At 70.0% G+C, this 221,709-nt stretch carries 219 protein-coding genes, 4 pseudogenes and 1 riboswitch (2 of these 224 running past the window's edge); of the genes and pseudogenes, 123 read left to right on the top strand and 100 right to left on the bottom strand.

What is annotated here, in order from left to right; all coding sequences use genetic code 11:
- Together OG407_RS28865 and OG407_RS28870 are read left to right on the top strand one after the other, a co-directional pair.
- On the top strand, window positions 1-613 hold the 3' portion of the coding sequence (locus OG407_RS28865; RefSeq protein ID WP_405862426.1) for an SDR family oxidoreductase. It extends 296 nt beyond the left edge of the window; only the last 613 of its 909 coding nucleotides appear in the window; its start codon lies beyond the left edge, outside the window; it ends in the stop codon at window positions 611-613.
- A gap of 47 nt (window positions 614-660) precedes the next feature.
- A pseudogene (locus tag OG407_RS28870) lies at window positions 661-798 on the top strand (MmcQ/YjbR family DNA-binding protein); the annotation flags it as partial.
- Window positions 799-867: 69 nt separating this feature from the next.
- Here the strand turns inward: OG407_RS28870 and OG407_RS28875 are convergent.
- Window positions 868-1,701 (bottom strand): SGNH/GDSL hydrolase family protein, encoded by an 834-nt coding sequence (locus OG407_RS28875; protein ID WP_405862428.1) that lies wholly within the window; start codon window positions 1,699-1,701, stop codon window positions 868-870.
- A 522-nt stretch (window positions 1,702-2,223) separates the two neighbouring features.
- On the bottom strand, window positions 2,224-2,877 hold the full coding sequence (locus tag OG407_RS28880) for a TetR/AcrR family transcriptional regulator (RefSeq protein ID WP_405862430.1): 654 nt from the start codon (window positions 2,875-2,877) through the stop codon (window positions 2,224-2,226).
- A 108-nt stretch (window positions 2,878-2,985) separates the two neighbouring features.
- On the opposite strand from OG407_RS28880, the gene OG407_RS28885 reads away from it, so the two are divergent.
- From OG407_RS28885 to OG407_RS28905, 5 genes are read left to right on the top strand one after another with little or no spacing between them, the layout of a single operon-like run.
- Window positions 2,986-4,353, top strand: coding sequence for an MFS transporter (locus tag OG407_RS28885; protein WP_405862432.1), 1,368 nt, complete (start codon window positions 2,986-2,988; stop codon window positions 4,351-4,353).
- Complete coding sequence (locus OG407_RS28890) at window positions 4,350-5,312, top strand: sugar phosphate isomerase/epimerase family protein (RefSeq protein ID WP_405862434.1); 963 nt, start codon at window positions 4,350-4,352, stop codon at window positions 5,310-5,312. The genes OG407_RS28885 and OG407_RS28890 overlap by 4 nt, the downstream gene beginning before the upstream one ends.
- Window positions 5,313-5,330: 18 nt before the next feature.
- Window positions 5,331-6,881, top strand: a complete 1,551-nt coding sequence (locus tag OG407_RS28895; protein ID WP_405862436.1) for a GMC oxidoreductase — start codon at window positions 5,331-5,333, stop codon at window positions 6,879-6,881.
- Window positions 6,865-8,010: a Gfo/Idh/MocA family protein gene (locus tag OG407_RS28900; RefSeq protein WP_405862438.1), complete on the top strand. Its 1,146-nt coding sequence runs from the start codon at window positions 6,865-6,867 to the stop codon at window positions 8,008-8,010. Before OG407_RS28895 ends, OG407_RS28900 begins: the two co-directional genes overlap by 17 nt.
- The gene (locus tag OG407_RS28905) at window positions 8,007-9,023 is read left to right on the top strand and encodes a sugar phosphate isomerase/epimerase family protein (RefSeq protein WP_405862440.1); all 1,017 of its coding nucleotides are present in this window, start codon (window positions 8,007-8,009) and stop codon (window positions 9,021-9,023) included. The genes OG407_RS28900 and OG407_RS28905 overlap by 4 nt, the downstream gene beginning before the upstream one ends.
- On the opposite strand, the gene OG407_RS28910 is transcribed toward OG407_RS28905, so the two are convergent.
- Entirely contained in the window at window positions 9,007-9,621 is a 615-nt protein-coding gene (locus OG407_RS28910; protein WP_405862442.1) for a TetR/AcrR family transcriptional regulator, read from the bottom strand. The two genes, OG407_RS28905 and OG407_RS28910, sit on opposite strands and share 17 nt — an antisense overlap.
- A gap of 78 nt (window positions 9,622-9,699) precedes the next feature.
- Here OG407_RS28910 and OG407_RS28915 point away from each other — a divergent pair, with 78 nt between their 5' ends.
- The 3 genes from OG407_RS28915 (at window position 9,700) to OG407_RS28925 (ending at window position 12,411) form a co-directional block, all read left to right on the top strand.
- Window positions 9,700-10,032 carry a hypothetical protein gene (locus OG407_RS28915; protein ID WP_405862443.1) on the top strand — a complete coding sequence of 111 codons (333 nt, stop codon included), beginning with the start codon at window positions 9,700-9,702 and terminating at the stop codon, window positions 10,030-10,032.
- 152 nt (window positions 10,033-10,184) lie between these two features.
- The gene (locus tag OG407_RS28920) at window positions 10,185-10,472 is read left to right on the top strand and encodes a hypothetical protein (protein WP_405862445.1); all 288 of its coding nucleotides are present in this window, start codon (window positions 10,185-10,187) and stop codon (window positions 10,470-10,472) included.
- Between the two features lie 115 nt (window positions 10,473-10,587).
- On the top strand, window positions 10,588-12,411 hold the full coding sequence (locus tag OG407_RS28925) for a cytochrome c biogenesis protein CcdA (protein ID WP_405862447.1): 1,824 nt from the start codon (window positions 10,588-10,590) through the stop codon (window positions 12,409-12,411).
- Between the two features lie 71 nt (window positions 12,412-12,482).
- Here OG407_RS28925 and OG407_RS28930 read toward each other — a convergent pair whose 3' ends face one another.
- The 3 genes from OG407_RS28930 to OG407_RS28940 form a co-directional block, all read right to left on the bottom strand.
- Window positions 12,483-13,010 (bottom strand): SRPBCC family protein, encoded by a 528-nt coding sequence (locus OG407_RS28930; protein WP_405862449.1) that lies wholly within the window; start codon window positions 13,008-13,010, stop codon window positions 12,483-12,485.
- A 119-nt stretch (window positions 13,011-13,129) separates the two neighbouring features.
- The gene (locus OG407_RS28935) at window positions 13,130-13,465 is read right to left on the bottom strand and encodes a hypothetical protein (protein WP_405862451.1); all 336 of its coding nucleotides are present in this window, start codon (window positions 13,463-13,465) and stop codon (window positions 13,130-13,132) included.
- Window positions 13,466-13,603: 138 nt separating this feature from the next.
- Window positions 13,604-14,254 carry a fasciclin domain-containing protein gene (locus OG407_RS28940; RefSeq protein WP_405862453.1) on the bottom strand — a complete coding sequence of 217 codons (651 nt, stop codon included), beginning with the start codon at window positions 14,252-14,254 and terminating at the stop codon, window positions 13,604-13,606.
- 378 nt (window positions 14,255-14,632) lie between these two features.
- Between OG407_RS28940 and OG407_RS28945 the strand changes: the two genes are divergently transcribed.
- The gene (locus OG407_RS28945) at window positions 14,633-15,118 is read left to right on the top strand and encodes an ATP-binding protein (protein ID WP_405862455.1); all 486 of its coding nucleotides are present in this window, start codon (window positions 14,633-14,635) and stop codon (window positions 15,116-15,118) included.
- Here the strand turns inward: OG407_RS28945 and OG407_RS28950 are convergent.
- The 5 genes from OG407_RS28950 to OG407_RS28970 all read right to left on the bottom strand — a co-directional run bounded on the left by OG407_RS28950 (window position 15,093) and on the right by OG407_RS28970 (window position 19,437).
- Window positions 15,093-15,845, bottom strand: a complete 753-nt coding sequence (locus OG407_RS28950; RefSeq protein ID WP_405862457.1) for an anti-sigma factor domain-containing protein — start codon at window positions 15,843-15,845, stop codon at window positions 15,093-15,095. The genes OG407_RS28945 and OG407_RS28950 overlap by 26 nt on opposite strands.
- A complete protein-coding gene (locus OG407_RS28955; RefSeq protein WP_403591993.1) occupies window positions 15,842-16,426 on the bottom strand; it encodes a sigma-70 family RNA polymerase sigma factor in 585 nt (194 codons plus the stop codon). Before OG407_RS28955 ends, OG407_RS28950 begins: the two co-directional genes overlap by 4 nt.
- Window positions 16,427-16,570: 144 nt before the next feature.
- Window positions 16,571-17,593 (bottom strand): DUF4037 domain-containing protein, encoded by a 1,023-nt coding sequence (locus OG407_RS28960; protein ID WP_405862459.1) that lies wholly within the window; start codon window positions 17,591-17,593, stop codon window positions 16,571-16,573.
- Between the two features lie 111 nt (window positions 17,594-17,704).
- Complete coding sequence (locus OG407_RS28965; protein ID WP_405862461.1) at window positions 17,705-18,184, bottom strand: GNAT family N-acetyltransferase; 480 nt, start codon at window positions 18,182-18,184, stop codon at window positions 17,705-17,707.
- Window positions 18,181-19,437, bottom strand: coding sequence for an MFS transporter (locus OG407_RS28970; RefSeq protein ID WP_405862463.1), 1,257 nt, complete (start codon window positions 19,435-19,437; stop codon window positions 18,181-18,183). Before OG407_RS28970 ends, OG407_RS28965 begins: the two co-directional genes overlap by 4 nt.
- Before the next feature lie 224 nt (window positions 19,438-19,661).
- Between OG407_RS28970 and OG407_RS28975 the strand changes: the two genes are divergently transcribed.
- Window positions 19,662-20,594 (top strand): LysR family transcriptional regulator, encoded by a 933-nt coding sequence (locus tag OG407_RS28975; RefSeq protein WP_405862465.1) that lies wholly within the window; start codon window positions 19,662-19,664, stop codon window positions 20,592-20,594.
- Window positions 20,595-20,604: 10 nt separating this feature from the next.
- Here the strand turns inward: OG407_RS28975 and OG407_RS28980 are convergent, their stop codons facing one another.
- Window positions 20,605-21,522, bottom strand: a complete 918-nt coding sequence (locus OG407_RS28980) for an aminoglycoside phosphotransferase family protein (protein ID WP_405862467.1) — start codon at window positions 21,520-21,522, stop codon at window positions 20,605-20,607.
- Between OG407_RS28980 and OG407_RS28985 the strand changes: the two genes are divergently transcribed.
- The 3 genes from OG407_RS28985 (at window position 21,521) to OG407_RS28995 (ending at window position 26,926) form a co-directional block, all read left to right on the top strand.
- Entirely contained in the window at window positions 21,521-22,174 is a 654-nt protein-coding gene (locus OG407_RS28985) for a rhomboid-like protein (protein ID WP_405862469.1), read from the top strand. The genes OG407_RS28980 and OG407_RS28985 overlap by 2 nt on opposite strands.
- A 9-nt stretch (window positions 22,175-22,183) precedes the next feature.
- A complete protein-coding gene (locus OG407_RS28990; protein ID WP_405862471.1) occupies window positions 22,184-23,602 on the top strand; it encodes an NAD(P)/FAD-dependent oxidoreductase in 1,419 nt (472 codons plus the stop codon).
- Window positions 23,603-23,701: 99 nt separating this feature from the next.
- The gene (locus tag OG407_RS28995) at window positions 23,702-26,926 is read left to right on the top strand and encodes a Tat pathway signal protein (RefSeq protein ID WP_405862473.1); all 3,225 of its coding nucleotides are present in this window, start codon (window positions 23,702-23,704) and stop codon (window positions 26,924-26,926) included.
- Between the two features lie 77 nt (window positions 26,927-27,003).
- Here OG407_RS28995 and OG407_RS29000 read toward each other — a convergent pair whose 3' ends face one another.
- Together OG407_RS29000 and OG407_RS29005 are read right to left on the bottom strand one after the other, a co-directional pair.
- Entirely contained in the window at window positions 27,004-28,539 is a 1,536-nt protein-coding gene (locus OG407_RS29000) for an MFS transporter (RefSeq protein WP_405862475.1), read from the bottom strand.
- Window positions 28,540-28,679: 140 nt separating this feature from the next.
- Window positions 28,680-29,651 carry a zinc-binding dehydrogenase gene (locus OG407_RS29005; protein ID WP_405862476.1) on the bottom strand — a complete coding sequence of 324 codons (972 nt, stop codon included), beginning with the start codon at window positions 29,649-29,651 and terminating at the stop codon, window positions 28,680-28,682.
- Window positions 29,652-29,747: 96 nt separating this feature from the next.
- Here OG407_RS29005 and OG407_RS29010 point away from each other — a divergent pair, with 96 nt between their 5' ends.
- Window positions 29,748-30,470 carry a pentapeptide repeat-containing protein gene (locus OG407_RS29010; protein ID WP_405862478.1) on the top strand — a complete coding sequence of 241 codons (723 nt, stop codon included), beginning with the start codon at window positions 29,748-29,750 and terminating at the stop codon, window positions 30,468-30,470.
- Between the two features lie 267 nt (window positions 30,471-30,737).
- On the opposite strand, the gene OG407_RS29015 is transcribed toward OG407_RS29010, so the two are convergent.
- Together OG407_RS29015 and OG407_RS29020 are read right to left on the bottom strand one after the other, a co-directional pair.
- Window positions 30,738-31,238 (bottom strand): hypothetical protein, encoded by a 501-nt coding sequence (locus OG407_RS29015; RefSeq protein ID WP_403592293.1) that lies wholly within the window; start codon window positions 31,236-31,238, stop codon window positions 30,738-30,740.
- 283 nt (window positions 31,239-31,521) lie between these two features.
- Window positions 31,522-32,004: a hypothetical protein gene (locus OG407_RS29020; RefSeq protein ID WP_405862480.1), complete on the bottom strand. Its 483-nt coding sequence runs from the start codon at window positions 32,002-32,004 to the stop codon at window positions 31,522-31,524.
- A 66-nt stretch (window positions 32,005-32,070) separates the two neighbouring features.
- Between OG407_RS29020 and OG407_RS29025 the strand changes: the two genes are divergently transcribed.
- Entirely contained in the window at window positions 32,071-33,519 is a 1,449-nt protein-coding gene (locus tag OG407_RS29025; protein WP_405862482.1) for a M1 family metallopeptidase, read from the top strand.
- A gap of 93 nt (window positions 33,520-33,612) precedes the next feature.
- On the opposite strand, the gene OG407_RS29030 is transcribed toward OG407_RS29025, so the two are convergent.
- From OG407_RS29030 to OG407_RS29040, 3 genes are read right to left on the bottom strand one after another with little or no spacing between them, the layout of a single operon-like run.
- Entirely contained in the window at window positions 33,613-33,867 is a 255-nt protein-coding gene (locus OG407_RS29030) for a hypothetical protein (RefSeq protein ID WP_405862484.1), read from the bottom strand.
- A complete protein-coding gene (locus tag OG407_RS29035; RefSeq protein WP_405862486.1) occupies window positions 33,864-34,853 on the bottom strand; it encodes a GNAT family N-acetyltransferase in 990 nt (329 codons plus the stop codon). Before OG407_RS29035 ends, OG407_RS29030 begins: the two co-directional genes overlap by 4 nt.
- 9 nt (window positions 34,854-34,862) lie before the next feature.
- Window positions 34,863-35,264, bottom strand: coding sequence for an ATP-binding protein (locus tag OG407_RS29040; RefSeq protein WP_405862488.1), 402 nt, complete (start codon window positions 35,262-35,264; stop codon window positions 34,863-34,865).
- On the opposite strand from OG407_RS29040, the gene OG407_RS29045 reads away from it, so the two are divergent.
- From OG407_RS29045 to OG407_RS29055, 3 genes are all read left to right on the top strand, one after another.
- The gene (locus tag OG407_RS29045; RefSeq protein ID WP_405862490.1) at window positions 35,188-35,505 is read left to right on the top strand and encodes a Scr1 family TA system antitoxin-like transcriptional regulator; all 318 of its coding nucleotides are present in this window, start codon (window positions 35,188-35,190) and stop codon (window positions 35,503-35,505) included. The genes OG407_RS29040 and OG407_RS29045 overlap by 77 nt on opposite strands.
- 17 nt (window positions 35,506-35,522) lie before the next feature.
- On the top strand, window positions 35,523-35,648 hold the full coding sequence (locus OG407_RS29050; RefSeq protein WP_405862492.1) for a DUF397 domain-containing protein: 126 nt from the start codon (window positions 35,523-35,525) through the stop codon (window positions 35,646-35,648).
- A gap of 335 nt (window positions 35,649-35,983) precedes the next feature.
- Window positions 35,984-36,241 carry a Scr1 family TA system antitoxin-like transcriptional regulator gene (locus OG407_RS29055; protein WP_405862494.1) on the top strand — a complete coding sequence of 86 codons (258 nt, stop codon included), beginning with the start codon at window positions 35,984-35,986 and terminating at the stop codon, window positions 36,239-36,241.
- A gap of 482 nt (window positions 36,242-36,723) precedes the next feature.
- Here the strand turns inward: OG407_RS29055 and OG407_RS29060 are convergent, their stop codons facing one another.
- The 3 genes from OG407_RS29060 to OG407_RS29070 all read right to left on the bottom strand — a co-directional run bounded on the left by OG407_RS29060 (window position 36,724) and on the right by OG407_RS29070 (window position 38,548).
- Complete coding sequence (locus OG407_RS29060; protein ID WP_200710838.1) at window positions 36,724-36,960, bottom strand: VOC family protein; 237 nt, start codon at window positions 36,958-36,960, stop codon at window positions 36,724-36,726.
- A gap of 121 nt (window positions 36,961-37,081) precedes the next feature.
- Entirely contained in the window at window positions 37,082-37,546 is a 465-nt protein-coding gene (locus OG407_RS29065) for a hypothetical protein (protein ID WP_405862496.1), read from the bottom strand.
- A gap of 231 nt (window positions 37,547-37,777) precedes the next feature.
- On the bottom strand, window positions 37,778-38,548 hold the full coding sequence (locus tag OG407_RS29070) for a hypothetical protein (RefSeq protein ID WP_405862498.1): 771 nt from the start codon (window positions 38,546-38,548) through the stop codon (window positions 37,778-37,780).
- Window positions 38,549-38,872: 324 nt separating this feature from the next.
- Here OG407_RS29070 and OG407_RS29075 point away from each other — a divergent pair, with 324 nt between their 5' ends.
- The 3 genes and pseudogenes from OG407_RS29075 (at window position 38,873) to OG407_RS29085 (ending at window position 42,044) form a co-directional block, all read left to right on the top strand.
- Window positions 38,873-39,673: a transposase family protein gene (locus tag OG407_RS29075; protein ID WP_405868660.1), complete on the top strand. Its 801-nt coding sequence runs from the start codon at window positions 38,873-38,875 to the stop codon at window positions 39,671-39,673.
- A 165-nt stretch (window positions 39,674-39,838) separates the two neighbouring features.
- A pseudogene (locus OG407_RS29080) lies at window positions 39,839-39,982 on the top strand (DUF397 domain-containing protein); the annotation flags it as partial.
- 244 nt (window positions 39,983-40,226) lie between these two features.
- Window positions 40,227-42,044 carry an ABC transporter ATP-binding protein gene (locus tag OG407_RS29085; protein ID WP_405862500.1) on the top strand — a complete coding sequence of 606 codons (1,818 nt, stop codon included), beginning with the start codon at window positions 40,227-40,229 and terminating at the stop codon, window positions 42,042-42,044.
- Here OG407_RS29085 and OG407_RS29090 read toward each other — a convergent pair.
- Complete coding sequence (locus tag OG407_RS29090; RefSeq protein ID WP_405862502.1) at window positions 42,025-43,278, bottom strand: DUF1266 domain-containing protein; 1,254 nt, start codon at window positions 43,276-43,278, stop codon at window positions 42,025-42,027. The two genes, OG407_RS29085 and OG407_RS29090, sit on opposite strands and share 20 nt — an antisense overlap.
- Window positions 43,279-43,540: 262 nt before the next feature.
- Window positions 43,541-44,116 carry a TerD family protein gene (locus OG407_RS29095; RefSeq protein WP_403592059.1) on the bottom strand — a complete coding sequence of 192 codons (576 nt, stop codon included), beginning with the start codon at window positions 44,114-44,116 and terminating at the stop codon, window positions 43,541-43,543.
- A gap of 195 nt (window positions 44,117-44,311) precedes the next feature.
- Between OG407_RS29095 and arfB the strand changes: the two genes are divergently transcribed.
- Window positions 44,312-44,740, top strand: coding sequence for an alternative ribosome rescue aminoacyl-tRNA hydrolase ArfB (arfB, locus tag OG407_RS29100; protein WP_405862504.1), 429 nt, complete (start codon window positions 44,312-44,314; stop codon window positions 44,738-44,740).
- 40 nt (window positions 44,741-44,780) lie between these two features.
- Here the strand turns inward: arfB and OG407_RS29105 are convergent, their stop codons facing one another.
- Both OG407_RS29105 and OG407_RS29110 read right to left on the bottom strand, forming a co-directional pair.
- The gene (locus tag OG407_RS29105) at window positions 44,781-45,263 is read right to left on the bottom strand and encodes a GNAT family N-acetyltransferase (protein ID WP_405862506.1); all 483 of its coding nucleotides are present in this window, start codon (window positions 45,261-45,263) and stop codon (window positions 44,781-44,783) included.
- A gap of 116 nt (window positions 45,264-45,379) precedes the next feature.
- Window positions 45,380-45,952 (bottom strand): flavin reductase family protein, encoded by a 573-nt coding sequence (locus OG407_RS29110; RefSeq protein ID WP_405862508.1) that lies wholly within the window; start codon window positions 45,950-45,952, stop codon window positions 45,380-45,382.
- A gap of 305 nt (window positions 45,953-46,257) precedes the next feature.
- Here OG407_RS29110 and cdgB point away from each other — a divergent pair, with 305 nt between their 5' ends.
- On the top strand, window positions 46,258-47,916 hold the full coding sequence (gene cdgB / locus OG407_RS29115) for a diguanylate cyclase CdgB (protein WP_405862510.1): 1,659 nt from the start codon (window positions 46,258-46,260) through the stop codon (window positions 47,914-47,916).
- A 154-nt stretch (window positions 47,917-48,070) separates the two neighbouring features.
- On the top strand, window positions 48,071-49,033 hold the full coding sequence (locus OG407_RS29120) for a carbohydrate-binding protein (RefSeq protein WP_405862511.1): 963 nt from the start codon (window positions 48,071-48,073) through the stop codon (window positions 49,031-49,033).
- A 1-nt stretch (window position 49,034) separates the two neighbouring features.
- On the opposite strand, the gene OG407_RS29125 is transcribed toward OG407_RS29120, so the two are convergent.
- The 3 genes from OG407_RS29125 to OG407_RS29135 all read right to left on the bottom strand — a co-directional run bounded on the left by OG407_RS29125 (window position 49,035) and on the right by OG407_RS29135 (window position 52,259).
- Window positions 49,035-49,964, bottom strand: coding sequence for a 1-phosphofructokinase family hexose kinase (locus OG407_RS29125; RefSeq protein WP_405862513.1), 930 nt, complete (start codon window positions 49,962-49,964; stop codon window positions 49,035-49,037).
- A 115-nt stretch (window positions 49,965-50,079) separates the two neighbouring features.
- Window positions 50,080-51,315, bottom strand: a complete 1,236-nt coding sequence (gene nagA / locus OG407_RS29130) for an N-acetylglucosamine-6-phosphate deacetylase (protein ID WP_405862515.1) — start codon at window positions 51,313-51,315, stop codon at window positions 50,080-50,082.
- Window positions 51,315-52,259, bottom strand: coding sequence for an ROK family protein (locus OG407_RS29135; RefSeq protein ID WP_405862517.1), 945 nt, complete (start codon window positions 52,257-52,259; stop codon window positions 51,315-51,317). Before OG407_RS29135 ends, nagA begins: the two co-directional genes overlap by 1 nt.
- A 131-nt stretch (window positions 52,260-52,390) precedes the next feature.
- Between OG407_RS29135 and OG407_RS29140 the strand changes: the two genes are divergently transcribed.
- Genes OG407_RS29140 through otsB form a run of 3 tightly spaced genes read left to right on the top strand, consistent with a single transcriptional unit; the run spans window position 52,391 to window position 54,846 of the window.
- Entirely contained in the window at window positions 52,391-53,635 is a 1,245-nt protein-coding gene (locus OG407_RS29140) for an extracellular solute-binding protein (protein ID WP_405862519.1), read from the top strand.
- Between the two features lie 52 nt (window positions 53,636-53,687).
- Window positions 53,688-53,939: a DUF3263 domain-containing protein gene (locus OG407_RS29145; protein ID WP_328682257.1), complete on the top strand. Its 252-nt coding sequence runs from the start codon at window positions 53,688-53,690 to the stop codon at window positions 53,937-53,939.
- A gap of 43 nt (window positions 53,940-53,982) precedes the next feature.
- Window positions 53,983-54,846: a trehalose-phosphatase gene (otsB, locus tag OG407_RS29150; protein WP_403592083.1), complete on the top strand. Its 864-nt coding sequence runs from the start codon at window positions 53,983-53,985 to the stop codon at window positions 54,844-54,846.
- An 85-nt stretch (window positions 54,847-54,931) separates the two neighbouring features.
- Here the strand turns inward: otsB and OG407_RS29155 are convergent, their stop codons facing one another.
- A complete protein-coding gene (locus OG407_RS29155; RefSeq protein ID WP_405862521.1) occupies window positions 54,932-56,344 on the bottom strand; it encodes a trehalose-6-phosphate synthase in 1,413 nt (470 codons plus the stop codon).
- A gap of 105 nt (window positions 56,345-56,449) precedes the next feature.
- Window positions 56,450-57,394 carry a glucosyl-3-phosphoglycerate synthase gene (locus OG407_RS29160; protein WP_328682260.1) on the bottom strand — a complete coding sequence of 315 codons (945 nt, stop codon included), beginning with the start codon at window positions 57,392-57,394 and terminating at the stop codon, window positions 56,450-56,452.
- A 190-nt stretch (window positions 57,395-57,584) separates the two neighbouring features.
- A riboswitch (SAM riboswitch) is annotated at window positions 57,585-57,731 on the top strand.
- A 15-nt stretch (window positions 57,732-57,746) separates the two neighbouring features.
- Between OG407_RS29160 and thrC the strand changes: the two genes are divergently transcribed.
- From thrC to OG407_RS29185, 5 genes are all read left to right on the top strand, one after another.
- The gene (thrC, locus tag OG407_RS29165) at window positions 57,747-59,042 is read left to right on the top strand and encodes a threonine synthase (protein WP_405862523.1); all 1,296 of its coding nucleotides are present in this window, start codon (window positions 57,747-57,749) and stop codon (window positions 59,040-59,042) included.
- 93 nt (window positions 59,043-59,135) lie between these two features.
- Window positions 59,136-59,411 (top strand): MoaD/ThiS family protein, encoded by a 276-nt coding sequence (locus tag OG407_RS29170; protein WP_405862525.1) that lies wholly within the window; start codon window positions 59,136-59,138, stop codon window positions 59,409-59,411.
- A 453-nt stretch (window positions 59,412-59,864) separates the two neighbouring features.
- Window positions 59,865-60,071 carry a cold-shock protein gene (locus OG407_RS29175; RefSeq protein ID WP_006382349.1) on the top strand — a complete coding sequence of 69 codons (207 nt, stop codon included), beginning with the start codon at window positions 59,865-59,867 and terminating at the stop codon, window positions 60,069-60,071.
- A 359-nt stretch (window positions 60,072-60,430) separates the two neighbouring features.
- A complete protein-coding gene (groL, locus tag OG407_RS29180; RefSeq protein WP_200690012.1) occupies window positions 60,431-62,059 on the top strand; it encodes a chaperonin GroEL in 1,629 nt (542 codons plus the stop codon).
- A 251-nt stretch (window positions 62,060-62,310) separates the two neighbouring features.
- Entirely contained in the window at window positions 62,311-63,441 is a 1,131-nt protein-coding gene (locus OG407_RS29185) for an NADH:flavin oxidoreductase (protein ID WP_405862528.1), read from the top strand.
- Window positions 63,442-63,476: 35 nt separating this feature from the next.
- Here OG407_RS29185 and OG407_RS29190 read toward each other — a convergent pair whose 3' ends face one another.
- Both OG407_RS29190 and OG407_RS29195 read right to left on the bottom strand, forming a co-directional pair.
- Window positions 63,477-63,752 carry a hypothetical protein gene (locus OG407_RS29190; RefSeq protein WP_405862529.1) on the bottom strand — a complete coding sequence of 92 codons (276 nt, stop codon included), beginning with the start codon at window positions 63,750-63,752 and terminating at the stop codon, window positions 63,477-63,479.
- A complete protein-coding gene (locus tag OG407_RS29195) occupies window positions 63,749-63,895 on the bottom strand; it encodes a hypothetical protein (protein ID WP_405862531.1) in 147 nt (48 codons plus the stop codon). Before OG407_RS29195 ends, OG407_RS29190 begins: the two co-directional genes overlap by 4 nt.
- Before the next feature lie 110 nt (window positions 63,896-64,005).
- Here OG407_RS29195 and OG407_RS29200 point away from each other — a divergent pair, with 110 nt between their 5' ends.
- Entirely contained in the window at window positions 64,006-64,887 is an 882-nt protein-coding gene (locus OG407_RS29200) for a metallophosphoesterase family protein (RefSeq protein WP_405862533.1), read from the top strand.
- A 198-nt stretch (window positions 64,888-65,085) separates the two neighbouring features.
- On the opposite strand, the gene OG407_RS29205 is transcribed toward OG407_RS29200, so the two are convergent.
- From OG407_RS29205 to OG407_RS29235, 7 genes are all read right to left on the bottom strand, one after another.
- Complete coding sequence (locus OG407_RS29205; protein WP_403592101.1) at window positions 65,086-65,652, bottom strand: hypothetical protein; 567 nt, start codon at window positions 65,650-65,652, stop codon at window positions 65,086-65,088.
- 73 nt (window positions 65,653-65,725) lie between these two features.
- Window positions 65,726-66,406 carry an SCO4225 family membrane protein gene (locus OG407_RS29210; protein WP_405862535.1) on the bottom strand — a complete coding sequence of 227 codons (681 nt, stop codon included), beginning with the start codon at window positions 66,404-66,406 and terminating at the stop codon, window positions 65,726-65,728.
- Window positions 66,407-66,531: 125 nt separating this feature from the next.
- Entirely contained in the window at window positions 66,532-66,732 is a 201-nt protein-coding gene (locus tag OG407_RS29215; RefSeq protein WP_405862537.1) for a helix-turn-helix domain-containing protein, read from the bottom strand.
- Window positions 66,717-66,866 carry a hypothetical protein gene (locus OG407_RS29220; protein WP_405862539.1) on the bottom strand — a complete coding sequence of 50 codons (150 nt, stop codon included), beginning with the start codon at window positions 66,864-66,866 and terminating at the stop codon, window positions 66,717-66,719. Before OG407_RS29220 ends, OG407_RS29215 begins: the two co-directional genes overlap by 16 nt.
- A gap of 41 nt (window positions 66,867-66,907) precedes the next feature.
- Window positions 66,908-67,171, bottom strand: coding sequence for a DUF397 domain-containing protein (locus OG407_RS29225; protein ID WP_405862541.1), 264 nt, complete (start codon window positions 67,169-67,171; stop codon window positions 66,908-66,910).
- A gap of 57 nt (window positions 67,172-67,228) precedes the next feature.
- Window positions 67,229-67,435 (bottom strand): DUF397 domain-containing protein, encoded by a 207-nt coding sequence (locus OG407_RS29230; protein ID WP_405862543.1) that lies wholly within the window; start codon window positions 67,433-67,435, stop codon window positions 67,229-67,231.
- Complete coding sequence (locus OG407_RS29235) at window positions 67,419-68,258, bottom strand: helix-turn-helix domain-containing protein (RefSeq protein WP_405862545.1); 840 nt, start codon at window positions 68,256-68,258, stop codon at window positions 67,419-67,421. Before OG407_RS29235 ends, OG407_RS29230 begins: the two co-directional genes overlap by 17 nt.
- Before the next feature lie 113 nt (window positions 68,259-68,371).
- On the opposite strand from OG407_RS29235, the gene OG407_RS29240 reads away from it, so the two are divergent.
- Both OG407_RS29240 and OG407_RS29245 read left to right on the top strand, forming a co-directional pair.
- Window positions 68,372-68,764: a hypothetical protein gene (locus OG407_RS29240; RefSeq protein ID WP_405862547.1), complete on the top strand. Its 393-nt coding sequence runs from the start codon at window positions 68,372-68,374 to the stop codon at window positions 68,762-68,764.
- Window positions 68,765-68,846: 82 nt separating this feature from the next.
- Window positions 68,847-69,563, top strand: a complete 717-nt coding sequence (locus OG407_RS29245) for a class I SAM-dependent methyltransferase (protein WP_405862549.1) — start codon at window positions 68,847-68,849, stop codon at window positions 69,561-69,563.
- A gap of 103 nt (window positions 69,564-69,666) precedes the next feature.
- Here OG407_RS29245 and OG407_RS29250 read toward each other — a convergent pair whose 3' ends face one another.
- The 4 genes from OG407_RS29250 to OG407_RS29265 form a co-directional block, all read right to left on the bottom strand.
- Window positions 69,667-69,906, bottom strand: a complete 240-nt coding sequence (locus tag OG407_RS29250; RefSeq protein ID WP_405862551.1) for a hypothetical protein — start codon at window positions 69,904-69,906, stop codon at window positions 69,667-69,669.
- Window positions 69,907-69,919: 13 nt separating this feature from the next.
- On the bottom strand, window positions 69,920-71,350 hold the full coding sequence (locus OG407_RS29255; RefSeq protein WP_405862552.1) for a PTS transporter subunit EIIC: 1,431 nt from the start codon (window positions 71,348-71,350) through the stop codon (window positions 69,920-69,922).
- Window positions 71,351-71,366: 16 nt separating this feature from the next.
- Window positions 71,367-72,302, bottom strand: coding sequence for an N-acetylmuramic acid 6-phosphate etherase (murQ, locus tag OG407_RS29260; protein ID WP_405862554.1), 936 nt, complete (start codon window positions 72,300-72,302; stop codon window positions 71,367-71,369).
- A gap of 185 nt (window positions 72,303-72,487) precedes the next feature.
- Complete coding sequence (locus tag OG407_RS29265; protein ID WP_405862556.1) at window positions 72,488-73,399, bottom strand: MurR/RpiR family transcriptional regulator; 912 nt, start codon at window positions 73,397-73,399, stop codon at window positions 72,488-72,490.
- A 55-nt stretch (window positions 73,400-73,454) separates the two neighbouring features.
- Between OG407_RS29265 and OG407_RS29270 the strand changes: the two genes are divergently transcribed.
- Window positions 73,455-73,862, top strand: coding sequence for a hypothetical protein (locus OG407_RS29270; RefSeq protein ID WP_405862558.1), 408 nt, complete (start codon window positions 73,455-73,457; stop codon window positions 73,860-73,862).
- Window positions 73,859-74,125: a DUF4031 domain-containing protein gene (locus tag OG407_RS29275; RefSeq protein WP_405862560.1), complete on the top strand. Its 267-nt coding sequence runs from the start codon at window positions 73,859-73,861 to the stop codon at window positions 74,123-74,125. The genes OG407_RS29270 and OG407_RS29275 overlap by 4 nt, the downstream gene beginning before the upstream one ends.
- Window positions 74,126-74,189: 64 nt before the next feature.
- Here the strand turns inward: OG407_RS29275 and OG407_RS29280 are convergent, their stop codons facing one another.
- Both OG407_RS29280 and OG407_RS29285 read right to left on the bottom strand, forming a co-directional pair.
- Window positions 74,190-75,239 (bottom strand): GNAT family N-acetyltransferase, encoded by a 1,050-nt coding sequence (locus tag OG407_RS29280; protein WP_405868662.1) that lies wholly within the window; start codon window positions 75,237-75,239, stop codon window positions 74,190-74,192.
- An 87-nt stretch (window positions 75,240-75,326) separates the two neighbouring features.
- Window positions 75,327-75,983, bottom strand: a complete 657-nt coding sequence (locus tag OG407_RS29285; protein WP_405862562.1) for a hypothetical protein — start codon at window positions 75,981-75,983, stop codon at window positions 75,327-75,329.
- A gap of 44 nt (window positions 75,984-76,027) precedes the next feature.
- Here OG407_RS29285 and OG407_RS29290 point away from each other — a divergent pair, with 44 nt between their 5' ends.
- Both OG407_RS29290 and OG407_RS29295 read left to right on the top strand, forming a co-directional pair.
- A complete protein-coding gene (locus tag OG407_RS29290; protein WP_405862564.1) occupies window positions 76,028-76,708 on the top strand; it encodes a maleylpyruvate isomerase family mycothiol-dependent enzyme in 681 nt (226 codons plus the stop codon).
- Window positions 76,709-76,830: 122 nt separating this feature from the next.
- A complete protein-coding gene (locus OG407_RS29295; protein ID WP_365305851.1) occupies window positions 76,831-77,523 on the top strand; it encodes a copper homeostasis protein CutC in 693 nt (230 codons plus the stop codon).
- Between the two features lie 46 nt (window positions 77,524-77,569).
- On the opposite strand, the gene OG407_RS29300 is transcribed toward OG407_RS29295, so the two are convergent.
- Window positions 77,570-79,654: a HelD family protein gene (locus OG407_RS29300; protein ID WP_405868664.1), complete on the bottom strand. Its 2,085-nt coding sequence runs from the start codon at window positions 79,652-79,654 to the stop codon at window positions 77,570-77,572.
- Window positions 79,655-79,932: 278 nt separating this feature from the next.
- Between OG407_RS29300 and OG407_RS29305 the strand changes: the two genes are divergently transcribed.
- The gene (locus tag OG407_RS29305; protein ID WP_033281206.1) at window positions 79,933-80,115 is read left to right on the top strand and encodes a hypothetical protein; all 183 of its coding nucleotides are present in this window, start codon (window positions 79,933-79,935) and stop codon (window positions 80,113-80,115) included.
- 60 nt (window positions 80,116-80,175) lie between these two features.
- On the opposite strand, the gene OG407_RS29310 is transcribed toward OG407_RS29305, so the two are convergent.
- Complete coding sequence (locus tag OG407_RS29310) at window positions 80,176-81,819, bottom strand: DNA repair helicase XPB (protein ID WP_327403188.1); 1,644 nt, start codon at window positions 81,817-81,819, stop codon at window positions 80,176-80,178.
- A gap of 159 nt (window positions 81,820-81,978) precedes the next feature.
- On the opposite strand from OG407_RS29310, the gene OG407_RS29315 reads away from it, so the two are divergent.
- Window positions 81,979-82,461, top strand: a complete 483-nt coding sequence (locus OG407_RS29315) for an NUDIX hydrolase (protein ID WP_405868666.1) — start codon at window positions 81,979-81,981, stop codon at window positions 82,459-82,461.
- A gap of 70 nt (window positions 82,462-82,531) precedes the next feature.
- On the opposite strand, the gene OG407_RS29320 is transcribed toward OG407_RS29315, so the two are convergent.
- The gene (locus tag OG407_RS29320; RefSeq protein ID WP_405862567.1) at window positions 82,532-85,270 is read right to left on the bottom strand and encodes a helicase-associated domain-containing protein; all 2,739 of its coding nucleotides are present in this window, start codon (window positions 85,268-85,270) and stop codon (window positions 82,532-82,534) included.
- A gap of 478 nt (window positions 85,271-85,748) precedes the next feature.
- Here OG407_RS29320 and OG407_RS29325 point away from each other — a divergent pair, with 478 nt between their 5' ends.
- Together OG407_RS29325 and OG407_RS29330 are read left to right on the top strand one after the other, a co-directional pair.
- Window positions 85,749-86,744: a hypothetical protein gene (locus OG407_RS29325; RefSeq protein ID WP_405862569.1), complete on the top strand. Its 996-nt coding sequence runs from the start codon at window positions 85,749-85,751 to the stop codon at window positions 86,742-86,744.
- 63 nt (window positions 86,745-86,807) lie between these two features.
- Window positions 86,808-87,449 (top strand): HAD family hydrolase, encoded by a 642-nt coding sequence (locus OG407_RS29330; protein ID WP_405862571.1) that lies wholly within the window; start codon window positions 86,808-86,810, stop codon window positions 87,447-87,449.
- On the opposite strand, the gene OG407_RS29335 is transcribed toward OG407_RS29330, so the two are convergent.
- Window positions 87,428-87,676: a hypothetical protein gene (locus OG407_RS29335; protein ID WP_403592152.1), complete on the bottom strand. Its 249-nt coding sequence runs from the start codon at window positions 87,674-87,676 to the stop codon at window positions 87,428-87,430. The two genes, OG407_RS29330 and OG407_RS29335, sit on opposite strands and share 22 nt — an antisense overlap.
- Window positions 87,677-87,827: 151 nt before the next feature.
- Between OG407_RS29335 and OG407_RS29340 the strand changes: the two genes are divergently transcribed.
- A complete protein-coding gene (locus OG407_RS29340; RefSeq protein WP_019057239.1) occupies window positions 87,828-88,211 on the top strand; it encodes a cold-shock protein in 384 nt (127 codons plus the stop codon).
- A gap of 35 nt (window positions 88,212-88,246) precedes the next feature.
- Here the strand turns inward: OG407_RS29340 and OG407_RS29345 are convergent, their stop codons facing one another.
- The 4 genes from OG407_RS29345 to OG407_RS29360 form a co-directional block, all read right to left on the bottom strand.
- A complete protein-coding gene (locus OG407_RS29345) occupies window positions 88,247-89,116 on the bottom strand; it encodes a 1,4-dihydroxy-6-naphthoate synthase (RefSeq protein ID WP_405862573.1) in 870 nt (289 codons plus the stop codon).
- Window positions 89,100-89,816: a futalosine hydrolase gene (locus OG407_RS29350; RefSeq protein ID WP_405862575.1), complete on the bottom strand. Its 717-nt coding sequence runs from the start codon at window positions 89,814-89,816 to the stop codon at window positions 89,100-89,102. Before OG407_RS29350 ends, OG407_RS29345 begins: the two co-directional genes overlap by 17 nt.
- Complete coding sequence (locus OG407_RS29355) at window positions 89,786-90,250, bottom strand: DUF2771 domain-containing protein (protein WP_266771202.1); 465 nt, start codon at window positions 90,248-90,250, stop codon at window positions 89,786-89,788. Before OG407_RS29355 ends, OG407_RS29350 begins: the two co-directional genes overlap by 31 nt.
- Window positions 90,251-90,323: 73 nt before the next feature.
- Entirely contained in the window at window positions 90,324-91,748 is a 1,425-nt protein-coding gene (locus OG407_RS29360; protein ID WP_405862577.1) for an MFS transporter, read from the bottom strand.
- Window positions 91,749-92,170: 422 nt separating this feature from the next.
- Here OG407_RS29360 and OG407_RS29365 point away from each other — a divergent pair, with 422 nt between their 5' ends.
- The gene (locus OG407_RS29365; protein ID WP_405862579.1) at window positions 92,171-93,097 is read left to right on the top strand and encodes a DUF3027 domain-containing protein; all 927 of its coding nucleotides are present in this window, start codon (window positions 92,171-92,173) and stop codon (window positions 93,095-93,097) included.
- Window positions 93,098-93,252: 155 nt separating this feature from the next.
- Complete coding sequence (locus OG407_RS29370; RefSeq protein WP_405862581.1) at window positions 93,253-93,417, top strand: hypothetical protein; 165 nt, start codon at window positions 93,253-93,255, stop codon at window positions 93,415-93,417.
- 10 nt (window positions 93,418-93,427) lie between these two features.
- Here the strand turns inward: OG407_RS29370 and OG407_RS29375 are convergent, their stop codons facing one another.
- Both OG407_RS29375 and OG407_RS29380 read right to left on the bottom strand, forming a co-directional pair.
- Window positions 93,428-94,045 (bottom strand): Uma2 family endonuclease, encoded by a 618-nt coding sequence (locus tag OG407_RS29375; RefSeq protein WP_405862583.1) that lies wholly within the window; start codon window positions 94,043-94,045, stop codon window positions 93,428-93,430.
- Window positions 93,975-94,970: a helix-turn-helix domain-containing protein gene (locus OG407_RS29380; RefSeq protein ID WP_405862585.1), complete on the bottom strand. Its 996-nt coding sequence runs from the start codon at window positions 94,968-94,970 to the stop codon at window positions 93,975-93,977. Before OG407_RS29380 ends, OG407_RS29375 begins: the two co-directional genes overlap by 71 nt.
- Before the next feature lie 457 nt (window positions 94,971-95,427).
- Here OG407_RS29380 and OG407_RS29385 point away from each other — a divergent pair, with 457 nt between their 5' ends.
- The 3 genes from OG407_RS29385 to OG407_RS29395 all read left to right on the top strand — a co-directional run bounded on the left by OG407_RS29385 (window position 95,428) and on the right by OG407_RS29395 (window position 100,620).
- Complete coding sequence (locus tag OG407_RS29385; protein ID WP_405862587.1) at window positions 95,428-98,553, top strand: sacsin N-terminal ATP-binding-like domain-containing protein; 3,126 nt, start codon at window positions 95,428-95,430, stop codon at window positions 98,551-98,553.
- Window positions 98,554-98,678: 125 nt separating this feature from the next.
- On the top strand, window positions 98,679-99,458 hold the full coding sequence (locus OG407_RS29390) for a calcium-binding protein (protein WP_405862589.1): 780 nt from the start codon (window positions 98,679-98,681) through the stop codon (window positions 99,456-99,458).
- Between the two features lie 217 nt (window positions 99,459-99,675).
- The gene (locus OG407_RS29395; protein ID WP_405862591.1) at window positions 99,676-100,620 is read left to right on the top strand and encodes a hypothetical protein; all 945 of its coding nucleotides are present in this window, start codon (window positions 99,676-99,678) and stop codon (window positions 100,618-100,620) included.
- Between the two features lie 481 nt (window positions 100,621-101,101).
- On the opposite strand, the gene OG407_RS29400 is transcribed toward OG407_RS29395, so the two are convergent.
- Together OG407_RS29400 and OG407_RS29405 are read right to left on the bottom strand one after the other, a co-directional pair.
- Window positions 101,102-103,498, bottom strand: coding sequence for a cation-translocating P-type ATPase (locus OG407_RS29400; RefSeq protein ID WP_405862593.1), 2,397 nt, complete (start codon window positions 103,496-103,498; stop codon window positions 101,102-101,104).
- A gap of 113 nt (window positions 103,499-103,611) precedes the next feature.
- Window positions 103,612-103,896 (bottom strand): DUF2530 domain-containing protein, encoded by a 285-nt coding sequence (locus OG407_RS29405; protein WP_405862595.1) that lies wholly within the window; start codon window positions 103,894-103,896, stop codon window positions 103,612-103,614.
- 153 nt (window positions 103,897-104,049) lie between these two features.
- Between OG407_RS29405 and OG407_RS29410 the strand changes: the two genes are divergently transcribed.
- Window positions 104,050-105,444 carry an NCS2 family permease gene (locus OG407_RS29410; RefSeq protein ID WP_405862597.1) on the top strand — a complete coding sequence of 465 codons (1,395 nt, stop codon included), beginning with the start codon at window positions 104,050-104,052 and terminating at the stop codon, window positions 105,442-105,444.
- Window positions 105,445-105,463: 19 nt separating this feature from the next.
- On the opposite strand, the gene OG407_RS29415 is transcribed toward OG407_RS29410, so the two are convergent.
- Window positions 105,464-105,646 (bottom strand): hypothetical protein, encoded by a 183-nt coding sequence (locus OG407_RS29415; protein WP_033281377.1) that lies wholly within the window; start codon window positions 105,644-105,646, stop codon window positions 105,464-105,466.
- Between the two features lie 154 nt (window positions 105,647-105,800).
- Between OG407_RS29415 and OG407_RS29420 the strand changes: the two genes are divergently transcribed.
- Together OG407_RS29420 and OG407_RS29425 are read left to right on the top strand one after the other, a co-directional pair.
- Window positions 105,801-106,238: a MarR family winged helix-turn-helix transcriptional regulator gene (locus OG407_RS29420; RefSeq protein ID WP_026150457.1), complete on the top strand. Its 438-nt coding sequence runs from the start codon at window positions 105,801-105,803 to the stop codon at window positions 106,236-106,238.
- A gap of 230 nt (window positions 106,239-106,468) precedes the next feature.
- On the top strand, window positions 106,469-107,740 hold the full coding sequence (locus tag OG407_RS29425) for an MFS transporter (RefSeq protein WP_405862599.1): 1,272 nt from the start codon (window positions 106,469-106,471) through the stop codon (window positions 107,738-107,740).
- 32 nt (window positions 107,741-107,772) lie between these two features.
- Here OG407_RS29425 and OG407_RS29430 read toward each other — a convergent pair whose 3' ends face one another.
- Window positions 107,773-108,294, bottom strand: a complete 522-nt coding sequence (locus tag OG407_RS29430) for a GNAT family N-acetyltransferase (RefSeq protein ID WP_405862601.1) — start codon at window positions 108,292-108,294, stop codon at window positions 107,773-107,775.
- Between the two features lie 109 nt (window positions 108,295-108,403).
- Between OG407_RS29430 and thpR the strand changes: the two genes are divergently transcribed.
- Entirely contained in the window at window positions 108,404-108,961 is a 558-nt protein-coding gene (thpR, locus tag OG407_RS29435; protein ID WP_405862603.1) for an RNA 2',3'-cyclic phosphodiesterase, read from the top strand.
- A gap of 209 nt (window positions 108,962-109,170) precedes the next feature.
- Here the strand turns inward: thpR and OG407_RS29440 are convergent, their stop codons facing one another.
- The 3 genes from OG407_RS29440 to OG407_RS29450 all read right to left on the bottom strand — a co-directional run bounded on the left by OG407_RS29440 (window position 109,171) and on the right by OG407_RS29450 (window position 111,660).
- On the bottom strand, window positions 109,171-110,163 hold the full coding sequence (locus OG407_RS29440; RefSeq protein ID WP_405862605.1) for an aldo/keto reductase: 993 nt from the start codon (window positions 110,161-110,163) through the stop codon (window positions 109,171-109,173).
- A 44-nt stretch (window positions 110,164-110,207) separates the two neighbouring features.
- The gene (locus OG407_RS29445) at window positions 110,208-110,798 is read right to left on the bottom strand and encodes a Uma2 family endonuclease (RefSeq protein WP_405862607.1); all 591 of its coding nucleotides are present in this window, start codon (window positions 110,796-110,798) and stop codon (window positions 110,208-110,210) included.
- Between the two features lie 115 nt (window positions 110,799-110,913).
- Window positions 110,914-111,660 (bottom strand): GDSL-type esterase/lipase family protein, encoded by a 747-nt coding sequence (locus tag OG407_RS29450; RefSeq protein WP_405862609.1) that lies wholly within the window; start codon window positions 111,658-111,660, stop codon window positions 110,914-110,916.
- 118 nt (window positions 111,661-111,778) lie between these two features.
- Here OG407_RS29450 and OG407_RS29455 point away from each other — a divergent pair, with 118 nt between their 5' ends.
- On the top strand, window positions 111,779-112,777 hold the full coding sequence (locus OG407_RS29455) for a WD40 repeat domain-containing protein (protein ID WP_405862611.1): 999 nt from the start codon (window positions 111,779-111,781) through the stop codon (window positions 112,775-112,777).
- On the opposite strand, the gene OG407_RS29460 is transcribed toward OG407_RS29455, so the two are convergent.
- Window positions 112,758-113,594: a TetR/AcrR family transcriptional regulator gene (locus tag OG407_RS29460; protein WP_405862613.1), complete on the bottom strand. Its 837-nt coding sequence runs from the start codon at window positions 113,592-113,594 to the stop codon at window positions 112,758-112,760. The two genes, OG407_RS29455 and OG407_RS29460, sit on opposite strands and share 20 nt — an antisense overlap.
- Window positions 113,595-113,680: 86 nt before the next feature.
- Between OG407_RS29460 and OG407_RS29465 the strand changes: the two genes are divergently transcribed.
- From OG407_RS29465 to OG407_RS29475, 3 genes are all read left to right on the top strand, one after another.
- Complete coding sequence (locus tag OG407_RS29465) at window positions 113,681-114,703, top strand: ATP-binding cassette domain-containing protein (protein WP_405862615.1); 1,023 nt, start codon at window positions 113,681-113,683, stop codon at window positions 114,701-114,703.
- Between the two features lie 80 nt (window positions 114,704-114,783).
- Window positions 114,784-115,599: an ABC transporter permease gene (locus OG407_RS29470; RefSeq protein ID WP_405868668.1), complete on the top strand. Its 816-nt coding sequence runs from the start codon at window positions 114,784-114,786 to the stop codon at window positions 115,597-115,599.
- Between the two features lie 150 nt (window positions 115,600-115,749).
- Window positions 115,750-117,342, top strand: coding sequence for a cellulase family glycosylhydrolase (locus OG407_RS29475; protein WP_405868670.1), 1,593 nt, complete (start codon window positions 115,750-115,752; stop codon window positions 117,340-117,342).
- 78 nt (window positions 117,343-117,420) lie between these two features.
- Here the strand turns inward: OG407_RS29475 and OG407_RS29480 are convergent, their stop codons facing one another.
- Window positions 117,421-117,873 (bottom strand): hypothetical protein, encoded by a 453-nt coding sequence (locus OG407_RS29480; RefSeq protein ID WP_405862617.1) that lies wholly within the window; start codon window positions 117,871-117,873, stop codon window positions 117,421-117,423.
- Here OG407_RS29480 and OG407_RS29485 point away from each other — a divergent pair.
- From OG407_RS29485 to OG407_RS29495, 3 genes and pseudogenes are all read left to right on the top strand, one after another.
- A pseudogene (locus OG407_RS29485) lies at window positions 117,866-118,111 on the top strand (DUF6879 family protein); the annotation flags it as partial. The gene OG407_RS29480 and the pseudogene OG407_RS29485 sit on opposite strands and share 8 nt — an antisense overlap.
- Window positions 118,112-118,221: 110 nt before the next feature.
- Window positions 118,222-119,337, top strand: a complete 1,116-nt coding sequence (gene add, locus OG407_RS29490; RefSeq protein WP_405862619.1) for an adenosine deaminase — start codon at window positions 118,222-118,224, stop codon at window positions 119,335-119,337.
- A gap of 117 nt (window positions 119,338-119,454) precedes the next feature.
- Window positions 119,455-119,994 (top strand): hypothetical protein, encoded by a 540-nt coding sequence (locus OG407_RS29495; protein ID WP_405862621.1) that lies wholly within the window; start codon window positions 119,455-119,457, stop codon window positions 119,992-119,994.
- 38 nt (window positions 119,995-120,032) lie between these two features.
- On the opposite strand, the gene OG407_RS29500 is transcribed toward OG407_RS29495, so the two are convergent.
- Together OG407_RS29500 and OG407_RS29505 are read right to left on the bottom strand one after the other, a co-directional pair.
- On the bottom strand, window positions 120,033-120,713 hold the full coding sequence (locus OG407_RS29500) for a hypothetical protein (protein ID WP_405862623.1): 681 nt from the start codon (window positions 120,711-120,713) through the stop codon (window positions 120,033-120,035).
- Between the two features lie 379 nt (window positions 120,714-121,092).
- Window positions 121,093-121,512, bottom strand: coding sequence for an ATP-binding protein (locus OG407_RS29505; RefSeq protein ID WP_405862625.1), 420 nt, complete (start codon window positions 121,510-121,512; stop codon window positions 121,093-121,095).
- 187 nt (window positions 121,513-121,699) lie between these two features.
- Here OG407_RS29505 and OG407_RS29510 point away from each other — a divergent pair, with 187 nt between their 5' ends.
- Window positions 121,700-122,569, top strand: coding sequence for a helix-turn-helix domain-containing protein (locus tag OG407_RS29510; protein WP_405862627.1), 870 nt, complete (start codon window positions 121,700-121,702; stop codon window positions 122,567-122,569).
- The gene (locus tag OG407_RS29515; protein ID WP_405862629.1) at window positions 122,566-122,751 is read left to right on the top strand and encodes a DUF397 domain-containing protein; all 186 of its coding nucleotides are present in this window, start codon (window positions 122,566-122,568) and stop codon (window positions 122,749-122,751) included. Before OG407_RS29510 ends, OG407_RS29515 begins: the two co-directional genes overlap by 4 nt.
- A 130-nt stretch (window positions 122,752-122,881) precedes the next feature.
- Here OG407_RS29515 and OG407_RS29520 read toward each other — a convergent pair whose 3' ends face one another.
- From OG407_RS29520 to OG407_RS29555, 8 genes are all read right to left on the bottom strand, one after another.
- The gene (locus OG407_RS29520; RefSeq protein ID WP_405862631.1) at window positions 122,882-123,694 is read right to left on the bottom strand and encodes an acyl carrier protein; all 813 of its coding nucleotides are present in this window, start codon (window positions 123,692-123,694) and stop codon (window positions 122,882-122,884) included.
- 254 nt (window positions 123,695-123,948) lie between these two features.
- Entirely contained in the window at window positions 123,949-125,067 is a 1,119-nt protein-coding gene (serC, locus tag OG407_RS29525; RefSeq protein WP_403592240.1) for a phosphoserine transaminase, read from the bottom strand.
- 97 nt (window positions 125,068-125,164) lie between these two features.
- On the bottom strand, window positions 125,165-126,385 hold the full coding sequence (locus OG407_RS29530; protein ID WP_405862633.1) for a cytochrome P450: 1,221 nt from the start codon (window positions 126,383-126,385) through the stop codon (window positions 125,165-125,167).
- Between the two features lie 108 nt (window positions 126,386-126,493).
- A complete protein-coding gene (locus tag OG407_RS29535) occupies window positions 126,494-127,699 on the bottom strand; it encodes a cytochrome P450 (RefSeq protein WP_405862635.1) in 1,206 nt (401 codons plus the stop codon).
- Window positions 127,696-128,373, bottom strand: coding sequence for a GTP-binding protein (locus OG407_RS29540; protein ID WP_405862637.1), 678 nt, complete (start codon window positions 128,371-128,373; stop codon window positions 127,696-127,698). Before OG407_RS29540 ends, OG407_RS29535 begins: the two co-directional genes overlap by 4 nt.
- Window positions 128,354-128,698: a DUF742 domain-containing protein gene (locus tag OG407_RS29545; protein ID WP_405862639.1), complete on the bottom strand. Its 345-nt coding sequence runs from the start codon at window positions 128,696-128,698 to the stop codon at window positions 128,354-128,356. Before OG407_RS29545 ends, OG407_RS29540 begins: the two co-directional genes overlap by 20 nt.
- Window positions 128,698-129,102: a roadblock/LC7 domain-containing protein gene (locus OG407_RS29550; protein WP_317880350.1), complete on the bottom strand. Its 405-nt coding sequence runs from the start codon at window positions 129,100-129,102 to the stop codon at window positions 128,698-128,700. Before OG407_RS29550 ends, OG407_RS29545 begins: the two co-directional genes overlap by 1 nt.
- Window positions 129,099-130,907, bottom strand: a complete 1,809-nt coding sequence (locus tag OG407_RS29555) for an ATP-binding protein (RefSeq protein ID WP_405862641.1) — start codon at window positions 130,905-130,907, stop codon at window positions 129,099-129,101. Before OG407_RS29555 ends, OG407_RS29550 begins: the two co-directional genes overlap by 4 nt.
- Window positions 130,908-131,173: 266 nt before the next feature.
- Between OG407_RS29555 and OG407_RS29560 the strand changes: the two genes are divergently transcribed.
- From OG407_RS29560 to OG407_RS29625, 14 genes are all read left to right on the top strand, one after another.
- Entirely contained in the window at window positions 131,174-134,062 is a 2,889-nt protein-coding gene (locus OG407_RS29560) for an FAD-binding and (Fe-S)-binding domain-containing protein (RefSeq protein ID WP_405862643.1), read from the top strand.
- 25 nt (window positions 134,063-134,087) lie between these two features.
- Complete coding sequence (locus OG407_RS29565; protein ID WP_405862645.1) at window positions 134,088-134,849, top strand: metallophosphoesterase family protein; 762 nt, start codon at window positions 134,088-134,090, stop codon at window positions 134,847-134,849.
- Between the two features lie 52 nt (window positions 134,850-134,901).
- Window positions 134,902-136,029: a lipid II:glycine glycyltransferase FemX gene (locus OG407_RS29570; protein ID WP_405862647.1), complete on the top strand. Its 1,128-nt coding sequence runs from the start codon at window positions 134,902-134,904 to the stop codon at window positions 136,027-136,029.
- A 268-nt stretch (window positions 136,030-136,297) separates the two neighbouring features.
- Window positions 136,298-136,426 (top strand): hypothetical protein, encoded by a 129-nt coding sequence (locus OG407_RS29575; RefSeq protein ID WP_327403241.1) that lies wholly within the window; start codon window positions 136,298-136,300, stop codon window positions 136,424-136,426.
- A gap of 104 nt (window positions 136,427-136,530) precedes the next feature.
- Window positions 136,531-138,597 (top strand): ABC transporter ATP-binding protein, encoded by a 2,067-nt coding sequence (locus OG407_RS29580; protein ID WP_405868672.1) that lies wholly within the window; start codon window positions 136,531-136,533, stop codon window positions 138,595-138,597.
- An 81-nt stretch (window positions 138,598-138,678) separates the two neighbouring features.
- On the top strand, window positions 138,679-139,656 hold the full coding sequence (locus tag OG407_RS29585) for an EamA family transporter (RefSeq protein WP_405862649.1): 978 nt from the start codon (window positions 138,679-138,681) through the stop codon (window positions 139,654-139,656).
- Between the two features lie 1,823 nt (window positions 139,657-141,479).
- Entirely contained in the window at window positions 141,480-142,280 is an 801-nt protein-coding gene (locus tag OG407_RS29590; RefSeq protein ID WP_405862651.1) for a TIGR03084 family metal-binding protein, read from the top strand.
- Complete coding sequence (locus tag OG407_RS29595) at window positions 142,277-144,004, top strand: acyclic terpene utilization AtuA family protein (RefSeq protein ID WP_405862653.1); 1,728 nt, start codon at window positions 142,277-142,279, stop codon at window positions 144,002-144,004. The genes OG407_RS29590 and OG407_RS29595 overlap by 4 nt, the downstream gene beginning before the upstream one ends.
- Entirely contained in the window at window positions 144,001-145,599 is a 1,599-nt protein-coding gene (locus OG407_RS29600; protein WP_405862655.1) for an acyl-CoA carboxylase subunit beta, read from the top strand. Before OG407_RS29595 ends, OG407_RS29600 begins: the two co-directional genes overlap by 4 nt.
- 26 nt (window positions 145,600-145,625) lie before the next feature.
- Window positions 145,626-147,479 carry a biotin carboxylase N-terminal domain-containing protein gene (locus tag OG407_RS29605; RefSeq protein WP_405868674.1) on the top strand — a complete coding sequence of 618 codons (1,854 nt, stop codon included), beginning with the start codon at window positions 145,626-145,628 and terminating at the stop codon, window positions 147,477-147,479.
- A gap of 69 nt (window positions 147,480-147,548) precedes the next feature.
- Window positions 147,549-148,679 carry an acyl-CoA dehydrogenase family protein gene (locus OG407_RS29610; protein ID WP_405862657.1) on the top strand — a complete coding sequence of 377 codons (1,131 nt, stop codon included), beginning with the start codon at window positions 147,549-147,551 and terminating at the stop codon, window positions 148,677-148,679.
- Between the two features lie 71 nt (window positions 148,680-148,750).
- Entirely contained in the window at window positions 148,751-150,319 is a 1,569-nt protein-coding gene (locus OG407_RS29615) for a 4-coumarate--CoA ligase family protein (protein WP_405862659.1), read from the top strand.
- A complete protein-coding gene (locus tag OG407_RS29620) occupies window positions 150,316-151,053 on the top strand; it encodes an enoyl-CoA hydratase family protein (RefSeq protein ID WP_405862661.1) in 738 nt (245 codons plus the stop codon). Before OG407_RS29615 ends, OG407_RS29620 begins: the two co-directional genes overlap by 4 nt.
- Window positions 151,041-151,658 carry a TetR/AcrR family transcriptional regulator gene (locus tag OG407_RS29625; RefSeq protein ID WP_405862663.1) on the top strand — a complete coding sequence of 206 codons (618 nt, stop codon included), beginning with the start codon at window positions 151,041-151,043 and terminating at the stop codon, window positions 151,656-151,658. Before OG407_RS29620 ends, OG407_RS29625 begins: the two co-directional genes overlap by 13 nt.
- Window positions 151,659-151,733: 75 nt before the next feature.
- On the opposite strand, the gene OG407_RS29630 is transcribed toward OG407_RS29625, so the two are convergent.
- Complete coding sequence (locus OG407_RS29630) at window positions 151,734-152,846, bottom strand: citrate synthase 2 (RefSeq protein ID WP_405862665.1); 1,113 nt, start codon at window positions 152,844-152,846, stop codon at window positions 151,734-151,736.
- A 232-nt stretch (window positions 152,847-153,078) separates the two neighbouring features.
- Here OG407_RS29630 and pdxH point away from each other — a divergent pair, with 232 nt between their 5' ends.
- Entirely contained in the window at window positions 153,079-153,759 is a 681-nt protein-coding gene (gene pdxH, locus OG407_RS29635) for a pyridoxamine 5'-phosphate oxidase (protein WP_405862667.1), read from the top strand.
- A gap of 275 nt (window positions 153,760-154,034) precedes the next feature.
- On the opposite strand, the gene iscB is transcribed toward pdxH, so the two are convergent.
- Window positions 154,035-155,693 carry an RNA-guided endonuclease IscB gene (gene iscB, locus OG407_RS29640; RefSeq protein WP_405862669.1) on the bottom strand — a complete coding sequence of 553 codons (1,659 nt, stop codon included), beginning with the start codon at window positions 155,691-155,693 and terminating at the stop codon, window positions 154,035-154,037.
- Between the two features lie 301 nt (window positions 155,694-155,994).
- Between iscB and OG407_RS29645 the strand changes: the two are divergent.
- Window positions 155,995-156,442, top strand: a pseudogene (locus OG407_RS29645) (GNAT family N-acetyltransferase).
- A 270-nt stretch (window positions 156,443-156,712) separates the two neighbouring features.
- Window positions 156,713-158,134 carry a PAS domain-containing protein gene (locus tag OG407_RS29650; protein WP_405862670.1) on the top strand — a complete coding sequence of 474 codons (1,422 nt, stop codon included), beginning with the start codon at window positions 156,713-156,715 and terminating at the stop codon, window positions 158,132-158,134.
- Window positions 158,135-158,190: 56 nt separating this feature from the next.
- On the opposite strand, the gene OG407_RS29655 is transcribed toward OG407_RS29650, so the two are convergent.
- Window positions 158,191-158,946 carry an SIS domain-containing protein gene (locus OG407_RS29655; RefSeq protein WP_403582592.1) on the bottom strand — a complete coding sequence of 252 codons (756 nt, stop codon included), beginning with the start codon at window positions 158,944-158,946 and terminating at the stop codon, window positions 158,191-158,193.
- A 260-nt stretch (window positions 158,947-159,206) separates the two neighbouring features.
- Between OG407_RS29655 and OG407_RS29660 the strand changes: the two genes are divergently transcribed.
- Both OG407_RS29660 and OG407_RS29665 read left to right on the top strand, forming a co-directional pair.
- Window positions 159,207-159,899 carry a metal-dependent transcriptional regulator gene (locus OG407_RS29660; RefSeq protein WP_019057324.1) on the top strand — a complete coding sequence of 231 codons (693 nt, stop codon included), beginning with the start codon at window positions 159,207-159,209 and terminating at the stop codon, window positions 159,897-159,899.
- A gap of 597 nt (window positions 159,900-160,496) precedes the next feature.
- Window positions 160,497-161,354: an alpha/beta hydrolase gene (locus OG407_RS29665; protein WP_365305786.1), complete on the top strand. Its 858-nt coding sequence runs from the start codon at window positions 160,497-160,499 to the stop codon at window positions 161,352-161,354.
- Between the two features lie 307 nt (window positions 161,355-161,661).
- Here OG407_RS29665 and OG407_RS29670 read toward each other — a convergent pair whose 3' ends face one another.
- From OG407_RS29670 to OG407_RS29680, 3 genes are all read right to left on the bottom strand, one after another.
- A complete protein-coding gene (locus OG407_RS29670) occupies window positions 161,662-163,269 on the bottom strand; it encodes a transporter (RefSeq protein WP_405862673.1) in 1,608 nt (535 codons plus the stop codon).
- Complete coding sequence (locus OG407_RS29675; RefSeq protein ID WP_405862675.1) at window positions 163,266-164,036, bottom strand: ABC transporter ATP-binding protein; 771 nt, start codon at window positions 164,034-164,036, stop codon at window positions 163,266-163,268. The genes OG407_RS29670 and OG407_RS29675 overlap by 4 nt, the downstream gene beginning before the upstream one ends.
- A gap of 63 nt (window positions 164,037-164,099) precedes the next feature.
- Window positions 164,100-164,762 (bottom strand): bifunctional DNA primase/polymerase, encoded by a 663-nt coding sequence (locus tag OG407_RS29680; RefSeq protein WP_327403258.1) that lies wholly within the window; start codon window positions 164,760-164,762, stop codon window positions 164,100-164,102.
- 256 nt (window positions 164,763-165,018) lie between these two features.
- Here OG407_RS29680 and OG407_RS29685 point away from each other — a divergent pair, with 256 nt between their 5' ends.
- Together OG407_RS29685 and OG407_RS29690 are read left to right on the top strand one after the other, a co-directional pair.
- A complete protein-coding gene (locus tag OG407_RS29685) occupies window positions 165,019-166,404 on the top strand; it encodes a transcriptional regulator (protein WP_403582600.1) in 1,386 nt (461 codons plus the stop codon).
- Window positions 166,405-166,604: 200 nt separating this feature from the next.
- A complete protein-coding gene (locus OG407_RS29690; RefSeq protein WP_405862677.1) occupies window positions 166,605-168,416 on the top strand; it encodes a hypothetical protein in 1,812 nt (603 codons plus the stop codon).
- Window positions 168,417-168,450: 34 nt separating this feature from the next.
- Here the strand turns inward: OG407_RS29690 and OG407_RS29695 are convergent, their stop codons facing one another.
- Window positions 168,451-169,761 (bottom strand): ABC transporter substrate-binding protein, encoded by a 1,311-nt coding sequence (locus OG407_RS29695; protein ID WP_405862679.1) that lies wholly within the window; start codon window positions 169,759-169,761, stop codon window positions 168,451-168,453.
- A gap of 117 nt (window positions 169,762-169,878) precedes the next feature.
- Between OG407_RS29695 and OG407_RS29700 the strand changes: the two genes are divergently transcribed.
- The gene (locus tag OG407_RS29700) at window positions 169,879-170,379 is read left to right on the top strand and encodes an SCO4402 family protein (RefSeq protein WP_026150474.1); all 501 of its coding nucleotides are present in this window, start codon (window positions 169,879-169,881) and stop codon (window positions 170,377-170,379) included.
- 298 nt (window positions 170,380-170,677) lie between these two features.
- A complete protein-coding gene (gene purU, locus OG407_RS29705) occupies window positions 170,678-171,559 on the top strand; it encodes a formyltetrahydrofolate deformylase (RefSeq protein WP_405862681.1) in 882 nt (293 codons plus the stop codon).
- 353 nt (window positions 171,560-171,912) lie between these two features.
- Here the strand turns inward: purU and OG407_RS29710 are convergent, their stop codons facing one another.
- Both OG407_RS29710 and OG407_RS29715 read right to left on the bottom strand, forming a co-directional pair.
- Entirely contained in the window at window positions 171,913-173,265 is a 1,353-nt protein-coding gene (locus OG407_RS29710) for a zf-HC2 domain-containing protein (RefSeq protein WP_405868676.1), read from the bottom strand.
- Between the two features lie 233 nt (window positions 173,266-173,498).
- Entirely contained in the window at window positions 173,499-174,071 is a 573-nt protein-coding gene (locus OG407_RS29715) for a sigma-70 family RNA polymerase sigma factor (protein ID WP_405862683.1), read from the bottom strand.
- A 321-nt stretch (window positions 174,072-174,392) separates the two neighbouring features.
- On the opposite strand from OG407_RS29715, the gene OG407_RS29720 reads away from it, so the two are divergent.
- Together OG407_RS29720 and OG407_RS29725 are read left to right on the top strand one after the other, a co-directional pair.
- Window positions 174,393-174,782 carry an STAS domain-containing protein gene (locus OG407_RS29720; protein ID WP_033286534.1) on the top strand — a complete coding sequence of 130 codons (390 nt, stop codon included), beginning with the start codon at window positions 174,393-174,395 and terminating at the stop codon, window positions 174,780-174,782.
- 122 nt (window positions 174,783-174,904) lie between these two features.
- A complete protein-coding gene (locus tag OG407_RS29725; protein ID WP_327403264.1) occupies window positions 174,905-175,417 on the top strand; it encodes an EF-hand domain-containing protein in 513 nt (170 codons plus the stop codon).
- On the opposite strand, the gene OG407_RS29730 is transcribed toward OG407_RS29725, so the two are convergent.
- Window positions 175,396-176,913 (bottom strand): class I adenylate-forming enzyme family protein, encoded by a 1,518-nt coding sequence (locus OG407_RS29730; RefSeq protein WP_405862685.1) that lies wholly within the window; start codon window positions 176,911-176,913, stop codon window positions 175,396-175,398. The genes OG407_RS29725 and OG407_RS29730 overlap by 22 nt on opposite strands.
- An 85-nt stretch (window positions 176,914-176,998) precedes the next feature.
- On the opposite strand from OG407_RS29730, the gene OG407_RS29735 reads away from it, so the two are divergent.
- The 4 genes from OG407_RS29735 (at window position 176,999) to OG407_RS29750 (ending at window position 181,242) form a co-directional block, all read left to right on the top strand.
- Window positions 176,999-178,195: an amidohydrolase family protein gene (locus tag OG407_RS29735; protein WP_327403266.1), complete on the top strand. Its 1,197-nt coding sequence runs from the start codon at window positions 176,999-177,001 to the stop codon at window positions 178,193-178,195.
- Window positions 178,195-179,328: an acyl-CoA dehydrogenase family protein gene (locus OG407_RS29740; protein ID WP_405862687.1), complete on the top strand. Its 1,134-nt coding sequence runs from the start codon at window positions 178,195-178,197 to the stop codon at window positions 179,326-179,328. The genes OG407_RS29735 and OG407_RS29740 overlap by 1 nt, the downstream gene beginning before the upstream one ends.
- A 1-nt stretch (window position 179,329) precedes the next feature.
- Window positions 179,330-180,262, top strand: coding sequence for an acyl-CoA dehydrogenase family protein (locus tag OG407_RS29745; protein WP_405862689.1), 933 nt, complete (start codon window positions 179,330-179,332; stop codon window positions 180,260-180,262).
- A gap of 509 nt (window positions 180,263-180,771) precedes the next feature.
- Complete coding sequence (locus OG407_RS29750; RefSeq protein ID WP_405868678.1) at window positions 180,772-181,242, top strand: ATP-binding protein; 471 nt, start codon at window positions 180,772-180,774, stop codon at window positions 181,240-181,242.
- A gap of 338 nt (window positions 181,243-181,580) precedes the next feature.
- On the opposite strand, the gene OG407_RS29755 is transcribed toward OG407_RS29750, so the two are convergent.
- Window positions 181,581-182,528, bottom strand: a complete 948-nt coding sequence (locus OG407_RS29755) for a cyclase family protein (protein ID WP_405862691.1) — start codon at window positions 182,526-182,528, stop codon at window positions 181,581-181,583.
- 95 nt (window positions 182,529-182,623) lie between these two features.
- Here OG407_RS29755 and OG407_RS29760 point away from each other — a divergent pair, with 95 nt between their 5' ends.
- The 4 genes from OG407_RS29760 to OG407_RS29775 all read left to right on the top strand — a co-directional run bounded on the left by OG407_RS29760 (window position 182,624) and on the right by OG407_RS29775 (window position 186,312).
- On the top strand, window positions 182,624-183,535 hold the full coding sequence (locus OG407_RS29760; protein WP_405862693.1) for an SDR family oxidoreductase: 912 nt from the start codon (window positions 182,624-182,626) through the stop codon (window positions 183,533-183,535).
- Window positions 183,536-183,645: 110 nt separating this feature from the next.
- Window positions 183,646-184,800 carry an acyl-CoA dehydrogenase family protein gene (locus tag OG407_RS29765; protein ID WP_405862695.1) on the top strand — a complete coding sequence of 385 codons (1,155 nt, stop codon included), beginning with the start codon at window positions 183,646-183,648 and terminating at the stop codon, window positions 184,798-184,800.
- A complete protein-coding gene (locus tag OG407_RS29770) occupies window positions 184,800-185,849 on the top strand; it encodes an alcohol dehydrogenase catalytic domain-containing protein (RefSeq protein ID WP_405862697.1) in 1,050 nt (349 codons plus the stop codon). Before OG407_RS29765 ends, OG407_RS29770 begins: the two co-directional genes overlap by 1 nt.
- 100 nt (window positions 185,850-185,949) lie before the next feature.
- Window positions 185,950-186,312 (top strand): hypothetical protein, encoded by a 363-nt coding sequence (locus OG407_RS29775; RefSeq protein WP_405862699.1) that lies wholly within the window; start codon window positions 185,950-185,952, stop codon window positions 186,310-186,312.
- A 7-nt stretch (window positions 186,313-186,319) separates the two neighbouring features.
- Here the strand turns inward: OG407_RS29775 and OG407_RS29780 are convergent, their stop codons facing one another.
- Window positions 186,320-187,372: a GlxA family transcriptional regulator gene (locus tag OG407_RS29780; protein ID WP_405862701.1), complete on the bottom strand. Its 1,053-nt coding sequence runs from the start codon at window positions 187,370-187,372 to the stop codon at window positions 186,320-186,322.
- An 85-nt stretch (window positions 187,373-187,457) separates the two neighbouring features.
- Here OG407_RS29780 and OG407_RS29785 point away from each other — a divergent pair, with 85 nt between their 5' ends.
- On the top strand, window positions 187,458-188,822 hold the full coding sequence (locus OG407_RS29785; RefSeq protein WP_405862703.1) for an MFS transporter: 1,365 nt from the start codon (window positions 187,458-187,460) through the stop codon (window positions 188,820-188,822).
- A 10-nt stretch (window positions 188,823-188,832) separates the two neighbouring features.
- Here the strand turns inward: OG407_RS29785 and OG407_RS29790 are convergent, their stop codons facing one another.
- From OG407_RS29790 to OG407_RS29800, 3 genes are all read right to left on the bottom strand, one after another.
- Complete coding sequence (locus OG407_RS29790; RefSeq protein WP_405862705.1) at window positions 188,833-189,126, bottom strand: SCO0607 family lipoprotein; 294 nt, start codon at window positions 189,124-189,126, stop codon at window positions 188,833-188,835.
- 117 nt (window positions 189,127-189,243) lie between these two features.
- Window positions 189,244-189,795 (bottom strand): VOC family protein, encoded by a 552-nt coding sequence (locus OG407_RS29795; RefSeq protein WP_405862707.1) that lies wholly within the window; start codon window positions 189,793-189,795, stop codon window positions 189,244-189,246.
- 118 nt (window positions 189,796-189,913) lie between these two features.
- Window positions 189,914-190,519 (bottom strand): flavin reductase family protein, encoded by a 606-nt coding sequence (locus OG407_RS29800; protein WP_405862709.1) that lies wholly within the window; start codon window positions 190,517-190,519, stop codon window positions 189,914-189,916.
- A 297-nt stretch (window positions 190,520-190,816) separates the two neighbouring features.
- Here OG407_RS29800 and OG407_RS29805 point away from each other — a divergent pair, with 297 nt between their 5' ends.
- Window positions 190,817-191,410: an HAD family acid phosphatase gene (locus tag OG407_RS29805; RefSeq protein WP_405862711.1), complete on the top strand. Its 594-nt coding sequence runs from the start codon at window positions 190,817-190,819 to the stop codon at window positions 191,408-191,410.
- A gap of 27 nt (window positions 191,411-191,437) precedes the next feature.
- Here OG407_RS29805 and OG407_RS29810 read toward each other — a convergent pair whose 3' ends face one another.
- The 4 genes from OG407_RS29810 to OG407_RS29825 all read right to left on the bottom strand — a co-directional run bounded on the left by OG407_RS29810 (window position 191,438) and on the right by OG407_RS29825 (window position 196,399).
- Complete coding sequence (locus tag OG407_RS29810; RefSeq protein WP_405868680.1) at window positions 191,438-191,929, bottom strand: nucleotidyltransferase domain-containing protein; 492 nt, start codon at window positions 191,927-191,929, stop codon at window positions 191,438-191,440.
- 66 nt (window positions 191,930-191,995) lie between these two features.
- A complete protein-coding gene (locus OG407_RS29815; protein WP_405862713.1) occupies window positions 191,996-192,799 on the bottom strand; it encodes an enoyl-CoA hydratase/isomerase family protein in 804 nt (267 codons plus the stop codon).
- Window positions 192,790-195,015 carry an acetate--CoA ligase family protein gene (locus OG407_RS29820; protein ID WP_405862715.1) on the bottom strand — a complete coding sequence of 742 codons (2,226 nt, stop codon included), beginning with the start codon at window positions 195,013-195,015 and terminating at the stop codon, window positions 192,790-192,792. The genes OG407_RS29815 and OG407_RS29820 overlap by 10 nt, the downstream gene beginning before the upstream one ends.
- 139 nt (window positions 195,016-195,154) lie before the next feature.
- The gene (locus tag OG407_RS29825; protein ID WP_405862717.1) at window positions 195,155-196,399 is read right to left on the bottom strand and encodes a flavin-containing monooxygenase; all 1,245 of its coding nucleotides are present in this window, start codon (window positions 196,397-196,399) and stop codon (window positions 195,155-195,157) included.
- 356 nt (window positions 196,400-196,755) lie between these two features.
- Between OG407_RS29825 and OG407_RS29830 the strand changes: the two genes are divergently transcribed.
- The 7 genes from OG407_RS29830 (at window position 196,756) to OG407_RS29860 (ending at window position 200,610) form a co-directional block, all read left to right on the top strand.
- Complete coding sequence (locus OG407_RS29830; protein ID WP_405862719.1) at window positions 196,756-197,205, top strand: DoxX family protein; 450 nt, start codon at window positions 196,756-196,758, stop codon at window positions 197,203-197,205.
- Window positions 197,205-197,606, top strand: coding sequence for a Zn-ribbon domain-containing OB-fold protein (locus tag OG407_RS29835; protein ID WP_405862721.1), 402 nt, complete (start codon window positions 197,205-197,207; stop codon window positions 197,604-197,606). The genes OG407_RS29830 and OG407_RS29835 overlap by 1 nt, the downstream gene beginning before the upstream one ends.
- Window positions 197,607-197,638: 32 nt before the next feature.
- Window positions 197,639-197,914: a type II toxin-antitoxin system Phd/YefM family antitoxin gene (locus OG407_RS29840; RefSeq protein ID WP_405862723.1), complete on the top strand. Its 276-nt coding sequence runs from the start codon at window positions 197,639-197,641 to the stop codon at window positions 197,912-197,914.
- Window positions 197,907-198,332, top strand: a complete 426-nt coding sequence (locus OG407_RS29845) for a type II toxin-antitoxin system VapC family toxin (protein WP_405862725.1) — start codon at window positions 197,907-197,909, stop codon at window positions 198,330-198,332. Before OG407_RS29840 ends, OG407_RS29845 begins: the two co-directional genes overlap by 8 nt.
- 37 nt (window positions 198,333-198,369) lie before the next feature.
- Window positions 198,370-198,975, top strand: coding sequence for a GNAT family N-acetyltransferase (locus OG407_RS29850; RefSeq protein WP_405862727.1), 606 nt, complete (start codon window positions 198,370-198,372; stop codon window positions 198,973-198,975).
- Entirely contained in the window at window positions 198,975-199,850 is an 876-nt protein-coding gene (locus OG407_RS29855) for a GNAT family N-acetyltransferase (RefSeq protein WP_405862729.1), read from the top strand. The genes OG407_RS29850 and OG407_RS29855 overlap by 1 nt, the downstream gene beginning before the upstream one ends.
- A gap of 148 nt (window positions 199,851-199,998) precedes the next feature.
- Window positions 199,999-200,610 (top strand): pyridoxal 5'-phosphate synthase, encoded by a 612-nt coding sequence (locus tag OG407_RS29860; protein ID WP_405868682.1) that lies wholly within the window; start codon window positions 199,999-200,001, stop codon window positions 200,608-200,610.
- 947 nt (window positions 200,611-201,557) lie between these two features.
- Here the strand turns inward: OG407_RS29860 and OG407_RS29865 are convergent.
- Window positions 201,558-202,187, bottom strand: coding sequence for a hypothetical protein (locus OG407_RS29865; RefSeq protein ID WP_405862731.1), 630 nt, complete (start codon window positions 202,185-202,187; stop codon window positions 201,558-201,560).
- 117 nt (window positions 202,188-202,304) lie between these two features.
- On the opposite strand from OG407_RS29865, the gene OG407_RS29870 reads away from it, so the two are divergent.
- The 4 genes from OG407_RS29870 to OG407_RS29885 all read left to right on the top strand — a co-directional run bounded on the left by OG407_RS29870 (window position 202,305) and on the right by OG407_RS29885 (window position 204,145).
- Window positions 202,305-203,249: a Scr1 family TA system antitoxin-like transcriptional regulator gene (locus OG407_RS29870; protein WP_405862733.1), complete on the top strand. Its 945-nt coding sequence runs from the start codon at window positions 202,305-202,307 to the stop codon at window positions 203,247-203,249.
- Entirely contained in the window at window positions 203,206-203,325 is a 120-nt protein-coding gene (locus tag OG407_RS29875) for a DUF397 domain-containing protein (RefSeq protein ID WP_405862735.1), read from the top strand. The genes OG407_RS29870 and OG407_RS29875 overlap by 44 nt, the downstream gene beginning before the upstream one ends.
- 48 nt (window positions 203,326-203,373) lie before the next feature.
- The gene (locus OG407_RS29880) at window positions 203,374-203,565 is read left to right on the top strand and encodes a DUF397 domain-containing protein (RefSeq protein ID WP_405862737.1); all 192 of its coding nucleotides are present in this window, start codon (window positions 203,374-203,376) and stop codon (window positions 203,563-203,565) included.
- An 88-nt stretch (window positions 203,566-203,653) separates the two neighbouring features.
- The gene (locus OG407_RS29885) at window positions 203,654-204,145 is read left to right on the top strand and encodes a DUF2505 family protein (RefSeq protein ID WP_403582680.1); all 492 of its coding nucleotides are present in this window, start codon (window positions 203,654-203,656) and stop codon (window positions 204,143-204,145) included.
- On the opposite strand, the gene OG407_RS29890 is transcribed toward OG407_RS29885, so the two are convergent.
- The gene (locus OG407_RS29890; RefSeq protein WP_405862739.1) at window positions 204,130-205,569 is read right to left on the bottom strand and encodes a purine-cytosine permease family protein; all 1,440 of its coding nucleotides are present in this window, start codon (window positions 205,567-205,569) and stop codon (window positions 204,130-204,132) included. The genes OG407_RS29885 and OG407_RS29890 overlap by 16 nt on opposite strands.
- A gap of 118 nt (window positions 205,570-205,687) precedes the next feature.
- Window positions 205,688-205,987: a PLD nuclease N-terminal domain-containing protein gene (locus OG407_RS29895; RefSeq protein WP_328680326.1), complete on the bottom strand. Its 300-nt coding sequence runs from the start codon at window positions 205,985-205,987 to the stop codon at window positions 205,688-205,690.
- A gap of 76 nt (window positions 205,988-206,063) precedes the next feature.
- On the opposite strand from OG407_RS29895, the gene OG407_RS29900 reads away from it, so the two are divergent.
- Both OG407_RS29900 and mqnP read left to right on the top strand, forming a co-directional pair.
- Window positions 206,064-207,518, top strand: coding sequence for a menaquinone biosynthesis decarboxylase (locus tag OG407_RS29900; RefSeq protein ID WP_405862742.1), 1,455 nt, complete (start codon window positions 206,064-206,066; stop codon window positions 207,516-207,518).
- Window positions 207,515-208,417 carry a menaquinone biosynthesis prenyltransferase MqnP gene (gene mqnP, locus OG407_RS29905; protein ID WP_405862744.1) on the top strand — a complete coding sequence of 301 codons (903 nt, stop codon included), beginning with the start codon at window positions 207,515-207,517 and terminating at the stop codon, window positions 208,415-208,417. The genes OG407_RS29900 and mqnP overlap by 4 nt, the downstream gene beginning before the upstream one ends.
- A gap of 69 nt (window positions 208,418-208,486) precedes the next feature.
- Here the strand turns inward: mqnP and OG407_RS29910 are convergent, their stop codons facing one another.
- Complete coding sequence (locus OG407_RS29910) at window positions 208,487-209,092, bottom strand: rhomboid family intramembrane serine protease (RefSeq protein ID WP_405862746.1); 606 nt, start codon at window positions 209,090-209,092, stop codon at window positions 208,487-208,489.
- Window positions 209,093-209,234: 142 nt separating this feature from the next.
- Between OG407_RS29910 and OG407_RS29915 the strand changes: the two genes are divergently transcribed.
- The 6 genes from OG407_RS29915 (at window position 209,235) to OG407_RS29940 (ending at window position 213,308) form a co-directional block, all read left to right on the top strand.
- A complete protein-coding gene (locus tag OG407_RS29915) occupies window positions 209,235-209,885 on the top strand; it encodes a UbiX family flavin prenyltransferase (protein ID WP_328680318.1) in 651 nt (216 codons plus the stop codon).
- An 88-nt stretch (window positions 209,886-209,973) separates the two neighbouring features.
- Window positions 209,974-210,429 (top strand): Lrp/AsnC family transcriptional regulator, encoded by a 456-nt coding sequence (locus OG407_RS29920; protein ID WP_366098715.1) that lies wholly within the window; start codon window positions 209,974-209,976, stop codon window positions 210,427-210,429.
- Window positions 210,430-210,477: 48 nt separating this feature from the next.
- Complete coding sequence (mqnE, locus tag OG407_RS29925) at window positions 210,478-211,641, top strand: aminofutalosine synthase MqnE (RefSeq protein WP_403584044.1); 1,164 nt, start codon at window positions 210,478-210,480, stop codon at window positions 211,639-211,641.
- Between the two features lie 34 nt (window positions 211,642-211,675).
- Window positions 211,676-212,200, top strand: coding sequence for a GNAT family N-acetyltransferase (locus OG407_RS29930; RefSeq protein ID WP_405862749.1), 525 nt, complete (start codon window positions 211,676-211,678; stop codon window positions 212,198-212,200).
- A 93-nt stretch (window positions 212,201-212,293) separates the two neighbouring features.
- Window positions 212,294-212,605 (top strand): DUF4229 domain-containing protein, encoded by a 312-nt coding sequence (locus tag OG407_RS29935; protein ID WP_405862751.1) that lies wholly within the window; start codon window positions 212,294-212,296, stop codon window positions 212,603-212,605.
- Between the two features lie 46 nt (window positions 212,606-212,651).
- Entirely contained in the window at window positions 212,652-213,308 is a 657-nt protein-coding gene (locus tag OG407_RS29940) for a TetR/AcrR family transcriptional regulator (RefSeq protein ID WP_405862753.1), read from the top strand.
- 118 nt (window positions 213,309-213,426) lie between these two features.
- On the opposite strand, the gene OG407_RS29945 is transcribed toward OG407_RS29940, so the two are convergent.
- Window positions 213,427-214,719 carry a DUF6716 putative glycosyltransferase gene (locus OG407_RS29945; RefSeq protein WP_405862755.1) on the bottom strand — a complete coding sequence of 431 codons (1,293 nt, stop codon included), beginning with the start codon at window positions 214,717-214,719 and terminating at the stop codon, window positions 213,427-213,429.
- A 206-nt stretch (window positions 214,720-214,925) separates the two neighbouring features.
- On the bottom strand, window positions 214,926-215,807 hold the full coding sequence (locus OG407_RS29950; protein ID WP_405862757.1) for a MaoC family dehydratase: 882 nt from the start codon (window positions 215,805-215,807) through the stop codon (window positions 214,926-214,928).
- Window positions 215,808-216,170: 363 nt separating this feature from the next.
- Here OG407_RS29950 and OG407_RS29955 point away from each other — a divergent pair, with 363 nt between their 5' ends.
- The 5 genes from OG407_RS29955 to OG407_RS29975 all read left to right on the top strand — a co-directional run.
- Complete coding sequence (locus OG407_RS29955; protein WP_405862759.1) at window positions 216,171-218,084, top strand: AMP-dependent synthetase/ligase; 1,914 nt, start codon at window positions 216,171-216,173, stop codon at window positions 218,082-218,084.
- Window positions 218,085-218,204: 120 nt separating this feature from the next.
- A complete protein-coding gene (gene kstD, locus OG407_RS29960) occupies window positions 218,205-219,980 on the top strand; it encodes a 3-oxosteroid 1-dehydrogenase (RefSeq protein ID WP_405862761.1) in 1,776 nt (591 codons plus the stop codon).
- Between the two features lie 208 nt (window positions 219,981-220,188).
- On the top strand, window positions 220,189-220,674 hold the full coding sequence (locus tag OG407_RS29965) for a hypothetical protein (protein ID WP_403582719.1): 486 nt from the start codon (window positions 220,189-220,191) through the stop codon (window positions 220,672-220,674).
- Window positions 220,674-220,976: a DUF6317 family protein gene (locus tag OG407_RS29970; protein WP_405862764.1), complete on the top strand. Its 303-nt coding sequence runs from the start codon at window positions 220,674-220,676 to the stop codon at window positions 220,974-220,976. Before OG407_RS29965 ends, OG407_RS29970 begins: the two co-directional genes overlap by 1 nt.
- Window positions 220,977-220,982: 6 nt before the next feature.
- Window positions 220,983-221,709 carry the 5' portion of a WXG100 family type VII secretion target gene (locus tag OG407_RS29975; protein ID WP_405862765.1) on the top strand. It continues 548 nt past the right edge of the window, so the window shows 727 of its 1,275 coding nt (coding positions 1-727); it begins with the start codon at window positions 220,983-220,985; the stop codon falls past the right edge of the window.

A 221,709-nucleotide genomic window follows, 5' to 3' on the forward strand; every position in this document is an offset into this window, starting at 1 on the left:
GGCCGCCCACCGCACCGGCATCCGGCGGTTCGTCCTGACCAGCATCCTCACCAGCGACCAGACACCCCAAGTCCCGCACTTCTGGCACAAGAAGCTCGCCGAGGACAAGCTCGAACAACTCGGCGTCCCGTTCGTCGCCCTGCGCCCGGGGGCGTTCCTCGACCAGGTCGCGACCATGGCGGGCAACCCGCTCGACAAGGGCCGCCTGATCTGGATGTCCAAGGCCACCGTCCCGCTGACCTTCGTCCGCACCTCCGATCTCGCGGCCTACCTGGCGGCCGCCGTCGACGCCCAGGCCGCCGACGGTGAGCGCATCGACATCGGCTGGGACCGTCCGGTCAGCATGCGAGAGGTGGCCGACGCGATGGGCCACCGGGCCGGAAGGAAGATCAAGGTGTGGGCCGTCCCCTCCGTCGTCGTCCGCGCCGCAGGAGCCGTCGTCGGCCGCTTCAACCCGGTGGTCAAGGACATGGCCGCGATGTTCGGCTGGTTCGACACGGGACGCTACGTCGCCGACTCCCGCCGCCAGGAGCAGCTGTTCGGCCCCGTCCCCACGGCCGAGGACGTCCTCGCCCGGTTCACCGACGAGCTGCGCACCGCACAGCACCGGTGACAGGCCCGCGTCCCGTCCCTCGCCGGGCGGCGAGGAAGGAAACACTCATGAACGGATCGACCCTGCAGACGTTCGCCGCCGAGTGCGCGCAGGACCTGCCCGCAGCCCGGCTGGAGCATCCCTTCGGCCCGGACTGGGAGGTCTTCAAGATGCGCGGCAAGGTGTTCATGCTGATGACCGAGGTCGGAGTTGCCTGTTCATGTGGGTGACGGCCAGGGCCTTCTCACCTGCGCCGTGAGACGGCGTCACGTGTGTCAGGAAGGGCCCGCCTTCCCGGTTTCCAGCACCGTGGTGGCGAACCGTTCGACCAGCGTGGCGATGCGGGCCGCGGCCGGGATGTTCAGGTGCACTCCGTCCGGGGTGGTGGTGAAGCCGTGGCGGCGGGTGATGGTTTCCCAGGGGCGTCGTAGGAGGAAGCGCTGGGCCAGGGTCGCGGCCATCAGCTTCTTGGTTCCGTCCCACGGTGTCGGGGGTTCGTCCGTGATCAGATCGGCGATGCGGTCGTGCACGGGCAGGACCGGCAGTTCGGCCTGTGTGGCGACGGTCTGGACGATCGCGTTGAACGGGGCCAGGTGGTCGTGCCAGCGCCCCTTGGCCGTGCCGCCCAGCGGTGGCAGGGACATGAGGGCGACCGCGGCGGTCGTCTCGGTCCGCAGCCGGTGGACGATCTGCCGGAGGTTCTCCTCGTACCACTGGACGGTGGGCCGCTGCGGGAGGTGCTGTGCCTTCATGTACCCGTCGGACCAGGCGGGGGAGATCTGTGCCAGTGCGTCGTTGGTGCCGATGAGGACGGTCACCGCCGAGGGGCGGCAGGCGATGATGTCGTCGAGGCGCGAGAGCAGGTTCCAGGCGAGGTCGCCGGCGAACCCGGCGTTGACGGTGTCCATCGTGGGAGCCAGGGTGTCGGCGACCCGGGTCACCCAGTTGGGGGTCATGGAGCCGTGGGTGATGCTGTCGCCCGCGCAGACGAGTACCGGTCGTCCGCTCGGGTCGGCGGCGTAGCGGCGGGGGCCGATCGGCTTGGGGAATCCCCTGTCGCGTGCGGTCCTGCGGGGGTGCCGCGAGTCTGCGGGGGCGTTGTTCGTCATCGGGTCCTCTGTCCGGTTGTGGGTGCTTGTGTCCATGATCGGCCGGGCGCCCTTCATCCACGGTGACCGACCGTCATGCGCGGTGCCCGACCGCCTGCCAGGCAACTCGTACGTCTACGCCCCGACGATCGCCGACTCCTGGCACACCGGCACGGACCTGGCCACGCCTTCGGCGTGACACCGGGCCGAGCGCCCCGAGCCACGGGACCGCTGTCCGCGGCCACGACCATGGGCCGGCGCTGTGCCGCTGTACCCGACCCGTGCCGCCGTGCCGCTGTGCCCGACCCGTGCCGCCGTCCCCGCGCAGAGCTGCCGCCCCCGCGCCGAACCGCCGCCCCTGACCCGAGCCGCCGTGCCCGCGCCGTGCCACCGCCCCCGACCTGGCCCGCCGCCCCGACCCGACCCGCCGCCCCCCCCACCCGACCCGAGGCGATCGCCCCCGGTCGGGGATCGGGGACGCCGTGCGGCGACACGGCCGGCGGTTCCGTCCGGGGTTCCTCAGGCTCCCGCTCGGGCTCCCGCTCAGGCTCCGGACGCCGTACGAACTCGACCGTCCGCATCGGTACCGGTACCGGTACCGGCCGGAGGTGCCGGGAGTACGAGGTCGAGTGTGTTCAGGCGGTGCAGCAAGCCGTCGATGGCCGCTGCGCGTGCGGCGTGGTCGCCGCCGGCCTCTTGCCATGCGTCGGCGGCGACCTGCAGTACCGCGTAGGCGATGTGCGCGGTCATGACGACCTGGAGGTCGTCGGCGGGCCGGTGCGTGCGCTCGGCGATCGCCGCCTTGAGGTCGCCCGCGTAGCGCGCGCCCAGATCCCAGAGCATGGCCCGGGGTACCGGCGAGTTGTCGATGACGCGGCGCAGCGCGGCGTCGCGCTCGTCCTCGCCGGCGACGCCCTGGGCGCACTTGCGGACGGCGGCGCCGAGAGCGACGTCCACGGGCTCCTCGGCCGGTCGCTCACGCAGCGCGCCGCCAAGATCCATCGCTTCCTCAAGACGCGCCAGGATCAGCAGATCCTTGCTCGGAAAGTAGCGATAGAGCGTCGTGGTGCCGACCTCGGCCTTCGCGGCGATCTGTTCCATCGTCGTCTCGTCGTATCCCTGGTCGAGGAACAGGTCGAGCGCCGTGTCGATGATCTGCGCTCGCGTCCGAGCGGCCTTGAGTTCACGCAATCCCATGACAACAGCATAGCGGGTTCCACCCCTGATCGGTATTGACACCTTGTTGGGTGTGACTACATGGTGGGAGTCACTACCGTTTTAGGTACCTCTCACAAAGGAGTGGAGATGCCTTCTGCTACCTCTCCGGCGTCCGGCACTGTCGCCTCGGCAGGTCCGGACAGCCCTGTCATCTCTCTCCCCCGGTTGGGCTTTGCCGTCGTCACGTCGAGCGTCGGAGCGCTCGTCGCGCTGTTCACCCCGGTGACACTGCTGCTGACGCTGAAGATCGACTCACTCACCGACTCCGGAGCCGAGACGGCGTTCGGCCTCATCACGGGGGCGGGCGCGATTTTCGCCTTCGTGGCCAACCCGATCGCCGGCCATGTCAGTGACCGGACCGCGGCCCGGTTCGGCCGTCGGCGCACCTGGATCCTCGCCGGCTCTCTCTGCGGGTCCCTCGTGGTGGTCGCCCTCGGTTTCACGACCGCGGTCTGGCAGGTCGCGGTCCTGTGGTTCCTGACGCAGACCGTCTTCAACTTCCAGATGGCGGCCACGGGCGCGCTGTTCGCCGAGCAGGTGCCCGCCGAGCGGAGGGGCACCTTCTCCGGGCTCATCGGGCTGATGGGCGCGCTCGCGCCGCTCATCGGCATCGCCGCGGTCAGCGGTTTCTCCGATCAGCGGGTCAAGTGGTGTGTCCTCGCCGGAATCTCGGCGTTCCTGGGAGTCCTCGCCGTCCTGCTGGTGCGGGAACGACCTCGGGAGAAGACCGCCCCGAAAGCGGCTCCGCGCCCGGCGGAACTCCTGAAGTCCTTCTGGCTGAACCCCCGGGACCATCCCGCGTTCGGCTGGGTGTGGGCGCTGCGCTTCCTGGTCATCTGCGGTGCGGCGAGCAGCAGTTACAACGCCTTCTTCGCCCTGCACCGGCTCGGTCTCGACGACGACGCCGCCCAGGCTTTCGTCCTGGTGACGGCGGCCGCCAGCGTCGTGCCCATGGCGATCGCGGGTCTGGTCGCCGGCCCGCTCTCCGACCGGATCCAGCGGCAGAAGCCGTTCATCATCGCCGGGGGCGCCATCATCGTCGTCGGGCTCGTCCTCATGGCGATCGCGCAGACGCGCGGGGTCGCCTACGCGGCGGCATCGGTGGTCGGCCTGGGCACCGGCACCTTCGTCTCGGTCGACTCGGCCATCTCCATCCGCCTGCTGCCCAACGCCGAGGACGTCGGCAAGGACCTCGGCATCCTCAACCTGGCCAACACGCTCCCGCAGTCCGTGGTGCCGTTCATTGCGCCGCTCCTGCTCTTCATCGGCGGGTTTCCGGCCCTCTACCTCACGCTCGCCGTCCTCGTCGTCGCCGGTGTGGCCACCGTGTTCCGGCTGCCGGAGATCGGCCGTGAGGGCGATCCGCGCTGGGCCCTCCTCACCCGTGACCGCGCGCCCGTCGCTCCGGAAGCTCCGGGTGCGCTCGAACCCCTCCCGTCGAAGGAGATCTCATGAACACCCTGTCCGTGTCCTCGTACAGCCTCCGCGAGCAGTTCGGCCCGCTGGCCTTCGACTTCGTGGACCCCCAGGGCAACCCCGTCCACCTCGAACTGCCTTATCCGAAGCTGCTGAACCTGTCGGAGTTCCCGGCCCGCGCCAGGGACACCTTCGGCGTCGACACCGTCGAGACCGTGGCCTTCCAGTTCGCCGGCCTCGACGACCCGGAGCTCGACCTGTTCGGCGACGCGCTCGCCGCGTCCGGTGTCCGGCTGGTCAACGCCGCGATCGACGTCGGCGACCTGCTCGAACCCGACGCCGACAAGCGCGCGGCGGACATCAAGCTGATCGAGCGGTGGATCGAGCGGTTCACCGCCATGGGGTCGCAGTTCGTACGGGTCAACCCCGGCTCGCCCTTCAGCCACCACAACGAGGCCACGCCCCCGGCGCAGCTGATCGACGGACTCGGCGAGGTCGGCGCGTTCGCGAAGCGGCACGGCTCCCGGCTGCTCGTGGAGAACCACGGCGGCCCGAGCGGCGACCCGGTCTGGATGGGGCGGTTGCTGGACGCCGTGGGGCACGACGCCTGCGGCCTGCTGCTCGACCTCGGCAACTTCGACGTCCTCACGTCCCACGCGATGGCGGGGTTCGGCGACACGGAGGGCGTCGAGCCCGCCGTCCCGGCCGAGCTGTACGCGTCGCTCGACCTGACCCCCGTGTACGACGCCGTCGACGCGCTGGCCATGTACACCGAGCTGGTCAGCCTCAAGGCGAACTACGTCACCGAGGACGGTGCCGTCGGACCCGTCGACCTGCCGCGCGCGCTCGGAATCCTCGCCGCCCACGGCTACGCAGGCCCGCTCTCGGTCGAGTACGAGGGCACCGGCGGCGACCCCTGGGCCAAGAGCGCCCGCGTTCTCGAAGTCGCCGAGTCCGCACTCGCCGAATCCGGCACCGCCCCCCACACCGCCCCGTAGGCAAGGAGGAGTTCCGCCATGAACGACACGATCCGCAGCACCGAAGAGGTCGACGTCCTCATCATCGGTTCCGGCCCCGCCGGCGCCACCTACGCCCGGACCATCGGCGACGCACGGCCGTCCACGCGCATCCTCATGGCCGAGGTCGGACCCGCCATCCCCGGCCGCCGCGGCGAGCACACCCAGAACATGACCGACGCCGATCGGACCGCGGCCCAACTGCTCACCCAGGGACCGGACTCGGGCGTGCGGCGGGCCACGGCGCTGGCCGACATCGCGCCGGGCATCGACCCCAGCCTGGAGTTCCGGGCCGCGCTGCTCCCCGGTCTGTTCCCCCTCGACCCCAGCCCCCGGCTCGCCGACGGCGAGGTCGGGCTGCCCGGGGCGAGCATGGCGAGCGGCGTGGGCGGGATGGGCATCCACTGGGGTACCAGCACCCCGCGCCCCCACCAGTCCGAACGCGTCCCCTTCCTCCCCGGCGACGAACTCGACGCGGCACTCGACCACGCCGAGCGGCTGCTCGGTGTGACCACGCACGAGCCGGCCGGCCTGAGCGCCGCGATCCAGAAGGCGATGGCGGAGGAGTTCAACGGGCCCGGCCTCACCCCGGTCACCTCCGGAGCGAGCGCCAGCCACTGGGAGGGCGACACCCTGGTGTTCTCCGGCACCGGCGTGATCCTGGGCGACCTGGAGCGGACCGTGCCCGGCTTCGAGCTGCGGGCCGAGACGCTGGCCCGCCGGGTGCTCGTCGCGGACGGGACCGCGGTCGGCGCCGTGCTGGAGAACCGCCGTACCGGAGAGACGTACCAGGTCAAGGCGGGTCATGTCGTGGTGTGCGCGGACGGGCTGCGTACTCCGCAGGTGCTGTTCGCCTCCGGGATCCGGCCACGCGCGCTCGGCCATTACCTCAACGAGCACTTCCAGATGAACACGTTCGTCACCCTGCACGACGAGTTCGACCCGGCCACCTTCGACCAGGACGGCGGCAGCCTCGGGGGCGCCTCCGTCCCGTTCTCCGACGCCCGGCCGATGCAGGGCGGCATCGTGACCCTGGCCAACTCGCCGTACACGCTGCCGTTCGGGGACGAGCTGTCGCTCTCCCGGCTCGGCATCGCCGTCTGGTACGGCGCGAAGGACATCCGGTACCGCGACGCCGTCGAGTTCAGCGAGACCGAGACCGACGGGTACGGCATGCCGAGGATGACCATCCGCTACGCCCACACGGACAAGGACCGCGCGACGATCGAGGCCATGCGGGAGAACTCCGTCCGCGGCGCCTGCCGTATCGGCACGGTCCTCGACCGGCCCGAGTTCGCGGTCGGCGGCTCGTCCCTGCACTACCAGGGCACGGTCCGGATGGGGGAGTCCAACGACGGCGAGTCGGTGTGCGACCAGTACCTGCGGGTCTGGGACGTCGACAACCTGTACGTCGGCGGCAACGGCGTCATCCCCACCGCCACGGCGGCCAACCCCACGCTCACCATGGTCGCGCTCGCCTGGCGGGCGGCCGTCCAACTCGCCCAGGAACTCGGTGACTTGGAGGGGGCGGCCCGTGCGACCGCGCGGTAGCGGCACCGCGGTGCGGGCGGCGATCGTCGGCGGTGGCATGGTCGCTGCCGTCCACCGGCGCGCGATCCGGGCGGCGGGCGGCATGGTGGCCGGCGTGCTCGGCTCCCGGCCCGCGCGCTCCGCCGAGATCGCCGCCGACTGGGGAGTGGCCGCCTTCCCCGACCTCGACGCGCTCCTCGCCGCGGACGTCGACGTGGTCCATGTGTGCACGCCCAACGCGACGCACGCCTCCTACGGGACGGCCGTACTCGGGGCGGGCCGGCACCTCGTCTGCGAGAAGCCGATCGCGACCTCCGTGCCGGAGGCGGCGGAACTGGCCGCCGTCGCCGCGGCGGCCGGCCTGGTCGCGACGGTGCCGTTCGTCTACCGCTACCACCCGATCGTCCGCGAGCTGCGGGCGCGCGGGCTGGCCGGGGAGTTCGGCAACTGGCATCTGCTGCACGGCAGTTACCTCCAGGACTGGATGCTGTCGCCCACCGCCGGGAACTGGCGGGTCCGGGCCGAGGCGGGCGGGCGCTCACGCGCCTTCGCCGACATCGGCTCGCACTGGTGCGACCTGGTGGAGTTCGTCTCCGGTGAACGCTTCGACGTACTCACGGCGTTGACGTCGATCGCCGTCCCGGAGCGCCCGGAGGGCTCGGCGGCGAGCTTCACCGCGGCCGCCGACGCCACCCCGCTCGTACCGGTCGCGACCGAGGACACCGCGGTCGTCATGCTGCGGACCGCCACCGGCGTACCCGGGAACGTGGTGGTGTCACAGGTCTCCGCCGGGCGGCGCAACCGGCTCTGGTTCGAACTCGACGGCGCGGCCGGCTCCGCCGTCTTCGACCAGGAGAACCCGGAATCCGCCTGGCTCGGCACGCCCGACGGCGCCACGGTCATCGCCCGCGGAACAGGCCCGCTCTCCGCCGACCAGCAACGGCTGTCGTACCTTCCCGGCGGCCATGCCCAGGGCTACCAGGACTGCTTCGACGCCTTCGTGGCCGACACCTACGCCGCGATCGCCGGGGACAAGCCGACCGGGCTGCCGACCCTGGAGGACGGGCTGCGCTCCGCCCGGATCGTCGACGCCGTACTCGACTCGGCGGCGTCCGGGGTCTGGACCCCCATCGAAAGGACACTGCCATGACCACCGGCACGCACCCGGTGACGCTGTTCACCGGTCAATGGGCCGACCTCCCCCTGGAGGAGGTGGCCCGGCTCGCCTCCGGGTGGGGCTACGACGGGCTCGAAGTCGCCTGCTCCGGCGAGCACTTGGACGTGTGGCGTGCCGCCGAGGACGACGCCTACCTGCGCGGCCGGCTCGACATCCTCGACAGGTACGGGCTCAAGGTGTGGGCGATCTCCAACCACCTGAAGGGCCAGGCCGTCTGCGACGACCCGATCGACTTCCGGCACCGGGCGATCGTCGGCAGCCGGGTGTGGGGCGACGGGGACGCCGAGGGAGTACGCGGGCGCGCGGCCGAGGAGTTGAAGCTCACGGCGCGGGTCGCCCGCAGGATGGGCGTGGACACCGTCGTCGGCTTCACCGGATCGAAGATCTGGCAGTACGTCGCCATGTTCCCGCCGGTGCCCGCCGCCGTCGTCGAAGCGGGCTACGAGGACTTCGCCGACCGCTGGAATCCCGTCCTCGACGTGTTCGACGGGGAGGGCGTGAGGTTCGCGCACGAGGTCCACCCCGGCGAGATCGCCTACGACCACCACACCAGCGTCCGGGCGCTCGAAGCGATCGGTCACCGGACGGCGTTCGGCTTCAACTGGGACCCCAGCCACATGATGTGGCAGCACATCGACCCGGTCGGCTTCATCGCCGACTTCGCCGATCGCGTCTACCACGTCGACTGCAAGGACACCCGGATCCGGCCGGCCGACGGCCGCCGCGGCGTGCTCGGCTCCCACCTGCCCTGGGGGCATGTGCGCCGCGGCTGGGACTTCGTCTCGACCGGGCACGGCGACGTGCCGTGGGAGGACTGCTTCCGAGCGCTCCGTGCCATCGGCTACGACGGCCCCGTCTCCGTCGAGTGGGAGGACGCCGGCATGGACCGGCTCCGGGGCGCCGCGGAAGCGGTGACGTTCGTGCGCTCGCTGCTGTGGAAGCTTCCCGAGGCCGCTTTCGACACGGCGTTCAGCAGTCAGGAGTGAGATTCGAGGACTCCGCGTCGCCCATGCCCTGTATCCCGCACAGGATGGTGTCGACGAGGCTGTCGAGGAACTCCGGTGTGGCGGGCTGCCGTACGAGCAGGCGGTAGAGCATCGCTCCGACGAGGGCCTCGGCGGCGGCGGTGGCGGATTCCGGCTGTGCCGCGGGTGCGGCGTTCCGCAGCCGTGCGGTGAGGGCGTCCTCGGACGCCGCGGTGACGTGGTTGTAGAACCTGACGGCCACGTCGTCGCTCTCGGCCGCCGCGGCGGTGGAGGCACGGATCAGCGCCGCGCTCCGGGGCTCGGCGAGGTGGTCGGCGAAGGCCCCCAGCCAGTCACGCAGATCGCGTCGGACGGCGCCCGTGTTCGGGACGGGGGTCGTGGCGGGGAAGCCGTAGCCGTCGAGAACGCACTCGGCGACCAGGGCGCTCTTGGACGGATACCAGCGGTAGACGGTCTGCTTGCCCGCGCCGGCGGCTGCCGCGATGCGGTCGATCGACAGCTTGTCGTAGCCGTGGGCGGCGAGCTCGTCGCGGGTCGCTTCGAGGACGGCCCGGCGTACGGCTTCGCTGCGGGTACGGCCGCGTCGCGTGTCGGACATGTTGACGAGCGTAGCTGGCCGCGTAGGGTGAGTATTCAGCGAGACAAAAAGTCTCGAATTGGAGATCGGATACGCGTCATGGGCGGACACGTGCTGGTCGTCATCGGGGCCGGCGGTGTGGGCGAGGCCGTCGCCCGCCGGCTGGGCCGGGGCCGGACCGTTCTGTTCGCCGACATCGGCGAACAGACCCTCAAGCGCGCCGGGACGGTACTGACCGGTGAGGACCTGACCGTCGTGACGCGCGTCGTGGACGTGACCTCCGCCGACTCTGTGCGCGAGCCGGCGGGCGCGGCCCGGGAAGCGGGCGAGGTCACGCGGGTCGTGCACACGGCCGGCCTGTCACCGGTCCAGGCCTCCGTCGAGGCGATCGTGGGCGACCTCGGCGGCGCCGTGACGAACCACGGACCCTGACGGCGATCGGCGAACGGCTCTCCGTACCGGCCCAGGTGCTCCAACCGGCGTTCACACGCCTGGAGCCGAGCGGCTCGACGACTGGGGCAGCGGCCCCGAACTGCAAGCCGCGGCCGACCGGAAACCCGCACCACCGACACAGGAGACCGAACATGCCCATCAACCGCACCGCGATGATCGACTACATGGACGCCCGTATCGCGAAGACCGACGACCCGAAGCACCTCGGACTGCTGAAGATGCTGCGCGCGCACATGATGGGCGAGGTCAACGAGGACGTGGACGCGCTCCTCGCGACGATCTCCCCGGTGCGCCAGCAGTACCGCAGCTGGGGCTCCCCGGAGGACATGCAGCCGGCTTCGCGAGAAGCGATCCGGGCGTTCTACCTGGAGCGACAGGCGCTGGGGCAGCTGTACTTCCAGTTCGACATCGAGTGGTGACCGCGAAAGACGGCGTGACGTGAGTGCGGTGCGAACCAATCCGGGGTGGAGAGCGGTTTCGGATCAAGGGTGAGCGGGCCGGGACGGCCGGCGCTTACTCCGGAGGCTGAATCGCATGATCACGTTGGTTCTGATCGGTTTGCTGGGCGGCCTGATCACGGCGGTGTCGCCCTGCATCCTGCCCGTGCTTCCGGTGGTGTTCCTGGCGGGAGGTCCCGGCGGCCAGGCCGGGGCGGGGCCGCCGCCGGGGGCGCGTGGAGACGTGCCGGTCGGCTCCGGGGGCGGGCGCGGGGGCGGGAGCACCAGCCCCGGCGGGGCCGTGTCGGCTGCGGGGGACGTGCTTGTCGTCGAGCCGGCATCGGGTGCGCCTGTGCGCAATCGGCGGCCGTATGCCGTGGTCGCCGGGCTGGTGCTGAGTTTCAGCTTCTTCACGCTGCTCGGGGTGACGATCATCTCCGCGCTCGGGCTGCCCGACGACATCCTGCGTTACGTCGGGCTGGTGATGCTGGTCCTGATCGGGCTGAGTCTCGTGTTTCCGCCGGTCGAGCGGCTGTTGGAGAGGCCCTTCGCGCGGATTCCGCAGCGGCAGGTCAACAAGGAGGGCAGCGCGTTCGTCCTCGGGCTGGGGCTCGGTCTGCTGTACGTGCCCTGCGCGGGACCGGTGCTGGCGGCCATCACCGTCGCCGGTGCGCGGGGCGAACTGAACCTCGGCATCGTCGCGTTGACCGTCTCGTTCGCTGTGGGTACGGCGCTGCCGTTGCTGGTGTTCGCGCTGGCCGGGCGGCGGGTGGCCGAGCGGATCGGGGCGTTCCGCAAGCGGGCCAGGAAGCTGCGGATCGTCGCGGGATGCCTGATGATGGCGCTCGCGCTGGCCCTGGCCTTCAACGTCACCGACGCGATCCAGCGGGCGCTGCCCGACTACACCTCGGCGGCGCAGAAGAAGATCGAGGACAGCGACGTGGCCCGGCAGAAACTCTCGGGGCTCTACGACAACTCCAACAAGGCGCTGTCCCGTTGCGAGGACGGTGTGGACGAGTTGCGCTCCTGCGGGCAGGCGCCCGCCATCGCCGGGATCTCGAAGTGGCTCAACACCCCCGGCGGACAACCGGTCGACCTGAAGAAGGAGCGCGGCAAGGTCGTACTGATCGATTTCTGGACCTATTCGTGCATCAATTGCCAGCGCAGTCTGCCGCACATCGAGGCGTGGAACCGTGCCTACAAGAGCGCCGGTCTTGAGATCATCGGGGTGCATTCCCCGGAGTTCGCCTTCGAGAAGAAGGCGTCCAATGTCGCCGACCAGGCACGCAAGTTGGGCGTCGGCTATCCGGTGGCCCTCGACAACAAGCTGACGACCTGGGACAACTACCGCAATCGGTTCTGGCCCGCCAAGTACCTGATCGACGCCCGAGGGACCGTGCGTTACTTCAAGTTCGGCGAGGGACAGTACGCGCAGACCGAGGACCTCATCCGGACTCTGCTCAAGCAGGCGAACCCGAGCGTCCAACTGCCCCCGAAGACCGGGCAGAAGGACCCGCGGCTCACGAAGGACCGCACCCCGGAGACCTATCTGAGCAACCTGCGCATCAGTGGCTACGTCGGTGACCCGCTTCTGGACGGCAAGCCCAAGTCCTATCGCTTCGCCGGCGACATCCCGGTCAACAGCCTTTCCCTGGACGGGACTTGGACGGCCGGGTACCAGTACTTCACCGCGGGCGACCACGCCCGACTCGCCTTCACCTATCGGGCGAGGAACGCCAACGTGGTCCTCGCGGGCAAGGGCACCGTCACCGTCCTGGTCGACGGCAAGGTCGTGAGGACGGTCCCGGTCGAGGGAACTCCCACCCTGTACAAGCTCGTTGACGACAGCGCGGCCCGTACCGCGCACCTGGAACTCCGGCTCACGCCCGGCATCCAGGCGTACTCCTTCACCTTCGGCTAGAGCCGAACGCGGTTGGACCCGAACGCGGTTGGACCCGGCAGGCCGGCCGGGTCCAACCGCGTTCGGTTCGGTCAGGCGGCCGGAGACCGCTCCAGTTCCCGCTTGAGGTTGCGCAGGGTCGTCTCGATGTTGCGGGACTGGTGGTCGGCGAACGTCCTGCCCGAAGTGACCACCCGGTCAAAGGTGTTGGCGACGAACGCCGGCCACGCGCGCCGGTCGTCGGTCCAGGTCTCGGTCACCCGGGTGCCCCCGCCGACCGGTTCGAAGCGGTACTCCCACGTGGCGATCGGGCCGCGCAGCCGGGGACGGCTGCGGCCGATCGCGTGGACCCGGAAGGCGAAACGGCGGCCGGGATCGGCCGCCGTGACCGTGCACCGCGTCACCCACCGGAACCGGCCCCGCTTGTTGCGCCCGACGAACGTCGTGCCCAGGGTGGCGGAGTCGCCGTCAGCCGAGCCCCCGCCCGCGGAGTCGGCCGTAGTGCCCAGGTTCTCGGGACTCCAGCGGCCCATGTCGGCGGGGCGGCTCACGGCCTGGTAGACGGCCTCGGGGGAGACGTCGACGACGATGCTGCCGCTCACGGTGAACAGACGGGCCACGGGACTTCCTCTCGTCTCGTCGGAAACACGAAGCTACTGTCGAGTAGCAATCATGGCAGGTGGTGGGGGTCGGCGGGAATCCGTGGGAGTCCGGGGGAATCGGGTGAGATCAGGGGAGATCAGGGGGCGAGCGCGGACCATGCCTGCCAGGCCGCGTCGAGGTCCGTGTGCCAGTGCAGGCGTGCGTCGTCCGCCGTGGTGCGGGAGCGGAGCAGGGGCGGGGCGAGCAGGTGGATCGTGGTGGGGCCGGCCGGCCAGAGCGGGTTCGGCAGGAACTCGTCCTGCGGCAGCCGGAGTTGGCGTAGATCGAGCCCGACCGCCGTGGTGCCGGCGCACCGGGCGGTCAGTTCGATGTGCAGGGCGCGGCTCGTGACCGGGGTGAGTCTGCCTGCCGCCGCGCACCACAGGCCCGTGTCCGAGACGGCGAGCACGCGGATGCGGAAGAGCGCCGACATGTGCCTCGTCCCCCCTCGGGAGTTGTGTACAGCGGTGAGGGGCGAGGCTCTGAGTGCCTCGCCCCTCACCGTCTCCCCGTCACAGGAGTCGGGTGGCCGGGTACCGCGATGTCGGGTCCCGGCGCTGCTGGTGGTCCGTCAGCTGGTGGGCATCAGGACGGTGTCGACGATGTAGACGGTGGCGTTGGCGGTCTTGACGTTGCCGCAGACGACCTTGGAGGAGTCGTTGACGGTGTACGACTCACCGGAGCCGGAGGTGGTGAGCTTCGACTTCTCCAGGGTGTCGAAGGAGCCCTTCTCCAGGTCCTTGGGCGTGAGCTTCTGCCCGACCACGTGGTACGTGAGGATCTTCGTCAGCTGGGCCTTGTCGGCCAGGACCTTGTCCAGGGTGGCCTTCGGGATCTTGGCGAAGGCGTCGTTGGTGGGCGCGAACACGGTGATGTTCTGGGCGTTGTTGAGGGTGTCGACGAGCCCGGCCTTCTTCACCGCGGCCACGAGTGTGGACAGCGCGGGGTTGTTGGAGGCGGCGGTGGCGACCGGGTCCTGCGCCATGCCGTCGAAGGAACCGGAGCCGCTCTTCGGGACGGCCGCGCAGCCGGTGCCGAACGGCTGGTCGGCGGTCGTGGCGCCGGCGTTGTTCATGCTGTCGCTGGAGGCGGACGCCTTGGTGGAGGCGTCGGACTTCGCGGAGTCGCTGCCGTTGCCGCTGCTGCCGCAGGCGCTGAGGGCCAGCGGCAGTACGGCGGAGGCGGCGAGGACGACGGCGGTACGGCGGATACGGGTGCTCATGATGTCTCTCCTGTTGAGGGTGCGGCGGGTGCCGCCTGTAGACGGGGTGAGAAAGGTCGTTCGGGGTCGGCCGGACCGACTGGCGGAGACGCCCGCGCCGGCGTACCGGAATCGCCGCGCGAAAAGCACGCTGTGCGAATTCCGCACCCGGGGGATCTGCTCGTTGTCGGTCACGTGGGGAATCCGGTTCCGAAAGCTCGGCGGATTGGCCATCTGCCCGATCGGATGAATCTTTTTCCCAGACCAATCCGCGGCCGGACCGGCTACGGATATGCGGGTTGCCGGGATTCGATTCCGCCGGGGAATATGCGTTTCCGCAGCTGTCCGCCGAGGTGTCCGCGACGGATTACCTGTGAGAGTGGAAGGAGCTGATGTGCCATGGATGCCGTGAATGCCATAGATGCCGTGGAACGCTCGTACGTGAGCTTCGCGTCCGCACCGGAGAGTGGTCTGTGCTCCGTGCGCGGTGAGGTGCGCGGCCAACTGGCGCGGTGGGGGCGGAGCGAGCTGGCCGAGGACGCCGTGCTCGTCGTCAGCGAGTTGCTGGGCAACGCCTTCGGACACGGCGCGGGGCCGGTCCGCCTGTCGCTCGCTCTGCACGAGCGGGCGGGGCACCAGTGGCTGATGATCCAGGTCAGCGACACCAGCCCGGGCTTCGACACCGAGGTGATCCGGGCGAGGTGGACACGTCCGTCGGCCGCGCTGAGCGGAGGCGGCCGTGGGCTGCTGCTGGTCGAGGCACTGTCCCGGGCCTGGGGCGACCGGCACCATCGCCGGGGTCACACGGTCTGGGCCGATCTGCCGCGGAGTGTCTCCGCAGGGTCTCCTCGGGGGCTCCTCAGGCAGGGAAGGGCGTCAGGGTGAGTGGGGTGGTCGTGGGCTGTTTCGAGCCGCCCGCGGGTTCGACGGTGATGCCCATGCCCGAGGCTCCGTCCACGGCGCCTCGTAGGAGAACGGCCTGGTCGCTGCGGGTGGGGTTCATCAGGCCCGCCGATCGCATGGTGCCGCTGTCGTCGTACCAGAGCTGGTAGACCTTCCCGGCGGGCACGCGGGGCATTCCGGAGACGACGAACACGGCCTTGTCCTGGCCGTGGGAGACGATCACCGTGCCGAGGGCGTTTCCGGGCAGGTGCACGGCCTGGGTACGGGCGTCCGGTGCGGCGAGTACGGCGGCGATCCGCCCCGTGCCCTGTTCGGCCCGGTGTGCCTGGGCGAGCGCGCTCTCGGCGCGCTGGTGCTGCCACACCGCCGTACCGCCCAGCGCGGTGGCCGCCGCGAGACAGGCGGCGAGCGCCCACCGTGACAACAGCCGGCCCCGCCGCGGCGTGGCGCCGGAACGGAGCAGCGGGGTGCCGGCCGGGGCTTCCTGGCGGACGGTGGTGATACGGCCCAGGACCCGCTCGCGCATCTCCCGGCGGGGTTCCACGGACACGGCGAGTCCCAGGCGGGCGGCCGTGGCGCTGAGTTCGGCGGTTTCCTGGGCGCACGGTTCGCAGTCCGCGAGATGCCGCTCGAACGCCTCGCGTTCCTCGTCGGACAGGGCGTGCAGGGCGTAGGCGCCGGTCAGCCGGTGCAGGTCAGCGGTGATCACGCGGTCACTCCCAGGCAGTCGCGGAGCCGGATGAGGCCGTCCCTCAGTCGGGTTTTGACGGTGCCGAGCGGCAGCGTGAGCGCCTCGGCGACCTGGCGGTAGGTCAGTCCCCGGTAGTAGGCGAGGGTGACGGCCTGGCGCTGGATCTCGGTCAGCGTGCGCAGACAGCGCCGTACCTGTTCCCGCTCCAGCCGGGTCTCGACCTGTTCGGTCACCTCGTCGAACTCCGGGGTACGGGCGAGCAGCGCCGCCTTGTGGTCCCGGGCCGCCGCGGCCTCCACGGACCGCACCCGGTCGATGGCGCGGCGGTGGGCCAGGGTGAGGATCCAGTTGACGGCCGTCCCGCGGTCGGAGCGGTAGCGGGGTGCGGTGCGCCACACCTCCACCAGCACCTCCTGGGCGACCTCCTCCGACTGCGCGTGGTCGCGCAGCACGGCGCGGGCCACACCGAGGACCGGGCTGACGACGGCGTCGTAGACCGCGGCGAACGCGTCTTCGTCCCCCAGGGCGACCCGGGCCATCAGCTCTTCCAGGTCCGGCCGGGCCGCGGGATTTCCGCCGATACTGATGGCTTCTTTCACAAGGGTCCTTCGTGAGTACGACATCTCCGGACGTAATCCGAACCTGACACATCCCACGGATTGGTCCCGTCGAAGCCGAACCGGACTACCGGACCCGGACCCGGACCCGGACCCGGACCCGGACCCGGGTTCCGCCCCGCCGTGTCACGCGAGGGCCGTCGGCAGGTCCTTCAGCGTCGGGTCCGCGATGCGGGCCGTGAGGGCGGCGGTGAAGCGGTCGGCGCGCAGTACCCGGAAGGGTCTGGAGTGGTACGGGCGGGTCGTCGGGTCCACGCGGTCGGTCAGGTTCAGTTGGTTGTGGATGCCGGCCGCCGCTTCGTAGGCGTAGGCGAGGTGTTTCTCCCTCGTGTGCCAGTCCGTGGCCGAGAGGGCGGCCGTGAGGACCGGGATCAGGCGGTGGCCGGCCGTCGTGCGGGCGAAGGCGGTGCCCAGCCATTTGTTGTACGGGGGGTAGCGGCGGTCCATGAGGAGGCACAGGCGCATCAGGGTCCGGGTGAGGCCGGCCGCCGCTGTCGCCGAGCCGAGTTCGTCGCCCACCTCGCCGCAGCGGCCTACGAAGGCCTCCTCCTGGGCGATGCGGTTCCACTCGCGGGCCAGGACGTGGAGCCAGATGTCTCGGGGGTACCAGCGGAGGGCGTGGCGGGCCGGGCCGAGTTCGTGCAGGCCGTCGTGGAAGACCGCGCCTCCTGTGACCTCGGCCAGGAGTTGCGTGGGGGGTGCCAGCCAGTCGGCGGCAGTGATTTCGTGGGTGGGGTCGAAGCCGAGCGTTGCCTCGAACCACGCCGCGGTGTGGGTGACTTCGACTCTGTGGTGGACCGGGCCGGTTGTGGTGCGCATGACTCTGACGTCGCCGTCGGCCGTCGGGGCGAAGTTCGTCGGGTAGCCGTGGAAGGTTTTCGGGAGGTGCTCGGCCAGGTGGTGCCGGATGCGGCCCGCGTGGCGGGGGACGTCGCGGGGGCGGAGGAAGAGCTGGAGGCGCGGGCCCCATTCGTGGTCCGTCGAGCGGGGGGTGTCGTAGCCCAGGACCTCGGAGCCGCCGCCGATGCGGGCGGCGGAGTGCGGGATGTCGGGGGCGGCGTCTTCGAGGAGGGGGCGGACGGCCTCTGTGTAGAAACGGCGGGAGAGTTCGAGGCCCGGTAAAAAAGTTGGCGTATCCGTGAAGCTCATGCCCCGACCCTGCCCAGTCTCGGCATGATCGTGCGCGCGAATTCTCGCCGTCGCCCCCTCAACTCCCGGACACGGACGCCCAGTCGGGCGGACGGGCAGGTGGCCGACCGGTCACCGGTGCCCTCCCAGCTCCCGCAACGCCCCGTCCGTCAGCCGGTACACCGTCCACTCGTCCTGGGGCCGGGCGCCCAGCGCCTCGTAGAAGTCGATCGCGGAGCGGTTCCAGTCGAGGACGGACCACTCCAGGCGTTCGTAGCCGCGGTCGACGCAGATGCGGGCGAGTTCGGTGAGGAGGGCCTTGCCGTGGCCGGTGCCGCGGGCGGTGGGGCGGACGTACAGGTCCTCCAGGTAGATGCCGTGGACGCCGCGCCAGGTCGAGAAGTTGAGGAACCAGAGGGCGAAGCCGACCGGTTCGCCGGTGGTGTCGTCGGTCGCGATGTGGGCGTAGGCGCCGGGGTGTCGGCCGAAGAGGGCCTCGTGGAGCTGTTCCGGGGTCGCCCTCGCCTCCTGGGGTTCCTTTTCGTAGGCGGCGAGTTCGCGGATCAGGGCGTGGATGACGGGGATGTCGGTGGGGATCGCGGTGCGGATCATGCCGAGAGGGTAGACGCGCTCGGGTCCTTGCCGGGGTCGTGCGGAGCGTGCTCGCGGCGCGGGAGCAGGAGCGGGCTGGCCAGCAGCAGGACCCCCGCGAGCGCGATCGCCGTGCGCGGGGTCGTGGCCGCCGCCAGCAGCCCCCACGCGGCCGTCAGTGCCGCGATCGCCGCGCTGGTGCTGATGGACCAGGCGGTGAGGGTGCGGGCCACGCGTTCGGGGGCGGTGCGGGTGAGCCGGGCGGTGGCCAGGAGGGGGTTGAAGACGCCGATGCAGGTCACCAGGCCGAGTTGGACGGCGGTGACGAGGAGCATCCCGGGGACTCCGGGGCGGACGAACGCCAGGCCGATCGGCCAGCACGCGCGCAGTGTCCCGGAGACCAGCATCACCCGGTGCTGCCCGAACCGGGCCGCCAGCGGGCGCGCGAGGCGCGATCCGACGAAGCCCCCGACGCCGGAGGAGGCCGCGAGCGCGAGGGCGTACTGCCAGGGCGAGAAGCCGAGGCGACCCAGCATGAGGACGGCGAGCAGCGGCTCGGCGGCCATGATCAGGCCGTTGACCACCATCGCGTTGAGGAGCAGCGGGCGCAGGGTGGGGTGGGCGAGGAGGTAGCGCCAGCCGTCGAGCAGCTCGCCCGCGCGCAGCCGCGGCGCACCGCTCCGCCCGGGGCGCGGTTCCGTCCCGCCGATGGCACGGATGCCGAGCGCCGAGAGCAGATAGCTGACCGCGTCGGCCACCACCGTCGTCACCGGGCCGAACAGCCCGATCGCCACCCCGCCGAGCGGTGGTCCGAGCATGGTCGAGGTCCAAGTCGTCGACTCGAAGCGGGCGTTGGCGACCAGCAGGTCTTCCCGTGGTACCAGCGCCTTCAGGTACGAGCCGCTGGCCGCGTTGAAGGCGATGGTCGCCGCGGCGACGACGACGGAGACCACGAGGAGCTGCGCGAAGGTGAGCAGCCCGAACGCGAACGCGACGGGGACGGTCAGCAGCGCCGCGAACCGGGTCAGGTCCATCGCGATCATCACCGGCCGCTTGCGCCGGAACTCCACCCACGGGCCCAGCGGTACGGCGACCAGGGCGCCCACCGCCCGCCCCGAGGCGGCCAGCACCGCGACCTGGGTCGGCCCGGAGTGCAGCACGAGGATCGCCATGAAGGAGAACGCGCCGAACCCGAGCCCGGTGCCGTACGAGCTGACCGCGAACGACGCCCACAGCCACCCGAACCGGCGCCCCAGCGCTCGCCTGCCCGTCATCCCCGCCCCACCCTCTCCGGAAAAATGTGACACTCTCCGCGGAATTGACACATTCTCCGGGACACCCACCCGCCGACCACGACCACGGCCACGACTTCGGCCACCGGCATCAAAGCGAGTGCCGGACGCCGAGATCAAACAACCGACTCGCCGGAAAGCCACAACCCTTGGTTGTGTCAGCAGGTGGGCGCTGATTGTCAGTGGCCGCCAGTATCGTCGCCGACGTGGATCTCGACGCTGTGCGCACCTTCGTGGCCATCGCGGACGCGGGCCGTTTCCAGCATGCGGCCACGGAGTTGTCGATCACCCAGCAGGCCGTCTCCAAGCGGGTCGCCGCGCTGGAGCGGACGGTCGGCGTACGGCTCTTCGCGCGGACCCCGCGCGGGGCCGAACTGACCGTCGACGGGCGGGCGTTCCTGCCGCACGCCCGTGAGCTGCTGCGCGCCGAGGCACGGGCGTTCGCCTCCGTCCGGCCCGGCCACCGCGCGCTGCGCGTCGACGTGATCGGCCGAGGGCTCACCCCGGCCGCGCTGCTACGGGACTTCCACCGGGCCCGCCCCGACGTCGAGCTCGACGTCGTGACCCTCTTCGACGCAGACGCGGCCGTGGACGCCATCCGCTCCGGCACGGTCGACGCGTCCTTCCGCGCCGTCACGACGACCGGACGCCGGCTCCCCGACGACATCGAGGTCAGCCGGGCCTTCGACGAACCCGTCCAGCTCCTCACCGGCCCGGCCCACCCGCTCGCCGCCGCCCGCGAGGTCACCCCGGCCGACCTCGTCGGGCACCGGATCTGGATGCCCGGCCTCGTCCCCGGTACCGAGTGGGCCGCGTACTACGACGCGTTCGCCGCCGCGTTCGGGCTCGGCATCGAGAGCACCGGGCCCGACTTCGGCGTGGAGCCGCTGCTGGACACGATCGCCGGTTCGGGGTCGCTGGCGACCTTCGTCGGCGAGCAGACCCGCCTGGTCTGGCCCGCCGGCCACGACCTGCGCCGTATCGCCGTACGGAATCCGACGCCGGTCTACCCGCACTCGCTGGTCCGGCACCGGGACAATCGGCACCCGGCCCTGGCCGCCCTCCGCGATCACCTCCACGACGCCGGCGGATCCGGTCACTCCGACGACACGGAGACCTGGACACCGGCCTGGGCATAGGCGCCCCGCGTCAGTCGCGCACGCGCCGCGCGATCTCCAGGTGATCCGGCGCGGGCCGGCTCCCGTCCTCGATCGCCCACAGCGCGTTCTGCAGCACCCGGCCGAGCGTCCAGGCCCGCGCCCGTGCCCGGTCGAGGCCCATCACGTCCGTCATCGCGTCGAAGCGCCAACGGATTTCGTCGGCGTCGAAACGGTTGTCCAGCGCCGGGAAGAGCTCGAACCCGGGGTCGCCCGCCAACGGCTTCGGGTCGATGGCCAGCCAGCGCTCACGATCGGCGGCGAGGACGTTGTCGTAGTGCAGATCCCAGTGCAGCAGCCGGTCGCCGGGCTCCGCCGCGACCTCGCGGACCGCCGCCGCGCAGTCCTCGATCAGGCACCGGTCGGCCGGGTCCGGGAGGCCGGGGAGGGCCGCGGGCACCCGTTCCAGCATGGCCGCCGCCAGCGTGCCGAGGTCCTGGCGCAACTCCGGCGGTGCGGATACCGCCGTCAGACGCGCGAGCAGACGGGCGATCACGAGGGCGGCGGCACGGGAGTCCGGCTCGTGCGTGAGAGCGCGGGACGCGTCGAGGCGCTCCAGGAGCAGGGTGCCGGTCCCGTCGTCGTACTCCAGAAGTTCTACGGCGCCGTCGCCCGCCCAGGTGCGCAGCGCGACCGGCTCGCCCGCGGTCTCCTCGTCGAGGTACTGGAGTTTCAGCGCGGCCCGGGTGCCGTCGGCGCGCAGGACGGGGAGGACCAGGGCGCAATTGCCGTACATCGAGGGGCCGTTGAGTCGAAGTGACCAGAGGTCCAGGAAGTCGGCCGCCCGCTGGGGAAGTTCCGCCACGAAGGCGCGTCCGGCCGCTCCGTTGAACCTGTCCTGGGAGGCGAGCAGCGCGGCCGGGATGTCGATCACGCCTCCGACGATACTTGCGTGCGTGAATCGGCTCATGCGAATTACCCGGGGCCTCCACAGGGTGTGGGCGTACGTCCGCAGCGCCCCCGGCACGTACATCTGGCTGGGGATCCTCTTCGTCACCACGGTCGCCATGCACCACATGTCACCGGAGTTCGAGCAGGAGTTCCTGCGGCAGCGGTCCACCAACATCCACGAGTTGTCGAACAACCCGGTGCGGGTGCTGTTCGCGAGCGCGATGTGGATGGACGGGGGGCGCTGGCTGCCGTACGCCGCGCTGTACACGGTGTTCCACGCGCAGGCGGAACGGTGGCTCGGTACGGCGCGGTGGCTGATGGTGTGCGTGGCCGCGCATGTGCTGGCCTCGCTGATCAGCGAGGGCGCGCTGCTGGAGGCGATCAGGAGGGGCGTGGCACCGCAGTCCGCGGTCAACACCCTTGACATCGGGGTGAGTTACGCGCTGGCGGGGGTGGTGGGGGTGCTGGCGTACCGGATCGCGGTGCCGTGGCGGTACCCGTATCTGCTGGTCGTACTGGCCGTCTACGGGGTGCCGTTGGAGACCGGCCGGACCTTCACCGATCTCGGGCATTTCACCTCCGTGGTGATCGGGCTGGCGTGCTATCCGCTGGTCAGAGGCTGTGGAAAAGCATGGAATCCGAAGGAGACAGTCGCCGCCCTCAGGGGTTAGCGTCCGGATATGAGCAGCTCGGCGAGCGGTGTCGTGAACGGTGTCGTGAACGGCGGCATCTCCTTCTGGTACGCGGACGACGGCCTCCCGGCGCGACGGGAGCCCCTCGCCGCCGACGCCTCCGCCGACGTCGTGATCGTCGGCGGCGGATACACGGGGCTGTGGACCGCGTACTACCTGAAGAAGGCGGCCCCCTCCCTCCGGGTCACCGTCCTGGAGCAGAAGTTCTGCGGCTACGGCGCGTCGGGGCGCAACGGCGGCTGGCTCTACAACGGCATCGCGGGGCGCGACCGGTACGCGAAACTCCACGGCCGGGAAGCCGCCGTACGCCTGCAGAAGGCCATGAACGACACCGTCGCCGAGGTCGTCGCGGTCGCGGAGGAGGAGCGGATCGAGGCCGACATCCATCGTGGGGGCGTTCTCGAAGTCGCCTGTACGCCCGCGCAGTTGGCGCGGCTGAAGGCCTTTCACGAGCATGAGTTGTCGTACGGCGAGACCGACCGTGAGCTGTACGGCGCGCGTGAGACCGGCGAGCGGATCCGGGTCGTCGACGCGGTCGGGTCGACGTGGACGCCGCACGGGGCGCGGCTGCATCCGGTGAAGCTGGTGAAGGGGCTCGCGGTGGCGGTGGAGGCGCTGGGGGTCGTCATCCACGAGTCGACGCCGGTGACAGAGATCCGGCCCCGGCAGGCGGTGACGCCCTACGGCACCGTTCGCGCGCCCTATGTCCTGCGCTGTACCGAGGGGTTCACCGCGAGTCTCAAGGGGCAGCGGCGGACCTGGCTGCCGATGAACTCGTCGATGATCGCTACCGAGCCGCTCACCGATGCGCAGTGGGAGTCGGTGGGGTGGGGTGGTGCGGAGACGCTGGGGGACATGGCGCACGCGTACATGTACGCGCAGCGCACCGCCGACGGGCGGATCGCGTTGGGCGGGCGTGGGGTGCCGTACCGGTTCGGCTCGCGGACCGACAACGACGGGCGGACGCAGGCTTCGACGGTCGAGGCGTTGCGCGAGATCCTGGTGCGGTTCTTTCCGTCGCTCGCGGGGGTGCGGGTCGCGCATGCCTGGTCGGGGGTGCTGGGGGTGCCGCGGGACTGGTGCGCGACGGTGACGCTGGATCGGTCCACGGGGTTGGGATGGGCCGGGGGCTACGTCGGGTCGGGGGTGGCCACGACGAATCTCGCCGCGCGGACGTTGCGGGATCTGGTTCAGCTGGACTCGGGGCAGGCGGGGGCGACCGATCTGACCGGGCTTCCGTGGGTCGGGCACAAGGTGCGCAAGTGGGAGCCGGAGCCGTTTCGGTGGTTGGGGGTGCAGGGGATGTACGCGACGTACCGGGCGGCGGATCGGCGGGAGCTGGTTGGGCTCGGGGCGGAGTCGTCGCGGTTGGCACGGGTCGCGGATCGGGTGGCGGGGCGGCACTGAGGCATCGCGAGTTATCCACAGGCCCCTGAAACTCACGGGTGATGTGTCAGACCTGTGTGCGAGCATTCCCCCCAACGATCGCTGATTCATGGGGGGTTCATGACCAACGCCGAGTTCTGTCCGAGAACACGACACAGACGCCTGACCGCGTTCACCGTCCTCGTCGCCCTGCTCACCGCACTGCTGTCGCTGACCGGGGCGGGTGCCGCTCAGGCCGACGACCCCACCTGCGCACCGCTCGCGCTCGCGCCCTTCGGTGACCCCGGGGACGCCGCGGCGAAGACGACCGTCGCGCCCGACGGGAGCGTCTGCTACACGGTGACGGCGGAGGCACCGGGCCTGCATCTGGTGTCGCTGGACAACCCGAGCGGCGATCTGTACCCCCAGGTCTTCACGCCCGACGGCACCCAGATCGACTGCTACAACGCCGTGTACGCGGCGAACGGCTGGTGCGATCTGCCGTCGGCGGGCACCTACACCCTCAAGGTCCTCAACCAGGGCTGGTCGGACGCGAACACGACGGTGACCGTCGTCCCGCTGGCCTCCACGCGCGGCTGCGCGGACACCGTGGGTACCGAGTGGGACCAGCCCGACGCCGTCCGCACCTCCGTGAGCCCGGTCGAGATCGACTGCACGCCGTTCACGGCCACTGCGGGCGACCGCATCCGCCTCACCTACGGCTCGAAGGTCTACGGCACCTCGCTCGCCTGGATCACCGACGCGACCGGGGCCCGGATCTGCCCGCGCTTCCCGGAGGACGGCGAGGACAGCTGCGTCCTGCCCGCCGACGGCACGGGCCCCTACCGGGTCGTCTCCCGGGTGTCGTACGGGGAGAACGGCTTCCCCGCCGACTTCGCGGTGAAGACCCGCCGGCTGAACGACCCGCAGGGCTGCACCACGGCTCCCGTCCGCTCCTACGGCCCGCTGGCCGGCCAGGACCTGACGACGAACCCCTGCTACACGTTCACGGCCGGCGCGGCGGGCCCGTACACCGTCCACTACGTGAGCGAGAGCGGCGAGAGCGGCCCCGCGCGCGTGTACGACGCCTCGGGCAAGACCGTGTGCCAGTCCTCCACCGACCCGTGCAAGGTGCCCGGCGCGGGCACGTACACCGCGGTCCTCGACGGCTCGTACCCCTTCAACGACACCAAGGACGGCCTGATCGTCCTCGACCGCACCTCCTCCACCGGGTGCGTGCCGGTCCGAACGGGCCTGTACAAGGGCGAGTTCACCACGGCCGGGCAGTACGACTGCCTCACGCTGGACGCTCCGCAGGGTGCCTCGATCGCCGCGCTGACCCCGCTCATCGCATCCGGCGTCGACGCCGACGTCGAGGTCCTCGACCGCAACGGCACCGCGCAGTGCGGCTCGTCCGCCCTGTCCTCGGGCACCTGCGCCCTGACCGGTACGGCGCCCTACCGCGCGCTGGTCCACGCCTCCGACGGCGCGACCGGCCCGTACGGGATCGCCTTCTACCGCACGGACGCGGCGAACGACTGCCCGGTGCTGCCCGCCGGCAGCTTCTCCGCCACCGGCGCGAAGGCCACGCTCACCACCGGCGACGGCACCTTCTCGCAGTGCCTGAGCATCCCGGCGGACGCGCACACGAACGCGGAGGTCCTCCAACTGGTCGCCACCTCCGGCACGACCCTCGCGAAGTTCACCGTGCTGGACTCCACCGGCAAGCAGGTCTGCGACCGCCTCCCGACCACCAACGGCTGGACGGTCTGCTCCCTGACCCCGGGCAAGGCGCACACCGTCCTGTTCACCGGCCGCGACCTGCCCGCCTCCTACACCCTGACCCGGCGCGACATCACCGCGACCGCCGCCTCGGCGGGCTGCACGCCGACACCGGAACAGAAGGTCGGCGGCCCGTCCGTCAAGGGCTCCTACGACGCCCCCGGCACCCTGCGCTGCCACCAGATCACCACGGACGCGGCCACGGACGTCGTGCAGGTGGACGTACGGGACGCGCTCGGCACCGCGAACATCGCCGTCATGCGCGGCGACGGCACCACCGAGTGCTCCTTCCGCAACCGCTCCTGCGCGGTCACCGGGTCCACCACCCACCAGGTCCTCGTCCAGACCCCGGCCACCCTGCAGGCCGCCCCCGCGTACCACCTGGACGCCCTGCGCATCGCGACCGCCGCCGGGCCCGCGCCCGAGTGCACCAGGATCCCGTCGGTGGCCTACGGCTTCGGCCTCACCGGCACGCTCGACGAGTCGCACAGCGCGGTGTGCGTGGTGCTGCCGACCGCCGGAAGCGACCGCTTCGACACGGAGATCACGGACACCACGGGCGCGGCCGACACGGCGGTGCCCGCCCTCTACAACAGCGCCTGGGCCAACGGCTGTCTGCTGTCCACCTCCGGCGGCTACCAGTGCGCGGCCGGCGGTACGTCCACGGCGGCGAGCCCGTCCCTGCTCGTGCTCGGCATGCCGGAGAAGGCGTCCAGCACCTCCTACAGCGCCAAGTTCAACTGCTGGACCGTGCTGTGCGGCCCGGACCGGGTGAGCGTCACCGGCGTCAGCCCCAGCACCGGGGTCGCGGGCGGCAAGGTCAAGCTGACCGTCACCGGTACGGCGCTCGGCGCCGGCGCCACGGTCCGGCTCGCTCTCGCCGGAAAGACGCTGACGGCCACGACGGACTCGGTCTCGGCGGACAACCGGACCCTGACGGCGACCGTCGACCTGACCGGCGCGGCCACCGGTACGTGGAACGTCAGTGTGTTCACCAACTGCTGCGAGTACGGGAGCGGCACCTTCACCGTCACCCAGCCCACCCTGACCAACACGGCCGCCCCGAAGATCACCGGCACGGCCAAGGTCGGCGCCAAGGTCACGGCGGGGAACGGGAGTTGGTCGGCGACCCCGTCCTCGTACACCTACCAGTGGAAGGCCGACGGCAAGGCCATCTCCGGGGCGACCGCGTCGACGTACACGATCGCCGCGGCACAACTCGGCAAGAAGCTCACCGTGACCGTCACCGCCGCCAAGAGCGGCTGGACGGGCGGGACGGGCACCTCGACGGCCGCGACGGTCGCCAAGGGTGTCGCTCCCAAGTCGACCAAGTCACCGGTGATCAGCGGGACTTCGAAGGTCGGCAAGACCCTGAAGACGTCCACCGGCAGCTGGAGCCCGACGGCCACGTCGTACGGCTACCAGTGGTACGCGGGCGGCAAGGCGATCAGCGGGGCCACCAAGTCCTCGCTGGTGCTGAAGTCGGCGCAGAAGGGCAAGAAGATCACCGTGAAGGTCGTCGCGCACCGCACGGGCCACGCGGACGGATCGGCGGTGAGCAAGGCGACCAAGTCGGTCACCTGATCCGCTTCACGGACCCGCCGTTTCCACGCACCCACCGTTTCCACGACGCCCCGGCCGCTTCGGCACCGGGGCGTCGCTCATGTCACGGACTTCGACGCCGGCTCCGGCACCGCCGACTCCGCCCTGGCCCCGTGCTTCGGCGCCCGGGCCGTCACCATCAACCCCGCGACCAGTCCCGCCATCAGCATCACGGCGACGGCCCACCAGATGGCGACCGTGTAGCCGTGGACGATGCCCTTGCTGGTGATGAGGGCCTTCTGGGCCGGGGTGTGGAGGTGGGCGACGATGTAGGCCGTGCTGCTGGTGGTGGCGATCGTGTTGAGGAGGGCCGTGCCGATCGAACCGCCCACCTGCTGGGCGGTGTTGACGGTCGCGGAGGTCACGCCCGAGTCCTGCGGGGCGACTCCGGCCGTGGCGGTGGCGAAGACCGGCATGAAGATCAGGCCCATGCCGAGGCCCATCAGCAGCAGGCCGGGGAGGAGTTCGGTCGTGTAGTCCGAGTGGACCGTGAGGCGGGTGAAGAAGGACATGCCCGCCGCGGCCAGGACCGCGCCCGGCACCATCAGGGTGCGTGGTGGGACGTGGTGCATCAGGCGGGCGGAGATCTGGGTCGAGCCGATGATGATCGCGACCGTGAGCGGCAGGAAGGCCATGCCGGTCTTCACGGGGGAGTAGTCGAGGATGACCTGGAGGTAGTAGGTCATGAACAGGAACATGCCGAACATGCCGATGACGGCCAGGCCCATCGTGAGGAAGCAGCCGGCGCGGTTGCGGTCCTTGACGATGTGGAGGGGGAGGAGGGGGCTGGGGGCTCTCGTCTGCCACCACAGGAAGGAGACGAGGAGGACGACACCGGCCGCGAACAGGCCCAGGACCAAGGAATCCGTCCAGCCGCGTGGCTCGGCCTCGCTGAAGCCGTAGACGATCGCGACCAGGCCGCCGCAGCCGAGCAGGACGCCGGGTACGTCGAGGCGGGCGCCGCTGTGGCCCGGGCGGTCGTGGAGGAGGGCGAAGGCGCCGAAGACCGCGATGATCGCGATGGGGATGTTGACGTAGAGGCACCAGCGCCAGTTCAGGTACTCGGTGAGCAGCCCGCCCGCGATGAACCCGATCGCCGAACCGCTGCCCGCGAGGGCGCCGTAGATCCCGAAGGCCTTTCCGCGTTCCTTCGGGTCGGTGAAGGACGTGGTGAGGAGGGACAGCGCGGAGGGGGCCAGTACGGCGGCGAAGACGCCCTGGAGGGCGCGGGCGCCGAAGAGCATGCCCGAGGTCGTGGCCGCGCCGCCGAGTGCGGAGGCGCCCGCGAAGCCGATCAGGCCGATGATGAACGTCCGTTTGCGGCCCACCAGGTCGGCGATCCGGCCGCCGAGGAGGAGCAGTCCGCCGAAGGCGAGTGTGTACGCGGTGATGACCCATTGCCGGTTGCCGTCGGACATGCCCAGGTCGCGCTGTGCGGAGGGGAGCGCGATGTTCACGATCGTCGCGTCGAGGACCACCATGAGCTGCGCGAGAGCGATGATCACCAGGCCCCACCAGCGGCGGGGATCGGGGCCGCCGGCCGTCGTTCCGGATCCGCCTGATCCGCCTGATTCACCTGATTGGGTGACACTCATCTGGTCAGAAGACCATGAATCGGCGGGTATCGCATCCGCAGTCGTATTCGCGTGTGTGTTCGGTTGCGGACCGGTTGACGTGCTCGGTGATGTGCACGGTGGTGTGCCTGGTGGTGTGCTCGGTGATCTGCTCGGTGTGGTCATGGCTCCAGGACCACCTTTCCGGTGGTCTTCCGGTTCTCCAGCGCGCGGTGTGCTTCCGCTGCCCCGGCCAGCGGGAATCGTTCCACGGCCGGTACGAGCCGGCCGGTGGCGGCCTCGGCGAGTGCCCGTAGCTCCAGGGTGCGGATGGGGCTCGGTCCGCCGGCCTTTCGCATCGTCACGGGCCCCAGCACCTGTTCGGACACCCCTTCGGCTTCGGAGGTGTACGGCTGCCCGCTCGACCAACCGAAGACGAGGTGCCGGCCGTTCGGCCCGAGCAGGTCGACGGTCTCCCTTGCTACGGCCCCGCCCACCCCGTCGAACACGACCGTCGCGTGCCGCCCGCCCAGCCAGGCGCGTACCTTTCCCGGCCACTCCGGGTCCGTGTAGTCGACGGCGAGATCGGCGCCGTTCGCCCGCACGAGGGCGACTTTCTCCGGGCCGCCCGCGAGACCGATCACGGTCGCACCGGCCCGCTCGGCGTACTGCACGAGCAGGGTCCCGAGTCCGCCCGCGGCGGCCGGAACGACGACTACGGAGTCACTGCCCAAGTTGCTGAACTGCACGATCCCCATGGCCGTACGGCCCGTTCCGATCATCGCGACGGCCTGCGCGAAGTCCAGGTTCGCCGGGATCTCGTGGACCCGGTCGACGTCGACCACGGCCGACTCGGCGTACCCGCCCGGCGCGAACCCGAGATGCGCGACCACCCGCTTCCCGAGCCACAGCCCGGCGACCCCGTCCCCGAGCGACTCGACGACACCGGCGACCTCGCGGCCGGGGATCGTGGGGAGGGCGGGGAGTTCGGGCAGCGGGCCGCGCTCTCCCTTCCGCAGAACGGTGTCCAGGAGGTGGACTCCGGCCGCGGCTACGGCGATACGGACCTGGCCGGGGGCGGGGGAGGGGGCGTCGACGGTTTCGTAGGTGAGGTTCTCGGCGGGGCCGAAGGTGTGGAGTCGTATGGCATGCATGGGGTCACTGTTCGACCTCAAGCGCGCTTGAGGTCAAGGTGTATCGGGTTTGCGCAGGTCAGGGGGATTGTCAGTGGTGGGGTGCAGGATGGGGGCATGGCGAGGAGAGCGGCAGCGGGCGGGGCGGGTGGCACGCGTGGGACGGGGGGTTCCCGCGGTGCTGCGGGCGGAGTGAAGGGGGCGCGGCGGCCGGAGGTGCGGTTGCCGGCTCTGGAGGCTTACGGGGGTGGGGAGTTGGAGCCGGACGGGGACTACGACGGGCTGCATTTCCGGGACGAGGACTTCGTCGGGCAGGACGGCGGGGGTGCCCGGTTCATGGACTGCGCCCTGACGGACTGCGCGCTGGACGAGACGCGGCTGCATCACGCGCGCGTGCTGGACTCCGTCCTCACCGGCATACGGGGTGTCGGCACCGACCTCGCGGAGTCGACCCTGCGTGACGTCGAGGTGGTCGACGCGCGGATGGGTGGGGTGCAGTTGCACGGTGCGGTGCTGGAGCGGGTGGTGATCCGGGGCGGCAAGATCGATTACCTGAATCTGCGCAAGGCGAAGCTGCGGGATGTCGTTTTCGAGGGCTGTGTTCTTGTCGAGCCGGACTTTCTCGATGCTCGGCTGGAGCGCGTCGAGTTTGTGGACTGTGCGTTGAAGGGGGCGGACTTCACGGGGGTGTCGTTCACGGATGTGGATCTGCGGGGGGCGGTGCAGTTGGAGATCGCGCGGGGGGTGGAGCGGTTGTCGGGGGCGGTGATCAGCATGGGGCAACTGGTGGATTTGGCGCCGGTGTTGGCTGTGCAGATGGGGATTCGGGTGGAGGGGTGAGGGGGGAAGGGAAGGGGGGATTGTGAGGGGTGCCCTTTCCGAGGGGGGAGAGTAAGCCGTGTGGCTTTCGGCTTTTGAGGGGGTACAGGTTTCGACGCAGGGGGCATCAATCAGCCCGTTGGGGGTCCCCCCTCTGGGGGAGTTTGAGGACGAGGCCCCTTCAGGGCCGATGGGGGTCTGGGGGCGTAGCCGCCAGGGACGGTGCCGCCAGCTCAGGGCAACCGGGAAGTTCAGGGCGTCCAGGAAGTTCAGGGCCGTTCAGGAAGCTCAGGGCACCCGGGGAAACTTCGCCTGCAACGTCCAGATCGCCGGGTTCTCGCCCAGGTCCTCGTGCAGATCAACCAGGTCGGCGATCAGATCGTGCAGGAAGTCCCGTGCCTCGCGCCGGAGTTCGGCGTGGGAGAAGGTCAACGCCTCCTCGTCCCGCCGCATCCAGTCCGCCTCGACATCCACCCACCCGAACCGCCGCTCGAACAGCATCCGGTCGGTCGACTCCGTGAAGTCCAGTTCCGCCCGCTGCGGCCGGGACGCCCGCGACCCCGCCGGGTCCTGATCGATCCGCTCCACGATGTCGCACAGCGCCCACGCGAAGTCGAGCACCGGTACCCACCCCCAGGCCGTGGACACTTCCCGGTCCGCCTTGGTGTCGGCGAGGTACACGTCACCGCAGAACAGGTCGTGCCGCAGCGCGTGGACGTCCGCGCGCCGGTAGTCGGTCTGCGGGGGGTCGGGGAAGCGGTTGGAGAGGGCGTAGCCGATGTCGAGCACGTAGGAGATGGTGTCACGGCTGGGGAGAGCCGACGGCAGCCGGACCAACCCGCTCACGGGGCCTGGTCCGACCCGCTCACGGGGCCTGGTCCGACCCGCTCACGGGGCCTGGACCGACCCCCTCACGGGGCCTGGAGGAACCTCGCGCGGAGGCGCCGGATCAATCCCGCACGAGGCCTCGGATCAAGGCCGCATGGGGCCCGGAGATCCCCTTTCACGGGGCCCGGAGTGATCCCTCCACGGGCGCCGGAGCGACCCTTCGCAGTGCCTCCGAGCAACCCCTTCACAGCGCCCCCGTGTGCCCGTCGCCGCCCCCGCCCCCGCCCCCGTCCTTGTCCCCGTCCCGCCCGGCGACCGCCGCCTCCAGCAGAGCCCAGCCATCGACCTCCACCGCCCGCGTTTCTCCCGGCCCCGGCAGCCACCCGCGGGCCGACGCCGCGTCGAGGAGGGCGCGGACGGCGCCGGGTTCGTGGAGGTTGAGGGAGGCGCCGCGGACGTAGCCCACATCCCCGGAACCCAAGGGGGCCCCGCCCGGGACGTACCGCCCCGGCCCCGCGACGAAGACGATGCGCAGCGCCCCGCCGGTGCCGGCCGGCCGGGGATTCAGGGTGAGGGTATGGACACAGCCCACGGAGCCGCTGTCCCTGCCCCTGTCCATGCCGCTGCCGCTGCCGCTGCCGCTGTGACGGTGACTGTGACGCAGCGACCACATATACACGCGCCCATCGGCAACAAGTCGGCGGGGCTTCTTGGAAGAACGGGGCACGGACCCGAGCGTACGAGGACCGCCGTACTCCAGGACGACGAGCCCCGAACTCGTAGGATCGCGCACGTGTCCCGATCCGTACGGCCTGTTCCCACGGTCACCGCGTGCGCGCTGGCCCTCGTCCTGACGGCGTGCGGTGGAACAGGAGGCGTACAGGGCACCGCCGGCAGCGCGGGCGTAGCCGACCCGTACTTCCCCAAGGCGGGCAACGGCGGCTACGACGTGACCCACTACGCGCTGACCCTGGCGTACACCCCAGGCACCTCGGACACCCCCGATACCCCTCACACCTCAACTCCCTTGACCGGTACGGCGACGATCACCGCCCACGCCACCCAGAACCTCTCCGCCTACGACCTCGACCTCAAGGGCATGCAGGTCAACTCGCTGACGGTGGACGGCAAGAAGACCTCCTGGACCCGCACCGGCCAGGAACTGACAGTCCGCCCACCCTCCGCAATCCCCCAGGGCAAGACGTTCAGGACGACGGTCCACTACTCCGGCACCCCTGAGACGATCACCGACCCGGACGGCTCGGAAGAGGGCTGGCTCCCCACGGCGGACGGCGCGCTGGCCCTCGGCGAACCGACCGGCTCGATGGCGTGGTTCCCCGCCAACGACCACCCGTCCGACAAGGCGACGTACGACATCACGATCACCGTCCCGAAGGGGCTACAGGCGGTCTCCAACGGTGAGTTGAGGACGGAAACGACGACCCGAGCGGGCCGTACGACCTACACCTGGCGCACCACCCACCCCATGGCGACCTACCTGGCCACGGTAGCGATCGGCCACTACGACATCACCCGCACCACCACCAAGAACGGCCTCCCCGTGTACGTGGCGGTGGACCCGCAGGAGGCGGCAGCGAGCCGCAAGGTGCTGGCGGAGATCCCCGAGATCATGGAGTGGGAGGAGTACAACTTCGGCCCGTACCCCTTCTCCTCCACCGGCGCGATCGTCGACCGCCGAGGCGACGCGGGCTACGCCCTGGAGACCCAGACCCGCCCGTTCTTCCCCGGCGCCCCCGACACCGCCACCCTCGTCCACGAACTCGCCCACCAGTGGTACGGCGACTCCGTCACCCCGAAGTCCTGGCGCGACATGTGGCTCAACGAGGGCTTCGCGACCTACGCGGAGTGGCTCTGGTCGGAGGACCACGACGGCGACACCGCCCAACAGACCTTCGACGCCCTCTACAAGGGCACCTACTTCGCCGACAGGTCCGACGACGAGGCGATCTGGTCCTTCCCTCCGGCCCACCCCACCTCCGCCGCCCACATCTCCGACAGCCCCGTCTACGAACGCGGTGCGATGGTCCTCCACAAGATCCGCCGGACGGTCGGCGACGCACGTTTCTACGACATCATCCAGGGCTGGGCAGCCACCCACCGCTACGGCAACGCGAACACGGCGGACTTCACGGCGTACGTGGAGAAGATGGCACCGGGCAAGGACTTCAGCGAAATCTGGAAGGACTGGCTGTACGGGAACGGAAAGCCGGCCCGCCCCTGACGGACGAACGATCCACCAGCTACAGGCTCGTCGTACGTCCTCATCGCCCCTACGAACAGGGCGAGTTGGAGGCCGCGGTCGTACGGGATGCGCTCACCGGAGACGAGGCGCGTGATGCCGCGCTCGAACTGGGACCCGGTCCGCGAGTGAGAGCAGGGCGCGCGCCGCCGCGATCCGCAGCTCGGCGGCGCCCCGTTCGTCGACCGTGTCCCGACTGGCCCCGACCGCGTCGGCGAGCTGGCCGAAGGTGTCGTCCTGGCCGAAGAACCGGGCGGTGGGGTCGGCGGCGGGATCCGGGAGGATCGCGGTCCGGCTGCCAACGGCCCGTGGTGTCCGGCGCGGGGTCATCCATTCCCCGCCTCCTCTCCCGTCCCCTCTTCCGCCCCTTCCCCTTCCTCCAACTCGTCGAGCAGCCCGGCGAGTTCGGGCAGCCAACCGAACTCGGTCGCGCCACGCAGCTCCTCCCGCGTCCACCACCGCCAGGCGAGGATGCCGTCCTCGGCGTGGGCGGTGGCGAGGTCGGGGCCGGTGGGTTCGCGGTGGGGGCCGTGGGTGACGTAGATGTGCTCGTGCTGCCGGATGTGGATGCCGACGCGGGTGAAGTCGCGTTCCCGGGTGCAGAGCAGGGGGCCGGTGGTCAGGTCGGTCCAGCCGGTCTCCTCGCGGAGTTCGCGCAGGGCGCCCTCGCGCGGGGTCTCGTCTCCCTCGATGCCGCCGCCGGGCAGCGCCCAGAAGGTGCCGTTCGCGGAGTCGTCGTGCAGGAAGAGAAAGACGGAGCCGGCGGGGTCGAGTACGGCGATGCGGGCGGCGCGGCGGAGTTTGCGGAGCTGCTTGCGCAACACGGCGCAGGGGCGGCCGAGTTGACGGTCCGGGCGGTGGTCGATGACGTCGTAGCCGAGGGCGGTCCAGAAGGCGAGGCCGTCGGGGTTGTTGTCAAGGACGGCGAGGCGTACGGCGGTTCGGCCGGCCTCGCGGAGACGGTCCTCGACGAGGGACGCCAACTGTCGTCCGTGTCCCTGTTGTTGCTGCGTTGCGTCGATCATCAGCAGCCCGATCCAGGGGTCTTCGTCGTCCGGGTCGGGATGCGTCCCGAGGGTGATCGCGATCCCGACGAGCCGCCCGGCGCTGCGGGCGAGCAGTACCTCGACGTCCGGGTCGGCCAGTTCGTCGGCCAGCGCGGTCGCCACCTGCTCGGGCCGGATGTCCTCCGGGTCCGGGAAGTCACCGCTCAGGGCGTGGAACGCGTGGTTCGAGGCGTAGAGGGCGGTCAGCTCGGTGAGCAACTCGCCGGGGAGCGCGCCGGCCTCGGTCGGCGTGAGCGGTTCGAGGAACATGGGGGCACGCTAGCGGCCGGGGGCTCCGCCGAGCTCGAACCAGATCTGTTTGGCGGGGGTGCCGTGTGCGGTGGCGCCGCGTTGTCCGCCCCAGTCCCGGGCGAGTCCGGTGAGCAGGAGCAGGCCCCGGCCGTTCTCGTCGTAGGCGTCGCATGCGTTTCCGGGTTTCTGTCGGGGGTCGGAGTCGAGGGCGTCGTCGTAGACCGAGACGCGTAAGCGGTCGTGGCGCAGGACGACTTCGAGGCGTACGGCGAGGGAGTCGGTGTGGAGGTTGACGTTCGTGACGATCTCGGAGACCAGGAGTCTGGCGGTGTCGGCGTGGTGGGTGCGGCCGGTGACCTGGAGGAGGAGGGCGACGAGGTCTCGGCAGATTTTGGGGCTGCTCGAAGAGTCGGAGCGGTCGTCGGTCACGCTACGGGTACTCCCCTTCACCTGCGAAGAGTTCATCGAGGCGACGGACGCCCCTACGTACGCTGGGGGAGTCGTACCCCAGCTCGACACTGTCCAGTTGGACAGTCCTACGGGATCTTTCTACCTGGGGGCCGAGGTGCGGCTGAACAAGTACCGGATGCTGCTCGACATCGCCGAGCGCTCGTCGTTGAGCGAAGCGGAGTCGCGGCAACTCATCCACCACATTGCCCGAGAACTCTGAGAGGCCCCGTCTTGTCCGTGCAGTGGCAGAAGTCGTCCTTCTCCGGCGTGGAGGGCGGCAACTGTCTCGAACTCGCCCACCACGAAAGCCGAATACTCCTCCGCGAGAGTGAAGCCCCCGGCGACTGCGGTCTTCGGAGCTGAGCGGTGCAGCCCTCCACCGACGCCCCGCCACACCCTTCCTGCAGAAATGTGACACTTCGCCAAAATCTGTAACACTTCTGCGCCCCACCCACCTCGGGGCCTTGGACGTGTGCAAGACCACCCTCGTCGTATTCCTGCATTTCGCCGGAGACGGAGAACTCTCGCCGGACGGCGACGAAGTCCTCCAGGATCGAGAACGGTGTGCCGCGTGTGCGGCGCGGAAGACGAAGTCGCCGAATTGATCGCCATGGCACGCGGCATAGGACTCCGTCCTGCCGCTGTATGAGCGGACACGGAGGTTCCGTTTCTACCGGTCGTGGGTTGTCCCCGGGTTGTTGCGGACACCCGACTATGCCTGCGCGGTGCTGTCGACGGTCGCTTCGCTTCGAGGCGCTCCAGGGGACGTCGCCGATGCCGTCGGAGTGAGGATGGCGCGTCAGCGAATCGTTCACAGCGGTCGCTGCTTCGCCTTCATCATCGAAGAGTGGGTCCTGCGGACCGTCGTAGGGGATTCCACGGTCATGGCCGCTCAACTCGGGCAACTCATTCCGAATCCCTATGGGAATTCCTCGCGGACGCGCCTGGCCGACTGAGTCGTTCTCGGTTTTCGACGACGAGAGCCGAACTGGCGGCCAACGCGCCGTCTATGGGACCCACGCGAGCAATCTGATCGTCGCAGCCGATCGTGGATCCGTAAGTTCCCTCCTCTTTACGGTCGTTGTGTCGCTCAGATCGGCCGGGGAGGCCAACCATGCAGACACAGAAACCGTAGGGATACCGCTTGACGGAGGCTACCGGCCGAACCGGTCGCCGAGCCCGGCTGCGCGTCCTGTGGGTGACCACAGTGCAGTGTCGGACCGCAACGTCGAGTTGCGCGCGCATCGAGCCGAGGCTCACTGAGGTCTTCTCAGCAACGTGATGGTTGCGGTGGGTGAATCACCCGGCGTGCCCGGGACGGTGACCTGGCGTCAGATATGCATGAAGCCCTTGACAGGAACACATCTGCCAAGATCACGTTCCGTATAACCAGAGGCTCCAAGTGTCGTACGCCGGGCCACATCCACGCTGGAGAACGTCATGTCTCGTGATCGGGGTCGAGCACCACCATAAACCTGTTGCCTTCCGGATCCGTCATCAGGGCGTGCATGCAATCGTGAGGTTCCACGAGAGACGCACCCTTGGCGATCAGCGTCTGAACCTGTTCGGCGATCGTTCCGACGAGGACCGTGACGACCGGTAGTACAGCCGGAGATTCCGCTTCGCCGACGCTGTACCCACCCCAACCCGGGATGCTGCCCCAGAACTTGATCATTTTCTCTGGGTCTACTGCTTCAAAATGAACGTGCATGCTGCTGCCTCACTTTCATCTGTGCGACCGAAGCCGAAAACGGCCTACCGAATCAATCCGGCAGGCCGTTACGGGTGAACGGAATTCAGCAGTCAATCACGGTGTTGCTCGTGTCTGCGATTCCCGGTTCGCTGAAGCGTCCCTCGTATTCGACCTGCAAGGTCACCTGAGTGTTGTACGTCTCCTTCTCTCCATCATGCACGCACGTGAGCCCTGGAGTGGTGTAGCGCCCGCTGCACTTGGTCCATCCGCTGTCCTTGTGCTTCACCGCGCGCCAGTACCCGTCGCGCACGTACTCCTGAAGATCGACCTGGGCCCGGCACTGGTCGGGTGCCGGAGTTGAGCAACCCGTGTAATGGCCCTGGGCGTAAAGTGGACCGCCTTGGGTGACCTGGAACGGTTTCTCACCCTGGAACGTGCACCACACGGGAAAGGCAGCAGGCTTCGCGACGGCCCTTCCCGTGCTGCTGCTCGGAGCAGCCGACGCCGTGGCAGCCGACACCAGCAGGGCCCCCGCCGCGAGAAGTGGGACGATAAAACGCGCCTTCATTTCTCCCCCTAAGAAGAATCGAACACGTGTCGAACCATCACCCTCATGGAGCCACAGGCGCCACACAAGATCCGTGGCCTGAACTTTCCGCTGTTTGTCCGGTTCCCAGTCGCGGAATTGGCCGTTCCTCCCATCCGCTGGCGGCGAGCCCGTAGAAATAGACGAAGCACGCGCCGGCCGCCACGCAACCCGGTTCACTCAGGCAGCGCGCGGACCGCTCGCATGCCAGTCTCACGCTGGTGCGCTACCCCCCTCTCCTGCATCCGCTTTGCTGGAGGCTCCCTCCACCTCACCTTGTTCCCGAGAGCCCTCTCTTTTAGCAGGCGGAGCATCGGACTCCCTTTTGGTGATGTGCATTGCGGTCTCAAGAACAGATTCAATGATTCGCTGACGAAGACCCTCTTGTAGATCTGTTTTCGCCATCCGTTCCGCCGTCAGGTAATACCCGGTAACGACAGGCTGATCGAAATACCGACTCAGTTGATCGATGGACTTCTCATACATGCGCATGTAGGTGCGATTGATGTAAGCAGCTACGGCGGTGGAGATGGCGGCAATAACACCGCTAAACGCTTTCGCATTAGGGCCATCATATTGGAGGCCGACCCACAGGCATACACCTACTGCCACTAGACCCGCCGTCGCAGCCAACTGGCCCGACCGGAATGAGTGGTCAGCTTGCTTGGTGACGATGTCGTGATATCGGAGAACTTCTTGACGATTCAGCTCGGACAACATCCCTAGCTGACGATCATCGCCTCGGAGTTCATTGAGCAGCTGGTCTTCACGGCGGGGGTCGAATTGCGTTGACGCGGTACCGAGCAAGATTGCCGAGCACGCGAATGCGAGCAGACCGAACAGAACGCCAACGGGAACGGTGAACCAGTACGAAGCGTCAGCGATCCAGCCGAAAAAGATAACCAGCCCTGCGGACACCACGGTAGTGAGAATAACCGCGATTTCGGACTGCTTTGCAGATACATAGGTTTCAGTTCTGGCCATGCTTGCTCTCCCCCGAGCGCGGACGTGATGAGGAAGCTAGCACTCCGAGCTACCGGGCAACTCCGTTTTGCAAGGTTGCAATCTCCGCCCGAAGTCAGCGGAGCATCAGCCCGAGGCATCCTCCAGACATTGCCTCGCTAAACGACAAGGCGCTCATGGAAGTCTTCTCGGCAACGTGACGGTTGCGGTGTGTGATGATGCCGGACGGCGGGATGGTGACTCGGTGTCAGACATGAGTGAAGCCCCTGGTAGGAACGGGTCTGCGAAGATCACGTTCCGTACAACCAGAGGCTCTACGTGGCGTCCCGTATCACCTACACCGCCGTGCTCGATGTCCGCAGGGCGACCGCCGAGCATCTCGCGAAGCTGCTGCGCGGGCACCGCGAGCAGCTCGGGACCCGCAAGGGCACTCGCGCGCTGGGCGTCTTCAAACAGGCGGTGCTCGTGCTGCGCTGGTTCGTCGACGGTACCCGGCTGGTCCAACTCGCCAGGGACAACGGCATCTCGGTACCGACCGCCTACCGTTACCTGCACGAAGGGCTGACGGTGCTCGCCGACCACGCGCCCGATCTGCCCATCGCGCTGGAGAGGGCGGCGGCGGCCGGGTGCACCCACCTCAGCCTGGACGGCACGGTCATCATCACCGACCGCGTGGCCGCCGCCGGCCCCAACGGAGCGGACCTGTGGTGGTCGGGCAAGCACAAGCACCACGGAGGAAACGTGCAGGTCATCGTCGCCCCGGACGGCTGGCCCCTCTGGGTCTCCCCGGTCCGCCCGGGCCGCGAGCACGACACCACCTGCGCACGGGCCCACGGACTGGTCGACGCCCTGAACCGGCTCGCCGCCACCCTGGGCGTCCCTACCCTGACCGACCTCGGCTACGAGAACGCCGGGCCCGGCTTCCGCCACCCGGTCAAGAAGCCCAAGGGCGGTGAACTCGCCGAGCCCGACCAGGCGTTCAACGCCGTGGTCCGAGGCGTCCACGCTGTCGCCGAACGTGCCAACGCCCTGCTGAAGGTCACTTTCAAGGCCCTGCGCAGGGTCAGCCTCGACCCCGCGGCCATCACCCGCATCGCCCGAGCCGCCCTCGTCCTGCTCCAGTTCGAGCGCGGCCGCACCGCCTGAACGAAGATCACAAAACGTCACGAGGCGTTACCGAGAAGAGTTCGCTGACGGACATGCGGCCCTTCCTCCTTCACCTCCCGTCCGGCAAGGGACGGCGGCGGCCGGATGTGGCCGTGACAGACGATCAGGAAGGTGTGGTGACGCTCAGTTCTCGACGGAACCGACCTGTACGCCCTCGACCTCAGCGGAACCTCGTTCGTGAAGGCGTGCGGCGGCCCGTGCACCGAAGGGTGCGTGCCCCTGGCCCGGATCGGCGCGGGGCCGCTGCGGTTCACCACGGACGAGCTGGACGCGGCCGGGATCGACCCGCCCCCCATGGAGTGCCGCGCACATAGGAATTCGGTAAGGGAACATAATTCAACCCTCACCTCCCCTCTTGAATTCGGCAACTCCCGCCCCCGTACTACCGGTTGCCAACTCCGAGAAAGGGGAACGCCGTGTCCTTCGCGAAGATCGCTCTGGCCAAGAAGGCCAAGAAGAAGGAATGTGCCAAGGAGGCGCATCACAAGCACCACGAGAAGAAGCACCACCGGAAGCACAAGAAGCACGGTAAGTGACCGCCGTGCCGGGGTCCGCCCGCCCAGCGAGTGTGGACCCCGGCACGCACCGGGACTGGACGGCGGCGGCAGCCGAGGAGCGCCGTCCGTCCCGGCTGCGGCACGCCCGCATCTCCCCCCTCGCCGCCTTCCGCACCTTCTGGCCGCTGGCCCGCGGCAACCGCGTCGCCGTCCTCTCCTCGGCGGCGCTCCTCATCGCCTCGTCCGCCGCCGACGCCGCCGCGATCGCCATCGCGGGCCGGCTCACCGACGACGTCCTCACACCCGGTGACCTCACCGCCTTCTGGGGCCCGGCCACGCTCTGGCTGGGGCTGGCCGTCGTGGGCGCCGTGGCCTCCGCCGCGGGCAGCTACCTGTCCGGCTGGACCAGCGAGCACTTCCTCCTGGGCCTGCGCGACCACGTCTTCCGGCACCTCCAGGCCATCCCGCCGGACACCCTCGACCGCTACGGCACCGGCGACCTGGTCGCCCGCCTCACCGGGGACATCGAGGTCGTGGAGACCCTGGTCGCCTCCGCCCCCGTCGAGCTGATCACCTCCGCCGCGGGCGCCCTCGTCTTCGCCGCCGCCGCGTTCTGGACCAGCTGGCAACTCGCGCTCATCACCCTCGCCGCAGCCCCCCTGATCTGGATCGGCGCCCGCGTCTTCGGCACCCTGATGCGCACCGCCAGCCGTGCCGAACGCGACAGCAACGGACGGCTCGCCTCCCTCCTGGAGGAGAGCCTCGCCAACATGCCCCTGGTGCAGGCGTACGGCCGCCAGCAGGCGGAGCGCACCAAGGTGCACCGCGAGGGACGCACCTGGATGCGCGCCGGACTGCGGCAGATCAGGCTGTCGTCCGTGTACGGCCCCCTCGGTGAACTCCTCGAAACCGTCAGCGTGTTGGCGGTGATCGGCGCCGGGGCGTGGCAGATCTCCGAGCACCACCTCACCGTGGGCGGCCTGCTCGCGTTCGCCGCGTTCCTCAGCTACCTGCACCCGCGCCTCCAGGAACTCGGCGAACTCCTCGTCGGCGCCTCCACCGCGACCGCCACCTGCGAGCGCCTGATCGAGCTCCTGCGCACCACCCCCACCCCCGAAACGGCCCCCCGCCCCGACACCCCACCGCTCCCCGAGCCCGTACGCGGCGCCGTCACCTTCCAGGACGTCGACTTCTCCTACCCGGGCGCGGCAGGCCCCGTACTCCACCGCGTCCGCCTCGACCTGCCCCCGGGCCTCCTGATCGCCGTCACCGGCCCCAGCGGCGCCGGCAAGTCCACCCTCGGCAAACTCCTGCTGCGCTTCCACGAACCCACCCGGGGCCGCATCCTCCTCGACGGCCGCGACATCGCCGAACTCCCGCCCGACGAGGTCCGCCGCCACATCACCCTGCTCCCGCAGGACAGCATGCTGTTCGACGACACCGTCCGCGCGAACATCGTCTACGGCTGCCCGGACGCCGCCGACAGCGAAGTGCTCGCCGCCGCCGTCGCGGCCGACGCGCACGGATTCGTCAGCGCGCTGCCCGAGGGCTACGACACCCCGGTCGGCAAGCGCGGCAACAACCTCTCCGGCGGCCAGCGCCGCAGGATCGCCCTGGCCCGTGCCATGCTGCGCACCGCGCCCGTGCTCGTCCTCGACGAACCCACCACCGGCCTCGACGACGCGGCCACCGCCCGCATCATGGCCCCCCTGCGCCACCTCACCGCCGGCCGTACGACGTTCCTCATCACCCACGACCGACGGCTGACCGCCCTGGCGGACCTCGTCCTCCACCTGGCCGACGCCACGGTCGTGGTGGCGTCCGACCGCGCGCTCACCGGAACGGAATGTTGAGCCAAGGACTCCCGGGTTCGGACATCAGGATCCGGTGCGCCGACACCATGTCCTGGTACCAGTCCCCGAACTCCTCCTCGTCGAAGTGCAGGCAGCGGCCCAGGATGTAACCGGCGGAGAAGTCGGCCCAGGAGCGGTAGGCGAGGGATGCGGCCCGGCCGGCGCGGACGACGGCCGACTCCGTCTCCGGGAGGGTGGCGAAGCGGGCGCCCAGGCCCCAGCGGGCCATCTTCGAGGCGCGGCCGAGGTCCCAGGCCTCCACCGAGGTGACGTAGCGGTTCTCGGCGAGGATGCCGTCCGCCCGCATGCGGGCCTCGTAGCGGGTGATGCGGCCGATCAGGCGTTGTACGCCCTCCACCCGCGCCTCGGTCTCCGATGCGGGGCGGGGGTCGGTTTTTGTGACGCCGTCCTCCGTGATCACCGTGGAGCCTTCGGAGTTGGCTCGGATGACGGTGGCCACCGCCTGGCGCCAGTAGCCCGTGTCCACGTGGCCGCCGAAGTCGCGGGCGATCGTGCGGCGCAGGCTCAGCGCGAACTCCCATACGGAGCTGGACGCTTCGCAGGCGAGCAGGTTGCGCAGGTGGTGCTGCCACTCGGCGCGGGTGCTGATGCCCCACCACTCGCGAAGGCGCCGGCGCTCGCCGTCGTAGCCGCTGCCGTGCCAGGCCGGCGCGTTCCAGAGGGAGCCGTTGCTGACGCAGAGGAGGGCTCCGCAGGCCAGGCCGTGGGCCACGGGGCCGTGGAGTGCGCCGCCGACGTGGAGCGCGCGCAGGCGCATGGCGGTGGAAGGGGTGCCGATCCGCTCCGCCGCGCGTGACCAGTCCGTCGTGCCCAAGGGGCCGTAGGGGAGGGCCAGTTCGCACGGAGTGCCGGGGTTGATGACGATGGCCGGCGGGCAGCGCGGGTTCCAGGCCTCCGCGATCCAGTGCAGCGACGCGCGGGAGTACACCAGGTCGGGGCGGGGCGCGGGCAGCATGCCGTCCGTGAGGAGTTCCCAGCGTTCCGCGCCGGTGCGGGGGTCGCGGGCGAACGTGCGGTGCGTACGGTCCGGTCGGTCGTCGTAGGACTCGCGGGACATCACGTAGTAGAGGCGGACCCGGGCCAGTACGTCGTAGTACGCGGGCCGGTCGCCGCGCGCTCTCGCCTCGGCCAGTGCGCGTTCCGTCTCGGTCGGCGGGGTCCAGGCGGGCGGTGGGGGAGGCCCGAAACCGGCGGGGGACGGTCCGAACGACATAGGGCTCGCTGTCCTTCCAGGTGCCACAACCGCTGTTGATCCCGGCACATTGCCATACGGGGCTGAGACACCCCTGTGCGGCCCCCGCGCCCTGTTCCCTCAACTCCCGGCCCGCGCGCCGCGTTCCCTCAACTCCCGGCCCCCGGTGCCGCGTTCCCCGACTCCCGGTCCGCCGCGCCGCGTTCCCGCACATGCCGAAGCCCCCGGCCGCAACCGCGGCCAGGGGCCTCACACACGGCACTGCATACGACCGCCGTGAACGTCAGACGTTCACGCCGAAGTCCTGCGCGATACCGACCAGGCCCGAGGCGTAACCCTGGCCCACCGCGCGGAACTTCCACTCCGCGCCGTTGCGGTACAGCTCGCCGAAGACCATCGCCGTCTCCGTCGCCGCGTCCTCGGAGAGGTCGTAGCGGGCGATCTCGGCGCCGCCGGCCTGGTTCAGGATGCGGATGTACGCGTTGCGGACCTGGCCGAAGTTCTGCGAGCGGGTCTCCGCGTCGTAGATCGAGACCGGGAAGACGATCTTCTCGACGTCCGCCGGGAGGCCGGCCAGGTTGACGTTGATCGCCTCGTCGTCGCCCGCGCCCTCGCCCGTGCGGTTGTCGCCGGTGTGGACGATCGTCTGGTCCGGGGTCGACTTGTTGTTGAAGAAGATGAAGTGACCCTCCGAGTAGACCTTGCCCTCGGGGTTGACCGCGATCGCCGAGGCGTCGAGGTCGAAGTCCGTGCCGGTGGTGGTGCGGACGTCCCAGCCGAGGCCTACGGTGACGGCGGTCAGGCCCGGGGCCTCCTTGGTGAGCGAGACGTTGCCACCCTTGGACAGGCTTACAGCCATTGTTGGGAGTCCTTCCCTCGTTGCGGTGCGGGCTTCGTACTGAGGACGAAGCTACCGGTACCTGTATGAACGCCAAGAGGGGTACCGAAGGTTCCAGGCGACTTTACTTTCTTTACCCGCGCCCCCTCGGCACTCCGCGGGACTCCTGTGGAAATGGGAGTGACGTGGACCGGACAGCTGGGCGACCATGGGGACATGTCCGGTCCCTATCCCGTCCGCGGCTCCGTCTCCCTGCCCGAGGCCGAGCTCATGTGGCGTTTCTCGCGGTCGTCAGGGCCGGGTGGGCAGCATGTCAACACCAGCGACTCCCAGGTGGAGCTGCGGTTCGACCTGGCCAGGACCGAGGCCCTGCCCCCGGTGTGGAAGCAGCGCGCGCTGGAACGGCTCGCCTCGCGGCTCGTCGACGGCGTCGTCACCGTACGGTCCTCCGAGCACCGGTCCCAGTGGCGCAACCGCGAGACCGCCGCCGTACGCCTCGCGGCGCTGCTCGCCGAGGCCACCGCACCGCCGCCGAAGCCGCGCCGGGCCACCCGTATTCCGCGCGGTATCAACGAACGCCGGTTGCGGGAGAAGAAGCAGCGCTCCGACACGAAGCGGGGGCGGAACGGGCGGGGCTGGGGGTAGGGCCGGCCTCGCCGGACGCGAACCTCGTCCGGCCGCGCGCCTACGACAGCTCCAGCACCCCGACCGTCTCGCCCTCGCTCAGCTCCCCGTTGGGCCGGAACCCCAGCCCCAGGTAGAACTTCGCCGGGCCCAGTGGCCCCTCGTGCCACGTCACGTACAGCTCCTTGCCGCCCCGGCGGCGGATCTCCGCGGCGACCGACTCCACGGCGAACCGGCCGTATCCGCGCCCCTGTTGGTCCGCCGCGATGTTCAGGCGCCACAGACCGGAACGGATGACGGTGCCGTCCAGGTTCCAGTCGATGTCGAAGAAGGCCATGAGGAAGCCGACCGGCCGGTCCTCGTCGACGATCAGGCGCGGCCAGGCGGTGCCCTGATGGACGTAGGCCTCGGCGAGGGACTTCATGACGGGGGAGACCGCGAACTCCTGGTCGGGGCGGACCCGAATGCCCACGGCGGCCTCGAAGTTGCTCGGGCTGATCTCTTCGAGGCGGGGTCCGGGCCCGGCGGTGGTGTTCGTCGTCATGCGTGCACGGTAAAGGGGTCGATCACCGGCGGGCCACCGAATTGGCCGTCACCCCAACTGCCGTCACCCCAACTGCCTTTACCGGCCCGGAAATCCGTCCCCCCGCCCCCCGGTGCTTACCCCAACTGCCGGTACCGCCCCCGGAAATACGCCAGCGGACCCCCCTCCGCACTCCCCACCTCCGCCGTCAGCACCCGCCCGATCACCAGCGTGTGATCCCCCGCCGGAACCCGCTGTTCCGTCCGGCACTCCAGCGTGGCCAGAGCCCCCCGCACCAACGGCGCCCCGGACGCCTCCCCGTGGACGTAGGGGATGTCGTCGAAGAGCAGCCGGTCGCTGATGCGTCCCTTCATGGCGAAGCGGCCCGCGATGTGGCGCTGGCTCTCGGAGAGGACGGAGACGGCCCACAGGGGCTGTTCGTCGAGGAGGTCGTCCATGCGGGAGCCGTTGCGGAGGCTGACCAGGACCAGGGGCGGGTCCAGGGAGACCGACATGAACGCGGTCGCCGTCATGCCCACGTCCTCGCCGACCGGGGCCTGGGGGTCGTCCGGGTCGTAGGGCTCCTCGTGCGCGGTCACCAGGACCACACCGGCGGCCAGTCGCGCGAGGGCGGCGCGGAACTCGTCGTTGCTCACCCCCACAGCATGCCCGGAGGGAACGGTCTCGGTGATCGACGCGGTGTTCAGCACAATCGAAACGCTAGCCTCGTACGTCCGCGCACCACATCGGACCTGCGGCCCACTCGGGTCCTAGGACCAATGGCCCACGCGGCCGAACATCGTCGTGCATCATGTCCACACACCCGCACAGTTTGCGTTCAGTTAACGCACAGGGAAAAAGCAGAAACTCCACTCAATTGTTCATCTTCTGCTGTGACTTGAGTCACAAGGGGTAGTAATTGTTGACCCTGTGTACCGAGTGGGCAGCGCGCTGTGATTCAGTGGCGGGGAAGATGACCCTTGATTCACTGCGAGGTCTCGGGGGGAGGGCGAGTATGGAGACCGAGTCCGAACCCTACGTCCGTCTTGCGACCCTGCGACAACTGCACACGGTCATGGCGGACATGAACACCGCCCGCAGCCTTGCGGACACCCTGCAGACCGTCGCCGACGGCGTCGTCAAGGGGCTCGGGTACGAGCTGGCGTGCGTCAACCTCGTCCGCCCCGACGGCGACCTCGTCGTCGCCGCCTTCGCGGGCAACTCCGCCGCCGAGTCGCTCATCGCCGGCCGCGTCGGCTCGCGCACTTCCTGGGAGCGCCGGCTCGGCATGGGCGAGGCCTGGGGCGACCTCCGGTTCATCCCGCACACCGAGGGCTGGGTCCTCGACGAGGACGACGTACCGCAGTGGTACACCGACGGCCCCGCACCCCGCTTCGAGGACGAGTGGCACCCGTCCGACCGGCTGTTCGCGCCCATGTACACCCCCGGCGTCTCCGGCGGCTCGTGCGGCGAGCTGATCGGCGTCCTGTCCGTGGACCGCCCGCGCAACGGCCGGCGGCCGGGCGCGTGGGGGCGCGAAGCGCTCCAGATGTACGCGTTCCAGGCGGCCATAGCGATCAGCAACGCCCGGCTGCGCGCCAACATGCAGCGCGCCCTGGTCCGCCTGGAGCGCGAGCAACAGGCCCTGCGCGCAAGCGAGGAGAGCTTCCGGCAGGCCTTCGAGTACGCCCCCTCCGGCATGGCGATAGCCGAGATGGGCGGCGACCAGCACGGCCGAATACTGCGGAGCAACGACGCCCTGTGCCGCCTGCTGGGCCGCCCGGCGTCCGCGATGCGCCGCTACTCCTTCTCCGACCTCGTCCACCCCGAGGACATAGGCACCCTGCTGAGAACGTCGGCGGAGGGCGGACGCGCGGAGCTCCGCCTGGGCCGCCGGGACGGCACGTACGTCTGGGTCTCGCTCCGCAACTCCGTCGTCGCGGACGCCGCCGACGGACCGCGCTTCCTCCTCTCGCACGTCGAGGACATAGAGGACCGCAAGCGCCGCGAGCTGCAACTCGCGCACCGCGCCGCGCACGACGCGCTGACCGGCCTGCCGAACTCGGCGGAGCTGCGCACCCGCCTCTCCGCCCGCCTCTGCCAGCGCCCGCAGGCCACCCACCCCGGCGAGATCGAGTCCATCGACGCCGCGTACGGACATCCGGCCTACGACGCGAACGGCCACGGCTTCGACTTCCGCCCCGGCGCCGACCTCCTCGACGCCTACGACCACCACGTCCACACCATCGCCCCCGAGGGCGAGCGGGACGACGGCACCAAGGGGCTCGCGGTGCTCTTCTGCGACCTCGACGGCTTCAAGTCGATCAACGACCGGTTCGGGCACAACGCGGGTGACGCCGTCCTCATCGAGGTCGCCCGGCGGCTCGGCCGGGCCGTACGCGACGGCGACACGGTGGCCCGGCTCGGCGGCGACGAGTTCGTCGTCCTGGCCGACGGACTCGGCAAGGCCGACGCCGCCGACCTCGCCGTACGCCTGCGGAACGAGATCATCCAGCCCATCCGGGTCGACGGCCGCGGTATGCGGGTCGGGGCCAGTTTCGGTATCGGGTGGGCCCACTGCGGCATGACGGCGGACGAGGTCCTGAAGTCCGCTGACGAACGGATGTACATCGAGAAACGATCTCGTCCCAAACAGCACAGACGCGCGGGATGATCTCCAGGTCAGAGGTTTGATGCGGCGTGAGTCACCCGTTTGGACGACGCGGAGCGGGTAGGCTCGCAGTTCTCCAGACGTATCGACGACGTGTCTGAGAGACGCATCTGAAGCTGACGTATCTGCACCCGCACCTGTTGAGGAGTACCTAGGGATGACGCCCGGCAACAACGGCGCGAGCACGCCCGAGGACGACGACCCGTTCGGCTACCTGTACGAGGACGGCCAGGCCAACGGCGCCCAGCCGCCGTCCGGCGGTGGCTACGGCTACCCGGGTTCGGTCAACCGAGTGCGCCCGGTGGGCGAGCGCCAGTACGGCGGCCAGCAGGCCGCCGCGGCCCCCACCGCCCAGTACCAGCAGCCCTACGGCCAGACGGTCCCGCAACAGCAGCCCTACGGCGCCCAGCCCAACGCCCACTACCAGGCCCCGGAGACCTTCCCCGGCGGCCCCCCGTCCGGCCAGCAGCCCCCGTCCTACAACAACGGCGGCGGCAACGGCCGGGGCCGAGGCCCCAACACCAAGGGCCTCCTGATCGGCGCGATCGCGGTCGTCGCCGCGGTCGTCATCGGCATCAGCGTGGCGATGATGAACGGCAACGACGACAAGAAGACGGGCAACGAGGCGGGGTCGACGCCGTCGGCTTCGCAGAGCGCTTCGTCGAGTCCGTCGCCGAGCACGAGCACCGGGGACGAGGCGGAACTGCCGAAGATCGACGCCAAGGCCCTTCTGCTGGGCGGCGGCGCCGTCACGGCAACCGACGTCGACGGCGCCAAGGCCGCCGGCGGTGTCTACGTGTCGGGGTTCAACGCGGTCGGCGCGTCCGTGACATGGAACATGAGCGGCCTCGCGAAGAGCGGCAACTACCGCCTGTACGTCAACTACGGCGTGCCCGGCAAGAACGCCACCGCCACGCTCACGATCAACGGCACGGCCCAGTCCCGCGCTCTCAACCTGGGCAACTTCGCGAAGGCCGCCGATGGCGACTACGAGAAGGGCTGGACGGAGACCTGGGCGTCCGTGCAGCTGAACAAGGGCTCCAACACCGTCAAGATCTCCTGCGAGCAGGGCAACCAGTGCGACGTCAACTTCGACCAGCTGTACCTGGTCAAGGCCTGACTCACGCCGCGCTGACCTCCCTCGTCACCGCGACCCGCCCCAGCAGCTCCTCGTACGCCGCGCGGTCGAACTCGCCCGCCACCGGCGCCAGTACGGTCGCCGCCGACAGGGCGACCGCCCGTGCCAGTCGGTCCGGCCAGGGCAGGTGTTCCACCAAGCCCGACAGCAGGCCCGCGACCGCCGAGTCGCCCGCGCCGGTCGGGTTGCCGTGGATGCGGGTCGGAGGTGTCGCGTGCCAGGTGGCCTCCGGAGTTGCCGCCAGGAGGCCCCGCGCGCCCAGTGAGGTGACCACCGTTCGGGCGCCCCGGCGGCGCGCGTCCTGGGTGGCGCGCAACGGGTCGTGGGAGCCGGTGAGTTCGGCGAGTTCGTCGGTGTTGGGCTTGAGCAGGTCCGGTCGGGCGGCCACCCCGCGCCGCAGCGGCTCCCCGCTGGTGTCGAGCAGCACCGGCACCCCGGCCGCCCGCGCACTCTTTATCAGCACCGCGTACGCGCCCACCGGCACTCCCGGCGGCAGGCTTCCGCACAGGGCCACCGCCGAGACCCCGGGCAACAGGGACCCGTACGCCTCCTGGAACGCCGTCCACTCCGCCGAAGTGACCGTCGGGCCGGGCTCGTTGAGTTGAGTCGTGTCACCAGTCAGCTCGTCCACCACCGCTATCGTGCGGCGGGTCGCCCCGGACACCGGGACGAGCGCGTCCAACACGCCTGGGGTGCCCGTGAGTTGGTCCTGGACGATGCGTCCGGTCGCGCCGCCCGTGAAGCCGGTGACCGTCACCTCGTGGCCCAGGGCCGCCAGGACCCGTGCCACGTTCAGGCCCTTGCCGCCGGGGCGTTCCGTCACCTCGGACACGCGGTGCGAAGCGTGCGGGTGCAACTCCCGTACCCGGTAGGTGATATCGAGCGCGGTGTTCAGCGTCACCGTGAGGATCACCGGCCGACCTCCCCCGAAGTGTGTGCATCCGCCGTCCAGTTCGGGCCGATCGTGCCGAAGAGGCGGCGGTCCTCCCAGTGTCCCGGGACAACCGCCGCCTCAACAGCGGTACATTTCAGCCCAGTTGGGGATCGACCACCCAAGTACCGCGCCGCATCACGCCCTTGAGGTCGAACGCGGAGTCCAGCAGCAGCAAATCCGCGTACTTGCCGGGCTCCAGCGAGCCGATCTCGTCGTAACTCCCCAACAGCCGGGCCGGGTTGGCCGAGATCGCGGCGACCACGTCCTCGACCGGCAGCCGGTCGACCGTCACCGCGCGCTTGAAGGCCCGGTCCAGGGTGAGGGTCGAGCCCGCGATGGAGCCGCCCTCCACCAACCGCGCCACACCCTCGCTCACCTCGACCTCCAGCGGGCCGAGCATGTAACGCCCGTCACCGAAGCCCGCCGCGTCCATCGCGTCCGTGATGAACGCGACCCGCTCCGCACCGGCGTGGTGGAACGCCAACTCCAGCGCCGCCGGGTGCAGATGCGTACCGTCGTTGATCAACTCGACCGTGATCCGCTCGTCTTCGAGCAGCGCCGCGATCGGACCGGGGTCGCGGTGACCGAGCGGCGGCATCGCGTTGAACAGGTGCGTGGCGACCGTCGCGCCCGCGTCGATCGCCTCCACCGTCTGCTCGTACGACGCGTCGGTGTGCCCGATCGCCGCGATGACGCCGAGTTCGGCGAGGAGGCGTACGGAGTCGAGGCCGCCGGGGAGTTCGGTCGCGAGGGTGACCATCTTCGCCTGCCCGCGGGCCGCGTCGACCAGCTTGCGGACGTCCGCGGGGTCGGGATCCCGGAGCAGGGCCTCGGAGTGGGCGCCCTTGCGGCACGGGGAGATGAACGGGCCCTCGAAGTGGATACCGGCGAGGTCGCCCTGCTCCGCCAGTTCGGAGAGGAGGCCGGCCCGCTGGGCGAGGAAGTCCATCTCACCGGTGACGGTGGAGGCGACCAGGGTGGTGGTGCCGTGTTGGCGGTGGGTGTGGATGCCCTTGAGGACGTCGTCGATGGTGCCGGAGGTGAAGGAGGCTCCGCCGCCGCCGTGGTTGTGGATGTCCACGAATCCCGGGACCAGGGTGAAGCCGGTGACGTCGAGTACCTGGGCGTTCTCGGGGGCGGCGCCGGTGATGCGGGTGCCGTCGATGATGAGTCGGCCGTCGCGCACGATTCCGGTCGGGAGGACCACGTTGGCGCCGGACAGGATGAGGGGCGCCTTGCCGGATGCGGAGTGCGCGTCGAGTGTGGCTGGTCGCGCCCCGCGGCGGAGCCGCATATCGACGCTGTCCCGCGCCCCTGGGGGGGTTGCCATCAGGGTGCTACCTCCGTGCGGTCGGTTGAAGTGAGGAGGTCCCAGGCCAGCAGGCCTGCACCTAGACATCCGGCGGTGTCCCCTAGGGCCGCGGGGACGATCGTCGGCAGCTTCTGGAAGGTGATCCGGGACCGGACCGCTTCCCGCAGCGGTGTGAACAAGGTTTCCCCCGCCTCCGCCAGGCCGCCGCCGATGATGATCGTTCGGGGGTCCAGGAGGGTGAGGGCGGTGACGAGGCCGTCGGCGAGGGCGTCTACGGCCTCCTGCCAGACCTTCTGCGCGCGCGGGTCCCCGGAGGCGACCGCCTTCGCGCAGTCCGCCGCGTCCGCCCCGGGGTCGCCGGAGACGGCCGCCCACGCCTCGGTCACCGCCGCCGCGGACGCGTACCGCTCCAGGCAGCCGGTCTGGCCGCAGGGGCAGGGGGTGCCGCCCGGTCGTACGACGATGTGGCCGATCTCGCCCGCGAAACCGTGCGCGCCCGCCTCCACCCGGCCGTCGATGCCGATCGCGCCCGCTATACCGGTGCCGAGCGGGACGAACAGGAAGCGGTCGGCGCCCTTGCCCGCGCCGATGCGGCCCTCGGCGAGGCCGCCGGTGCGGACGTCGTGGCCGAGGGCGACCGGGACGCCCCCGAGGCGGGCGGCCAGCAGATCGCGCAGGGGTACGTCGCGCCAGCCGAGGTTGGCCGAGTACGCGGCGATGCCCCGCTCGGCGTCGACGATGCCGGGGACGGCGACGCCGGCCGCCGCCGCGGGCTCGCCGTAGTGCTCCTCGCCGTACGCGCGCAGCTCGGCGGCGAAGCCGAGGATGTGCTCGACGACCGCGTCCGGACCGCGCTCACGGCCGGTCGCCCGGCGGGCCCGGTGGAGCAGTTGGCCCTCCGCCCCGACCAGGGCGGCCTTCATCCCGGTGCCGCCCACGTCGAGGGCGATGACATGTCTCACGGGGGACAGTGTGGCCCGTACACCCGCGAGAGGTCTAGTCCACTCACGTGGTGTAGACCTTATGGGTTCGCAGAGCGAACGTCACGACAGCAAAGGTTGGGGATTCGGCAGTGCAGCGGCGTAGGACAGGAATGATCGCGGTGACCTCCGCACTGGGCTTGACGGCGGTCCTCGGGGGCTGTGGCCTCGGCGGGGATTCCGGTGAGGTCACTCTGCGGCTCGTCGCCGCCGACTACGGCGATTCCGCGTCCAACAGTTCGCGGAAATACTGGGACGGACTCGTCAAGGCGTACGAGGCGAAGCACCCGGACGTCAAGGTCGAGGTCAGCGTCTACTCCTGGAACGACGTCGACCGCAAGGTCAAGGAGATGGTCGCCGCCGGCAAGGCGCCCGACATGGCGCAGATCGGCGCGTACGCGGACTACGCCGACGCGGGCAGGCTGTACTCCACGGCCGACCTGCTCTCCATCCCCGTGGAGGCCGATTTCCTGGAGCCGCTGCTGGACGCGGGGCAGGTGAACCACATCCAGTACGGCATGCCGTTCGCCGCGTCTACGCGCGTCCTCTTCTACAACAAGACCCTCTTCACCGAGGCCGGGCTCACCCCGCCGAAGGACTGGAGCGAACTGGCCGCCGACGCGGAGGCGTTGAAGGAGAAGGGCGTGAAGTACCCGTTCGCGCTGCCGCTCGGGTCCGAGGAGGCGCAGGCCGAGACGATGCAGTGGCTGCTCGGCGGGGGCGGTGGCTACACCGACGACATCGGCACGTACACCCTCGACTCGACGCAGAACGTCTCCACCTTCAGCTGGCTGCGCGACAACCTGGTCGCCAAGGGCCTGACCGGTCCCGTCGCGCCCGCCCAGCTCAACCGCGCGGACGCGTTCGCCGCCTTCGCCGACGGTGACGTCGGCATGCTCAACGGGCACCCCACCCTCATGCAGCAGGCCGCCAAGAAGGGCGTCAAGTTCGGCACGGTCGCGATGCCCGGCCGCAACGGCAAGGCCAAGACCACGATGGGCGTCGCCGACTGGATGGCCGCGTTCAAGCAGAACGGCCACCGCGAGCAGATCGGCGACTTCCTCGACTTCGTCTACAGCGAGAAGAACGTCCTCGCCTTCTCCCGCGAGTACGACCTCCTGCCGGTGACCAACTCCGCGTCCGAGGCGATGCAGGAGTCCCGGCAGGACAAGGCTCTACGGCCCTTCCTGGAGGAACTCCCGCTGTCCACGCTCTACCCGGTGGGCAACACCTCCTGGGCCACGGTCAGCGCGGACATCAAGAAGCGGATAGGGCAGGCGGTGGCCGCGAACGGCAGTCCGGGCGCGGTGCTGGGGCAGTTGCAGGCGTCGGCGTCGCTGGCGGAGAGCGGGAAGTAGCGGTCGAGCGGCGTCCGGGGCCGTTGTCAGTGGCGGGGTTTACGGTGCAGGCATGGACAAGGACCGGCCCTCGCGGCTTCCCTCGCTGAACCGGAGGGAACAGGACATCCTCGCGCTGGAGCGCCGCGGCTTCCCCGGCCCCGGCGTGAAGGAGCGCGCGATCCGCGAGGAGCTGGGCCTGGCCCCCGTGCGCTACTACCAGCTGCTCAACGCCCTGCTGGACGACGAGCGGGCCCTGGCCCACGACCCGGTGACGGTGAACAGGCTGAGACGGGTCCGTGAGACGAGGCGGGCGGAGAGGTAGCAGCAGGTGTGGGTCCCGGGCCCGCCCGGATAGGGTCGTCGACATGGGCAGCCCTCAGGACTCCACCGATCCCCTGCACGCACTGCCGACCCCCGCCACCCGCGCCGGGCGCGAGGCTCTGGAGGCGATCCTCGCCAAACCGGCCTCCGCGGTGATCGGGCTCGACTTCGACGGCACACTCGCCCCGATCGTGCCGGATCCCGAGCAGGCGCGGGCCCACCCGGGCGCGGTGCCGGCGCTGGCCGCACTCGCCCCGAAGGTGGCGTCCGTGGCCGTGATCACCGGCCGCCCGGCCGGTGTGGCGGTCCGCAACGGCGGCTTCGCGGGCGTGCCGGGCCTGGAACACCTGGTCGTGCTGGGCCACTACGGCACGGAACGCTGGGACGCGGTGAGCAGCACGGTCAGCGCCCCCGCCCCGCACCCCGGGGTCGCGGCGGTCCGCGCCGAACTCCCGGGCTTCCTGGACGGGATCGGCGCCTGGCAGGGCACGTGGATCGAGGAGAAGGGCCGCGCGCTGGCGGTCCACACCCGCCGGGCGACCGACCCCCAGGCGGCCTACGAGGCCCTCCGCGCCCCCCTCACCGACCTCGCCACCCGCCACGGCCTGATCGTCGAACCCGGCCGCATGGTCCTGGAGTTGCGCCCGCCGGGCATGGACAAGGGCGTAGCGCTCCTCGACTACCTCCGCGAGACCGGCGCCGAGTCGGTCCTCTACGCCGGCGACGACCTGGGTGACCTCCCCGCGTTCGCGGCGGTGGAGAAGCTCCGCTCCGACGGCGTTCCGGGTCTGCTGGTGTGCAGCGGTAGCTCAGAGGTCACGGAACTCTCGGACCGGGCGGACCTGGTGGTGGACGGCCCGGTGGGGGTCGTAGGACTGCTGGCGGCGATCGCGGCCCAACTGGGCTGAGCGGGACCGGGCAGGGGCTGTTCCGAAGAAATGTGACACTGGGCGGGGCAAGTGTCACATTTCTTCGGAGAGGGTGCTCCGGCGCTCAGCCCTTGAGCGCGTTCAGCTGTTCCAGGAACCACTGGGCCGGGGGCAGGGCCGTAGCCGCCGCCGCCAACCTCTTCGTGCGCTCGGCTCGTTCCCCGGCCGGCATGGTCAACGCCTCGTGGAGCGCGGCGGCCGTGCCGATCACGTCGTACGGGTTGACCGGGATCGCGTCCTCGCCCAACTCCTCGTAGGCGCCCGCCTCCCGGGAGAGGACCAGGACGCAGCTCTCGTCGGAGACGACGGGGACCTCCTTGGCGACGAGGTTCATGCCGTCGCGGATGGGGTTCACCAGGGCGACGTCGGCGAGACGGTACGCGGCCAGGGAGCGGGCGAAGTCGTCCTTGACGTGGAGGACCACCGGGGTCCAACCGGGCGTGCCGTAGCGGGAGTTGATCTCGTCCGCCACCCGCTGCACCTCGGCGGTGTAGTCGCGGTAGACGGCGAGGTCCTGCCGCGAGGGGTAGGCGAACGCCACGTGGACGACCTGTTCCAGCAACTCCGGGTGGTCGTCGAGGAGTTGGCGGTACGCCAGGAGTCCGCGCACGATGTTCTTGGACAGTTCGGTGCGGTCGACACGGACGATCGTCCTGCGCCCCTCGCCGATCTCCTCGCGGAGGGCCACGATCCGCTCCTCCACGTCCGGCTCGTGCGAGCGGGCGCGCAGGAAGTCGGCGTCGGCGCCGAGGCCGTGGACACCGATCAGGCTGTCACCGACGCCCCCGGTGAACTCCGTACAACAGGCCGCGAACGCGTCCGCCCAGCGGTGGGTGAGGAAGCCGAGGCGGTCCGCGCCGAGCATGCCCGTCAGCAGTTGCTCCCGGATGTCGTCCGGCAGCATCCGGAAGTAGTCCACCGGCGCCCACGGCGTGTGCGAGAAGTGGCCGATGCGCAGGTCCGGCCTCAACTCCCGCAGCATCCCCGGGACCAGGCACAGGTGGTAGTCCTGCACGATCGCGACGGCACCCTCCGCCGCCTCCTGGGCCAACGCCTCCGCGAACGCCCGGTTGTACGTCTCGTACGACGCCCACTGGCGCCGGAACTCCGCGTCGAAGACCGGCTCCAGCGGGGTCTGGTACAGCATGTGGTGGACGAACCAGAGCACGGAGTTGGCGATGCCGTTGTACGCGTCGGCGTGCACGTCCGCCGGGATGTCCAGCATCCGTACGCCGTCCTCGCCCACCCCGCGCCGTACGGCCTCGCGGTCGCCGTCGGACAGCGCCGAGCACACCCACAGCGCACCCGCGTCCGGGCCGATCGCCGACAGCCCGGACACCAGCCCGCCGCCACCCCGCCTGGCGCGCAGCGAACCGTCGTCGCCCACCTCGTACGAGACCGGGCCGCGGTTGGACGCGACGAGCACCTGAGCAGCACCGCGAGGGGGCGTGGAAGCCGTAGAAGCCGTGGAAGCCATACGCCACAACCTAGCCCGGCCCGGAAACGCTCAAACGTACGGACGGCCGTCGGCGGACTGTATGAGTCCGTATACGACCGTCCGTGAGCGCCTGTAACTGTGCGGTTATGCGACCTTGCGTGACTGGTACTCGGTGATGTCCGCCATCGGCGGCCGTTCCTCCGTGTCCACGGAGTACGTGCGCGGCTCGAAGCCGTCCGGACCCCGCTCGAACTGGGTGAGCGACGGCCGGATCAGATGCCCTCGGGCCAGCCTCAGCTGAGCCGTGCGGTAGATCTGCGCGGCCATCCGCCCCAGGGCCTGACCGTCCTGGTGGCGGTGCTTGCGCACGCCCACGTCGACCTGGGCGAGAGCGTCCAGCCCCACCAGGTGCAGCGCGTCGACGAGCATGCCCAGCTCGACGCCGTACCCGACCGGGAACGGCAGTTGCTCCAGCAGCGAGCGGCGGGCCGCGTACTCGCCGCCGAGCGGCTGCACGAAACCGGCCAGCTGCGGCCAGTGCATGTTCAGCAGCGGGCGGGCCATCAGCTCGGTGACGCGTCCGCCCTGGCCGGCCGCGCCGCCGAGCGGGCGGTCGTACATCGCCTTGACGAGGTCGACGCCGGGGTCGGTGAGCAGCGGGCCCACGATCCCGGTGACGAAGTCGGAGGAGAACTCCTTCAGGTCCGCGTCGATGAAGGCGACGATGTCGCCGCTGGTGACCAGCAGCGAGCGCCACAGCACCTCGCCCTTGCCGGGCACGGCGGGGATGCGGGGCAGGATGTCGTCCCGGTGCACGACCCGGGCGCCCGCCGCGGCGGCCACCTCGGAGGTGCGGTCGGTGGACCCGGAGTCGACGACGACGATCTCGTCGACGAGCGGGACCTGCTGCATGAGGTCGTGACGGATGATCGCGACGATGTCGCCGACCGTCGCTTCCTCGTTGAGCGCGGGCAGCACGACGGAGACCGACTGGCCCGTGCGGTGCTTCGCGGCCAGGATCTTGTGGAGCGGCCGGTCGGTCATGGACCAGGAGCGGGTGCTCAGCCAGTGCTCGACTTCTTTCAGCACGTTGCGCGGCTCCTCTGCGTTCTCTCGGCGAGAGGCGATCACCCTGTGTAGGTGATCCGTCTCGCGGTTCGGACGGCTCACTCAACTGTCCTGGCCTTCGGTTACAGTCTTGAACAACGCTGATGACCATCGCATGTCGGGGGCCGTCAACGCTCACGCAAGTGACACAACCGCATACACAACTGAACACCGCTCATCCAGAGGGGCAGAGGGATACGGCCCGTTGAAGCCCCGGCAACCCTCCAGCCGGTCTTGTCACGTTGATGTGGCGAGGCTCCCGGCTCGGGAAGGTGCCAAATCCGTCTCATGGCGAAATGCGTCGTGAGGAAGATGAGGAAAGGGCCTCGCCTCCATGGCTGCGCAGACTGTTGCAAGCACCACGAACCCCGTGAACAGCGTCGATCTCGGCCCCGCCGTCGCGCTGTCCTGCCGCGAGTGCGGCCACCGCGTCCCGCTCGGTCCGCTCTTCGCCTGCGAGGAGTGTTTCGGCCCGCTGGAGATCGCCTACGACTTCTCGGCCTACGACACCGAAGAGCTCCGCAAGCAGATCGAAGCGGGCCCCGCGAACATCTGGCGTTACGCGCCCCTGCTGCCCGTCCCCGCCGACGTGGCCGACAAGCCGAACATCAACCCCGGCTGGACCAAGCTCGTCCAGGCCGACAACCTCGCCCGCGAACTGGGCGTCGACGCGGGCAAGTTGTTCGTCAAGGACGACTCCGGCAACCCGACGCACTCCTTCAAGGACCGGGTCGTGGCGCAGGCCATCGAAGCGGCCCGCGCCTTCGACTTCACCACCCTCTCCTGCTCCTCCACCGGCAACCTCGCGGGCGCCGTCGGCGCCGCCGCCGCCCGGGCCGGCTTCCGTTCCTGCGTGTTCATCCCGCACGACCTGGAGCAGGGCAAGATCGTCATGGCCGCGATCTACGGCGGCGAGCTCGTCGGCATCGAGGGCAACTACGACGACGTGAACCGTTTCTGCTCCGAGCTGATCGGTGACCCGGCGGGCGAGGGCTGGGGGTTCGTCAACGTCAACCTCCGGCCGTACTACGCGGAGGGCTCCAAGACCCTCGCCTACGAGATCTGCGAGCAGCTCGGTTGGCAGCTTCCGGACCAGCTCGTGGTTCCCATCGCCTCCGGGTCGCAGCTCACGAAGATCGACAAGGGGCTGCAGGAGCTGATCAAGCTCGGGCTCGTCGAGGACAAGCCGTACAAGATCTTCGGGGCGCAGGCGGAAGGGTGTTCGCCGGTCTCCGTCGCCTACAAAGCGGGGCATGACGTCGTAAGGCCGCAGAAGCCGAACACGATCGCCAAGTCGCTCGCCATCGGGAACCCGGCGGACGGGCCGTATGTCCTCGACATCGCCCGGCGTACGGGTGGGGCGGTGGAGGACGTCAACGATGAGCAGGTCGTCGACGCGATCAAGTTGCTGGCGCGGACCGAGGGGATCTTTGCGGAGACCGCGGGTGGGGTGACCGTCGGTGTGGCGAAGAAGCTGATCGAGAACGGGTTGCTGGATCCCACGCTGACCACGGTGGTACTCAACACCGGGGATGGTCTGAAGACGCTGGATGCGGTTGCCGGTACCGGGCTGACCGCGACGATTCGGCCGAGCCTTGAGTCGTTCAGGGAAGCTGGGCTCGCGTCGTAGCGTCGTTGTTCGTCTGCGGGCCGGTGGGGGCTGGTCGCGCAGTTCCCCGCGCCCCTAAAAGACAAAAGCCGTACCTGACCGGAGGTCTTGAGCATGAGCGTTTCCGTCCGTATCCCCACCATCCTGCGCACGTACACCGGCGGGCAGGCCGAAGTCACCGCCGAGGGCACGACCCTCGCCGAGGTCATCAGCGATCTGGAGAAGAACCACACCGGGATCTCCGCTCGCGTCCTGGACGATGAGGGCAAGTTGCGGCGGTTCGTCAACGTGTACGTGAATGATGACGATGTGCGGTTCGAGCAGGGGCTGGAGACGGCCACTCCGGACGGGGTCGGCGTCTCGATCATTCCGGCTGTCGCCGGCGGCTGAGCGGGGGCCCGGAGGTCCCCGGAAATTACCCTCGGTAACGCCGATTACCAAGAGTTCATCGAATTGCCCCCTCCGTGAGAGAAGCGGAGGGGGCAATTCTGTAGGGTTGAGCGGGGTACAGTTGGGGAACCCGCTCCACTCCGCATGCCGGACGCATATGAGTACCCGCTCCGCGTGCGATGAGAAGTAGCCAAAGTGTGCATTCATTTTGCGCCTTATGTTCCCTTTATCGGGCCCGACTTGCCCTGAAGTCGGACGAATTCTCCGTATATTCCCGACCGGTCCTGCCCGGAATTCTCGTCGGATTGACCTGTTGCAGACGGCAGTTGGACGGATACATTCGGCCGCGGTCGACGCGTTCCGGCGCACGCCCCCAATCCTGTGGGGGGTGAGGTCTGACCCGGATCCGCGAAGTGCGGGTCCGTGCAAGGGCCAGTAATAGGGGAGTTAGGCATGGCTCAGGGCACCGTCAAATGGTTCAACGCGGAGAAGGGGTACGGCTTCATCGCGGTCGACGGTGGTGCGGATGTTTTCGTCCACTACAGCGCGATTCAGATGGACGGCTACCGCACCCTGGAAGAGGGTCAGCGGGTCGATTTCGAGATCTCGCAGGGTCAGAAGGGGCCGCAGGCGGACATGGTCCGGCTCGCGACCACCTGAAGCACGCGCCGACGAACAGCAGCGACGTTCTTCGTTCCTCACCGAAGGGCTCGTACTCCTGGGGGGTCACCTCCTGGGGTACGGGCCCTTCGGCATGCCCGGAGGGCCCGTGTGCCTGGTGTTTCCCTCGCGCGCGCCCGTGAGGAGAAGGCGCCAGAACCTGGGAGCCGCTTGCACTCGACCATGCCGAGTGCTAATCATTGGCGTTAGCACTCTGAAGGTGAGAGTGATAACGAAGGATCGGGTCGGTGAGGCCCGCAGGCCAGGTGGCGCAAGGAGCCACGGGGCAGGCGAGCCGTCCGTCGCGGGCGCCAGCGCGGTCCGGAGCAATCCACCCCAGTCCGGGAGGACCACTTCACATGGCCAAGATCATCGCGTTCGACGAGGAGGCGCGGCGAGGCCTTGAGCGCGGTATGAACCAGCTCGCCGACGCCGTCAAGGTCACCCTCGGCCCCAAGGGCCGCAACGTCGTCCTTGAGAAGAAGTGGGGAGCCCCCACGATCACCAACGATGGTGTCTCCATCGCCAAGGAGATCGAGCTGGAGGACCCGTACGAGAAGATCGGCGCCGAGCTGGTCAAGGAAGTCGCCAAGAAGACGGACGACGTCGCCGGCGACGGTACGACCACCGCGACCGTGCTCGCCCAGGCTCTCGTCAAGGAAGGCCTGCGCAACGTAGCCGCGGGCGCCAACCCGATGGCCCTCAAGCGCGGTATCGAGAAGGCCGTCGAGGCCGTCTCCGGTGCCCTGCTGGAGCAGGCCAAGGACGTGGAGACCAAGGAGCAGATCGCTTCTACGGCCTCCATCTCCGCCGCCGACACCCAGATCGGCGAGCTCATCGCCGAGGCGATGGACAAGGTCGGCAAGGAAGGCGTCATCACCGTCGAGGAGTCCCAGACCTTCGGTCTGGAGCTGGAGCTCACCGAGGGTATGCGCTTCGACAAGGGCTACATCTCGGCGTACTTCGCCACCGACATGGAGCGTATGGAGGCCGTCCTCGACGACCCCTACATCCTGATCGCCAACTCGAAGATCGCCAACGTCAAGGACCTGCTCCCGCTCCTGGAGAAGGTCATGCAGTCGGGCAAGCCGCTGCTGATCATCGCCGAGGACGTCGAGGGCGAGGCCCTGTCCACGCTGGTCGTCAACAAGATCCGCGGCACCTTCAAGTCCGTCGCCGTCAAGGCTCCGGGCTTCGGTGACCGTCGCAAGGCCATGCTCGGCGACATCGCCATCCTCACGGGCGGCGAGGTCATCTCCGAGGAGGTCGGCCTCAAGCTGGAGAACGCGACCGTGGACCTCCTCGGCCGCGCCCGCAAGGTCGTCATCACCAAGGACGAGACGACGATCGTCGACGGCTCGGGCTCGGCGGACCAGGTTGCCGGTCGCGTCAACCAGATCCGCGCCGAGATCGAGAACAGCGACTCGGACTACGACCGCGAGAAGCTCCAGGAGCGCCTCGCCAAGCTCGCGGGTGGCGTCGCCGTCATCAAGGCTGGCGCGGCCACCGAGGTCGAGCTCAAGGAGCGCAAGCACCGCATCGAGGACGCCGTTCGCAACGCGAAGGCGGCCGTCGAGGAGGGCATCGTCGCCGGTGGCGGCGTCGCGCTCATCCAGGCGGGCCACGTCTTCGAGAAGCTTGAGCTCGAAGGTGACGAGGCCACGGGTGCCGCGATCGTGAAGCTGGCCCTTGAGGCCCCGCTGAAGCAGATCGCCGTCAACGGTGGCCTCGAAGGCGGAGTCGTCGTCGAGAAGGTCCGCAACCTGCCCATCGGTCACGGCCTCAACGCCGCCACCGGTGAGTACGTGGACATGATCGCCGAGGGCATCATCGACCCGGCGAAGGTCACGCGCTCTGCCCTGCAGAACGCCGCGTCCATCGCCGCGCTCTTCCTCACCACCGAGGCGGTCATCGCCGACAAGCCCGAGAAGGCCGGTGCCGGCGCGGGTGCCGGTGGCGGCATGCCGGGCGGTGACATGGACTTCTGATCGACCCCTTCGGGTTGATCAACGGTCTTACCGAGGGCGGTACTTCCTGTTCCGACAGGGGGTACCGCCCTCGGGCATGTCCGGGGTCACGGTGTTCGGAGTCACAGGTGTCCGGGATCACAGGCCGCGGTGCGGGACGGCCGGAATGAAGGTCTTGGCCGGACGGTTGTCGTTGACGCATGATCAATGCATACGCACATACCGGCTGGTACCCGATATCCGGTGCCTGGTGTCCCGAGGAGCCCCCACACGTGTCTACGACCGCCCCCGCCTCCCGAGCGGCCGACATCCTCGGCCGTCCGATCACCCTCAACGGCCTGACCGTCCCGAACCGGATCGTGATGGCGCCGATGACCCGGCAGTTCTCGCCGGGCGGCATCCCCGGTGAGGACGTGGTCGGTTACTACGCCCGCCGCGCCGCCGCGGGCGTGGGCCTCATCGTCACCGAGGGCACGTACGTCGGCCACGAGTCCGCCGGGCAGAGCGACGACATCCCGCGCTTCCACGGCACGGAGCAGCTCGCGGGCTGGGCGAAGGTCGCCGAGGGCGTGCACGCGGCGGGCGGCACGATCGTGCCGCAGCTCTGGCACATCGGCATGGTCCGCGAACAGGGCCAGCCGCCGTACGCGGACGCGCCCGCCGTCGGCCCCTCCGGGCTGCGGATCGGCAGCGACGAGGTCACCGGTACGGCCATGACGCAGCGGGACCTGGACGACGTCATCGGCGCGTTCGCCGAGGCGGCGGCTGCCGCTGAGCGGATCGGCTTCGACGGCGTCGAACTCCACGGCGCGCACGGCTATCTCCTCGACCAGTTCCTGTACGCGGGCACCAACCGCCGTACGGACGCCTACGGCGGTGACGCGGTCGCCCGTACGAAGTTCGCGGCGGAGATCGTCGCGGCGGTGCGCGAGACGGTGTCCCCCGAGTTCCCGATCATCTTCCGCTACTCGCAGTGGAAGCAGGACGTCTACGGTGCCCGTCTCGCCGAGACCCCCGAGGAGCTGGACGCGATCCTGACCCCGCTCGCCGCGGCCGGCGTGGACGTCTTCCACGCCTCCACCCGCCGTTACTGGCTCCCCGAGTTCGAGGACGCCGGCTCCGATCTCAACCTCGCCGGCTGGACCAAGAAGCTCACCGGCAAGCAGACCATCACGGTCGGTTCGGTCGGCCTCGACGGGGACTTCCTCAAGGGGTTCCGGGGTGAGGGCGCGCCGGTCAAGGGCATCGACGACCTCCTCGACAGCCTGGAGCGGGACGAGTTCGACATGGTGGCCGTGGGGCGGGCGCTGCTGCAGGACCCTGAGTGGGCCGCCAAGGTCCTCGCCGGGCGGGTGGAGGAGCTGGCGCCTTATGACGCGGCGGCGCTGAAGTCGCTTAGCTGACACCCGAGTTGACGATGGGGAACGGCCGGGGTGGTCTAATCGACCCCGGCCGTTCTTGTCGTTCCGCAGTCTTGGCCCGGACCGATGCGCCGCTCTCGCACCCGGCGCCTCAGGCGCACCACGCCGTAGATCGTGGAGTGCGCCGCAGCTACCAGGACACAGAGGGCGAGCGTGGTCAGGCCCCAGTCGCCCAGGGCCGACAGAAAGCCGCCCGCCCACACGGCATGCACCAGCGCGTCCGCCAGGTCGAAGACCGAGAGCCCGAGGGTGACCAGGAGCGAGACCCGCAACTGCCTGATCAGTCCCGTCACGCCGCGATCCGTCCGAAGAACCCGAGGGCGGACGCGTACGGCCCCACCAGCAGGACCGCGGGCCGGACGGCCTGCCCTTCTTGGTCCCCGCCGCAGGTGTGGGCCAGGGCGCAGACCCCGTGGACCCAGTCCGAAATGTTCATGCTCACCTCGCCGCGAGCATAAGCGGGGTTCCTGAGGGCTGAGGCGGTAGGGCCACCTGCCGAGCTCCGGCCCTGTCCGCCGCCCCCAACTCGGGCTAACGTGCCCGCACATGAGGATCCTGCACCTGTCCGACACCCACCTGGAACGCGCCGACGCCCCCAACCGCCACGGCATCAACGCGACCGACTCGCTGCGGCTGATGCTTGCCGAGTTGCGGCATCAGCGCGGGGTGGACGCGATTGTCGTCACCGGGGACCTCGCCAATGACGGGGCGGTGGAGGCGTATGCGGCTGTGCGGGAGTTGGTGGGTGGGTTCGCCCGGGTGATGGGTGGGGTGCCCGTCTTCTACACGACCGGGAACCATGACGAGCGGGAGGCGTTCGGGAAGGTGCTCGGGAGTGGGCATCTTGCCGCCGACGGTACGGATCGGGTCGTAGACGCCGTGTTTCCGGTGGAGTTCGGGTGTGCTGCTGTCAGTACGGTCGGCGGGTATCGGTTCGTCACGCTCGACTCGCTTGTGCCGGGGGAGGTTTACGGGGCGTTGAGCCGAGCCCAACTGGACTGGTTGGGGGAGGAGTTGGGGACTCCGGCCGAGTTCGGGACCGTTCTCGCCTTTCATCATCCGCCGATCAACCTCGGTACGCCGATGCAGCGGGCCTTCGGGCTGCGGAATCCGGGGGAGTTGGCGGACGCGATCCGGGGGAGTGACGTGCGGGTCGTGCTCACCGGGCACTTCCACCTTCAGCTCTTCGGGTTCCTGGAGGCGACTCCGGTGTGGGTCACGCCCGGTGTCGTCAACCGGATGGATCTGACGACGGCCTACGGCACGGAGCGGGCCGTGCGGGGGGCTTCGGCCTCGCTTGTGGAGCTGGGTGGGGAGACCGCCCCGATGTTCCATACCTTCCATGCGCGGGATCCTCGGGCGCACGAGACGGTGTACCAGTTGGATCAGGAGCAGGTTCGGTCGGTTGTTGAGCGGCATGCGCCCTAGGGGGCTCGTGGGCGGGGTATAGTGGATCTTGAGCCCGTCGCCGTAACTCCGGTTGGCTGGTGCTGCGTTGGTGGTCCAAGGAAAGACGTCCCGCTTCCTGCGGGGAGATGCAGGTGCAAGGCCTGCCCGGCGCTCCGAATGAAGTCCCCGTCCCGCATCGCGCGGGGCGGGGACTTCGCGTTGCGGGTACTACGGGTACTAGAGATTCCCCAGCGGTTCGATGTCCACGTGGACCGGTGTGCCCCAGACCCGGAGTACCTCGTAGTCCGTGAACTCGTGCACGAGGCGGTACGCCATCGCCGGGCGGGAGCCGCGGCGCGCGGCGTTGATGTACAGCTCGGCCTCGTGGCGGTCGCGGCGCGGGGTGCCGCAGAGCTGCCAGGCCTGGCCGTTCCACAGTTCGGGGAGCCAGCGCTGCTGGGCCTGCGGGCGGTCCTCGCGGACGCCGTAGCGGGACGGTGTGGTGTCGGTGGGCCGGGGCGCGGCGGGGCCGTTGAACTCGGAGCGGCGGGCCGAGCGGCGGCGGGTCTCGCAGAGCAGGCAGAGGTCGGGGGCGTCGGCGTCGACCGGGCCGTTCGGGTGCTCCGGGCAGCGGGTGGTGGGCGCGGCGCCGTTGACGCTGTCGTCCAGCAGGTCCAGGGCGCGCTTGAGGTCCGCCTTGACCTCGTGGAGCTTGCCGTCGGGGGTGTCGGACGTGAGGGCCTCGCCGTGCTCGCCGAGGAGGCGGAGGGCGCGGCCTAGGGCGGTCTGCTGGGCGTGGTTCATGGTTCTGTCGACGATAGTCGGCTTTGCCGCGGGCCGGTTCCTCCGGGAGGGGACGGCGGCGCCCGTTCTCCGCTCAGGTGGCCGGGTGTCCCTCCGGTGCCCGGAGCCGGTGGGCGAGGCGGCCGAGCAGTACGGCGTTGGCCAGCCCGCACAGGGCCGCAGCGGCGGCGAAGAACAGCGGGCTGGTCGTCTGCAGGAGGAGAGTGAGGAGGCTGGTCGGTGCCGTGGCCATCAGCGGCCAGATTCCGGCGAATCCCGGGTCCGGCAGGACGTACGTGGCGCAGAGGAAGAACGCCAGCGAGGCCGCGACCACGGCGAGGTATGCCCGCGCGGGCCAGTTGTCCACGGCAGGGGCGAGCAGGGTGCGCAGGCGAGCAAGGGTGCGGGCGTGCGTGGGAGGTGCCGGGGCTGTTCGCTTCTGCGCCGTGGTTGTCGCCGTGGTTGTCGTCGTCGTGGATCTCTTCGCGAGGGCGCCGAGTACGGCGGCGTTCGCGAGGGCGCAGAGGAGTAGCCATACGGTCCAGGAGCCGATCGCCAGCGCTTGTAGTGGCCCCTCGGTGTCCGGGCCGAAGGGCAGGATCGCGACCAGGAAGGAGAGCGGCGCCGTGAGGATCAACGGGCCTGCGGCGACGGGGCCTTCCGGGGCGACGAATATCGCCGCGACGGAGACGCCTACGGCGGTCAGGTAGGCCCGGGCCGGCCAGTTGTCCGTGGCGAGGGCGAGGAGACGGCGCGGGCGGGAGGTCTGCGGCATCGAGGAGTCGTCCTTCGCGTCGGTCGGTCCGGGTCGGTGAGGACAACGGTGGACCGGGGGGCGCGCCTGGACATGAGTACCGGTACTCAATGGGAGGGGCGGAAGGACTTACCTCCCGCCGTCCCTCAAGCTGCCGGGTGGGTGGTGAACGTGACTTCCTCGTGGTCGTCGTCGAGCGCGATGTTCAGCGAGGCGTTCAAAGCCGGGGTCAGGCGGCGCAGCAAGGGGAGGGTCGGTACGGTGTCGGCGCCCTCGACGCGGGAGATCTTCGCCCGCGTCAGCCCGGACCGCTCCGCGAGCTGCGTCTGTGTCAGCCCCGGTTCCACTCGGCGGTCGTAGACGGCTTTGGCGAAGCCATGGCCAGCCGGATCTCCGCGCGCTCGGCGGCGACCTCAGGGGACTCGGCGCACTCCTCGACCAGCTTCTTCTCGCGGGCCGGCTTCCAACGGGTGTGGCTCATCGCGTGGCGCCTCCAGCGGTACGCAGCCGGGGACATTGATGTCAGGAGTGCTTGAGGTCGTCGATGAATGTGGACCAGGTGTCGGCCCGGAAGACGAGCTTCGGGCCGAGGGGGTTCTTGGAGTCCCGGACGGGGACGAGGGCGGGGTGGCCGTCGGCGACTTCGAGGCAGTCCCCGCCGCTGCCGCCGCTGTGCGTTGACTTACGCCAGCGGGCTACTTCGAGGCAGTTGTCGCCAGTGCCGCCGCTGTAGCTGGACTTGTACCAAGTGGCCGTGCTCAGGTCGTAATCAGGGTTGTGCCTCATGGGCGTCCTCTCCTCGGGTGTTGGGAAACGGTCACCGCATGGAGTGATGTGCCGGGGTCAGCCGTGCTTGAGGTCTTCGACGAACGTGGACCAGGCGGCGGTCTGGAAGATGAGCTTCGGTCCGAGGGGGTTCTTGGAGTCCCGGACGGGGACGAGGACGGGGTGGCCGTCGGCTACTTCGAGGCAGTTACCCCCGCCTCCGCCGCTGTAGCTGGACTTGTACCAAGTGGCCGTGCTCAGGTCGAGATCAGGGTTGTTCCTCATGGGCGTAATCCTGCGCCATCGCTTCGATCAGAGCTAGGGAGTTCTGTGGGGAGAGGGCGCAGGCCGCGAGGAATTCATAGGTGCGCCGATGCCACCTGACGGTGGTTGGATCGTCTTCCAGGCGTCCGGTGGCGACTCCCTCAAGGTAGACCAGCGGAGGAGCGTCGTTGAAGTCCATCAGCTTGATGGAACCCTCCATCGCCGGGTGCGCTCCCGCCTTGAACGGCAACACTTGCACGATGACCCGGCTTCGGCGGATCAGGCCGACGATATGGCTCAGGGCCGCCGCCATCACCTTGGGTCCGCCTGTTACCCGGTGCAGTGCCGCTTCGTCGACGATCGCCCACAACAGAGGTTGTGTTGGGTCGTCGAGGATGCGGGTCCGTTCGATGCGGGCTGTCACCAACTCCTCGATCGCCTCATCCGGAGCCGTGGGCTCATAGGCGCGACTCACCGCCCGTGCGTAGGCCGCTGTTTGAAGCAACCCGGGAATCAATAGGGGCGCGTACTCCCTGATCTCCGTCGCCGTTGCTTCAGCCTCCGCCGCTTCCGCGAAGTGCTCGGGATATTTCGACTTCGCCGCCGCCCCACAGTTCCGCTCGAAGAAGTCCCCCGTCCCCAACTCCACGTCCAGCATCCGCGCGTACTCCGGCAACATCCGCCGCGTCCCCGCCTCCAACTGCCCGATGAACGAACCGCTCACGAACAGCCGCTGCCCCAACTCGTCCTGGCTGAGCCCCGCTTTTTCGCGGGCGTGCCGGAGCTCTGCGCCGAGCAAGGCTCGCGGCGACGAAGACGGGTCGAGATCCTTCGGTCCTGCCACAGCAACTCCCTGTCCTAACACCGGAATTTGTTGGGACTCCCCGTATGGCCAGGCTAGACACCTGACCGCCACGCTGTGTTGCGAACAGCAAACTCTGTGTGGAGGTGCAAGGAATGCTCCGGTCGACGGAAGAAATCGTCGCTTCGCTCCGGGAGGCACTCACCGGTGTCGGTGTCGTCCTGCCGTCCCTGTGCGTGGACCCGGTGACGGGCGCGAGCGACGAGAAGTTCGCGCTGGTCACGCTGGGGCGCTGCAACGTCCGTACCGCCGAGAAGCTCGCGTCCGTGCTGCGCGGTGAACGGCCCCCGGTCGGGGCGTATGCCGTGGACGTACGGGACGGGCGGGTCGGCGAGGTGATGGGACACGTGGGCGGCAACGTGCAGTTGCGGCCGGTCGGCGGCGGCCGGGAGTGGGACTGCCCACCGGAGTCGACGGGACCCGCCGGGCAGGAGGAGGTACTACGGGCGAGGGTCCGCGAGCGGAACCGCGAAGCCCGCCTGCCTTGAGCCGCCTGTCTTGGGTCGCCCGCCCTGCGCTGCCCGCCCCGAGCCTCCTGCCCTGAGCCGGCCGCCGTGATCGACTGCCCCCATGCCTCCGCTCCCGCCCCGCCTCCTCCGTGCCCTCGAATCCTTCAACTCCGCCCACCCCTGGAGCCACAACGCCCACTACCACCCTTGGCTGCTACGGCAGTTGCCCCGCAGGTTCGGGCGTGCCCTGGACGTGGGTTGTGGCAGCGGCGACCTCGTGCGGCTGCTTGCCGCGAGGAGCACGGGTGGGGTGGAGGGCATCGACTCCGATCCCCAAATCATCGCCAGGGCAAGGGAGTTGACCCCGCCCGGAGTCTCCGGAGTCTCCGGAGTCTCCGGAGTCTCCGGCGGCCCCGCGGTCTTCGCCGTCGTCGATGCCCGGGACGGAATCCCCGCCGGCCCCTACGACGTCATCACCTGCGTCGCCGCCCTCCACCACCTCCTGTTCGCCGAGACGTTGACCCGCTTCCGCGGCCAACTCGCCCCGGGCGGAACCCTCGTGGTGGTCGGCTGCGCCCGTGAGGAGGATGCCGTCGATGCTCTCCTCGGAGCCGTCTCCGTCGCCCTGAACCTCGTCGTGGGCTGGGTGAAGAACCGGGGTCGTAGGGCCGTTGCCCGCCCGGTGGCCATGACCGCCGTCACCCGGCCGCCGGAGATGACCTTCGCCGAAGTCCGCCGCGAGGCGATCCGTGTCCTGCCGCGGGTCCGGCCGCGGCGGCGGTTGTTCTGGCGGTACACGCTGGTGTGGCGGGCACCTTTGGGGCGTGTCGCGCCGTGAACACGTTCATCACCCGGGGCGGCAGCGGCGCGAGGCCAAGTAGCGCTACGGCGCCGGGAGTTCCCGTACGGGAGCTTCCGGCGCCGGTGTCTGGGCGGGGCGGTCAGCGGCCGGAGTGGTCGATGACGTTGCCGTTGGAGCAGTTGTTGGCGTGGTCGCCGACCCAGTCGCCGAGGACGGGAACCACGGCCACTTCCTGGAGGCATACAGCCGCAGCGGTGAAGTTCCAGTTGTTCGCCGCGTTCGCTCCTCCGCCGAAGTTGGAGTCGTTGTCCGCGTGCGCGGGTGTGGCCAGGGTGAGAGCGGCGGCGGCGCAGGCCACGGACATGAGGATCTTCTTCATGACGGGGAAACGATCATGCCCGGGAAGTGTCACCCGGCCTTACCTCACTCGCCTCACTCGCCTCACTCGCCCCACTCAGCCCACTGACCCCACTCAGCCCCAGGAAATACGTCGCCACGAACCCCACCCCGTACCCCGTCAGCAGCCCGCCCCCGTAGATCGCCACCGTCATCCCCAGCCCCCTGTTCCCGGCCAGCAGCGGGAACAGGGCCCAGCCCGACGGCCCGATCGCCGTCGCCCCGACCCTGTCGCCCAGCATCGCGAAGAAACCGACGAACGCCCCGCCCGCCGCCCCGCCCGCGCAGGCGGTCAGGAACGGGCGGCCGAGGGGGAGCGAGACGCCGTAGATGAGGGGTTCGCCGACGCCCAACAGTCCTGCGGGGAGCGCCGACTTGATGGTCGTGCGGAGTGAAGTGTCGTGGTGCATACGGAAGTAGACCGCCACCGCCGCACCTACCTGGCCCGCGCCCGCCATGGCCAGGATGGGCAACAGGGCGGTGTAGCCCTGCTGTTCGATGAGGGTGGTGTGGATGGGGATGAGGGCCTGGTGGAGGCCCAGCATCACCAGGGGGAGGAAGAGGCCGCCGAGGATCAGGCCCGCGAAGGGACCCGTGGTGGACAGGAGCCAGTTCGCGGCCGTGCCGATCGCCGTGGAGATCTCGCCGGCCGCGTACATGAGGCCGTAGAGCGTCGCGAGGCCCGCGGTCAGGACCGTCAGGGTGGGGGTGACGAGGACATCGAGGGTCGCGGGGACCCAGGTGCGGCACCACTTCTCGACGTATGTGCCGAGGAGTGCGGCGGCGAGTGCGCCCAGCACTCCGCCCTGGCCGGGGGAGAGGGCGACTCCGAAGGCCGTGACCTTGGCGACCCCGGGGTACACCACGACCGCGGCCACCGCCCCGCCCAGCACCGGTGTCCCACCGAACTCCTTCGCCGTGTTGTAACCGACGAAGACCGCGATGAGTGTTAGGAACGCGGAGGGGATGACGGCGAGGGCGCCTGTCACTCCCGGGAGCCAACCCATGTTGATCAGCAGCCCGTTGAGGCCGGCGAGGACTCCGCAGCCGATGAGGGCGGGGATGAGCGGGACGAAGATGTTGGCGATCCGGCGGAGGAGGAGTTTGCCGGGGGTGGCGTTGCGGGCCCGCTGTGCCTCCTTCAACTCGGCGCCGCGCGCGGCCAGTTCACCGGCGGCACTACTCACCAGCTTCTCGAACTCCGGGGTCACCCGTGCCACCACCCCCGGCCCCAGCACGATCTGGTACGTGTCGTCGGCCACGACCCCGAGTACGCCGGGCAGCGCCCGCAGCGCCTCCTCGTCCACCAGTGACCGGTCGGCCAGGCCGAGGCGGAGGCGGGTCATGCAGTGGGCGACGGAGGTGACGTTCGCGGGGCCGCCGACGAGGGGGAGGAGGGCGGCGGCGGTGTCGTACGGAGTATCCACCCCCTGAGCGTGCTGGTCAGTCGGCCGCCGCGGTCAGTGCCGCGCGCAGCCGGCCGCCGGACTCCTCCAGAAGGCGGGCGGCCGTCGCGCCGTCGACCCCCGCGAGGACGACCAGGATCGCGTTCTTCACCTCGCCGTCCGTGACCGCGAGGGCGCGCTCGATCTCCGCGTCGTCCGCGCCGGTCGCGAGCGCGACGATGCGGCGGGAGCGGGCGCGCAGCTTCTCGTTCGACGCGCGTACGTCGACCATGAGGTTCCCGTAGGTCTTGCCCAGCCGGATCATCGTGATCGTCGACAGCATGTTGAGCACGAGCTTCTGGGCCGTGCCCGCCTTCAACCTCGTTGATCCGGTGAGGAGTTCGGGGCCTACGACGACTTCGATGCCGTGGTCGGCGGCTGCGGCGAGGGCGCTGTGCGCGTTGCAGGACAGGCCGATGGTCAGCGCGCCCTGGCTGCGCGCGTGCGTTACGGCTGCGATCGCGTACGGGGTTCGTCCCGAGGCGGAGATGCCGACCACCGTGTCGTCGGGGGTGAGCGTGAGTGCGTCGAGGTCCGCCTCGGCCAACTCCCTTGAGTCCTCGGCGCCTTCGATCGACGTGACCAGGGCGTCCGGGCCACCGGCGATCAGTCCGACGACCTGGGAGGGGTCGGTGTTGAAGGTCGGGGGGCACTCGGACGCGTCGAGTACGCCGAGGCGGCCTGCGGTGCCGGCGCCCATGTAGATCAGCCGGCCGCCGCGTCCCATGCGGTCGGCCACGGCGTCGATCGCGGCGGAGATCTCGGGGAGGCGGAGGGCTACCGCGGCGGCGACGGTCGCGTCCTCGGTGTTCATGAGGCGGGCGATGTCGGGGGTGGGGAGTTGGTCGATCCCGGCGAGTTCGGGGCGGAAGGCTTCGGTGGTGAGTGACTCCAACTCGGCGCGGAGGTCACGGGGGTTGGACGTTGAGGTCATGGAGAAGCGGCTCTTTCCGTTGTTCTTCGTCTGCGGCCCGGTGGGGGCTGGTCGCGCCCGCGCGGCGGTAGCCGCAAATTGAACACAGCCCCGCGCCCCTGGGGGGTCGGCGTTCAGGTTGGCTTTTAGGGGCGCGGGGAACTGCGCGACCAGTTACGACGCACCCGCGGACACCCACGAAACCGTCAGCGCCTGTGCCGATGCGCCAGCGCCTCGTAGGACGCCGACAACGCGGGCGCAGCCTGGTCGTACGTCCGTTGCGCCACCCCGATGAACAGACAGTCCACCACCAGCAACTGACTCGTCCGGGAGGACATCGCGGCCGGCCGCAGCTCACTCTCCCGAGCTGTGGACGTCGTGAGGATGTGATCGGCGTACTGCGTCACCGCCCCGTCCGGCCGCCCGGTGATCGCAACGGTCGTAGCCCCGTGCTCGAAGGCCACGCGCAACGGCTCGATGACGTCACCGGTGGAACCGGAGTGGGTGATCGCGATGGCCACATCGCCCGCCTTCAGCTGCACGGCGTTCGTGACGGCGAGGTGCGGGTCGCTGTGGGCGTGGGCTATGAGGCCTATGCGCAGGAGCTTCTGGGTGAGGTCCTGGGCGACGAGCCCGGACGCCCCGACGCCGTAGATGTCGGTACGACGGGCCGCGGCGAGCGCGGTGACGGCCGCGCCGAGCTGGACGGTGTCGAGTGCGGCGGCCGTGTCGGCGAGGGTCTGCTGCTCGTCGTAGGCGAGTTTCGCGACGACGTCGGCGATCGGGTCGTCGACGGCTATGTCGGTGGTGAGGGCGGGCGCCCGCCCGGACTGCTGCTGCGCGGCGAGCCCGGCGAGGGCGAGGCGCAGGTCGCGGTAGCCGGGGTAGCCGAGGACGCGGGCGGTGCGGACGACCGTGGCCTCGCTGGTGCCGGTGCGTTCGGCGAGGCCGGTGACCGTGAGGGCCGCGCAGCCGGCCGGGTCGGCGGCGACGGTCTCGGCGACGCGCTGCATGGAGCGGGTCATGGAGGGGGCGAGGGTGCGCACCTTGGCGGCCAGTGCGGCGGGTGGCGTACTCCCGGAGGCGCTTCCGAAAATTTCCTTCACTTCCTGAGTCACCTTTGAAAGATATTTTCGCGGCGGTGGTCCGGTCAAGAGTGCGCACAATGGGTGCATGGCATCATCCGACAGCACCCCTGACGACGACCCCCGTGACGAGCCCGTCCCCATAAGCCCCCTGGAGCAGGCGCTGCACGCCGCCCGCGCCCTCGTGCTCGCCGATCTGGCCGCGCGCGAGGTCGTCGCGGCGGACGTGGTGTCCATGGTGGAGGAGTCCATCGTGGAACGGCGGTGGTGGGTGGAGCAGTGGCCGGAGGGTGCCGAGTACGTCGCCGGGCTGGTCGCTCAGGACGTGCAGGACGCGCTGCTGGAGGCGTACGGACGCTGGCCCCTCTGCCCGGTCTGCGCGGCCGGCGACCCGCACGCCCTGGAGGTCGAGCCGGAACTGGGACCCGACCCGCACTGGGTCTGCCACCAGGCGGGCGTGAAGGTCGCGGCCGTGGGAACCCTGGGCTCCCTGTGACCGTCTACATCGACCCGCCGACCTGGCCGGGACACGGACGCCTCTGGTCCCACCTCGTGAGTGACGTCTCGTACGACGAACTCCACCTGTTCGCCGAGGAGTTGGGCGTACCGCGGCGGGCCTTCGAGCGCGATCACTACGACCTTCCCTCGCATCGTTACGCGGACGCGGTGGCCGCCGGGGCGGTGGAGGTCCGGAGCCGGGAGGTGGTGCGGTTGCTGACGGCGGCCGGGCTGCGGAGGCCCAAGGGGCGGGCGCGGTAGGCGAGTTGCTCGGCGCCGGAGTTCGCAGGTCACCAGCCGTCGGCCGTCGGTCGAACGGGCTTGCTCAGCGCCCGAGTTCGTAGGCGAACTCGCCCTCCACCTCGTCCTCGCTGACCTTCTTGAACCCCGCCCGGGTGACCACGGCCTGCGACGCGAGGTTGTCCCGTTCGATCGTCGCGAAGACGGTGCGTACGTCGTCGCGGGCCAGCGCCCACTCCGAGAGCGCGCGGAGCGCCTCCGTCGCGTAGCCCTGGCCGCGGGCGCCCTCCGCGAGGTCGTAGCCGATCTCCGTGCGGCCCTCCTCGTCGGGCGCGCCGTGGAAGCCCAGGCCGCCGACCGCGCGGCCGTCCTCGCGGCGGACGAGGACGAACACGCCGAACTCCGGGCGGTGGACGCCCGATACATAGGCCTTCAGTAGGAAGGTCGCGGCCTCACGGGTGCCCTCGTACGGGCCGCCCTCGATCCACTCGAACCCGCCGTCACCGCCCGCGACCAGGTCACCGGCGGCCGCGGGGGTGATGCCCTGGAGGGTGAGGCGGTCGGTGGTGTGGACGAGGTTGTTGTTCCACTTCCAGCCGGTGACGGGGGCGCGGCCGGGGAGTTCGGCGCGGCCGGTCGCCCACAGCAGGGTGCGCCAGTGGTCGGCGCCGGGGCGGACGTGCGGGAAGATCCGGCCGAGGACGAACTCGCAGAGTTCCGGGGCGGGTTGGTAGGTCAGGCCCAGGCCCTCGGCGATGTCGTGCGTGTGCAGCAGCACCTCGGCGGTGCCCATCGCGGCGAAGCCCTCGCGGTTCGCGCTGCGGAACGGGAACGGGTGGAAGGCGCGCACCTCACGGGGTGTGGTGCGGATCGCGGCGGCGAGCAGGACGCCGGTCGTCCGGATCACGTCCAGGACGCCGGAGTTGTCGGTGCCGTCGTCGAAGGTGATCTCGAAGGGGACGTACGCGTGCTGCGCGCGACCGGCCAACTGCCCCGCGTACGAGATGAGATCACCGGCGATGTGCTCGGCGGTGTCCCGGCAACTCCACTCCAGCCGGCCCGCCTTCACCCCGTCCCAGTCCCGGTCCGTCGCCGTCCCCAGCAGCGCGAGGCAGCCCGCGACGGCCTCTTCCACCTGGTGTGCGGCTGACTGCCCGGCCATGTCTCCGCCCGTGTTCCCCATGCGGGGGAGCATACGGGCGGCGACCGGCGCCCGCCGTGATTAAGGTGCCAGCAGCTCCAGTTCCGCCGCCAGGTTGTAGCGTGCCGTGGCCTCCCATACCGCGGCCCCGTACGGCGTCCTGAACAGCCGTGGCAGGGCGAGGAGTTGCCGCAGGATCGCCGAACGGCCGTCCCGGAAGGCGTCGTTGGGGACGAAGTGGTACTCCTCGCGGACGGCGGCCGTGTAGGCGGCGTACACGGACGGCGGCGCGGCCAGGATCGCGAGGTCCGCGTCGCACAGCACCTGGCCGTCGCGGTCGTCGTCGGCGGGGTCGTGCGTGACGGTGAGCCGGACCAGGCGGGCGACCTCGGAGGTCCTCGCCTCCGGCACGCCCGCCTCGGCCAGCGCCCGCTCCGCGAGCCGCGCGGACCGCTCCTCGTTCTCGGAACGGTCCGGGAGATACACCGCGTCGTGGAACCAGGCCGCGAGCCGTACGACGTCCGGGTCGTCCGCGTGCTTCTCCAGCACGTCGATGTGGTCGAGGACCGAGGTGAGGTGGGTGAGCGTGTGGTAATGCCGCTGCGGCTCCTGCCAGCGGGCGAGGAGATTCTCGGCGTACGGCGAGGGGTCGGGACCGCCGTCGGGTGCGTGGGTGGGCGTGCGGGCGCCTTCGAGGGCGCGGGTCCAGCGGGCGCGGAGGGCGTCGAGATCGGCCATGCCCCTTATTTTCCTCCCGCGGCCGCGCCCCTAGCGTGGAACGCATGACTTACGCCGACACAGCACACGAGGTACGTGACCCCGAACTGCCCGGCCGCCTCCTCGCCACCGAGCGCGACGCCCTGATCCCGCTGCTCCGCTCCCGCCCCGACGAGGACTTCGCGCTGGCGACCCTCGCGTGTCCGGGCTGGACCGTACGGGACGTGCTCGCGCACTGCTCGGTCGCGCTGACGCGGGTGGTGGAGCGCCGGTTCGAGGCGGGCGTGTTCTCGCCGGCGGCCAACGACCGGGACATCGCGGAACGGGCCGACTGGACGAACGCGCAGGTCGTCGACGAACTGGAGCGGGGCATGACCGGGGCGGGCGCGTCGATCGCCCGCGCGGGCGGCGCGCTGGACGCGGTCGCGCTTGGTGAGTGGGTGCACGCCGGTGACGTACGGGACGTTCTCGGCGTGCCCGGCGCCTATGGGGGTCAGGGGCTGGGGTCCGCTCTAACCCTTCTCGGCCTCGTGACCCGTCAGAAAAACCATCGGCCTCTGCACGCCGACCTCGACGACCTGGACGATCCCCTGCGCCTGGGCGACCCCTCGGGCGACCTGACCCCGGCGCGCTACATCGGCGCCGCGCCCACGCTCGTACGCCTGTACTCGGGGCGGCCGGTCCCGGACGGGGTGGCGTACGAGCTGGCGGGCGCGAGGGCGGAGGAGCTGAACATCTTCGGCTGACGGTGCGGTGCCGTGCCGGGGCCTCGTCGACGGGGGCGATCTCGCGGCCCCCGGCCCTCCCGCGTACCCTGAGATTGGACTAGACCTGTAGCCGCTCCAGGGAACACGACGGAAGGGGTCCTATGAGCACGCGTGCAGTCCTGGAGGTGATCGCTCTCGGCGCCGAGGACGCGGTCGCCGCCCAGGCCGGAGGCGCGGACCGTCTCGAACTGGTCACCGACATGGCGGCCGACGGGCTCACCCCGCCGGTGGAGACCTTCGCCGCGATCCGCGCCGCCGTCGACATCGACCTGCGCGTGATGCTGCGCCTCGCGGACGGGTTCGCCGCGGGTGACGTGGACCGGCTCGTCCGGGTCGCCGGGGAGCTGCGGACCGCCGGTGCCGACCAGTTCGTGCTCGGGTTCCTCGACCCGGACGGCTGCGTCGACCTGGACGCCGTGGAGCGGGTCGTCGCCGAACTGGACGGCTGCGCCTGGACGTTCCACCGCGCGATCGACCGCGCCGCCGACCGCGACGCCCTGCGCAAACAGCTCGCCGACCTGCCGGGCCTGGACGCCTACCTCACCGCCGGTTCCGCGGACGGCGTCGACGACGGCCTCCCCACCCTGCTCCGCGAGGCGGCCCTGCGCGGCGAACCCGGCTACGAGCAGCGCATCCTGGTCGGCGGCGGCCTCCGCCTCGACCACGTACCGACCCTGCTCGCCGCCGGAGTCGACGCCTTCCACATCGGCGGAGCCGCCCGCCCGGAGGGCTGGGACCGGCCGGTGTCGGCGGCAGCGGTGGGCGAGTGGCGGGCGGTGCTCGACCGAGCGTGAACCGCCCGTTCCGCTGACCGCCCTTGCCGCCGACCGCCCTTTTCGCTCAGGCGAGTTGGGGCGGCAGCGGCGCCCTGTGCGTGACGATCAGGCCCGACACCGCTCGGGTCAGGGACACGTACAGGCGCCGCAGGCCGGTGCGTTCGTCCGGTTCGCCGTCGACCACGGCCTGCGGCTCGTCGAGGACCACGTAGTCGTACTCCAGGCCCTTCGCGAGCGACGCCGGGACGAGGGTCAGACGGGTGTCTACGGTCGTCTCCTCGCCCGGGTCGATGTAGCCGATGCCCGCCGCCGTGAGCGCCTCCGCCAGTTCGGGGATGCGGGCGTCGGCCGCGATCAGGCCCGTCGAACCCTCGTTGCCCAGCAACTCCTCGCAGGCGGCGACCACTTCCGCCGTAGCGGTGGTCGCGCGGAGGTCGAAGAAACCCGGGTTCTCACGGACCGACGCGACCGGGGTCAGACCCGGCGCGATGTGGGGGAGGAGCCGGGAGGCGTACGTGATGACATCGGTCGGCACGCGGAAACCGGCCGTCAACTCCTCGATCATGCCGTCGGATTTGCCGAGGTGGGCCAGCGCCTCGTCCCAACTCCGGGTCGCCCAGGGCGTGGTGCCCTGCGCCAGGTCGCCGAGGACGGTCGCGGAACCGGTGGTGCAGCGGCGGCCGACCGCCCGGTACTGCATGGGGGAGAGGTCCTGCGCCTCGTCGAGCACGACATGCCCGAGCGAGTGCGTCCGCTGCACCAGGTCGGTCGCCTCGTCGATCAACACGGCGTCCGCGGCTGACCACTTGGCGGCCTTCACGCTCCGCACGGCCCGTTTCCCAGATCCGGGCAGCGCCCAGAGGATCGTCTTCTGCTCGTCCTCGTCGAGGATCCCGTCCGCGTGCGCGGCGAGGAAGTCCGCGTCGGTGAGCAGCCGCAGCACGAGCTTCGCGGGCTCGACCGGCGGCCACACCGCCTTGACGGCAGCCTTCACCGCGGTGTTGCGGGCCACCGCGTCCTGCACCCGGTCGTCCGGCGCCTCCCCGGACCGCTCCATCTGCACCAGCACGGCATGCGCGATGCGCTGCGGAAGGGCCTCGCGGGCGGCGCCGTAACGGATGTCGCGGTCGAGCAACTCCCGCACGATCGCTTCGAGTTCGTACGCCGGTACCCGCCAGCGGCGCGAGCCGCGCACCACCATCACCGGCTCGGTGGGGATGGTGACGTGCGAGTAGATGGCCCGGCGGAGGACCTCGGCCATGCGGGCGTCGCCCTTGATGACGGCGGCCGGTGCCTCGTCGGTGCCGCGTACCTCGACGTGCGCGACCAGGTCGTCGACCGTGCCCTGGCGGACCGTCAACTCGCCCAGCGCTGGCAGGACTTGCTCGATGTAGTGCAGGAAGGACTTGTTCGGCCCGATGACGAGGGTGCCGGTCCGGGCGAGCCGCTCACGGTGGGCGTAGAGGAGGTACGCGACCCGGTGCAGGCCGACGGCGGTCTTCCCGGTCCCGGGCCCGCCCTGCACGCACACCGTCCCGCCGAGTCCGGACCGTACGATCTCGTCCTGCTCGGGCTGGATGGTCGCGACGATGTCGCGCATCGGGCCGACGCGGGGCCGCTCGATCTCCTGCTGGAGCAGCTTGCTGGTGGCGGCCGCCTCGGCCGGGTCCATGAGGTGCTCGTCCTCGTACGCCGTGAGGTCGCCGCCCGTGTAACCGAAGCGGCGGCGCAGCGAGATGTCCAACGGGTCCTTCTTGGACGCCCGGTAGAACGGCTGCGAGACCGGCGCACGCCAGTCGATGACCATCGGGTCGCCGTCGGCGTCGTGCACATGGCGCCGCCCGATGTAGAACTGCTCGCCCGCCGCGCCCTCGGCCTGTTCGGCGCCGGGTGAGTGCAGGTAGTTCAGCCGGCCGAAGAAGAGCGGGGTGTCGCTCAGGTCGGCCAGCGCCTTGATGCGGTCGTCGATCTGGCGGGAGAGGACCTCGGCGTTGACCCAGTTCGCGGTGACGTCCTTGATGTCGAGCGACTGGACGTCCTCGCGCATGGCGCGCAGTGCGGAACGGGAGGAGGCCAGGTGGGAGCGTTCGCGAGAGAGCGGATCGTCGGCGGGCGTGGACAAGGGGGTGCCTCCGGAGGGCCTGCTGATGCGGCTGCTGGGTGTGTGCTCGGTGGGATACCGGCCGGTTTCCGTCCGGGCGGTGGCACTCCCTGCGGGGAGGCGGGCAAGAGCGGAGATTCTAGGTCAGGGCAACTGGCGGAGGCGAATGGTTTTGCGGCCGCGTTGACGCCCGCGTGCGTGTCCCCTAGGGGACGACCCCTCCACCCAGGAGGGGAACGGGTCCGCCCGGAGGCGTACACGGGCGGCCCGGAGGTTGGCTCTCTGGACCGATGCCGACCTTATGTCCCAAGACGCACCATGGAGACATGAGCGCAGCAACCATCACCCCGGTCCCCGTCCGCCCGACCGGCGCCACACCGGCCACCGGCGGCAGCCACCCCCATCGCCTCGGCAATGCCCTCCGCGCGATAAAAGTGTTCGCGGGCGCCGCGTTCAGCGTGGTCGTCCTCGGCGAGTACGGCGAGGAAGCGGGCGTTCGCCGTAAGTGACCACCGGCTCCGCCCGCTTCACCCCGCTCCGCCAACTTCACCCGCGCCCCACCGTGATGCTCAGTTCTCCGCGAGGATCTCGTCCGCGTCCATGATCCGGTAGGCGTACCCCTGTTCCGCGAGGAAGCGCTGGCGGTGGGCGGCGAAGTCCTGGTCGATCGTGTCGCGCGCGACCACCGAGTAGAAGTGGGCCTGGTGCCCGTCGGCCTTCGGCCGCAGCACCCGCCCGAGGCGCTGTGCCTCCTCCTGACGCGAGCCGAACGTCCCCGACACCTGGATGGCGACGGTCGCCTCCGGCAGGTCGATGGAGAAGTTCGCGACCTTGGAGACCACGAGCACGCTGATCTCACCCTCGCGGAAGGCCCCGAAGAGCTTCTCCCGCTGTGCGTTGGAGGTCTCGCCCTTGATCACGGGAGCGTTCAAGTGCTCGCCCAGCTCGTCGAGTTGGTCGATGTACTGCCCGATGACGAGGATCTGCTGACCGGCGAACCGGCGCACGATCGCCTCCGTGACCTTCCGCTTCGTCGCGGTGGTCGCACAGAAGCGGTACTTCTCCTCGGCCTCGGCGGTGGCGTACGCGAGCCGCTCGGACTCCGTGAGATTGACGCGCACCTCGACACAGTCGGCGGGCGCGATATACCCCTGCGCCTCGATCTCCTTCCAGGGCGCGTCGAACCGCTTCGGCCCGATGAGGGAGAACACGTCCGACTCCCGGCCGTCCTCACGCACGAGCGTCGCGGTCAGCCCGAGCCGCCGCCGCGCCTGCAGATCCGCCGTGAACTTGAAGACGGGCGCGGGCAGCAGGTGCACCTCGTCGTAGAGGATGAGCCCCCAGTCCCGGGAGTCGAAGAGCTCCAGGTGCGGGTAGACGCCCTTCCGCCGCGTCGTCAGCACCTGGTACGTGGCGATGGTGACGGGCCGGATCTCCTTGCGCGTCCCGCTGTACTCCCCGATCTCCTCCTCGGTCAGCGAGGTCCGCTTGATCAGCTCGTGCTTCCACTGCCGGGCGGAGACGGTGTTGGTGACGAGGATGAGCGTGGTCGACTTGGCCTGCGCCATCGCCCCCGCACCGACGAGAGTTTTCCCCGCCCCGCAAGGCAGCACGACGACACCGCTGCCACCGTGCCAGAAGTTCTCCACGGCCTGCTTCTGGTACGGCCGCAGCGCCCACCCGTCCTCGTCCAGCTCGATCGCGTGCGCCTCGCCGTCGACGTACCCGGCGAGGTCCTCGGCCGGCCAGCCCAGCTTCAGCAGCACCTGCTTGATCTGGCCGCGCTCGGAGGGGTGCACGGCGACCGTGTCGGGGTCGAGCCGGTTGCCGACGAGCGGGGCGACCCGCTTCGACCGCAGGATCTCCTCCAGCACGGGCCGGTCGGTGGTGGTGAGGACGAGTCCGTGAGCGGGGTGCTTGCTCAGGGTCAGACGGCCGTAGCGGTCCATGGTCTCGGCGATGTCCACGAGCAGCGCGTGCGGCACCGGATACCGGCTGTACTCCACCAGCGCGTCCACGACCTGCTCGGCGTCGTGCCCGGCGGCCCGCGCGTTCCACAGCCCCAGCGGCGTCACCCGGTACGTGTGGATGTGCTCGGGCGCCCGCTCCAGCTCGGCGAACGGCGCGATGGCGCGCCTGCACTCGTCGGCACGCTCGTGATCGACCTCAAGGAGAAGGGTCTTGTCGGACTGGACGATGAGGGGGCCATTCACGCGCGACTGCCTTTCTGCGGGGCTCGCCGGGCCTGGAGGACTCGGGGCGGCCAAACGTCCAGTGTGCACTATCGGCCGATGATCACGGCGGCGCTCTGAGAGGGTGAGGCGATGGGAGAGCTGGGGGTGGAGGCGTTGGGAGAACTGAGGGCGGAGGCCATGGGAGAACTGGTGGACCGGGTCGACGAGCAGGACCGGGTGCTCGCGGTCGTGGACCGGGGCGAGGCCATCAAGCACCACTGGCTGCACCGCGTCGCGACGATCGTGTGCCGGGACGGGGAGGGCCGGGTCCTGGTGCACCGGCGGGCGGCGGACATGTCCCGGTTCCCGGGGCAGTACAACTTCATGATCGGCGGCGGCGCGGAGGCCGGGGAGTCCTACGAGGAGGCGGCGGCCCGCGAACTCACCGAGGAACTCGGGGTGCGGGCGCCGGTCCAATTCGCCTTCAAGTACCTGTGCCGGGGCGAGATCAGCCCGTACTGGCTCGGCGTCCACGACGCGGTCATCAGCACGGACATCACGCCCGACCCGGACGAGATCTCCTGGCACGCGTGGGTCACGGAGGACGAGCTGCGGGAGATGGCCCGGCGTCCGACGTTCGTGGCGGACTCCGTCGAGGCGCTGGACCGCTATCTGACCTGAGCCGGTCCGGGCCACCCCTTCGGCGGAAATGTGACACATGGGGGCGTGAGTGTCACATTTCTCCGGCCGCCTACCCCTCCGCCAGCTCCGCGACCCCCGTCACGCGGTGCAGCGGATACGTCCGTACCTCGTCCGCCGTGTGGTCGTACGCCGTGACGAAGCCGCCCTCCACGCGGATGGGGGCGATGACGCGCTGGCTCGCGGCGCCCTCGGCGTTGACGTAGCCGATCCAGAGGGTGTCGCCGGTGAGGACGGCGGCCTGCATGGTGGCGAGGGTCTCGGCGGAACTGGTGCGGGGGAGTTCGCCGTTCGGGGACGGGGTCGATTTGAGGGGCGTCGTGGAGGCCCGGTCGCCCGCCCTGATCGCGCGGATCGCCGCCGACAGGAGGGTCGTGTCCGGGGTCGGCGGACCGTCCGGTACCGGTTCGGGGGCCGTGCGGGGCGGGGTGCGGTGGGCGTGGGCCCGGGTGATGACGACATCGCCCTCCGCGGACTCGGCGGCCGGCGCGAAGCCCATCGCGCGCAGCCCGTCGAGGAGCGCCGCCGGGTCCGCCTGGGCCGCCAGCACGGTCGGCGCGAGGCGGCGCAGGCGCAGGCCCGCCGACCGTTTGTCGGCCAGGATCTCGCTGAGCACCGAGTCGTCGTCGCAGCGCACGTACGCCGAGGCCGCGCCGATCCGCAGATGCCCGTGCCTGCGGGCCACGTCGTCGATCAGATAGGCGAGGGGCTGCGGGACCGGCGTACGGGAGTGCGCCGTGAGGAAGTCGTGCAGGTCGGAGGCGGACCGCCCCGCGTCCAGCGCGCGGCGCACCGACCCCGGCGTGAACCGGTAGACCGTCGCCCCGCCCTTCGACTCCACGTCCGCGAGCACGTCCAGCATGTCCGCCAACGGCCGCTCCAGTGGGCCGGGGGCCACCGCCGTCAGATCGGCCTGGAGGAGGACGTGGTCCAACGGTTCGGGGAGAAGCGGCGCGAGGAGACGGGCGGCGGCCGCACTCGCCACGGCCTGTTCGGCGTGGGAGAGGGGTTCGGGAGGAGCGGGCGGGCGGTGCTGGTGATGATGGACGGGGAGCTTGTCGCCGGGGCCGGAGGGATCGGAGGGGGCTGAAGACCCAGAGGGGGCTGAGGTGACAGACGGGGCAGAGGGGTTGGCGACGCCGGAGGAGCCGGCCGCCGCGAGCCCGCCGCCCCCGCCCCCGTCCCAGTCCTCGCCCTCCACACCTCTGCTTTTGCCACTGCTGCTGCCACTGCCACCCGCCACCGCACCCCGCGGCCCCAACAAGGCCCGCCCCTGCGCCGACAGGGCCCCCCGCCCCGTCACCCCCAACATCTCCGCCTCGCTCAGCGTCCACCGAGCAAGCCGACTACGCAGATCGCCGTCGTCCCGAGCACCCCCCTGAGCACCCGCGCCCTCTGCACTCCCTGCGCTCCCCGTACTCCGCTGCGCACCCCCCGCCCCCCGAACCGGCCGCTCCCACCGCAACCGAGCCAACACAGACTCGGCAGACGGCGCGGCCCCCTCCGGAAGCCCCGCAAGCAAACCCAGCACCCGGTGCCGTACCTCCGGAGCCGCTGACCGATCCAGCCCCGGCCCCAGCGCGGACAACGTCCGCTCCTTCGCGTCCCGCCCACCCACCAGCCCCGACGTCCGGGTCCCCGTGAGCCACGCCTCCGCGAGCCGGACCCAGCGCTGCGCCGCGGGCAGCTCCAGCCACTCGTCGAGGACTGGGGTAGCCGCGTACCGCTCATCGGCGTCACCGTCGGAGGCCAACAGCCCCGCCGCATAAGCGAGTTCGACCCAGAACGCGGCGACCGGCTCCGCCACGTCCAGCGCGACCGCCGTCCGCTTCAGGTCACGGACGCTGAGCCCGCCCGCCCGCATGACGGTCGGCCCGCCCTCGTCCCAGTCCTTCAACAGCTCCTCGACCGTCGCGAGCGCGGTGTACGCCTGCCCGGCCGCCGTCGTGTCCACAACCTGTGGACGGTGCGTCGCCTTCGCCTCGACCGCGGGCGCCACCGGCTCCGTCTCGCGGTGCGCGCGCCCGGCCCGCAGGTGTAGGGCAACTTCACGTGGGAGTACGACAGTTCCCGGCGCGGTGGGCAGCAGCAGCCCCCGGTCGATGAGCCAGCGCAGCCGGGCGGCCGGTTCGGCGGTCACCTGCCCGTACGGCGGCCCCCAGACCAACCGGTTCAGCACCTCCAACGACTCCTCGGGAGCGCGCCCGAGCAGCGCCTTCATCCGCCGCCGGCCAGTGAACAGCTTGGTGAGCGAGGCCACCGCGGAAACGGAGTCATGGGTGGAGGACAGCCCGGCGGCCGTCACGATCTCCTGAATACGCCCCGGCGACATCCCCGCCGTGGCCTCCGCGACCGTGGGCCCGAGGCCGGTCGGCGACGGATGCTGCGGCGACGGAGCCAGCAGCTCACGCGCCGTCCGCACCAGCCGCAGCCGGTCGTCCGCGCCCCACACCAGCGCCTGCTCGCGCAGGGTCGCGAGGGCGCGCGGCAGCGCGTGCACGACGGCGGCATCGCGCGCGTCGCCCGCCATCAGCCCGACCAACTCGTCGTACGACGCCGGATCCGCCGCCACGGCCAGCGCCTCCGCCGTCTGCAGCGCGAAACGGTCCAGCCGCTCCAGCGCCCGCACGACCGACCCGCGCGTACCGGCCCGGGTCGCGAGCTGGGTGAGGTCGGTGGGCACAGGCGTGATGAGGTCGGGGCGGCTGCGCAGCAGCGCGGCCAGGGACGCGTCGTCCCTGGTTCGGAGTGCCTCCGCGAGCGAACGGGGCGGCGTGGCCGGGGTGCTCATCCGACCCACGGTAGCGGGTGCGACGGCCGGACCGGTGCCGCCCACCCGACAGCGCCCGCCCGGGGACGCCCCGCACCTTCGGCCGAGGGCACCCCGTACGTGGGCGGCGATCACTTCGCGCCCGGGGCCGATGACACCCCGCGGCGGCCACCCTCTCCCCGGCCGGGGGCCCGTGCGCGTACCGCGATCACTTCCCGCTCGGCCCGCGAACACCCGCCCCCGTACAGCGCCCGCCCTCACCCGGACCCACCTCGGCACCTCGGGCGGGGGCACCCGTGCGCGTCCCGTGTGGGCGCGGCGCTCCCCTCCGCCCCGCGCGAAGACGAACCCGCGCACCTACGGCGCCCACCCGCAGCCCTCGCCCTCATCCGGCGCCCGCCCCCGCCGTACCCCCCGATGTCCGGGCCGACACGACGCCCGACCTGCGCTACGGTCGTTCCGGCGGGGTATCCAACGCACCCGCCCCGGAGGGGACTTCGTGGGTATCGAGAGCGATCAGGTCGTCTACGAGTATCTGAGCCGCGTCGGTGACGTGGCTCAGCAACGGCAGCTGCCCTCGGTCACGCGCATGCGGCTCGTGTCCGAGTTGCGCAACGAGATCGACCGGCGGCGTGCCGGGTCCACCGTCGACACACCGGCCGCCGTCCAGCGCATCCTGAAGGGCCTCGGCAGCCCGGACGAGATCGTCGCCGCGGCCGGCACCGGCGCCGGTGTTCCGCAGATGCCGACCGCCTCCGTCCCCGTACAACGGGACCACGAGGACGATCTACGGCCGAAGGGCCTGCGCCGGGTCGTACCGCTCCCGCGCACCCGCCTCACCAAAGCCGCACCCACTCCTGAGGCTCAGCCCGACAACTCCGCCTCCGCACCGCACCTCGCGAGCGCGTCCGACCTCGGCGCGAGCGTCCTGCAGCCCGACTGGTGGCGGCCGGAGAACGGCAACGGGTTCGCGCTCGGCGACAGCGTGCCCGGGTTCACCGGCGGGGTGGAGATCCCCGAACTCCTCAAGCCCCCGCCGCCGAAGGAACCCCCGAAGGAGACGCCGAAGGCACCGGAGCCGGTGGCCGCCCCGGTGATCGAGCAGGCGGCGGAAAACCCGGCCCGCCGACGCCGCATGGTCCCCCGCTTCCCCGCCGGACGCTGGTCCAACCCCCTCCTCCTGATCGCCGCCGCGCTGCTCGTCGTAGGCGCCGTACTCGGCAACTGGTTCGCCCTGCTGCTCGGTTGGCTCATCGCGTACGCGTCCCGGCGGCTGACCGACGCCGAGACGAAGGCGGCGGTGATCGGCCTGCCGACGGCGGCCGTCGCGGCCGGGATCGTCTGGCTGTGGGGCAGGAACGAGGGCCGCTGGGGCACCCCCATCGCGCACGGTCACATGAGCGACGCGATCGCGGAGACCTGGCCGTGGGTGGTGCGGGGCGCGGCGGTGGCGTCGGCGCTGTACTTGGTGTGGCGGTCGCAGCGACAGCGGTAGCGCGGTCGGTGGGCCCGGGTCCAGTCAGCGGGCCCGGTGGGATTGTCGTAGGGACTGGGCACAATGGCCCGTATGAGCCCGCACCCTGAGCCCGCCCTGACCGTCGGCTTCGATCTAGACATGACCCTCATCGACTCCCGGCCCGGGATCCACGCCGCCATGCTGGCGCTGGCGGAGCGGACGGGGACGTACATCGACGCCGATCTGGCCGTCACCCGGCTCGGGCCGCCGCTCGGGGACGAGTTGATCAACTGGTTCCCGGCGGACGAGGTGCCCGCCGTGGCGGACCTGTACCGCGAGATGTACCCGTCGTTCGCCGTCGCCGCGACCCCCGCGATGCCCGGCGCCCCCGAGGCGATCGCGGCCGTGCGGGCGGCCGGCGGCCGGGCGGTCGTCGTCACCGCGAAGTACGAGCCCAACGCGAAGCTGCACCTCGCCCACCTCGGCATCGACGCCGACGCCGTGATCGGCAACCTGTGGGCCGAGCAGAAGGCGGAGGCACTGCGCGAGGAGGGCGCGAGCGTCTACGTCGGCGACCACGTCGGGGACGTACGCGGCGCCCGTACCGCCGAGGCCGTGTCGGTCGCGGTGGCGACCGGCCCGTGCGACGCGGACGAACTCCGCGCGGCCGGGGCGGACGTGGTCCTCGGCGATCTCACCGAGTTCCCGCGATGGCTTTCGGACTACCTTTCGGCGCGCGCCTGACGCCGCCCCGCGGCGACCGACTGGAGCACGCCTCCTGCGGCCAGCAGGAATCCGACGCCCATGAGCATGCTCAAGAGGTACATGTACGTCGGAAAAGGCGTCGTGTGGAGCAACAGCGGTACCACGGTGACGAGTGTGGCCACCGCACCGATGAAAAAGACGATGGCACCGGCACGGACCAGTCGGTCACCGGCCGCGGCGGAATTCGTTTGGGTTTTGTCGCGCACTGGACCAGGGTAGTTCCCTGCGCAAAGGAACAACCCGGCGACGTCTTGTCACCGGCCTGAAGACCATTAGCCTTGGTACCGGCGGGTCCCGACGACCCGCCGGTCTGCTATCCGAAGCAGTTTTCCGACGAGTACGAGGACGAGGACAGACGTGCCTACCGGCAAGGTCAAGTGGTTCAACAGCGAGAAGGGCTTCGGCTTTCTCTCCCGTGACGACGGCGGTGACGTCTTCGTCCATTCCTCGGTTCTGCCCGCCGGAGTTGATGCCCTGAAGCCCGGACAGCGCGTGGAGTTCGGGGTCGTCGCCGGTCAGCGCGGCGACCAGGCCCTCTCGGTGACCCTGCTCGACCCGACCCCGTCGGTAGCGGCGGCCCAACGCAAGAAGCCGGACGAACTGGCCTCCATCGTCCAGGACTTGACGACCCTCCTCGAAAACATCACGCCCATGCTCGAACGCGGCCGTTACCCCGACAAGCCCGCGGGCGCGAAGATCGCGGGCCTGCTGCGCGCGGTCGCCGACCAGCTGGACGTGTAGAAGCGACCAGCTGGACGTGTAGAAGTCCGGGAGATCTAGGGGAATTCGAGCGAGTCCGGGCCGAGGGGCGGCACCAGCCCCTCGGCCGCCGCACGTGTCAGCAGCCCCCGGATCGCCGCGTACCCGTCGTCCCCCAGCTCCGCCGTGAACTCGTTGACGTACAGCCCGATGTGCTGGTCGGCGACGCCCGGGTCCATCTCCTGCGCGTGCTCCATGACGTACGGCCGGGAAGCCTCGGGGTCGTCCCAGGCGGCCCGGACCGACGTGCGGACGGAGTCGGCGAGCAGGTTCAGCCGCTCGGCGCCGAGCGACCGCTTCGCGATGATCGCGCCCAGCGGGATCGGCAGCCCCGTCGTGGCCTCCCAGTGCTCGCCCATGTCCGCGAGCTTGTGCAGGCCGTAGTTCTGGTACGTGAAGCGCGCCTCGTGGATGACGAGCCCCGCGTCGACCTTCCCGTCCCGCACGGCCGGCATGATCTCGTGGAACGGCATGACGACGATCTCGCCGACCCCGCCCGGAACCGTGTCCGCGGCCCAGAGCCGGAACAGCAGATACGCCGTGGACCGCTCACTCGGCACGGCGACGGTACGACCGGTCAGGTCACCCGGCCCCCGGGTGAGGACCAGCGGGCCGCAGCCCCTCCCCAACGCGCCCCCGCACGGCAGCAGCGCGTACTCGTCGAGGACGTAGGGCAGGACGGCGTACGACACCTTCAGCACATCCGACTCGCCGCGTTCGGCCATGCCGTTGGTGATGTCGATGTCCGCGAAGGTCACGTCGAGCGCGGGCGCACCCGGCACCCGGCCGTGCGCCCAGGCGTCGAAGACGAACGTGTCGTTCGGGCAGGGGGAGAAGGCGATCCGCAGAGGCTCGGTGGATTCAGTGGATTCAGTGGATGCGGTCATGCCTGTTCCAACTCTCCAGTACGGGCGCGCACTTCCCGAATCCCTCCGTCAGGGCCGCGAGCGCGTCGCCGATGCGCCAGGCGGCGCGGTCGCGCGGGCCGACCGGGTTGGAGACCGCGCGCAGTTCCAGGACGGGGATGCCGTGGGCGGCGGCCGCCTCGGCGACGCCGAAGCCCTCCATCGCCTCCGCGAGGGCGCGGGGGTGGCGGGCACGGAGTTCCGCGGCGCGGGCGGCCGTTCCGGTCACCGTGGAGACGGTGAGTACGGCTCCGGTGCGGGCGCCGGCAGCAGCCGCGAGGTCTCGTACGAGTGCACTCGGCGGACGGTGGGTGACGGTCCCGAAGCCGAGCTCGGTGACCGGGACGAACCCGTCCGCGGTTTCCGCGCCCAGGTCGGCCGCGGTGATCTCGTCGGCGATCACGAGGGAGCCGACGGGCGCCTCGGGCTGGAAGCCGCCGGCGATCCCGGCGGAGACGACGAGGTCGTACGGGGTACCGGCGAGGGCGAGGGCGGTGGCCGTAGCGGCGGCGGCAGCGGCGGGACCCACCCCGGCGGCGATGACATCGACCCGGCTGTCATGCGTGAACGCCCGTGCCACCGCGTCCCGTTCGGCGGGGACGGCGGTGGCGACGAGAATCCGTACGGAGGACGGCGTGTACGCGGACGTGGTCAGGAGTCCTTCTTGAACTTGAAGGACCACAGGCCCTTGACCGTCTTGTCGCCCTCCTTGATGGAGACGACGGTCGAGTTGCCGGTCGCGCCGTACTGGGTGTTGAAGAACACGCTGCCGGGGATCGTGCGGTACGTCTTCTTGCTGGAGTCGGTCAGCGGCTGACCGTTCATCAGGATCGTCCAGCCGTTGTCGGCGATCTTCGGGTCGACACCGAAGCGCACGGTGTCGTCCGGGTCGACCGAGATCGACGTGGAGGCCTTCAGGCACTTCGGCAGGTCCGCGGTCTTCACCGCGTCGCCGTCGTTGTAGCAGGTGGCCTCGGTGTGGACCGAGTTCCTCCCGACGGTGATCGTCGAGATCGGCGTCGGCTTGTCGCACGCCGACAGGACGAGCAGTCCGGCGGAAACGGCGCCGGCGGCGGCGACGGCGCGGCGGCGTCGCACAGCGGATTGCATGGTCATGGGGCGAAGGTTATCGGGCCCGTCCAGTACTCCCCCCACGTGGGGTGCGGCGCGGCGGGCCGGGTGGAGCGGGTTAGGCCACTCGCGGGCGTCCGCCGCCCCCCTGACGGGCCGAGGCGAGCAGTCCGCGCAGGGTGGTCAGCCAGCCCAGGGCGATGACCGCGGCGGCGAGGGTGAAGCCGAGGGCGCCGTTCAGCGGCATGACGATGCCGATCGCGCCGCCGAGCACCCAGGCCATCTGGAGCATCGTCTCGGAGCGCGCGAACGCCGAGGTCCGCACCAGCTCGGGCACGTCCCGCTGGATCAGCGCGTCCAGGGACAGCTTGGCCAGCGCCTGGCAGAACCCGGCCGTGGCCGCGAGACAGGCCACCAGGGCCGCGCCGAAGAAGATCGCCGCCGTGATCGCCGCGCCCAGCACGACCGCCATCACCGTCACGATGATGAGTTCCGGGGCCCGTTGCCGCAGCCAGGACCCGACCGCCGTACCGAGCGCGTTGCCCACGCCCGCCGCGACGGCGACGATGCCCAGCGACACGGCCGCGCTCTCCCCGGTCATCGGATGCTCGCGCAGCAGGAACGCGAGGAAGAACGTCAGGAACCCGGAGAGCCAGCGCAGCGCCGCGTTGGCGCCCAGCGCGTGGGTGACGGCGAGGCCGACCGTGCGCAGCCCCGGACGCTTGACCTCCTTCGGATGCGGGCCGTGCAGATGGTCCTCGTCCGCCGCGAGCAGCGCCGTGTCCTCGCCCTTGGCCGAGTCGACCTTGGGGTCCAGGAAGAAACACAGGACCGTACCCGCGACGAAGATCACGAAGGCGCCGTAGAGCGGCCAGGGGTCGCCGATGGCGTGCAGGCCGCCCGCGATCGGGGCGGCGACGCCGGTGGCGAGGAGCCCGGCAAGGGTGACTCTGGAGTTGGCCTTCACCAGCGAGATACGGGGTGGCAGCAGCCGGGGCACCACGGCGCTTCTGACGACGCCGTACGCCTTCGAGGCGACCAGGGCGCCCAGGGCCGCCGGATACAGCTCCAGGCTGCCGCTGGCGACCGCGCCGGAGATGATCAGCGCGAGGAGGGCACGGGCCAGCATCGCGGCGGCCATGGCGGCGCGCCGCCCGTGCGGAAGTTTGTCGAGGAGGGGCCCGATCACCGGCGCGAGGACGGTGAACGGGGCCATGGTGATCGCGAGATAGAGAGCGACCCGCCCCCGGGCCTCGTCGGTCGGGACGGAAAAGAAGACCGTCGAGGCGAGGGCGACGGTGATCATGACGTCGCCGGCGCCGTTCACCGCGTGCAGTTCGATGAGCCGGCCGAGGCCCGACTCGCCCGCGCCGTGGGCGTGGGTCGCCTTGCGGATGCCGCGGGCGGTACCGGTGACGGGGAAGTGCAGGGCACGACCCATCGCGCGGACGGAACCGCTCACCCGGCCCGAACCGCCACCTCGGATGTTCCCCTTCGTGCCACCGATCCCGGTGGCACCTTGGGGCGACCTCGCGGCTGCCACCCCGTCATAGTGCCCCGAGAACGGCGCGAGTAGTGCGGTTACCGCGCGTATGGAGGCGTACGGGCGTGGATTCCGAGCCGATGCACAGGTCCCCGGGGGCCGTCGCACAGGTCTCGGTCCGGCCGTCGCACAGGTCTCGGTCCGGGCGCCGCGCAGCGCCCAAGAGGCCGTCGGTGTGGGCGCATGGCGCGGGAGAAGGTAGCGTGCGTAGCGCGCCGTGGCGATTGTTCTCGGCCGCGCGCCTCTCGGCCATCCCGCAGAATGGATGGCGTAGGCGTGCCCGAGCGCGATCGGGCGCGGACGTCGACGCGGCCCTCCACCAGTGCCCCCAAGGGCCTGGTACATGTCTTTCAGCCGCTCCGTCCGCTCCCTTCGTCACACCAGGCGCACCCGTGAGACGGCGTAGGAGAGAAGCGATACCTGTGAGCGCAGCGACCACGCGAAGCCGCACCCCCGACCGCCTGTGCGCCGAGGCCGTCGACCTCGCCCGTGCCGCAGCCGAGGAGGCCGCCGCACCCGGTGTGGTCGGCGAGCACGCCGGCTTCGAATCCGACGGCGACCGTGTGGTCACGCACTTCTTCGAATGCAAGGAGTTCGGCTACCGGGGCTGGCGCTGGGCGGTGACGGTCGCGAGGGCGTCCCGCGCGAAGCTGGTCACCCTGGACGAGGTCGTCCTCCTCCCCGGCCCCGACTCCCTCCTCGCCCCCGAATGGGTCCCGTGGAGCGAACGCCTCCGCCCCGGCGACATGGGCCCCGGCGACCTGCTCCCCACCGACGCGGAGGACCTCCGTCTGGAGCCCGGCTACACGGGCGAGGACGAGCCCCCGCCGAACTCCGCGGTCTCCGAGGAGATGGCGGAACTGGTGGAGTCGGAGGACGCGGAGGTGACGGCCGGGGCGCCGTCCGCTCTGCCGGTCGCCCCCACCCGGGGCTCGATCGCGGCGGTGGCGGAGGAACTGGGCATCCGCCGCGCCCGGGTCCTCTCCCGCTACGGCCTCCACGTCGCCGCCGACCGCTGGGAGGACGGCTTCGGCCCGAAGACCCCGATGGCCCAGGCAGCGCCCGCGGCCTGCGTCAGCTGCGGCTTCCTGGTCGCGATCGGCGGCTCCCTGGGCCAGGCGTTCGGCGTCTGCGCGAACGAGTTCTCCCCGGCGGACGGCCACGTCGTGTCCCTGTCCTACGGCTGCGGCGGCCACTCGGAAGCAGCCGTCATGCCCAAACCGCCCCACCCCCCGGCCCCGGTGATCGACGAGACGATGGTCGACCCGTTCCCGCTGCGCCCTGCGGCGGACTCGGGGTCGGTGTCGGTGGGGGCGGACGAGGAAACGGCGGAGCTGGGGCACTCGTAGGGTCGAGGAGGCGGGGTCCTGCTGGTGCGTACCGAGTTCCCTGAAGGGCATGCGGTTCTCTTCGGGATCGACGGGAAGATCATCCTGACCCCGCGGAGCTATGAGCACTCCAGCACCATCAGTACGGCCGCTACGGCATCCCCGTCTACCTGATCGTGGACCCCTACGCGCGGGAAGTCGTCCTCCACACCCAGCCGACCGGCACGGGCTACATCGCTGCCCACACCCACAAGTACGGCACCGGCAAGCTCCCCATCCCCTTGGGAGACGGCCGCACCTGCACGCTCGACCTCGACGAACTCCCGGTTCCGGAGGATTGAGCGGGTTGGTTCAGGGCTTGGGCTCCCTGGTCTCCCTGTCTCCGTAGCGCGGCAGATTGTCCGTGGAGATCGTCCAGTCGCCGATGGTGACGTCCTCGCCGTAGACGAAGTCCTTGCGGGTGGCGTAGCGGGGGCCGTCGGGGGTGGCGTGGATGTCGGTGAGGACGGCTCCGGTACCGGTGCGAGGGTCGAAGACGGCGTAGGCGGGGATCCCGATCAGGGGATAGTCGCGCATCTTGCCGACCCAGTCGTTGTCCGGGTTGGAGCGGGAGACCACTTCGATGGCGGCGATGAGTGTGTGCGGGTCGAACGAACCTGGGACGTCCATGTCCGCCCACGCGATCACCATCACATCCGGATGGCGCATGACGCCCTCGGCTTCGCCTTCCACGTCCGGCGTCCCCGTGTGAGCTACCAGTTCCTCCGGCATGGCCTTCTCCAGGCGCTTGCGCAGATGGAGCGTGGTCAGCTCGTGCGGACTGCTGCCCGCCGTCATGTCGTGGACGATCCCTTCCTTGGTGATCTCGAATTTGCCCGGGATGGTGTCGTCCATGGACTCAAGGAAGTCCCTCATGGCCCGGTACTGGTGGGTGGCGCCCTGTTGCGCGTTGTCCGGGGCGATGGTCATGGCGCTCGCTCCTCGTGGTCCGTGCCCAGGTACAGGGATCGTCCCCTTCATGCTGGGCGGCCCCCGGAAGATCGGTTCGGCACTCATGGCAGTGTCCCGGGATCGGTGAGCGGAAGGCGCGGTCGCAGCCTTCGCAGTTCTGGAGCGGGTGCCGTACGGCTGGTGGCGGGGCCGGGGCGCGGAACGGTGGTGGGGGCGGGAGTTGGGCCGTCAGACGGTGGGCCAGGAGGGCTGCGGGGCGGCGTAGGGGGTCGGGTGGCAGGTCCGTGATGAGCGCGTGGCGTACGGCAGAGGGGCCGACCTCCCGCTCCAGCCAGGCCGCGACTCCCGGCGCCAGGTGGGCCGTGTCGCAGGCCGACAGGAGCAGGCGGGGATCGTGGCGGCGGAGGCCCGTGAGGAGGTCCGTGGCCTGCTGGATGAGCGCGGGGGAGGGGTGGGCCGGGCGCGGTACGGGAGGCAGTGCCTTACGGGGTGTGTGCTTCTTCGGCTTCTTCAGTGCTGCCGGGGCAGGGCTGTCCCTACGGCCGCTGCCGGGCTGGTTGCACGAGATCGTGCGGGTGACGATACGGCCGTCGGGGACCCGGTGCCGTTCGCGACGCAGGCAGCCGTGGGTCTCCAACTCCCGTAACGCGGCGGCGATTCGGGTCGTGCCCTCCGGGAAGCGGGCCGCGAGGGTCTTGATGTCGACGCGGGCGCCCGCCGGGAGCGACTGGATGTGGACGCCGAGTCCGATCGCGAGCCCCGACAACTCCGGGTGCTGGGCGAGGTGGTTGCCGATCACCGTGAAGCGGGCGGTGTGGCGGGCGTTGTCGTGCGTGAGTCCAACGCCGGGCTGGCCGCGCCGCCGGTTCGTGTGGTTCGAGCGGTTGTCGGCGGCGTGCCGGGACTGGGCGCGCGGGGGCGCGCCAATGTCGTACGTATCCATCGGGAAGGTCTTGTCTTCCTAGGTGGTCAGGCCCTCGCCTTGGGATTGCCGTCCCGGCGAGGGTCGTCGTACACCGTCGTGGTTCTTGGGAAAAGGCGCCCCTTGCGCCGGAGTTCGGGTTTCCGGGCTTCGGTGCGTGGTCCAGTACCAGTTCCGCCCAGACCGCCTTGCGGGGACGGGTTTCGTGCACCAGCCCCTCCCCCACACCCACCCTAAAAAAATGTGACACTTCCCCATCGAAGTGTCACATTTTCACGGCGAAGGGTCCCCACCCGCCGGGAGATGCGCCTCGCCCCGCCGCCCGGACGGAGTTCGTCACCGCCGCCACGTCCCAGAAGTCCATGAACCGAGCCCAGGGACACGAACGCGTCCCCTCGCCCCCCACACCCTCCCCGGCAACCCCATCCCTCCCCGCGCGGTACCTTCATCGCGACGTCGATGAGGAGAGTGAACGTACGTGAGTAAGTTCGTGCGGCCCGCTGCCGAGGGTGCCGACCCGTTCGGGACCGCCCGTCTGCGGCGTGGGGTGCTCGATGCCTGGGCGACCAGCCCGGCCCGGTTCCGGGAGGACGCCAACGCCGAGGAGGACCTCGTCCTCGGCGGGTACCGGGACCGGCTCGTCGTCGAGCTCGCGCAGAACGCCGCCGACGCCGCCGCCCGCGCCGGTGTCGCCGGACGGCTCCGGCTCACCCTCCGCGACGGCGTCCTCTGCGCCGCCAACACCGGCGCCCCCCTCGACGCGACCGGTGTCGAATCCCTCTCCACCCTCCGCGCCTCCGCGAAACGCGACGCCGGTGACAGTGCCGTCGGCCGCTTCGGCGTCGGCTTCGCCGCCGTCGTCGCCGTCACCGACGAACCCGCCGTCCTCGGACGGCACGGCGGCGTCCGCTGGTCCCTCGCCGAGGCCCGCGCCCTCGCCGACGACACCGCCCGCCACAGCCCCGGCCTGGGCGCCGAGATCCGCCGCCGCGACGGCCACATCCCGCTGCTCAGGCTCCCGTTCGCCGCCGAGGGCACCGCCCCCGACTCCTACGACACGGTCGTCGTCCTCCCGCTGCGCGACACCGCCGCCGAGGACCTCGCCGAGCGCCTCCTCGGCGCCGTGGACGACGCGCTTCTCCTCGCCCTCCCCGGACTGACCGAAGTCGTGGTCGAGGTGGGGGACCAGGAACCCCGCACCCTCACCCGCCGCACCGACCGCGCCGACACCGTCGTGGACGACAGCCGGGACGGAACCACCCGTTGGCGTACGGTCGCCGCGCACGGGGAACTCGCCAAGGAACTCCTCACCGACCGCCCCGTCGAGGAGCGGCTGCGGCCCTACTGGTCCATCACCTGGGCCGTACCCGTCGACAAGGACGGCACTCCGGCCCGCCCCCGCACCAGCCCCGTAGTGCACGCACCCACCCCCAGCGACGAACCCCTGGGCGTCCCCGCCCTGTTGATCGCTTCCCTCCCGCTCGACACCACCCGCCGGCACGCCGCCCCCGGCCCGCTCACCGACTTCGTCGTGGAGCGCGCGGCGGACGCGTACGTCGAACTCCTCGCCGCCTGGCGCCCGGTGACCACCGGCATCATCGACCTCGTCCCCGGCCCGCTGGGCAAGGGGGAGTTGGACGGCACCCTGCGCCAGGCGATCCTGAAGCGCCTGCCGCGAACGCCCTTCCTCCCGCCCGCCATCGAGCCCACGGGCGACGACTCCGACCTGCCCGAGTCGCTACGGCCCCGCGACGCCGAGGTCGTCGAGGGCGCCGGCGCCGACACCGTGCGCGTCCTCGCCGAGGTACTCCCCACCCTCCTCCCCGCCGGCCTCGAACGCCGCGTGGAACTACGGACGTTGGGCGTCGCCCGCGTCCCCCTCGCCGACGCCGTGGACCGCCTGGCCGGCCTGGAGAAGGACCCCGGCTGGTGGCGGCGCCTCTACGACAGCCTCGCGGGCGTGGACCCCGACCGGCTCACCGGACTGCCCGTGCCGCTCGCGGACGGCAGGACGACGATCGGGCCGCGCCAAGTCCTGCTCCCCACCCCCGACTCCGCCCAGGTCGAGCCCGAAGTCCTCGCCCGGCTGGGCCTGAAGGTCGCCCACCCGGACGCCACGCACCCCCTCCTGGAGAAGCTCGGCGCACTGCCCGCCACGCCCCGCGCGGTGCTCACGACACCCCAGGTACGGGCAGCCGTTGCCGCCTCCCTCGACGAGGAGGGCGGGGCCATGTGGGACGAAGTGGCGCCCGACAGCGACGAGTTGGCGGAGACCGTTCTCGCCCTCGTCCGGGACGCGGGCCTGGAACCCGGTGACGAACCCTGGCTCGGCGCCCTCGCCCTGCCCGACGAGGACGGCGAACTCGCCCCCGCCGGCGAACTGGTTCTCCCCGGCAGCCCGTTCGCCCAGGTGATGCGGGACGACGAACTGGCCTTCGTGGAAGCCGACTTGGCCGACCGCTGGGGCGACCAGCCCCTCGCCGCCTGCGGAGTCCTCGCCACCTTCGCCCTCGTCCGCGCCACCGACGTGGTCCTCGACCCGGACGAACTGGAGCCCCGCGACAGCGACTTCGCGGAACCCGACGACCCCGGCCTCCTGGACTCCGTGGACGTCTGGTCGGAGGACGTCCTCGACCGCTTCCCCGACACCCCCGTACCCCCCGTCGCCACCGAACTCGTCGCCGTCCGCGACCTGGACCTCGTCGACGAGGACCGCTGGCCCCAGGCCCTCGCGCTCCTCGCCCGGCCCCCGCTCCGCGACGCGATCACCCAACAGGTCCGCATCCTCATGCCGGATGGCACCCACGAGGTCGTACGGTCCTACACGGCCTGGTGGTTGCGCGGCCACCCGGTACTCGACGGCCGCCGCCCGGCCGGCCTGCTCGCCGCAGGCGGCGACCCGTTGCTCCGCGGCCTCTACGACGAGGCCGACGCGACCGGCTTCGACGACGAACAGGTACTCCGGGCCCTCGGCGTCCGCACCTCGGTCGCCGCCCTCCTCGACGAGCCCGGCGGCGCCGCCGAACTCCTCGACCGCCTCGCCGACCCCGACCGCGAGGTCAGCGGCACCCAACTGCACGCCCTCTACAGCGCGTTGGCCGACCTCGACCCGGAACAGGTGACCCTCCCGGACGACCTGCGCGCCGTGGTCGACGGCGAGGTGACGGTCGTGGACGCGGCCGACGCCGTGGTCGTCGACTCACCCGACCTGCTCCCCTTCACCTCCGGCACCCCCCTCCTCCCCGTACGCCCTTCCAGGGCAGCTGAGTTGGCCGAACTCTTCCAGGTCCGCCGCCTGAGCGAGTCCGTCACCGGCGAGGTCACCTCGGAGGGCACCGAGCACGACGTACCGGAATCCGTCCGGACGCTCCTGGGCCCCCTCACCCCCGCGACCTACGTCGAACACGACGAACTCGTCGTCGACGGCGTCGAGATCGACTGGCGCCGCACCCGGGACGGCGTACTGCACGCCTCGACCCTGGAAGGCGTAGCGGCCGGCCTGTCCTGGTCGGCCGGCCAGTGGCCACGCCGCTTCGAGGTGGCGGCGCTGCTGGAAGACCCGTCGCGGACGGAGGAACTGGCCCGGGACCGGTGGTTCGACTGAGCGGGTCGACGATCTTCACGGCTGTTCCGAAAAAAGTTCACGGGTCGTACAACCATTCCCTTTCGCTGTGCATCTGATCAGCTGAGCCAACAGGCATCACGATCACTTCTCTACCTGGGGAACCCATGCGCATGCGTGCCACCCTCGGCGTCCTGACCGGCGCCCTGGCCCTCTCCGCTCTCGCCGTGCCTGCCGCGCAGGCCGACGAGGGCCGGGGAGACACCACGATCTCGACCGTCGTGGTGAACGGCGGCAAGCCCGTCGTCGTGGGCGCGACCGCGAAGAAGACCATCACCGTCAGCTTCACGGTCAAGGACGGCTCGGGCGTCGACTGGGCGCAGGCGATCCTGTACCACGGCGCCAACATCGACTCGTCCGACAGCGGTGCCATCGCCAACGGCAGCGACGGCCGCGCCACCTGCACCAAGGTCAACGCCACGACGTCGACCTGCAAGTCGACCTTCGACCTGACGCCGCGCTCCAACCTGATCAACTCCGTGGCCGGCGGCTGGAAGGTCTGGGCGGTCGCCAGGGGCAAGGACAGCGACTACGTCCAGAAGGACAACGCGAAGACCTTCCAGGTCCAGCGCCTGTCGAAGCTGACGGTCAACGCCGCCCCGGAGCCCGTGAAGAAGGGCAAGACCATCACGGTCACCGGCAAGCTGACCCGCGCGAACTGGGACGCCGCCACCTACTCCGGTTACGCGTCCCAGCCGGTGAAGCTCCAGTTCCGCAAGAAGAGCGCCACCACGTACACCACGGTCAAGACCATCAAGACGAACTCGGCGGGCAACCTGAGCACCACCGTCAAGGCGACGGTCGACGGCTACTTCCGCTACAGCTTCGCCGGCACGTCGACCACCCCGGCCGTCAACGCCGCGGGTGACTTCATCGACGTGAAGTAAGACCCGACGCGGCCACGCCGGCCGGCGGAGTCTCCACGCTTCACCATCACTTCGCAATACCCGCACAAATTCTCGATTCGCCGTACAACCCTCACCACGGGTCGCGAATCACAACACGTGAGCCAACAGGCTCCGCCATCACTTGGGCCCCGGCGCCGACGACGAGCCGTTCGGAACGACCAGCGCGTTGGGGCCCCCTTTCCCACTTGGGGAACGCATGCGCATAAGCGCCACCGTGGCCGCCGTCTCCGGCGCCCTGGTCCTCTCCGCCTTCGCCGTACCGGCCGCGCAGGCCGCGGGCTCCGACGCCGGCTCGTACCGCTCGGACATCGCGAAGATCCGTGAGGCCGCCCACGCCGCCTCCGGCAGGACCGCGTTCAGCAGCGCCACCGTCGCCACCCCGACCGACGACGAGCCCTACGCCCTCAACGTCACCTTCTCCAACGTCAAGGTGCACAGCGGCAAGCCGATCGTGGTCGGTGCCGCCGCCCACGTCTCCGTGCCGGTCACGTACACGCTGACGCACGGCGCCGACGTCGACATCACGGCGTCCGACTTCCTCAGCGGCCCGTACATCTACAAGGGCAGCTTCGCCACCCCGACGAACATGCTGTTCGGCGACGACGCGGGCACCTGCACGGTCACCTCGGCGACCACTGCCTCCTGCAAGGCCACGCTCGACATCTACCCGGGTGACGGCGAGCTGTCGAACACCGACGCCGGTGCCTGGAAGGCCGGCGCCGAGGCCATCGCGCTGAACGGCCAGGACCCGACGAGCAGCACCTTCGACATCACCAAGGTCGGCCTCGCCGACCAGGGCAACTTCGCCTCCCCGAACGTCCAGCGCCTGTCCAAGCTGACGGTCAACGCCGCCCCGGAGCCCGTGAAGAAGGGCAAGACCATCACGGTCACCGGCAAGCTGACCCGCGCGAACTGGGAGACCAACAAGTACGCGGGTTACTCGACCCAGCCGGTGAAGCTGCAGTTCCGCAAGAAGAGCTCCAGCACGTACACCACGGTCAAGACCATCAAGACGACCTCGACGGGCACCCTGAAGACCACCGTCAAGGCCACGGTCGACGGCTACTTCCGCTACACCTTCGCAGGCACCTCGACCACCCCGGCGATCAACGCCACGGGTGACTACGTCGACGTGAAGTAACAGCACCTCAAAAGCAGCTGCCGCGCCCCGAAAACAGGGCCGCGGCAGCTGCTTTTTTGAGGCGCGGGCTTAAGGGCAGCGGTGCGGCCAGCCCTTTTAGGGGCGCGGGCTTAAGAACAGGGGCGCGGCGAACCGCTTTTATAGGGCGCGCGCCCAAGAACAGGGCCACGCCAGCTGACTCCAAGGGGCACGGGCTTAAGAACAAGGGCGCGGCGATCTGCTTTTATGGGGCGCGCGCCTGAGAACAGGGCCACGCCAGCTGCCTCTAAGGGGTGCGGGCTTAAGAACAGGGGTGCGGCGAACGGCCTTTATGGGGCGCGCGCCTGAGAACAGCGTCGCGGCAGCTGCTTTTAAGGGGCGCGGGGAACTGCGCGACCAGCCCCCACCGGCCCGCACTCGACGAACTCGCCCCCACCGGCCCGCACTCGACGAACTCGCCCCCACCGACCCGCCCCCGACAAACCCCGCCCCCACCGCCCACTCAAACCGCCCCCCGCCGATCAACCAACCTCCACACCAGCTCCAACGCCACCCCCGCCACCCCCGCAATCCCCACAGCGATCCACGGCATGGTCACCCCCACCAACTTCAGCGCGAAGAAATGCTGAAGCCACGGCACGACCAGCACGACCACGAACGCCGCCCCCATCGAGGCGACCAGCGCCACCCGCCACCAGGTATACGGCCGCGCAATAATCGCCAGCACCCACATGGAGATCAGGAACAGGGTCAAGGTCGCCGCACTGGTCTCCGCCCCCAACGCCCCCTTCCCCGTGTAGTGGTGACGGGCGATCAGATACGTCACGAAAGTCGCGGCCCCGGCGATCACACCCCCCGGAATCGAATACCGCATCACCCGCCGCACAAAATGAGGCTTCGCCCGCTCCGTGTTGGGCGCCAACGCAAGAAAGAACGCCGGAATCCCGATCGTCAACGTGGACAACAGCGTCAAGTGCCGCGGCAGGAACGGATATTCAACCCGCCAGCACACCACCAGCACCGCCAACAACACCGAGTACACGGTCTTGACCAGAAACAGCGTCGCCACCCGAGTGATGTTCCCGATGACCCGCCGCCCCTCGGCAACGACCGAAGGCAACGTGGCGAAGCTGTTGTTGAGCAACACGATCTGCGCGACGGCCCGGGTCGCCTCGGACCCCGACCCCATCGACACCCCGATGTCGGCATCCTTCAGGGCGAGTACGTCGTTCACCCCGTCCCCGGTCATCGCAACCGTGTGCCCACGGGACTGCAACGCCCCCACCATGTCCCGCTTCTGCTGCGGAGTGACCCGCCCGAACACCGTCCCCTCGTCAAGGGACTTGGCCATCTCCCCCTGATCCGAAGGCAGTTGGCGGGCGTCCACGACCTGCCCGCTGAGCCCCAGCTTCCCGGCCACCGCCCCGACGGACACCGCGTTGTCCCCGGAGATGACCTTCGCGTGCACATCCTGCTCGGCGAAATAGGCCAACGTCTCGGCCGCGTCGGGCCGCAACCGCTGCTCCAACACCACCAGCGCCGTCGCCGAGGCCCCCCGCGCGACCCCGGGATCATCCAGCTCACCAGAGACCCGGGCCAGCAACAGCACCCGTAGCCCCTCCTCGTTGAGCCGCCCGGTCTCCTCCAGCGCGGGATCATCCGCACCCAGCAACACGTCAGGGGCCCCGAGCAACCACGTACTCGACTCCCCGTCCCCCTCACTGAACGACGCCCCGCTGTACTTCCGCGCCGACGAGAACGGCAGCGACTCCACGCACCGCCACTCCCCGCTGTCCGGATAGGCCGTGATGATCGCCTGAAGCGACGCGTTCGGCCGCGGATCCGACTCGCCCAACGCACCCAGGACTTTGCGTACGTACGTTTCGTCGGCCCCGCCGAGCGGACGCAACTCGGTGACGTCCATCCCGCCCTCGGTCAGCGTGCCCGTCTTGTCGAGGCAGACCGTGTCGACGCGGGCGAGACCCTCGATGGCCGGAAGTTCCTGGACGAGGCACTGTTTCCGGCCAAGCCGGATGACACCGATCGCGAAGGCCACCGAAGTGAGGAGGACCAGCCCCTCCGGGACCATCGGAACGATCCCGCCGACCGTCCGCGCGATCGAGTCCTTGAACCCGTGCTGTTTGACGACCAGTTGGCTGATCACCAGGCCGATCGCGGTCGGGATCATCATCCACGTCACGTACTTGAGGATCGTGGAGATACCGGTCCGCAGCTCGGAGTGGACGAGCGTGAACCGCGAGGCCTCCTCGGCGAGTTGGGCCGCGTACGCCTCACGCCCCACCTTCGTCGCCTCGAACGCGCCACCGCCGGCGACCACGAAACTCCCCGACATGACCGCGTCCCCCGGCCGCTTGACCACCGGGTCCGCCTCACCGGTGAGCAGCGACTCGTCGATCTCCAGCCCGTCGGCCTCGACGCACTCCCCGTCGACGACGACCTTGTCACCGGGCCCGATCTCGATCAGATCCCCCAGCACGATCTCGGAGGTGCTCACCTCCACGGCCGCCCCGTCGCGCCGTACCGTCGGCTTCGACTCGCCGATCACCGCGAGGGAGTCGAGGGTCTTCTTCGCCCGCCACTCCTGGAAGACCCCGATCCCGGTGTTGGCGATGATCACGTACCCGAACAGGCTGTCCTGGACCGGCGCCACGAACAGCATGATCAGCCACAGCACGCCGATGATCGCGTTGAACCGGGTGAAGACGTTGGCGCGCACGATCTCGCCGAGCGAACGGCTGCTGCGCACCGGGACGTCGTTGACCTCCCCGCGCGCCACCCGCTCCGCGACCCCGGCGGCGGTGAGTCCACGTGCCCGCGCAGGGCGGATGGGCACGGGGTGCACAGGGTCGAGTTCGGCGCCCGCGTCGGTGTGCGTCATGCATTCGACGGTACGTGCGGTTTTACGGCTTCACCCGCCGAGTGCCCGGAAGATCCGACCAGGGGACGACGGCGGGCGGGGCGGGGTGATGCCAGGGGTGTAGGGGAAGCTCCTCACTCCGCAGCAGGGGAGGGGGTCTCCGTGGCCGAAGCGGCGGTAGCCACGCGCTTGAGGGCGGCGTCGCGCCCCCGGACGTACCAGATACCGATCAGCCCGAGCCCGGCCCCGGCCAGGCAGGTCCACAGCCACCACAGATGCCCGTGGTCGTCGAACCAGCCGTAGAAGGGGAGCTGTACCAGGAAGAGGGCGAACCAGAGGATGGTGAGGCCGATGATCGTCGGGACGATCGGGCCCTCCAGGGGCTCCGGTGCCTCGTGTGTCGGTGTCCACTTCGCCATGCCCCCAGCTTACGAGGCGACACAAGGAGCTCGGCAGACACTCGGCTCCACGACGCTCCACGCCGGTCTACGCGCGGAGATAGCGCCTGACGTCTTCATATGTTCATACTGAAACGGTTTCCGTCTGTCCACTTCTGCTCGTAGGAACATCCAATGCCGACCGCCCTGGACCGCTACTTCAAGATCTCCGAACGGGGCAGCACGCTCCCCCGTGAGATCCGGGGCGGCTTCGCCACCTTCTTCGCGATGGCGTACATCATCGTGCTCAACCCGATCATCCTGGGCAGCGCGAAGGACATGTACGGGCACCACCTCGACAACGGCCAGCTGGTCACCGCCACGGCGGTCACGGCCGCGTTCACCACCCTCCTCATGGGCGTCATCGGCAACGTACCGATCGCGCTGGCCGCCGGACTGGGCGTGAACTCCGTCGTCGCCCTCCAGCTCGCGCCGCGCATGACGTGGCCGGACGCGATGGGCATGGTCGTGCTGGCCGGTCTGGTCGTGATGCTGCTGGTCGCCACCGGGCTGCGCGAGCGCGTGATGAACGCGGTGCCGTACGGACTGCGCAAGGCCATCTCGATCGGTATCGGCCTGTTCATCATGCTGATCGGGCTCGTGGACTCCGGGTTCATCTCCCGCATCCCGGACGCCGCCCAGACCACCGTCCCGCTCCAGCTCGGCGCCGACGGTCACCTCAACGGCTGGCCGGTCCTCATCTTCATCCTGGGCGTCCTGCTCACCCTCGCGCTGATCGTCCGCAAGGTGTCCGGCGCGATCCTGATCTCGATCGTCACGATGACGGTCCTCGCGCTGATCGTGAACGCGGTCGCGACGATCCCCTCCTGGGGCCTGACCACCCCGAAGTGGCCCGGAAACCCGGTCGCCACCCCGGACTTCGGCCTGATCGGCAAGTTCAGCCTGTTCGGCGGCTTCTCCAAGGTCGGCGTGCTGACCGGCGTCCTCTTCGTCTTCACGGTCCTGCTGTCGTGCTTCTTCGACGCGATGGGCACGATCATGGGCATCAGCGACGAGGCCAAGCTGACCGACGGCGAGGGCAACATGCCCGGCATCAACAAGGTCCTCTTCGTCGACGGCATCGCGGTCGCGGCCGGCGGTGCCAGCTCGTCCTCCGCGACCACCTGCTTCGTGGAGTCCACGGCGGGTGTCGGCGAGGGCGCCCGCACGGGCTTCGCGAACGTCGTCACGGGCGCGCTCTTCGCCGTAGCGCTGTTCCTCACGCCGGTCGCCACGATGGTCCCGTCCCAGGCGGCCACCCCCGCGCTGCTCGCGGTGGGCTTCCTGATCCTGGCGGGCTCCGTCAAGGAGATCGACTGGGCCGACCACACGATCGCGATCCCGGCCTTCATCACGATGGTGATGATGCCGTTCACCTACTCGATCACCAACGGCATCGGTATGGGCTTCATCACGTTCGTGGTACTGCGGCTGGTGGCGGGCCGGGGCCGGGAGGTCCCGGTGCCGATGTACGTCGTGGCGGCGGTGTTCGGGTTCTACTACCTGATGCCGGCGCTGGGTCTGACGTGACCCGCGTTCCTACGGGCCGTCACGTGACGCCGTAGAACTTCTCCGTCTCCTCGACCGCGGTCTGGAACCGCTCGTCGAAGTCGTCCCGGATGAGCGTCTGGACCACATAGTCCTGGACGCTCATTCCCCTTTTCGAGGCATGGTCCCGGAGCCGTTCGAGCAGCTCCCCGTCTATCCGCAGGCTGAGCACGCTGGTCCCCATATGGACGAGGGTCCGGGGCGGTTCCGCGCGGTGGGTGACGTTCCGCGCCGGTATCACTCATATGGGTGACGGAAGGGTTCAGTGGTCAGGGTCACGGGCATCTCGGCGTGTCGCCATTGGTCTTTAGCGAGAGTAATGAGTTACGCTAAAGAACATGCCGGACCTAACCCATGGCGACGACGCTGCCGCTGTGAACTCCTTGCGATCAGCCGTGATGCGGTTGTCCCGTCGACTCAAGCACCAGCGGGTCGACGAGTCACTGAGCCCCACCGAGATGTCGGTGCTCGGCACCCTGTCCACCTGCGGCAGCGCGACCCCTGGCGAGCTCGCTCGCAAGGAGCATGTGCAGCCGCCCTCGATGACCCGCATCGTGGCGCTGCTCGAAGCGAAGGGTCTGGTCCAGCTGGAGCCGCACCCCGAGGACCGGCGCCAGAAGGTCGTCACCAAGACCCCCCAGGCCGAGGCGATGCTCGAAGAGAGCCGCCGCAAGCGCAACGCGTTCCTGGCCGGCCTGGTCGACGGCCTCGACGAGGACGAGTGGGCGAAGATCGTCGCCGCCGCCCCCGTGCTGGAGAAACTCGCACACCTGTAAAGCTGTCTATGCGCGAGTGAGCCGTAGGGGCGCGCCGGTGTCGAGAGGTCGAGCGCGCGGAGGCCCGAAGGGCCGAGCACGGTCGGGCTCTCAACGCCGGCAGAAAGCGCCCCGTAGGCGAACGAGCAAAAGAAAGAGGAGGCGACCTTTTGAGTTCGGGACCCGGAGCAGACTCCGCCCCCGCGCCAGCCACCCACGACTCCCCGCCCACCCCATCCGGTAAGTCCTCGATGTTCAGCTCGCTGAAGATCCGGAACTACCGCCTGTTCTTCATCGGCCAGGTCGTCTCCAACACCGGCACCTGGATGCAGCGCATCGCCCAGGACTGGCTGGTCCTCAGCCTCACCGGCTCCTCCGCCGCCGTAGGCATCACGACCGCCCTCCAGTTCCTGCCGATGCTGCTTTTCGGGCTCTACGGCGGTGTCCTCGTCGACCGGCTGCCCAAGCGCCCCACGCTGCTCGTCACGCAGTCCGCGATGGCCCTCACCGGCCTCGCCCTCGCCTTCCTGACCCTCTCCGGCCACGTCCAGGTCTGGCACGTGTACGTCGCCGCCTTCGCCGTAGGCCTCGCCACGGTCGTCGACAACCCGGCCCGCCAGTCCTTCGTCTCCGAGATGGTCGGCCCCGAGCAACTGCAGAACGCGGTCAGCCTGAACTCGGCGAACTTCCAGTCCGCCCGCCTGGTCGGCCCCGCCGTCGCGGGCGTCATGATCACCGGCGTCGGCACGGGCTGGGCGTTCCTCTTCAACGGCCTGTCCTTCGTGGCCCCGTTGGCGAGCCTGCTCCTGATGCGCAACCGCGACCTGCACTCCGTCCAGCGCGCCCCGCGCGGCAAGGGCCAGCTCCGCGAGGGCCTGCACTATGTCGCCGGCCGCCCCGACCTGATCTGGCCGATCGTCCTCGTCGGCTTCATCGGCACGTTCGGCTTCAACTTCCCGGTGTGGCTGTCGGCCTACGCGGACGACATCTTCCACGCGGGCGCCGGCGCGTACAGCCTCTTCAACACGCTCATGGCGGTCGGCTCCCTGATCGGCGCCCTGCTCGCGGCCCGCCGCGGCACCACCCGCCTCCGCGTCCTGATCGCGGCGGCGGCGGCCTTCGGCCTCCTGGAGGTCGTAGCGGCCGTGGCCCCCTCCTACTGGCTGTTCGCCCTCCTCATGATCCCGATCGGCATCGCCGGCCTGACGGTCAACGTCACGGCCAACACCGCCGTCCAGATGGGCACCGACCCGGCCATGCGCGGTCGCGTCATGGCCCTGTTCATGATGGTCTTCATGGGCGGTACGCCGGTGGGCGCACCGATCGTCGGCTGGATCACCGACGCCTACGGCCCCCGGGTGAGCTTCGCCCTAGGCGGTGTCATCGCGGCCGTCGCCGCGGCCACGATCGGCGTGATCCTGGCCCGCATCGGCGACCTGCGGCTGTCGTTCGACTGGAACCACGGTCATCCGAGCCTGGCCTTCGTCCCGCGCGAACGGGAGCAACTGGCAACGGCGGCCTGAGAGTTGGGGGCGTACCCCGGAGGGTGATGGTTCTACACCCTCCGGGCCAGCACCTGTCCCGGCCACTGGTCGTTCCCGACGAACGCCTCGGTGGCCGTGAACCCGTTGCTCTCGTAGTAGGCGACGAGCTTGCCGTCGTCCCCCGCGTAGCAGTCCACCCGCAGCAGGGAGACCCCGGCCCGCCGCGTCACCTCCGCCGCGTGCGCGAGCAGCGCGCTGCCGACGCCGTAGCCCTTGAACCGCCGGTCGGAGGCGAGGAGATGGACGTACCGCTCCGGCTCGTCCACGGCGTCGATGTACGACCCCGGGGAGTCGGTGAGGGTGAGCGTGCCGACGGGAACGCCGCCGACCTCGGCGATGTAGGGCGAGCCCTGCGCCACATACCGCTCCACCATCGCCACGGCCCTCGGATTCTTCGACCACGGCGTGCTGCCCCACTGCCCGGTCCGCCCCTGCGCGACGAGCCACGCCACCGCGCTGTCGAACATGCCGAGGATCGCGGGGATGTCGTCGGGCCCACCGTCTCGGATGCTGATGCTCGTGGCGGTCTCCATGGCAGCAGGCTAGGGGTCCGAAAAGGCTGTGCCCTGAACTAACCGTCCAAGCGCGGCAGGCCGGTTAGTCCAGGGCACACACGTTGGGCAGTGGTGGAAGGCTGCCCCCATGAGACTCTTCGCGGCGCTGCTGCCGCCCGCGGACGTACTGGCCCAACTCGGCACGGCCGTCGACGAGTTGCACGGCCTCCCGGGTGCGGACGGCCTCCGCTGGACGGCCCGCCCGGGGTGGCACCTCACGCTCGCCTTCTACGGCGAGGTCGACGAGGACGCCGTACCCGAACTGTCGGCCGCCCTGGAGCGCACCGCGCGCCGGACCGAACCGTTCGGGCTGGCGGTGCGCGGAGGCGGCCAGTTCGGGGACGGGCGGGCGCTGTGGGCAGCGGTGGCGGGAGATGTGACGGCCCTACGACACCTCGCGGAGCGCTGCGAGGAGGCCGCGGCGACGCGGGAACACCGGCGGTACCGCGCCCACCTCACCGTGGCGCGCGGCCGGGAGGCCATGGACGTACGGCCGTATCTCGACCGGCTCGACGACTTCGCGAGCCGCGAGTGGACGGCGGACGAGCTGGTCCTCGTCCGCAGCAACCTGCCGAGGTCCGGTGTGCCGGGGGAGCAGCCCCGGTACGAGGCGGTCGCCCGCTGGGCGCTGGCGGCGGCCGGTTAGGCTCGGGTACGTGGACCCGAAAACCCGGAACCGGATCATGGCCGGTGCGCTTGTGCTGCTGTTCGTCGTCGTGGGGCTGGCGGCTGCGCTTGGTAAGTGAGGGCGGGCGAGGCGTGGGGGACTGCGCGATCGTTGCCGGGTGCGGGTCGAGTGTGGCTGGTCGCGCAGTTCCCCGCGCCCCTGAATAAGGGGCGCTTGCCCTCAGGGTGTCACCAGGCGAAGGCCTCCGGCGACGGGCCGGGCCCCGGGAAGATCTCGTCCAGCGAGGTGAGGACTTCCTCGCTCAGTTCCAGCTCCGCGGCGCGCAGCGCGGACTCCAACTGCTCGGCGGTGCGCGGGCCCACGATCGGGCCGGTGACGCCGGGGCGGGTCAGGAGCCAGGCCAGGGCGGCCTCGCCGGGCTCGATGCCGTGCTTGTCGAGGAGGTCCTCGTAGGCCTGGATCTGGGCGCGCGAGGTCGGGTTGGCGAGGGTGTCGGCGGCCCGGCCGCTCGCCCGGCGCCCGCCCGAGATCTCCTTCTTGATGACCCCGCCGAGGAGTCCGCCCTGGAGCGGGGACCAGGGGATGACCCCGAGGCCGTACTCCTGCGCGGCCGGGATGACCTCCATCTCGGCGCGGCGCTCGGCGAGGTTGTAGAGGCACTGCTCGCTGACGAGCCCGATGGTGCCGCCGCGGCGGGCGGCGATCTCGTTGGCCTGGGCGATCTTGTAACCGGGGAAGTTCGAGGAACCGACGTAGAGGATCTTGCCCTGCTGGATGAGGGTGTCGATCGCCTGCCAGATCTCCTCGAACGGGGTGGCCCGGTCGACGTGGTGGAACTGGTAGATGTCGATGTAGTCGGTCCGCAGCCGCTTGAGGCTGGCGTCGACGGCCCGCCGGATGTTCACGGCGGAGAGCTTGTCGTGGTTGGGCCAGGCGTCGCCGTCCGCGGCCATGTTGCCGTAGACCTTGGTGGCGAGGACCGTCTTGTCGCGGTGATCGGGGCTCTTGGCGAACCAGTTGCCGATGATCTCCTCGGTCCGGCCCTTGTTCTCGCCCCACCCGTACACATTGGCGGTGTCGAAGTAGTTGATGCCCGCGTCCAGCGCCGCGTCCATGATCGCGTGGCTGTCCGGCTCATTCGTCTGCGGTCCGAAGTTCATCGTGCCGAGGACCAGTCGGCTGACCTTGAGGCCTGTGCGTCCGAGCTGCGTGTACTTCATGAGTGTCTAGCCAACGACTTCGAGTGCGCTCTATGCAAGGGGGGTCAGTCGCGGGGGAAGTCGGCGGTGCTGAGGGTGAGACCGACCACGGTGCCGGTGAGATCCATGTCGTCCCCGAACGCCACCTTCGTCTCCGTCGCGTAGTCGTCACTCTTGGGGTGGGTGTAGACGTGGCAACGCCCCTGGTACGGGTCGGCGATGACGTAGACGGGGACCTCGGCGAGGGCGTACGCGGCCTTCTTCGGGCCGTAGTCGTTGGCGGCGGTGCCCTTGGAAATGACCTCGGCGACGAACTCGACGTCCTGGTGCTGCCAGTGTCCCTCGGGGCTCTTCTGCGCGCCTTCACGCAGCTTCGCGACGTCCGGACAAAAGCCGTTGAGATGGCCGGGAAAGTCGATGCGCACGTCGGAGAAGATCTTCGCCATCATGCCGAACTTGTCCTCCAACGCCCGTACGACCCTGCGGATGATCTCCCAGTGGGTGTCCCGCCGCGGCGACATGTAGATGTTCCCCCCGACGATCTCGACCCTGATTCCCTCGGGGATGGGCATCTTCTCAAGCCACTCGAACATGACATCAAGAGTCAGCTCGCCGCTTACCTCGGCCATCGCGATCCTGTCTTCAAGGACGGTCATCGTGGCGCTCCTCCCCGGCCGCCCTCCACACAAGTGCAGCCGCGCGGTACAACGATACGCACGGTGACCGGGATGCTTAGTGATCACGCCATCGACCGGCGTGATCACGCCCCGGTCAGCGCCGCGCCGACCGCCTCAACGACGAGTGGTGCACCCGGTGTTGGGTGCTGTCGTCCTCGGCCGGCGCGTCCTCGCCGTACTCCTCACCCACCCCCCACGCCTGATGCATCGCCCCCGCGAACGCCCCCGTGATCTTGTGCTCGCCGGACGCGTTCGGGTGGGTGCCGTCGTACGTGTCGTGGGTGACGTCGTACGAGTCCGGGAGGGAGGCCAGGAGGAGCGGGGAGCGCGGGTCGTCCAGGTCGGCGACCGCCTTCGCCTGGAGTTCGTTGAAGAGGGCGACCTCGGTGGCGAAGGGGGCGTCCGTCTGGGCGCGGACGTTCGGGATCACCGGGAGGAACACCATGCGGACGGACGGTCTCGCGATGCGGGCCGCCGCCACGAAGGCCCGCATGTTGTCGGCCGTCTGCGTCGCGTTCGTGTAGAAGCCCAGGTCGATCAGGCCGAGGGAGACGAGGAGCACGTCCGCCCGGTGCGCGCGGACCGCCTCGCCGATCAGCGGGGCCATGTGCAGCCAGCCCTCGCCCCAGCCGGCGAGGTGGAAGTGCGGGAAGTCGGGGTCGGCGTACTCGTACGACGTGGGCGTGTCCGTCGCCTTGTCGTACAGCGTCTCGCGCGGGCCGACCACGGCGAACGGGCCGCCGTAGGTCGCGCGCAGGTGCTGCCACATCCGGTAACGCCATGTGTGTTCGCCCGCGCTCCCGATCGTCATGGAGTCGCCTACGGGCATGAACCTGAGCATCCGCTCATGATGGACGATCAACCACCGAGGGATGGAACGGGCGGGGTGTGAGGCCCACCACGCCCGGCCCGCCACAGCACTCTCTGTTCCGCACCGCACGGGATGGCAGGCTTGGGGCATGCGTCGCTTCCTCGCGTTCCTCGGTGCCGGCCTCCTCGTCGGCGCGCTCGCCCTGCCCGCAGCCGCAGCCCCCTCCGACGACGGTGACGGCAAGGGCGACAAGGGGTTCACGATCACCGACTCCCGGATCACCGAGTCCAGCGGGCTCGCCGCCTCGCACCTCCACCCCGGCATCTACTGGACGCACAACGACAGCAACGACGGCCCGTACATCTACGCCGTCGACAGCGGCACCGGCAAGACGGTCGCCACGGTCACGTTCAGCGGGGTCGGCAAGCCGCGCGACGTCGAGGCGATCTCCATCGGCCCGCACAACGAGATCTACGTCGGCGACATCGGCGACAACCTCGACGGGACCTGGCCGTACGTCTGGATCTACAAGCTGCCCGAGCCGAAGGTGCTCAAGGACCAGACGATCCGGGCGACGCAGTACGTCGTGAAGTACTCGGACGGCGCCCGGAACGCCGAGTCGCTGATCGTCCATCCCAAGACCGGACGCGTGTACATCATCGACAAGAAGGAGGACGGCGGGCATCTCTTCGAAGGCCCCGCCAAGCTCTCCTCCTCCGGCACCAACTACTTCAAGCCCATCGCCGCCGTCGACCTCTGGGCCACCGACGCCGCCTTCTCGCCCAACGGCCAACAGCTCGCCGTACGCGGCTACTTGGGCGGTATCTACTACGACTGGAACGGCGGGAGGATCAAGCGCGAGGGGCGCCTCGACGTGCCGTTGCAGGGGCAGGGGGAGTCCGTCAGTTACTCCGCCGACGGCACCAAGCTGATGTACGGGAGCGAGGGCACCGACAGTCCGGTGCAGGCGGAGGACGCGCCCGGGGGTGGCTCGGACTCCTCCAAGTCCCCCTCCGGTGGCGGGAGTTCGGCGAGCGGTGACAGCGACGGCGGCTCGGGGAGCAACGTGAAGATCGGCGCCCTGGCCATTGTGGTCGTCGGCGGGGCGCTGTTCGGGCTACGGCGCCTCACGCGTCGTAGGAGCTGAACTCACCCGTTTCCGCGGGCCGTTGGCCCTCGCCGCGCTGTCGGACCACGACCTCCAGCCCGTCCAGGATGCGCCCGAGCCCGAACTCGAAGTGGTCGAAGCCGGCGGTGAACGTGTCGGGGGAGAGGGACGCGAGCGTCGGATACGCGCCGGTCGCCATCGCCTTCTCCAGCGCCGGGACCTGGGCGCCGTAGAACTCCGCGTCGGTCAGGCCGGTGCTGCGGGCCGCCTCCTCCTGGTGGACCTGGGTGCGGGCGGCGCCGACGACATAGCCGTCGATCATGACGACCGTCGAGACGAGTTCCGGGTCGGTCAGGCCCATCGGGCGGATGCGGCCGAGCAGGTGCTCCAGGGTGGCGAGGGCGCGGGGGCCGAGCAGCGGGCGGGACTGGTTGACGCGCAGCAGCCAGGGGTGGCGGCGGTGGACGGCGAGCGCCTCGCGGGCGGCGGACTCCAGCGCCTTACGCCAACTGCCGCTGCCCGCACCGTCGTTGGGGCGGTCCGGGAAGCGGACGCGGTCCAGCATCAGGTCGAGCAGCTCGGCCTTGCCGGGGACGTACCGGTACAGGGACATCGCGCCGGTGCCGAGATCGGTGGCGACCCGCCGCATGGACACGGAGTCCAGCCCCTCCTCGTCCGCGATGCGGATGGCCGCGTCCACGATCCGGTCGACGGACAGGCCGGGCTTGGGGCCTCGGCTGGGGCGGGGGCCGGTGTCCCACAGCAGTTCGAGGGTGCGGCCGATGTCACCGCTGCCGCTGGACTCCGTCGAATCGGAGGTCGAGTTGGAGGTCGAGTTGGGGGTCCTGCTCGTCATGCGGGGGAGTCTAGGTCGCCGCGCGAAAACCGAGTACACCGTACGCGTAATCGGATACGGTGCACGCAGTTCGGGAGGGAGGGTTCATGAGCGGCGGACACAGCGACGGATATGTCGTGGAGGCCGAGGGCCTGGAGAAGCGCTACGGCGACAAACACGCCCTCGACGGCTTCGACCTGGCCGTCCGCGAGGGCACCGTGCACGGGCTGCTCGGCCCGAACGGCGCCGGCAAGACCACCGCCGTCCGCATCCTCTCCACCCTCGTCCGGCTCGACGGCGGCCGGGCGACGGTCGCCGGTCTCGACGTGGCCCGCCAGCCGCGCCAGGTGCGCACCCGGATCGGACTCACCGGCCAGTACGCGGCGATCGACGAGATCCTCACCGGCCGGCAGAACCTGGAGATGTTCGGCCGCCTCTTCCATCTCGGCCGCAGGCGAGCCAAGTTGAGGGCGGCCCAACTCCTGCGCCAGTTCGACCTGGAGGCCGCGGCGGACAAGGGCGCGGGCGGCTACAGCGGAGGCATGCGCCGCCGCCTGGACCTCGCCGCGTCGATGATCCTGGCCCCGGCCGTCCTCTTCCTGGACGAACCGACCACCGGCCTGGACCCGCGCAGCCGGGGCGAAGTCTGGGAAGCGGTAAGGCAGTTGGTGGCCGACGGCACCACCGTCCTCCTGACCACCCAGTACTTGGAGGAGGCCGACCGCCTGGCCTCCCGCATCACCGTCATCGACCAGGGCCGCGCCATCGCCGACGACACCCTCGACGGCCTCAAGAACCGCGTCGGCGGCGACCGTATCGAGGTCGTGCTGCGCGAACCGGCCCACATCCCCTACGCGTTGCAGGCGGTCGCGAGGGTGGCCCACGGAGGCCAACCCGAGGCAGACATGGGGGAGTTGCGGGTGCACGCGCCGGTGGCCGACCGGGTGGGGTCGCTGACCGAGGTCGCCCGGTACCTCCACCACTACGGCATCCCGGTCGAGGACATCGGCCTGCGCCGCCCGAGCCTGGACGACGTGTTCCTACGGCTGACGGGCCGCCGTACGGAAGAGGAACCAGCCGCCCAGGAGCCGGAGTTCGAGGTCCCGGAGACCGAGGGGGCGGCGGCGTGAGCGGCAACGTCTCGACGGCGTCCGAGGGCACCGGGCGCACCTACCGCAGACGCCCCCGACACGGCCGCGTCTTCTGGACGATCGCCGACTGCTGGAACGTCGTCCGGCGAGGCCTGACCCACTACCGGCGCCAACCGGTCAGCATCCTCTGGCAGTTGGGCTTCCCGATCCTCTCCGTGCTGCTGTACGGCTACGTCTTCGGCAAGGCGATGCGGGTGCCGGGCGGCGGCGACTACAAGGCGTTCCTGATGCCGGGCATGTTCGTGATGACGGTGGCCATGGGCTTCGTCTCGACGGCGACGATCTTCGTGAACGACGCGAAGAAGGGCGTCATCGACCGGTTCCGCTCCATGCCGATGGCGCCGTCGGCGGTGGTGGCGGGGCGCGGCGCGACCGATCTCATCGTCGCCTGCGCCGAGTTGGGCATCATGATGGCCACGGCGTACGGCATGGGCTGGCGCCCGGAGTTCGGCGCGGGCCCCGACCTGGGCGCGGGCCTCGGCCTCGACATCGGCCTCGGCCTGGACTTCGTGAAGGCGGTGGCCCTGCTCCTGGCACTCCGCTTCGCGCTGATCTGGGTAGGAGTGTGGCTGGGGTTGTTGCTCCCGGGCCCCGAACAGGTCGGCGGCCTGTTCGCGATCGTCTTCCCCCTGACGATGATCTCCAGCATCTACGTCTCCCCGACCCAGATGCCCCACTGGCTCGGCCAGGCCGCCCTCTGGAACCCGCTCTCGTCGACGGCGGGCGCGACACGGGCGCTCTTCGGGGCGCCGACGGGGCAGGGCACGTCCTGGCCGGAACAGCACGCGTTGCTGCTCGCGGGGGCATGGCCGGCGGCGCTGACGCTGCTGTTCCTTCCGCTGGCGATACGCAGGTTCCGCAGGCTCAGCCGATAGCCGTAGGCGACTGTCGGCGTCCGTTGCCTTGACGTGTCCACGTGACGTCGCTTCCATGGGAGGCGCAGGGTGGTGGGAGCGCTCCCACCGGTTCCGGGCCCGCGCCTCCCGAGAGGAAGCAGCGAGGTGTCCCTCATGTCTTCAATGCTCCTGTTCCGCAACTTGAGAAGGGCGCTGGGGGTTGTTGCCGCGGTGCTCGTGTTACCGCTGGCCGGTGTGCACGCGGCACAGGCGGCGAGTGTGCACGCGGCACAGGCGACCGGTGTGCACGCGGCACAGGCGGCCGATACGGCGAGTGCGAGTGCGAGTGCGAGTGCGAGTGCCCCCGGCGCCGGCTATTGGCACACCAGTGGCCGCCAGATCCTGGACGCGGCCGGGCAGCCGGTCCGTATCGCCGGTATCAACTGGTTCGGCTTCGAGACCGCCAACTACGTCGTCCACGGCCTCTGGTCGCGCGACTACAAGAGCATGATCGACCAGATGAAGTCGCTGGGCTACAACACCATCCGCCTCCCCTACAGCGACGACATCTTCAAGCCCGGCACGGTCCCCAACAGCATCGACTTCTCCAGCGGCAAGAACGCCGACCTCCAGGGCCTCAACTCCCTCCAGATCATGGACAAACTCGTCGCCTACGCCGGCCAGGACGGCCTGAAGGTCATCCTCGACCGGCACCGCCCGGACGCGTCGGCACAGTCGGCGCTCTGGTACACGGCGGCGGTACCGGAGTCGACGTGGATCGCCAACCTCCGCTCCCTGGCGACCCGTTACGCGGGCCAGTCGACGGTCATCGGCATCGACCTCCACAACGAGCCGCACGATCCCGCGTGTTGGGGCTGCGGCGACGTCGCGACGGACTGGCGCCTGGCGGCGGAGCGAGCGGGCGACGCGGTCCTTGCGGCCAACCCTGACCTGCTGATCTTCGTGGAGGGTGTGCAGACGTATGCCGGCGTATCGGGTTGGTGGGGCGGCAACTTGATGGGCGCGGGCCAGTACCCGGTCCGGCTGACCGTGCCCGGCCGGGTCGTGTACTCGGCCCACGACTACGCGACGAGCGTGGCCCAGCAGCCGTGGTTCAGCGACCCGTCCTTCCCGGCGAACATGCCCGCCGTGTGGGACAAGTACTGGGGCTATCTCTTCCAGCAGAACATCGCGCCGGTGTGGGTGGGCGAGTTCGGTACGACGCTGGCATCGACGGTGGACCAGAAGTGGCTTGCCGCGCTGGTGAGTTACCTCCGCCCGACGTCGACGTACGGCGCCGATTCCTTCTCCTGGACCTTCTGGTCGTGGAACCCCAACTCCGGTGACACGGGCGGAATCCTGAAGGACGACTGGCTGACCGTGGACACGGTGAAGGACGGATACCTGGCGAGCATCAAGGCGGCCGGGTTTCCGAGCACGGGGACGGGGACGGGTGGAGGTGGTGACGGCGGCGGGAGCACCGCGGCTTGCACGGCGACCTACACCGTCACCAGCGACTGGGGCACCGGCTTCAACGCCGACGTGACGGTGAAGAACTCCGGGACCTCGGCACTCAAGTCCTGGCAGGTGAAGTGGACTTGGTCCGGCGCCCAGCAGATCACGAACATGTGGAACGCGTCGTACACGCAGAGCGGGACGGGTGTGACCGCGGTGAACGCGGATCACAACGGGAGTGTGGGGGTGGGGAGTTCGGCGAGTTTCGGGTTCGGGGGTGCTCCGGGGGGTGGGAGCGCGCCGAGCCTGAGCTGTACGGCGACGTGAGGGGCTGAGAGGACTGGGGGACGGGGGCTGGGCCAAGCCGATGTTCTCCTGGTGACCCCCTGGCCTCCTGGCTGTCGCTCAACTGGCCAGGGGGCAGGGCAGGTTGGGCCTTGTGCGATTCGGGGCGCAGGTGACGAGGGCGAGGGAGAGGTACGACGGCCGTTCGAGATAGAAGCCGTACGACGTGTCGCCGCCTGAGGTGAGTCGCTCGGCGGCGGAGGCGACGAGCCGGGCGACGTGACCGGCGCCGCGGTGTGCCTCGGACGCGAACCGGGGTGCGTATGCGGTGAGTTGGTCCGTCAACCAGGCTGCCGCGTCGGTCGGGGCGGGCCAAGTTCCGCGTACCAGCGAGCGGGGCTTGATGAGCCAGTACGCCGTTTCCAGCGGGGGCAGGTCGGAGGTGGGGAACTCCGCGGCCACTTCGCGGTAGCGCTGGATCAACTCGGGGCGGCTGCCGGGTGGGGGTGGTTCGGGGTGGGGTGGGCGGCGTAGGGCTTCCTGATCGAAGCGGGGTTTGGGGCCGGTCAACATCGAGGCCGGCGAACAGGTGCGGTGGCTTCCGCGTCGGCACGCCTCCGACATCGCGCTGCCCGGCAACGACTTCTGGCTCCTGGACGACCGGTTGATCCGCTGGAACCACTTCACCGGGGACGGCGCGTCCGGTGGCGGAGAGATCGGCGAGGATCCGGCCGCGGCGAAACTGTGCGCCGAGGCGTTCGAGGCGGTGTGGGCGCGAGCCACCCCGCACCAGGAGTACAGGATCAGCTAGTGCGCAGGGCGCGCCGTCGGCCGGTGGACGGAGCTGTCCAGGAGGGCTCCAACGCCGTCGTCACGTCAGCCACATGGCGACCGTCGCACCTCGCCATAGAGTGATGCACCATGCGAAGCCTGGCCCGTCTGCCGAAGGCTCATCTTCATCTCCATCTGGAAGGTGCGATGCGCCCCGGCACGTTCGCGGAACTGGCGGGCGAGCACGGCGAACAACCGTCGAATCCAGGCGGCTTCTCGTCGTTCGAGGACTTTGTGTCCATGTATCAAGTCGCTGCCCGACTGGTGCGCGAGGGGCCGCGGGAGAACCTTCTGCGGCTGGTGCGCGAAGTGGTCGAGGATGCCGCGGCAGACGGAGCGGTATGGATCGAGCCCCAGGTGAACCCCCTGACCTACGAGGACGATCCGGGCGCCGCGCTCGACCTGCTGGACGCGGTGATCGACGAGGGCCGCCGCACTGCTGCCCGGCTGGGCATCGGCTTCGGCGTCCTGGTGTACGCCCGGCGCAACGCGGACCCGTCGGAAGCAGTCCGGGCCGCCCGCCTCGCGGCCCGGCGGGCGGACAACGGAGTGGTCTCCTTCGGCCTGGCCGGAGACGAGGCGCGCTACGCCCCTGAGCCGTTCGCGCAGGCATTCACCATCGCCCGTGATGCCGGGCTGATTCCGGCCCCGCACGCAGGGGAACTCGTCGGCCCGGACAGTGTGCGCGCCGTACTCGACGTGCTCGGTGCGCGGCGGATCGCCCACGGCATACGGGCGGTTGAGGACCCGGACCTCGTCGCCCGGCTGGCCGCGGAAGGCGTGGTCCTCGATGTCTGCCCCACCTCGAACGTCGCCCTCGGCGTCGTGGAATCCCTGTCCGTCCACCCCCTCCCGCTGCTGCTGCAAGCCGGTGTCCGGTGCACCCTCAACGCCGACGACCCCCTTCTGTTCGGCCCCGGCCTGCTGGACGAGTACGAAACAGCCCGTACGACCTTCGCCCTCACCGACTCTCAACTCGCCGCGATAGCCCTTACGTCGGTCGAATCCTCCGGCGCCCCGCGCGCAACCGTGGAGGAGACGGCCACCCGCATCGGCGACTGGCTGCACACCCCCGACCGAGCAACGGCACCCCGCCCCAAGGGGATTGGCGAGTCGGACAAGGTGTCGTCAACACGCGCGGCGAGCCGATCATCGTCGAGCAGCAGCCCGAGCGGTTCGAACAGCCCCGGCCCGCACGCCCGTTGATGCAACTCCTCGTCCTGTTGCCGTGAAAGGCGGCAAACCCACCGACCCGCTCCCCGTCGGCCAACTACTCTGCGAACGCGCCGCGTTACTCAGTGCGGCCAGCGGAGGAGGAATCCTGTGTCAGCGTCCTGTGACCCCGCGTACGCTCCCGTCGGTGATGTGGGTGCCGCGCTCATGATGGTGGACTCGCGGCTCAAGGCCGTTCATGCCGGGAAGGCCGCGACCGACCCCGAACAGCAGACGCTGATGGAGCAGTTCCTCGCGTCGTTGGGGCCCGGCGGGCTGGACGATCTGGTGGACGGCGCGTGCACGCTCATCTATATGTTCATGACGTGGCTGAGGAAGGCCCACGAGAGCGAGGGCAAGGACGTCGTCGAGTACGTGGTGCCCACCCTCGTGGCCACGATGCGGATGATGCCCCGGAGTTGTCCCCCCGAGGTCATCCCCATGATGGCCGGCCTGGTGATCGCCGCGGGTACCGAACTCAGCCCCAACCTGTGGCGTAAGCAGTACGGCGACTGGACCAAGGACGAGATGACCCCTCTGGAAGCCACGGCGTTCCTGCTCGCGGAACACATCAACCGCATCGCCGACAACCCCGAGTTCGCCACCCGCATGATCGCGGACGCGCTGACCAATATCGCCGGAGAGGGGTAGAAGTCCCGGCGTAGGACGATGAGTTCAGGGGGCAGGGGTCAGGGGGCGCCGGTGCTCCGTTCCAGGGTCGAGACAGCCGAGTCAGCCGAGTCGGCCGGGCCGAACGCCGCTCCGTCCCGCTTCGCCCCTACGCACAACCAGACGTAGACCAGGTCGAGCACGCTGCACATGATGCCGAGCCCGAGCAGGAAGCCGTCGTGCTGGAGGGCGCCGAAGAGGATCGTGGGCGCGAGGGTGCCGAGCCACTTGGCCACCGCGATCGTCACCGACTGCCCGCGCAGCCCGCGCCGCGCGACGAACATCGCGATGAACAGGGCGGACATCAGCAGGTTCTGGAGAAACGCCGAGTAGGCGACCCCGTCCTCCGCGCCGAACTTCGCCAGGAACAGCCACTGCACGGCGAACGACATCCCGAACAGCAGCACGCTCAGGCCGGCGAACATCCGCGCCGTGACGAACGACGGGAACTCGGCGCGGCCGTACCGGAAGAACGTGTACACGATCACGGCGTCGGCGATGCCCCACACCAGGTTGATACCGCCCTGCACCGACGGGTCGAAGACCAGGTCGTGCACCGCGTACGTCCACTCCCACGCGAGGTTCAGGCCCAGCGCCACGGCCGGCATGGCGTAGGTGCGCTCGCGCAACCCGACCCGGATCGCCTCGACGTACACGATCGTCCAGGCGATGCCGCTCGCGAGGATGAGGGCGATACCCATCTGCGTCTCCTGTCGTGGATCTCTGTGGGGCCGCGCGGACGCTGACAGACACGTTCGGGGATGCGGGCGATGGCTGTCCTACGTGAGTGTGACGTAGGGGCGTACCACGTCGTACTCGGCTTGCCGGGGCGGCTGTTGGGGATCGGGCGGGAGTTGCCAACAGGGTTCGTCGAGCGGGAAGGGCAGGTGCCGGCCGGCCGCGCGTGAGCGTTTGTGCCAGCGCTTCCAGCGGGCGTCGTGCGGGGTGGGGAGTCGCCAGACGTACGGGTCGGGCGTCCGGACTTCTGCCCCAAGGTCCTTGGCAGGCAGGGGAGTTCGGGTCGTGCGCGGAGTTCGGGGGGTTCTGGGTGTTCTGGGCGTGAGCAGGCGGGCCGTCGCCTCATAAAGTCGCCGGAACATGAGCCTGAATCCCCTCCAGGTCGAACCTCGCCCACACGCATTTCGCGTACGGCTCCTGCCTGCATCCCCAGTTGTCGGCCAGCGCGGCGACGAGAGCGAGGCCCCGGCCGCCTTCCTCCTCCGGGGTCGCGTCGTGGAGTCGGGGGAGTCTGTCCCGGTCCGGGTCTGAGACCTCCAGGGTCAACTCCCCGCTGTTGAGGGTGAGTTCGACCTTGATCTGAGAGTAGGGGACCCGGCAGTGGGTCACGGCGTTGGTGACCAGCTCGTTCGCCAACAGGGTTACTGCGTCGGCGAGTTCGTCGGTGATGCCCCAGTCCGCGAGGGTCTTGCGGACGCGTTGGCGGGCGACGGGGACGTGGCTTCGGTGTTTGGGGACGCGGAAACTTTCGGACGCGGGCATGGGGGAACTCCGTCCTGACGTGGCGTCAAGTTGGGCTGCGCTGCGGCGCCTTCATGAAGCTACGGTCGGATTCGGCGCTTACGCAGCAGCTTCGAGTGAATGCATTCACTTGTCCACCCGATCGAGTGACATGCTCTCGGAGGGGCGGTCCGTGTGGCATCGTTGCCGAAAGATGAGGGGAGGGCCCATGCCCGCAGGTGGACGGCCGACGGTACGCAGCAGGCGTTTGGGTACGGCGCTCAGGCAGTACCGGCACGCGGCCAAGCTCGATCAGCCGCAGGCCGCCGAGGTCATCGCGGCAAGTCAGGCCAGGATCAGCCGCCTTGAGAGTGGTCACGTCACCGCTCGCGTCATCGAGGTGCGCTTGCTGCTGGATGCGTACGGCGTCAAGGACCCGGAAGTGCGCGTCAAACTGGAGGACTTGGCAAAGCACTCCAAGAACCGGGGCTGGTGGCTGGAGCACGCCGCGCACCTGAGGCCGGACTACGTCGATCACATCGCGTTGGAGGACGATGCGACCTATATCCGCGAGTGGCAGCCGGTGATGATGCCTGGCCTCCTGCAAACTCCGGCGTATGCGGAGGCAGTTATCGCCGCCAGTCCGCACTACATCGAGCCGGAGCGGGCCGCCCAGTTGGTGAAGGTCCGTGTGGGGAGGCAGGCGAAGATCGAAGAAGGTGGGGCTTCGTACACGGCGATCCTTTGGGAAGCGGTCCTCGCGCAACCGCTGGTCAGTGTCGAGATTCACCGGGAGCAACTGTCCGCGATCCTTGAAGTCGGGAAGCGGAAGAACGTCACCGTGCAGGTGCTGCCGGTCAGTGCGGGCGTACTGGCGGGTTACTCCTCCGCCTTCTATTCCTTCAGTTTCGACGAGGAGCCCACAGTCGAAGCGGTCGCCATGGACAACTTGCGAGGTACATCGGTCCTTGAAGGAACCGAAGACCTTGCCGCTTACGCCAGTGCGTTCGACCTACTACGATCGTCTGCGTTGACGCCGGACGCGAGCGCGAAGCTCATCCGGGGCGTACTGCGGAGCTTGAAGGAAGACACATCGTGACCGAGGTTGTTAGCCCCTTCTGGAAGTCCTCGTACTCGGGGGCGGAGAACGCCTGCGTCGAGGTCGCCCACACCGCCACCCACGGCCGAGCTGTCCGCGACAGCAAGCAGCACCCGGAAGATGGCGCCCCCGTCTTCACTGTCTCCCGTGAGAGCTGGCGGGGTTTTCTCTCGCAGTTCTGACACGCACATGCCGGTCCCGCCACCCCACCCTCCCCGCAGAAATGTGACACCCAGCCGCGAAGTGTCACATTCCCGCGTCCCACCCCCGACGCCGAGCGTCAAAGGTCGCCCCGCGATTGATCCGGCGAGGCTACCCGCGGGGCAACGACGTGTTGGTGATCGGCAGCTTCTGTACAGCCCCCGCCACGTACAAGTCCGTCGGAGCCGTGCGCAGCGTGAACGTGTCGTCGTACGACGAGACACGTACCGACAGGACGAAGAAGCCGTCGTCCTCCGCGGTCACCTTCACGTGGGACTCCTGCTCCCAGTAGGTCTGCAGGAAGACCTCCGTGCCCTGGGGCTCGACGCCCTGGGGGAGGGTGACCTTGCCCTGGACGGTGAGGATGTCGCCGGCCTTCACCTTCTTCTTGTTGACCGAGTAACTGACCGAGCTGGAGCGGGTGTTGGCGGCGACCGTGGTCTCCGCGAAGTAGCCGTCCTGCGGGGTGTTGAGGTCGCCGTCCTCGTCGTAGAGGGCGGTGATGTGCACGTTGTGCTGGACGTTGAGCAGGCTGCTGCCGCCCGAGTGGTCGATGTCGACGTCCGGGAGCGTGAACTTCCCGTGGGCGTCGGTGACCGGCTTGCCCAGGTCGCGGGTCTCGTAGTAGTTGGGGTCGATCGGGTCGCCCCACGGGTTCCAGGTCGTGAACTGGACGACTTCCTGGAGGATGACGGGGATGTTCGGCGCCGGGGTGCCGTCGGCCTTGGTGACGGTGCCGGTGACGTCGACGTGCCGTTCCTGGTAGTTGGTGCCGGCCGGGTTGGTGGTCACGGTCAGCACGTACGCGTCGCCGGGCGCGGCGTCCGAGGGTGCCGCGGAGGCGGCCGGCGCGGACAGGGCGCCTGCGGCGATGAGCAGCGCGGCGGTGGCGGCGAGCCGCGTCGGCAGGGATTTCCTGGGCATGGGGCAACTCCAACTTCGGTCGGGAGTCGAGGAGTTGCGCCGCAGGTGCGCGACGCGTCGAGTTCGACCGGCGGGGTGGGGTGGGAGTTGTCCGCTGTGCGTTCGCTGTTACGCGGCTGTGGTGTGCGGGGGGTTTGTCCGGGTTCCGGGTTCACCTGGACTTCGGACGCAGGCTGCCGCGCATTGCCCTACGACGACGAAAGGCGCCCCGCGGTTGATCCGCGGGGCGCCCCTCGTCGTCGTAGCGAGAACGACTACAGCTTCTCGATGACGTAGTCGACGCACTTCGTCAGCGCCTCGACGTCCGCCGGGTCGATCGCCGGGAACATCGCCACGCGGAGCTGGTTGCGGCCGAGCTTGCGGTAGGGCTCGGTGTCGACGATGCCGTTGGCGCGCAGGACCTTGGCGACGGCCGCCGCGTCGATCTCGTCGGCGAAGTCGATCGTGCCGATGACCTGCGAGCGCTTGGTGGCGTCGGACACGAACGGGGTCGCGTACTTCGACTCCTCCGCCCAGCTGTACAGACGGCTCGACGAGTCCTTCGTGCGGGCCGTCGACCAGGCCAGGCCGCCCTGGCCGTTGATCCACTCCAGCTGCTCGTTGAGGAGGAACAGGGTGGACAGCGCAGGGGTGTTGTACGTCTGGTTCTTGCGGGAGTTGTCGATCGCCGTGGGGAGCGAGAAGAACTCGGGCACGTGGCGGCCGGACGCGTGGACGCGCTCGGCGCGCTCGATCGCGGCCGGGGAGAAGACGCCGATCCACAGACCGCCGTCGGAGGCGAAGGACTTCTGCGGGGCGAAGTAGTAGACGTCCGTCTCGGCGATGTCGACCGGGAGGCCGCCCGCGCCCGACGTGGCGTCGACGAGCACGAGGGAGCCCTCGTCGGCTCCCGCGACCCGCTTGACGGGGGCCGCGACGCCCGTCGACGTCTCGTTGTGCGTGTACGCGTACACGTCCACGCCCGCCTCGGCGGCCGGGTCCGGGTGCGTGCCGGGGTCGGAGGAGATGACGGTCGGCTCGGCCAGCCACGGCGCCAGCTTGGCCGCCTTCGCGAACTTCGAGCTGAACTCGCCGAAGGTCAGGTGCTGGGACTTGTTGTCGATCAGGCCGTGGGTCGCGACGTCCCAGAAGGCCGTCGAACCGCCGTTGCCTAGGACGACCTCGTAGCCCTCGGGGAGCGAGAACAGCGCGGAGACGCCCTCACGCACCTTGCCGACCAGGTTCTTGACCGGGGCCTGGCGGTGGGACGTACCCAGCAGAGACGTACCGGTGGCGGCCAGCGCGTCCAGCGCCTCCGTCCGCACCTTGGAGGGGCCAGCGCCGAAACGTCCGTCGGCGGGCTTGATGTCAGCGGGAATCTCGATATCAGCCACGAGCCGGAGCGTATCCCCTCGGTGAAACCGGACGGAAACGCGTCCGTTCGATGAGACGACCGCTCCGGCCTGTGGACAGACGGTGATCTACGGAGATCTACGGCGTGAGCTTTACCGGCAGCTCGAAGATGTCGTTCTGCGTCACCACCGGCTTGTTGCGGAGCTCGGCCGCCGGGACCGCCAGGTCCAGGTGCGGGAAGCGCTCGTAGAGGGCCGGGAGCGCCACGTCCGCCTCCAGGCGGGACAGCGCCGCGCCGGGGCAGACGTGCGGGCCGTGGCCGAAGGAGATGTGCCGGTTCTCGCTGGTGCGGGTGATGTCGAACTCGCCCGCCGTCGGGCCGTGGGCCTCCTCGTCGCGGCCGATCGCGGCGTACGACACGATCAGCGCGTCCCCGGCCGGGAGGACCTTGTCGCCGACCTGGACGTCCTCCGTGGCGAAGCGGATCAGGACGTGCGAGGTGGGCGTCGAGTGGCGCAGAGTCTCCTCGACCACCGAGGACCAGTCGGCCTCGCCGGCCAGCACCAGGGCGCGCTGGACGGGGTGCGCCGACAGGTTGACGACCGCGTTGACGATCAGTGAGATCGTCGTCTCATGGCCGGCCGCGACCATCAGCTGGAGCGTGGAGACGATCTCCTCGTCGGTGAGGTGGTCGCCGTTCTCGGACGCCGCGATCAGCGCCGACGTCAGGTCGTCGCCCGGCTCCGCCCGCTTCGCCGCGACCGTCCGCGCCATGATGCCGGCGAGTTCCGTCAGCGTCGCGATGACCTCCGCCGGCGGCGTCTGCGTCGAGAAGAACTTCTCGAACAGCTCCTTCAGGCGCGGGAGTTGGTCCTCCGCTATGCCCATCAGGTCGGCGATGACGTACATGGGGAGCGGGTACGCGAACGCCGCCTTCAGGTCGACCTCGTCCCCGTCCAGGCCGTCGAGCAGGCCCTGCGTCCGCTTCGCGATCCGCTCCCGCATCTGCTCCACCCGGCGCGGGGTGAGCGCCTGCGCGACCAGCGTGCGCATCCGGCGGTGGTCCGCGCCGTCCACGGTCAGCATCGAACGGCCCGGGTTCGCCAGCCCGATCAGCGGCCAGTCCGCGGGGATCTCGCCGCGCTGCCAGGCGCCCCAGACGTTGATGTCCTTCACCAGCCGCGGATCCGTGAGCAGCTGTTTCGCCTCGGCGTGCCGCGTCACCGCCCACACCGGCACGCCACCGGGCAGTTCTACGGCGGCCAGCGGACCGGCCGCACGCAGCCTCGCGCTCTCGCCGTCCAGGTCGCCGACGAAGGGGTCGAGGACGATACGGGTCTCTTCGGTACCGGTGCTCATACGGGAGTGCCTCCAAAGGCAGGGGCAGGGCTCAAAGGGCGGAACTCGGATCTCAGAACTCGGAACGCGGAACGCGGAACGCGGAAGCCGGAACTCGGAAGCCGGAACTCAGAGCGCGGCGACGGGTGTGAAACGCACCGGCAGTTCCGTCAGGCCACGCAGCCACGGTGACGGTCTCCGCGTCAGGGACTCGGCCGGTACCGCCAGGTCGATGTCCGGGAGGCGGTCCAGTACGACCTCGATCCCCGTCCGCGCGATCACCTCGGCCACCTCCTGCGCCGGGAACGGACACCGGTGCTCCCCGTGCCCGAAGGAGAAGTGCGCGTTGTTGCCGCCGGTGAGCGCGGAACCGTCGGTGCGGACCTGGGGGTCGGAGTTGGCGCCCTGGAGACCGAGGAGGAGCAGGTCGCCCGCGCGGATACGGCGACCGCCGAGCTGCGTGTCGCGGGAGGCCCAGCGCCCGGCCACGTTCTGCGTCGGGGTGTCCTCCCAGAGGACCTCGTTCATCGCCTCGGCGACACTGTTGCGGCCGCCGAAGAGGGAGGCCGCGAAACGGTCGTCGGTCAGCATCAGCCGCAGCGAGTTGCCGATCCAGTCGGCGGTCGGCTGGTGGCCGGCCGCCATCATCACCATCAAGTCCTGGGCGATCTCGACGTCGTTGAAGCCGGAGGTGTGCGTGAGCATGCGCGACACGACGTCGTCGGCCGGCTTCTCCTTCCGGTCGGCCAGCAACTGCCCCATGGACGTGGCGAGATGGGTCTGCCCGGCGATCGCGCGCTCGCGTCCGTCGATCATGTCGTTGAGCGCGGTCACCAGTCCCGGACCCTGCTCGTCCCGGAAGCCGTACAGCCGGGCCAGGACCCGTACCGGCAGCAGCATCGCGTAGTCGCCGACGATGTCCGTCTCGCCCTTGGCGCAGATCCCGTCGATCAGCTCGTCCGCGAACTTCTCGGTGTACGAACGGAGTTCGGACGGGTCCACGGCCTCCAACGCGTCGCTGATCATGCCGACGCGCTCGCGGTGCCGCTCGCCGACCGTGTAGAGGATCGACGGCTGCCTACGGCCGATCATCGGCAGCAGCGGCCAGTCGTCCGGGATGCCGTCCCACTGGTTCCACAGGTCGGAGTCACGGCTGAACAGCACCGGATCGCCGGTGACTTGGTGCAGCTCGCGGTAGCCGAGCACCAGCCAGGCCGGGACGTCGCCGTCGAGCACCACGGGGGTCACGGCGCCGTGCTCGCGCCGCATCTCCCGGTACAGCTGCGCCGGTTCGGTCTGGAACCTGGGTCCACTCAGCGGTACGGGCGCGGTCACAGGGCCAACTCCTGGTGGGGGGCGGGGACTTGGGGGCGGTCGGCGCCCTGGCCGTCGTAGCGGCCGGGGTCCTGGCCGTCGTAACGGCCCCTGGTCTGTTCGCTCTTGACGTGCTCGACCAGGGTGATCAGCACCCTTTTCGCGGACGCGCGGGAGCGGGCGTCGCAGTCCAGGAGGGGGACGTGCGGGTCGAGGTCGAGGGCCTCGCGGATCTGCTGCGGGGCGTAGGTCGGGCCGCCGAAGTCGTTGCAGGCCACGATGAAGGGGGTGCCGTGGTGTTCGAGGCGGTCGATCGCGTACCAGGAGTCGCCGATCCGGCGGGTGTCGACGAGGACGACCGCGCCGAGCGTCCCGGAGAAGAGACGGTCCCAGAGGAACCAGAACCTCTCCTGCCCCGGGGCGCCGAACAGGTACAGCACATTGCGGGCGTCGAGCGTGATGCGGCCGAAGTCGAAGGCGACGGTGGTCGCGGACTTGCCGCGCACCTCGCTGATGTCGTCGACGGCCTCGCCGGCCTTCGTCATCGTCTCCTCGGTGTTGAGGGGACGTATCTCGCTGACCGAGCGGACCAGCGTGGTCTTGCCGACGCCGAAGCCGCCGACGACCACGATCTTCAGGCCGTTGTCGGCGGAGGCACCCAAGGGGGTGCGCGCGTCAGAGGTTGCGGAGTCCAACGAGCACCTGTTCCAGGACGTCGGGATCGAGATCGGCCTTGCGCGGATGGCGGGCGCTGACCCGGCCGGCCGCGAGAAGGTCGGAGAGGAGGATCTTGGTGATGGACACCGGGAGTTTCAGCTCGGCCGCCAACTCGACGACGGCCGTGGGGTGTTCGGTGATCTGCAGGATCGCCGCGTGCTCCGACTGCATCCCGGTCGCCGGATCGCACTCGGCGACCACGAGGGTCACCAGGTCGAACGGGCTGTCCGGGCCGGAACGGGTGCGGCCTCCGGTGAGCGTGTAGAGGCGGTCGGGTGAGTCGTCCCTGCCGGGGCGGCTCATCACGAACGGGGTTCCGCGCGCAGGTGCTCGCCGAGCTGTTCGACCAGCTCGCTCATGTTGTGCCCGATCAGCCCCGCGTCCGCGTCCTCGGTCGTGACCAGGGCCAGGTGCGCGCCCTCGCCCGCCTCGACGATGAACAGCACCCCGCCGTAGAACTCCGTCATCGCGGAGCGCACACCCCCGCTGCCGTCCCCGAACTCCACCGACGCGCCGTGCGACAGCGACTGGATCCCGGCGGCGATCGCGGCGAGCTGGTCGGCCTGGTCGACGGAGAGTTCGGGCGTCCGGCACAGCTTCAGGCCGTCCCGCGACAGCACGAGCGCGTGCCGCGCGCCCGGGGTGCGCTCCAGGAGGCCCTCGATGAGCCAGGTGAGCTTCTCGTCGGCGGTCGTCGTGCCGGTCATGAGGTGGGGTTGCCTTCCGAGTGGGAGAGGGAGGGGGTGGGCTCTGCTGATACGGGGAGTTCTGCCGATACGAGGCTGTCCGCCGATGCGGGGAGTTCTGCTGATACGAGGCTGTCCGCTGATAGGGGGCTGTCCGCGTCGGTGCCGGACGCGCGCGAGCCCTGGTCGGTCGCCGCCTCGCGTACGGCCTGGCGGAAGCTGTTGAAGCGGGCGGTGCGGGCGAGGGTGTCGTCGGCCGAGGGGGCGGGGTGCGGCTCGGGAGCCGGGGACTCCGCACGCGCGCGTGAGCGCTCGGCCTCCGCGAGTGCCTGACCCCGGCGACGCTTGGGCAGGCCTTCGGGCAACGTGTTCGCCGCGTCCATCACGGCATCGGCCGGGGCACCCCGGTCCGGCGACTCGTGCGTGGGCACCGGGTCCGGGTCCAGGTCGGCGAGGGTGCGCCCGGCGGCGTAGGACATCCACGGATGGTCCCGGACGGAGGCCTCGGGCTCGGGAACTGCCTCCGGATCCACCGGTGCCGACGGTGCCGACGGTGCCGACGGCGACGACAGTGACGACGGTGACGGCTCGGGAAGGTCGAGGGACACCTGCGGCGTCGGCGCGTCCTGGGGCACCAGGATGTCCTGCGGTACGAGCATCAGGACGCCGGTGCCGCCCCGCGCGGAGGGCCGGTACGACACCTTCAGGCCGTACTTGCGGGACAGTCGCCCGACGACCGCGAGGCCGAGCCGGGTGCCGGTGAGGCCGCCCAGTTCGGTGGAGTCGCCGGACACGGCCCGCTCGGCGCGGCGCAGCTGGATGTCGCCCATGACCAGGCCGCTGTCCTCCACCGAGAGGATGACCCCGGCGGGCACTTCTTCTACGTAGACATGCACTTCGGCGCTCGGCGGCGAGAAGTTCGCGGCGTTGTCGAGGAGTTCGGCGAGCGCGTGCATCACGCCCTCGGCCGCGTGCCCGGCGACGGCGGTGTCGCTCGCGGAGTGCACGCGCACGCGTTGGTAGCCGCTGATCCGGCCCATCGCGCCGCGCAGGATCGACTCCATGGCGATCGGGCGGGCCCAACGGCGGCCGGAGCGGGCGCCCGTGAGGACGGCGACGGAGTCGGCGAGACGGCCCGCCTGCGCGGTGCGGTGGTCGAGGTGGAGCAGGTCGGCGAGGACGTCCTCGTCCGAGTGCCGCTCCTCCATGGCGCGCAGGTCGGCGAGCATGCCGGTGGCCAGCGCCTGCATCCGGCCCGCCGCGTTGGCGGTCGCGGAGAGCGCGGCGGCACGCTCGTGGGAGTCCCGGCGGGCCTTCTCGGACAGCTGCTTGTTCTCGGCGCTCAGCCGGGCGCGCTCCAGCTCGCTCTCCTCCGTGAGACGGCCGCGCTCCTCCGCGAAGGAGGTGGTGAGCCGCATGCGCTCCTGGGAGAAGTCGGAGGTCAACCGGGCGCGTTCCTGCGAGAGTTCCGCGGTCAGCCGGACCCGCTCGTGGGTCAGCTCCTCGGTCAGCTGCACGCGCTCCCGGTCGAAGTCCGTGCTCAGCCGGGCCCGTTCCTGCAGCAGCCGCCCCGCGTCCAGGGTGACGGCCTCAAGACGGCGGCGGGTGATCCGGGCCGTCTGGTACGCGTGCGTGGCGAGCGCGACGGCCGCGCACAGCAGCAGCGCACCGGCACCGGCGCCGCAGGCGACCGCGAGGCGCTTCGAGCCGGGCGTCACATAGACCGCGCCGGCGACCGCGAGCCCGGCCAGTACGGCGGTGAACAGGGGGGCGGGGGCGATGGTGCGGAAGGTGGGTCGTTCGCCGGGAAGTATGGGGGCGGTCATGAAGGGGGTCCTCGGTCGGGTCCTCGGGCGTCTTTGGTCGTGGTCCTCAGTCGTCCTCGGTCGTGTCCTCGGGGGGTGCTCGTCGGGTTCCTGGGCGAGAAGCGACTCCGGGTGCTCAACTGACGGTCACTATATGAGACTTAGTGATCGAACTGGGTGGGTTCTGGATGCGTTTACGGAATCCGTGTCCCGTGGGCCCGAGTTTCCCGGAACGTTTCGCCAGATGCCGGGCGGTCACTGTCAGTGGTCGGGTGCATGCTGGGGGCATGGCGGATCTTCAGGTGGATCTTCAGGCGGAACTGGCGGGTGTGCGGGCGGAGCTGCGCAGGACCGTCCGGGGCGAGGTGGGTTTCGACGTCACGTCCCGGGCGCTGATGACGATGGACGCGTCCAACTACCGACGCGTCCCGCTGGGCGTCGTCGCGCCCCGTGACGCCGACGACGTGGCGGCGACGCTGGCGGCCTGCCGGGCGCACGGGGTGCCGGTGGTGGCCCGCGGCGGCGGCACGTCGATCGCCGGCCAGGCGACGGGCACGGGCGTGGTCCTGGACTTCACCCGCCACATGAACGGCCTGGTGTCCCTGGACCCCGCCTCCCGTACGGCGGTCGTGCAACCCGGCCTGGTCCTCGACCGCCTCCAACAGGCCACCGCCCCGCACGGGTTGCGCTTCGGCCCCGACCCCTCGACCCACAGCCGCTGCACCCTCGGCGGCATGATCGGCAACAACTCCTGCGGCTCCCACTCGGTCGCCTGGGGCACGACGGCGGACAGCGTGAGCGAACTGTCCGTGATCACCGCGCGGGGCGACCGCCTGATGCTGGGCCGCGACTGGGCGGGCGCCCCGGAGGCCCTACGACCGCTCGTGGACGCCGAGTTGGCCCGCCTGCGCACCGGCTTCCCGGACCTCCCCCGCCGTATCTCGGGCTACGCCCTGGACGCCCTCCTCCCCGAGAACGGCGCGGACGTCGCCCGCTCCTTCTGCGGCAGCGAGGGCACCCTGGGCATCCTCACGGAGGCGGTCGTACGCCTCGTCGAGGCACCCCGCGCGCGTGCGTTGGCGGTACTCGGATACGCCGACGAGAGCGCGGCGGCGGAGGCGGCGGCGGGCCTGCTGATCCATGGGCCGCTCACCGTCGAGGGCATGGCGGCCGACCTGGTCCGTTCCACGGCCGACCTCCCCCGGGGCGGCGCCTGGCTGTTCGTCGAGACCGGCGGCGACACGGAGGCGGAGGCACGCGCGCGTGCGGAGACCATCGTCCACGCGGCCGACGTCCTCGACTCCCTCGTGGTGACGGACCCGTCGGGCCAGCGCGCGTTGTGGCGCATCCGCGAGGACGCGAGCGGTACGGCGACGCGCATGCCGGACGGCTCGGAGGCCTGGCCGGGCTGGGAGGACTGCGCGGTGCCGCCGGCTCAACTGGGCCCGTACCTCCGCGACTTCCGGGGTTTGCTGACCGCACACGGCCTACGGGGCACGCCGTACGGCCACTTCGGGGACGGCTGCATCCACGTCCGCATCGACTTCGACCTGCTGACGGAGCCGGGGGTGGCCCGCTTCCGCCGCTTCTCGGAGGAACTGGCGGAGCTGGTGACGGCCCACGGGGGCTCGCTCTCCGGGGAACACGGGGACGGACAGGCCCGAGCCGAACTCCTCCCGACGATGTACGGCGCCGAGATGGTGACGTTGTTCGAGCGGGTGAAGGGAGTCTGGGACCCCGACGACCTCCTCAACCCCGGGATGCTGGTGCGGCCCGCCCCGCTCGACACGAACCTCCGCTTCTCCGTACTGCCCCGCAAGCCGGTGGACGTGGTGTTCGGCTACCCGTCCGACGGCGGGGACTTCTCGGCGGCGGTACGGCGGTGCGTGGGGGTGGCCAAGTGCCGTACGACAGAGGTGTCCGGATCATCGGTGATGTGCCCGTCGTTCCGCGCTACGGGCGAGGAGGCGCACTCCACGCGCGGGCGGGCCCGACTGCTCCACGAGATGCTCGCGGGTGAACTGGTCACCGACGGCTGGCAGTCGACGGAGGTCCGGGACGCGCTGGACCTGTGCCTGTCCTGCAAGGGCTGCCGCACGGACTGCCCGGTCGGGGTCGACATGGCCACGTACAAGGCGGAGTTCCTGCACCACCACTACGAGGGCAGGCGCAGGCCCGCGGCCCACTACGCGATGGGCTGGCTGCCGCGCTGGCTGCGGCTGGTGGCACGCACGCGTACGGCGTGGCTGGTCAACTCCCTCGCTTCCGTACGGCCGTTGGCGGCGCTGGCGAAGCGGCTGGGCGGGATCGCGGGGGAGCGGGGGATTCCGCGGGTGGCGGGGACGACGTTCATGCGCGGGTGGCGGCGGGAGGTGAGGGCGGCGACGCGGCGGAGCATGCGTGCGGGAGTGGAGTACTCGGAGACACCGGCCCGTGGACACATCTACCTGTGGCCGGACACCTTCACGGAACACCTCTCGCCGGAGGTCGGGCAGGCGGCGGTGCGGGTGTTGGAGGCGGCGGGACTGGGCGTGCTCCCGGTCCTGCCGGCGATGAGGAGGCTCAGGAAGCCGGTCTGCTGCGGCCTGACCTACGTCTCGACGGGCCAACTGGACCGCGCCCGCGCGGTGATGCGCCGGACGCTGGACACGATGGGCGAGCTCCCGGGCAGGGGGGATGTGCCCGTCGTCGTCCTGGAACCGAGCTGCGCGGCGGCCCTCCGCACGGACCTCCCGGAACTGCTCCCCGACGACCCCCGAGCGGCCCGCCTGTCCGCCTCGGTCCTCACCTTCGCCGAGGCCCTGGAACGCCTGGCCCCCGACTGGACCCCGCCCCACATCAACCGCCCCACGGTCGGCCAGACCCACTGCCACCAGCACGCGGTACTGGGCGACGCCCCCGACCGCCGCCTGCGCGAGGCGGCCGGCCTCACGGGCGAACTGGCGGGCGGCTGCTGCGGGTTGGCGGGCAACTTCGGCTTCGAGAAGGGCCACTACGAGGTGTCGACGGCCTGCGCGGAGGAACAACTCCTCCCGGCGGTACGCCAGGCCCCGGAGCACGCGCTGGTCCTGGCGGACGGCTTCTCGTGCCGTACGCAGTTGGAGCAGGTGGCGGGGGTACGGGGCCGACACTTGGCGGAGGTACTGGCGGACGCGCTGGACGGAGAGCGGAAATGACCGACGCGCTGGACGGAGAGCGGAAATGACCGACGAGCTGGGCCGAGTCGCCGTCCTCTCCGACATCCACGGCGTGCTCCCCGCCCTGGAAGCGGTCCTGGCCGAACCGGAGGTGGCCGCCGCCGACCGCATCGTCCTCACCGGCGACATCACGGCGGGCCCCCAACCGGCGGAAGTGGTCGACCTGTTGCGTGCGCAGGCCGACCGAGTGCTGTGGCTCTCGGGCAACGCCGACCGCGAACTGGTCGAGTACCGCAGAGGCGAACGCGCCGACATCCCCGACCCGATCGCCCCGTACGCGGCGACCGCCCTCCGCCCCGACCAGATCGACTTCCTGGCCACCCTCCCCAAGACCCTGACACTCCCGATCCGCGGCCTGGGCAGGGTCCTCTTCTGCCACGCGACTCCCCGCGACGACGAGGAGGTCGTCCTGGTCGACTCCCGCCCCGCCCGCTGGACGGAGGTCCTCGCCGGCCTCGACGACGACATCCGCACGATCGTCTGCGGCCACACCCACATGCCGTACGTCCGCCTCGCCCACGGCCGCCTGATCGTCAACCCCGGCAGCGTCGGCATGCCGTACGGCCGCCCCGGCGCCCACTGGTGCCTGCTCGGCCCCGGCACGGACCTCCGTGTGACGCCGTACGACATCCCGGCGGCGATCGACCGTCTCACCCGCGAGTCCGGCTACCCGGAGATCGCCGAGTGGGCGGACTACTTCCTCAACGCGCGGGCGTCGGACACCGAGGCGCTGGAGACCTTCGGACCCCGGGACGGGCGCGGGTGACTGCCTACGCTGGCCGTTCGACCACGGTTTCGATCCGTCAGGGAGCCCGCGTATGACCAACCTCCGTCTCCGCCCCATCACCCCCGCCGAACACCTCGCGTTCGTCGCCGCGCGCCCGTCCGCCAGCCATATGCAGGTGCCGTCGTGGGGTGCGGTGAAGCCCGACTGGCGGGCGGAGAGTCTGGGGTGGTTCGAGGAGGCGAGTGGGCAACTGGTCGGTGTGGGGCTGGTGTTGTACCGGCCGGTGCCCAAACTCAAGAAGTACCTCGCGTACCTGCCCGAGGGGCCGGTCATCGACTGGCACGCCGCCGATCTCGACCGCTGGCTCGACCCGATGCTCGCGCACCTCAAGTCGCAGGGCGCGTTCACGGTGAAGATGGGCCCGCCCGTCGTCGTACGCCGCTGGAGCGCGGACGCGGTGAAGGCGGCGATCGCCGACCCGGACGCGCGGCGGCTGAAGGATGCCGCGCCCACGTCGTACGAACCGCGTGCCTACGAGGTCGCCGACCGCCTGCGCCGCGCGGGCTGGCAGCAGACGGAGGCCGGGGGAGAGGACGGCTTCGCGGCCGGCCAGCCCCGGTACGTCTTCCAAGTACCGTTCGAGGGCCGCTCGTTGGACGACATCCACCGCGGCCTCAACCAGCAGTGGCGGCGCAACATCAAGAAGGCCGAGAAGTCCGGCGTGAAGGTGGTCCAGGGCGGCTACGACGAACTCCCCGCCTTCTACGAGCTGTACGCCGAGACCGCCGAGCGCGACCGTTTCATCCCGCGCCCGCTGCCCTACTTCCAGCGCATGTGGACCGCCCTCACCGCCGAACACCCCGACCGCATGCGCCTCTACCTCGCCCACCACGACGGCGAGATCCTCGCCGCGGCCACGATGCTGACGGTCGGCCGGCACGTCTGGTACTCCTACGGCGCCTCCACCAGCCGCCGCCGCGAGGTGCAGCCCAACAACGCGATGCAGTGGCGCATGATGACCGACGCCCACCAACTCGGCGCCGCCGTATACGACTTCAGGGGCATCACCGACACCCTGGAGGAGTCCAACCACCTGCTGGGGCTGCTGCGTTTCAAGGCCGGCGCGGGCGGAGAGGCCGTCGAGTACCTGGGGGAGTGGGACTTCCCCCTCAACCGGCTGCTGCACAAGGCGCTGGACCTCTACATGGCGCGCCGCTGAGGGTCGGACGGCCCCGGGCAGGCCCTCGATTGAGGGCGGAAGCACAGGTTCATTAAGACTGCTCTCAGGTTTATTAGAGAACTCTCAGGTTGGCGGCCGTAACTCAGGATTCACAAAGGTATTCACAGCCCATGTTTGCCGTTCGGTCGACGACTTTGCTGCGACTTGGCTACAGGGCCGTGTAAGTTTTTGGGTGTCGGGAATTCCCCGGGCGGTAAAACGCTCGCCTTTGACGCACAAATTCCACTGCACAACCTAGGAGTTCGGAATGGGCCTCAACAAGCTCGCCCCGCTGCCCAAGCCCAAGAAGCAGCAGCTGCCGCCCCCGCCCCCGAAGCCGCGCAAGAAGCACCAGCCGAAGCCGCTGCCGAAGCCGCTGCCCGGCCAGGACAGCTGAACCGGTAGTAGAGGGAGGGCCGACCCACGCAGTCGGCCCTCCTTTCTTTCCTGAATTCGAAAATCCAAGGAATTCTGATGAAGGAAAGCGAGCGCATTGTGGACATGGGTATGGATACGGATGAGGAAGACCTCGAATACGACGAGGACTACGGAACTCCCACCATTCCCGCCCGCACCGCTTTCCGTCGTTTCTGGCCGCTGACCCGCGGCCTCAGACGCTGGCTGGTCCTCGTCTGGGTGTGCACGGTGATCGGCGCGCTCGCCGAGACCGAGGCCATCCTCCTCTTCGCCGACCTCACCGACCGCGCCCTCGCGAAGGGTTCGCTGAGCGCGTTCTGGAGCCCGGCCGTGAAGTGGCTGGGCGTCGCGATCGTCGGCGCGCTCGTCTCGTACGCCGGCAACTCCCTTGCCGCGTGGGCCACCGAACGCTTCGTGATGAGACTGCGCGAGCATGTCTTCGACCACGTACAGCAGTTGCCCCCGCACTTCTTCCAACGGCACCGCCAGGGCGACCTGTTGTCCCGCCTCACCGGCGACGTCGAGGCGATCGAGACCCTCGTCGTGTCGGGCGTCATCGGCACCGCCTCCGCGCTCTTCTCGGCCCTCTTCTACGCCGCCGCCGCGTTCTGGCTGCGCTGGGACCTGGCCGCCGCCACCTTCGTCCTCGCCCCCCTCTTCTGGCTCGCGGCCCGCCGCTTCTCCGGCTCCATCAAGGACGTCTCACGCGAGGGCCGGGTCGCCGACGGCGCGATCACCTCCGTCGTCGAGGAGTCCCTCGGCAACATCGTCCTCACCCAGGCCTACGGCCGCCGCGACGCCGAACGCCGCCGCCTGAACGAGGAGGCCGGCGCCTGGTTCCGGGCCTCCGTCCGCTCGACGCGGCTCAACGAGGCGTACGAGCAGATCGTCGCCGTCATCGAGACCGTGTGCGTGCTCGCCGTCATCGGCATCGGCGCCTGGGAGATCTCCACCGGCCGCATGACCCTCGGCCAACTCCTCGCGTTCTCCGCCTTCTTGGGCTACCTCTACCCGCCCGTCCGCGGCCTCGCCCAACTCGGCCTGACCATCACCGCCGCCACCGCGGGCGCCGAACGCCTCATCGAGATCCTCGACGTACGCCCGTCCGTCGCCGACCCCGCCCACGACTCCGAGACCGGCCGCCCCGACGGCACGGTCGAACTCCGCGACGTCACCTTCAGCTACCCCGGCGCCGACCGAGTCGCCCTGGAAGGCCTCTCCTTCACCGTCAACCCCGGCGAACTGGTGATCGTCACCGGCCCCAGCGGCGCCGGCAAGTCCACCGTCTCCAAAATGCTGCTCCGCTTCTACGACCCCGACGCGGGCGACGTCCTCCTCGACGGCGTCCCCCTCCGCGACCTCCCCCTCGCCCGCCTGCGCGAGTACGTGACCCTGCTCCCCCAGGAGACCCTGGTCCTGCACGACACCGTCCGCGCGAACATCGCCTGCGGCCGCCCCGGCGCGAGCGAGCAGGCGATCATGGACGCGGCTGTCGCCGCCGACGCCCACGAGTTCATCCTCCGCCTCCCCGACGGCTACGACACGAAGGTCGACCCCAACTCGGCCCGCCTGTCCGGCGGTCAGCTCCAACGTCTGGCGATCGCCCGCGCGATCCTGCGCGACGCCCCGGTCCTGGTCCTGGACGAACCGACGACCGGCCTGGACTCGATGGCGGCCCGCCGGGTCGTGAAGCCTCTGCGCCGACTGATGGCGGGCCGTACGACCATCATGATCACCCACGACCTCAACCTCGCCCCCGACGCCGACCGCATCCTGGTCGTGGACCGGGGCCGGATCGTGGAGACGGGCCGGCACGAGGAGTTGATGGCGCGGGGCGGGGCGTACTCGCGACTGCACCGCTCGCAGAACAACGCGGTGATGGACACCGGGGAGCTGAGATTGCCGTCGTTCGCGGAGGTGGGGGTGCCGGCGGCGGGCGCGGGTTACGGGTACTCCTCGGCACCGGTCTTCGTCGAGAGCTGGGCACCGCAGACGTACGAGCCGACATACGAGCCGACATACGGGCCGACGTATCAACCGGCCTACCCGCAGACCGAGTACCCGGAGTACTCCGATCCCCTGCACTCCGACCCCCTCTTCGGGCCCATGCCCACGACCCTCCCCGACGGACGGCCCCTGTTCCGGGACTAGCCCCAGTGACAGTTGCATAAAGGGTTCTCACACCTGTCGAAGTCCATTACCATGGACCGAGCAGTGCATCGTGATGGACGAATGCGCGCTGAACGAGCCCTGGAAGCCCCCGTGAGCATCCCCAGTACGTCGACCCCCGCCCCCGTGGCCAACCCGACCGCCGACCTGACCGCCGACTCGGCCGCGGCTCCGTCCCGCATGGGTTCGCTCGGGCCGGTGGGGCTGGTGCTGGCCGGGGGGATCTCGGTGCAGTTCGGTGGTGCGCTGGCGGTGACGCTGATGCCCAGGGTGGGGGCGCTGGGTGTGGTGACGCTGCGGCTGCTGGTGGCCGCGGTGGTTCTGCTCGTGATCTGTCGCCCGAGCGTGCGGGGTCACTCGCGGGCGGACTGGACCACGGTCGTCGTCTTCGGCATCACCATGGCCGCGATGAACGGCCTCTTCTACCAGTCACTGGCCCGCATCCCCCTGGGCCCGGCGGTCACTCTTGAGGTACTGGGCCCGCTGGCCCTCTCCGTCCTGACGTCCCGGCGCGCACTGAACGCGGTATGGGCGGGACTCGCCCTGGCAGGCGTCTTCCTCCTCGGCGGCGGAGGCTTCAGCAGCCTGGACCCAGTAGGTGTGGCCTTCGCCCTGGGGGCCGGCGCGATGTGGGCCACGTACATCATTTTCAGCGCTCGTACGGGGCGTCGCTTTCCGCAGGCCGACGGGTTGGCGCTGGCGATGGTTGTGGCGGCGGTGGTGTTCCTGCCGCTCGGTGTCGTGGAGTCAGGCACAAAGCTGCTGAACCCGGCGACGATCGCCCTCGGATCCGCGGTAGCGATCCTGTCCTCGGTCCTCCCCTACACACTCGAACTCCTGGCGTTGCGCCGCCTCCCCTCCTCAACCTTCGCCATCCTGATGAGCCTGGAACCAGCCGTGGCGGCAACGGCGGGCTTCCTGATCCTCCACCAGGCGCTGTCCGCTCCCGAAGCGATGGCCATCGCGCTGGTTATCGCGGCGAGTATGGGGGCGGTGCGGACACAGGTGGGCCGGGGGAAGGCGAAAGTAGACGCGGTGTAGGTGGACGTTGGGCCACTCGCTTCTTGGTCAGTGTCGTGCTTCCGCGGCCCGAGTAAAGGGCGCTCCCTGCGGTCGCGTCGCCTGCGGCGATGGCCCTGCGGGCCACCCTTGACTAGGGCCGCTCCAGCCCGTTTCAGAAGCGAGCGAGCGGCCCGGAAGGATGGGTGGCCAAGGTGGGCGGGCCCCTGTCTGTACTGGGTCGTGGGCCGGAGTGGAGGGACGCGGTCGCGCCTCGCCTGCACGCCGGGTCGGCTCAGCGGCTACCCGCCGGTGGGGTGGAAGGGTGCGGTAGGGACTGCCCCCTGGTTTGATCCGGGCCGGTGCGAGGGGGCGCGTCCGCGTCTCGCCTGCACACCGGGCCGGCTCAGCGACTAGCGGCCGGTGGGGCGGGAGGCACGGTAAGGGCTGCCCCCCTGGGTAGATCCGGGCCGGTGCGACGGGGCGTGTTCGCATCTTCGTCTGCACGTCGGGTGGGCTTGGCGGCTACCGGCCGGTGGGGGTGGAGAGAGAGCACGGGTGCACGGGGCATGGGGGCGCGAGGCCTTCTTGCCGGTACGCCGCCTCGGTTCAGCGGCCGACCCTGGGTGGGTGGTTGCTGGAAGCCGGGGGTAAATCTAACCACCTTCGCGGCCTTTGACCGGTTAGAAAAGACCTCAGCCTCCCGAGGGGGCAGGAACCGGAGGCCGGGGCGAGGAGGTGGAGGTGGGAGGGGGGAGGTGGGTCCGCGAAGTGTGACACTTTCGCTTCGACTGTCACATTTCTGCGGACCGGGTACCCCGGGGCCCGGGGAGCGCCGACCGACGGACGGGGAGTCACCGTCCAGGGCATCGCCCGGGCCACCGCCCGGAACCAGCCCGGAGCCTCCCTCTGTCCATGCCCGTGGCCCGGAACTGCCCATCATCCACTGCCTGTTGCCCATGACTCGATGCTTATGAGGCCAAGGCTCCTCTGCGCACACCACCGGCCGGTAGCCGCTGAGCCGGCCCGGCATACAGGCGAGCCGCGAGCGCACCCCTCTGCCCCGGCCCGGGGTCTGCGCGCATGCCCGTGGGGTCAGTCCCCGCCTGCGCACTCTGCACCTCCGCCAGCGGGTAGGCGCCGGCCCGACCTGGCGGGCGGGCGAGGTGCGAACGCCTCCCCTCGCCCAGGACTGGGCCTGGAGTTCTGATGTGTGCCCGAGGTTCAGATCCGCCCACCACCCCCTCCCCCCGACCGTGGACTCCCCGGCGCCCCTTGCCGCTTGGCCTCCTGGCCTCCTGGTCTGCTGTGCGGCAAGTCCCCACCGGCCGGTAGCCGCTGAGCCGGCCCGGCGTGCAGGCCAGACGTCAACGCGCCACCCTCGCCCCGACCCGTCCTTCTCCAGAAGCCGGGGTCATTTCTAACCAGTAAAAGCCTGCGACAGTGGTTAGATCTACCCCCGGCTTCCCGCAACCACCCGCCCACTCACTCACCGTTGGCCGCTGAGCCGGCCCGGCGTGCAGGCGAGACGCGACCGCGCCCCCACACCCCGGCCCGGAACGCAGCCCACCCGACGGGATTCGCGCCTGGCCACCCATCCCTCGGGGCCGCCCGCTCGCTTCTCACAACGGGATTGCGGGAGACGAGTCAAGGGTGGAGCGCAGCGGAATCGGCGCAGCCGACGCGACCGCAGGGAGCGCCCTTTACTCGGCTCCCGCAATCCCGACACTGACCAAGAAGCGGGCGGCCCAACGGCCACATCACAACTCAGGCCCACAGCACTCCCCCCGGGTCACCCCCATCCCGCCCCGTTTAATAATGCAAGCACGCTTGATTGTTTCTGGTGCCCCTGCCATGCTCCCCCCATGTCCGATCCGACGCGCGTGTTCGACGACCTGCGTGACGAGAGCGAGGAACTCGACCGGCTGGTAGCCGAGTTGAGGCCGGAGGGCTGGGCCTTCGAGACGCCCGCCGCCCGCTGGACCGTCGCCCACCAGATCGCCCACCTGGCCTGGACCGACCACTCCGCCCTGCTCGCCGTGACGGACGAGGAAGCGTTCCGGGTGCTGGTCGAGAAGGCGCTCGCAGCTCCCGAGACGTTCGTGGACGCGGGTGCACAGGAGGGAGCCGCGAAGACGCCCGTCCAGCTTCTCGCCGACTGGCGGGCCGGGCGGACGGCCCTGCTGGCAGCCCTGTACGCCGCACCCACAGGAGTCCGTTTCCCCTGGTACGGCCCACCCATGTCGGCCGCCTCCATGGCCACCGGTCGGCTGATGGAGACCTGGGCCCATGGGCAGGATGTCGCCGACGCGGTCGGTGTGGTCCGGCCACCTACGGACCGGCTCCGGCACGTGGTGCGCATCGGTGTGCGCGCACGTGACTTCGCCTTCGGTGTGCATGGGCTCACCCCGCCGAGCGAGGAGTTCCGGGTTGAACTCCGCGCTCCCTCCGGTGAGTTGTGGGTCTACGGCCCTGAAGACGCTCCCCAACGTGTCACCGGCCCCGCCCTCGACTTCTGCCTCCTCGTCACCCAGCGCGCCCACCGCACCGACCTCGCCGTGGAGGCGGTCGGCCCCGACGCCGATCGCTGGCTCGACATCGCCCAGGCCTTCGCGGGGCCACCCGGTACTGGACGCCCACCGAAGCCGAACGGGGCCGGACAGTGACCTCCACCGTCGCCCCCCTCCGCATAGGCAACGCCTCCGGCTTCTACGGCGACCGCTTCGACGCCCTCCGCGAGATGCTCACCGGCGGTCAGCTGGACTTCCTCACCGGTGACTACCTCGCCGAGCTGACCATGCTCATCCTGGGACGGGACCGGCTGAAGGACCCCGGCGCCGGGTACGCCCGTACCTTCCTCAAGCAGTTGGAGGAGTGTCTCGGGCTCGCCCAGGAGCGCGGGGTGCGGATCGTCACCAACGCCGGGGGACTGAATCCCGCTGGACTCGCCGACGCCGTACGGAAGTTGGCCGACAGGCTCGGGATAGCCGTACGGGTCGCGCATGTCGAGGGGGACGATCTCGCCGGGCGGTATCCGGACGCCCTTGCCGCGCACGCCTATCTCGGTGGCTTCGGGATCGCCGCTTGTCTTGATGCGGGGGCCGATGTCGTGGTCACCGGGCGGGTCACCGATGCCGCCCTGGTCACCGGGCCTGCCGTCGCTCACTTCGGGTGGGGGGCCGACGACCACGACCGGCTCGCGGGGGCCGTGGTCGCCGGGCATGTGCTGGAGTGCGGGACCCAGGCGACCGGCGGCAACTACGCCTTCTTCACCGAGCACGCGCCCGAAAAGCTCCGCCGCCCCGGCTTTCCGCTCGCCGAGATCCATGAGGACGGCTCCTGCGTCATCACCAAGCACCCCGGCACGGGGGGAGTCGTGGACCTCGGTACCGTCACCGCGCAACTCCTCTACGAGACGCACGGCGCGCGCTATGCCGGTCCCGATGTCACCGCCCGCCTCGACACCGTCCGGATCGGTGAGGACGGGACAGGGGCCGGGGCCGGGGTCGACCGGGTCCGGATCGAGGGTGTGCGGGGGGAGGCTCCGCCGCCGAGCCTCAAGGTCGGGCTCAACCGGCTGGGCGGCTTCCGCAACGAGGTCACCTTCGTGCTCACCGGGCTCGACATCGAGCGCAAGGCCACGCTCGTCCGGGAGCAGATGGAGGCCGCGTTCGGCGAGGGAAACGCCAAGTCCCGGCCCGGCGAACTCCGTTGGGATCTCGCCCGTACCGACCATGCGGACGCCTCCACCGAGGAGACCGCCAGCGCACTGCTGCGGCTCGTCGTGCGGGATGCCGATCCGGAGGTCGTCGGGCGGGCGCTGAGCGCCGCCGCCGTCGAACTCGCACTGGCCAGTTACCCCGGCTTCCATGTGCTGACCCCACCTGGAAAGGGAGCGCCCTATGGCGTCTTCGATGATGTGTATGTCCCCCATGGTGACGTCGACCATGTGGCCGTCCTCCACGACGGGCGCCGGATTCCTGTGGCCCCGGCCCACGACACCCGCGTACTGGAAGACCTTCCGCAGCCGGCCCTCCCCGGGCCTCCGCCGGACGGGCCCACGGCGCGGGCGCCCCTTGGTCTGGTCGCCGGGGCCCGTAGCGGTGACAAGGGAGGGAACGCCAACGTGGGGGTGTGGGCGCGTACGGATGAGGCGTGGCGCTGGCTCGCCCATGCGCTGACCGTCGAGCGGTTCAAGCAACTCCTGCCGGAGACCGCCGAGTTGGACGTCACGCGGCACGTCCTGCCCAACCTCCGCGCCCTCAACTTCGTCGTCGAGGGGATTCTCGGCGAGGGCGTCGCCGCCCAGCACCGTTTCGATCCGCAGGCCAAGGCCCTGGGCGAATGGCTGCGTTCCCGTCGTCTGGACATACCGGAGGCCCTCCTGTGACCGTCCTTCCGACCGCCCTGGACACCAACGGTCCCGACTACACGGCCCACCGCGAGGCCATGCTCGCCAAACTCGGCGAACTCGACGCCGAGCACGCGAAGGCGCTCGCCGGTGGCGGGTCGAAATACGTCGAACGGCACCGCAAACGCGGCAAGTTGCTCGCCCGCGAGCGCATCGAACTGCTCCTCGACCCCGACACCCCCTTCCTCGAACTCTCCCCGCTCGCCGCCTGGGGCAGCGACTACGCGGTCGGCGCCTCACTCGTCACCGGCATCGGGGTGGTGGAAGGCGTGGAGTGCCTGATCACCGCCAACGACCCCACCGTGCGCGGGGGAGCCAGTAATCCGTGGTCGCTGAAGAAGGCCCTGCGCGCCAACGACATCGCCCTCGCCAACCGCCTCCCCTGCATCAGCCTCGTCGAGTCCGGCGGCGCCGATCTCCCGTCCCAGAAGGAGATCTTCATCCCCGGCGGCGCCATCTTCCGCGACCTGACCCGCCTCTCGGCCGCCGGCATCCCGACGATCGCCGTCGTCTTCGGCAACTCGACCGCAGGCGGCGCGTACATCCCCGGCATGTCCGACCACGTGATCATGGTCAAGGAACGGGCGAAGGTGTTCCTCGGCGGGCCGCCGCTCGTGAAGATGGCGACCGGCGAGGAGAGCGACGACGAGTCGCTCGGCGGCGCCGAGATGCACGCGCGCGTCTCGGGCCTCGCGGACCACTTCGCCGTCGACGAGCAGGACGCGCTGCGCCAGGCGCGCCGCGTCGTCGCCCGCCTCAACCACCGCAAGGCGTACGGCGATCCGGCCCCGGCGGCACCTCCCAAGTACGACGAGGACGAACTCCTCGGCATCGTCCCGGGGGACCTCAAAACCCCCTTCGAGCCGCGCGAGGTCGTCGCCCGCCTCGTCGACGGCTCCGACTTCGACGAGTTCAAGCCCCTCTACGGCACCAGCCTGGTGACGGGCTGGGCCGCCCTGCACGGCTATCCCGTCGGCATCCTGGCGAACGCCCAAGGCGTCCTCTTCAGCCAGGAGTCCCAAAAGGCCGCCCAGTTCATCCAGTTGGCCAACCAGCGCGACATCCCGCTGCTCTTCCTGCACAACACCACCGGCTACATGGTCGGCAAGGAGTACGAACAGGGCGGCATCATCAAGCACGGCGCGATGATGATCAACGCCGTCAGCAACAGCCGCGTACCGCATCTGTCCGTACTCATGGGCGCCTCGTACGGCGCCGGCCACTACGGCATGTGCGGCCGCGCCTACGACCCCCGCTTCCTCTTCGCCTGGCCCAGCGCCAAGTCCGCCGTCATGGGCCCCCAGCAACTCGCCGGCGTCCTGTCGATCGTCGCCCGCCAGTCGGCCGTGGCGAAGGGGCAGCCCTACGACGAGGACGCGGACGCGGCGCTGCGCGCCATGGTGGAGCAGCAGATCGAGTCCGAGTCCCTGCCGATGTTCCTGTCGGGGCGGCTGTACGACGACGGTGTCATCGACCCGCGCGACACCCGCACCGTCCTCGGCCTGTGCCTGTCCGCCATCCACACCGCGCCCTACGAGGGCGCGCGCGGCGGCTTCGGCGTCTTCCGGATGTGAGGCCCATGACCGACATGAGGGACCACATGATCGCGACCGTCCTTGTCGCCAACCGGGGCGAAATCGCCTGCCGGATCTTCCGCACCTGCCGCGAACTCGGCATCCGCACGGTCGCCGTCCACTCGGACGCCGACGAGCACGCGCTCCACGCACGCGTGGCCGACGCGACGGTACGGCTGCCCGGCTCGACGCCCACGGAGACTTATCTACGAGGGGAGTTGATCGTGAAGGCGGCCGTCGCGGCGGGCGCGGACGCGGTCCACCCCGGCTACGGCTTCCTCTCCGAGAACGCCGACTTCGCCCGCGCCGTCCAGGCCGCCGGCCTGCTCTGGATCGGCCCCCCGCCCGAGGCGATCGAGGCCATGGCCTCCAAGACCCGCGCCAAGCAACTGATGGGCATCGCGCCCCTGGAACACGTCACCGAGAACGACCTCCCGGTCCTGGTGAAGGCCGCGGCGGGCGGCGGCGGTCGCGGCATGCGCGTCGTACGCCAACTCGCGGACCTGGAAGCCGGGTTGACGGCAGCCCGCGCCGAGGCGACCAGCGCCTTCGGCGACGGCGAGGTCTTCGTCGAGCCCTACGTGGAGGGCGGCCGACACGTCGAGGTACAGATCCTCGCCGACACCCACGGCACGGTCTGGGCCCTCGGCACCCGCGACTGCTCCCTCCAGCGCCGCCACCAGAAGGTCATCGAGGAGTCCCCGGCCCCGGGCCTGCCGGATCAACTGGCTGAAGAACTATGCGAGTTGGCGGTACGCGCCGCCCGCGCGGTCGCCTACGAAGGCGCCGGAACGGTCGAGTTCCTGATCTCCCCCGACAACAAGGCCCACTTCCTGGAGATGAACACCCGCCTCCAGGTCGAACACCCGGTGACAGAGGCCGTGTTCGACATAGACCTGGTGGCCCTCCAACTGCGCATCGCGGAAGGCGAGCCCCTCGAAAGCGACCCCCCGCACCCGCGCGGCCACGCCATAGAAGCCCGCCTCTACGCCGAGGACCCGTCCCACGACTGGACCCCCCAGACCGGCACCCTGCACCGCATAGCCGTCCCGAACGGCGTCCGCCTCGACGCTGGCTACACCGACGGCGACACCATAGGCATCCACTACGACCCGATGCTCGCCAAGGTCGTAGCCCACGCCCCCACCCGCGCCGAAGCCCTCCGCAAACTCGCCGGGGCCCTGGAACGGACGACCATCCACGGCCCGATCACCAACCGCGCCCTCCTCGTCAACTCCCTTCGCCACAAGGAGTTCACGACCGCCCACATGGACACGGGCTTCTACGACCGCCACCTCGCGGAACTCACCCAACAAGCCCCCGACCCGCACGCCCCCCTCGCCGCAGCCCTCGCCGACACCCACGGCCGCTCCCGCTTCGGAGCAGGCGGCTGGCGCAATCTCCCCTCCCAGCCCCAGACCAAGCGCTACACCATGGCGGGCGAGGAGCACGAGGTCCAGTACCGGCACACGCGGGAAGGCCTGACGGCGGACGGGGTGCGCGTCATCCATGCGGACGCCGGTCGAGTCGTCCTCGAAGTGGACGGCGTGCAAAGGAAGTTCGAGGTCGCGAGCTACGGCGACGACCAGGTGTACGTGAACGCGACGACCCTGACCGCCCTCCCTCGTTTCCCCGACCCAGCCGCCCAACTGGCCCCCGGCTCCCTCCTCGCCCCCATGCCGGGCACGGTGGTGAGAGTGGCGGACGGCCTGACCGTAGGAGGCCAAGTAACCGCAGGTGAGCCCCTGTTGTGGCTAGAGGCAATGAAGATGGAACACAGGATCACAGCCCCGGCAACAGGCACGCTAACGGCCCTGAACGCAGTACCTGGCCAACAGGTACAGCTAGCCGCCCTATTGGCGGTAATCAAGCCCACCTAAGGGGCGCGGGGCTGTATCTATATGCGGCTACCGCCGCGCGAGCGCGACCAGCCACGACGAGGGAGCCACATGCCCACGACCGAAACCGAAGAACACAAGGCCCTACGTTCAGCCGTCTCCGCCCTAGGAAAACGCCACGGCCGCACCTACGACCGAGAACAACTCTGGTCCGAGGCAGCCAAGCTCGGCTACCTGGGCGTCAACCTCCCCGAGGAATACGGCGGCGGCGGAGGCGGGATCTCCGAACTATCCATAGTCCTGGAGGAGTTGGGCGCAGCCGGCTGCCCCCTCCTCATGATGGTCGTGTCCCCGGCGATCTGCGGCACGGTCATCGCCCGCTTCGGCACAGAAGCCCAAAAACAAACCTGGCTCCCCGCGCTGGCAGACGGCACCCGCACCATGGCCTTCGGCATCACGGAACCCGACGCCGGCTCCAACAGCCACCGCATCACCACCACAGCCCGCAAAGACGGCACGGACTGGCTCCTCACCGGCCGCAAGGTCTTCATCTCCGGCGTCGACCTGGCCGACGCGACCCTCATAGTCGGCCGCACGGAAGACTCCCGCACAGGCCGCCTCAAGCCCCGCCTGTTCATCGTCCCGCGCGACGCACCCGGCTTCACCCGCCGCCAGATAGACATGGAACTCCAGGCCACGGAGAAGCAGTTCGAGCTGACCCTGGACGACGTACGACTCCCGGCGGACGCACTCGTAGGAGACGAGGACGCGGGCCTGCTCCAGCTCTTCGCCGGTCTCAACCCCGAACGCATCATGACCGCCGCCTTCGCGATCGGCATGGGCCGCTACGCACTCGCCCGAGCCATCGAGTACGCCCGCGACCGCACCGTATGGGACGCCCCCATCGGCGCCCACCAGGCCATCGCCCACCCCCTCGCCCAGGCGCACATCGACCTCGAACTCGCCCGCCTGATGATGCAGAAGGCGGCGTACCTGTACGACGCCGGTGACGACATGGGCGCGGGCGAGGCCGCCAACATGGCCAAGTACGCCGCCGGCGAGGCCTGCGTGCGAGCGGTGGACCAGTCCGTGCACACCCTCGGCGGCAACGGCCTCACGCGGGAATTCGGGCTCGCCTCGTTGATAACTGCCGCGCGCGTGGCTCGTATTGCTCCGGTGAGCCGGGAGATGATTCTCAACTACGTCTCCCACCAGACCCTGGGCCTGCCCAAGTCGTACTAACCCAAGGCCCGAAGCCTGCCCAAGGCCCGCCCGAAGCCCGCCAGAAGCCCAGTGCCGCGCCAGGAGGAACCATGTTCCGCAGCGAGTACGCAGACGTTCCGGCCGTCGAACTCCCCATCCACGACGCGGTGTTGGCCCGGGCCGCCGAGTTCGGCGACGAACCCGCGCTGGTGGACGGCACGGACGGCACCACGCTCACGTACACCCAACTCGACGCGTTCCACCGGCGGATCGCGGCCGGCCTCGCGGACGCGGGCGTGCGCAAGGGGGACGTCCTCGCCCTGCACAGCCCCAACACGGTCGCTTTCCCCCTGGCGTTCTACGCCGCCACGCGCGCGGGTGCCTCCGTCACGACGGTGCACCCGCTCGCCACCCCGGAGGAGTTCGCCAAGCAGTTGCGCGACTCGGCGGCCCGCTGGATCGTCACCCTGTCACCACTCGTCGACGCGGCACGCCGTGCCGCCGAACTCGCGGGCGGCGTCGAGGAGATATTCGTCTGCGACAGCGCGCCGGGACACCGTTCACTCGCCGACATGCTCGGCTCCACGGCCCCCGAGCCGGTGGTCGACATCGACCCCGTGACGGACGTGGCGGCCCTCCCGTACTCCTCGGGCACGATGGGCACCCCCAAGGGCGTGATGCTCACCCACCGTCAAATAGCCACAAACCTGGCCCAGTTGGAGCCCGCGGTCCCCACTGGCCCCGGCGACCGCATCCTCGCCGTCCTCCCCTTCTTCCACATCTACGGTCTGACGGCCCTGATGAACGCCCCCCTGAGGAAGGGCGCCGCAGTCGTCGTCCTCCCGCGCTTCGAGCTGGAGACCTTCCTCGCGGCCATCGAGAACCACCGCATCACCGGCCTCTACGTGGCCCCGCCCATAGTCCTGGCCCTCGCCAAGCACCCGGCGGTCGCGCAGTACGACCTCTCGTCCCTCAAATACATCATCAGCGCCGCCGCCCCCCTCGACGCGAACCTCGCCGCCGCCTGCTCCCAACGCCTGGGCCTGCCACCCGTAGGCCAGGCGTACGGCATGACGGAACTCTCCCCGGGCACCCACGTGGTCCCCGTACGGGACATGCCCACCGCGCCCCCGGGAACCGTAGGCAAACTCATCGCCGGCACCGAGATGCGGATCGTCTCCCTCGACGACCCCGACAAGGACCTCGGCATCGGCGAGGCGGGCGAACTCCTCATCCGCGGCCCCCAGGTGATGAAGGGCTACCTCGGCCGCCCCGACGACACCGCCGCGATGATCGACCAGGACGGCTGGCTGCGCACCGGGGACGTCGGCTACGTGGACGACGGCGGCTGGACGTTCGTCGTCGACCGGGTCAAGGAACTCATCAAGTACAAGGGCTTCCAGGTGGCCCCCGCCGAACTGGAGGCCCTCCTGCTCACCCACCCAGGCATCGCCGACGCGGCCGTCGTGGGCGAGTACAACGACGCCAACAACGAGGTCCCGCACGCCTACGTGGTCCGCCAGCAGACCGCCCTGGACCTCTCCCAGAGCGAGGTCCTGATGTACGTCGCCGAACGCGTCGCCCCGTACAAACGCGTCCGCATGGTCAGCTTCATCGAGGCCGTCCCCCGAGCCGCCTCCGGCAAGATCCTGCGCCGGGAACTGCGAGGCCGCGCATGACGGTGATCGGTCGTACACGCGCGCGTGGCATCGAGACCCTGAGCCTGGACTCACCGGCGACCAGGAACGCGCTGTCGGCCTCCCTGGTAAGCGAGTTGGCGGACGCTCTGACGGAGTGCGCGAAGGACGCCGACGTACGGGCGATCGTCCTCACCCACACCGGCAACACGTTCTGCGCGGGCGCGGACCTACGGGACCCGCCACCCCCGGACGCCCTGGTGGCCGTACTCCGCCAGATCATCGAACTCCCCAAGCCGGTGGTCGCGCGAGTGACGGGCCACGTAAGGGCAGGCGGCCTGGGCCTGCTCGCGGCCTGCGATATCACGGCAGCGGCGACCGAGTCCGCCACCTTCGCCTTCACCGAGGTACGGATCGGCGTGGCCCCGGCGGTCATCTCCCTCCCCCTCCTTCCCCGCACGGACCCGCGAGCCCTGGCCCGCTACTACCTCACCGGCGAGCGTTTCGACGCCACGGAAGCGACCCGCGCAGGCCTGCTGACGCTCACGGGAGAGGACGTGGACGAGGCCCTCGCACCGATCCTCGACGGCCTGCGCCGAGCCGCTCCCGAGGCCCTGGCCGAGACGAAACGGCTGCTCACGGCTAGGGTGCTGGAAACCTTCGACCGGGACGCGGCCGACCTGACCGCGCTCTCGGCACGGCTGTTCGGCTCCGCGCAGGCCCGCGAGGGGATGACAGCATTCCTCGAACGACGGGATCCCGCATGGGTGGTGTGAGCGCGACGACGGCGCCGGGCGCGGTCGACCGCAGACCCAAGCAGGACCGCAGCCGCGCCACCCGCCAACGCCTCCTGGAAGCCGCCGTGTCCTGCCTCGCCGAACACGGCTGGGCCGGCTCCACGGTCTCCGTCGTGGCCGAACGCGCCGGCGTCTCCCGAGGCGCCGCCCAACACCACTTCCCCACCCGCGAGGACCTCTTCACGGCAGCGGTCGAGTACGTCGCCGAGGAACGCTCCACGGCACTCCGTTCCCTCTTCCCCCAGGGCGCCGCAGACCGCCGAGCCGTGATCGAGGCGTTGGTCGACCTCTACACGGGCCCGTTGTTCCGCGCGGCCCTCCACCTCTGGGTAGCCGCGTCGAACGAGGACCAACTCCGCCCCCGGGTAACCGAGTTGGAGGCGAAGGTGGGCCGAGAGACTCACCGCATAGCGGTGGAGCTGCTGAACGCGGACGAGTCCCAGCAGGGGGTGCGCGAAACAGTCCAGGGTCTCCTGGACATGGCGAGGGGCTTGGGCCTGGCCAACCTGCTCACGGACGACAGGGCCAGGCGGCAGCGGGTGGTAGCCCAATGGGCAGCACTCCTGGAACACGCCTTGGGGTGAGGTTCTCAGGGGCGCGGGGAACTGCGCGACCAGCCACATCCGGCCCGCAGTCGCCCCCACACCTCAGCCCCCTCTTCAGTGGGCGATATCCGAGAACCCCTCGATCGACTGAGGCCCACGTGACTCCGGCCCCACATACCGAGCGGACGGCCGCACAAGCCGCCCCGTCCGCTTCTGCTCAAGAATGTGCGCCGACCACCCCGCCGTACGCGCACACGTGAACATCGACGTGAACATGTGCGCCGGCACCTCGGCGAAGTCCAGCACGATCGCCGCCCAGAACTCGACGTTGGTCGCCAGCACCCGATCAGGCCGCCGCGCATGCAACTCGGCAAGCGCGGCTTTTTCCAACGCCTCGGCAATTTCGAACCGCGGCGCCCCCAACTCCCGCGCGGTACGCCGCAGTACACGAGCCCGAGGATCCTCGGCCCGGTACACCCGGTGCCCGAACCCCATCAACCGTTCACCCTTGTCGAGCGCCTGCCGCACATACGCCTCGGCATCCCCGGTCCGCTCGATCTCCTCGATCATCCCGAGCACCCGGGACGGCGCCCCACCATGCAGAGGCCCGGACATCGCACCCACGGCACCGGACAGCGCGGCGGCGACATCGGCACCGGTGGACGCGATAACCCGAGCCGTAAAGGTTGACGCGTTCATCCCATGCTCCGCGGCGGACGTCCAATACGCGTCCACGGCAGCCACATGCTTCGGATCCGGCTCCCCCCGCCACCGGATCATGAACCGCTCGACGACCGAGTGCGCCTTGTCGATCTCACTCTGCGGAACCATCGCGTTCCCCTGCCCGCGCGCGGACTGGGCGACGTACGACAGCGCCATGACGGCCGCGCGGGCGAGGTCGTCGCGGGCCTGCTCCTCGTCGATGTCGAGGAGCGGCTTGAGGCCCCACACGGGCGCGAGCATGGCCAGCGCGGACTGTACGTCGACGCGGATGTCCCCCGAGTGCACCGGGATCGGGAACGGCTCGGCGGCCGGCAGCCCGGGGTTGAAGGCGCCGTCGACGAGCAGGCCCCAGACGTTGCCGAACGAGACGTGGCCGACCAGATCCTCGATGTCGACGCCCCGGTACCGCAGGGCGCCGCCCTCCTTGTCCGGTTCGGCGATCTCCGTCTCGAAAGCGACGACTCCTTCGAGTCCAGGTACAAAGGAGGGGTCGAGGTCGGACATCAGGCGGCTCCTCATGCTGTGGCTCCACGGTCACGGAGGACTCGCGGGCCGAAGATAGAGACATCAGCACCATAACGCCGAGTGCCATACAAGGGGAGGGTCTACGGCACTGAGTGCCACCCGAACTCGCGACCGTAGGCGACGGCCCACGAGGGCAGGCGACCCCGCGTGACCGCAGACGGCTACACGCATCCGCCCCCGCCCGCCCGGCGCCGTACGGCAGGATGATCGTGTGACCGACCGCGATCCCACCGACCGTGATCCCCGCCTCGACCCCGCCGCGATGCGCGAGCAGTACCGCGCGGAGGGCCTCGACGAGAAGGACCTCGCAGCCGACCCCATGACACAGTTCGGCCGCTGGTTCGAGGAGGCAGCGCTCCAGGACCTGGTCTACGAGCCGAACGCCATGGTCGTCTCCACCGCCGACGCCGACGGCCGCCCCAGCTCCCGCACGGTCCTCCTCAAGCACTACGACGCCCAGGGCTTCGTCTTCTACACGAACTACGACTCCCGCAAGGCCCGCGAACTCGGCGTCAACCCGTACGTCTCGCTGCTCTTCCCCTGGCACCCGATGGCCCGCCAGGTCCTGGTCACCGGCACCGCCCGCCGCACCGGCCGCGACGAGACCGCCGCGTACTTCCGCACCCGCCCGCACGGCTCCCAACTCGGCGCCTGGGCCAGCACCCAGTCCGCGGTGATCCACTCCCGAGCCGAACTGGAGTCCTCGTACGCCGACCTGCTCGCCCGCTACCCCGAGGGCGAACAGGTCCCGGTCCCCCCGCACTGGGGCGGCTTCCGCATCGCCCCCCAGACGGTCGAGTTCTGGCAGGGCCGGGAAAACCGTCTCCACGACCGCCTCCGCTACACCGCGCAACCCTCCGCCACCTGGCGAGTGGACCGCCTGAGCCCCTGACGTCACAGAGCACCCGAAACACAGACGACCCGCGAGCTCAGGTCCCTCCGCCTCACAGCGGGGGAGCCGGCCGGACGTACCGGCGAGCTCGCGGGTCGGGTGACTGCTGGAGATTGGGCCGGCTGCACGCATGTCTCACGTGCGGGTCCGGCACCGCACTGGGTGTGGCGACGGGCCGCTAGCCCGCAGTCACCTCACGCGTCCGGTTTCCATACATCTGCCGAACCACCTCCCTTCTCGTGTGCACCACACACTAGGAACCGCTCGGCGACGGATCAACCGCTTTTTCGGGATGTCGACGGCGGCGGCTCCGGGCGACCGCCGTATCCGTATCCGTCGCCCCGCTGGAGGAGCCGCAGATTCCGGTGAGAGACGTTGATACGACCTCTCGGCGTCGCCAGACTGTGCTGCCCCCTGGCCCGGACGGAGATACGGCCGGTCCACATGCCCGCCCACTTGCCGGAGGGCACCGTGGCCCGTACGAGATCCCCGGTGACGTACCCGAAGTGCCGCTTGGTACGAGCCCGGCGAAGCCGGGGAAAGCCGAACCGGTCCGGAGTCGTGCGGGCGTAGGAGCCGTGCCCGGTGGCCTTGGCGACGAGCACCCGCTCCGGGTACCGCACGATCGCGTCGCCGCGTTCGTGGTCGAGGCGTCCGACGGACAACGCGTCCAGGGTGTGTGTCTTGGCCAGGCCCATGGCGCCGCGGTTGGCTTTCGTGCGCCTGCCCGACCAGGCGTGTACGGGCCTGCCGAGGGTGCCCAGGGCCTCCGTGAGCTGCCAGCGGGTCGCGTTCATGGCCGCGGCGTCGTGGAGCGGTGCCCTGGCCTGTCCGAGGATTCTCGCGAGGCGGTCGGGCCGGTCGGCGAGGAAGGTCTCCACCGGGGTACTGCCTTTGGCCTCGTTGCAGGGGACGCAGGCGAGGACGAGGTTCGAGACACGGTCGGAGCCGCCGCGGCTGCGGGGCCTGAGGTGCTCGATGTTCAGGGGTACGCCGCTCACGTCGCAGTAGGCGCAGGCGCTGTTCCACTTGGTGCGGAGGTAGGCGCGGGCGGTGGCTCCGGCGAGTGGGCCCTGCCCGTACTCGGCTTCGGACAGGGGCCTTCCCGCACTCATGGAATGGGTGTCGAACGCGACGCGTTCGACGTGGACTTCGCTGACGGGGGTGTAGCGGCACAGGCGCGTCGCGAGGGAGAGGACGGTCTCGACCCGGTGGCGCAGGGAGGGTGGCAGCCATCCTGCGGGACGGGTCCGGTTGTCCGAACGAGGCGCTCGGTAGCGGCAGTTGGCCGAGCGGCGTCTGCGCCGGTAACCGGCGCGTTGCCGCATGCACAGGCGGATCTGATCGCCGCGATGCCCGAGTTCGATCGAGAACAGCCCCCGCCTGACGGTGACGGTGGCGCCCTCTTGGCCCACTTCCTTCTTCTCGTCGGTGACGACGAGGCCGGTGCCTTTCGCGCCGGGGTCGATGCGCAACTGCACTCCGTCGACTTCCGATTCGACGAGCGCGCGGTCCTTCAGCCGGATGGTGAAGGGCACCTGCCGGGCGACCACCGCCCGCCCCTTTCCCAGGAGTTCGCGGGCGCGGGCCGGATGGCAGGGCATGAGAGGCCGCCCGTCCCTGGCGAGCACGAAGACCCTGCTCGCGCCGACCCCGCCCGTGTACGACTGCTGGTGTTCGGGAGCGTCACCGCTCCGGTCCTCTGCCGCCCTCGCCGCCGTGGCAGCGCTCTTGGCGTGACGCCTACGGGCCCTGGTACCGCGCCCGTCGGTCTCCCCTCGCCCATGTTCCCCGACGGTGCCCCGCGCGGTGGCGGGGAGTCCGTGAGCCGTTTCGTCCCTGCTCCCAGGGGTGTCTGCTCCCACGGATTCCAGAGCGGGCCGCTGAGGAAGCACGGCCTGGTGGGTCTGCTCGCCCACGGGAAACGTAGTCATCGGGGTACCTCCCTGATCTCTGCGATCGCGATGACTGGGGCTGGCCACCCTGCGTCCGTCCGCCGGGGCGGCGCGGACTCCGGTCGATGCCCGGGGAGCGAGTGGCCTCCTTTCCGAAGTGTGCGACCGACGCTAGAGACCGCGTTCTGCCTGCGGGGCTTGATCCAACAGAAGTCGCCCGTTCGTGCGAACAGGCCGGATTCGTCGAACGCGTAGCCGATCTTCCTGCTATCCGCGCACAGATGCCGGTCTGCTCGCCTAGCGTCCTGCCATGACAGAACAGCGTGTGGAGCGGGGAGCGGTGACGGACCTTCGCATCGAACCGGTGGATCCAGAGGCTGAGGACTCACTCCAGGACTGGCGACACGTCCACAACCTGATCGTGCCGCCCGCCGCGATGTCCTTCGACGAGGTGCGGGAGCGGAGCGGGCGGAACCGGCTGGAGAACGCGTACCTGGGGGATGTCCTCGTGGGCTGCTCCACCGTGCGGCCCCCGCAGGGCGAGGACGCGGTGGCGACCGTCATCGCGCGCGTGCTGCCCGAGTTCCGGCGGCGCGGCTACGGAGCCGCCCTCTACGGAAACGGCCGCGCGCGCGCGTGCGCTCGGCGCCGGTGCGATCGAGACCGTCGTCCTGGCCACCAACACGGACGGGCTGCGGTTCGCCGAGGCCCTGGGTTTCGTCGAGACCGAGCGCTATGTGCTGGACGGCGAGACCGACTTGTGGATCACTCTGCGGTTGCGGTCGTAGTCGCGGTTTCCGTGGGCCAGGGCAGGACTGTCAACTCCGGCTACGACGAGGTTGTTTGGAAGAGGCACCCCGTGGTCAGGTTCAAGCCGGCGTCGTCCGTAGCGCGGGGAGTTGTTGGTTGTTCGTTGAGCCGGAGGCGAACCGGCGTCGTACAACGATTCCCTCAATCTTGCGGGAACTCGGTGTGTGCTGCGTCACGTTCGAGTTCAATGAGGGGGAGTGAGTGAACCGACGCGTCGTGTCCGCGGACGCAGCCTGCAGGGGGTCCAGGTGAGTGCTTCCCGGCGTAGTGGGACCACCGATGAGTTGGGTCCCGACGAGCCCGAGCGGGACGGTGGGCCCGAAGGGGTCGGTGGATCCGACCTGTTGGCCGCGTTGCTGGACGGGATGGACGCGGCGTTGTGCGCGTTCGACGCGGACGGGGTGCTGACGCACTGGAACCGCGAGGCGGAGCGCATCCTGGGCTGGACCGCGGCCGAGGCCGTGGGGCGGCAGGGGCTCGCCGGGTGGGCCGTACGGAGTGCGGACGCCGAGGAGGTCGAGGGGCGGCTCATGTCCGCCATGCAGGCCCCTGGGCGGCAGGTCAACGAGTTCGCCCTGCTGACCAAGGACGGCGGGCGGGTGCTTGTGCGGACCCAGTCCGCCGCCGTGCGCGGGCCCGACGGGAAGCCCGCCGGGGTCTACTGCGCCTTCAGTGAAGTGCATGCCCAGATCGACCTTGAGCGGTCAATTGCCCTGAGCGAGGCCCTCTTTGAGGATGCCTCCTGGGGTGTTGTGCTTGTTGATGCCGATTTGCGCCCCGCCGTTGTCAATTCCCATGCCGCTCGTGCTCTTGGTACCGGGCGTACCTCCGTGCTCGGGCGGCCTCTGGGGGAGCTGCTCGCCCAAGGGGTCGAGGAGTTGGAGGCCGCGCTCACCCACGTGCTCGCCGAAGGTGCGCCGCCGGCGCCCGCGGAGATCTGGGTGAGCGTACGGACGCCGGAGGGCAATCTCCGGCGCTGCTGGCGGAGTGGCTTCCTGCGGCTCGCCTCGCCGCTCACCGAGGAACCGGTGCCGCTCGGCGTCGGCTGGCTCTTCCAGGACGTCACCGAGGCCAAGCAGCTGGAGCAGGAGGCGTCGTTGCTGCGCTTCCGTGCCCAGCAACTGCACCGCGCCGCCCGCGCCGCCGCCGAGTGCGAGGACCCGCGCGACGCGGCGACCGTCCACCTCGACTTCGCCCTCGCCGGCTTCGCCGACCACGCCCTCATCGACCGGGTCGCGGGCGGATCGTTGAACGATGCTGATGGGGTACGTAGTGGTACGGCGGCCGTACGGCTCATTCGGGTCGCCGCTACGCCCACGGGGGCACCCGGCCCCAGCCTCCTCACCGGCGCCGCCGGACTGCCCGTGCGCTACGGAGAGGGGCATCCCGCCCTGCAGTGCGTCGAACGCGTCGGCTCCGTGCGGGCCAGTATCGGCACCGTCCCGCCCGAGCAGGCCCGCGAGTGGGCCCGGGTCAGGCAGTGGCCCACGGACGCCGTGCACGCCCTGTGCGCGGTGCTGCGCAGCCGGGGGCGGACCCTGGGCGTCGTGACGTTCCTACGGGGCGCCGGGCGCAGCCAGTTCGAACGCTCCGACTCGATCTACGCCGAGGATGTGGCCGTACGGATCGCCGCCGCGCTGGATCTGGCGGAGGCGGCGGGCAGGAAGTGACCCACTACTGGCGAGAAGTGAGCCACTACTAGGCCGCCGCTCAGTCAGGCCGCCGCTCAGTACTGGTAGAAGATGCGGTCCCGGTACTCCTCGAACACCCGGCCGTTCCACTCGTGGCCGCCGTCCACGTTCCCGGAGCGCAGCAGCGGCGGCTCGATGCCTCGGTCGGCCAGGGTCGCCGCCGCCGTCGCCATGACCGCCTGGAGGAGGGCCGTGGTGACGGCCGTGGAGGCGGGGGCGAAGGGGGCCGGGATGGTGTCGAGGGTGAGTTCCGCGTCGCCGATCGCGATCTTCGAGTCGAGGACGACGTCGCAGTGGTCCTTCAGATACGTCCCCGAGGAGTGCCGTGACGTCGTCTCCGAGGCGTACGCCACCGACGTCACGCCGATGACCCGGACGCCGAGGGAGCGGGCCTTCATGGCCATCTCCACGGGGAGCGCGTTGCGCCCGGACAGCGAGATGATCACTAGGGCGTCTCCGGAGCGCAGCGGTGACGTCTCCAGGACGACGGTCGCGAGGCCGTCGACACGCTCCAGGGCGGAGCCCAGCGTGGCCGGCATGACGTCGACGCCGACGACTCCGGGGACGGTGAGCAGGTTCATCAGGGCGAGCCCGCCCGCGCGGTAGACGACGTCCTGGGCCGCGAGGGAGGAGTGCCCGGCACCGAAGGCGAAGAGGCGCCCGCCGTCGGCGACCGTGTCCGCGAGGAGCGTGCCGGCCGCCTGGACGGAGTCGGCCTCTTCGTCGCGGACCCGCTGGAGGAGGGTGATCGCGGCGTCGAAGAACTGGCCGGCCGGCGTACGGTCGCTCATGCGGAAGCTCCTTCGGTACGGTTGCCATGCGGCTGTGTCGCGGATCACCGTGCGGTCTGGACCAGCGCGCTGTCAATACGGCGGGCAAGGCCGGGGAACCCGGGTGGCGGGCCGCCGCGCAGGGGCCCACAGGTGGCCGTAACCGGCTGGTTTCAGCGGCGCGGCACGGTTGTCAGTGGTATGCGTCAGAATTGAGTCCAGGGCCAGCGCACGCGCCGCGGAGCCGTCGAGCTTCGGGCAGAGGTAATCGAGGGGCACGTATGTCCGGACTGATCGACACCACGGAGATGTATCTCCGCACCATCCTTGAGCTTGAGGAGGAAGGTGTGGTCCCCATGCGCGCCCGCATCGCCGAGCGGCTCGACCAGAGCGGCCCGACGGTGAGCCAGACGGTGGCGCGCATGGAGCGCGACGGCCTGGTGGCCGTGGCCAGCGACCGCCATCTGGAGCTGACCGACGAGGGCCGCCGGCTCGCCACGCGCGTGATGCGCAAGCACCGGCTCGCCGAGTGTCTGCTCGTCGACGTGATCGGCCTGGAGTGGGAGCAGGTGCACGCCGAGGCCTGCCGCTGGGAGCACGTGATGAGCGAGGCCGTGGAGCGCCGCGTCCTTGAGCTGCTGCGCCACCCCACGGAGTCGCCGTACGGCAATCCGATCCCCGGGCTTGAGGAGCTGGGCGAGAAGGACGGGGCGGACCCGTTCCTGGACGAGGGCATGGTGTCGCTGGCCGACCTCGACCCGGGTGTCGACGGCAAGACCGTCGTCGTACGGCGGATCGGCGAGCCCATCCAGACGGACGCGCAGCTGATGTACACGCTCCGGCGCGCGGGCGTGCAGCCCGGCTCGGTCGTGAGCGTGACGGAGTCGGCGGGCGGGGTGCTGGTGGGCAGCGGCGGTGAGGCGGCCGAGCTGGAGTCGGAGATCGCCTCGCACGTGTTCGTGGCCAAGCGCTGAGCCGAGGGTCGAGGGGTGGGCCGAGCGCTGAGCTGCGGGTAGTTCAACTCGCGGGGCGCGAGGGGTAGTTGTGGCGTTCCGGCGGGGGCGTCGGCGAACTCGGCCAATCCGAGATTCAGTGCGCTGAATCGCAGCGCTCCGGCGCTTCGCGTGCCAGGCTGTCGCGTAAGGCATATGACCGTGAGGGGGACGGGAGGATGTGCCGTAGACGTGGAGAGGGCCCCGGCGCCGTGCGGCGCCGGGGCCTGTCCTCCCCTGTGCTGACCCGGAGCCCCGAGCTCTCAAGGTCATCCCCTTCGGACCGGTTTCCCCGAGCGGTCCGCCTCCCGCTGAAGATCTCCCCTCGGCAGCGCCGATCATTCCTTGAGCCGTGTCACTCGAACGAGGGGTGTTACGGCCGGAGACAGTGTTTTCGAATCTGTATTCGATAACCTGTGGGTGATGAAACCAGCGGGGCATGAGCTGTAGGAAGAGACGAGCGAGAGAAGAGACGGCGGCAGGAAGAAACGGCACAGGCGGCAGAGCGTGGTTCACAGGACCGGTGGGCTCGAAGCGGGAGCGAGCGGTCCGTGCGGAGCTAGGGGGGTGCCAGGACCAATGGCGCGGCGCATCGACGTGACCGGAGCAGGCGGCGTACGCCTGGCCGCATGGGAGTTCGCGGACCCGCCCAAGTCGGGGGAGATCGAGCGGGCACCCGGAGTTCTGTTACTGCACGGCCTGATGGGCCGTGCCTCGCACTGGGCGTCCACCGCCCGCTGGCTCTCCGAACGGCACCGCGCCGTCGCCCTCGACCAGCGCGGCCACGGCCAGAGCGAGAAGCCGCCCCGGGCGGCCTTCACCCGCGAGGCCTACGTCGAGGACGCGGAGGCCGCGCTGGAGCAGTTGGGGCTCGCTCCGGTCGTCCTCATCGGGCACGCGATGGGCGCGCTCACGGCGTGGCAGCTCGCGGCGAAACGGCCTGATCTGGTGCGGGGGTTGATCATCTGCGACATGCGGGCGTCCGCGCTGGGCGCGGCCTCGCAGCGGGAGTGGGCCGACTGGTTCGAGTCCTGGCCCGTTCCCTTCGCCACGCTTGCGGATGTCCGCAAGTGGTTCGGGGAGGACGATCCGTGGGTGGAGCGGCCGAATCCGTCCCGGGGGGAGTTCTACGCCGAGGTCATGCACGAGTCCGCCGACGGGTGGCGTCCGGTGTTCGAGCCTGAGCAGATGCTGAAGTCGCGGGAGACGTGGGTGTACGACGCGCACTGGGAGGAGCTGGCTCAGGTGCAGTGTCCTGCGCTGGTTGTTCGGGGGCTTGACGGGGAGTTGGGGCGGGCCGAGGCGCAGGAGATGGTGCGGGTGCTGCCGCGAGGGGAGTATGCGGAGGTGGCTGACGCCGGGCATCTGGTGCACTACGACCAGCCCGAGGCCTGGCGGGCGGCTATCGAGCCGTTTCTTGATGGGGTGCTGGTGTGAGGTGGGCGCCTAGGGGGGTGGGGGGCTCTGTTGTGTGGCGGGTGCGGGTGTGTTGTGGCTGGTCGCGCAGTTCCCCGCGCCCCTGAAAGCCGTAGGTCCCGTGGGCTGGAAAGTTGCCGTCCCCCGCGATCCTGAAAAGCGCCGCTCCCGCGCCCCCGAGAAGCGCCGCTCCCGCGCCCCCGAGAAGCGCCGCTCCCGCGCCCCCGAGAAACGCCGCTCCCGCGCGCCTGAGATGCGCCGCTCCCGCGCCCCCGAGAAGTGCCGCTCCCGCGCCTCTGTGGGAATCGCCCGACCCCGTGCTGAAGAGTCAGCCCTTGCTGACCGCCGCCAAGATCTCCGGGAGCCGCCTCGCTGTCCCGGGTGCCGCCAGCCGTAGCCCCGCGTACGTGAGCGCCGCCCCGTACCCCGCCCCCGCGGGCAACAGCACCCAGTTCCACTGGTCCCCGTCCGCGCTGACGTTCGCCCAGATGGTGAGGATGATGACGGGGGCGCAGAGGAGGGCCGCGGAGATCATGCCGCCGAAGATGGAGATCCAGGCGAGGCCGGCCTGGCCTGGGGCGACGTTCTTGTGGGTGCCCTGGGGGATGGAGTAGGGGAAGCGGGCCGAGGTCCAGGCGCCGGTCGCGAGCATCGCGCCGAGGAGGGCGAAGGAGAGGCCGAGGACCTCCGGGAGCCGGGACCAGTCGCCGAGCAGCGCTGTCGTCAGGACGGTGACCAGCGCCGCGTACGGCAGGGTGATCACCAGCAACGCCAGGGCGCGGGCCCGGAGTTCGACGTAGGCGTCCCGCGTCGTGGAGATCGTCATCGCGACCATCCAGAACGCGGACGTGTCCTGGCCGAACTGGTTGTACATCTGGATGCCGAGCATCCCGGCCGCGAAGCACGCGAAGTACACCGAGCCCGTGCCCTGCAACGCGTTGAACACCGGCACGATCAGGCCGATCGCCAGCGAAGTCACCCACGCCGCCTTGGTCTTGGGGTCGCGCCAGACGTAGCGCAGGCTGCGTTCCATGACCGTTCCGGTGCGGCCGGACGGGAGGAGACGGGCCAGGCCACCGGCGGACGCCTTGTCCTTCGCCGCCGGTTCCGCGGACTGGAGCGTCGAGCCGTCCGGTGCCGTCATCAGCTTGGTCAGGCTGCGCGACCAGAGGAGCAGGCAGGCTGCCAAAGCTCCCACGGACAGGGCCAGTTGGGCGGTCGCCAGGCCGTACGAGCCCTTGCTCACCGAGTCCACCGCGCCGAGCGCCGACGCCGGTGGCACCCAGCGCAACACCTCTGCCGGCGCGTCGAGTTGGGACAGTCCGGTCGAACCCAGGCGCTGCACACCGAAGTTGACCAACTGCACGCCGACCGCGATCACCAGCCCGCTCAGCACCGCCAGGTCCCGGCCCCTGCGGCTGGTCAGCAGGCGGATGTTGGCCGCGGCGACCGCCCGCGCGAGGGCCACGCAGATCAGCAGGGAGAGCACGAGGGCGAGGACCGCCGTGACGTACGCGGCGGCGCCGTGCGCCACCGCGATCACGGACCCCAGCAGCAGTATCAGCGTGAACAGCGGCCCGATGCCGACCAACGAGGCCGCCAGCAGCGCTCGTACCAAGGGCTGGGGCCGAAGTGGCAGCATCACCAGGCGAGTTGGGTCGAGGGTCTCGTCGCCGGTCGGGAAGAACACCGGCATCACCGCCCAGCCCAGCCCCAGCACCGCCACCAGGATGACGACCACGGAGGCCGCGTGCGTGTTCCCGCGCAGCGAGATCAGCCCGATCAACTGGAGCGCGGCGAACAGCAGTGCCACGACCGCCGACGCGACGTACGCGGCCCGCCGGCCACCGGACTGCCGTAGACCGTTGCGGAGCAGGGACAGCTTCAGGCGTACGACGACAGGGGTGATCGAGGCCGTTACGGTGCTCTCGCTCATCGGGTGCCGCCGCCCAGCCAGTCGAGGTCGGAGCTGTGGTCGCGGGCGCCCGCTCCGACGAGTTCGAGGAACGCCTGCTGGAGGGTGGGGGATTCGCCGCGCACCTCCGCCAGGGTGCCCTGGGCGCGGATGCGGCCGGCGGCCATCACGGCGACCCAGTCGCAGAGGGACTCGACGAGTTCCATGACGTGGGAGGAGAAGACGACGGTGGCGCCGGAGGCGGTGTAGCGCTCCAGGACGCCCCGGATGGTCTGCGCGGAGACCGGGTCGACGCCCTCGAACGGCTCGTCCAGGAACAGGACTTCGGGGTTGTGGAGGAGAGCGGCGGCGAGCCCGATCTTCTTGCGCATACCGGTCGAGTAGTCGACGACGAGCTTGTGCTGCGCCCCGGCCAGGTCGAGCACGTCGAGAAGCTGCGTGGCCCGCTTGTCGACCTCGGCACCGGGCAGCCCCCGCAACCGCCCGCTGTACCCGAGGAGTTCACGCCCCGACAGCCGCTCGAAGAGCCGCAGCCCTTCCGGCAACACCCCGATCCGCGCCTTCACGGCCACGGGGTCCTGCCACACGTCGTGCCCGACGACCTCGACACTCCCCTGATCGGGCCGCAGCAACCCGGTCACCATGGAGAGGGTCGTGGTCTTCCCGGCTCCATTGGGCCCGACCAGCCCGATGAACTTCCCCGCGGGCAGTTCGAGATCGATCCCGGCAACAGCAACCTGCTGCCCGAACCGCTTCCAGAGCCCACGCACACTTACAGCCGACGTCATGGAAGCCAACCTAGGGGCGCGGGGAACTGCGCGACCAGCCACCCCCAACCGGCACTCGCGAAACTACCGATCCCGTCCACACGCATAGGCGAGCGGCGAGATCAACTCCTCCGCATCCGGCAGCCAACGGTTGGCCGCAGTCGGCCGACAAGCCCACTGCACAGCCCCCCGAGACCCGAACCGCGTGGGCGGCGCGGCCACATACCCACCCTCACCCAGCACCACAAGATCAAGGGAAGCCGGCGCCCACCCGATCCTCCGCACCAGATCCGGCACCTTCACCGAAGCCCCCGGCAGCACGAAGAACTCCATCCGCCGCGCCGGCGTCAACGTCACGGGCCCCAGCGTCAACTCCATGCGCTCCATCCGGGCCAGCGCGAGGAACCCCGAACTCTCCGGGACGGAAATCGCGTCGAACGTCCGCCCCGTGGGCAGCAGAATCGAAGCCGCCGGCTGCTTCTGCCACATCCGCCGCGCGACCGTCGCACTGCCCGTCGCCTGCGTCGCCCAGTCCTCACGCGCCGGGTGTGCGCCGGGTGCGGCGCACGCGGGGTCGCCGCAGGAGCAGTGCTGCACCCCGTCGACGGCTTCCAGCCAGGTGCCGGGGAAGACGTCCCAGTGGCGCTCCTCGGCGTAGCGTACGGCTGTCTCCAGCAGCGATTCCCCGCGCTGCTTCGGAATCTGAGCGGCTTCGGTGCCCGCGATCGTCTCTTCCACGCCCAACACAACTCCCGCACCCACCTGGAGTTACGGGCGTAGCGCGCGCGGGGGAGGGGCATCGATTCCGCAACTGGGGCGCATGGAGGCATGTGCGGGGGCGCGCGGGAGGAACGACAGCGGGAGTTGGGTAGCCAGGTGTGGGGCGAGCACCAGGTTTTACCCCGGCATTCCTCGCATGCTTCGCATTTTCGCCATGTTCGCTGGGCATTGATCTTCACGGCCGGATCTTTTCGCTTCAGGGGTTGTTCCCAGGGGGTACGCCATGGCCGCAAGGCCACTTGTCGCGCGGCAGCCGAACGAACGGCTGCAGGCGCTCATCCAGGAGGCGGGGTGCTCGAACGCCGGGCTGGCCCGCCGGGTCAACATGTGCGGCGCCGAGCACGGTCTCGACCTGCGCTACGACAAGACGTCCGTGGCCCGTTGGCTGCGGGGGCAGCAGCCGCGCGGGCGGGCTCCGGCGATCATCGCCGAGGCACTGGGCCGCAAGCTGGGCCGTACGGTCACGATCGACGAGATCGGCATGGCCAACGGCAAGAACCTCGCGTCGGGCGTTGGCCTGCAGTTCTCGCCGACCGTCCTCGGGGCCATCGAGCAGGTGTGTGAGCTGTGGCGCAGTGACGTGGGGCGCCGGGACTTCCTGTCCGGTTCGTCGGTCGCCGCGTCCGCGCTGGTCGAGCCGAGCCGTGACTGGCTGATCTCCTCGCCGGACTCGCAGGTCGCCCGTGCGGCGGGGCCGCGCGTCGGCCAGTCCGACGTGGCGGCCGTGCGCGCGATGACCCAGGCGCTGAGCGAGCTGGACCACCAGTACGGCAGCGGGCATGTGCGCCCGGTCGTCGTGCACTACCTCAACAGCGTCGTCTCCGGGCTGCTCGCGGGGTCGTACCGGGAGGCCGTGGGGCGTGAACTCTTCGCCGCCGTCGCCCGGTTGACGGAACTCGCCGGCTACATGGCCGTCGACACGGGTCAACCCGGCCTGGCGCAGCGGTACTACATCCAGGCCCTGCGCCTCGCGCAGGCCGCGGGGGACCGGGGCTACGGCGGGTACGTGCTCGCCGCGTCCATGAGTCACCTCGCCGCGCAGCTCGGAAACCCGCGTGAGATCGCCCAGTTGGCGCGGGCGGCGCAGGAGGGGGCGCGTGGGCGCGTGACCCCGCGGGCCGAGGCGATGTTCTACGCGGCGGAGGCGCGCGGGCACGCCCTGATGGGGGACGCGCGGTCGGCGCAGCTCGCGTCGGGGCGCGCGGTGAGCGCGCTGGACGCGGCGGATCCGTCGACCGGGGACGACCCGGCGTGGATCGCGCACTTCGACGAGGCCTATCTGGCCGACGAGTTGGCGCACTGCCACCGCGACCTGGGCCAGGCCGAGGCCGCGGCCCGGTCCGCGCAGGAGTCCCTGGACGGCCACCCCGAGTCGCGGGCGCGCCGCCGGGCCATCGGGTACGTCCTCCTCGCGAGCGCGCAGGTGCAGCAGCGCGAGATCGAGCAGGCCTGCAACACGGGCCTGAAAGCAGTGGAGTTGCTCGGCTCGCTGCGCTCCAACCGGGGCGCCGACTACCTGGAGGACTTCCAGCAGCGGCTGGAGCCGTACCGGGACGAGCCGGTGGTGCGGGAGTTCGGGGCACGGATGGAGTTGCAGGCCGCCGCGTGAACGGCGGGGGGACCAGCAGGTGAACACCGCTCCGGTGCGGAAAGGAGTGCGTACAGCGGCACTTGGAGCGGATGAGGGCCCGGGAGTGTTACCGGTGTCACAAGATGGCAGGTCGGGTCCAGTGCTGCGTGGCACCGGGCTCGGGGTACCCGGTAGCGTGAGCCGACGATCCCGTAGGTCCCCCATTCGTAGGAGTCCCGGTGACGCAGAGTGGACAGGGCGAGGAGCCCTCGGCGCGGCCCGCGCGCGAAGGCATCGTGCTGCCCTCCGACGGAGGCGCACCCCTCCTGCCGGGTATGACGGGCGGACGCGGTGACCAGCAGTCGGGCGGGCAGCCGTCGATAGCACCTCCGACCAGTGGCCAGTCCTGGGGCGGGTCGTGGGGCCCGGACCAGCACGACCAGCACCGGACCCCGGCCCCGCCGCCGGGCCAGGGCTGGGGCGAGCAGCAACAGGAGCCGCAACAGCAACCGCAGCAGTGGGGCGCCGGGCCCGAGCAGCCCGCTCCGTCCCCGTGGGGCACCCAGGACGGCATCCCCGGCCAGCCGGGCGCCCTGCCCCAGGAGAGCGCCCAGCACGCGGCCTACGGCGTGCAGCAGCAGTCGTACGCACAGGAGTACGCGTCGGGATACGCCCCGGAGCACTCCGCCGGGTACGTCGGCGCGGGCTACGCGTCCGAGCAGGCGCCCGCGATATCCCGGTCCGCCGACCAGGGCTACGGCACCGATGCCCAGGGCTATGGATACGGACACGGCGCTTCCGGTTCCGGCGCGCCCCTGCCGACGTCCTCCGCGCCCCTGCCGGCCGCCGCCGCGAGCGCGTTCCCGAGCGCCCCGCTGCCGGCCGCCGACGAGGGGGCGACGCAGTTCATCCCGCAGGTGGTCAACGTGCCCGGCGACGAGGGTGCCACCCAGTTCCTGCCGCCGGTCACCGCCGCCGGCATGGCCGCGATGGACGAGGGCGCGACCCAGTACATCCCGCCCGTCGGGCCCGGCGCGCTGCCGCCCGAGATGCCCGCGGGCCCGATGCCGCAGGCTTCCCACCCCGACGCGCAGCCCACGCAGTTCCTCCCGCCGGTGCCAGCGCAGGGTGCCGCTCCCGGGTACGGGGCCGGGCCGGACGACCGGCAGCCGCCCGCCGAGTTCGACAACCTCTTCCGCAACGACGCCGGGGGCGAGCAGCCCGCCGCGTCCACGCAGCAGATGCCCCGCTTCCAGCAGCCGCCGCGCGCCGAGCAGCAGGGCCAGCCGGGGCAGCAGGGGCAGCAGGGCTACGGCCAGGCCCAACCGCCGTACGCGCAGCCGTCGTACGCACAGCCCTCGTACGCCCCGCCCGGGGACGGCGGCGGTCGGCGCGGGGCGCAGGGTGACGACGGCGGCCGGGGCGGGCGCCGTTCGCGGGTACCGCTGATCGCCGGGGTCGGGGTCGGTATCGCGATCCTCGGGGTCGGCGCGGGGGCGCTGCTCAGCGGGGGCGGCGGCAAGAGCGACGACAGCAACAAGACGGTGGCCGCCACCTCGGCCGCGACGGACGGTTCCTCGTCGGCGGGCACCGATGCCGCGAAGCAACAGGCCGTCGCCCTGGACAAGTTGCTCGCCGACAGCGGCAGCAGCCGTGCCTCGGTGATCAACGCCGTGGGCAATGTGAAGGCCTGCGACAAGCTCGGCGACTCCGCCTCCGACCTGCGGAACGCGGCCAAGCAGCGTGGTGAACTGGTCACCAAACTCTCGCAGTTGACGGTCGACAAGCTGCCGGACAACGCGGCCCTGACGACCGCGCTCACCAACGCGTGGAAGGCCTCCGCGTCGGCGGACAACCACTACGCGACCTGGGCCGACCAGGCGGCCGGCAAGCACGGCTGCAAGAAGGGCCAGGCCCGCACCACCGGCCAGACCGCGGCCGGCAACGCGGCGAGCGGCGTCGCCAGCAACCAGAAGGTCAAGGCCGCCGCCCTCTGGAACACGATCGCGAAGACCTACGGCCTGACCCAGCGCCAGCCGACCCAGCTCTGAGCCCTCCGGACAGGCACTCCCGACAGCGCGGATCTCAGTCGAGGTCCGCGCTGTCCAACGTGTTGGTCATGTCGAAGAAGCCCTTCTTCGCGGACACCAGCACGCCCTTCCGTACGACCTGAAGGGTCACGTTCGCGTTCACCAGCCGGGCCAGGCCGACCGAGGCGAGGTTGTCGTCGCGGGGGCTCCACTGCAGCGTCGGCGTGAGCCCGCCCGTGCTGACCTTCACGCCGTCGTCGAGGGCGCGCCGTACGGTGTCGGCGGTGATGTCACCGTTGCCGAGCGAGTTCACGACGGTCTTGAACGCGGTGTACGCGATCCAGGTGGTCTGCACCCCCGCGTCCGCGGGGTCGATGCGGTTGTCGCCGAAGGCCACCTCGTTGATCGCCTTCTTCATCGGGTCCCAGCGGGCGTCGCTCGCGACCGGGTACCAGCCCGTGATGTACGACCCCTCGTACGGCCCGGACTGCCCGCCCGTCGAGTTGATCTCGGTCTGGTCGACGCTGCCGAGCACGGTCGCGGCGTGCACCGCGGGATAGTCCTGGCGGTCGCGCCGGAAGGAGTCCATGAAGGTGTCGGTGTGGTCCCCGAGCGAGGGCACCACGCAGCCCTCCTTGCCCGAGCCGCCGCTCGCGCTCTCCAGGGCGCGTGTCGACTGGCTGGAGTACTCGGTGGCGTCGTCGGCCGCGAGCTGGTCGGTCGCCGCGGCGTGGCCGCCCGCCGCGAGCCCGGCGTTCAGCAGCGGGGGCAGGTCGTCGCCGGCGATGGAGTCGGGCCGTACGAGGGTGACCGGGCCGCAGGCCGGGCCGAGTTCCTTGCCGAGGCCCGCCAGGAGCGCGGGCTGGCCGCCGTTGACGGGGTAGGACAGGGCGCGGGTGAACTCCTCGGTCGTCACGCCGTAGCCGCCTATGTACGGGATGCCGGCGCCCTCCAGCGGGGCGAAGTACGAGTCGCTGAACTCGCTGTAGGAACCGACGACCGCGACGACGTTCTCCTGCACGGCCTGCCGGGCGCACTTCGCCGCGGCCACGCTGCTGTTGTGGTCGTTGCAGGTCAGGACCTTGAGCTTGCGGCCGTTGATCCCGCCGTGCTTGTTGATCCACTTCGCGTACGCCGTCGCCATCGCGGGCATGCCCGGTTTGTTGGTCGCGTTGGTGTCCCACGGCGCCCAGGTCATGACGGTGATCGAGCCGTCCCCGGAGCCCCCCGTGACGCCGCGGACGACCCCGCAGCCGGCCACGAGCGACGCGCATGCCCCCAGGGCGACCGCCGACAGGACGGTCGCTCTGACGGGCCGGGTGAGGGTGGGGAGGAAGGTGCTGCGGTTGCGTCGCCTGCCTGTCATGGACAGACACGCTTCCGCCACACCACAAACCCGGGTGTGACTCCGGGTCAACAAGTGGTGACGCCGGGGTGAATTACGGGGGGCGTTCCTGTGTGTGTGACGAGGAACGTACGATCGATGACCGTGCAAGGTTCGGAGAACTCTTCCCGTCGCCCCCGTCGCTCCTCCACCATGGGCGGCATGCCACTGAACGACATGCCCTGGTGGCGCTGGCGCAGCAACGTGCGTTCCGCGCTGCACATGCTCTCCGATCCGGCGTTCCAGCAGAACGTCTGGCTGGCCGGTGTCGACGGGTACGGGGACGTCACCGACGCCGTCTACCGCCTCGTCGAGGACACCTGGCTCGACAACTGGTCCGCCGAGAAGTACGTCGGCACGATCTTCCGCGACTCCCAGGAGGCGGCCCTCGTGGACACCGCCGTCCTGCGCGTCCTGCGGATCATGCACCAGGTCGGCCCGGACGCCCACGTCTCCGTGTACGTCGACCACGAGGCGTGGCCGGACGCGGTACGGGCGGCGCGCGACGCGCACGTCCGGATGGCGGTGAGCGACGGGGACGATCCGGATACGCCGCCGCGGACGCTTGAGGTGCTGCAGATCATCACGCGGTCCGCGTAGGGCGGGTTCGCGTGCGCGGCGGGTTCGCGTAGGGCGGGGTGGGGTGCCGCCTGGTTGCGGGGCGAGCCGGATGTAGGGGTGGGTTTCGGGTTCGTCGGGGGCTGCGGGTGCGTGGGGGCTGGTCGCGCAGTTCCCCGCGCCCCTGAGGAGGTTCGGGTTCGTCGTCGGCTTCCGGTGCGTCGTGGTTGCTCGCGCCCACGCGGCGGAGCCGCATATCGATACGGCCCCGCGCCCCTGAGGGGGTCCGGGTGGCGGACGGCGGTGCCTCCGCTCAGGGGGGTATGGGACCCTGTCCTGCATGAACGCCCAGTCCACCGCCGCCGCGGCAGCCGCCGACCAGTACGTCCTCACCCTGTCGTGCCCCGACAAACAGGGCATCGTGCACGCCGTGTCGAGCTACCTCTTCATGACCGGCTGCAACATCGAGGACAGCCAGCAGTTCGGCGACCACGACACGGGACTGTTCTTCATGCGCGTCCACTTCTCGGCGGAGTCGCCGGTGACGGTGGAGAAGCTGCGGGCGAGCTTCGCGGCGATCGGTGACTCCTTCCACATGGACTGGCAGATCAACCGGGCCGCGGACCGGATGCGGGTCGTGCTCATGGTCAGCAAGTTCGGGCACTGTCTGAACGACCTGCTCTTCCGGGCCCGGATCGGGGCGTTGCCGGTGGAGATCGCGGCGGTGGTGTCCAACCACACGGACTTCGCGGAACTGGTGGAGTCGTACCACATCCCCTTCCACCACATCCCGGTGACGAAGGACACCAAGGCCGAGGCGGAGACCCAGGTTCTCGACCTGGTCCGCGAGGAGAACGTCGAACTCGTCGTCCTCGCGCGCTACATGCAGGTCCTCTCCGACGACTTCTGCAAGGCGCTCAGCGGGCGGATCATCAACATCCACCACTCCTTCCTGCCGAGCTTCAAGGGCGCGAAGCCGTATCACCAGGCTCACTTGCGGGGTGTGAAGCTGATCGGAGCGACGGCGCACTATGTCACCGCCGACCTCGACGAGGGCCCGATCATCGAGCAGGAGGTCGAGCGGGTGGGGCATGACGTGACACCGGACCAGTTGGTGGCGGTCGGACGCGACGTGGAGTGCCAGGCGCTGGCGCGAGCGGTCAAGTGGCACGCCGAGCGCCGGATCCTCTTGAACGGGCGCCGGACTGTCGTGTTCGCCTAGGAGTGCGGGGCTGCTGATTCGGGGGCGGCTGCGGGTGAGTGGGGGCTTGTTGCGCAGTTCCCCGCGCCCCTAAGGGGTTTCGCGTTCGGCTGTGGGCCGGTGGGGGCTGGTCGCGCAGTTCCCCGCGCCCCTTCGAAACGGGCGGTGCGTTTAAGGGGCGCGGGGAACGGCGCGAGCAACCACGAACTTCCCGCAGTCAACGACGAACCGGATCCCTAAGGGGCGCGGGGAACGGCGCGAGCAACCACGACGCACCCGCAGCCGTCGACGAACCCGAACCCCCTCAGGGGCGCGAGGAACTGCGCGACAAGCCCCCACCCACCCGCACCCGCCGACGAACCCGCAACCTACCCCTACATCCGGCTCAACGACGCCGTGGCGAACAGCACATCCCTGATCGCCTCCCGGTCACCGAGCTGCCCCGCAGCCGCCTCCTCCGGCGACACATGCCCCGCGGCCAGGTGACAGAACTCGACCCCGTCCAGGGCGATATGGGCAACCTCCCGCTCGGCCGACCCCACCGCGCCAGGCGAGTCGAGGGCGATCAACCACTCACCCCCACCATGCCCCTCGATCTCCAGCCGAAGACTGCGCCCAGGCTCACCCGCCCCCACCAGATGCCGCCCGCTCAACGGCGAAGCCAACCCGTGCCGCCGCCGCTCGGCGAGCACCACCGGCAACATCCGCGCGGCGAGATCGATCATCCGGTTCAGGTAACGCGGGGACGGCGGATCGTACGGATAGTCCACCGCCTCCGCGATGTCCCCCGCGTGTACCCAGCACTCGAAGGCCCGGTCGAGCATCGCATCGTGCAACGGAAGCTCGAAGTCGCCGTAGGAGACGGCCAGTTTGCCGGTGCTGCCGCCCGTGAACGACACCGTGCGGACGATGTTGTGGCTCTGCTCGCGCCACGGCGAGCGGATGGACCGGGTCGGCGGGAAGTGCGACGACCTCCAGTACGCCTCGGTACGCGCCGCCGGCGTCATGGGCTTCGCGATCTCCCCGGTCAGCGGGTCGTCGAGACCCAGCGCCGCCGCGACCAGCCCGTCGACGGTCAGCAGGTGCGCGATGACCCCGGCGACAGTCGTACGACGGCTCGTCGGCCCGTCGCCCTCGAACCACCGCAGCCGCACGGGCGCGTGCCACTCGGCGTCACCTATGTCCTGCAACAGGGCATCCAGGCGGGCCGTCTCGGCGTCGTACGGCGTCGCCCACACGGGTACCGGAATGCGCGGCGGCCGGCGGTCGAAGGAGCCGCTCAGGACGCGGGTGCGCAGGCCGGGGTCGAGGTCCAGGGGCTCGACGGGGTGCAGCAGCCCGACCGCCCCGCGCAGCCGCAGCGCCTCGTCCGCACAGGCCCCGCACTCGCCGAGGTGCTCCTCCACGGCCGCCGTCTCCGCCGCCGAACACGCGGCCAGCGCCCACGCCCCGAGCAGCGCCTTCAACACCCGGTGCTCCAGCACCAGCGGCACGCCCCGGGACTCGACCGCGTCCAGCTCGGGCAAGGGCCGCCCACTGTCCTCAACGGAGGCCCGCGGCATGGGAATCCGCGGCGACTCCCCCTGACCACTCACAGAACCACGGCCTACGGAACCACCGTTCCCGGAACCAGCACCGCGCGAGCCGTCCCCGCTCCCGGAACTCCCGTCGGCGGAACCGCTGTTGGCGGAACCGCCGTCACCCGGCCCGCCCGGCCCACCCCGCATGCCGTCGTCGCCGTCACCGTCGTCGTTCACCGAACCGCCGTTCCCGGAGCCGTCGTTCACAGAGCGGCCGTCCTCGGAGCCACCAGGCCCACCAGGCCCACCAGGCCCACCAGGTCCACGCGGACCCCCGCTCGCCCCACCCTGCGCCGGCACGACCTGCTCACCTTCCCCGGCCCCTTCGCCGTACCCCTCGTGACCCTCGTACCTGTCGAAGTCCTCCCGCCACGCGTCGCTCACGCGCCACCCCCCGCTCCCGGCGGTACGCCGGCGTCGTGGGCGGTGGAGAGGAGCTGGAGGCCGAGGCGGAGGCGGCGGCGGGCCTCGTCCTCGGTGACGCCGAGGTCGACGGCGGTCTGGCGGTAGTCACGGCGCTGGAAGTAGGCCAGCTCCAGGGCGGCCCGCAGCGGGGCGGGCATGGACGTGACGATGTAGTCGGCGCGGGCGGCGACGGAGGCGCGGCGGACCTTGCGCTCCAGCTCCTCCGTGGAGCCCTCGCCGCCGTGGGCGAGGGCGACGGTCTCGGTGGCGCGCAGGCGTTGCACGGCGAGGCGGTGGGTCAGCGCGGCCACCCAGGAGCGCAGGGGGCCCTGCTTGGGGTCGTAGGCGTCGGGGTTTTCCCACACGTGGGCGAAGACCTCGCGGGTGATGCCGTCGGCGGCGCGCTCGTCGCCCAGGACGCGGTGGGCGAGGGAGTGCACGAGGGAGGCGAAGCGGTCGTACAGCTCACCGAGGGCCGCCGCCTCGCCGCGGGCCAGCCGCTGCTGCATCTTGCGGTCCCAACGGGGCGGTGCGTCCTTCGTCGCCATGCGGCCCCCTCACCGTGTCCGTGCCCGGGTCAAGCGTGCGCTCACCGTCTCTTCGAATGTAGTGGGCACGTCTGACAGCGCACCCCCCATTCTGCAATTGCACGCCCCCGAAGCGGCGCGAGTGGTAACGGATCTGCGCCTACCCCACCCACATCTGATCGAACAGGATCGAAGGCGACTAAAACAAGCCTCTTCCGGACGGTTTCCGTTTCTGCCCTCGTGTTTCAGGGAACGGCCGCTGGGCAGCCGCGCTGCAAGGAAGCGTAGGTACGGCTTCCGTTTCCGGACGGTCTCCGGGAGTTCCGGCTAGCGAAAGGCGCGATGGTGGCCTTCAAAGTGAACGACGGCGAGCGCGGCGGCTGGTCCGTACTCCTCGTGTCCGGCGAACTGGACCTGGTGACCTCGCCGGTGCTGCGCCAGCGGGTGCACGACGTGGTGGCCGAGGGGCAGCACAGCCTGGTCCTGGACCTCTCCGAGGTGCTGTTCTGCGACTCCAGCGGCGTCGGCGTGCTCATCGCCGCCCGCCGCCTCATCCGCTCCTGCCAGGGCCACCTGCGCGTCGTCCTGCCCGCCCAGGGCGCGGTCGACGGCTCGCACGTCAACCGGGTCCTCGGCGCCCTCGGCGTGCGCCGCCTCTTCGACGTCTACCCCGATGTGATGACCGCCACAGAGGACGAGCCCGAGGACGAGGCGGACCCCCTCTCGGCGTGACGTCGTTGTTTCGGAATTTCCCCGATCTTGGTACAAGCGTCGTTTTCAGCTCCCGGACCCGCCCCGGCGTCGTACGCTCCGTCCCAAGCGCACCCCCACATGAGTAAGGCGGCCCGAAAGACATGGTCAGCACCGAGTACGAGCGACGGATCGCCGCCCGGTTCGCCACCTTCGACCAGGACGGCAACGGCTTCATCGACCGGGAGGACTTCAGCTCGGCGGCCAAGGCGCTGCTCGCGGAGTTCGGTACGGCGGCCCGCTCCGACAAGGGCCAGGCCCTGTACATCGGCGCGGAGGCGTTCTGGCAGGGCATGGCCGGCATCGCCGACCGGGACGGCGACCAGCGCGTCAGCCGCGAGGAGTTCGTCAACGGCGCGGTCAAGCGGCTGCGCGACAACCCGGAGCGCTTCGCCGAGATCGGCCGCCCCTTCCTGCACGCGGCCCTAGACGTCGCCGACCCGGACGGCGACGGCTCGGCCACCATCGCGGACACTGTGCGCGTCCTCAAGGCCCTCGGCGTGCCGGACGACGTCGCCGCGATGGCCGCCGACGCCCTCGACACGGACAGCGACGGCAAGGTGGGCGAGGCGGAGATCATCTCCTCCTTCGCCCGCTACTTCACCGTCCCCGAATAGCGTTCCCGCAGCTTGTACTTGAGCACTTTCCGCAAGGCGTCGTTGCGCGGAAGGGCGTCCACGATCTCCAGCTGCTCCGGCAGCTTGTGCACGGACAGCCCTTCCGCGCGCAGATAGTCCGTGACGGCGGCAAGCGTCAACTCCCCGGCCCCCGGCGGCTGTTCGACCACCGCACACACCCGCTCCCCACGCTCCGCGTCCGGCAGCCCCACGACGGCCACGTCCCCGACGCCCGGATGCGCGGCGAGCAGATCCTCGATCTCCTTCGCCGAGATGTTCTCCCCCTTGCGGATGATCACGTCCTTCAGCCGCCCGGTGAGAATCAGATGCCCGGTCGAGGTGACTTCCCCCAGATCCCCGGTACGCAGGAACCCGTCCGCGTCGAAGGCTTCCGCCGTCTGCGCCGGGTCCAAGTACCCCTGACACACGGCCTCCCCGCGCAACCGCACCTCCCCGCCCGCCGCGATCCGTATCTCCATCCCTTCCGGTGGCCGCCCCTCGGTAGTCGCCAGATTCTCCACGGTGTCGTCGGGCGCCCCCATCGTGATCATCGGCACCTCGGTCATGCCGTAGCCGTGGGTGAGCTGGACCCCCATCTCCCGTACGACGGAGTGGTAGACCTCCGGCGGCTTGGGAGCGCCGCCGCCCGCGAGCAGCCGTAGCGAGGGAATCACCTTCTCGCCGGGCTGCTTGCGCTGCTCGGCAAGGAACATGGAATAGAAGGCAGTTGAGCCGCCGGCCACCGTCACGCCGTGCTTGCGGTACCCCTCCAGCGCGTCCGGCAGCGCGAACTGCTCGAACATCACCGCCGGGAAGCCGTACAGCAGCAGCATCACCGTGTAGTCGGGCCCCGCTATGTGCGCGTACGGGAAGGCCATCGAGCCCACGTCGTCCGCGGTGAGACGCAGCGCGTGTGCGAGGCAGGAGCCGCCCGCGATCAGTGAACGGTCCGTGTGCAGCACGCCCTTGGGGTCGGAGGTGGTGCCGGAGGTCCAGTAGATCCAGCGGACCGAGGTGCCGTCGGCGGGCGGGGCGGGGAGCAATGCCGGGTCGCCGTCCGGGAGTTGAGCGCCGTCGTACGCCTCGAAGACGCCCTTCGCGCCGAGCCGCCGCGCCATCTCCCCGTAGTCGAAGCCGCGCCAGACGCCCGGCACCGCGAAGTACTCCGCCTTCGACTCCCGTAGCGCGAAGCCGACTTCGCGGTCGCGGTAGAAGGGGATCACCGGAGTCTGTACGGCGCCCAGGCGGGCCAGCGCGAAGGAGAGCAGGGCCGTCTCGATGCGGGTGGGCAGCTGCCAGGCGACGACCGTGCCGGGCCGGACACCCATGCCGTACAGGCCCGCCGCCACGCGCTCCGACCGGTCGCGCAACTCGCCGAAGCTCAGGGCCCGGTCGTCCTGGAGGAGGACCGGGCGGTCGGGGGTCAAGTCGGCTCGGCGGGCGACCAGTTCCCACAGGGTGCGGGAGGAACTCAGGGAGTACGCCGTCTCGTTCATGGTCCCCTCCTTGGCTGACGACTCGTCAGGTGACATGCTATCTGACGGGTCATCAGATAAGTGCCGTCCCTGCGGAGGGGAACCCATGACCACCGAACTGCCCCGCATCATCAGCGTCGACGACCACGTGATCGAACCCGCGCACCTCTTCGAGACCTGGCTGCCGAAGAAGTACCGCGACCGCGGCCCCCAGCCGCTCACCGCCGGAATCGGCGAACTCGCCTACGTGGCAGGCAAATACCAGATCACGATGGACCCGGACGGCCCGCCCACCGACTGGTGGATCTACGAGGACCTCAAGTTCCCGTACAAGCGCAACATCGCCGCCGTCGGCTTCGACCGCGACGAGATGACCCTGGAGGGCATCACCCGCGAGCAGATGCGCCCCGGCTGCTGGGACCCGGCCGAGCGGCTCAAGGACATGGACCTCAACCACGTCGAGGGCTCGCTCTGCTTCCCGACCTTCCCGCGCTTCTGCGGCCAGACCTTCGCCGAGGCCCACGACAAGGAGGTCGCGCTCGCCTGCGTCCGCGCCTACAACGACTGGATGGTCGAGGAGTGGTGCGGCGACAGCGGCGGCCGGCTCATCCCGCTGTGCCTGATCCCTTTGTGGGACGTGGAGTTGGCCGTAGCGGAGATCCGCCGCAACGCGGCCCGCGGCGTCCGCGCGATGACGTTCTCCGAGATCCCCACCTACCTCGGACTGCCGTCCATCCACTCCGGCTACTGGGACCCGTTCTTCGCGGTCTGCCAGGAGACGGGGACGGTCGTCAACATGCACATCGGCAGCAGCTCCCAGATGCCCGCCGCCTCCCCGGACGCGCCCCCCGCCGTACAGGCCTCGCTCTCCTTCAACAACGCCATGGCCTCGATGATGGACTTCCTCTTCAGCGGCGTCCTGGTGAAGTTCCCGACCCTCAAACTCGCCTACTCCGAAGGGCAGATGGGCTGGATCCCGTACGCGCTGGAACGCGCCGACGACGTGTGGGAGGAGCACCGCGCGTGGGGCGGGGTGCGGGATCTCATCCCCGAGCCGCCGTCGACGTACTACTACCGGCAGATGTTCTGCTGCTTCTTCCGCGACAAACACGGGGTCGCGTCCCTGGACGTCGTAGGCCGGGACAACGCCACCTTCGAGACCGACTACCCGCACGTCGACTCGACCTTCCCGCACACCAAGGAGGTCGCCCTCGACCATGTGAAGGGCCTCGACGACGAGACGGTCTACAAGCTCATGCGGGGCAACGCGATCCGCATGCTGGGCCTGGACCTCGACAAGTAATGGACCTCTCGTACACGGCCGAGGAGGACGAGTTCCGGGCACGCCTGAGGGAGTGGCTGGGCAAGGTGCTCCCCACCTTGCCCTCGAAGCCGTCGCCGGACGACTGGCCCGGCCGTCGCGCCTACGACCTCGGCTGGCAGCGGATGTTGTACGACGCCGGGTACGCCGACGTGCACTGGGGCGCGTCCCCGACCACCCGGCTGATCTTCCTGGAGGAGACGGAGAAGGCGGGCGCGCCCTACGTAGGGGCCAATTTCGTCGGGCTGTTGCACGCCGGGCCGACGATCGCCGCGGAGGGCACGGCCGAGCAGCGGGAGCGGTGGCTGCCGCCGGTGCTGCGCGGCGACGAGGTGTGGTGCCAGGGCTTCAGCGAACCGGACGCCGGGTCCGACCTCGCGGCGTTGCGCACGCGCGCGTGGCGGGACGGCGACGACTACGTAGTGAGCGGTTCCAAGATCTGGACCTCGCACGCCGAAGTCGCCGACTGGTGCGAGCTGTTGGTCCGGACGGACCCGTCGGCGCCGAAGCACCGGGGGATCAGCTGGCTCGCGATGCCGATGGACGCGGCGGGGATCACCGTACGGCCGTTGCGGACGCTGGCAGGGTCCGCGGAGTTCGCCGAGGTGTTTCTCGACGAGGTGCGGGTGCCGGTCGGCAACCGGGTGGGGGACGAGAACGACGGGTGGCGCGTGACGATGGTGACGCTGTCGTTCGAGCGCGGTACGGCCTTTGTGGGGGAGGTGGTCGCCTGTCGGCGGGTGTTGGGGGAGCTGGCGGTGGAGGCTCGGCGGAACGGGCGTTGGGACGATCCGGTGCTCAGGCGTCAACTGGGGCGGTTGAACGCGGAGTTCCGGGCGTTGTGGCGGCTTACTCAGTGGAACGTGAGTGAGGCCGAGGCGAGTGGGGGAGTGCCGGGGGTCGGGGGGTCGGTTTTCAAGCTGCGGTATTCGCATGCGCGGCAGGAGCTCTACGACGCGGCGGCGGATGTTCTTGGGCCCGACTCCCTTGATCTGGAACGGCCTTGGGTGTTGGACCGGCTGTCCTCGCTGTCGTACACGATCGCGGCCGGCACCTCGCAGATTCAGCAGAACATCGTGGCTGAGCGGATTCTTGGGTTGCCGAAGGGGCGCTGACATGCGGTTTCAACTGACCGGTGAGCAGAAGGCGTTGCGGGCTGCTGTGCGGGATGTGGTCGGTCGCTCGTCGGGTGCGGGTGCGGGTGCGGGTGCGGGTGCGTGGGGGCTGGTCGCGCCCCGCGGCGGAGCCGCTGATGTACACAGCCCCGCGCCCCTAAATGCTCCTCGGCTGGACCGGGGTTTGTGGCGGGCCCTCGGTGACCTTGGGGTGTTCTCTCTGCGGTTGTCCGAAGCTGATGGAGGAGCTGGACTCGGGCTTCCCGAAGCCGTGTTGGTGTTTGAGGAGCTTGGGTGGGCGTTGGTGCCCGGGCCCTTGGTGGCTACGCATCTCGCTGCCGGGGTGGTGCCGGGGGCGGCTATCGGGGAGACCGTTGTCGCCGCTGCCGACGGGAGCCTTGTGGAGTGGCTGGACGAGGCAGATGTCGTGTTGCCGGGGGCCGAGGGGGCCGTAGCGCTGCGGTCGGTGGATCCGTTGACGCCGCTGCATCGGGTGCCGGCTCCGGGGCGTACCGAGCCCGTCGCTGTTCTTCTTACTGCCGCCGAGCAGCTTGGGACGGCCGCGCGTGTGTGCGGTCTTGCGGTGCAACACGCCCGGACGCGTGAGCAGTTCGGGCAGCCGATCGGGGCGTTTCAGGCCGTCAAGCATTTGTGTGCGCAGTCGTTGGTGCGGGTGGAGGTGGCGCGGGCCGCCGTTTACGCGGCGGCTGTGACCGGGGACGCGGTGGACATCGCGGCGGCTCGGCTGCTCGCCGATGAAGCGGCCGTGCGGGGGGCGCGGGACTGTCTGCAGGTGCATGGCGGGATGGGCTTCACCTGGGAGTCCGAGGTTCATCTGCACCTGAAACGGGCGTGGGTGCGCGCTCGGCGTGGTGGTGGGAACACGGAGAGTGAGGAGTTGCTCGCGGCGGATCTGCTGGCCCGCGCGGCCTAGCGGGGCGGCTGCCTGCGAGGACCGGGACGGGCCCGACAACGGTGTCGCGGATCGTGGCACGGCGGAATCACGCAGCGTTGATATCGGGTTGTGTCCTATGCGTGACTCGTCACGGCCTGGAGTCGTCTGTGGGCTCCGGTACCTTGTGTGGGATGCGAGTGGTTCAAGGTACGAGCCATGCCGGTGTTGCCTGTGAGGCGGCTCCGGATCGGGCGATGCGTACCCCCGCTCGCACGGCAGAACAGGCTTTCACCCCGGCCTGTTCGACTGCCCGCGGCGAGCGTCGCACAGTATCCCGCACTCGTACTCCTTCGCGCTGGAATATGCCCGAAGCGCTTGTTGGGGTGACTGAACGTCAATCATGCTGTCTCGCAAGGGATTCACGTTCCGTGACCCTTGTTCTGGCCGTTGTTCTGGTCATGCAGGAAATGGCTACGATCGTGGCCCTCGTGAGGCGCGAGGCTAAGTGTCCGCCGGTTCGGATGGTGTGAGCGGTGCAGGTGCTTCAAGTGCAGCTGGAGATCCGGCCCGACCCCGCTGAGGTGGGGCGAGCCCGGCGGTGGGCGCGCTCCCGGCTCGCGGGGTCGGGGATAGAGGCCGACGAACCGCTCGCGGAGACGCTGATCCTGCTCGTCTCCGAGCTGGTCACCAACGCCGTGGTGCACACCGGCTGTCCGGCCGTGCTGAGACTCTCCTTGCCGGACGTGGCGACCGAGTCGGCCACCGTGCGCCTGGAGGTCGCCGACACCAGCTGCAAGGCGCCGGTGCCGCGCTGCGCGGACGGCGACGAGACCGGCGGCCGCGGCCTGGCCCTGGTGGACGGCCTCGCCGACCGCTGGGGCTGGAGCGCCGAGGGCACCGGCAAGCGCATCTGGTGCGAGATCGACCGGGACAGCGAACCCCGGGAGGTCACGTGCGGGGGAGCTGTCGCGGCGTACGAGGGCTTCGAGTTCGAGGGCTTTGCGTACGAGGCCGTGTAGGTGCTGGCTGCAAGTGCCGGGCGGAGATGCGCCGGGCCGTGCTTCCGTGCGCGCCCTGCGATAAATGGTGCTTACGGAACAAATCCCCGGATGGGCGTTGACGCGACGTGACCATGTGGTCACGCTTGTGGGCAGCGATTCGCCGCGAGGGGACGACGAGGGCTTCGGTGACGGGAGCCCTCGGCGAGTGTGGGTCGCGTTCGGCGTGGGTTCCCTCGGGGCCGGGGACCAGGACGGGGCGCCGGAGTCGGATGGCGGCACGCGGTGCCGTGCTCGGGGCGGGCAGCAGCGCGCCGCCATCCGACCGTAAGTCCGGCCCTCGTCAAAACCGGACTGCCCTAGAGGATGGCGATCGGGGCCACCGGGGTTCCCGTCGCGCCCACGAAAGGTTCGGGCATCGCCGACAGGAAGAACGCGTAGCGGTTCTCTTGTCCACAGGCTGTGGACAACTCTTCTAGATTCCAGTTCTGGCCCTGCAGCATGCCCATTTCGACCAGATCGAGAGCGTGCACCGGCAGCCACAAGTCGTCTATTTCCGGCGGAAATATCTCAAAGGTGAGGGTGTCGTTGGCGACCGCCGCGACATCCCGCGCGTGGAACCACTCCGGTGTGCGGACCGACAGCCCGGGTGACGGATAGCCGTACCCGTGCTTGTCACCGGCCAGATACACCTGCACCTGCCCGGTCCGTACGAGCACGATGTCGCCCGCGCGGACCTGCGTTCCGGCGAACTCCTCGGCGGCTTCGAGGTCTTCCGGGGTGACGGCGTGCCCGCCCTCCAGCCGATCGACCCCACGCGCGCGTGCCACGTCGAGGAGGACGCCGCGCGAGACGATGTGCCGGGCCTTGTCGATGCCGCTGAACTCGGCGCCGCCGTGCGGGGTCACGGTGCCGGCCGGGCGGCCGTTGTAGAGCTTCCCGGAGTGCGAGACGTGGGTCAGCGCGTCCCAGTGGGTGCCGGCCTGCAGCCCCATCGTCACGGCGTCGTCGCTGCACGCGACCGTTCCCGGGCCGAAGAGTTCCTGGTTGATCTGCACCATCGCGTGCAACGGGTTGATCCGGCCGGGGATCAACCCCGTCTGGACGCCGTCCTGTTGGAGGGGCAGCGCGAGCGGGACGCGGCGGCCGGTGCGGATCTCGGCGGCTGCGGCTCGGACCACCTCGTCGGTGATCAGGTTCAGCGTGCCGATCTCGTCGTCCGACCCCCAACGGCCCCAGTTGTTCACGCGCTTGGCGATGTCGTGGAACTCCGGACCAAGTGACGGCGGTGACGTCTGCGGTGACATCGGGGCCTCCCCGGGGCTTGTCCTCAGGTATCTGACGGGTCGTAGAATCTGAGTCGAATCTAACGGACCGTCAGAAACCGCGGGAGGGGCCGGACATGGGGAACTTCTTGGCTGGCAAGGTCATCGCCGTGACGGGAGCGGGGCGGGGGATCGGGCGGGCCGTCGCGCTGGGGGCTGCCGCCGAGGGGGCGCGGGTCGTCGTCAACGACTACGGGGTCTCGATGGACGGGGCGTCGCCCACGAGTGAGATCGCCGAGGGGGTTGTCAAGGAGATCCTGGCGGCGGGTGGGGAGGCCGTTGCCGTTGCCGATGACATCTCGACGATGGCTGGGGGGCAGCGGGTTGTCGATGTCGCGGTGTCTTCGTTCGGGCGGATCGACGGGGTGGTGTGCGTTGCCGGGATTCTTCGGGAGCGGATGCTTTTCAATATGTCCGAGGAGGAGTGGGATCCCGTTCTCGCCACTCACCTGAAGGGGACGTTCACCGTGTTTCGGGCGGCTTCTGCTGTGATGCGGAAGCAGCGGGCCGGGACCTTGATCGGGTTCACCAGCGGGAATCATCAAGGGTCGGTTTCTCAGGCCAATTACAGTGCGGCGAAGGGCGGGATTATCTCGCTGGTGCGGAGCGCTGCGCTGGGCTTGAACAAGTATGGGGTCACCGCCAACGCGGTGGCGCCTGTTGCTCGTACGCGGATGTCTGCGAATGTTCCTATGGAGTTGGCGGAGATCGGGTCGCCGGAGGATGTGGCGGCGCTGGTTGTCTATTTGTTGTCCGAGCGGGCTCGGGAGGCTGGGATTACCGGGCAGGTTTATACCGTTGCCGGTGAGAAGATCGCGGTGTGGGCTCAGCCTCGGGAGTTGCGGGCGGCGTATGCGTCTGGGGGGTGGACGGCTGAGAAGATCGCTGAGTTTTTGCCGGGGTCGGTGGGGGTGGATCCGATGCCGATACTTTCTCGGTTGCAGGAGATGGAGCGGGCTGCGCGGGGTGGGGAGCGGCCCAACGCCTAGTGGGGTGGGGGGTTCGGTTGTTGGGCGGGTGCGGGCCTGTTGTGACTGGTCGCACCGTTCCCCGCGCCCCTTAAGTAGCTGACCTGAACGGTGTTCTTAGGGAGCCCCCTGTGGAATTTGGATTCGCTGCCGAAGATGAAGTGTTTCGGGCTGAGGCTCGGGCTTGGCTTCTTGCGCATGCTGAGGCCGGTCAGGATCGGCGTGCGTGGGAACGGACGCTCGGCAAGAGTGGGTGGATTGGGCTGGGTTGGCCGGAGTCCGGGTACGGGAATCGCAGTGCCAGTCTTACTCAACAGGTTGCCTGGGCCGAGGAGTATGCGCGGTCGGATGCGCCGCCTCGGTCCGGGCATATTGGGGAGAATCTGCTGGCTCCTACGCTCATCGCGCATGGGACCGATGAGCAGAAGTCCCGCTTCCTTCCCGCAATCGCTGCGGGGGACGAACTCTGGTGCCAGGGGTACAGCGAACCCGGGGCCGGGTCCGATCTTGCCGGGGTGCGGACCGCTGCCGTGCGGGATGCGGGGGACGGGTCCTATCGCGTCACCGGGCAGAAGATCTGGACCTCGCTTGCTCATGAGGCCGACTGGTGTTTTGTGTTGGCTCGGACCGAGGTGGGGTCGCGGCGGCATCGGGGGTTGAGTTTTCTGCTGGTGCCGATGGATCAGCCGGGGTGTGTCGAGGTGCGGCCCATACGGCAGTTGACCGGGACCAGCGAGTTCAACGAGGTGTTTTTCGATGGGGCACGCGTGCGTGCCGAGCACGTGGTCGGGGGTGAGGGTGAGGGGTGGCGGGTCGCCATGAGCCTGCTCGGGTTCGAGCGGGGGGTGTCGACCCTGGCCCAACAGATCGGGTTCGCACGGGAGTTGGGGCGGGTCGTCGAGGCCGCCGTCGCCTCCGGGGCCGTTGGTGATCCCGTTGTACGCGATCGACTCGTGCGGCAGTGGGCCGAGTTGAAGGCCATGCGGTGGAACGCCCTGCGGACTCTCGGGCGGGCCGGGGACGCGGGGGCGCCCAGTGTGGCCAAGCTGTTGTGGGGCGGGTGGCATCAGCGGCTCGGGGAGCTGGCGATGCAGGTGCGGGGGGCCGCGGCGGCGGTCGGGCCGGTGGACTGGACGCCGTCACTGTCGTATGAACTCGACCTGTTCCAACACCAGTTCCTCTTTTCGCGGGCCGACACGATCTACGGCGGCTCGGACCAGGTTCAGCGCACGATCATCGCCGAGCGGGTGCTCGGTCTGCCCAGGGAACCCAAGGGGGTCGTCTGATGCGCGGTGTGGTCTTCGACGGCAAGCAGATCCAGGTCGTGGACGATCTGGAGGTCCGGCAACCGGGGCCCGGGGAAGTACTGGTCGCGATCTCGGCGGCCGGGTTGTGCCACAGCGATCTGTCCGTGGTGGACGGGACCATACCTTTTCCCGTTCCTGTGGTGCTGGGGCATGAGGGTGCGGGGGTGGTGGAGGCCGTGGGTGTGGGCGTCACCCATGTCGGGCCCGGGGATCATGTCGCTCTTTCCACGCTCGCCAACTGCGGTACCTGCGCCGAGTGCGACCGGGGGCGGCCGACCATGTGCCGGCAGGCCATCGGGCGGCCGGGGAAGCCGTTCACGCGGGGCGGGCAGGCGGTGTACCAGTTCGCTTCCAACTCCGCCTTCGCCGAACGGACCGTGGTCAAGGCCGTGCAGGCCGTACGGATTCCGAAGGACATCCCCATGCCGTCCGCCGCGCTCATCGGGTGCGGGGTGTTGACCGGGGTCGGTGCTGTGCTCAATCGGGCGCGGGTCGGTCTGGGGGACAGTGTCGTCGTCATCGGGACGGGTGGCATTGGGCTCAATGTTCTTCAAGGGGCCCGGATCGCGGGGGCGTTGACGATCGTCGCGGTGGATGCGAACCCTGGGAAGGAGGGGGTGGCTCGGCAGTTCGGGGCCACTCACTTCCTTACGTCGGCTGAGGGTGTGCGGGAGATTCTGCCGAACGGGGCCGATCACGCCTTTGAGTGCGTGGGGCGGGTGGAGTTGATCCGGCAGGCGGTGGATCTGCTGGATCGGCACGGGCAGGCCGTGTTGCTCGGGGTGCCGCCGGCTACCGCCGAGGCGTCCTTCCTCGTCTCGTCCATGTATTTGGACAAGTCGATTCTCGGGTGCCGGTACGGGTCGTCCCGGCCGCAGCGGGACATCGCCCTGTATGCCCAGCTGTATCGCGAAGGGCGGTTGCTGCTCGACGAGTTGGTGACCGAGACGTATCCCGTCGAGGACTTCGAGAAGGCGGCGGGGGATGCGGAGGCGGGGCGGGTGGCGCGTGGGGTCCTGACGTTCTGACGGTCCCTGTTGAGCGGATGGGCTCAGTGGGTGGCTGGAGTTATCCACAGGCCGGGGAAATTCGTGGGGCGTTGTCGGTCCCGGCCCGTAGCGTTTTGGCATGACTTACCGCGATGTGGTCTCCCGACAGGTCCTGACCTGGGCCTGCACCGCCATAGGCGCCCGGATGCCGGTGGCCATGGCGCCGCTGGCCCTGGTCTTCCTGGTGCGCGAGCGGCCGGGGGGTTACTCGCTGGGTGCGTTGGCCGCGGGGTATTCGGTGATGTACGCGGCGTCGGGGGTGGGGTGGTGGGGGGAGGTTCGGCGGGCGGGGCATTCCGGGAGTTCAGGGAGCCCTGGGCGTTCCGGGCGGGCGGCGTCGGCAGTGAGGGAAGAGGAGATGGGGGAAGAGGAGATGAGGGAAGGGGAGATGGGGGATTACGACGCCGGGGGTCAGTCGGTTCGGATGCCGAACGTGCCGTAGCGACAGGTCAGTTGAGGGCGTCGACCGTGCCGTAGCGCACGGAGCCGGTGTTGGTCCCTGCTGTCCCCGTCGTCCCCGTTCGGAAGGTGCGGCGGTAGCCGGTGGGGGTGACTCCGAGGGCTGCTTGCAGGTGCTGGCGCATTGACTGGGCCGTGCCGAAGCCGGCGTCCGTGGCGACCTGGTCCATGGAGAGGTCGGTGGATTCGAGGAGGTGGCGGGCTCGTTCGACGCGTTGTTGGGTGAGCCACTGGCCGGGGCTGATGCCGACCTCCTCGCGGAAGCGGCGGGTGAAGGTGCGGACGGACATCGCCTCCTGCTCGGCCATGTCCCGGAGCTGGAGGGGTTCGTGGAGGCGGGCCAGCGCCCAGGTGCGGGCGGCGGTCGTGGTCGCCACCTGCGGGTCCGGGACCGGGCGGTGGATGTACTGGGCCTGGCCGCCGTCGCGGTGGGGCGGTACGACCGTGCGGCGGGCGACGTCGTTGGCGACCGCGGTGCCGTGGTCGCGGCGGACCATGTGCAGGCACAGGTCGATGCCGGCGGCGACACCGGCGGAGGTGAGGACGTCGCCGTCGTCGATGAACAGGACGTCCGCGTCGACCTCGATCTGCGGGAACAGTTCCTGGAAGCGCTCGGCGTCGGCCCAGTGCGTGGTGGCGGGGCGGCCGTTGAGGAGACCGGCGGCGGCGAGGACGTAGACGCCGGTGCAGATGGAGGCGAGGCGGGTGCCGGGGCGGATGTGGGCGAGGGCGGCGGCGAGTTCGGGGGTGAGGACGCCCTCCTCGAAGACCGGGCCGAGTTCGTACGACGCCGGGACGATCACGGTGTCGGCGGTGGCGAGGGCCTCCGGGCCGTTCGGGACGTGGATGGCGAAGTCGGCGTCGGTGTCGACCGGGCCGGGCGGGCGGACCGAGCAGGTGACCACCTCGTACAGCAGCCGTCCCTCGGTGTCCCTGGGGCGGCCGAAGATGCGGTGCGGGATGCCCAGTTCGAACGGGAGGAGGCCGTCGAGGGCGAGGACGACGACGCGGTGGGGGCGGAAGGCGGTACCGGCGGTGGCCATGGCTCGATTGTATGGCCCGATTCTAGCGAATGCTGTCCTTCGGGCCAGTGGCTCGGGAGGGGTGGGATGCCGGAAGCTCATTGACGTGACGCAGACAACCGATGCCGCGACCGGCCCCAGTGCCGCAGAGGAGCCCGGCCCCGCGCAGGGCCCCACGCCCCGTAGCCGTATCCGCCCGCGGCGGAGCCGCATGATGTCACCGCACCGTGCGTGGTTCGTCGCCGCCGTCACGTTCGTGACGATCATCGGTGCGGCGGCGTTCCGGTCGCTGCCCGGGCTGCTGATCGATCCGCTGCACCAGGAGTTCGGGTGGTCGCGCGGCACGATCGGGGCGGCGGCGTCCATCAACCTTGCGTTGTACGGGCTGACGGCCCCCTTCGCGGCGGCGCTGATGGACCGCTTCGGTATCAGGAGGGTCGTCGCGGTCGCGCTGATCGTGATCGCGCTCGGGTCCGGCCTGACGGTGTGGATGACGGCGCCGTGGCAACTGCTGCTGTGCTGGGGCCTGTTGGTGGGGCTGGGCAGCGGTTCGATGGCGCTCGCCTTCGCGGCGACGGTCACCAACCGCTGGTTCACCGCGCGGAAGGGCCTGGTCACCGGCATCCTCACGGCGGCCTCGGCGTCGGGCCAGCTGATCTTCCTGCCGCTGCTGTCCTGGATAGTCGAGGAGCACAGCTGGCGCCCGGCGGCGGTGACGGTGTCCCTCGCGGCGCTGGCCGTCGTCCCCTTCGTGTGGCTGCTGCTGCGGGACCACCCGGCGGACGTGGGTGTGAAGCCGTACGGGGCGACCGAGTTCGTGCCGAAGCCGGAACCGGTGACGGGTGCGGCCCGCCGTACGATCGCGGTCCTCCTCAAGGCGGTGCGCACGGGCCCGTTCTGGCTGCTGGCCGGCACCTTCGCGATCTGCGGCGCGTCCACGAACGGCCTGATCCAGACCCACTTCGTGCCCGCCGCCCACGACCACGGCATGCCCATCACGGCGGCGGCCTCGCTGCTCGCGGTGATCGGCGTCTTCGACGTGGTCGGCACGATCGCCTCCGGCTGGTTCACCGACCGCTTCGAACCCCGCCGCCTGCTCGCCGTCTACTACGCCCTGCGCGGCATCTCCCTCCTCTTCCTCCCCATGCTGCTGGCCCCCACGGTCCACCCGCCCATGCTCTTCTTCATCGTCTTCTACGGCCTCGACTGGGTCGCCACGGTCCCCCCGACCCTCGCCCTGTGCCGCGAGCAGTACGGCGAGGACAGCGCGATCGTCTTCGGCTGGGTCCTCGCCTCCCACCAGATCGGCGCGGCGCTCGTCGCCTTCCTGGGCGGGGTCGCCCGGGACGCGTTCGGGTCGTACGACATGGTCTGGTACGTGTCGGGGGCGTTGTGCGCGGTGGCGGCGTTGATGGCGCTTGTGATCCGGCGGCGGCCGGTCGCACGGATGGGCGCGGTCGCGGTGGCGTGACGGCTGACGGCTACGGGGCGGAGGTGATGTTCCCCTTCGCGTCCACGGTGTGGGTCTGCCAGTACGTGTCCCACTTGTCGTCGACGTGCTTCGGTACCTTCCCCTTCGGGTACCGGGCGTAGCCGCTCGGCGGGGTGTCGCCGTTCTTCACGCAGGCGCCGCCCGCGCTGCTGCCCACGGCCAGGACCGGGTACTCGCCCCCGCCGCACATGGCGTCCGCCGTGGAGAACGAGCAGGCGGACAGCAGCCCGGCGGTGGATATCAGGACGGATGTGAGAACGGCGACTCGCGTGCGCTTGCTCATGGTGGAGGTCCCCCGGTCAGATGCTCGATGCTCGAATGCTCGAATCGGTCTGGGAGCAAGGCTGCCGGAGGTGGAGCGGACCTTCATGAGTACGCGGGCTCAGCATCGGAGCGCGGATCACTCAGGAGCACTCAGAGGAACCGCCGTCCGCACCGGCGCACTGCCGCGCCCGCGACCCCGGCCGCCGAGTTCGGTGTCGAACGTCTCCTGGGCGACACGCATGGCCTCGGCGTACTCGGGTTGCCGCAGCCGCTCCCACATCTCGTCCTCGGGGACGTCCTCGACGTGGGCGACCACCCACCAGATGTTGCCGAAGGGGTCCTTGATCCGGCCGCCGCGCTGCCCGAAGGCGTGGTTCGCCAGGGGTGTGACGACCTGGCCGCCGGCGTCGAGGGCGCGGGCGAACGCCTGGTCCGCGTCGGGTACGAACACGCGGAGCAGGCTCGGCATGACGGGCCAGTCCGGGCTGCGGTCGAAGGCCAGCACCACGGTGTCGCCGACCCGGATCTCACCGTGCCCGATCGCCCCGCCCTCCGTCACCACCCGCCCGAGTTCCTCCCCGCCGAACGCCGCGGCGACGAAGTCGAGAAAGGCTCCGGTGTCGTCGGTGACGACCCAGGGGGCGACGGTGGTGTAGCCCTCCGGGGCGGAGTCGGTCTGCTGGGGCATGGTCGGGGTTCCCTTCGTCGCTGCCGGGTTTCGGGCGTGACGATAGGGGCGGGGTAGGACAGGCTCTGTCCTAGTGGCGGCCAGATGTCCTGGTGACAGCCAGATGTCCTGGTGATGGTCAGAGGAAGCGCCCCTTGTGGAACAACAGGGGCGCTCCATCCCCCTCGTTGATCCCCAGCCCGTCCACCCGTCCCACCACGATCAGATGGTCGCCCCCGGTGTGCACCGCGTGGATCGTGCAGTCGACCCAGGCCGCGGCGTCGATGAGGCGGGGGGAGCCGGAGATCGGGGAGGCGTCGTAGGGGACGTCCGCGAACTTGTCCGTGCCGCTCACCGCGAAGCCGCGGCACAACTCGCCCTGGTGGGCGGCGAGTACGTTGACGCAGAAGACGCCGGCGCGGGCGATGCGGGGCCAGGTCGTCGACGTACGGCCGACCATGAAGACGACGAGGGGCGGGTCGAGGGAGAGGGCGGAGAAGGACTGGCAGGCGAAGCCGGCGGGACCGGGTTCGCCGGTGGCCGCGGGGGCGGTGATCACGGTCACGCCGGTCGCGAACGTGCCCAGGACGCGCCGGAATTCACCCGGGGCGAACGGTGCCCGCTCGTCGTCCGTGACACACCGAAGCTCCGGCCGCGGCAGCGCCTCGACAGGCTGCGCGGCCGGAGCGCTTCCGGCCGACCTGAGGTACCGGACGGCGGCTGCTGCCGCCCCTGCGTGTCCCATCACAACACCCATTGAAGCTGACGGATCATCAGATAGGAAGGGGTACGGCCGCGCGGTCATCCGGAGCGGAGGGCTCACTCAAGTCGCCCGTCCCTCGCCGGTCCTGCGCCCGCTCCTGCGCCCGCCCCTCGCCTGTCCTCAGGGGAAAATCACAGGTTACGGGGCAGAACATGAGGGTTACGTCGCCCCACGGACCCCTCCGGGTCACCCTCCGCACGCCAACCCTCAGCAGGGTTACGGAACGACCGCCGCCGGTACATCACCGCCGGCAGCCGTGACTTGAGGAGCACCCACACGATGAACCGTCTCACCGCACGCGGCGGAGCCGTGGCCGCCGTCGCCGGCCTCGCCCTGACGCTCGCCGCCGCCCTGCCCGCGCAGGCCGCCGACTCGACCGTGACCGAGTCCCAGTGGCTGACCGACGTCGCCGCCGTCACCGGCCCCGCGCAGACCTACGTCGACTCCCGTGCCGCCGCCAACACCTCCGGTGCCAAGCAGGCGATCGTCCTCGACATCGACAACACCTCGCTGGAGACCTACTTCGAGGGCGGCATCACGGTCCCCGCCACCCCGCCGGTCCTCGCCCTCGCCCAGGACGCGCACGCCAAGGGCATCAGCGTCTTCTTCGTCAGCGCCCGCAGCAACCTCTTCAACGCGGTCACCAAGTCCAACCTGACGACGGTCGGTTACACGGTCGACGGCCTCTACGCCCGCACGGTCGCCCAGCTCCTGACCGAGTCCATCGCCGACTTCAAGACCTCCCAGCGCAAGGCGATCGAGGCGAACGGCTACGACATCATCGCCAACATCGGCAACAACACGACCGACCTCTCGGGCGGCTACGCCGACACGACGTACAAACTCCCGGACTACGACGGCCTGTTGGACTGACCCGCACAGCGGCCGGCGGCCCCGCTGTCAGAAGTGCGTGCCGATTCCGAAGACGCGCCGTAGTTGCGCCATGTCGTGCCGGTCGCGTTCCGTCGGCTCGTATCCCTGGTGGAAACAGACCTGTTGCCCGGCGGACAGGCACGGAACCGGCGTTCCCCTGATCGTGCCTGTCACGAAGCACGAGGAGGGGTAGGTGAAGGGGCGTTCCGGTTCGGGTGAGGCCTGGGTCGCCGAGCCGTCGGCGGTGAAGAGGAGGGGGTGGAGGTCGATCTCGCGGCCGTCCGGGGCCGTCACGACGAAGCGGATAGGGCGCCAGTCCAGGCTCTCCACGAACCCCTCGGCGGAGAGCGCCGCCAGCACCGCGTCCTCCTGGTCCCGGCGGTGCATCAGGTCCAGGTCGCGATGGTCCCGGGTCTGTTCGCCGATCAGGGCGTCGATGCCCCAGCCGCCGCCGATCCAGACGTCCGCCTCCGCACGGCGCAGCAGCTCCAGGATGAACAACACCTCGTCGGCACCCATCACTTGAGGCACGTTAGAAGTGACCGCCCCGGACACGCGAACCGTTTTGCGAGGTAAGCCAGGGGGTCACCGCCCCCGGTACTCGGGGCTCCGCCGCTCCACGAAACTCGCCACCCCTTCCCGCGCGTCCTCCGTCGTCATGTTGATCTCCTGCGCCGCCGCCTCCGCCGCGAACGCGGTCGTACGGTCGCTGTCCAGGGACGCGTTGACGAGCTGCTTGGTGAGGGCGAGGGCTCGGGTCGGGCCGGCGGCGAGGCGTTCCGCCCAGTCGCGGGCCGTCTTCTCCAACTCCTCGTCCGGCACGACCCTGTTGACCAGGCCGAGCCGTTCCGCGTCCGCCGCGCTCACCGTGTCGCCGAAGAACATCAGCTCCTTCGCGCGCTGCGGGCCGATCAAGCGCGGCAGCAGATACGCGCCGCCGCCGTCCGGGACCAGCCCCCGCCGTACGAACACCTCGATGAACTTCGCCGATTCCGCGGCCAGTACGAGGTCGCAGGCCAGGGCCAGGTGGGCGCCCAGGCCGGCCGCCGTGCCGTTCACCGCCGCGATCACCGGTTTCTCGCAGTCCAGGACGGCGGCGATCAGGCGTTGCGCGCCCTGGCGGATCGTGCGAGCCACGTCTCCGGCGATCCGTTCCCCGGTTGAGCCGCCGCCCCGCAGGTCCGCGCCCGCGCAGAAACCGCGCCCGGTGCCGGTGAGGACCACCGCCCGTACCGATGGGTCCGCCGATGCCTCTCCCAACAGGGTTATCAGGCGGTCCCGTTGGGCCGGGGTGATCGCGTTCAGGGCCTCGGGGCGGTTGAGGGTGAGGTAGGCGACGCCGCCCGCGATCGCGTGCGTGACCTCGGCCGTCGGATCGCTCACCGGCACACCGCCAACGCGTCCAACGCCACCGCGCCCTGCCCCCTGGGCAGCACCATCAGCGGGTTGATGTCCAACTCCGCGAGCACATCGCCCAGTTCGAGGGCCATGCGCTGCACGCGCAGGATCACCTCCACCAGGGCGTCCAGGTCGGCCGGGGGGCGTCCCCGTACCCCGTCCAGCAACGGCCGCCCGCGCAACTCGCCGAGCATGTCGCGCGCCGCCTCCTCACCGAACGGCGGCACCCGTACCGCCACGTCCCGCAGTACCTCCACGAGCACTCCGCCCAGCCCCACCGTCACCGTCGGGCCGAACAACTCGTCCTGGGTGACGCCCACGACCATCTCGACGCCCCGTTCGACCATCTGGCAGACGAGGACACCATCCAGCGTCACGTCCTCGTAGCGCGCGATGTCCGTCAACTCGCGGTACGCGTCCCGGACTTGGCTCGCCGAGGTCAGGCCCACCTTCACCAGGCCCAGTTCCGTCTTGTGCGCGATCTGCGCGCCGGACGCCTTCATCACCACCGGGTAGCCCACCAGTCCCGCCGCCCGTACGGCCGCTGCCGCGCTGGTCACCAACTGCTCGCGGGGGACCCGGATTCCGTAGGCCCGCAGGAGTTGTTTCGCCGCGTGTTCGCTCAGCTGCTGGCCCGGGCGCATCAGGGCCTCGGCCTTGCGGAAGGAGGGGGAGACGGCGCGGGGGGCCTCGTCGAAGGGGGAACGGTAGGCGTGGACGAAGCGGTGGTGGGAGAAGTAGGCGTGGAGGGCCGTGATGCAGTTGCCCACCGTGCGGAAGGTCGCCACTCGGGACGAGCCCAACAGCCGCTCCCGGTACGCCGGTTCGGTGCCCACCGGTGAGCCCCACACCACGCACACCAGCTTGTCCGTCCGCTCCGCCGCCGCCACCAGATCCTCCACCAGCTTGTCGCTCAGCGGGGGGAACGGGCCCGTGATGGGGCAGACCAGCACCCCTACCTCCGGGTCGTCCAGGATCGCGTCGATGATCTTCCGGCCGCGCCAATCGCCCACCGGGTGACCGCCGTTGTCCACCGGGTTCGCCACGCTCAGGTACGGCGGTATCCACTCGTGGAGTTCGGACTGTTTCGCCTCCGACAGCCGCGGCAGCCGAAGTCCCGCCTCGCTCGCCAGGTCGGCGAAGTGGGCTCCCGTGCCGCCGGAGATCGAGTACACGACCACCCCCTCGGCCACCGGAGGCTTCGCCCGGGCCAACAGGGCCGCCGTGTCCTGGAGTTCGTCCAGGCCGTCGACGCGGATCACGCCGTACTGGCGCATCGCCGCGTCCACCACCGTGTCCGCGCCGGTGAGTTTGCCGGTGTGGGAGGCGGCCGTACGGGCGCCGGTCTCGGTGCGGCCGACCTTCACCGCGACCACCGGGACCTTGCGGCGGGCGGCGCGGTCGGCGGCGAGGAGGAAGGAGCGGCCGTCCTTGAGGCCCTCCACGTAGCAGGCTATGGCGCCTACTTCGGGGCGCTCGGCGAAGTAGGAGATGAAGTCGGACGTCTCCAGGTCGGCCTCGTTGCCGGTGGGGGCCCAGTGGGAGAGGCGGATGCCGAGTTCCTGGAGGGCGAAGACCGGGCGGCCCTGGTGGCCGGACTGGGTGATGAGGGCTATCGCGGGGCCTTCCAGGTCCTCGCGGAAGTTCTCGAAGGCGTTGAGGTTGGTGTTCGGGCCGAGGAGGCGGAGGCCGGATCGGCCTACGGCGGCGGCCAGTTGGGCCTGCGCCAGCGCGCCCGCCTCGCCCGTCTCCGCGAAGCCGGAGGCGAAGGCGACCGCGAACTTCACCTTGGCCTCGGCGAGTTGCTCGATCACGGGAAGCGGATCGGCCACCAACACCACGGCCAGGTCGACCTGTTCGGGGAGGTCGGCGATGGAGGGGAAGCAGGGGACGTCGAAGACCGTGGCGCGGGTGGGGTGCACCGGGTGCAGACGGGCCCCCACCCGCCCTGCCCAGGCCATGAGTTGGCGGGTGATGCCGGTGTTCGGGCGGCCCTCCGCGTCGGAGGCGCCGATCACGGCGACCGACTCGGGGCGGAAGAAACAGTCCAGGTCGGGTACGCCCGCGTACAACGGCCGTCCGCTGACGTCGAGATCGTCGACGTCGGCGGGCCTGCCGTGGACGGCGGGGCCGGGTTGCTCACCGCAGGCGATGACCCGGGCCCGGCGGGAGTCGGTGGTGAGGGTGCCGTGGGTTGATCCAAGCATCGGTCCGCCCCGCTCCTGTGTGACAGTCGTGACAGTCATGCCAGCGCAATTACCTGACGCAGTGTCAGATTAACGAACTGACAGTCCGTCAGGAACTGTCGTGCACGCAAAGAACGGACGGACACGGACGGACCCCGGGTCAGGACGCGGCCGGAACTCCCTTCGAGGCTCCCTTCGAGGCCGCCTTCGAGGCCTGCTTCGAGAGCTTCCTGGTCTCCTTGGCGACCGTCTTCGCGATCTTCTCCGCGTCGATGGCCAGTTCGCGAAGCATGCCGCTGATGGGGTTGGTGAACCCGGTGAAGTACAGGCCGGGCGCGTCCTTCGGGGTGCGGGCCCCGTTCACGACCGGCTTGCCGCGGGCGTCCAACACGCCCAGGTGGCCGACGAGTTGCTCCAGGGAGCGGACGTAGCCCGTGGCCGCGATCACCACATCCGGCCCGATGCGGTCGCCGCCGGTGAGGACCACCTTGCCGTCCTCGAAGCTCTCCACGGCCGGCACGATCTCGACCCGCCCCCTGCGCACGGCGTCGATCAGCCCGACGTCCTGCACCGGGATCGACCCCTCCTTGACCCGGCTGTACAGCCCGGTCTCGGGGCGCGGCAGCCCCTGCGCCGACAGGTCCGGCACGCTGACCTTGGACACCGGCCCCGCGAGCCGGTCGACCAGGCCGACCGGCAGCCGTCGTACGAGAACGCCTGTGTACTGGGTCGCCCAGCCCGCGGTCGAGCGGCGCAGGATGTGCGGGGCGGTGCGGACGGAGAGGCGGACGCGCGATGCTCCGCCCTCCACCAGGTCCACGGCGATCTCCGCGCCCGTGTTGCCGATGCCGACGACGAGGACGTCCTGGCCGGCGTAGGGCTGGGCGGCGCGGTAGTCCGCGGCGTGCAGGAGTTGGCCGGTGTAGGTGTCGCGGCCGGGCCAGTCGGGGATGCGGGGGGTGTGGTTCGTGCCGGTGGCGATGACGACCGCGCGGCCGGTCAGTTCGCGGCCGCCGGTGGCGTGCAGCAGCCAGCCGGTACCGTCGGCCGAGCGTTCGACGCGGGAGACCTCGACGCCGGTGACGATCTCCAGCTCGTGGACCTCGGCGTACTTCTCCAGATAGCGCACCACGTCGTCCCGCGAGACCCAGCGGCCGAACCGGCGCGGCATCGTGAGCCCGGGCAGGCTCGACAGCCGCCGGGTGGTGTGCAGGTGCAGGCGGTCGTAGTGCCTGCGCCAGGACGCTCCGACCCGGTCCGACTTCTCCAGTACGACGGCACGGATGCCCTGCGCGCGCAGCGCGTACGCGGTGGCGAGACCGCCGGGGCCGCCTCCGATGACGTACACGGGACGGTCTGCGTGGTTCTGCGCCGCGGGGGTCGGGGACGCTGTGGAGTCGGCCATGAGCGCGAGCGTAATCACATCCCACGTTGATGGGTCTCGGTCAAGCCCGGAATTGGTTGCGGATCGATCACGGGTGTGGAGGAGTGGGTGAGGTCGGTGGCGTAGGGCCTCTGGTTGTGAACTGCGCCCGTGGCGCCTTGGAGACCGTCTGGTCGATCGTCTGGTCGGTGCTGAGGTCGTTGGCGCCCCAGTTCCACGGCGCCGAACGGAATTGTCAGCAATCTGCGGGGATCCGCGGCGGACCCACAGCGGTACGGCCGGAATGGCGGCACGGCCGGAACGGAGGCACGGCCGGAACGCAGGATTTTCATGGCAGCCCCTCGGCTTTCTTCGGTTTCTGACGTACCGTCAGATTCATGGATGCGATCTGGCTCAGCGGAGCGGACTGGCTCGCGGTCCTCCGTATAGGACTCGGGCTGTGGTGGCTGGAGAGCTGGCGGCACAAGGACAAGAAGGCCTGGTTCGAACGCGGCACCGGCATCGCGTGGGCGGCCGACGTCGCCGCCAAACACCGTTGGACGGCGGTCCGTTCGGGCTTCGACACGATGGTCGCGCCGCGCCCGCGCACGATGGCGTACGTCGTCGTCTACGCCGAGTTGGCGGTCGGCCTCGGCCTGGTCGTGGGGTTCCTCACCCCGGCCGCGCTCGTCGGGGGCCTGCTCCTCAACGTCCTCTACTTCACGCTCATGATCCACGACTGGGCGGAGCAGGGGCAGAACGCGATGATGGCGCTCATCTCCCTGGTCGCCCTGTTCGCGATGTCCTGGCAGGTGTGGTCGCTGGACGCGGCACTGGCATGGTTCTGATGGGGACCTCCCCGCGCTACGACCTCCCCGAGCCCGACGCGTTCACCCGCACCTACTGGGACGCCGCGGCCCAGGGCCGCCTGCTCCTCCGCCGCTGCACGGACTGCGGCCGGGCCCACCACTACCCCCGCGAGTTCTGCCCCCACTGCTGGAGCGACCACGTCACCTGGGAACCCGCGACCGGCCACGCCACCCTCTACACCTGGTCCGTCGTCCACCGCAACGACCTCCCGCCCTTCGGCGAGCGCGTGCCGTACGTGGCGGCGGTGGTCGATCTCGCGGAGGGGCCGCGGATGATGACGGAGCTCGTGGAATCCGGGCCCGAGCCCGCGGGGCTGCGGGCCGGGATGCCGGTGGAGGTGACGTTCCGGGACGGGGTGCCGGTGTTCAGGGCGGTGTAGCCCCGTGAGACACGCCGGGCTACACCGGTTGTATGAAGACGATCACGCAGCGGGAGTTCCGCAACAACTCCGCCGCGGTCATGGACGCGGTGGAGGCCGGGGAGACGTACCACATCACACGCAACGGCATAGAGGTCGCCGAACTGCGCCCGCTGCCACGCCGGCGGCGGCTGAGCGTCGAGGAACTCGTGGCCCGGCACCGGATGCTTCCGCGTGTGGACTCCGCGCGGATGCGAGCGGAGGCGGACGAATTCTTCGAGGGCGAGGAACGGGCCGACGAAGACCCCTGGGAGCGCAGGCGTGGCTGATCGGCATCCCGCCGGTGTCCTCGACACCTGCACCTATATCGATCTCGACCTCCTCGCCCCGCGGGATCTTCCTGTCGCGCCGGAGCTCACCGCGGTGACGTTGGCCGAACTGCAGCAGGGCGTGGCCATGGCCAAGGACCCGATGGCGAGGGCGGCCCGCATGGAGAAGCTGGGAGCCGCGGTCGCCGACTTCGACCCCCTGCCGTTCGACGGGGCCGCCGCCGCCCGGTACGGCACGCTGGTCGCACTGACCATCGCGGCCGACAGGGATCCGCGACCACGGCGCATGGATCTCATGATCGCCGCGATCGCCTCGACGAGAGGCCTGCCGCTCTACACGCGCCATGCGGGCGACTTCAAAGGGCTGGAAGACGTGGTTCTCATCGTCCCCGTCCGACTGTCCCGGCCCGAAAAATGACGTACCCGGCGCACAAGGGGCTTGATTCAATGGCGCGATGGCCCACATACGCGAGCGGTCTCCGCAGCAGCCCCTCCCCGAGCTCTACGGTCACGGACTGCGGCTGCGGCCCTGGGATGCCGACGACGACACCGATGTGACGGACTGGCTGCGCGGAGTGTCGGACCCCGAGTTCCAGCGCTGGAACACTCCACTGCGGCCGATCACGGACTTCGCCAGCGCCCGCAACTCGCTGCGGTCCCGTGCCGAGAACGCGGAGGACGGCGTCAGCGCGTCGTTCTGTGTCACGGACGCGGCCGGCGGTACGACGCTGGGACACATCGGCGTCAACGACATCGACCACGTCATCCGCGTCGCCCGCGTCGGCTACTGGACGCTCCCCGAGGCCCGGGGCCGCAACGTCGCCACCCGCGCCCTCACCCTCGCCGCCCGCTGGGCCCTGACCGACCTCGGCCTGCACCGCCTCGAACTGGGCCACGCCCTCGGCCACGACGCGTCCTGCCGTATCGCCGAGCACTGCGGCTTCCCGGCCGAGGGAACCTTGCGCGGGGCGATGTTCGAGGCGGGCCAACGGGACGCGTTCCGTGACGTCCACCTGCACGGCCGGCTGGCCACGGACCCGGAACCGGAGGTGAAGGTGTGATGGACCGCGACTGGCACATCACCGGGAACCTGGACCAATTCCTCACCCACGCAGGGGAGTTCCTGCGTTCCCGCCCCGCCCTGCACACGGTTCACCTGACGGTGACGGCCGCGCTGCGCAGCCGAGGGCTGCGTATGTACGGCGAGGGCGACCCGGTGTTCGGCGCACTGGAACGCGACGGCGAAGTACGGGCCGCCTTCTTCCGCACACCTCCCGGCCGGCTGATGCTGACACCCCTCGCCGCGGAGGAGGCCGTCGAGCTGGCCGCCCAATTGGCCTTGCGCGGCGACGAGTTGCCAGGAGTCATGGCTGAACTGGACACGGCATCGACGTTCGCGGAGGCATGGGCAAGCCGAACGGGTGCCCTCTCCGAACTCCACGCACGCCAACGCCTGTACCGCCTGGGCGAGTTGACGACTCCGCAACCCTCCCCACCGGGCCGCCCGAGAGTCGCGACGGCAGACGACCGCGACCAACTCATGCGCTGGCACGTCGAGTTCGCCGCGGCGATCGGCGAGAGCGGCACCTCGCAGGACCCCGGCGAGTGGGCCGACTCCCGGATCGCGTACGGCGGGATCACGCTCTGGGAAACCCCGGACGGTACGCCGGTGTCCATGGCCGGGCTCACGACGAAGGTCGCCGGCCAGGTCCGAGTCGCCCCTGTCTACACCCCGGCGGACCTCAGGGGCCGGGGCTACGCGGGCGCGGTGACAGCGGAGGTCAGTGGAATGGCCCTGGCGGTGGGCGCGGACGAGGTACTCCTGTTCACCGACCTGGCCAACCCCACGAGCAACGCCCTGTACCAGCGCATCGGTTACCGCCCGGTGGAGGACTTCGCGGGCTACGACTTCCGACCCGGCGCGGAACGAAGGTGATACTCGACCCATGGGAACGGGATCAGCATCAGCATCAGCATCGGGATCGGGATCGGGATCGGGATCGGGATCGGGATCGGGATCAGACCTTCACGAACTGCTGAAGTCACTACGGGTATGGGCCCCGGAGGTGACCAAGCTGCCGCCACTGGACCCGACCGCGGCACCGGACACTCCCCTCGCCCTCTTCACCACCTGGTTCGCGGAGGCGGCGGCGGCGGGCGAGATCGAACCGCATGTGATGTCGCTGGCGACGCGGGACGGCGACCCGGAGTCTGAGGGCGGCGGCCTCCCGGACGTACGGATGGTCATGCTGCACGGCGCGGACAACGACGGCTGGTCCTTCGCGACCCACTCCACAAGCCGCAAAGGCCACCAGTTGAAGGGCTTCGCCTACGCCGCCCTCGCCTTCTACTGGCCCCGGCTCGGCCGCCAAGTCCGCCTACGAGGCCCGGTCATCCCCGCGACACCGACCGAATCCCAGGCGGACCTGCACGCTCACTCGACGGGTGCGTTGGCGGCAGCGCTAACTGGCCACCAGAGCGAAGTCCTCTCATCCTTGGGCGAGTTGACGCAGACGTCGGAAGAGGCGTGGGAACTGGCACAACGAGAACCAAAAACCCCTGCCCCCTCCTGGACCCTGTACCGCGTGTTCCCGGACGAGGTCGAGTTCTTTCAGGGCGATGCGCTACGACGACACGTGCGCCTGAGCTATGTCCGGGAGGAGCGGGGCTGGTCGAAGGGGCTGCTCTGGCCCTGAGCTGTGTACTGACCGTTGGGCCACTCGCTTCTTGGTCAGTGTCGTGCTTCCGCGGCCCGAGTAAAGGGCGCTCCCTGCGGTCGCGTCGGCTGCGCCGATTCCGCTGCGCTCCACCCTTGACTAGGGCCGCTCCAGCCCGTTGGAGAAGCGAGCGAGCGGCCCGCAGGAACGGGTGGCTCGGCTAGGAATCCCCTTACCTGTGCTGCGACGCGGGCCGGAGTAGAGGAGCGCGCTCGCGCCTCGCCAGCACGCCGCCTCGGCTCAGCGGCCAACCCCGAGTGGATAGTTGCGGCTTCCAGAGAGAGCGGGGCCAGGGGCGAGGGGACGCGTTCGCGTCTCCCCTGCACGCCGGGCTGCCTTAGCGGCTATCGGCCGGTTCTGGGCGGCGACCCAGGCGCCGGCCAGGACGATGCCCTAGGTGGTGGCCTGGACGCCGACTCCCCGTCCGTCGGTCGGCTCTCCCCGGGCCCCGGGGTACCCGGCCCGCAGAAATGTGACAGTCGAAGCGAAAGTGTCACACTTCGCGGACCCACCTCCCCCCTCCCCCTCCTTGCCCCGGCCTCCGGTCCTGCCCCCTCGGGAGGCTGGGGCCTCTTCTAACCGGTCAAAGGTCGCGACGGTGGTTAGATTTACCCCTGGCTTCCAGTACCCACCCACCGGGGGTTGGCCGCTGAGCCGGCCCGGCGTGCTGGCGAGACGCGAGCGCGCCCCGTAGCTCCGGCCCGCGTCGCAGTACAGGTAGGGGCCTGCCCACCTTGGCCACCCATCCTTCCGGGCCGCTCGCTCGCTTCTGAAACGGGCTGGAGCGGCCCTAGTCAAGGGTGGAGCGGAGCGGAATCGGCGTAGCCGACGCGACCGTAGGGAGCGCCCTTTACTCGGGCCGTGGAAGCACGACACTGGCTGAGAAGCGAGGGGCCCAACGGCAACATTCCAACGAGGGCTCACTCCTACCCCTGCGGTTCCAGTACCGCGTAGTCCGCGAAGCTACGGCGGTAACGGGTATGCCGGGTCTCCTGCGTGTGCTTGCGCTGCCATTCCTCTACGTCGGCCGGGTTGCCGTACGGCCCGGAGGAGGCAGCGCAGTCGGACTCGTCGCCGGAGACGCAACGGGCTTCGTACTCCGGTTCCGCGGTGGGGTCCTGGACGATCGCGTACGGCACGAAGCGGAAGACCCGCCGGTGCCGGATCTCGTGGTCGCGGTGCTGGTGCCGGCGGAGCAGGACGTTCGCGTCGGTCTCGGCGGTGCCGTCGTTGTGGGCGCGGGCGTCGTTCCGGAGGGTGGCGAGGCCGGCGCAGGCCTGGCAGTCGGGGATGGGGGAGGGGGGTGTGGTGATGTCGTAGGGGACGGAATTTCCCACCCAGGAGCGGGAGTTGGCGGCCTTTACGCTCGCGGTCAGTCGCTCCTCCGGTGTCGCGGGGCGTACGGCTTCCGGGGTGGCCTCCCATTCGCGGCCTCCGCCTAGTGGGCGCAGCATCGCGTAAGGGCCTGCCTTGCCTCGGTACTCACCCACTTTGTTCGTACTGATGTCGTAGACGAGCGTTCCTTGTTCGATCTGGTTCGCGATCGGCTCAACCATGTTCACTCCGGGGCCACTTCATCACTCTGGGTGTATTGAGAGTCGCCCAGGGGAACGGTGCGTATCAATGCTTGGCGCGTGCCATTGGGCTATTGCCACGGAGGGGGGGCGGGTTCGGTGACCTATCGCAACGCGGAGGCCACGGGCGGGGTCAGTAACGCTGTGCTGTTCGGTGACTTACTCCGGTTCTATCGCGAGACCGAGTTGCTGACGCAGGAGGCTTTGGCACGGCAGCTTCACTGCGACCGCTCTCATGTGGCCAAGATCGAGGCGGGGACGCGGGTTCCGCAGGAGTCGTTCGCGAAGACGTGTGACGAAATCCTGCACACGGGTGGGGCGTTGCTGCGGATGTGGCGCCAGATCGACTGGTATCCCGAGGTGCAGCATCCCGATTGGTTCGAGAAGCGGGCTGAGATGGACGCCCAGGCTGTTGCGTTGCGTGAGTATCAAGAGCGCGTCGTGCCGGGGTTGTTGCAGACGCCGGGCTATGCGCGCGCTCTGTTCTCTCAGATTGCGACCGGTGAGGAGGTGGAGGAACGTGTCCGGGCCAGGCTCAGTCGCCAACCGCGCTTCTTCGCCGACGAAGGGCCCCTGTACATCGCGGTCCTGGATGAGAGTTGTCTACGTAACGCGGTGGGGAACCCACAGGCCATGCGGGACCAGTGTGCCCACTTGCTGGATGTCGGACGGCGCCCCAACATCCGTATCCAGGTGGCCCCTGCGGGACTCTTCGGGCTCATCCGCCCCCGCAACTCCTTCTCCCTGATCAAGCTGCCGGACGGGCATGACTGGGTGTACTCGGAGTCGCTGGACCGGGGGCATTTCAACGACGATCCGGCCATCTTCGCGCGCCACAGTCAGGCCTATGATGTGCTCAGGGCGGACATCCCGTCGGCCCGCGAATCCGCCGCTCTGATCAGCGACGTGATGGAGGGTTACGAGCACCATGGACAGGCACCAGCTCGGCGTGGCGACTTGGATCAAGAGCAGCTACAGCGACAACAACGGCGGCAACTGCGTGGAAATCGCCCCCGCTTTCCCCGCCGTGGTGCCGGTGCGTGACAGCAAGGTCGTCGAGGGCCCGGTGCTGGTCGTCACGCGTGCTGCTTGGTCTGCGTTCACGGCCGCTCTTCGCTGACTCGAACTCCCCCTTTCCGGGCGGCAGTTCGTGGCTGTGCTGATCGTCATGGGCAGGCATGAGCTGAACGCGGTGACCTGGATCAAGAGCAGTTGCAGCGGCGAGAACGGCGGCAATTGCGTCGAGGTCGCCCCGGCCTTCCCCGTCGTCGTACCAGTGCGGGACAGCAAAGTCGTAGACGGCCCCGTGCTGGTCGTCACCCATTCCGCCTGGTCCGCGTTCACGGATTCTCTTCGCTGATCGGTGCGTACGTCCCCGTCAACTTCGAGCGCCCTGGCGTACGTTGAAGGGTGATTACAGCGAGTGCCCGGACTGATACTTTGCGTGCATGAAGTTCACCCTTACCTATGACGTGGCCGGTGCTCCCGACGGGTTCTTCGTCTGGTTTCTTGATTCGGCGCGTGAAGAGGACCTGTACAAGGGCGAGTTGACGTACAGGAGTTATGCGATGTCGGGGCGGCGGGAGAGTGACGAGCGGGTTGTCCGGCGGACCGTGTTCCAGCGGGGGATGCAACTGCCCGCTCCGGTCGCCAAGTTGCTCGGCGCGGACTTCGGCGAGGTCGAGGACGGGACCTTCGAGAAGGCCGACCGGCTGTGGACCTGGAAGGTCACGCCGAGCAGTCAGGCGGACAAGATCCGCCACGAAGGTCACCTGAGGGTCGAGGACGTCGACGCCGTCCGCAGCCGCCTCCGCCTGGACTTCACCTACGAGGCGAAGATCTTCGGCGTCGGCGGCCTGCTGGAGGGCTTCATGGAGAAGACCCTGCGCGAGGAGTGGGACCGGACCGTCCCGTTCTACAACCGTCAGGCCTCGGCCTGAGCGGACGCCGATGCCGACGCGGACGCTGAGGTGCGTCCCGTTACGCGGGTGAACACCACGTACAGCACCGCGCTCAGCACGAAGCCCACGATCGGCGTGCTGTCGCCGAAGGACGGCCAGTGCTTCGGGACGTAGCCGACGTAGTCCTCCTGGTTGGAGAAGAGCGGGACCGACACCCCGATGCCGATCAACAGGGCTGCCAGACCGGGCCAGTTGGTGAAGGTGGGGTCGGTGAGGCGGGGGGCCAGTTCCGCTGTTGTTGTCGTGGACCTCGACTGGAACCAGCGTTCCACCAGCACCACGCCCAGCCACGGCGCCACCCAGTACGCGATCACCAGCAGGAACGCCTCGTACGCCGAACCCGCGTCGGACAGTGACGCCCACGCCGCCGCCGTACCGGCCACCCCGGACACCACGACCAGGACGCTGCGGTTCAGCCACGCGGGGAGCTTCAGGCCCAGCGCCGTGAGGGAGATCGCGCCGGAGTAGACGTTCAGGGCGTTCGCCGAGATCGCGCCGAGGATGATCGCGAGCAGCACCAAGTTGCCGAGCCAGGACGGGAGATGACCCGTGAAGGCCGCCGTCGGGGTGGCGTCCTTGGGGGCCAGCAGCGTTGCCGAGGCCGCTCCCATCACCGCCACGAACGTCACCGACACGAACAGGCCCAGCGCCGGGTACAGGATCGTCTTGAACTTGTTCGCCGTGCGGGGGAGGTAGCGCGAGTAGTCCGTGGCGTAGGGGTTCCAGCCCGCCGCGTAGCCCCAGGCCGCGCTGAGCGCCAACAGGAAGCCGCCTAGGCCGCCGCCCGTGCCGCCCCCGCCGAGGTGCGCGTCCTTGAAGGTCCAGACGCCGGCCAGCAGGAAGATCACCGCCAGCGCCGGGAACGCGTACTTCTCGAAGGTGTGCACGAAGTTGTGGCCGATGAAGCCGATCAGGATCTCCGCCACGACCACCAGCAGCAGGGACGGGAGGGGACGTAGACCCGTCAGCGTGTTCAGTGCGAACGCCGCGCTCACACTGTTCACCGCGAACCAACCGACGCCCGCCACAAGGCCGTTGGCCGCCGACGGGATGATGTTGCCGCGGAAGCCGAAGGAGAAGCGGCCGATCACCATCTGCGGGACGCCGAAGCGCGGTCCGTCCAGGGAGAGGAAGCCCTGCGTGATCGCGCCGAGGCCCGTGCCCAGGACGATCGCCGCGGTCGCCTGCCAGAAGCTCAGGCCGAAGAAGAGGACCGAGATCACGCCGATGTAGACGGTCGCGAACTCGATGTTCGGGGAGGCCCAGGTCCAGAGGAGCTGGAGCGGGCTGCCGTGGCGTTCGGCGTCGGGGATGGGCTCGGCACCGGCCGTCTCTACGGCGATGACCTTGTCACCGTATTCGGGGGCGAGGGTGCCGGTCGAGTCGGCGGGAGCAGTCGTCATGCGAGGTAAGTGTCCGGTTCCTGCCGGTCCGGGCCCAGAGGCGCATTGTCCGTACCGGGCCGCTCACCGGCGTACAACCTGCACGTATCGCGTCACCTCGGCTCGGTCCACTTCACCGCTACTCGGGCTTGGGGTCGTCCTTGAGGTCGTCCTTGTTCAGGGACTTCAGGAACTCGGGGTTGTCGTCCGGCGCGATCCACCGGCCCGGCGCGTCCGCCGCCCCGTCCGCCGTACGCCGCGCCCGGCCCGCGATCAGCCACGCGATCGGACCGACCAGCACCTCGCCGAAGAGCAGGATCACGAACACCCACGCCAGCTTCGGCATGCCCCGCACGTCCTCCTCGGGCGTGTTCAGGCAGTCCACGAAGGCGTAGATCCACAGAGCCAGGACCAGCAGGAAGGGCAGATACCTGAGCATGGCGGCGAGATTCTCCTGAGTGGTGGGACGGCCCCGGTGACGGGGCCAGGTTAGCGGGTGCCCGATACTTGGACACATGGCTTACGACGATCTTCGCTCCCTGCTCAGGGCACTGGAGCGCGAGGGAGACCTCAAGCGCATCAAGGCCGAGGTGGACCCCTATCTGGAGGTCGGGGAGATCGTCGACCGGGTCCAGAAGGCCGGCGGACCCGCGCTCCTCTTCGAGAAGGTGAAGGGGTCGTCCATGCCCCTCGCCATGAACGTCTTCGGGACCGACCGGCGGCTGCTGAAGGCGCTGGGGCTGAAGTCGTACGGCGACATCTCCGACAAGATCGGCGGGCTGCTGCGGCCCGAACTGCCGCAGGGGTTCGTGGGGGTGCGGGACGCCTTCGGGAAGCTCGGCGCGATGACCCACGTACCGCCGAAGAAGGTCAAGGAAGCGCCGGTGCATGAGGTCGTCCTCGAAGGGGACGACGTCGATCTGGACCTGCTGCCCGCCCTCTTCACCTGGCCGCAGGACGGCGGGTCCTTCTTCAACCTCGGGCTCACGCACACGAAGGACCCGGAGACCGGGATCCGCAATCTCGGGCTGTACCGGCTCCAGCGCCACGACAAGCGCACCATCGGCATGCACTGGCAGATCCACAAGGACAGCCGGAACCACTACCAGGTCGCGGCCAGGAAGGGTGAGCGGCTGCCGGTCGCCATCGCCTTCGGGTGTCCGCCCGCCGTGACGTACGCCTCCACCGCGCCCCTTCCCGGTGACATCGACGAGTACCTCTTCGCCGGGTTCATCGCGGGCAAGCGGATCGAGATGGTCGACTGCAAGACCGTGCCGTTGCAGGTGCCGGCGCAGGCCGAGGTCGTCATCGAGGGGTGGCTGGAGCCCGGCGAGATGCTGCCGGAGGGGCCGTTCGGAGATCACACGGGGTTCTACACACCGCAGGAACCCTTCCCCGCGCTGACCATCGACTGCGTGACGATGCGGAAGCGGCCGTTGCTTCAGTCGATCGTCGTAGGAAGGCCTCCGACGGAGGACGGACCGCTGGGGCGCGCCACGGAGCGGTTCTTTCTGCCGCTGCTGAAGATCATCGTGCCGGACATCGTGGACTACCACCTGCCCGAAGCGGGCGGATTCCACAACTGCGCGATCGTCTCCATCGACAAGAAGTACCCGAAGCACGCGCAGAAGGTGATGCACGCGGTCTGGGGTGCGCACATGATGTCCCTGACCAAGTTGATCGTGGTCGTCGATGCGGATTGCGACGTTCACGATCTGCACGAGGTCGCGTGGCGGGCCCTCGGCAACACGGACTACGCCCGCGATCTCTCGGTCGTGGAAGGACCCGTCGATCATCTCGACCATGCCTCCTACCAGCAGTTCTGGGGCGGCAAGGCGGGGATCGACGCGACGAGGAAATGGCCCGAGGAGGGCTACACGCGGGACGGCGGCTGGCCCGAGATGGTGCTGTCCGACCCGGAGACGGCGGCGAAGGTCGACCGCCGGTGGAAGGAGTACGGACTTTCGTGAGCAGCGCATCAGCCGCGATCCCGCAGCCGGGGCGCACCAAGGCGTTCCTACGCCTCGTCATGATCGAGCACTCCGTCTTCGCCCTGCCCTTCGCGTACATCGCCGCGCTGACCGCGATGTTCCAGCTGGACGAGAACATCCACTGGGCGCGGCTGCTGCTGGTCACCATCTGCATGGTGGGGCTGCGGACGTTCGCGATGGCGGTCAACCGGATCATCGACCGCGAGATCGACGCCCGTAACCCGCGCACCGCGCACCGCGAGCTGGTCACCGGCGCGATGTCGGTGAAGCACGCGTGGACGGGCGCGCTCGTCGCCCTGGTCGTGTTCCTCGGCTCGGCGGCTCTCCTCAACCCCCTCTGTCTGGCGCTGGCCCCCATCGCGGTGATCCCGATGGTGATCTATCCGTACGGCAAGCGGTTCACGAACTTCCCGCAGGCCATCCTCGGTCTCGCCCAGGCGATGGGCCCGGTCGGCGGCTGGCTGGCGATCACCGGCGAGTGGTCCTGGGACGCGGTGATCCTCGGTCTCGCCGTCGGCATCTGGATCGGCGGCTTCGACCTGATCTACGCCTGCCAGGACATCGAGACCGACCGCGAGATCGGCGTCATGTCGGTCCCGGCCCGCTTCGGCATCCCGGCGTCGATCTGGGGCGCCCGCGTCTGCCACGCGATCACGACGGCCCTGCTCGCCTGGTACGGCGCGGCTACCGGCGCCGGCGCCTTCTTCTGGTTCGGGCTGCTGATCGTCGCGGGCGCGTTCCTGTACGAGCACTCGATCGTCCGGCCGCATGATCTTTCGCGGTTGAACCGGGCGTTCTTCAGCGTCAACGGGTTCATCGGGATCGCGTTGTTCGTGTGCGCGTTGCTGGATCTGCTGGTGCGGGGGCTCACCGTCTGAGCGACGGGGTCACCGTCCAAGCGACGGGGTCACCGTCCAAGCGGCGGGCTCACCGTCCAAGCGGCGGGCTCACGATGTCAGCGCAGTCCTCGGGGTGGGCCTGCGCCGGAACACGAACGCCGCTCCCACCCCCGCCGCCAGCCCGATCAGGTGGGCCTGCCAGCTGACCCCCGACTGGGTCGGGGCCAGGCCGAACAGGATCGAGGTGCCCCAGACCGCGCCGATCAGCAGGCCTACGGCGATGCCCAGCGGGCGGCGTTCGGTGAAGCCGCTGGTCAGCAGGAAGCCGAAGAGGCCGAAGATCAGGCCCGACGCGCCCGCCGTGTTCGTGTGGGCCGGGGATATCAGCCACACGCCGAGGCCGTCCGCGACGATGATCAGCGCGGACATCAGAAGGAAACGGCGGATGCCGCCCAGTGCCGCCAGGAAGCCGAACACCAGCAGCGGGACGCTGTTCGCGGCGACATGCGCGAAGCCGAAGTGGATGAACGCGGCCGGGACGATGTCGATCAGCTCGGACGGCTCGCGCGGGATGATCCCGAGGCTGTCGAGGGCGTGGCCGGACACCACGTCCACCACTTCGAGCAGCCACAACAGCGCGACCCAGCCCACCATCAGCTTGGCCGCGGCCTTCGCGCGGTCGCTCTGCGACCACTCCAACTCCGTACCGGACATGGCACCCCCCAGAGTCCACTCGTCCCCACAGAAGAACGCCCCGGCACCCTTGGCCGGTTCCCGTCCCGCGACGCCAGCTAGGCTCGGTGTCGTGAACCCAGTCAAGCCAGGAGAGACGCGGCGTACGCCTTGGATCGTAGGGGTGTCCGGCGCTTCCGGCACCCCATACGCGGCTGCCGTGCTGCGCGCGCTCCTCGACGCCGGCGAGAGCGTCGACCTCGTGGTGTCCCGCGCGTCCCGGCTCACGCTCCTCGACGAGACGGGGATCGCCTTCCGGGACGCGCACTGGCAGGACGACCTGCGGGAATGGCTGGCCCGCGGCGCCGACGGCAAGCCCGGCACCTTCCAGCCCGCCATCGACACCGACGCCGTACGGCACTGGAGCGCGGGCGATCTCGCGGCGGGGCCGTCCTCGGGGTCGTACCCCGCGAAGGGGATGATCGTCGTGCCCGCGTCGACCGCCTGCGTCGCCGGGATCGCCCTCGGGCTGAGCAAGGACCTGTTGCAGCGGGCGGCGAGCGTGACTCTCAAGGAGCGGCGCGAGCTGGTGGTCGCCGTACGCGAGACGCCGTTGAACGGGCAGACGCTGCGGCACCTCGTGACCCTGGACGACCTGGGCGCGGCCGTGGTGCCCGCGTCGCCCGGGTTCTACGCCGGAGCCACCCACATCCAGGACCTGGTGGACTTCGTCGCCGGGCGGGTCCTGGACTCGGCGGGTGTCGAGCACGACCTGTACCGGCGGTGGAAGGGCGACCTCGGCGCCGGCTTCCGCACCGCCGACACCACCAACTGACGTACGGCACCCGCTTATTCATCCATCTTCATCGGCATCACATTCTCGGCATCACCTTCATCGTCATCACCGGAAGGCAATCGATCGCATGGACGCGGTGGACAGGCAGCTCATCCAGGCCCTGAGAGAGAACGGCCGGGCCTCCTACGCGGAGCTGGGGCGCCTCGTCGGCCTGTCGGGACCCAGTGTCACCGACCGCATCAACCGGCTGGAGGCGGCCGGTGTCATCACCGGCTACCGCGCGACCGTCGACTCGGCCTCCCTCGGCCTCGGCGTCATCGCCCTGATCGGCATCTCGCTCTCCGACGCCGCCGACCACGAGGACGTGGCGCGCCGCATGAAGGACCTCAGTGAGATCGAGGACTGCTGGTTCATCGCGGGCGAGGACTCGTACATGCTGAAGGTGCGGGCACCGGACGTGGACGGCCTGGAGAAGACCATCCGGCGGCTCAGCGGGACCAAGGGTGTGTCCCGGACCCGTACGACGATCGTGCTCTCCACGAAGTGGGAGAACCGGGTCGGAGAGCTGCCCGAAGAGGCGTAGCGGCATAGGCGTACCGTTTAGCAAGCTGTCTTAGGAAGAGGTATGGGCATGGATGTCGGGCTCAAGCGCGAGCTGGAGCAGAAGGTCCGCTCCGGTGAGCGGCTGTCCCGTGAGGACGGCATCGCGCTGTACGCGTCGGACGACCTGGCCTGGCTGGGCGGACTCGCGCACGAGGTGCGGACGCGGAAGAACGGCGATGTCGTCCACTTCAACGTCAACCGTCACCTGAACATGACCAACGTGTGCACCGCGTCCTGCGCCTACTGCTCGTTCCAGCGCAAGCCGGGCGAGAAGGACGCGTACACGATGCGCATCGAGGAGGCCGTCCGGCTCGCGAAGGCGATGCAGGGCGAGAACCTCACCGAGCTGCACATCGTCAACGGGCTCCATCCCAACCTCCCCTGGCGGTACTACCCCCGCTCGCTGAGCGAGCTGAAGAAGGCCCTCCCGGAGGTCTCGCTGAAGGCCTTCACGGCCACCGAGATCCACCACTTCGAGACCATCTCCGGGCTGAGCGCGAGCGAGATCCTCGACGAACTCATCGACGCCGGCCTCGAATCCCTCACCGGCGGCGGCGCGGAGATCTTCGACTGGGAGGTCCGCCAGCACATCGTGGACCACCGCACGCACTGGGAGGACTGGTCCCGGATCCACCGCCTGGCGCACGAGAAGGGTCTCAAGACCCCGTGCACCATGCTCTACGGCCACATCGAGGAGCCGCGCCACCGCGTGGACCACGTGCTGCGGCTGCGGGAGCTCCAGGACGAGACCGGCGGTTTCCAGGTCTTCATCCCGCTGCGCTACCAGCACGACTTCGTGGACATGAAGGACGGGAAGGTCCGCAACCGCCTCCAGGCGCGGACGCAGATGGCGACGGGTGCGGAGGCTCTCAAGACCTTCGCGGTGTCCCGTCTCCTCTTCGACAACGTCCCGCACGTCAAGGTCTTCTGGGTCATGCACGGCGTCCAGACCGCCCAACTCGCCCTCCAGCACGGCGCGGACGACATGGACGGCTCGGTCGTCGAGTACAAGATCACGCACGACGCCGACAACTACGGCACCCCGAACAAGCTCACCCGCGACGACCTCCTCGACCTGATCCGCGACGCCGGTTTCCAGCCGGTCGAGCGGAACACGCGCTACGAGATCATCCGCGAGTACGACGGCCCGGACCCGGCGCGGCGCGAGTCCCCGCAGGCGATGCGGGTGTGACGACCACCCTCTGAAACGATCACGGCTTTCCGACATGTCACTGACTTTTGAACTGGACCCCGCGATATCCCCTGCCCTGCGCGAGGAGATCCTCACCCTCTGGGCGGACGTCTCCAACGCGGGGGGCTCGGTCGGCTTCGTCGCACCGGTGGCGGTGGACGAGATACGGCCCGAGCTGGTGAAGCACTTCGTCGCGATGGTGGAGGGGCGGACCCGGCTGCTGGTCGGCCGGGACGAGACGGGCAGGGTCGCGGCGACCGTGTTCCTCGCGTTCAACACGCACCGCCTGATGCTGCACTGGCTGTGGCTCTACACGGTGATGGTCCACCCCCGCCACCAGGGCAGGGGCTACGGCCGCGACCTCCTCGCCGCCGCCGAGGAGGCCGCCCGCGGCATCGACGGCATCGAGGCGATCCGCCTCACCTGCCGGGGCGGCCATGGTCTGGAGCGGTTCTACGGCTCCTGCGGCTACAAGGAGGTCGGGCGGGTGCCCGGCGCGATCCGGGTCGCCCCCGGGGACGACCGCGACGACATCTTCATGTTGCTGCCCTTGCTGTGAGCCGCCGACCCCGCCCGAAGATCGGTGGGGGCGCGTGCTTCACTGGTTGGGACTGTTCGGTTAAGTCTGTTCGTTACGGAAGAGTGGATTGAGATGTTCCGCTACACACTGTGGCGCCTCGGAGTCTTCGCGGGCTGCCTCGGCGTCGTCTGGGGCCTCGTCTACCTCGGCGTCTTCCCGCGCGGCTTCGGCGAGTCCAACGGCATGTGGATCGTGCTGCTGGCGCTGGTGATCTCGGCGCCGATCAGCTTCGTGGTGCTGCGCGGGGTGCGGGACCGGGCCTCGGTGCAGATCGTCGAGCGGGTCGACCGGATGAAGGCCAACCTGGACGCCAACCGCAGCCAGGAGGACGAGACGGTGGACGCCGTCCAGCCGGCCTCCCACCCGCAGGGCCAGGCTTCCTAGAGGTTCTGTCGGCAGCCATGCGGTCTGGTCCAACTACCCTTGCCCCATGGGTGCCGTGAAGACCAAACGGATGCCGCGGGCGGTCCGTGAGCAGCAGATGCTCGACGCCGCCGTGCACACCTTCGGGCAGCACGGTTACATGGCCGCGTCGATGGACGAGATAGCCGAACTCGCGGGCGTGTCCAAGCCGTTGGTGTATCTCTACCTGAACTCGAAGGAAGACCTGTTCACCGCGTGCATCCGGCGCGAGGGCCAGGCACTCACCGAGTCGGTACGGGCCGGTGTGGACACCGGGGCACCCGCCGACCGCCAACTCTGGGACGGGCTGCGGGCGTTCTTCACCCACACCGCGCAACACCCGGACGGCTGGGCCGTGTTGCACCTCCAGGCCCGCACCCACGGCGAACCCTTCGCGGCCGAGGTGGCTGCCATGCGCGCCGAACTCGTCGCGTTCGTGACCGAGTTGATCGCGGTCACCGCCCGCGAGGCGCACCGAGACCCGGACCTCCCCGAGCATGAGGTCGCCGGTCTGGCCGAGGCGCTGGTCGGCGCCGCCGAGTCCCTCGCAGCCTGGTCCAACGCGACCCCGGGCGTCACCGCCAAGCAGGCGGCGGCGACGCTGATGAACTTCGCGTGGGCGGGGCTGGGCCAGTTGATGGAGGGGCGGCCCTGGGCGCCGCCCGCCGACATCAAGGGCCGCTAGCGCCGCGGGCCTTCGCCGACACCGAGGACCGCCGGAATACCGAGGACCGCCGGGACACCGAGGACCGCCGGGACACCGAGGACCGCCGGGACACCGTCAGGACCGGGTGCCGCTCGCCTCACACCGCGCCCCACTTGCGCAGCGTGGGCGCGACGCGCTGATACCCCACCCGGTACACCGCCTTGGCGCCGCGCCGGGCGACGCGTCGTACCGCCTTCTTCACCCGGCCCGAATCGGCGGCGCCCAGCGGGTCGGTCAGCGGGCGACCCTTCTCGTCGAAGCCGTTGCGGGTGAGCAGGCCCGAGAGGTAGATGCCGGCGCGCTGCGGCGAGTAGTAGGGGCGCAGGGTCGGCAGCGGTCCCGCGGCGCGCAGCGCGGCCACGCGGGCGCGGGTCGCGGCGTACGGGTCGCTCTTGCCGACGCCCTGCGCGTCCGCCCAGGCGGGGTCGGGCAACGGCCGTGCGCCGGCGTCGAGTTCGTCCCAGGAGGCCAGGCAGCCGGAGTGGATGAAGTAGTGGTTGCCGTGTGCCTCGCGGACGCCGAAGTCGGTGAGGATCGCGGTGGGGATGCCCCGCTGCATCGACTCCAGCGCGGCGGTGGAGCTGACGGTGACCAGCAGGTCGGTGCGGTCGAGGACCTCGCCCATGTTGCCGTAGACCAACTGGAGGTTGGCGGGGGCGGGTTGGGCCAGGTTCTGGATGAGGAGCTGGTACGGGTCGGCCTCGACGTGGGTGGTGTGTTCGCCGGGGAGGCTGCGCAGTTTCATCAGCACCAGGCGGTCGGGGTGGCGCCGGGCGTGGGCGGCGGCCCGCTCCAGGAGCCGCAGGCGGTCCTGCTTGCTCTTGGGGACGGACGGCTGGACGGCGAAGGTGAGGGTGAACGGCCGCTCGGTGGACGGCTGGTAGGGCTCGCCGCCGAGGAACGGCAGCGCGCACTCCACCACCGAGTCCGGATCGACCCCGACGCTCGCGAACGCGGCGCCGAACCGGCGTGCGTCGTACGTGGAGTTGGCGAGGACGATGTCGCTCCCGGCACGGGTCAGCAGGCCGTCGACCATCTTCTCGTAGACGACGCCGACGTACCCGGTGACGGTGATCGGCCGGTGTTCGCGGCCCGCCCAGGCCAGGCCGAGGCTGTGGGTGAGGGCCAGGACCGTGCCGCCGGAGACGGCCATCACGACGATGTCCGCGTCGGCCAGTTCCGTGTCGTCGACCAGTGCGGCGGCGGGGAGTTCACGTCGGCTGTCGGGCTCGATCCCGATCTCGGCGAGCTGGCGCTCCGTGGGGGTCGACCGGCCGCGCAGGAAGTACGCGTCGAGGGCGTGCTCGGGGGTGATCTGCCGTGCCACCGACGCGCCCCACTTCCAGCGGGTGTCAGAGTCGGCGAGTACGGCTATACGTCTGGGCGGCATGGCTCAGGGGCCCTTCCTGGCGGGTCCGGCGAAGTGAGCCGAGAGTAAGAAGCGTCCCTGAGGAGTGCATGAGTGATCCCTTGAAAGCTCCTTGGGTGAGCTGGGGTTTTCCTGTGCGGACTCCTCAAGGCCCGTGCTCCGCCTGGGGTTTCGCGATCCGCCGAGCGAGGCCGGACATGCTTTGTTCGCCCACTGTTCATGAGTGTTCAGGGAACGACCGGGTGCACGAAACCCTCCACGTGCACCCGCCCGGCCCCGTCCCGCAACGCGAAGCGGTCGTCGAGCGCCGCGTACTCCACGGTCCCCGGCAGCAGCACCGGTGCCCGGAACTCGGCCCGCACCAGCGTGCGTTCAGGGGTGCCGTGGGCGGCGAGACACCGGGCCGCCGTCCACATCCCGTGTGCGATGGCCCGCGGGAAGCCGAACAGGCGGGCGGTGAGCGGGTAGAGGTGGATGGGGTTGCGGTCACCGGACGCGGCGCCGTAGCGCCGGCCCACGTCCTCGCCGAGCCGCCACTCGGCGACGGTGGGCAACGGGGCCCGCGCCGAAGGGACTTCGGGTGCGGGCGTGGGTGTGCCGGCACGGTGGTGCCGGGCGAGATACGTGCTCCGTGACTCCCATACGACCTTGCCCTTGCCCTCGCCCTTACTGTCACCGCCCGCCCGCAGCTCCGTCGTGACCGTCGCCTCCGTGCCGCGTCGATGCGGGGCCAACTCGTCGACGTAGACCGTGAGTTCGTAGTCCCCGGTGGCCGGTACCGCCGTATGCCGGGTGATCTCCACCGACGTGTGGACCAGGCCGAGGAGGGGGAGCGGGAAGGCCCGGCAGCTCATCAGGCGCATGGCGAGGGGGAAGCCCAGGACGTGCGGATACGTGATCGGGAGGGCGTCGTCGCCGGTGGCGAAGCCGCAGACGCGTTCGTAGGCGGCGAGTTTGGCCAGGTCGACGCGGACGCCGGGCAGGACCAGGCGGGTGCGGGGGAAAACGGCGTCGGGGCGGGGCCGTTTGAAGGGGGAGAGGAGGGCGCCGCGGAGGAGGAGCGGGGTGAGCGCGGGGGTGTCGGTGAGGGGCGGATAGGGGTTGGCCATGTCCCACTCCCGGGTGGCTTCCTGGGCGGCTCTTTTCGGCTTACTTCGCAGTAAGGTTACCGCAGGTAAGGCCAAGTGGGGCGAGCCGGGCGGTCCATGGCGGGCGCATGGCCGGAGCATGGCCGACGCAGAGGTGACGTAGGGCTGATGTATGGCCGACAAAGCCGTGCGAACCCGCCGAGGTTGCACAGGCCCGGCTCCGTACCACCCCCGAAACAGCACGAAGTCCCCACGGGGGCCCCGTACGATCTTCGACCTGACCCGAGGTAACACCCCGGCCGCGGGCCGGGATGAACGCCTCGGTACGCACCATGCGTACCTAATGCAGCAGAGCGGTACAAGCTGCACGCCACAGGAGCTGCCATGTCCCTCGTCTATCCGTCCGGCTACGACTACGACGGCGCGCCCGTGCTCGTCGAGCCCGAGATCCGGCGGCTGGACGGCGTGGTGCGGGAGGTGTCCGTACCGCCGTTGGTGCCGCCGGCGACGCACGGCTCGCTCGCCGACCTGCCGTTCGAGAACGCGGCGGCGGCGCCGGAGCACGTGGTCCTCAGCAGGCAGGACGAGGACGGGAGTTGGCGTGACGTGACGGCGGCGGAGTTCGCCGAGCAGGTGAAGGCCGTCGCCAAGGGGATGATCGCGGAGGGGCTCGCGCCGGGTGACCGGATCGCGGTCATGGCCCGGACGTCGTACGAGTGGACGCTCCTCGACTTCGCCGCGTGGGCGGCCGGTCTGGTCACCGTCCCGGTGTACCCGACCTCCTCCCTCTTCCAGATCCGCTGGATCCTCCAGGACTCGGGCGCGGTGGCGATGGCCGCCGAGACGGTCGCCCAGGCGGCGGCGCTCGGTCCGGAGACGCCCCGGCTGCCCGACCTGCGGCACATGTGGGTCTTCGAGAAGGGCCACCTGGACCGGCTGGCCGAACTGGGCCGGACCGTCCCGGATTCCGAAGTCGCGGTACGGCGTGGGGTGTTGCTGCCGGACACGCTCGCCACCGTCATCTACACCTCCGGCACTACGGGTCGCCCCAAGGGCTGCGCGATCACCCACGGCAACTTCCTCGCGGAGATCGACAACGCGATCGAACTCCTCTACGGCGTCTTCAAGAACAAGTCGGACGAAGAGCCCTCCACGCTCCTCTTCCTCCCCTACTCGCACGTCTTCGGCCGCATGGTCGCCGTCGCCTGCATCCGCGCCCGGGTCCGCCTCGGCCACGCGGCGAGCCTCAAGTCCGAGGACCTGCTGGCCGACCTGGCGAGCTTCCAGCCGACCTTCCTGCTGGCCATCCCGTACATGCTGGAGAAGGTCTTCAACAACGCCCGGGCGAAGGCCGAGAAGGGCGGCCGCGGCAAGGTCTTCGACCGCGCGACAAGCGTCGCCCGCCGCTACGGCGAGGCGCTGGAGGCCAGCCAGTCCGGCAAGGGGCCGGGCCCGACCCGCCCGTTGAAGACGGCCCGCGCCTTCTACGACCCGCTCGTCTACCGCAAGATCCGCAACGCCCTCGGCGGCAAGCTCCGTTACGTCATCTGCGGCGGCTCCCCGCTGGGCCGCCGCCTCGCCGCGTTCTACGCAGGCGCGGGCATCGAGATCTTCGAGGGCTACGGCCTGACCGAGACGACGGCGGCGGCCACCTGCACGCCGCCGCTCAAACCCCGTCTGGGGACGGTGGGTTGGCCGATGCCGGGCACCAAGGTCCGCATCGCGTCCGACGGCGAGATCCTGCTCTCCGGCGGCCAGGTCTTCCGGGGCTACTGGGACCCGCACGGCGACGGGGTGATCCCCGCCTCCCAGGACGGCTGGTTCGCGACCGGCGACATCGGCCGCCTCGACGACGAGGGCTACCTCACCATCACCGGCCGCAAGAAGGAGATCCTGATCACCGCGGGCGGCAAGAACGTGGCGCCGGCCCCGCTGGAGAACTGGCTCCGCTCCCACCCCCTGATCGCCCAGTGCATGGTCGTCGGCGACCGCCGCCCCTACGTCGCCGCCCTCATCACCCTCGACCTCGACGGCATCACCCACTGGCGCCAGATGAACGGCAAGCACCCGGTCCCGGCCGAACTCCTCATCAACGACGAGGAGTTGATCGGGGTCCTGCAACGCGCGGTCGACGACGCCAACAAGCTGGTCTCCCGCCCCGAGTCCATCCGCCGCTTCAGCATCCTGCCGGTGGACTTCACGGAGGCGGCGGGCCATCTGACGCCGTCGATGAAGCTGCGGCGGGAGTTCGTCATGCGGGAGTTCGCGCGGGACATCGAGGCGCTGTACGCCAACTAGCAGCCGGTAAGGGCGATTGACCAGTGGCCGTTCAGGGTGATGTGGTGCGGACCTGGTCATTGACTTCCCAAGACCCCCGCGCGACATTCCCAGCCCATTCCCCGTCGGGCTGGAGCGGCCATGACCCCGAACACGGACGGACAGGTACAACTCCCCGGTAGAAGACGCGTGTTGGCGGGTGGTGCGGTTGCGGCGCTCGGTGTGGCCGCCGGGGTGCGGCACGCGGCCCGCGCCGCCGACCTTCCCCTCCTCGGCACCTACGACGTCGTGGTGATCGGTGCGGGGGCGGCCGGGATGACAGCCGCGCTGACCGCCGCCCAGCAGGGGCTGAGCTGTGTGGTGGTGGAGAAGGCGCCGACGTTCGGGGGATCGGCGGCGCGTTCGGGGGCGGGGATCTGGATCCCCAACAACCCGGTGATCCTGGCGGCCGGAGTCCCCGACACCCCCGCCAAAGCCGCCACTTACCTCTCCGCGGTCGTCGGCACCGACGTCCCGGCGGACCGCCAGCAGTCGTTCCTCGCCCACGGCCCCGCCATGATCTCCTTCGTGATGGCGAACAGCCCGCTGCGCTTCCGCTGGATGGAGGGATACAGCGACTACTACCCGGAGTTGCCGGGCGGGCTCCCCAACGGCCGTTCCATAGAACCCGATCAGCTCGACGGCAACATCCTCGGCACCGAACTCGCCCACCTCAACCCGCCCTACCTGGCCGTCCCTTCGGGCATGGTCGTCTTCAGCGCCGACTACAAGTGGCTCGACCTGGCAGCGGTGAGCGTGAAGGGCGCGGCGGTCGCGACCGAGTGCCTGGCCCGGGGGACGAAGGCGGCGCTGCTCGGCCAGAAGCCGCTCACCATGGGTCAGTCCCTCGCGGCCGGCCTACGGGCCGGACTCCAGTCCGCGCAGGTGCCGGTGTGGCTCAACACCCCGCTCACCGACCTGTACTTGGAGGGCGGTGCCGTCACCGGAGCGGTCGTCACGCGCGCCGGAACCGCCGGTCTTGTACGCGCCCGGCGCGGAGTCGTGGTCGGCTCCGGCGGCTTCGAGCACAACGCGGCGATGCGCGCCCAGTACCAGCGCCGGCCCATCGGCACGGACTGGACCGTCGGCGCGAAGGAGAACACCGGCGACGGCATCCAGGCGGGCCAACGGGCGGGCGCTGCCCTGGCGTTGATGGACGACGCCTGGTGGGGCCCCACCATCCCCATCCCCGGCGACCCGTACTTCTGCCTCGCCGAACGCACCCTCCCCGGCGGCCTGTTGGTCAACCAGGCGGGTTCCCGCTTCGTCAACGAGGCCGCGCCGTACAGCGATGTCGTCCACATCATGTACGACCGCGACACCGCCGCCCCCGACATCCCGGCCTGGCTGATCGTCGACCAGAACTACCGCAACCGGTACCTCTTCAAGGACGTCCTGCCGACGTTCACGTTCCCGGACAACTGGTACAGCTCGGGCGCGGCGTACAAGGCGTGGAGCCTGGATGCCCTCGCCACCTCGATCGGCGTCCCGGCGGCGGCCCTCCGCTCCACGGTGAGCCGCTTCAACTCCCTTGCGGCGAACGGCAAGGACACGGACTTCGGGCGCGGCGACAGTGCCTACGACCACTACTACACGGACCCGTCCGTCCTCCCCAACTCCTGCCTGGCCCCCCTCTGGCTGCCCCCGTACTACGCCTTCCGGATCGTCCCCGGCGACCTCGGCACGAAGGGCGGCATGCGCACGGACGCGCGGGCCCGGGTGCTGCGGGCGGACGGTTCGGTGATCCCCGGCCTGTACGCGGCCGGCAACGCGAGCGCGGCGGTGATGGGGCACAGCTACGCGGGCGCGGGCTCGACGATCGGGCCGGCGATGACGTTCGGGTATGTGGCGGCGATGGATCTGGCGGGGGCGCTGTAACCGTCGTAGGGCGGCCGGTTCGGCCTGGTCATCAGTCGGTCAAGGGATGACCAGGCCGGGGCCAAGCGGCCGTATGCATTGCGCATGCAACGGGTCCGGAGGGCTGACATAGCCGGATTTGGGCCCTGGGCCGGTGGCTACTGTGATGGCGCGAATGTGTCCACAGCGACCATGACGACTGACGACTTACGGGGAAGAGGAGACGGCGGTGGGGGAGCCGAACCGTTCACGCCTTCTTGACTACACACAGGGGCCGACGGCGGGGGTGCCCGAGGCGCGCCGGTCGAGTCTGCTCGACTACGCCGAGGCCGCGCCCCGGCCCGGTCCGGCAGCCGACGGGCGGCCCGGACCCCGGCCCGGTGTCCCGCCGTACGAGACGCCGGTGTTCGTGCCCGCGCATCCCCGGTATGTCGACGCGGTGGACGAGGAGGGCCGGGCGGTGCGCGTGCCGTTCGTCGTCTACGAGCTGTTCGAGCATCCGGCGCGGCACACCGCGGCCTACGCGTTCAGCACGGTGGAGAAGCTGGTGGCCGCGTTCGGGGAGGCCCAGCCGTGGGTCGGGACCTCGATCGGGCCGCTCGCCGAGGCGATGGGCGAGCGCGGCGGCACCGTCGTCCTCGACCCGAACGTCGCCCCGGGGCAGGCGAATTGGCGGCCCGCCGACCTGGCCGCCTTCGCGCGGGAGGTGCGCTGATGCCGGCTGACTTCAAGGCGGTGCTGAGCGACCTCACGGCGATGGCCACGACCCTCCACGACCAGGCCACCGACTACCGCAAGCTGCACCCCCAGGTCTCCCCGCCCGTGGTGAGCGGCGGGGACGCGGGGCTCGACGACGCCATCAAGGAGGTCGCCCACCTCATCCTCGGCCTGCACATCGGCTTCGCCGACCGGCTGGACGACCACGGCGACAAGGTCGCGTACGCGCGGGACTCCTTCCACCGGCACGACGTCGACGTCCACGGGGTGTTCGAGGACCTGATGGTGGGGGAGGACTGAGGACCGATGGGCGACAGCTGGGTCGGCGGCGACATCGGTGGACTGCACACGATGGCCACCACGTACAAGAACGCCAAGGACCAACTCGACGACGTCGTACGGCCGGTGACCAGTGCCGTCGAGTTGCTCGTCGACGACGCGGGCTGGAAGGGCGACGCGGCGGAGGAGTTCCGCGCGAAGTGGAGCGAGGACGCGCTGACGGCGGGCGCCTTCGCCAGCCTGGTGTTCGAGGTCGGAGACGCGCTCGGCACCCTCGCCGACGCGCTCTCCACCTGCGAGACGGCACTGCAGAACGCCGAGCACGTCGCCACGGGCAAGGGCGTGTCCATGGGCGACAAGGGCGTACCCCTGCCCATCCTCACGGCGAACCCGCCCAGTGCGGCGGACCAGAAGACGATCTCCGCGATGACCGAGTACGACACGGTCCGCCAGCAGGTCATGCACACCGCGCAGCAGGCCCGGCTGGTCGCCGCGGACAAGCTGCGCGGGCTGTACGCCCAGGTCACCGCGCCGGTGTCGACCGGCGACAAGATCACCATCGCGGACGCGCTGCGTGGTCTGTACGCCTACGACGCGGAGGACGCGCGGGCCGGCGGCAAGAAGGCGCGCAGCGAACTCGACGACGCGAAGGCCGCGGAGCAGACGGCGAAGAAGGAACTCCGCGCGGAACGCAAGGCGTACCAGAAAGCGGGCCGCTCCCTCCCCAAGGACCTCCCGGCCAAGGGCGCCTACC

Source organism: Streptomyces sp. NBC_01515 (assembly GCF_045040345.1).
In the GTDB taxonomy this organism is placed as follows: Bacteria; Actinomycetota; Actinomycetes; order Streptomycetales; family Streptomycetaceae; genus Streptomyces.

What these genes read in the sequence shown, in the direction of transcription:
- OG407_RS29500 (WP_405862623.1), bottom strand. Translation starts at nt 120,713, where the DNA reads ATGGGTATCGCCCTCATCCTCGCGAGCGGCATCGCCTGGACGATCGTG.
- OG407_RS29920 (WP_366098715.1), top strand. Translation starts at nt 209,974, where the DNA reads ATGGACGCGGTGGACAGGCAGCTCATCCAGGCCCTGAGAGAGAACGGC.
- OG407_RS29245 (WP_405862549.1), top strand. Translation starts at nt 68,847, where the DNA reads ATGCCTCCGCTCCCGCCCCGCCTCCTCCGTGCCCTCGAATCCTTCAAC.
- OG407_RS29355 (WP_266771202.1), bottom strand. Translation starts at nt 90,250, where the DNA reads ATGACCATGCAATCCGCTGTGCGACGCCGCCGCGCCGTCGCCGCCGCC.
- OG407_RS29880 (WP_405862737.1), top strand. Translation starts at nt 203,374, where the DNA reads ATGGGCAGGCATGAGCTGAACGCGGTGACCTGGATCAAGAGCAGTTGC.
- thpR (WP_405862603.1), top strand. Translation starts at nt 108,404, where the DNA reads ATGAGACTCTTCGCGGCGCTGCTGCCGCCCGCGGACGTACTGGCCCAA.
- OG407_RS29950 (WP_405862757.1), bottom strand. Translation starts at nt 215,807, where the DNA reads ATGGCCAACCCCTATCCGCCCCTCACCGACACCCCCGCGCTCACCCCG.
- OG407_RS29665 (WP_365305786.1), top strand. Translation starts at nt 160,497, where the DNA reads ATGGCGCGGCGCATCGACGTGACCGGAGCAGGCGGCGTACGCCTGGCC.
- nagA (WP_405862515.1), bottom strand. Translation starts at nt 51,315, where the DNA reads ATGGCAACCCCCCCAGGGGCGCGGGACAGCGTCGATATGCGGCTCCGC.
- OG407_RS29390 (WP_405862589.1), top strand. Translation starts at nt 98,679, where the DNA reads ATGCGCATGCGTGCCACCCTCGGCGTCCTGACCGGCGCCCTGGCCCTC.
- OG407_RS29685 (WP_403582600.1), top strand. Translation starts at nt 165,019, where the DNA reads ATGGCCGCAAGGCCACTTGTCGCGCGGCAGCCGAACGAACGGCTGCAG.
- OG407_RS29250 (WP_405862551.1), bottom strand. Translation starts at nt 69,906, where the DNA reads ATGAAGAAGATCCTCATGTCCGTGGCCTGCGCCGCCGCCGCTCTCACC.
- OG407_RS29290 (WP_405862564.1), top strand. Translation starts at nt 76,028, where the DNA reads ATGACTTACGCCGACACAGCACACGAGGTACGTGACCCCGAACTGCCC.
- OG407_RS29730 (WP_405862685.1), bottom strand. Translation starts at nt 176,913, where the DNA reads ATGAACGAGACGGCGTACTCCCTGAGTTCCTCCCGCACCCTGTGGGAA.
- OG407_RS29775 (WP_405862699.1), top strand. Translation starts at nt 185,950, where the DNA reads ATGACTTACCGCGATGTGGTCTCCCGACAGGTCCTGACCTGGGCCTGC.
- OG407_RS29720 (WP_033286534.1), top strand. Translation starts at nt 174,393, where the DNA reads ATGGTGGCCTTCAAAGTGAACGACGGCGAGCGCGGCGGCTGGTCCGTA.
- OG407_RS29175 (WP_006382349.1), top strand. Translation starts at nt 59,865, where the DNA reads ATGGCTCAGGGCACCGTCAAATGGTTCAACGCGGAGAAGGGGTACGGC.
- OG407_RS29240 (WP_405862547.1), top strand. Translation starts at nt 68,372, where the DNA reads ATGCTCCGGTCGACGGAAGAAATCGTCGCTTCGCTCCGGGAGGCACTC.
- OG407_RS29510 (WP_405862627.1), top strand. Translation starts at nt 121,700, where the DNA reads ATGCCCGCAGGTGGACGGCCGACGGTACGCAGCAGGCGTTTGGGTACG.
- cdgB (WP_405862510.1), top strand. Translation starts at nt 46,258, where the DNA reads ATGGAGACCGAGTCCGAACCCTACGTCCGTCTTGCGACCCTGCGACAA.
- OG407_RS28995 (WP_405862473.1), top strand. Translation starts at nt 23,702, where the DNA reads ATGACCAACGCCGAGTTCTGTCCGAGAACACGACACAGACGCCTGACC.
- OG407_RS29780 (WP_405862701.1), bottom strand. Translation starts at nt 187,372, where the DNA reads ATGGCCACCGCCGGTACCGCCTTCCGCCCCCACCGCGTCGTCGTCCTC.
- OG407_RS28890 (WP_405862434.1), top strand. Translation starts at nt 4,350, where the DNA reads ATGAACACCCTGTCCGTGTCCTCGTACAGCCTCCGCGAGCAGTTCGGC.
- mqnE (WP_403584044.1), top strand. Translation starts at nt 210,478, where the DNA reads ATGGATGTCGGGCTCAAGCGCGAGCTGGAGCAGAAGGTCCGCTCCGGT.
- arfB (WP_405862504.1), top strand. Translation starts at nt 44,312, where the DNA reads ATGTCCGGTCCCTATCCCGTCCGCGGCTCCGTCTCCCTGCCCGAGGCC.
- OG407_RS28910 (WP_405862442.1), bottom strand. Translation starts at nt 9,621, where the DNA reads ATGTCCGACACGCGACGCGGCCGTACCCGCAGCGAAGCCGTACGCCGG.
- OG407_RS29850 (WP_405862727.1), top strand. Translation starts at nt 198,370, where the DNA reads ATGGCCCACATACGCGAGCGGTCTCCGCAGCAGCCCCTCCCCGAGCTC.
- OG407_RS29555 (WP_405862641.1), bottom strand. Translation starts at nt 130,907, where the DNA reads ATGACCGCCCCCATACTTCCCGGCGAACGACCCACCTTCCGCACCATC.
- OG407_RS29620 (WP_405862661.1), top strand. Translation starts at nt 150,316, where the DNA reads ATGACGGTGATCGGTCGTACACGCGCGCGTGGCATCGAGACCCTGAGC.
- OG407_RS29520 (WP_405862631.1), bottom strand. Translation starts at nt 123,694, where the DNA reads ATGCCCAGGAAATCCCTGCCGACGCGGCTCGCCGCCACCGCCGCGCTG.
- OG407_RS29810 (WP_405868680.1), bottom strand. Translation starts at nt 191,929, where the DNA reads ATGGGTGCCGACGAGGTGTTGTTCATCCTGGAGCTGCTGCGCCGTGCG.
- OG407_RS28875 (WP_405862428.1), bottom strand. Translation starts at nt 1,701, where the DNA reads ATGACGAACAACGCCCCCGCAGACTCGCGGCACCCCCGCAGGACCGCA.
- OG407_RS29955 (WP_405862759.1), top strand. Translation starts at nt 216,171, where the DNA reads ATGTCCCTCGTCTATCCGTCCGGCTACGACTACGACGGCGCGCCCGTG.
- iscB (WP_405862669.1), bottom strand. Translation starts at nt 155,693, where the DNA reads ATGACTACGTTTCCCGTGGGCGAGCAGACCCACCAGGCCGTGCTTCCT.
- OG407_RS29770 (WP_405862697.1), top strand. Translation starts at nt 184,800, where the DNA reads ATGCGCGGTGTGGTCTTCGACGGCAAGCAGATCCAGGTCGTGGACGAT.
- OG407_RS29545 (WP_405862639.1), bottom strand. Translation starts at nt 128,698, where the DNA reads ATGAGCCGCCCCGGCAGGGACGACTCACCCGACCGCCTCTACACGCTC.
- OG407_RS28905 (WP_405862440.1), top strand. Translation starts at nt 8,007, where the DNA reads ATGACCACCGGCACGCACCCGGTGACGCTGTTCACCGGTCAATGGGCC.
- OG407_RS29900 (WP_405862742.1), top strand. Translation starts at nt 206,064, where the DNA reads ATGGCTTACGACGATCTTCGCTCCCTGCTCAGGGCACTGGAGCGCGAG.
- OG407_RS28980 (WP_405862467.1), bottom strand. Translation starts at nt 21,522, where the DNA reads ATGAGCCGATTCACGCACGCAAGTATCGTCGGAGGCGTGATCGACATC.
- OG407_RS29445 (WP_405862607.1), bottom strand. Translation starts at nt 110,798, where the DNA reads ATGACCGTCCTTGAAGACAGGATCGCGATGGCCGAGGTAAGCGGCGAG.
- OG407_RS29625 (WP_405862663.1), top strand. Translation starts at nt 151,041, where the DNA reads ATGGGTGGTGTGAGCGCGACGACGGCGCCGGGCGCGGTCGACCGCAGA.
- OG407_RS29700 (WP_026150474.1), top strand. Translation starts at nt 169,879, where the DNA reads ATGACCGTGCAAGGTTCGGAGAACTCTTCCCGTCGCCCCCGTCGCTCC.
- OG407_RS29890 (WP_405862739.1), bottom strand. Translation starts at nt 205,569, where the DNA reads ATGACGACTGCTCCCGCCGACTCGACCGGCACCCTCGCCCCCGAATAC.
- OG407_RS29480 (WP_405862617.1), bottom strand. Translation starts at nt 117,873, where the DNA reads ATGTTGACCGGCCCCAAACCCCGCTTCGATCAGGAAGCCCTACGCCGC.
- OG407_RS29295 (WP_365305851.1), top strand. Translation starts at nt 76,831, where the DNA reads ATGAGCACGCGTGCAGTCCTGGAGGTGATCGCTCTCGGCGCCGAGGAC.
- OG407_RS29570 (WP_405862647.1), top strand. Translation starts at nt 134,902, where the DNA reads ATGACCAACCTCCGTCTCCGCCCCATCACCCCCGCCGAACACCTCGCG.
- OG407_RS29105 (WP_405862506.1), bottom strand. Translation starts at nt 45,263, where the DNA reads ATGACGACGAACACCACCGCCGGGCCCGGACCCCGCCTCGAAGAGATC.
- OG407_RS29820 (WP_405862715.1), bottom strand. Translation starts at nt 195,015, where the DNA reads ATGCTTGGATCAACCCACGGCACCCTCACCACCGACTCCCGCCGGGCC.
- OG407_RS28990 (WP_405862471.1), top strand. Translation starts at nt 22,184, where the DNA reads ATGAGCAGCTCGGCGAGCGGTGTCGTGAACGGTGTCGTGAACGGCGGC.
- OG407_RS29450 (WP_405862609.1), bottom strand. Translation starts at nt 111,660, where the DNA reads ATGCTCAGGTTCATGCCCGTAGGCGACTCCATGACGATCGGGAGCGCG.
- OG407_RS29200 (WP_405862533.1), top strand. Translation starts at nt 64,006, where the DNA reads ATGAGGATCCTGCACCTGTCCGACACCCACCTGGAACGCGCCGACGCC.
- OG407_RS29670 (WP_405862673.1), bottom strand. Translation starts at nt 163,269, where the DNA reads ATGAGCGAGAGCACCGTAACGGCCTCGATCACCCCTGTCGTCGTACGC.
- OG407_RS29835 (WP_405862721.1), top strand. Translation starts at nt 197,205, where the DNA reads ATGGGGACCTCCCCGCGCTACGACCTCCCCGAGCCCGACGCGTTCACC.
- OG407_RS29550 (WP_317880350.1), bottom strand. Translation starts at nt 129,102, where the DNA reads ATGACCGGCACGACGACCGCCGACGAGAAGCTCACCTGGCTCATCGAG.
- OG407_RS29630 (WP_405862665.1), bottom strand. Translation starts at nt 152,846, where the DNA reads ATGTCCGACCTCGACCCCTCCTTTGTACCTGGACTCGAAGGAGTCGTC.
- OG407_RS29530 (WP_405862633.1), bottom strand. Translation starts at nt 126,385, where the DNA reads ATGAGCACCGGTACCGAAGAGACCCGTATCGTCCTCGACCCCTTCGTC.
- OG407_RS29035 (WP_405862486.1), bottom strand. Translation starts at nt 34,853, where the DNA reads ATGTTCCTCGAACCGCTCACGCCGACCGAGGCCGGCGCGCTCCCCGGC.
- kstD (WP_405862761.1), top strand. Translation starts at nt 218,205, where the DNA reads ATGACCCCGAACACGGACGGACAGGTACAACTCCCCGGTAGAAGACGC.
- OG407_RS29575 (WP_327403241.1), top strand. Translation starts at nt 136,298, where the DNA reads ATGGGCCTCAACAAGCTCGCCCCGCTGCCCAAGCCCAAGAAGCAGCAG.
- OG407_RS29375 (WP_405862583.1), bottom strand. Translation starts at nt 94,045, where the DNA reads ATGACCATCGCCCCGGACAACGCGCAACAGGGCGCCACCCACCAGTAC.
- OG407_RS29225 (WP_405862541.1), bottom strand. Translation starts at nt 67,171, where the DNA reads ATGAGGCACAACCCTGATTACGACCTGAGCACGGCCACTTGGTACAAG.
- OG407_RS29605 (WP_405868674.1), top strand. Translation starts at nt 145,626, where the DNA reads ATGATCGCGACCGTCCTTGTCGCCAACCGGGGCGAAATCGCCTGCCGG.
- OG407_RS29120 (WP_405862511.1), top strand. Translation starts at nt 48,071, where the DNA reads ATGACGCCCGGCAACAACGGCGCGAGCACGCCCGAGGACGACGACCCG.
- OG407_RS29425 (WP_405862599.1), top strand. Translation starts at nt 106,469, where the DNA reads ATGTTCAGCTCGCTGAAGATCCGGAACTACCGCCTGTTCTTCATCGGC.
- OG407_RS29455 (WP_405862611.1), top strand. Translation starts at nt 111,779, where the DNA reads ATGCGTCGCTTCCTCGCGTTCCTCGGTGCCGGCCTCCTCGTCGGCGCG.
- OG407_RS29885 (WP_403582680.1), top strand. Translation starts at nt 203,654, where the DNA reads ATGAAGTTCACCCTTACCTATGACGTGGCCGGTGCTCCCGACGGGTTC.
- OG407_RS29060 (WP_200710838.1), bottom strand. Translation starts at nt 36,960, where the DNA reads ATGATCAAGTTCTGGGGCAGCATCCCGGGTTGGGGTGGGTACAGCGTC.
- OG407_RS29945 (WP_405862755.1), bottom strand. Translation starts at nt 214,719, where the DNA reads ATGCCGCCCAGACGTATAGCCGTACTCGCCGACTCTGACACCCGCTGG.
- purU (WP_405862681.1), top strand. Translation starts at nt 170,678, where the DNA reads ATGAACGCCCAGTCCACCGCCGCCGCGGCAGCCGCCGACCAGTACGTC.
- OG407_RS29170 (WP_405862525.1), top strand. Translation starts at nt 59,136, where the DNA reads ATGAGCGTTTCCGTCCGTATCCCCACCATCCTGCGCACGTACACCGGC.
- OG407_RS29465 (WP_405862615.1), top strand. Translation starts at nt 113,681, where the DNA reads ATGAGCGGCGGACACAGCGACGGATATGTCGTGGAGGCCGAGGGCCTG.
- OG407_RS29415 (WP_033281377.1), bottom strand. Translation starts at nt 105,646, where the DNA reads ATGGGGACCAGCGTGCTCAGCCTGCGGATAGACGGGGAGCTGCTCGAA.
- OG407_RS29210 (WP_405862535.1), bottom strand. Translation starts at nt 66,406, where the DNA reads ATGCCGCAGACCTCCCGCCCGCGCCGTCTCCTCGCCCTCGCCACGGAC.
- OG407_RS29330 (WP_405862571.1), top strand. Translation starts at nt 86,808, where the DNA reads ATGGCCCGTATGAGCCCGCACCCTGAGCCCGCCCTGACCGTCGGCTTC.
- OG407_RS29395 (WP_405862591.1), top strand. Translation starts at nt 99,676, where the DNA reads ATGCGCATAAGCGCCACCGTGGCCGCCGTCTCCGGCGCCCTGGTCCTC.
- add (WP_405862619.1), top strand. Translation starts at nt 118,222, where the DNA reads ATGCGAAGCCTGGCCCGTCTGCCGAAGGCTCATCTTCATCTCCATCTG.
- OG407_RS28885 (WP_405862432.1), top strand. Translation starts at nt 2,986, where the DNA reads ATGCCTTCTGCTACCTCTCCGGCGTCCGGCACTGTCGCCTCGGCAGGT.
- OG407_RS29405 (WP_405862595.1), bottom strand. Translation starts at nt 103,896, where the DNA reads ATGGCGAAGTGGACACCGACACACGAGGCACCGGAGCCCCTGGAGGGC.
- OG407_RS28940 (WP_405862453.1), bottom strand. Translation starts at nt 14,254, where the DNA reads ATGAGCACCCGTATCCGCCGTACCGCCGTCGTCCTCGCCGCCTCCGCC.
- OG407_RS29195 (WP_405862531.1), bottom strand. Translation starts at nt 63,895, where the DNA reads ATGAACATTTCGGACTGGGTCCACGGGGTCTGCGCCCTGGCCCACACC.
- OG407_RS29420 (WP_026150457.1), top strand. Translation starts at nt 105,801, where the DNA reads ATGCCGGACCTAACCCATGGCGACGACGCTGCCGCTGTGAACTCCTTG.
- OG407_RS29740 (WP_405862687.1), top strand. Translation starts at nt 178,195, where the DNA reads ATGGACCTCTCGTACACGGCCGAGGAGGACGAGTTCCGGGCACGCCTG.
- OG407_RS29285 (WP_405862562.1), bottom strand. Translation starts at nt 75,983, where the DNA reads ATGGCCGATCTCGACGCCCTCCGCGCCCGCTGGACCCGCGCCCTCGAA.
- OG407_RS29400 (WP_405862593.1), bottom strand. Translation starts at nt 103,498, where the DNA reads ATGACGCACACCGACGCGGGCGCCGAACTCGACCCTGTGCACCCCGTG.
- OG407_RS28935 (WP_405862451.1), bottom strand. Translation starts at nt 13,465, where the DNA reads ATGTCGGCGCTCTTCCGCATCCGCGTGCTCGCCGTCTCGGACACGGGC.
- OG407_RS29460 (WP_405862613.1), bottom strand. Translation starts at nt 113,594, where the DNA reads ATGACGAGCAGGACCCCCAACTCGACCTCCAACTCGACCTCCGATTCG.
- OG407_RS29145 (WP_328682257.1), top strand. Translation starts at nt 53,688, where the DNA reads ATGGACAAGGACCGGCCCTCGCGGCTTCCCTCGCTGAACCGGAGGGAA.
- OG407_RS28945 (WP_405862455.1), top strand. Translation starts at nt 14,633, where the DNA reads ATGGATGCCGTGAATGCCATAGATGCCGTGGAACGCTCGTACGTGAGC.
- OG407_RS29320 (WP_405862567.1), bottom strand. Translation starts at nt 85,270, where the DNA reads ATGAGCACCCCGGCCACGCCGCCCCGTTCGCTCGCGGAGGCACTCCGA.
- OG407_RS29270 (WP_405862558.1), top strand. Translation starts at nt 73,455, where the DNA reads ATGGCATCATCCGACAGCACCCCTGACGACGACCCCCGTGACGAGCCC.
- OG407_RS29380 (WP_405862585.1), bottom strand. Translation starts at nt 94,970, where the DNA reads ATGGATACGTACGACATTGGCGCGCCCCCGCGCGCCCAGTCCCGGCAC.
- OG407_RS29030 (WP_405862484.1), bottom strand. Translation starts at nt 33,867, where the DNA reads ATGACCCCGCGCCGGACACCACGGGCCGTTGGCAGCCGGACCGCGATC.
- OG407_RS28880 (WP_405862430.1), bottom strand. Translation starts at nt 2,877, where the DNA reads ATGGGATTGCGTGAACTCAAGGCCGCTCGGACGCGAGCGCAGATCATC.
- OG407_RS29840 (WP_405862723.1), top strand. Translation starts at nt 197,639, where the DNA reads ATGAAGACGATCACGCAGCGGGAGTTCCGCAACAACTCCGCCGCGGTC.
- OG407_RS29560 (WP_405862643.1), top strand. Translation starts at nt 131,174, where the DNA reads ATGGCGGATCTTCAGGTGGATCTTCAGGCGGAACTGGCGGGTGTGCGG.
- OG407_RS29805 (WP_405862711.1), top strand. Translation starts at nt 190,817, where the DNA reads ATGAACCGTCTCACCGCACGCGGCGGAGCCGTGGCCGCCGTCGCCGGC.
- OG407_RS29760 (WP_405862693.1), top strand. Translation starts at nt 182,624, where the DNA reads ATGGGGAACTTCTTGGCTGGCAAGGTCATCGCCGTGACGGGAGCGGGG.
- OG407_RS29090 (WP_405862502.1), bottom strand. Translation starts at nt 43,278, where the DNA reads ATGTCGTTCGGACCGTCCCCCGCCGGTTTCGGGCCTCCCCCACCGCCC.
- OG407_RS29825 (WP_405862717.1), bottom strand. Translation starts at nt 196,399, where the DNA reads ATGGCCGACTCCACAGCGTCCCCGACCCCCGCGGCGCAGAACCACGCA.
- OG407_RS29735 (WP_327403266.1), top strand. Translation starts at nt 176,999, where the DNA reads ATGACCACCGAACTGCCCCGCATCATCAGCGTCGACGACCACGTGATC.
- OG407_RS29715 (WP_405862683.1), bottom strand. Translation starts at nt 174,071, where the DNA reads ATGGCGACGAAGGACGCACCGCCCCGTTGGGACCGCAAGATGCAGCAG.
- OG407_RS29795 (WP_405862707.1), bottom strand. Translation starts at nt 189,795, where the DNA reads ATGCCCCAGCAGACCGACTCCGCCCCGGAGGGCTACACCACCGTCGCC.
- OG407_RS29910 (WP_405862746.1), bottom strand. Translation starts at nt 209,092, where the DNA reads ATGTCCGGTACGGAGTTGGAGTGGTCGCAGAGCGACCGCGCGAAGGCC.
- OG407_RS28915 (WP_405862443.1), top strand. Translation starts at nt 9,700, where the DNA reads ATGGGCGGACACGTGCTGGTCGTCATCGGGGCCGGCGGTGTGGGCGAG.
- OG407_RS29790 (WP_405862705.1), bottom strand. Translation starts at nt 189,126, where the DNA reads ATGAGCAAGCGCACGCGAGTCGCCGTTCTCACATCCGTCCTGATATCC.
- OG407_RS29000 (WP_405862475.1), bottom strand. Translation starts at nt 28,539, where the DNA reads ATGAGTGTCACCCAATCAGGTGAATCAGGCGGATCAGGCGGATCCGGA.
- OG407_RS29895 (WP_328680326.1), bottom strand. Translation starts at nt 205,987, where the DNA reads ATGCTCAGGTATCTGCCCTTCCTGCTGGTCCTGGCTCTGTGGATCTAC.
- OG407_RS28920 (WP_405862445.1), top strand. Translation starts at nt 10,185, where the DNA reads ATGCCCATCAACCGCACCGCGATGATCGACTACATGGACGCCCGTATC.
- OG407_RS29155 (WP_405862521.1), bottom strand. Translation starts at nt 56,344, where the DNA reads ATGGCTTCCACGGCTTCTACGGCTTCCACGCCCCCTCGCGGTGCTGCT.
- OG407_RS29580 (WP_405868672.1), top strand. Translation starts at nt 136,531, where the DNA reads ATGGGTATGGATACGGATGAGGAAGACCTCGAATACGACGAGGACTAC.
- OG407_RS29930 (WP_405862749.1), top strand. Translation starts at nt 211,676, where the DNA reads ATGTCACTGACTTTTGAACTGGACCCCGCGATATCCCCTGCCCTGCGC.
- OG407_RS29315 (WP_405868666.1), top strand. Translation starts at nt 81,979, where the DNA reads ATGGGAGAACTGGTGGACCGGGTCGACGAGCAGGACCGGGTGCTCGCG.
- OG407_RS29410 (WP_405862597.1), top strand. Translation starts at nt 104,050, where the DNA reads ATGCCGACCGCCCTGGACCGCTACTTCAAGATCTCCGAACGGGGCAGC.
- OG407_RS28970 (WP_405862463.1), bottom strand. Translation starts at nt 19,437, where the DNA reads ATGACGGGCAGGCGAGCGCTGGGGCGCCGGTTCGGGTGGCTGTGGGCG.
- OG407_RS29440 (WP_405862605.1), bottom strand. Translation starts at nt 110,163, where the DNA reads ATGAAGTACACGCAGCTCGGACGCACAGGCCTCAAGGTCAGCCGACTG.
- OG407_RS29615 (WP_405862659.1), top strand. Translation starts at nt 148,751, where the DNA reads ATGTTCCGCAGCGAGTACGCAGACGTTCCGGCCGTCGAACTCCCCATC.
- OG407_RS29695 (WP_405862679.1), bottom strand. Translation starts at nt 169,761, where the DNA reads ATGACAGGCAGGCGACGCAACCGCAGCACCTTCCTCCCCACCCTCACC.
- OG407_RS29565 (WP_405862645.1), top strand. Translation starts at nt 134,088, where the DNA reads ATGACCGACGAGCTGGGCCGAGTCGCCGTCCTCTCCGACATCCACGGC.
- thrC (WP_405862523.1), top strand. Translation starts at nt 57,747, where the DNA reads ATGGCTGCGCAGACTGTTGCAAGCACCACGAACCCCGTGAACAGCGTC.
- OG407_RS29220 (WP_405862539.1), bottom strand. Translation starts at nt 66,866, where the DNA reads ATGAGCCACACCCGTTGGAAGCCGGCCCGCGAGAAGAAGCTGGTCGAG.
- OG407_RS29830 (WP_405862719.1), top strand. Translation starts at nt 196,756, where the DNA reads ATGGATGCGATCTGGCTCAGCGGAGCGGACTGGCTCGCGGTCCTCCGT.
- OG407_RS29725 (WP_327403264.1), top strand. Translation starts at nt 174,905, where the DNA reads ATGGTCAGCACCGAGTACGAGCGACGGATCGCCGCCCGGTTCGCCACC.
- OG407_RS29940 (WP_405862753.1), top strand. Translation starts at nt 212,652, where the DNA reads ATGGGTGCCGTGAAGACCAAACGGATGCCGCGGGCGGTCCGTGAGCAG.
- OG407_RS29970 (WP_405862764.1), top strand. Translation starts at nt 220,674, where the DNA reads ATGCCGGCTGACTTCAAGGCGGTGCTGAGCGACCTCACGGCGATGGCC.
- OG407_RS28895 (WP_405862436.1), top strand. Translation starts at nt 5,331, where the DNA reads ATGAACGACACGATCCGCAGCACCGAAGAGGTCGACGTCCTCATCATC.
- OG407_RS28925 (WP_405862447.1), top strand. Translation starts at nt 10,588, where the DNA reads ATGATCACGTTGGTTCTGATCGGTTTGCTGGGCGGCCTGATCACGGCG.
- OG407_RS29675 (WP_405862675.1), bottom strand. Translation starts at nt 164,036, where the DNA reads ATGACGTCGGCTGTAAGTGTGCGTGGGCTCTGGAAGCGGTTCGGGCAG.
- OG407_RS29745 (WP_405862689.1), top strand. Translation starts at nt 179,330, where the DNA reads ATGCGGTTTCAACTGACCGGTGAGCAGAAGGCGTTGCGGGCTGCTGTG.
- murQ (WP_405862554.1), bottom strand. Translation starts at nt 72,302, where the DNA reads ATGACCTCAACGTCCAACCCCCGTGACCTCCGCGCCGAGTTGGAGTCA.
- OG407_RS29070 (WP_405862498.1), bottom strand. Translation starts at nt 38,548, where the DNA reads ATGGCCAGAACTGAAACCTATGTATCTGCAAAGCAGTCCGAAATCGCG.
- OG407_RS28960 (WP_405862459.1), bottom strand. Translation starts at nt 17,593, where the DNA reads ATGAGCTTCACGGATACGCCAACTTTTTTACCGGGCCTCGAACTCTCC.
- OG407_RS29935 (WP_405862751.1), top strand. Translation starts at nt 212,294, where the DNA reads ATGTTCCGCTACACACTGTGGCGCCTCGGAGTCTTCGCGGGCTGCCTC.
- OG407_RS29065 (WP_405862496.1), bottom strand. Translation starts at nt 37,546, where the DNA reads ATGAAGGCGCGTTTTATCGTCCCACTTCTCGCGGCGGGGGCCCTGCTG.
- OG407_RS29710 (WP_405868676.1), bottom strand. Translation starts at nt 173,265, where the DNA reads ATGCGGGGTGGGCCGGGCGGGCCGGGTGACGGCGGTTCCGCCAACAGC.
- OG407_RS29585 (WP_405862649.1), top strand. Translation starts at nt 138,679, where the DNA reads ATGCGCGCTGAACGAGCCCTGGAAGCCCCCGTGAGCATCCCCAGTACG.
- OG407_RS29345 (WP_405862573.1), bottom strand. Translation starts at nt 89,116, where the DNA reads ATGACCGCATCCACTGAATCCACTGAATCCACCGAGCCTCTGCGGATC.
- OG407_RS29205 (WP_403592101.1), bottom strand. Translation starts at nt 65,652, where the DNA reads ATGAACCACGCCCAGCAGACCGCCCTAGGCCGCGCCCTCCGCCTCCTC.
- OG407_RS29305 (WP_033281206.1), top strand. Translation starts at nt 79,933, where the DNA reads ATGAGCGCAGCAACCATCACCCCGGTCCCCGTCCGCCCGACCGGCGCC.
- OG407_RS29660 (WP_019057324.1), top strand. Translation starts at nt 159,207, where the DNA reads ATGTCCGGACTGATCGACACCACGGAGATGTATCTCCGCACCATCCTT.
- OG407_RS29800 (WP_405862709.1), bottom strand. Translation starts at nt 190,519, where the DNA reads ATGGGACACGCAGGGGCGGCAGCAGCCGCCGTCCGGTACCTCAGGTCG.
- OG407_RS29755 (WP_405862691.1), bottom strand. Translation starts at nt 182,528, where the DNA reads ATGTCACCGCAGACGTCACCGCCGTCACTTGGTCCGGAGTTCCACGAC.
- OG407_RS29865 (WP_405862731.1), bottom strand. Translation starts at nt 202,187, where the DNA reads ATGGTTGAGCCGATCGCGAACCAGATCGAACAAGGAACGCTCGTCTAC.
- OG407_RS29095 (WP_403592059.1), bottom strand. Translation starts at nt 44,116, where the DNA reads ATGGCTGTAAGCCTGTCCAAGGGTGGCAACGTCTCGCTCACCAAGGAG.
- OG407_RS29610 (WP_405862657.1), top strand. Translation starts at nt 147,549, where the DNA reads ATGCCCACGACCGAAACCGAAGAACACAAGGCCCTACGTTCAGCCGTC.
- OG407_RS29855 (WP_405862729.1), top strand. Translation starts at nt 198,975, where the DNA reads ATGGACCGCGACTGGCACATCACCGGGAACCTGGACCAATTCCTCACC.
- OG407_RS28985 (WP_405862469.1), top strand. Translation starts at nt 21,521, where the DNA reads ATGCGAATTACCCGGGGCCTCCACAGGGTGTGGGCGTACGTCCGCAGC.
- OG407_RS29655 (WP_403582592.1), bottom strand. Translation starts at nt 158,946, where the DNA reads ATGAGCGACCGTACGCCGGCCGGCCAGTTCTTCGACGCCGCGATCACC.
- OG407_RS29230 (WP_405862543.1), bottom strand. Translation starts at nt 67,435, where the DNA reads ATGAGGAACAACCCTGATCTCGACCTGAGCACGGCCACTTGGTACAAG.
- groL (WP_200690012.1), top strand. Translation starts at nt 60,431, where the DNA reads ATGGCCAAGATCATCGCGTTCGACGAGGAGGCGCGGCGAGGCCTTGAG.
- OG407_RS28965 (WP_405862461.1), bottom strand. Translation starts at nt 18,184, where the DNA reads ATGATCCGCACCGCGATCCCCACCGACATCCCCGTCATCCACGCCCTG.
- OG407_RS29430 (WP_405862601.1), bottom strand. Translation starts at nt 108,294, where the DNA reads ATGGAGACCGCCACGAGCATCAGCATCCGAGACGGTGGGCCCGACGAC.
- OG407_RS29140 (WP_405862519.1), top strand. Translation starts at nt 52,391, where the DNA reads ATGATCGCGGTGACCTCCGCACTGGGCTTGACGGCGGTCCTCGGGGGC.
- OG407_RS29005 (WP_405862476.1), bottom strand. Translation starts at nt 29,651, where the DNA reads ATGCATGCCATACGACTCCACACCTTCGGCCCCGCCGAGAACCTCACC.
- otsB (WP_403592083.1), top strand. Translation starts at nt 53,983, where the DNA reads ATGGGCAGCCCTCAGGACTCCACCGATCCCCTGCACGCACTGCCGACC.
- OG407_RS29505 (WP_405862625.1), bottom strand. Translation starts at nt 121,512, where the DNA reads ATGCCCGCGTCCGAAAGTTTCCGCGTCCCCAAACACCGAAGCCACGTC.
- OG407_RS29590 (WP_405862651.1), top strand. Translation starts at nt 141,480, where the DNA reads ATGTCCGATCCGACGCGCGTGTTCGACGACCTGCGTGACGAGAGCGAG.
- OG407_RS29010 (WP_405862478.1), top strand. Translation starts at nt 29,748, where the DNA reads ATGGCGAGGAGAGCGGCAGCGGGCGGGGCGGGTGGCACGCGTGGGACG.